At 65.2% G+C, this 229,673-nt stretch carries 124 protein-coding genes, 2 pseudogenes and 2 riboswitches (1 of these 128 cut by a window edge); of the genes and pseudogenes, 72 read left to right on the top strand and 54 right to left on the bottom strand.

The window, feature by feature from the left end; all coding sequences use genetic code 11:
• The 8 genes and pseudogenes from EV191_RS13545 to EV191_RS13510 all read right to left on the bottom strand — a co-directional run.
• A pseudogene (locus tag EV191_RS13545) lies at nucleotides 1-551 on the bottom strand (PPE domain-containing protein); the annotation flags it as partial.
• Entirely contained in the window at nucleotides 551-1,171 is a 621-nt protein-coding gene (locus tag EV191_RS13540) for a DUF3558 domain-containing protein (RefSeq protein ID WP_132877372.1), read from the bottom strand. The pseudogene EV191_RS13545 and the gene EV191_RS13540, both read right to left, overlap by 1 nt.
• Before the next feature lie 2 nt (nucleotides 1,172-1,173).
• The gene (locus EV191_RS13535) at nucleotides 1,174-1,650 is read right to left on the bottom strand and encodes a hypothetical protein (RefSeq protein ID WP_132877371.1); all 477 of its coding nucleotides are present in this window, start codon (nucleotides 1,648-1,650) and stop codon (nucleotides 1,174-1,176) included.
• A 177-nt stretch (nucleotides 1,651-1,827) separates the two neighbouring features.
• Nucleotides 1,828-3,534, bottom strand: a complete 1,707-nt coding sequence (locus EV191_RS13530) for an EAL domain-containing protein (protein WP_132877370.1) — start codon at nucleotides 3,532-3,534, stop codon at nucleotides 1,828-1,830.
• Nucleotides 3,535-3,670: 136 nt separating this feature from the next.
• Nucleotides 3,671-4,501, bottom strand: a complete 831-nt coding sequence (locus EV191_RS13525) for an enoyl-CoA hydratase/isomerase family protein (RefSeq protein ID WP_132877369.1) — start codon at nucleotides 4,499-4,501, stop codon at nucleotides 3,671-3,673.
• Between the two features lie 36 nt (nucleotides 4,502-4,537).
• Nucleotides 4,538-5,392 carry a prenyltransferase/squalene oxidase repeat-containing protein gene (locus EV191_RS13520; RefSeq protein ID WP_132877368.1) on the bottom strand — a complete coding sequence of 285 codons (855 nt, stop codon included), beginning with the start codon at nucleotides 5,390-5,392 and terminating at the stop codon, nucleotides 4,538-4,540.
• Between the two features lie 10 nt (nucleotides 5,393-5,402).
• Entirely contained in the window at nucleotides 5,403-6,014 is a 612-nt protein-coding gene (locus tag EV191_RS13515) for a DUF6597 domain-containing transcriptional factor (RefSeq protein ID WP_341539609.1), read from the bottom strand.
• Between the two features lie 3 nt (nucleotides 6,015-6,017).
• On the bottom strand, nucleotides 6,018-7,193 hold the full coding sequence (locus EV191_RS13510) for a lycopene cyclase family protein (RefSeq protein ID WP_132877367.1): 1,176 nt from the start codon (nucleotides 7,191-7,193) through the stop codon (nucleotides 6,018-6,020).
• Nucleotides 7,194-7,249: 56 nt separating this feature from the next.
• Here EV191_RS13510 and dgt point away from each other — a divergent pair, with 56 nt between their 5' ends.
• The 4 genes from dgt (at nucleotide 7,250) to EV191_RS13490 (ending at nucleotide 11,638) form a co-directional block, all read left to right on the top strand.
• On the top strand, nucleotides 7,250-8,815 hold the full coding sequence (gene dgt / locus EV191_RS13505) for a dGTP triphosphohydrolase (RefSeq protein WP_132877366.1): 1,566 nt from the start codon (nucleotides 7,250-7,252) through the stop codon (nucleotides 8,813-8,815).
• Nucleotides 8,812-9,504: an acVLRF1 family peptidyl-tRNA hydrolase gene (locus EV191_RS13500; protein WP_132877365.1), complete on the top strand. Its 693-nt coding sequence runs from the start codon at nucleotides 8,812-8,814 to the stop codon at nucleotides 9,502-9,504. Before dgt ends, EV191_RS13500 begins: the two co-directional genes overlap by 4 nt.
• Before the next feature lie 164 nt (nucleotides 9,505-9,668).
• Nucleotides 9,669-11,297 carry an ABC-F family ATP-binding cassette domain-containing protein gene (locus EV191_RS13495; RefSeq protein ID WP_132877364.1) on the top strand — a complete coding sequence of 543 codons (1,629 nt, stop codon included), beginning with the start codon at nucleotides 9,669-9,671 and terminating at the stop codon, nucleotides 11,295-11,297.
• Between the two features lie 131 nt (nucleotides 11,298-11,428).
• The gene (locus EV191_RS13490) at nucleotides 11,429-11,638 is read left to right on the top strand and encodes a helix-turn-helix domain-containing protein (RefSeq protein ID WP_132877363.1); all 210 of its coding nucleotides are present in this window, start codon (nucleotides 11,429-11,431) and stop codon (nucleotides 11,636-11,638) included.
• A gap of 1 nt (nucleotide 11,639) precedes the next feature.
• Here the strand turns inward: EV191_RS13490 and EV191_RS13485 are convergent, their stop codons facing one another.
• Nucleotides 11,640-13,010, bottom strand: coding sequence for a glycosyltransferase 87 family protein (locus EV191_RS13485; protein WP_132877362.1), 1,371 nt, complete (start codon nucleotides 13,008-13,010; stop codon nucleotides 11,640-11,642).
• A gap of 346 nt (nucleotides 13,011-13,356) precedes the next feature.
• Here EV191_RS13485 and EV191_RS13480 point away from each other — a divergent pair, with 346 nt between their 5' ends.
• A complete protein-coding gene (locus EV191_RS13480) occupies nucleotides 13,357-14,436 on the top strand; it encodes an LCP family protein (protein ID WP_132877361.1) in 1,080 nt (359 codons plus the stop codon).
• Nucleotides 14,437-14,460: 24 nt separating this feature from the next.
• Here the strand turns inward: EV191_RS13480 and EV191_RS13475 are convergent, their stop codons facing one another.
• The 3 genes from EV191_RS13475 to EV191_RS13465 all read right to left on the bottom strand — a co-directional run bounded on the left by EV191_RS13475 (nucleotide 14,461) and on the right by EV191_RS13465 (nucleotide 18,720).
• Complete coding sequence (locus EV191_RS13475) at nucleotides 14,461-14,913, bottom strand: peroxiredoxin (RefSeq protein ID WP_132877360.1); 453 nt, start codon at nucleotides 14,911-14,913, stop codon at nucleotides 14,461-14,463.
• A 41-nt stretch (nucleotides 14,914-14,954) separates the two neighbouring features.
• Nucleotides 14,955-17,093: a diguanylate cyclase domain-containing protein gene (locus EV191_RS13470; RefSeq protein WP_132877359.1), complete on the bottom strand. Its 2,139-nt coding sequence runs from the start codon at nucleotides 17,091-17,093 to the stop codon at nucleotides 14,955-14,957.
• Between the two features lie 175 nt (nucleotides 17,094-17,268).
• Entirely contained in the window at nucleotides 17,269-18,720 is a 1,452-nt protein-coding gene (locus tag EV191_RS13465) for a cytochrome P450 (RefSeq protein WP_132877358.1), read from the bottom strand.
• Between the two features lie 169 nt (nucleotides 18,721-18,889).
• Nucleotides 18,890-19,107: riboswitch (cobalamin riboswitch) on the top strand.
• A 138-nt stretch (nucleotides 19,108-19,245) separates the two neighbouring features.
• Here EV191_RS13465 and metE point away from each other — a divergent pair.
• Nucleotides 19,246-21,525 (top strand): 5-methyltetrahydropteroyltriglutamate--homocysteine S-methyltransferase, encoded by a 2,280-nt coding sequence (gene metE, locus EV191_RS13460; protein WP_132877357.1) that lies wholly within the window; start codon nucleotides 19,246-19,248, stop codon nucleotides 21,523-21,525.
• A gap of 315 nt (nucleotides 21,526-21,840) precedes the next feature.
• Here the strand turns inward: metE and EV191_RS13455 are convergent, their stop codons facing one another.
• The 5 genes from EV191_RS13455 to EV191_RS13435 form a co-directional block, all read right to left on the bottom strand.
• Nucleotides 21,841-22,926 carry a ribonucleotide-diphosphate reductase subunit beta gene (locus tag EV191_RS13455; protein WP_132877356.1) on the bottom strand — a complete coding sequence of 362 codons (1,086 nt, stop codon included), beginning with the start codon at nucleotides 22,924-22,926 and terminating at the stop codon, nucleotides 21,841-21,843.
• Nucleotides 22,917-25,349 carry a ribonucleoside-diphosphate reductase subunit alpha gene (locus EV191_RS13450; protein ID WP_132877355.1) on the bottom strand — a complete coding sequence of 811 codons (2,433 nt, stop codon included), beginning with the start codon at nucleotides 25,347-25,349 and terminating at the stop codon, nucleotides 22,917-22,919. Before EV191_RS13450 ends, EV191_RS13455 begins: the two co-directional genes overlap by 10 nt.
• 39 nt (nucleotides 25,350-25,388) lie before the next feature.
• Nucleotides 25,389-25,612, bottom strand: a riboswitch (cobalamin riboswitch).
• Nucleotides 25,613-25,708: 96 nt separating this feature from the next.
• A complete protein-coding gene (locus EV191_RS13445; protein ID WP_132877354.1) occupies nucleotides 25,709-26,719 on the bottom strand; it encodes an ABC transporter substrate-binding protein in 1,011 nt (336 codons plus the stop codon).
• A gap of 5 nt (nucleotides 26,720-26,724) precedes the next feature.
• Nucleotides 26,725-27,513, bottom strand: coding sequence for an ABC transporter ATP-binding protein (locus tag EV191_RS13440; protein WP_132877353.1), 789 nt, complete (start codon nucleotides 27,511-27,513; stop codon nucleotides 26,725-26,727).
• Entirely contained in the window at nucleotides 27,513-28,610 is a 1,098-nt protein-coding gene (locus EV191_RS13435) for a FecCD family ABC transporter permease (RefSeq protein WP_132877352.1), read from the bottom strand. Before EV191_RS13435 ends, EV191_RS13440 begins: the two co-directional genes overlap by 1 nt.
• A gap of 409 nt (nucleotides 28,611-29,019) precedes the next feature.
• Between EV191_RS13435 and EV191_RS13430 the strand changes: the two genes are divergently transcribed.
• Both EV191_RS13430 and EV191_RS13425 read left to right on the top strand, forming a co-directional pair.
• Nucleotides 29,020-29,901 (top strand): oxygenase MpaB family protein, encoded by an 882-nt coding sequence (locus tag EV191_RS13430; RefSeq protein ID WP_132877351.1) that lies wholly within the window; start codon nucleotides 29,020-29,022, stop codon nucleotides 29,899-29,901.
• A 10-nt stretch (nucleotides 29,902-29,911) separates the two neighbouring features.
• Nucleotides 29,912-30,541 carry a TetR/AcrR family transcriptional regulator gene (locus EV191_RS13425; protein ID WP_207894521.1) on the top strand — a complete coding sequence of 210 codons (630 nt, stop codon included), beginning with the start codon at nucleotides 29,912-29,914 and terminating at the stop codon, nucleotides 30,539-30,541.
• Here EV191_RS13425 and EV191_RS13420 read toward each other — a convergent pair.
• Entirely contained in the window at nucleotides 30,514-31,131 is a 618-nt protein-coding gene (locus EV191_RS13420) for a helix-turn-helix domain-containing protein (protein WP_132877350.1), read from the bottom strand. The two genes, EV191_RS13425 and EV191_RS13420, sit on opposite strands and share 28 nt — an antisense overlap.
• A 58-nt stretch (nucleotides 31,132-31,189) precedes the next feature.
• On the opposite strand from EV191_RS13420, the gene EV191_RS13415 reads away from it, so the two are divergent.
• Both EV191_RS13415 and EV191_RS13410 read left to right on the top strand, forming a co-directional pair.
• Nucleotides 31,190-31,702: a GNAT family N-acetyltransferase gene (locus EV191_RS13415; RefSeq protein WP_132877349.1), complete on the top strand. Its 513-nt coding sequence runs from the start codon at nucleotides 31,190-31,192 to the stop codon at nucleotides 31,700-31,702.
• Between the two features lie 4 nt (nucleotides 31,703-31,706).
• Nucleotides 31,707-32,963: an MFS transporter gene (locus EV191_RS13410; RefSeq protein WP_132877348.1), complete on the top strand. Its 1,257-nt coding sequence runs from the start codon at nucleotides 31,707-31,709 to the stop codon at nucleotides 32,961-32,963.
• Nucleotides 32,964-33,029: 66 nt separating this feature from the next.
• Here EV191_RS13410 and EV191_RS13405 read toward each other — a convergent pair whose 3' ends face one another.
• Nucleotides 33,030-34,502, bottom strand: coding sequence for an arylsulfotransferase family protein (locus EV191_RS13405; RefSeq protein ID WP_132877347.1), 1,473 nt, complete (start codon nucleotides 34,500-34,502; stop codon nucleotides 33,030-33,032).
• Between the two features lie 279 nt (nucleotides 34,503-34,781).
• On the opposite strand from EV191_RS13405, the gene EV191_RS13400 reads away from it, so the two are divergent.
• From EV191_RS13400 to EV191_RS13390, 3 genes are all read left to right on the top strand, one after another.
• Nucleotides 34,782-35,378 carry an Rv1733c family protein gene (locus EV191_RS13400; protein WP_132877346.1) on the top strand — a complete coding sequence of 199 codons (597 nt, stop codon included), beginning with the start codon at nucleotides 34,782-34,784 and terminating at the stop codon, nucleotides 35,376-35,378.
• Between the two features lie 152 nt (nucleotides 35,379-35,530).
• A complete protein-coding gene (locus tag EV191_RS13395) occupies nucleotides 35,531-35,728 on the top strand; it encodes a ferredoxin (protein WP_132877345.1) in 198 nt (65 codons plus the stop codon).
• A 235-nt stretch (nucleotides 35,729-35,963) separates the two neighbouring features.
• Nucleotides 35,964-37,178, top strand: a complete 1,215-nt coding sequence (locus EV191_RS13390; RefSeq protein ID WP_132877344.1) for a cytochrome P450 — start codon at nucleotides 35,964-35,966, stop codon at nucleotides 37,176-37,178.
• Between the two features lie 20 nt (nucleotides 37,179-37,198).
• On the opposite strand, the gene EV191_RS13385 is transcribed toward EV191_RS13390, so the two are convergent.
• Both EV191_RS13385 and EV191_RS13380 read right to left on the bottom strand, forming a co-directional pair.
• Nucleotides 37,199-38,263 carry a FecCD family ABC transporter permease gene (locus tag EV191_RS13385; protein ID WP_207894520.1) on the bottom strand — a complete coding sequence of 355 codons (1,065 nt, stop codon included), beginning with the start codon at nucleotides 38,261-38,263 and terminating at the stop codon, nucleotides 37,199-37,201.
• A 2-nt stretch (nucleotides 38,264-38,265) separates the two neighbouring features.
• Nucleotides 38,266-39,315, bottom strand: coding sequence for a FecCD family ABC transporter permease (locus EV191_RS13380; protein ID WP_132877342.1), 1,050 nt, complete (start codon nucleotides 39,313-39,315; stop codon nucleotides 38,266-38,268).
• Between the two features lie 326 nt (nucleotides 39,316-39,641).
• Between EV191_RS13380 and EV191_RS13375 the strand changes: the two genes are divergently transcribed.
• The 4 genes from EV191_RS13375 (at nucleotide 39,642) to EV191_RS13360 (ending at nucleotide 55,945) form a co-directional block, all read left to right on the top strand.
• A complete protein-coding gene (locus EV191_RS13375) occupies nucleotides 39,642-40,655 on the top strand; it encodes an iron-siderophore ABC transporter substrate-binding protein (protein ID WP_132877341.1) in 1,014 nt (337 codons plus the stop codon).
• A gap of 67 nt (nucleotides 40,656-40,722) precedes the next feature.
• Complete coding sequence (locus tag EV191_RS13370) at nucleotides 40,723-55,104, top strand: non-ribosomal peptide synthetase (RefSeq protein ID WP_132877340.1); 14,382 nt, start codon at nucleotides 40,723-40,725, stop codon at nucleotides 55,102-55,104.
• Nucleotides 55,101-55,310: an MbtH family protein gene (locus tag EV191_RS13365; RefSeq protein WP_132877339.1), complete on the top strand. Its 210-nt coding sequence runs from the start codon at nucleotides 55,101-55,103 to the stop codon at nucleotides 55,308-55,310. The genes EV191_RS13370 and EV191_RS13365 overlap by 4 nt, the downstream gene beginning before the upstream one ends.
• Before the next feature lie 29 nt (nucleotides 55,311-55,339).
• Nucleotides 55,340-55,945 (top strand): GNAT family N-acetyltransferase, encoded by a 606-nt coding sequence (locus EV191_RS13360; protein WP_132877338.1) that lies wholly within the window; start codon nucleotides 55,340-55,342, stop codon nucleotides 55,943-55,945.
• Between the two features lie 24 nt (nucleotides 55,946-55,969).
• Here the strand turns inward: EV191_RS13360 and EV191_RS13355 are convergent, their stop codons facing one another.
• Nucleotides 55,970-57,769 carry an ABC transporter ATP-binding protein gene (locus EV191_RS13355; protein WP_132877337.1) on the bottom strand — a complete coding sequence of 600 codons (1,800 nt, stop codon included), beginning with the start codon at nucleotides 57,767-57,769 and terminating at the stop codon, nucleotides 55,970-55,972.
• A gap of 13 nt (nucleotides 57,770-57,782) precedes the next feature.
• On the bottom strand, nucleotides 57,783-59,495 hold the full coding sequence (locus tag EV191_RS13350; protein WP_132877336.1) for an ABC transporter ATP-binding protein: 1,713 nt from the start codon (nucleotides 59,493-59,495) through the stop codon (nucleotides 57,783-57,785).
• Nucleotides 59,496-59,802: 307 nt separating this feature from the next.
• On the opposite strand from EV191_RS13350, the gene EV191_RS13345 reads away from it, so the two are divergent.
• The 4 genes from EV191_RS13345 to yidC all read left to right on the top strand — a co-directional run bounded on the left by EV191_RS13345 (nucleotide 59,803) and on the right by yidC (nucleotide 63,696).
• Nucleotides 59,803-61,191 carry a lysine N(6)-hydroxylase/L-ornithine N(5)-oxygenase family protein gene (locus EV191_RS13345; protein WP_132877335.1) on the top strand — a complete coding sequence of 463 codons (1,389 nt, stop codon included), beginning with the start codon at nucleotides 59,803-59,805 and terminating at the stop codon, nucleotides 61,189-61,191.
• A gap of 207 nt (nucleotides 61,192-61,398) precedes the next feature.
• Complete coding sequence (locus EV191_RS13340; protein ID WP_132877392.1) at nucleotides 61,399-62,313, top strand: M23 family metallopeptidase; 915 nt, start codon at nucleotides 61,399-61,401, stop codon at nucleotides 62,311-62,313.
• Between the two features lie 57 nt (nucleotides 62,314-62,370).
• On the top strand, nucleotides 62,371-62,724 hold the full coding sequence (locus EV191_RS13335; protein WP_243658940.1) for a DUF6412 domain-containing protein: 354 nt from the start codon (nucleotides 62,371-62,373) through the stop codon (nucleotides 62,722-62,724).
• Between the two features lie 117 nt (nucleotides 62,725-62,841).
• Nucleotides 62,842-63,696 (top strand): membrane protein insertase YidC, encoded by an 855-nt coding sequence (gene yidC / locus EV191_RS13330; protein WP_132877334.1) that lies wholly within the window; start codon nucleotides 62,842-62,844, stop codon nucleotides 63,694-63,696.
• A 9-nt stretch (nucleotides 63,697-63,705) separates the two neighbouring features.
• On the opposite strand, the gene mgtE is transcribed toward yidC, so the two are convergent.
• Nucleotides 63,706-65,058: a magnesium transporter gene (gene mgtE / locus EV191_RS13325; protein WP_243658938.1), complete on the bottom strand. Its 1,353-nt coding sequence runs from the start codon at nucleotides 65,056-65,058 to the stop codon at nucleotides 63,706-63,708.
• Between the two features lie 421 nt (nucleotides 65,059-65,479).
• Entirely contained in the window at nucleotides 65,480-65,962 is a 483-nt protein-coding gene (locus EV191_RS13320; RefSeq protein ID WP_243658937.1) for a MarR family winged helix-turn-helix transcriptional regulator, read from the bottom strand.
• A gap of 304 nt (nucleotides 65,963-66,266) precedes the next feature.
• Between EV191_RS13320 and EV191_RS13315 the strand changes: the two genes are divergently transcribed.
• Nucleotides 66,267-66,695, top strand: a complete 429-nt coding sequence (locus EV191_RS13315) for a helix-turn-helix domain-containing protein (protein WP_132877332.1) — start codon at nucleotides 66,267-66,269, stop codon at nucleotides 66,693-66,695.
• A 21-nt stretch (nucleotides 66,696-66,716) separates the two neighbouring features.
• Here EV191_RS13315 and EV191_RS13310 read toward each other — a convergent pair whose 3' ends face one another.
• The 3 genes from EV191_RS13310 to EV191_RS13300 form a co-directional block, all read right to left on the bottom strand.
• The gene (locus EV191_RS13310) at nucleotides 66,717-67,304 is read right to left on the bottom strand and encodes a ClpP family protease (RefSeq protein WP_132877331.1); all 588 of its coding nucleotides are present in this window, start codon (nucleotides 67,302-67,304) and stop codon (nucleotides 66,717-66,719) included.
• The gene (locus tag EV191_RS13305; RefSeq protein ID WP_132877330.1) at nucleotides 67,301-67,927 is read right to left on the bottom strand and encodes a ClpP family protease; all 627 of its coding nucleotides are present in this window, start codon (nucleotides 67,925-67,927) and stop codon (nucleotides 67,301-67,303) included. The genes EV191_RS13310 and EV191_RS13305 overlap by 4 nt, the downstream gene beginning before the upstream one ends.
• Nucleotides 67,928-68,058: 131 nt before the next feature.
• Nucleotides 68,059-68,943 carry a glycoside hydrolase family 18 protein gene (locus tag EV191_RS13300; protein WP_132877329.1) on the bottom strand — a complete coding sequence of 295 codons (885 nt, stop codon included), beginning with the start codon at nucleotides 68,941-68,943 and terminating at the stop codon, nucleotides 68,059-68,061.
• A gap of 316 nt (nucleotides 68,944-69,259) precedes the next feature.
• Here EV191_RS13300 and EV191_RS13295 point away from each other — a divergent pair, with 316 nt between their 5' ends.
• From EV191_RS13295 to EV191_RS13240, 12 genes are all read left to right on the top strand, one after another.
• Nucleotides 69,260-70,207, top strand: a complete 948-nt coding sequence (locus EV191_RS13295; RefSeq protein WP_132877328.1) for a phosphate/phosphite/phosphonate ABC transporter substrate-binding protein — start codon at nucleotides 69,260-69,262, stop codon at nucleotides 70,205-70,207.
• 32 nt (nucleotides 70,208-70,239) lie between these two features.
• Entirely contained in the window at nucleotides 70,240-71,049 is an 810-nt protein-coding gene (gene phnC, locus EV191_RS13290; protein ID WP_132877327.1) for a phosphonate ABC transporter ATP-binding protein, read from the top strand.
• On the top strand, nucleotides 71,046-72,719 hold the full coding sequence (gene phnE / locus EV191_RS13285; protein ID WP_243658936.1) for a phosphonate ABC transporter, permease protein PhnE: 1,674 nt from the start codon (nucleotides 71,046-71,048) through the stop codon (nucleotides 72,717-72,719). Before phnC ends, phnE begins: the two co-directional genes overlap by 4 nt.
• Nucleotides 72,720-72,849: 130 nt before the next feature.
• Nucleotides 72,850-73,647: a GntR family transcriptional regulator gene (locus EV191_RS13280; protein ID WP_132877326.1), complete on the top strand. Its 798-nt coding sequence runs from the start codon at nucleotides 72,850-72,852 to the stop codon at nucleotides 73,645-73,647.
• Complete coding sequence (locus tag EV191_RS13275; protein WP_132877325.1) at nucleotides 73,644-74,078, top strand: phosphonate C-P lyase system protein PhnG; 435 nt, start codon at nucleotides 73,644-73,646, stop codon at nucleotides 74,076-74,078. Before EV191_RS13280 ends, EV191_RS13275 begins: the two co-directional genes overlap by 4 nt.
• The gene (phnH, locus tag EV191_RS13270) at nucleotides 74,075-74,689 is read left to right on the top strand and encodes a phosphonate C-P lyase system protein PhnH (RefSeq protein ID WP_165912946.1); all 615 of its coding nucleotides are present in this window, start codon (nucleotides 74,075-74,077) and stop codon (nucleotides 74,687-74,689) included. The genes EV191_RS13275 and phnH overlap by 4 nt, the downstream gene beginning before the upstream one ends.
• Entirely contained in the window at nucleotides 74,689-75,804 is a 1,116-nt protein-coding gene (locus EV191_RS13265; RefSeq protein WP_132877323.1) for a carbon-phosphorus lyase complex subunit PhnI, read from the top strand. Before phnH ends, EV191_RS13265 begins: the two co-directional genes overlap by 1 nt.
• Nucleotides 75,801-77,639 carry an alpha-D-ribose 1-methylphosphonate 5-phosphate C-P-lyase PhnJ gene (locus EV191_RS13260; protein WP_132877322.1) on the top strand — a complete coding sequence of 613 codons (1,839 nt, stop codon included), beginning with the start codon at nucleotides 75,801-75,803 and terminating at the stop codon, nucleotides 77,637-77,639. The genes EV191_RS13265 and EV191_RS13260 overlap by 4 nt, the downstream gene beginning before the upstream one ends.
• Before the next feature lie 5 nt (nucleotides 77,640-77,644).
• Nucleotides 77,645-78,382 (top strand): ATP-binding cassette domain-containing protein, encoded by a 738-nt coding sequence (locus tag EV191_RS13255; RefSeq protein WP_132877321.1) that lies wholly within the window; start codon nucleotides 77,645-77,647, stop codon nucleotides 78,380-78,382.
• Nucleotides 78,379-79,596 carry an alpha-D-ribose 1-methylphosphonate 5-triphosphate diphosphatase gene (locus EV191_RS13250; protein WP_132877320.1) on the top strand — a complete coding sequence of 406 codons (1,218 nt, stop codon included), beginning with the start codon at nucleotides 78,379-78,381 and terminating at the stop codon, nucleotides 79,594-79,596. The genes EV191_RS13255 and EV191_RS13250 overlap by 4 nt, the downstream gene beginning before the upstream one ends.
• Nucleotides 79,593-80,417 (top strand): inositol monophosphatase family protein, encoded by an 825-nt coding sequence (locus EV191_RS13245; RefSeq protein WP_243658935.1) that lies wholly within the window; start codon nucleotides 79,593-79,595, stop codon nucleotides 80,415-80,417. The genes EV191_RS13250 and EV191_RS13245 overlap by 4 nt, the downstream gene beginning before the upstream one ends.
• Before the next feature lie 79 nt (nucleotides 80,418-80,496).
• On the top strand, nucleotides 80,497-81,681 hold the full coding sequence (locus EV191_RS13240) for an ROK family transcriptional regulator (RefSeq protein ID WP_132877319.1): 1,185 nt from the start codon (nucleotides 80,497-80,499) through the stop codon (nucleotides 81,679-81,681).
• A gap of 8 nt (nucleotides 81,682-81,689) precedes the next feature.
• Here the strand turns inward: EV191_RS13240 and EV191_RS13235 are convergent, their stop codons facing one another.
• The gene (locus EV191_RS13235) at nucleotides 81,690-82,283 is read right to left on the bottom strand and encodes a class I SAM-dependent methyltransferase (RefSeq protein ID WP_132877318.1); all 594 of its coding nucleotides are present in this window, start codon (nucleotides 82,281-82,283) and stop codon (nucleotides 81,690-81,692) included.
• 273 nt (nucleotides 82,284-82,556) lie between these two features.
• Here EV191_RS13235 and ilvD point away from each other — a divergent pair, with 273 nt between their 5' ends.
• On the top strand, nucleotides 82,557-84,260 hold the full coding sequence (ilvD, locus tag EV191_RS13230) for a dihydroxy-acid dehydratase (RefSeq protein ID WP_132877317.1): 1,704 nt from the start codon (nucleotides 82,557-82,559) through the stop codon (nucleotides 84,258-84,260).
• Nucleotides 84,261-84,278: 18 nt separating this feature from the next.
• A complete protein-coding gene (locus tag EV191_RS13225; protein WP_132877316.1) occupies nucleotides 84,279-85,361 on the top strand; it encodes a phosphotransferase family protein in 1,083 nt (360 codons plus the stop codon).
• Nucleotides 85,362-85,548: 187 nt separating this feature from the next.
• Here EV191_RS13225 and EV191_RS13220 read toward each other — a convergent pair whose 3' ends face one another.
• Nucleotides 85,549-85,767, bottom strand: a complete 219-nt coding sequence (locus EV191_RS13220; protein ID WP_132877315.1) for a hypothetical protein — start codon at nucleotides 85,765-85,767, stop codon at nucleotides 85,549-85,551.
• 312 nt (nucleotides 85,768-86,079) lie between these two features.
• Here EV191_RS13220 and EV191_RS13215 point away from each other — a divergent pair, with 312 nt between their 5' ends.
• Entirely contained in the window at nucleotides 86,080-86,934 is an 855-nt protein-coding gene (locus EV191_RS13215) for a helix-turn-helix domain-containing protein (RefSeq protein ID WP_165912945.1), read from the top strand.
• Nucleotides 86,935-87,114, top strand: a complete 180-nt coding sequence (locus EV191_RS13210; RefSeq protein WP_132877313.1) for a DUF397 domain-containing protein — start codon at nucleotides 86,935-86,937, stop codon at nucleotides 87,112-87,114.
• A gap of 19 nt (nucleotides 87,115-87,133) precedes the next feature.
• On the opposite strand, the gene EV191_RS13205 is transcribed toward EV191_RS13210, so the two are convergent.
• The 5 genes from EV191_RS13205 to eccCa form a co-directional block, all read right to left on the bottom strand.
• Nucleotides 87,134-88,618 carry a CoA transferase gene (locus EV191_RS13205; RefSeq protein WP_132877312.1) on the bottom strand — a complete coding sequence of 495 codons (1,485 nt, stop codon included), beginning with the start codon at nucleotides 88,616-88,618 and terminating at the stop codon, nucleotides 87,134-87,136.
• Entirely contained in the window at nucleotides 88,605-90,401 is a 1,797-nt protein-coding gene (locus EV191_RS13200; RefSeq protein WP_132877311.1) for an acyclic terpene utilization AtuA family protein, read from the bottom strand. Before EV191_RS13200 ends, EV191_RS13205 begins: the two co-directional genes overlap by 14 nt.
• 192 nt (nucleotides 90,402-90,593) lie before the next feature.
• Entirely contained in the window at nucleotides 90,594-90,764 is a 171-nt protein-coding gene (locus EV191_RS30080; RefSeq protein WP_165912944.1) for a hypothetical protein, read from the bottom strand.
• A 224-nt stretch (nucleotides 90,765-90,988) separates the two neighbouring features.
• A complete protein-coding gene (locus EV191_RS13195; protein ID WP_424565457.1) occupies nucleotides 90,989-91,504 on the bottom strand; it encodes a GNAT family N-acetyltransferase in 516 nt (171 codons plus the stop codon).
• 165 nt (nucleotides 91,505-91,669) lie between these two features.
• Nucleotides 91,670-95,650 carry a type VII secretion protein EccCa gene (gene eccCa, locus EV191_RS13190; RefSeq protein ID WP_132877310.1) on the bottom strand — a complete coding sequence of 1,327 codons (3,981 nt, stop codon included), beginning with the start codon at nucleotides 95,648-95,650 and terminating at the stop codon, nucleotides 91,670-91,672.
• A gap of 200 nt (nucleotides 95,651-95,850) precedes the next feature.
• On the opposite strand from eccCa, the gene eccD reads away from it, so the two are divergent.
• Together eccD and eccB are read left to right on the top strand one after the other, a co-directional pair.
• A complete protein-coding gene (eccD, locus tag EV191_RS13185) occupies nucleotides 95,851-97,260 on the top strand; it encodes a type VII secretion integral membrane protein EccD (RefSeq protein ID WP_132877309.1) in 1,410 nt (469 codons plus the stop codon).
• Nucleotides 97,261-97,270: 10 nt separating this feature from the next.
• Nucleotides 97,271-98,695 (top strand): type VII secretion protein EccB, encoded by a 1,425-nt coding sequence (eccB, locus tag EV191_RS13180; RefSeq protein WP_132877308.1) that lies wholly within the window; start codon nucleotides 97,271-97,273, stop codon nucleotides 98,693-98,695.
• Nucleotides 98,696-98,736: 41 nt separating this feature from the next.
• Here the strand turns inward: eccB and EV191_RS13175 are convergent, their stop codons facing one another.
• On the bottom strand, nucleotides 98,737-100,416 hold the full coding sequence (locus tag EV191_RS13175) for a right-handed parallel beta-helix repeat-containing protein (protein WP_132877307.1): 1,680 nt from the start codon (nucleotides 100,414-100,416) through the stop codon (nucleotides 98,737-98,739).
• 289 nt (nucleotides 100,417-100,705) lie between these two features.
• Between EV191_RS13175 and EV191_RS13170 the strand changes: the two genes are divergently transcribed.
• Both EV191_RS13170 and EV191_RS13165 read left to right on the top strand, forming a co-directional pair.
• Complete coding sequence (locus EV191_RS13170) at nucleotides 100,706-101,044, top strand: hypothetical protein (RefSeq protein ID WP_132877306.1); 339 nt, start codon at nucleotides 100,706-100,708, stop codon at nucleotides 101,042-101,044.
• A gap of 63 nt (nucleotides 101,045-101,107) precedes the next feature.
• On the top strand, nucleotides 101,108-101,401 hold the full coding sequence (locus EV191_RS13165) for a WXG100 family type VII secretion target (RefSeq protein ID WP_165912943.1): 294 nt from the start codon (nucleotides 101,108-101,110) through the stop codon (nucleotides 101,399-101,401).
• Between the two features lie 304 nt (nucleotides 101,402-101,705).
• Here the strand turns inward: EV191_RS13165 and EV191_RS30560 are convergent, their stop codons facing one another.
• From EV191_RS30560 to EV191_RS13145, 5 genes and pseudogenes are all read right to left on the bottom strand, one after another.
• Nucleotides 101,706-102,089: a transposase gene (locus EV191_RS30560; protein ID WP_243658942.1), complete on the bottom strand. Its 384-nt coding sequence runs from the start codon at nucleotides 102,087-102,089 to the stop codon at nucleotides 101,706-101,708.
• A 241-nt stretch (nucleotides 102,090-102,330) separates the two neighbouring features.
• Nucleotides 102,331-102,570 (bottom strand): annotated as a pseudogene (locus EV191_RS30555) (helix-turn-helix domain-containing protein); the annotation flags it as partial.
• 218 nt (nucleotides 102,571-102,788) lie between these two features.
• Complete coding sequence (locus tag EV191_RS13155; RefSeq protein ID WP_132877304.1) at nucleotides 102,789-104,069, bottom strand: S8 family serine peptidase; 1,281 nt, start codon at nucleotides 104,067-104,069, stop codon at nucleotides 102,789-102,791.
• A gap of 201 nt (nucleotides 104,070-104,270) precedes the next feature.
• Nucleotides 104,271-105,221 carry a S8 family serine peptidase gene (locus tag EV191_RS13150; RefSeq protein ID WP_132877303.1) on the bottom strand — a complete coding sequence of 317 codons (951 nt, stop codon included), beginning with the start codon at nucleotides 105,219-105,221 and terminating at the stop codon, nucleotides 104,271-104,273.
• Nucleotides 105,222-105,253: 32 nt separating this feature from the next.
• A complete protein-coding gene (locus tag EV191_RS13145; RefSeq protein ID WP_165912942.1) occupies nucleotides 105,254-106,216 on the bottom strand; it encodes an SseB family protein in 963 nt (320 codons plus the stop codon).
• 154 nt (nucleotides 106,217-106,370) lie between these two features.
• On the opposite strand from EV191_RS13145, the gene EV191_RS13140 reads away from it, so the two are divergent.
• The 8 genes from EV191_RS13140 (at nucleotide 106,371) to EV191_RS13105 (ending at nucleotide 190,723) form a co-directional block, all read left to right on the top strand.
• Nucleotides 106,371-107,201 (top strand): hypothetical protein, encoded by an 831-nt coding sequence (locus EV191_RS13140; protein WP_132877301.1) that lies wholly within the window; start codon nucleotides 106,371-106,373, stop codon nucleotides 107,199-107,201.
• 64 nt (nucleotides 107,202-107,265) lie between these two features.
• Entirely contained in the window at nucleotides 107,266-109,374 is a 2,109-nt protein-coding gene (locus EV191_RS13135) for a hypothetical protein (RefSeq protein WP_132877300.1), read from the top strand.
• A gap of 176 nt (nucleotides 109,375-109,550) precedes the next feature.
• Nucleotides 109,551-110,000, top strand: coding sequence for a YbaB/EbfC family nucleoid-associated protein (locus EV191_RS13130; protein ID WP_132877299.1), 450 nt, complete (start codon nucleotides 109,551-109,553; stop codon nucleotides 109,998-110,000).
• Entirely contained in the window at nucleotides 109,993-110,295 is a 303-nt protein-coding gene (locus EV191_RS13125; protein WP_132877298.1) for a hypothetical protein, read from the top strand. Before EV191_RS13130 ends, EV191_RS13125 begins: the two co-directional genes overlap by 8 nt.
• Before the next feature lie 97 nt (nucleotides 110,296-110,392).
• Nucleotides 110,393-181,855, top strand: coding sequence for a hypothetical protein (locus tag EV191_RS13120; RefSeq protein ID WP_132877297.1), 71,463 nt, complete (start codon nucleotides 110,393-110,395; stop codon nucleotides 181,853-181,855).
• A 260-nt stretch (nucleotides 181,856-182,115) separates the two neighbouring features.
• Nucleotides 182,116-184,125 carry a hypothetical protein gene (locus EV191_RS13115; protein WP_132877296.1) on the top strand — a complete coding sequence of 670 codons (2,010 nt, stop codon included), beginning with the start codon at nucleotides 182,116-182,118 and terminating at the stop codon, nucleotides 184,123-184,125.
• Nucleotides 184,126-184,330: 205 nt separating this feature from the next.
• On the top strand, nucleotides 184,331-187,612 hold the full coding sequence (locus tag EV191_RS13110; protein WP_132877295.1) for a tetratricopeptide repeat protein: 3,282 nt from the start codon (nucleotides 184,331-184,333) through the stop codon (nucleotides 187,610-187,612).
• Nucleotides 187,613-187,702: 90 nt separating this feature from the next.
• Nucleotides 187,703-190,723 (top strand): BTAD domain-containing putative transcriptional regulator, encoded by a 3,021-nt coding sequence (locus EV191_RS13105; protein ID WP_132877294.1) that lies wholly within the window; start codon nucleotides 187,703-187,705, stop codon nucleotides 190,721-190,723.
• A 114-nt stretch (nucleotides 190,724-190,837) separates the two neighbouring features.
• Here EV191_RS13105 and EV191_RS13100 read toward each other — a convergent pair whose 3' ends face one another.
• Complete coding sequence (locus tag EV191_RS13100; RefSeq protein ID WP_132877293.1) at nucleotides 190,838-191,830, bottom strand: sigma-70 family RNA polymerase sigma factor; 993 nt, start codon at nucleotides 191,828-191,830, stop codon at nucleotides 190,838-190,840.
• 257 nt (nucleotides 191,831-192,087) lie between these two features.
• Between EV191_RS13100 and EV191_RS13095 the strand changes: the two genes are divergently transcribed.
• From EV191_RS13095 to EV191_RS13085, 3 genes are all read left to right on the top strand, one after another.
• Nucleotides 192,088-193,293, top strand: coding sequence for a type VII secretion protein EccE (locus EV191_RS13095; protein ID WP_243658934.1), 1,206 nt, complete (start codon nucleotides 192,088-192,090; stop codon nucleotides 193,291-193,293).
• Nucleotides 193,290-194,330, top strand: coding sequence for a hypothetical protein (locus EV191_RS13090; protein ID WP_132877292.1), 1,041 nt, complete (start codon nucleotides 193,290-193,292; stop codon nucleotides 194,328-194,330). The genes EV191_RS13095 and EV191_RS13090 overlap by 4 nt, the downstream gene beginning before the upstream one ends.
• Nucleotides 194,331-195,194: 864 nt before the next feature.
• Nucleotides 195,195-196,352: an epoxyalkane--coenzyme M transferase gene (locus EV191_RS13085; protein ID WP_132877291.1), complete on the top strand. Its 1,158-nt coding sequence runs from the start codon at nucleotides 195,195-195,197 to the stop codon at nucleotides 196,350-196,352.
• A gap of 94 nt (nucleotides 196,353-196,446) precedes the next feature.
• Here the strand turns inward: EV191_RS13085 and betA are convergent, their stop codons facing one another.
• Together betA and EV191_RS13075 are read right to left on the bottom strand one after the other, a co-directional pair.
• Nucleotides 196,447-198,105: a choline dehydrogenase gene (betA, locus tag EV191_RS13080; RefSeq protein WP_132877290.1), complete on the bottom strand. Its 1,659-nt coding sequence runs from the start codon at nucleotides 198,103-198,105 to the stop codon at nucleotides 196,447-196,449.
• A gap of 40 nt (nucleotides 198,106-198,145) precedes the next feature.
• Nucleotides 198,146-199,633, bottom strand: coding sequence for an aldehyde dehydrogenase family protein (locus EV191_RS13075; RefSeq protein WP_132877289.1), 1,488 nt, complete (start codon nucleotides 199,631-199,633; stop codon nucleotides 198,146-198,148).
• A 120-nt stretch (nucleotides 199,634-199,753) separates the two neighbouring features.
• Between EV191_RS13075 and EV191_RS13070 the strand changes: the two genes are divergently transcribed.
• From EV191_RS13070 to EV191_RS13050, 5 genes are all read left to right on the top strand, one after another.
• Nucleotides 199,754-200,317 carry a TetR/AcrR family transcriptional regulator gene (locus tag EV191_RS13070; protein ID WP_132877288.1) on the top strand — a complete coding sequence of 188 codons (564 nt, stop codon included), beginning with the start codon at nucleotides 199,754-199,756 and terminating at the stop codon, nucleotides 200,315-200,317.
• Between the two features lie 138 nt (nucleotides 200,318-200,455).
• Nucleotides 200,456-201,451 (top strand): Acg family FMN-binding oxidoreductase, encoded by a 996-nt coding sequence (locus EV191_RS13065; protein ID WP_132877287.1) that lies wholly within the window; start codon nucleotides 200,456-200,458, stop codon nucleotides 201,449-201,451.
• Between the two features lie 76 nt (nucleotides 201,452-201,527).
• A complete protein-coding gene (locus tag EV191_RS13060; RefSeq protein WP_132877286.1) occupies nucleotides 201,528-202,121 on the top strand; it encodes a TetR/AcrR family transcriptional regulator in 594 nt (197 codons plus the stop codon).
• An 87-nt stretch (nucleotides 202,122-202,208) separates the two neighbouring features.
• On the top strand, nucleotides 202,209-203,291 hold the full coding sequence (locus EV191_RS13055; RefSeq protein WP_132877285.1) for an ATP-dependent DNA ligase: 1,083 nt from the start codon (nucleotides 202,209-202,211) through the stop codon (nucleotides 203,289-203,291).
• A gap of 151 nt (nucleotides 203,292-203,442) precedes the next feature.
• Nucleotides 203,443-204,258: a glycerophosphodiester phosphodiesterase gene (locus EV191_RS13050; RefSeq protein ID WP_132877385.1), complete on the top strand. Its 816-nt coding sequence runs from the start codon at nucleotides 203,443-203,445 to the stop codon at nucleotides 204,256-204,258.
• A gap of 38 nt (nucleotides 204,259-204,296) precedes the next feature.
• Here EV191_RS13050 and EV191_RS13045 read toward each other — a convergent pair whose 3' ends face one another.
• Nucleotides 204,297-205,067, bottom strand: a complete 771-nt coding sequence (locus EV191_RS13045; RefSeq protein WP_132877284.1) for an enoyl-CoA hydratase/isomerase family protein — start codon at nucleotides 205,065-205,067, stop codon at nucleotides 204,297-204,299.
• Between the two features lie 70 nt (nucleotides 205,068-205,137).
• Between EV191_RS13045 and EV191_RS13040 the strand changes: the two genes are divergently transcribed.
• The 5 genes from EV191_RS13040 to EV191_RS13020 are packed head-to-tail and all read left to right on the top strand — an operon-like array spanning nucleotide 205,138 to nucleotide 211,091.
• On the top strand, nucleotides 205,138-206,412 hold the full coding sequence (locus tag EV191_RS13040; protein WP_132877283.1) for an acyl-CoA dehydrogenase family protein: 1,275 nt from the start codon (nucleotides 205,138-205,140) through the stop codon (nucleotides 206,410-206,412).
• Nucleotides 206,413-206,461: 49 nt separating this feature from the next.
• On the top strand, nucleotides 206,462-207,355 hold the full coding sequence (locus EV191_RS13035) for a cyclase family protein (protein WP_243658933.1): 894 nt from the start codon (nucleotides 206,462-206,464) through the stop codon (nucleotides 207,353-207,355).
• Complete coding sequence (locus EV191_RS13030; RefSeq protein ID WP_132877281.1) at nucleotides 207,352-208,728, top strand: phosphotransferase family protein; 1,377 nt, start codon at nucleotides 207,352-207,354, stop codon at nucleotides 208,726-208,728. Before EV191_RS13035 ends, EV191_RS13030 begins: the two co-directional genes overlap by 4 nt.
• Nucleotides 208,729-208,785: 57 nt before the next feature.
• Nucleotides 208,786-210,318: a class I adenylate-forming enzyme family protein gene (locus EV191_RS13025; RefSeq protein ID WP_132877280.1), complete on the top strand. Its 1,533-nt coding sequence runs from the start codon at nucleotides 208,786-208,788 to the stop codon at nucleotides 210,316-210,318.
• An 8-nt stretch (nucleotides 210,319-210,326) separates the two neighbouring features.
• On the top strand, nucleotides 210,327-211,091 hold the full coding sequence (locus EV191_RS13020; protein ID WP_132877279.1) for an enoyl-CoA hydratase/isomerase family protein: 765 nt from the start codon (nucleotides 210,327-210,329) through the stop codon (nucleotides 211,089-211,091).
• A 6-nt stretch (nucleotides 211,092-211,097) separates the two neighbouring features.
• Here EV191_RS13020 and EV191_RS13015 read toward each other — a convergent pair whose 3' ends face one another.
• Both EV191_RS13015 and EV191_RS13010 read right to left on the bottom strand, forming a co-directional pair.
• On the bottom strand, nucleotides 211,098-212,729 hold the full coding sequence (locus EV191_RS13015) for an FAD-dependent monooxygenase (RefSeq protein WP_132877278.1): 1,632 nt from the start codon (nucleotides 212,727-212,729) through the stop codon (nucleotides 211,098-211,100).
• Between the two features lie 40 nt (nucleotides 212,730-212,769).
• Nucleotides 212,770-213,732 carry an MBL fold metallo-hydrolase gene (locus EV191_RS13010; protein WP_132877277.1) on the bottom strand — a complete coding sequence of 321 codons (963 nt, stop codon included), beginning with the start codon at nucleotides 213,730-213,732 and terminating at the stop codon, nucleotides 212,770-212,772.
• 146 nt (nucleotides 213,733-213,878) lie between these two features.
• Between EV191_RS13010 and EV191_RS13005 the strand changes: the two genes are divergently transcribed.
• The 4 genes from EV191_RS13005 (at nucleotide 213,879) to EV191_RS12990 (ending at nucleotide 217,905) form a co-directional block, all read left to right on the top strand.
• The gene (locus EV191_RS13005; RefSeq protein ID WP_132877276.1) at nucleotides 213,879-215,039 is read left to right on the top strand and encodes a hypothetical protein; all 1,161 of its coding nucleotides are present in this window, start codon (nucleotides 213,879-213,881) and stop codon (nucleotides 215,037-215,039) included.
• A 92-nt stretch (nucleotides 215,040-215,131) separates the two neighbouring features.
• Complete coding sequence (locus EV191_RS13000; RefSeq protein WP_132877275.1) at nucleotides 215,132-215,752, top strand: L-threonylcarbamoyladenylate synthase; 621 nt, start codon at nucleotides 215,132-215,134, stop codon at nucleotides 215,750-215,752.
• A 94-nt stretch (nucleotides 215,753-215,846) separates the two neighbouring features.
• Nucleotides 215,847-216,812: a non-homologous end-joining DNA ligase gene (gene ligD, locus EV191_RS12995; RefSeq protein ID WP_243658932.1), complete on the top strand. Its 966-nt coding sequence runs from the start codon at nucleotides 215,847-215,849 to the stop codon at nucleotides 216,810-216,812.
• A 67-nt stretch (nucleotides 216,813-216,879) separates the two neighbouring features.
• On the top strand, nucleotides 216,880-217,905 hold the full coding sequence (locus EV191_RS12990; protein ID WP_132877274.1) for an LLM class flavin-dependent oxidoreductase: 1,026 nt from the start codon (nucleotides 216,880-216,882) through the stop codon (nucleotides 217,903-217,905).
• Between the two features lie 12 nt (nucleotides 217,906-217,917).
• On the opposite strand, the gene EV191_RS12985 is transcribed toward EV191_RS12990, so the two are convergent.
• Genes EV191_RS12985 through EV191_RS12970 form a run of 4 tightly spaced genes read right to left on the bottom strand, consistent with a single transcriptional unit; the run spans nucleotide 217,918 to nucleotide 221,781 of the window.
• Nucleotides 217,918-218,685: an SDR family NAD(P)-dependent oxidoreductase gene (locus EV191_RS12985; protein ID WP_132877273.1), complete on the bottom strand. Its 768-nt coding sequence runs from the start codon at nucleotides 218,683-218,685 to the stop codon at nucleotides 217,918-217,920.
• 18 nt (nucleotides 218,686-218,703) lie between these two features.
• Nucleotides 218,704-220,065 (bottom strand): TRAP transporter large permease, encoded by a 1,362-nt coding sequence (locus tag EV191_RS12980; RefSeq protein ID WP_132877272.1) that lies wholly within the window; start codon nucleotides 220,063-220,065, stop codon nucleotides 218,704-218,706.
• Complete coding sequence (locus tag EV191_RS12975) at nucleotides 220,062-220,565, bottom strand: TRAP transporter small permease (RefSeq protein WP_132877271.1); 504 nt, start codon at nucleotides 220,563-220,565, stop codon at nucleotides 220,062-220,064. Before EV191_RS12975 ends, EV191_RS12980 begins: the two co-directional genes overlap by 4 nt.
• A 4-nt stretch (nucleotides 220,566-220,569) precedes the next feature.
• Nucleotides 220,570-221,781 (bottom strand): DctP family TRAP transporter solute-binding subunit, encoded by a 1,212-nt coding sequence (locus EV191_RS12970; protein WP_243658931.1) that lies wholly within the window; start codon nucleotides 221,779-221,781, stop codon nucleotides 220,570-220,572.
• Between EV191_RS12970 and EV191_RS12965 the strand changes: the two genes are divergently transcribed.
• From EV191_RS12965 to EV191_RS12945, 5 genes are read left to right on the top strand one after another with little or no spacing between them, the layout of a single operon-like run.
• On the top strand, nucleotides 221,780-222,691 hold the full coding sequence (locus EV191_RS12965) for an IclR family transcriptional regulator (protein WP_132877270.1): 912 nt from the start codon (nucleotides 221,780-221,782) through the stop codon (nucleotides 222,689-222,691). The genes EV191_RS12970 and EV191_RS12965 overlap by 2 nt on opposite strands.
• Nucleotides 222,684-223,856, top strand: coding sequence for a thiolase domain-containing protein (locus tag EV191_RS12960; protein WP_132877269.1), 1,173 nt, complete (start codon nucleotides 222,684-222,686; stop codon nucleotides 223,854-223,856). The genes EV191_RS12965 and EV191_RS12960 overlap by 8 nt, the downstream gene beginning before the upstream one ends.
• On the top strand, nucleotides 223,853-225,475 hold the full coding sequence (locus EV191_RS12955; RefSeq protein WP_243658930.1) for an AMP-binding protein: 1,623 nt from the start codon (nucleotides 223,853-223,855) through the stop codon (nucleotides 225,473-225,475). Before EV191_RS12960 ends, EV191_RS12955 begins: the two co-directional genes overlap by 4 nt.
• Nucleotides 225,453-226,352 carry a PCC domain-containing protein gene (locus tag EV191_RS12950; protein WP_132877268.1) on the top strand — a complete coding sequence of 300 codons (900 nt, stop codon included), beginning with the start codon at nucleotides 225,453-225,455 and terminating at the stop codon, nucleotides 226,350-226,352. Before EV191_RS12955 ends, EV191_RS12950 begins: the two co-directional genes overlap by 23 nt.
• Nucleotides 226,342-227,145 carry an SDR family NAD(P)-dependent oxidoreductase gene (locus tag EV191_RS12945; protein WP_132877267.1) on the top strand — a complete coding sequence of 268 codons (804 nt, stop codon included), beginning with the start codon at nucleotides 226,342-226,344 and terminating at the stop codon, nucleotides 227,143-227,145. Before EV191_RS12950 ends, EV191_RS12945 begins: the two co-directional genes overlap by 11 nt.
• A 12-nt stretch (nucleotides 227,146-227,157) precedes the next feature.
• On the opposite strand, the gene EV191_RS12940 is transcribed toward EV191_RS12945, so the two are convergent.
• The 3 genes from EV191_RS12940 to EV191_RS12930 form a co-directional block, all read right to left on the bottom strand.
• Nucleotides 227,158-227,541: a VOC family protein gene (locus tag EV191_RS12940; RefSeq protein WP_165912948.1), complete on the bottom strand. Its 384-nt coding sequence runs from the start codon at nucleotides 227,539-227,541 to the stop codon at nucleotides 227,158-227,160.
• Nucleotides 227,542-227,554: 13 nt separating this feature from the next.
• Nucleotides 227,555-229,345 carry a BCCT family transporter gene (locus EV191_RS12935; RefSeq protein ID WP_132877265.1) on the bottom strand — a complete coding sequence of 597 codons (1,791 nt, stop codon included), beginning with the start codon at nucleotides 229,343-229,345 and terminating at the stop codon, nucleotides 227,555-227,557.
• Between the two features lie 247 nt (nucleotides 229,346-229,592).
• Nucleotides 229,593-229,673: the 3' end of a TetR/AcrR family transcriptional regulator gene (locus EV191_RS12930; RefSeq protein ID WP_132877264.1), read on the bottom strand. The gene runs 495 nt beyond the window's last position; 81 of the gene's 576 nt are visible here — the last part of the coding sequence; its start codon lies off the right edge, out of view; it ends in the stop codon at nucleotides 229,593-229,595.

Here is a 229,673-nt window from a genome sequence, read left to right as displayed (position 1 = left end):
CGTAGCTGACCGTATTCCGTTGGCAGGGTGTCCTGGCTGGAACTGCTGGTGCCTTCGTATTTCTCGAAGACCTGCATATTGTATTCGGCCTTGGCCTGGTAATCCGCCGCCTTTTGTGCGTGGTCGGTGGCGAACGGGAATACCTGATCGATGAAATTCGGTTCCGGTGGGTTCTCCGGAATCTGAACCACCGAGTTCTTGGTGTTGTCGAATACATCCCGCTGCATCGTATGAATACTCTGCGCTTTGCCGAGCTGGTTGGCGCCTTGCTGTGCCGATTCCGCCAGCGGCGCCGCCGCGCCCGCCGCACCCGCGCCAGCGTTACCTTGCCAACCAGACTCGATTTCGGCCTTCAGCTGCTGAATCTCGCCAACCCGCTCGTTCTCACTGCTGGCGATCTCACTACCCATGCCTTCAGCCTCACCGAGTGAGCCGGCGCCTGGGCCGCCATGCACTACCTCGTAGATCTGGCTTGGTGAAAGACTGAATAGTCCACCGATAGCCGCGTTGAATACGTCCTGCGATGAATTCGAGTTTACTGGCGATGACATCAGGATCCCCCCTGCATCGTGTTAATCATCATTTCGGCGACCCCCTGGGCGGCGACGCAGGGATCGCGTTGGCCGACGTTGGCGCGGGACACTTTCACGCCGATGCTGAGGAAGAGTTGGTCGGTGGCGCCAACGGCGAGGGTGCAGTAGCCCTTTTCGTGTTCACCTGCGACTGAGCCGTAGGCAACTACGGGGTGGCCTTCGATGGCGGGGAGTTCTTCGAAGACGGCGTTGGTGTCCTGGTTGGCGTAGATGTCGCTGATCCCGTTATTGCCAGCTGTCACAAAGATGATCGATGCATTCGACACTGCCTCGTTGTTCCACCAGAAGCATGCCGGGCCGGCCTTTGCTGGGTCCTCTTCGCCGGGCTCATCGAGAGCGAGTTCTTGTAGTTGCGCGGAGGTGAGCGTGCTGCACGGGTCCTGCTGGTACTTGCTGGTGTCGAGCGGGTTTTCGACTTTGGGTGCGCCCTCGGGTGTTGTGTCGCCGCCGCTGGGTGAGCTGTTGGTTGGCGCGCTTCCGGTTGCGGCCGGGGTGGCTTCGCCGGTTTCGGTGTCGGCGCAGCCGGCGAGCAGCATGCCGGCGGCGAGAAGTGCGGGTAGCAGGGTCCAGGCGCGCATGGTTACAGTGGGCCGCCCTTATCGTCTTGGCGGCGCATTTCCCGGGCTGCCTGGTCCTCGGTCTCGGTGTATTCGCCGAGCGCCTTCGCGCATTTATCGGCCTGCGCCTGGCAGTACTCGCGGCGTTCGATCAGCGAGTCGATGACCTTTTGTCCGGCCGCATTGGCTGCCAATGCATAGCGGGCGCTCACATACTCGTTCCCGGGACCCTGAATCCGCCGTAGGGGCTCCGCCCTCTGGACGTCCGCATTGTAACTGTTGGCTAGGCCTTGCCAGCGTCGCATGATGGAGCGGAGTTGTTCTTCGGTGTATTCGAAGCGGCCGCCGCCTTCGCCGCCACCCTGGTTGGCGACCGCGCCGAGAGCGCTCATCGCCCCCGCGCCGATCGCGCCTGCGCCGACAGCGGCGCCTACCGTGGGTGCGGCGCCCGCTGCGGCGCCTAGCGCGGCAGTCTCCGGGTTCGGGCCTGGCTGGCTCATGTTCCCCTCCTCGCGGCATGAGTTGCACGTATCGGGCACGTGCGGTCACGACCGTAACACCGGGCGCGATCCGGTGTGCTCGGTTTCCGGGGGATTCCGCGGAAACCGCTACGGGTGAGTGACTCGTCCCTTTTCGTATATCGGACGGCCCGGGCGCCTGTCCAGGTTCCCTCGGTGTCAGGAGACGCGTTGGGCGGGCAGCCGATGCGGCCGGCCGCGCAGGACATCGACTCGGTCGCTGCCGGGTCGGCCAAGTACCCAGCTTGACCCGCGGACCGCTTTCGCGTGCGTCTTCAGCGGTGCGAGCAGTCTGGCGACCTCGCGGTAGGAGTTCACCGCGCCAACAGCGCACACCAGGGTGGCGAGCGAGACGGTGACCGGCAGCCGTTCCACCATCCATTGCCGGTCCAGCACCGCTGAGGCCACGATGGGCAGCTCTTCGAGGTCGCTGACCAGGAGGAAGTCATCGCCGCCGACGTGCCCAATGGTCACCGTACGCAGCCCGGTGGTCGCCGAACTCAACGTCCGCCCCAGATCCCTGAGCAGATCGTCGCCGGCCGCGAAACCAGCCGTATCGTTCACCGTCTTGAAGCCGTCCACGTCCAGCCAGGCCGTCGCGAACGCGCGGCGCGCGGCGATCCGGCCGTCGACGTCACGGGCGACCACATCGCTGCCGGGCAACCGGGTCAGCGGGTTGAGCGCGGCGGCATGCTCGATCTTCGTCTCGGCGACGCCGCGAACCACCTCGGTTACCCGCACCATGCCGACGCACCGGCCCCGCGCGTCGATCACGATCACGTTGTCACCGGTCCTGCTCCACGCCGCGTTGGTCACCAGGTCGAGTAGCTGCATCGCGGTTGCCTCGATCCCGATCACATGCGGGGGATCTGCCAACCTGGCCGCCTCCTTGCTCGCATGCAGCGCGTGCCCGTACGGCCCGGTGACCGCGAGCAGGAACCGGTTGCGGTCGATCGACCAGCGCGGGCGGTCGTGCTCGTCCACCAGCACCACGCCGGTTGGACCACCCTCGGCCACGAACACCTCGCGTACTTCATCCGCGGTGGCCTCCGCCGGCAGGGTGTGGGCCGGACGCAGGAAGTCCCGTACCCGCGGCGCCTGCGTGGGTCCGAAAGCGACCGGATGCTGCTTGCCACGCGCCGGTGTGACGGGGCTCATGGATGGCGCGGTGCTGAGCTCGAACCGCGCCTTGGCGAGCAGTTCGCCCTGGGCCAACCGGATACCAAGGCCGCGGGCGGCCTCGAGCTGCGCCTCGGTTTCCACGCCGACCGCAACGGGATGGGCGTCGTTGCGTTTCGCCAGATGCACCAACGATTCGGTGAGGGCCATGGCGCACGGATCATCCGGTAGCCCCGCGATGATCCTGCGGTCGATCTTGATGGTGTCCGCGGGGGCTTGTGCGAGTACCCGCATGGGCACGTCGCCCTCCCCAACGCCGTCCACGGCGATGCGGAAGCCCTGTTCGGCAAGTGCGTGCATACCGCGCAGCAGGGTGTCTGGCGGGATCCGGCCGAACGGCGGACAGATCTCGAGCACGACGTCCCTGGTGCGCCTGCCGGAGTCGCTGAGCGCCCGCAGCAGTGGTTGAAACTCCCGCACCGGCCGAACGGCGGTGGTGGCGAGCAGGTTGACGTGCAGTGGCAGGTTGGCGTCCTGCTCGGCCGCGGTGTGCACGGATTTGGTCGCCAGCGCGAGATCCAGCTCCGCCAACTGAACCTGCCCGCGCGCGCTGCGCAGCAGATCGGTAATGCTGCCGGCCCGCGGTCTCGCCAGGGTTTCCACCGCCACGACCTTGCCATCCCGCAGGCTGTACAGCGGTTGGAACGCGAAGCGCACGGTGCCGAGGTCCGCCTTCACAACCGCCATCCTCGGTCTTGCTGTAGGCCCATAGGGGACATGGTTATCAAAGGTTCATTCGTGTTTTGCCATTATCACCCGTTCGTACTACATCCGGAGTGGTCGGTCCGTGTTGGGGGCTAGGCACCCTGACGTAACCGATTCCTTAACCGCGATATCCCTGCGGATTGCCGTCGTCGCTGTCCTGGTGGAAGGTGGGTGCGCGTTTGTCGGTCAGTGCGGCGAGTCCTTCCTGCACTTCGGGTCCGGCGAAGCCGAGGAACTCGAGGGCGAGCGCGGCATCGAAGTGTGGCATGGCCGAGCGCAGCCAGGAGTTGAGGGCGTGTTTGGTCCACTGGACGGCGGTTGGCGCGCCGTTCGCGAGCCGGCCAGCGATCTCGGTCGCCCTGTCGGTGACCTCGTCGTCCGGTACGGCAAGGGATACCAGGCCGATTCGTTCGGCCTCGGCGCCGTCTAGCTGATCGCAGGTCAGCAGGTAGTACTTGGCCTTGGCCAGGCCACACAGCAGCGGCCAGATCAGGGCCGCGTGATCGCCCGCGGCCACCCCGAGTTTCGTGTGGCCGTCGATCAACCGCGCATCCTTCGCGACCACCGAGACATCGGCGAGCAGGGCGGCGGCCAGCCCGGCACCGACGGCGACACCCCGCACCGCGGACACCACGGGCTTGGTGAAGTTCACCAGGTTGGTGACCAGCTCCCGCGCTTCCCGCAACCCGGCAATGCGCGCCTGCGGATCGTCGGCGAGGTCGCGGACCCAGCCCAGATCACCGCCGGCGCTGAAGTTGTCACCGGCTCCGGTAATTAGCACGGCGCGTACCCGCTCATCCGCATCGGCCTCGCGCCAGATCCGGGTGATCTCGCCGTGGCCAGTCGCGTCCAACGCGTTGGCTCGACTGGGATTGTCGATGCTCACGCGCAACACGCCCGCCCCGGCCCAGTCGAGTTTCAACACTTCGTAGTTCCCGTAGCTGTCCATGTGACGCCTCCTCGGCCCTGATCTGAGCTGCGGAGATTAAACCCTGCCGTGTGTGCGCAGCGTCCGGATGGCAGCCAGGGTGACCAGGCCGCGCCATTCCACGGTCTGGCCGGGGGAGAAGTGCAGGAAGTGGAAGTCCCAGCCGCCGTCGCCCAACTGCTCGCCTTCCAGCCGCTCCAGATCAGCTTCGATCATCTTGTCGCCGAACAACTCCCTGCTCGGCGCCGCTGGCCGGGGCGAAAGATCGAGCGGCTTGATGTGCTCGTTCTCGATTCCACCCTCGACGGGGACCGTGCCGTCCGCGCGGATCGCTGGACGGAAGCGCTCGATGGCTGCCGCGGCGCGGACCGGATCGGGGACCGCGTCGAGGAATTCGAGTGCGCACTTCACCGTGTAGCCGGCCGGGTTCTCGATCGCGTCGATCTGGTTCCAGCACCATGCGGTTGCCTTGTCGAGCCACGGGTGCCGCACGCCGAGACGCCACAGCCTGGCCGCGAGCGCGTAGGTGAAAAACCCCGCCGCGGTATCGGGCGCCATCCATGGCGCGTGCGGGTGGGCGGCGGCCGATGGCAATACGGTCGGCAGACCACCGTCCGGGTGGGCGATGGTGGCGGTCCAGTCGGCCAGCTCGGTGATCATGGGGTCGTCCCCGGCGGCCACGTCGATGAGCACGTCGAGCGCCGACAGGGCCGCGGCCGGTTGGCTACCGGGACACCGTACGTCGGGTTCCAGCGCATGCCCGAACCCGCCATCGCTGTTCTGGTAAGCCTTGAGCGCGGTCAAAACCGGCTGAATCGGCGCGTCATCAAGAAGTACGGCCAGCTGGTGCCGCTCAAGGAGGCGGGCGGTGGATTCGGTGAACTTCCGGGCAGCTTTCAGGTCAATGCTCATGCGACGGAGGCTACGCAGCCGTTAACGCCGCGTCTTCCAGAAATCGGACAGCGGTCAGGCCGGTGAGACACCGCACTTCGTCGGCCATATGCGCCTGGCTGGCGTAGCCAGCCGCAAGCGCACGATCGGCCAGCACCGGCTCACCGGCCGCGATCAGGCCACGCAGCCGAGCCACCCGAGCCAGGAACTTGGGGCCGTAGCCCACCGCCGCGCTGACCAGCCGATTCAGATGACGCTCGCTGACCCCGAGATCAGCCGCGACGGCCGCGACGCGAGCCCCAGGAACACCCAACCGGCGAACCGCGGCGCCGATGAGCGGATCCGGTTCCGCCCTGCGGTGTAACACGGCCTCTGCCAACAGTCGAAGCCGCCCCGACGGCTCCACCGGGTCCGTACCGTCGGTCCACTCGGATGTCGAGGGCCACAGTTGGGCAAGCGGGATCTGTTGATCACGCACCTCGTACGCGGGAAGGCCCAGCACGGCGCCGGCCATTCCCGGCCGTAGTCGAATTCCACAGGCTGGCGCGCCGATCGCCGCCCAGACCAGCGGCTTGGTGTCGGCGCCCATGACGAAGGGTCGGCCGTCGAGCCACACCAGGTCCACGCACCCATCCGGGATCACCCGCTAACCGGCCGCGCGGCTGATCATCGGCAGCATCCCGCCAGATAGCCGGCGTCGTAGCGCCGAAGGGGAGTCCGCGTAGATCGCCCGCATCGCGGCCAGCGTGCCGAGGAGGTCGTCGCGCCCGGACAGGTAGGCGCGCTGCGTCGGTTGATCCATACCGAAGAACACCTCGAAGAACACGGCGAGTTCGGCGCCGGACATCCGGCGCAGCGCGCGCAACCCGTACCGGCGCAAGGCGTGCACGGAACGCGCGCGGTTCGGCCAGAGCACCGCGCCGGCCGCCGAATTCGCCGCCGCCGGGTTCGGCAGCCCGCCGGCGATCGCGGCCGCCACCGGTTCCGCCAATTGCAGCGCGCTAGCCAGGCCGTAGCCGGTGGCCGGATGGACCAGACCAGCGGCCACCCCGAAACCCAGCACCGGGCCGCGCGGTAAGGGCAGGTCGAGCGGGATACGCACCCGCTCCGTGCGTAGTGCCTGTGCCGTGCGGACCCCGGCCGTGGCGAGTCGGGCCGCCAGTCGCTCGCGCAACGGTTGGTACGGCAGCGCCGGGCGCTTGGCAAGCGAGGTCTCCTCGACGAGTACCTGGCCCGTACCAACCGGAACTCCGTAGCAGAAACTGGCGGTGCCGCCGGTCGCGTTGGGTGCCGGCCGCCAATCCATCAGCACCGCCGAGCCCGGCTCGACGAGCTCCGCAACCACGGCCTCGGGGAAAACCAGCCCGAAGGCGGTCTGCTCGGTGCGCGCGCCGCGTACCGGCCCACCGGACAGTGCCCGTGCGTACCCGGTGGCATCAACGGCGACCGCGCTGGCCAGCTGCCTGCCGCCAGCCAGCTCGATCGTCACGCCATGCGGTCCGGTGCGCACCCCACTGGCCGACGCGCTGATTCGCTCCACCGTGTCCTCGCGAAGCCAGCGAGCCAGCCCGGCGTTGCGGAGTATGAGGTAATCGCGGTCGACCCGTTGGTTAGCGCGCGTGATGACCCTGGTCTGGCTCGGTCGGGCGGCGATCGTCGAGCCGGGCAGGAACTCGAGTTCGTCCGCCCAACCGCCGTAGGTCGCCGGCCATCGCCGTTCCGGCGCCGGATCGAGCACCGCGACGCGCAGGCCGTACCGAGCACAGTGGCTCGCCAGCGCCCATCCGGTCGGGCCGGCCCCGGCCACCACTACGTCGAACACGCCTTGATTGTCCCAGTAGGTATTTGTCTCGGTAGGTACGGCGCTACGGTCTTGGCATGGTCAATGATCAGGACACGGGTCGGGCGCTGCGGCGGGGCGCGGTGTCCGGCGCGCGATACCGGGATCTGGCGGCGAGCCCATACCGGGCGGATCGCGACCGGATCGCCACCTCGCCCTATTTCGCCCGACTGGGCGGTGTCACCCAAGTGGTCAGCACATCCGGATCGGCGCTGCTACACAACCGCCTTACGCACAGCATCAAGGTCGCCCAGGTCGCCAGGGCGATCGCGGAGCGACTGACCACCGAGCCGACGCTGGCCAGCGCGGTGCGCGAACTCGGCGGCTGCGAACCGGACGTAGCGGAAGCCGCGGCGCTCGGGCACGACCTCGGGCACCCGCCGTTCGGGCATCTGGGGGAGCGGGTACTCGATCGGATCGCGCGAAACCGGTTCGCGCTCGCGGACGGGTTCGAGGGCAACGCCCAGTCGTTTCGGATTCTCACCACGATCGACACCAGAGGGCCAGGAGGCGCCGGGCTGGATCTGACCGCAGCTAGTAGGGCAGCGGTGCTAAAATATCCCTGGACGCGGCTGCACTACCCGCGGCCGCATCCCCGCGACTTCTCCCGACCGCCACGGGGCGCGTCCGAACTGGACGAAGCACCGGGCAGTGGTTCGGCGAAATTCTCCGCTTATGTCACGGAACTGGACGATGTGCGGGACTGCCGCGCACCCTTCGATGGCATCGTCGCCGACTGGCAGCAGACCGTCGAAGCCTCCGTGATGGACACCGCGGACGATATCGCCTACGCGATCCACGATCTGGAGGACTTTCACCGGATCGGTGTGTTGCAGCACGCGGCGGTGGCCGCGGAGTTGGGGCAATGGCAGCGCTCAGCCATGGAGCTGGCCGAGCTTGATTGGGCGACACTGGTGCAACGAGAGCGCCGGCCGGGGCACTCGCTGGAGATGTTGCGCCGGCGGCTGCACGCCAAGGACGGCTGGATCGTGCACGACGAAGCCTTCGCGATGGCGGTGGCCTCGGTGCGCGCCGACCTGGTTGACGGGCTGCTCGCGGTACCTTTCGACGGCTCAGCCGAAGCCGAACAGGCCGTCGCGGCGTTCTCCGGCCGCTGGACCGCGAGACTGGTGCACGGCGTGCTGGTCACCGAAGATCCGGACGTGCGCTCCGGTCATCTGGCGCTACACCAGCAGCCGTGGCACGAGGTGCAAGTCCTCAAGTTCGTGCACCGGCAGTTCGTCCTGCAACGCCCCAACCTCGCGCTACATCAGCGTGGCCAGGCGGAATTGCTCGGCACCCTGGTTGACGCTCTGGATTCGTGGGTGGCCGATCGCGAAGAAGCGCACCGCCTACCGCGCCGGCTCAACGATCTTGTCGAGGTGGCCCGCGCGGAATACGACTCGATCGCACGAACCGAGCCGGAGCTGCTTGCTGGTAGCAGCGGCGAGGCTCCGCACGGGACGGATGCGCTGCGGGCGCTGGCCAGGGGGCGCGCGGTGCTCGACTTCGTCGCCTCGATGACCGACGGGCAGGCGGTGACGCTGATGGACGCGCTTTCTGGTCGCGGCACGCAGCCCTGGTCGGACGCGTTCGTACTGTGAGCGCACGGGAGGTAGCCGGTGGCGGCCGCGCGATCGAAGTCAGCCAGGAACGGTTGCCCGGCTGGTTCGAACGGTTCGCGCGGCGGCATGGCGGGATCCGGCACACCGAGCTTGCCGTGGACACCGTGCGGGTCGTGGCGGAGGACGCGGCGTCCGCGAGTATCGCCGTACCGTTCGGGCCGCTCGCTGGTGAGCAGGTCGGTGCAGGGCCGGTGCCCGGTCTGCACATCGACGCACTGCTCGCGCATCTTGCCGAACCGAGACGGATCGGCCTGCTGCTGGTCCGGCTCGGCGGCCACAGCGTGGGGATCGCGACCGCAGGCGAGGTGCTTCGCTCGCGAACCGGGCGGCGCCAGGTACACGGGCGTAATTCCGCAGGCGGTTGGTCGCAGCAGCGGTTCGCGCGTCGCCGATCGGAACAGGCCACGAAGGCGTTGCGGGCCTGCGCGGACGATGTCGCCGAGGTGCTGATACCGGAATTGCCCGAGCTAGCAGGGGTGGTACTGGGCGGTGACCGGGCGGCACTGGATACGCTGCGCGAGGACAGCCGGCTGACCGGGGTGTTCGCCCTTGCCGCGCCGCGCGTGCTCGATGTGCCGGAACCCCGTAAACGAGTCCTGGACGAGGCGGCTCGGCGCGCCTGGTGCGTGGAGATCGTGATCGTGGACGGGCCCGCGACGGACGGATGAGGCCGCGGTGTGCGCAACGTCGCCGGACGGGGTGCGAAATCCAGTAGCGACGACCCGTACACTGGACGCGTGGTTAGTGCGGATTAGCTACGCGATAAGCCCGGCGGCTACGGCCGCTGGGCCGCTGACGGCTGCCCGAGACCACTTCACCCACGGAGTTTCCCTTGATCACCGCGAACGACCTGGAACTACGCGCTGGCGCGCGAGTGCTGCTCGCCGACGTCACCCTGCGCGTCCAACCCGGCGATCGAATCGGCCTCATCGGGCGCAATGGCGCGGGCAAGACGACGACGCTGCGCGTGCTCGCCGGCGAGGGCGACCCGCACGCGGGCGAGGTGCGCAGCAGCTCGGAGCTCGGCTATCTGCCACAGGACCCGCGCGAGGGCGATCTCTCTGTGCCAGCCAAGGATCGGGTGCTCTCCGCCCGCGGCCTTGATTCGCTGCTCAGGGATATGGAAAAGGCCCAGTCGGCGATGTCGGAGTTGGTCGACCCGGTCGCGCGGGATCGGGCGATCCGGCGGTACGGGAAACTGGAGGAGCGGTTTGCCGGGCTTGGCGGCTACGCCGCCGAGAGCGAGGCGGCGCGGATCTGCGCGAACCTTGGCCTCGAAGCCCGGTTGTTCGACCTACCCCTGCGCAACCTCTCCGGTGGGCAACGGCGCAGGGTGGAACTGGCGCGCATCCTGTTCGCGGCCTCCGATGTGGGCGCGAACGGCAAGTCGGACACCACGTTGCTGCTCGACGAGCCCACCAACCACCTCGACGCCGACTCGATCACCTGGCTACGCGGCTTTCTGCAAAATCATGACGGTGGTCTCGTGGTGATCAGCCACGACGTGGAGCTGCTCGAAGCCGTGGTGAACAAGGTGTGGTTCCTGGACGCCACCCGTGGCGAGCTGGACAGCTACAACATGGGCTGGCGGCGCTACGTGGACGCGCGGGCGACCGATGAGCAGCGCAGGCGCCGGGAACGGGCCAACGCGGAGAAGAAGGCCGCCGCGTTGATGGCGCAGGCGGACAAGATGCGCGCGAAGGCGACCAAGGCGGTCGCCGCACAGAACATGGCGCGCCGTGCGGAGAAACTCGTCGCCGATCTGGACGAGGTGCGTCAGGACGACAAGGTTGCGAAGATTCGCTTCCCGGCGCCGGCCACCTGCGGGAAGACTCCGCTGACCGCCGAAGGGCTGAGCAAGTCCTACGGTTCCCTCGAGGTGTTCTCCGGGGTCGACCTGGCCATCGACCGCGGTTCGCGGGTGGTCGTGCTCGGACTGAACGGTGCCGGTAAGACCACACTGCTGCGCCTGCTCGCCGGCCAGGAAACCGCGGATGCCGGCAAGGTGGTGCCGGGTTATGGCTTCCAACTCGGCTATTACGCGCAGGAACACGAAACGTTGGACCACGAGGCCAGCGTCTGGCACAACATCCGACACGCCGCGCCGGACACGCCGGAACAGCAGCTGCGTACGCTGCTCGGCAGCTTTCTGTTCAGCGGGGAGCAGCTGAATCAGCCAGCGGGCACGCTCTCGGGTGGGGAAAAGACGCGCCTCGCGCTCGCTGGACTCGTATCCAGCGCCGCGAACGTGTTGTTCCTGGATGAGCCCACGAACAACCTCGACCCGGCGAGTAGGGAACAGGTGCTCAGCGCCCTGCGCAGCTATACCGGCGCCGTCGTACTCGTGACCCACGACCCGGGTGCGGTCGAAGCGCTAGCGCCCGAACGGGTGATCTTGCTGCCGGATGGTACGGAAGATCACTGGTCGAAGGACTATTTGGAGCTCGTTCAGCTCGCCTGACCGGACCAGTCGACGCCGATTCGCATCGATTTTCCCAACTTGCCTGGCATTCCCGGCTACTCTGGTCGATCATTGCGACGGCAGGGGTCAAAATGTGGCCCTCGACACTCTCAGGTGGAAGGCGGGACGACGTGGCTGACCTGAAAAAGGGTGCGCGGATCACCGGTAGCACGAGAGACAGACTCGCCGCGGATCTGAAAAAGAAGTACGAAAAGGGGGCGAGCATCCGAACGCTGGCCGAGTCCACCGGGCGGTCCTACGGGTTCGTACACCGAGTGCTTTCCGAATCGGGCGTTCAACTGCGCGGTCGTGGCGGAGCTACTCGGACCAAGAAGAAGTAGCTCACGGCCGGTCGACCGGTACGGGGTGATCGTCCCCGGTGTGGTCTTCGGGGCGCGCCGTGCGTTCCGCGACGCTGAAGCACAGGGCGGCGCCAAGTAGCACGGTCGGATACACCAGGTAGCCGAACCTGGTGGCTGGTACCAGCAGCGTCGCGGTGGCGAGTGCTATCGCGCAGCGCAGCGCGGTATCCGCAGCGGTGCGTGGTGGCCTGCGCAGCAGCCATGCCGCGATCGCCAGCGCCGCGAGGGCGAGTACCACGTAGCCGAGCACGCGGCCGATGGAGCCAGCGCTGGCCAGCAGATGGCCCGGTAGCGGGCTGGCCGCGGGGGAGACGACCTCGGCGAGCCCCGCGGGAAAGAGGAATACGTGATCGAGGTACGCCCGTGGTGCGACGAGTAGCACGGGGATATTCAGCACCGCGCAGGCCAGCAGGTGGACCGCGCCGAACCTCCCCAGTCCACGCGCGCCGAGGCGGGCCGCGACCAGCACCGCGACCACCACGACCGCCGGGAGCGCGGTGAGTTTCGCGCTGAGCACGATCGCGAGCACCAGTGCCGCCCAGCCAGCGTGGTCCCGTGCGGCGAGCGCGATACCGAGCACGATCAAGCCCACGATCGCCAGATCGGGCCCCGCGACCGCCCAGGTGTACGCGGTGAGCGGGAAGATCACCGCGAGCTGTGCGGCGCGGACCGGAATCGCGAATGCTCGATGTGGCCAGCCGAGCAGCCGGAGCGCGCCAACCACGGTAAGGACGGCGGTGAGCGCGAAGACCAACCGGGCATCGGTGAGTGGGGAGTCACCGAACAGTGCCCTCGGCAGGCCGAACAGCGCCATCGCCGGACCGTACGGCGTGTAGTCGTTGACCACCGCGGCTCTCCCGAGCGCGGCGATATCGGTATACGGCGTACCGGTGGTGAACAGCAGCTTCGCCGCCCGTTCGATCACCCAGACTTCCGGCTGAGCGGACCAGGATCCCGGGGTGTTCAGCCAATCGCGGCCGGTGAGTCGGCGGACGACAAGTACCGCGAGCGGCGCAAGCATGCCAACGATGCCGATCACCGCGATCGGTGTCCAGCGCGAGCGAAGCCTGGCCAGCGGACCGCTGCCCCGGTTCGCGCGCGTACCGCTGAGCAGGAGCCAGGTGGCGTGCAGCAGGGCGAACCCGTACGCGGCGGTGGCGAACCACCCCCAGATCCGGAAGCCGTAGAACTCCGAGCCCACCGCGGTGAACGCGGCGAAGGCCGTGCAGCCCGCGTAGAGTCCGAGATCGACCGCGACGGCGCCTCTGGTGGCGGCGTTTCGCCGGTCGATCAGCGCGTGCACCTGAGTATTGTCCGTTGCCGCGCCAGGTGCCCGGTGGCCGGGTGGCATGCCTCGAGTACGAGCGAAGCCTTCGAAGCACGGCAAAGAACCCAAAAGTACGCATTCCCGGCTCGTGTCGGTTACTGGCGGTTCGTGGCGCCGCACCTTTGGGGCAAATCAGTTCGACACCTGCGGGGCAACCCCAACCGACGCGGCGCGTCCCTCTAACGTAGACGCAACCAGTGCTGCGAACGCGGAGGATGAGCTGGATGGCGACGTGCGGCGGTGAGCGAGGGTGAGCTACGGCGGCCAGTACGGCGGCGGCCAGCCGCCGAGGCGTCCACGACCTCCACAGGGAGGCGGGCGACCGGGCCAGGGGCAGCCGCCACGGCGGCGGCCACCGCAACAGGCGCAGATGATGCCGAAACCGGGTGCGCAGCAGCGCGCGCGGCCACCGCACCAGCCGCCGCCGCGATCGACCCGGATGCTTCCGCAGGATCAGCAGGAACCGCCAAGCCGACCGCCGCGTACCCAGAAGCGACGCAAGCGGCGCCGTCCCGGTCGGATCCTGCTCACGATTCTGCTGGTGTTCCTGCTCGGGATCGGTGCGATCTGGGCTTACCTGGACTTCTCGATCAACCGGGTCACCGCGATTACCGATTACGAGGGGCGGCCCGCGGCGGCTGAGGGTACGAACTGGCTGATCGTCGGTTCGGACAGCCGTGCCGGACTCGATCCGGAAGACGCCGAGCGTCTGGTAACCGGCGACGAGGCGGCTGCCGGCGGTCAACGCACGGACACGATGATGTTGTTGCATATTCCGGATAACGACACCAAGCCAACCTTGGTGAGCATGCTCCGAGATTCCAATGTGGACATTCCGGGGTATGGTGTGAACAAGATCAATGCGGCCTATTCGTTTGGTGGGGCGGAATTGCTCACCAAGACCGTCGAGCAGAACACCGGCCTGCGGGTGGACCACTACGCGGAGATCGGCTTCGGCGGGTTCGCGAACGTCGTCGACGCGGTGGGTGGCGTCGAGATGTGTCTCGACGAGGAGATGCGCGACACCAAAACCGGGATCACCATTCCAGCTGGTTGCCAGGACTTGGAAGGGCCGGAGGCGCTTGGTTTCGTGCGGATGCGCTACAGCTCCTCGACCCCGCGGTCGGACTTCGACCGGGTGGTCAACCAGCGCAAGTTCATTGGCGCGCTGGTGGGTGAGCTGGCCAGCCCCGCGACCTTCCTCAACCCGTTCCGGCTTTTCCCGCTGCTGTCCGCCGCGCCGGACGCGCTCACTATCGACGAGGGTGATCATCTGCACCACCTGGTTGGGATGGCGTGGGCGATGCGCGGGCTGTCCAGCGGTGGCGTGACGACCACAACCGTGCCAACGGACTCCAGTGGGCAGTACTGGGATGAGGGGCTGTCCACTCAGCTGTTCGACGCGTTGCGTACCGACCAGCCGGTGCCCGAGAGCGCGATCATGGAGTAACCGCGCTCGTTGAGGTCAGCGAGGTTATTGGGGGTTGCGGAGTGCGGCGAGCGCGCGGTTGGCGTGCACGCTCATCCGGAGTTCGCTCTTGATGACGTCCAGGACGCGCCGGTCGGTGCCGATCACGAACGTCTGCCTGCGGGTGAGCAGTGGCCCCAGCTTCCTGCGCACGCCGAAGGCCTCGGCCACCGTGCCATCCGTATCGGCGAGCAGTGGGAAATCGAACGAGTACTTACTCGCGAACTCGTGCTGTTTGGCGACCGGATCTGGACTTATCCCGACGCGCTGAGTGCCGACCGCGGCGAACTCCGCGCCGAGATCCCGGAAGTGGCAGCTTTCCGCCGTGCAACCGCGGGTCATCGCGGCCGGATAGAAGAACAACACGACTGGTCCGTTGGCGAGGAAACCGGTCAACTGGCGGCTGTTGCCCTGCTCGTCCGGCAGCGTGAAATCCTCGGCGATATCACCGATTCGCATTATTGATCCCTTTCCTTCGCGCCTGAACTCGCGCGCCGCGATCAAAGCGACTTTGCCGTCCCGCGCAGGAAGGACAGCACATCTCGCGCGGTACCGGGTGGTGCGGCGAACATACCGCTCGCCGCGAGCACGCCCAGTTTGCCCAGCCGCGCGGCACAATCCGCGTCGGGTACGGCTTCCGCGGTAACCACCAGGCCAAGCAGACTGGCCTGGCCAACCAGGTGGGTGAGCTCGCGCAGCGGAAAATCATCGTCGTCGGCTTCGCTGACCTCCTCGACGAGATCACCCGTCAGATGCACGCCACTGAGCGGCAGGCGATGCCGGCGCGCCATGCTCAGCTCCGCGGTCCCGGCGATCTCGAGCGTCAGCCCGAAGCCGCTTTCGTGCAGGATCTGTAGCGAGTCGTTCAGCTCGCCCCGCGGGGTCAGCACAGCCTCGGGCGCGAACTGGATCTGTACCGACTCCGGGTCCACGGCCAGGCGTTCGACGGTGCTGGTCACGTCGTTGACCAGATCCTCGTCAAGCATCATCCGGTCCGGCACGCGTAGCCGGACCGGCACGAGCATGTCGCCAGCCGCCCGCCACTCGGCTACCTGGGCACATCCGCGTTCCAGCAGCCAGTGGCCGATCGGCAGCATCAGGCCCGTCTCCACCGCAAGCGGGCTGAACTCGGCCTCCCGCAGCACGCCGAGTTCGGCGTGATCCCAGCGCGGTATGCCGGCGACCGCATACGGCACGGATGGCGTGTCCAGCCGCATCAACGGGGCGAAATCCAGCGTCAGCTCACCGTTTTCCAGCGCGCCGCCGATACCCGAGCCAATCCGGTACCTGGCCCGGTCGCCGGCGTCCAGCTCGGGATCGAAGAGCATCCACTGCGCCTTGCCGTTGAACTTCGCCCGATGCAGAGTGATCTCCGCGGCTCTGATCAGCTCGGTCGCGGTGTACTGGCTGGCCGGCTGTACGGCGATGGCCACGCTCGCCGAGATCGCGACTCCCTGGTCCTCGAAGTAGACGGGTTCGGCGAGTTCCCGCAATGCCTCGTTCACCAGTTGCGTCAGGATCGGCGCACTGACCTCTGGGCCGCTGAACACGACGGCGAAGCCATCCCCGGTCATTCGGGCGACGAGCGCGTCTCGGTTACTGAACACCCAGCTCAGCCGGTTGGCCACGGATTGCAGTACCTGATCACCGACCTGCGCGCCAAGGCCGTCCTGGATGACCTTGAAACCGTCGATGTCCAGGAAACACAGGCCGATCTGCCGACCGGTCTTGGTGGCCGCGTCCAGCGCGGTTTCCAGATGGCTGACGAAACGCGATTTGTTCGGCAGCCCGGTGAGCGCGTCATGTACCGACTGGTAACCGATTCGTTCCTGGAGCAGGTGTAGATCGGTGACATCGGAGATGACCAGCACCGGGTAGGACGGCCCGTATGTGCTGTCCGCGACCAGGGTGAGCGCGAATCGCGCGGAGACGGGCTCGTCCTCATCGGCGTTGCGAAGCTCGATCTGAGTGCGAAACCGCGGTAACTCGCCGCGTTTGAGCCTGGTGAAGCCGTCCTGCACGCGGTGGACATCGTGCTCGGCGGCGAGATCGTGGAACGGCACCCCGTCCAGTCCACCCCGGTCGCGGTGCACCAAGAGTTCCAGTGCGCGGTTGGCGTGCACGATGTTTCCGTCAATGTCCCCGACCGCGATACCCACGTCAGCCGTGGCGAATACGGCGGCGAACTGGGCCTGGCTTTGCGCTCGTTCCCGTTCGGCCTGTACTTGGGCGCGCAGCGCGGCTTTCTTGATCTGCTCCTGACTCTGCAGCAGATGGGTGCGCAGTGCATCGAGGTAGCCGTCGACGAGCGCCCCCTGGATCTCGGTGCTCCGGCGAGCTCGGTCAACTCGGCGGTTCTCCGGCAACAGGGCTGGCAGCTCGGCGCCGAGGTGGCGAACGGTACTGGACAAGGCGCCGGGCCCGTGGAAACTCTGGGTCACCAGCTGCTGCCCGATGGCCTGCACTTGTGCCGTGTCCAGGGTTTCCTCGGCGCCGAGGTCAATCAACTTGGTGCCGAGCGCGCGGAAGAGCTCGTGCGCTTCCGCGAGCGAGAGGGCGACCAGGCTGGTGTTGAACACCATGCTGGTCCATTGGCGGGCGAACTCCGCCAATCCTGGCCTGTCACCAGGTGTAGGCACTGCGCACCTCTTCGCAACGTAACTGGGCGTGCGGAGAGTCTAATGAGTTTGGCAGATGAGGCATACAGTAGGTGGAAAATTACACGATGTAGATCATCCCGGTTAACGCAGAGCCTAGAATACGATCACCGAACGGGTGGGTCCGGGGCACAAGCCTCACGGGGCGTGTTGTTGATCACCTTCGACTGAGCACAATCGGTAGTCCATCCACCGGAATCGGCAACGACGTGAAGTCCCAGCGCACCTCGTAGTCGGCGGGGACCGACCAGTCGTAGTTCCGCAGCATCTCGTGCAACAGGGTTTTCACCTCGAGCGTGCCGAAGTGCAGTCCGATGCACTTGTGCACGCCACCGCCGAACGGCAGCCAGGCGAACCGGTGGCCCTTGTCCTCCCTGCGTCCTTCGCTGAACCGATCGGGATCGAACTCGTCCGGGTTGGTCCAGTATTCCGGGTCGAAATGATTCACCGCGGGGGAGACGATGGTGATCATGCCCTTGGGGATGTAGTGCCCGGCGACCTCGGTATCGGTGACTGCCCGGCGCATATAGGTGGGCACCGGCGCGAGAAGCCGCAGGGATTCCTTGATGACCAGATCAAGCGTGTGCAGCTGATCCAGCGCGGCCATGTCCAGTGGTTCATCGCCAAGTGCGAGGCTCTCCTCGCGGGCCTTCTGCTGCCATTCCGGATGCTTGGCGAGGAAGTAGGTGGCGGCCGAGGTGGTAATGGTCGTGGTGTCGTGGGCGGCCATCATCAGGAAGATCATGTGATTGATGACGTCCTCGTCGCTGAACCGCTCGCCGTCCGGCGTGGTGGCGTGGCACAACGCGGAGAACAGATCACGCCCATTACTGCGCCGTTTCGCGGGCAGGTTATCGGCGAAGTAGCGCTCGAGTACCTGCCTGCCCTGGAGGCCGGCCCGCCACCGCCCACCGGGGATCGGCGCGCGCAGCAACGCCGTCGGCGCGCGCACCGCGTCGACAAAGGCCTTGTTCACCCGGTCTGCTTCCGCGCCGCTGCGTTCGTCCATGAACACCCGGGTCGCGATATCCAGGGTCAGCTGTTTGAGTTCCGGATAGATCTGGAACGGCTCGCCGGTCCGCCAGTGGGGTAGTGCCTCGCGGACACACGGCCCTACCTGCTCGGTGTAGCCGGCTAGCCGTTCGGAGGTGAACGCCTCCTGCATGATCCGCCGATGGGTCAGGTGCTCGTCGAAATCGAGCAGCATCAAGCCGCGGTGGAAGAACCGGTCGATCATGGTGACCCAACCGTCCTGCGAGAACGCCTTGTCCTTGTTGATCAGGACGGTCTGAGTGGCCTCCGGGCCGGCGACGCCGACCATGCGCATCCCGAGGAAACTCATCCAGGACACCGGTCCGTATTCGGCATACCGGCGGCGGGCCACCGCATAACCGTTGCGCATGACCTCGATGCTGTAGCCGAGCAAGGGCAGTCCACCGTCACCCATCACCGGGCGCAGGTCGCTCCCCGGCGGCGGCGTCGCCAATGGCCGCCGGGGCCCGCGCATATTCGCCATCGCTTCGTCCACCTTGCGCGGCAGTGGCGCGGCGACAAGCAGCGGTGTCGGTCCGCGAACCGCGTCGAGTGCCTTGCGGACGGTGGACGGCATAGTGATCAGCTCCCCGTTGAGAGAAACACGGCTGACATCTATCACTGTCGCGCGGATGGGCCTTATTGGCAAGTGGTCAATTTATCCTCGCCGGCTGGGCATTGTGTGTTCCGGAAGATCGAGTAAGGTCGATGACGCTGGTGGTTCGCCGGGTGGGTGCCTGGCGGGCGAGTATGACGCGCGATGAGGCGCGACATGCCGAAGAGGGAACCCGGTGCGATTCCGGGACTGCCCCGCAGCGGTGTGTGGGAACGAAAGCCGTATTTGGAGCACTGGGCGAATTTCGCGTCTGGGAAGCGGCGGCAAGTAGGTTCGTTGACCGGTTCTGTCGACTGGTGTGACGGGTGCTCACGAGTCCGAAGACCTGCCACCGGTACACGCATCAACCCGATGCGTGTCGGTCCGCGACCTCGAGGGAAGGTCCGACACCGCTCCGGTGGTCCATGGCGTTCGGGACGTCCGATGGTGTGTTCCACCTATCCGGTGCTCGCTTGTCTCGAGGTCAACGCTCACGAGGAGAGAGCAATGACCAACACCGAACCGGATACCGCTCGGATCGGCGCTACCGTGCTCGGCTACCCCCGCATTGGCCCACGTCGGGAACTCAAACGAGCACTGGAACGCTACTGGTCGGGACGAATCGACCTTGCGGAACTGCGCGAGGTAGCGACCGGGCTGCGCGCGGACTCCTGGCGGGAACTCGCCGCCGCCCGCCTTGACTCCGTACCGAGTAACACGTTTTCCTACTATGACCAGGTTCTGGACGCCGCGGTACTTTTCGATGCCATCCCTGATCGGTTCCGTGCACTTGGACTGTCTGATGTGGACACCTACTTCGCGATGGCGCGGGGCTCCGGCACGGCGCAACCGCTCGAGATGACCAAGTGGTTCGACACCAACTACCACTACCTGGTTCCGGAACTGGGGCCAGGCACCGAGTTCCGGCTGGTCGGGGACAAGCCGGTCGCCGAGTTCCGCGAAGCCGAAGCCCTTGGCGTGCGTACTCGGCCAGTGCTCGTCGGCCCGGTGTCGTTCCTATTGCTCGCTAAACCCGATGAGTTCGCGCCAGCGGATTTCCGCACGCTGGACCTGTTGGACGGCTTGGTAGAACGCTACGCGGAGCTACTCGCCCAGCTCGCCGAGGCCGGCGCGGAATGGGTACAGCTGGACGAACCGGCCTTCGTCGGTGACCGCACCGAGGCCGAACTCGGCGCGCTACGCAGGGCCTACGACCAGCTGGCCGAGCTGACGAACCGGCCGAAGCTGGTCGTGGCCAGCTACTTCGGCGACCTGGGTGCGGCGCTTCCGGTGCTGGCCGATACCGCGGTCGAGGCGATCGCGGTGGACCTGGTCTCCGCGCCGGATACCGCTGACCGGATCGCGAGTCTCGGCGGGATGCGTGCCAAGACCGTGCTCGCCGGAGTAGTGGACGGTCGTAACGTGTGGCGTACCGACCTGCGGGCGGCGCTGTCGAAGTGCGCCACGCTGCTCGGCTCGGTCGCCGAGGTGTCGGTATCCACATCGTGCTCCCTGCTGCATGTGCCCTACGACCTCGACGCGGAGACCGCGCTGGAACCGGCGGTGGCCAACCGGCTGGCGTTCGCCAAGCAGAAGGTGGCCGAAGTCGCGCTGCTCGCCGATGCGTTGGCAGGCGGACAGCGGGATGCGTTGTGGGCGGCGGATAACGCGATGGCCAGCACCGGGGGCGCGACCGATGAGCGGGTTCGCGCCAGGATCGCGGCCTTGCGCCCCGAGGACGCCAAGCGGGTCGACTACGAGGAGCGGGCTATCGCCCAGCGCGCCCAGCTCGGCCTGCCATCGTTCGCGACCACGACTATCGGTTCGTTCCCGCAGACCGCCGAGATTCGCCAGGCGCGAGCGGACCTCCGGGCGGACCGGATCGATGAGTCGGAGTACCGGGAGCGGATGCGTGCCGAGGTGGCACGGGTGATCCGGCTGCAGGAGGAGCTCGGGCTCGATGTGCTGGTGCACGGCGAACCCGAACGCAACGACATGGTGCAGTACTTCGCGGAACTGTTGGATGGCTTCGCGGCCACCGAGCACGGCTGGGTGCAGTCCTACGGATCGCGATGCGTACGCCCGCCGATCCTGCATGGTGACGTCTCCCGGCCGGCGGCGATGACGGTGGAGTGGAGCGGCTATGCGCAGTCGCTCACTACGAAACCCGTGAAAGGCATGCTCACCGGCCCGGTGACGATCCTCGCCTGGTCCTTCGTGCGCGACGACCAGCCACTCGCGGACACCGCGCGGCAGGTGGCGCTCGCGTTGCGGGATGAGGTATCCGATCTCGAGGCCGCGGGCATCGGGGTGATCCAAGTGGACGAACCGGCCCTGCGGGAGCTGCTGCCGTTGCGGGCACGTGACCGCGCCGAGTATCTCGAGTGGGCGGTCGAGTCGTTCCGGCTGGCGACCGCGGGTGCCGCCGAGGGGACGCAGATCCACACGCACCTGTGCTACTCGGAATTCGGCGACGTCATCGAGGCGATCGACGGGTTGGACGCCGATGTCACTACCATCGAGGCGGCACGGTCCAAAATGGAGGTACTGGAGGACCTGCGCGCGATCGGGTTCCGGCGCGGGGTTGGCCCCGGTGTCTATGACATTCACTCGCCGCTGGTGCCGGACGAGGCGTCGATGGCCGAGCTGCTGCGATTGGCGGCGGACGCGGTTCCGGCGGAACGGCTCTGGGCGAATCCGGACTGCGGGTTGAAGACCCGCGGTTACCCGGAGGTGGAACCCGCCCTCCGGCACATGGTCGGAGCAGCCAAGGCGGCACGGGCCTAACTCGACTAGCTCGCTCGGTGACCGCGCTCACCTTCGAAAACGCGGTCACCGAGCGTGCACCAACCGCAAGATCCCTAAAGATTGCGGTCAGGTGTAGCCCGGCGATCTCCTCGTTCACCCCGATAAGCACGCTAACCTGAAGAACGCGAACACGAAAAGTCACAGCAGCCACCGCACGGAGTAACAGCAAGATCCTGAAGAAATGTGGTTCAACGGACCCCGGCTGCCGCACCCCTCACCAACGGTTTCTCTTCAGATCGCGGACTCGGTGACCGCGCCGACTTTGACGAGCGCGGTCACCGAGCGTGCGCGGAGCTAGTTCCAGTCGAGCGTGCCGCCGGTCTGGTATTCCACGACCCTGGTCTCGAAGAAGTTCTTCTCCTTGCGCAGGTCCATCGTTTCGGACATCCAGCCGAACGGATTGTCCGCGGGTGGGAACACCGGTTCCAGACCGAGCTGGGCGCAGCGTCGATTGGCGATGAACCGCATGTACTGCGTGCACGAGTCCGCGGTCATCCCCAGCATGCCGTCCGGCATGGTGTCCTGGCTGTAGGCGATCTCCAGCTCGCAGCCCTCCGCCAGCATGGTACGGACCTCGCGCTGGAACTCGGAACTCCACAGTTGTGGGTTCTCCAGCTTGATCTGGTTGATCGCGTCGATACCGAAGTTCAGGTGGATCGACTCGTCCCGCAGGATGTACTGGTACTGCTCGGCGATGCCGACCATCTTGTTCCGTCGACCCAGCGAGAGCACCTGGGCGAACCCGGTGTAGAACCACATGCCCTCGAAGACCACGTAGAACGCGATCAGATCGCGAAGGAAGGCCTGGTTCGCCGCCGGGGTACCGGTACGGAACTCGGGATCCTCCAAACTGCGGGTGTACTCCAGCGCCCACGCGGCCTTGTCGGTAATGGACGGTACCTCGCGGTACATATTGAACAGTTCGCCCTCGTCGAGGCCGAGGCTTTCGCAGATGTACTCGAAGGCATGGGTGTGCACCGCTTCCTCGAAGGCCTGGCGCAGCAGATACTGCCGGCACTCCGGGTTGCTCAGCTGGCGGTACACGGCGAGCACGATGTTGTTCGCTACCAGCGATTCGGAGGTGGCGAAGAAGCCGAGGTTGCGCTTGAGCATTCGTCGCTCGGCCGGAGTGAGACCGTCCGCCGACTTCCACAGCGCGACGTCCTGCTGCATCCCGATCTCGGTGGGCATCCAGTGATTCGCGCAGCCAGCGAGGTACTTCTCCCACGCCCAGTGGTACTTGAGCGGCAGTAGCTGGTTCACGTCCGCTCGGGCGTTGATCATGGATTTGTCCTCGACCGTGACCCGCACACCGGTTCGGTCGATGTCACCAAGTCCGCTCGCGTTCACGGCTGAAACGTCCGATGTGGTCACTGGCATGCCTCGCAGTCCTGGTCGTCGATGGCGCACGCCTGGGCAACCGGCGAGACCGCGTTGAGCCTGCCGTCGGTGCCGGCAAGGGTGCTCTTCTCGACCTGGGTAGCGCTCTGCGTGCGGAGGTAGTACGTGGTTTTCAGGCCCTTGCACCAGGCAAGCTGATACAACTCGTCGAGCTTGCGGCCGCTGGGTTCGGCAAGGTAGAGATTCAGCGACTGGGCCTGATCGAGCCATTTCTGCCGCCGGGACGCGGCTTCGATCAACCAGCGGCTGTCGATCTCGAATGCGGTCGCGAACAGCCGTTTGAGTTCTTCGGGTATCCGCTCGATGTTGGCGATCGCCCCGTCGTGAAACTTCAGCTCCGCGACGAGCTGATCGTCCCAGAGCCCGCGGTCCTTGAGCTCCCGAACCAGCACCGGGTTCACCACGGTGAAGTCGCCAGACATATTGGCTTTGACATAGAGGTTACGGAAGATCGGCTCGATCGACTGGCTGACCCCGCAGATGTTCGAGATCGTGGCGGTTGGCGCGATCGCCAGGACGTTCGAGTTGCGCATGCCGCTGCTACGCACGCGATCGCGCAGGCCCGCCCAGTCCAATGTGCTCGACGTATCCACGGCGAGCTCGGAATCCGCTCGCGCGGCGCGCAACAAGTCCACCGAATCGATCGGCAGAATGCCCTGGCTCCACAGTGATCCGTCGAACGAGGGATAAACGCCACGTTCGGCGGCGAGATCCGCGGAGGCGACGATCGCATGGTAGCTGAGCGCTTCGGTGCTCCGGTCGGCGAACTCGACGGCCATGGGCGATTCGATCGGCAGGCCAAGCTCGCTGAGCGCGTCGGCGAAGCCCATCACGCCGAGCCCGACCGGGCGGTGCCGCAGGTTCGAAGCCCGCGCCTCGGGGATGGTGTAGAAGTTGATGTCGATGACGTTGTCGAGCATGCGCACGGCGGTCCGCACGGTGTCGCCGAGCGACTCGTGGTTGAGTTCACCGTTGACGATATGCGCCGGCAGGTTCACCGAACCGAGATTGCATACCGCCACCTCGTCAGCGGAGGTGTTCAGGGTGATTTCGGTACACAGGTTCGACGAGTGCACCCTGCCGGCATGTTGCTGCGGGGACCGCAGATTACAGGCGTCCTTGAAGGTGATCCACGGGTGTCCGGTTTCGAACAGCATGGTGAGCATCCGCCGCCAGAGGTCCACGGCGCGGACCTTGCGGTGCACACTGAGCTCGCCGGCTTCGGCTGCGCGCTCGTAGTGCCGGTAGCGTTCGGCGAATTCGAGCCCGTACAGCTCATGCAGATCGGGAGCCTCGTCCGGCGAGAGCAGCGTCCACTGCTCATCGGCGCGCACCCGGCGCAGGAACTCGTCCGGCACCCAGTTCGCGGTGTTCATATCGTGTGTTCGGCGCCGGTCGTCGCCGGTGTTCTTGCGCAGTTCGAGGAAGTCCTCGATATCGATATGCCAGCTTTCCAGGTACGCGCAGGCCGCGCCCTTGCGTTTACCGCCCTGGTTCACCGCGACGGCCGTGTCGTTCGCGATCTTGAGGAACGGCACCACGCCCTGCGATGTGCCGTTGGTGCCTCGAATATGGGCGCCGAGTCCGCGCACCGGGGTCCAGTCGTTGCCCAACCCACCGGAGTACTTCGCGAGCAAGGCGTTGTTCTTCACGCCCTGAAAGATCGCATCCAGGTCGTCGTCCACCGTGGTCAAGAAACACGATGAGAGCTGCGGCCGGGTCGTTCCCGCGTTGAACAGGGTAGGCGTCGAGCACATGAACGCGAACCGGGAGAGTAGTTCGTAGAACTCGATCGCCCGATCCTCTGGTGCTTCCTCGTGGATCGCCAGGCCCATGGCCACCCGCATGAAGAACGCCTGGGGCAGCTCGTACCGGACACCACCGTGGTGCAGGAAATAGCGGTCATACAGGGTCTGCATGCCGAGCAGCCCGAAGGACCGGTCCCGTTCGGGGCGCAACGCCGCGATGATCCGTTCGAGGTTGAACTCGGCCAGCCGGGGATCCAGCGCGCCGAGCTCGATCGCGCGGTTCAGATACGCGGTGAAATACTCGGCATACCGCTCGGTCATTGTCAGCTGGCTGGCGTGAACTTCCTGCCCGGCAAGGAAACTCAACGCCTCGGTGCGCAGCTTGTCCAGCAGCAGGCGGGCGGCCACTACGGAGTAGTTGGGCTCCTGCTCGACCAGGCCCCGGGCGGTCATGATCGGCGCGAGCGCGAGTTCTTCCTTGCTGATACCGGTATAGCGCATCCGTTGCGTCTCGGCGATCACCCGCCGCGGGTCGACATCGGCGAGCCCGGAACAGGCTTCGGTGACGATCTCGACAAGGCGGTCCGCCGTGGGGGCCGGTTCGTGATCGGCCACCTGTTCGCCGGTAGCGGGTGGCGCGACAAGCTGATTCATTGCTCTCTCCTCGCGAGCCTTTGATCGACACGTATCGGGTTGATACGCGCGCCGGTGGCAGGTCTTCGGACTTGTGGGCAGCCGTCAACCAGTCAGCAGAACAGGCCAACGGACCTACTAGCCGTCGCTTCCCAGGCGGGAATCCGCCCAGTGCGTCAGTACGGCACTCGTTCCCACACACCGCTGCGGGGCAGTCCCGGCATCCCACCGGGTTCCCTCTTCGGCACACCTACGCGTGCCGTGACACGGGCACGGCGTGCCTGCCCGCCAGGCACTCGACCCGGCGAACCACCAGTGCAACGAATGCTACATGTTGTATTGGTTGATCATTGGGCACCCCATATATGCCGGCGTGTCGCTCAGTGGATGGTGCTCAGGTACTCGGCGAAGTCGGCGATCGCCCGCGGGTTGCGCGGACCTTCGACCAGCGCGGCGTACGGCAATGCGAAGAACCGGTCCTGCTCGACGGCGGTGACGCTGCTCAGCGCCGGATTGCTGCGCAGGAACTCCTTCTTCTCCGTCAAGGTGATCGGCGTGCCGCCGGCATAATCGTTGATCAGGATGACGTCCGGATCCCGCGCGACGACCGTTTCCCAGCTCACCGTGGTCCAGCTGTCATCCAGATCGGCGAAGATGTTCTCCCCGCCGGCTTTGCTGATGATCTCATGTGGACCGGCGTTGCGGCCCGAGGTAAGCGGCTGGTCGGTGCCCGCGTCGTACAGGAACACGGACGGGCGTTCCTTGTCGTCCGGTACCGTCGCGCTGGCCTTCGCCACGGTTTGCTTGTACTCGGCGATCAACCGTTCGGCGCGTTCGGATACGCCGAAGATCTTGCCCAGGTTGCGCAGGTCGGTGTAAAGCGCTTCGAGCGGCGGCATGATCCCGCGCGCGGACTCGTTGCCGTTTCGGCAGGACTCGGTGAGCACGTAGCTGTCGATACCCTGGCGCCGTAGCGACTCCGGGGTGATCCCGCGTTCGTCGCCGAATCCATAGCTCCAGCCGGCGAACACCAGGTCCGCGCCAGCCGCCTGGACCACTTCGGTGCTGATCTTCTCGGCGAGCCGTGGCACCTTCTCGAAACTCGACCGCCACGGCGAGCTGTCCACTCCGGAATCCTGTCCCTCGGACAGTGTGTAGCCGGCGAGATGGTCCTCGAGACCAAGCGCGAACAACAGTTCGGTGATGCCGATATCGTTGCTCACCACCGAGGTGGGCTTGGCGTCGTAGGTTACCTCCGAGCCGCAGTTGGTGACCGTGACCGGATAGCCGGGCGCGGTTGTGTCCGGCTCGGTGGCCACCGTGGCGCCACATCCGCTGGCGAGCAATACGGTGACTGCGACAGCACTGAGCAGGCGTGGTGTCGACGGCATTCGGTTCACTCCTGATCCTGGTCGAATGGTGGTTGCGCGTGGTAGAGCAACTGCACGGCGCCGGTAGTCGGGTGGTCGACGACATCGGCGTGTACGTCGAACACCTGGTGCACCAGCTCGGCGGTGAGGACCTCCCGTGGCGGTCCGTCCGCGACGATCCGGCCGTCCGCGAGCACGCAGAGCCGATCGCAGAACGTAGCGGCCAGGTTCAGGTCGTGTAGGGCGGCGAGCACGGTCAGGTCCAACTCGCGCACCAGCCGAAGCACTTCCAGTTGATGGCGGATATCCAGGTGATTGGTTGGTTCATCCATCACCAGCACGCTCGGCTGCTGAGCAAGTGCCCTGGCGATGAGCACCCGCTGGCGTTCCCCGCCGGACAGGGTCAGAAAGCCCCGATGCGCCAGCCCGACCGCGCCCACCCTGCGCAAGGCGTCCTCGCAGACCTGCTGGTCCATAGTGGACATAGCACGTAGCGAACCCTGATGTGGGGTCCGGCCCATCGAGACGACCTCGGCGACGGTGAAGTCGAACTCGCTGTGGTTGTCCTGGGTGAGCGCGGCCAGGTGTCGCGCGCTCTCCTTGAGGCGAATGCCGGATAGTTCCCTGCCATCCAGCTCGATCCGGCCAGCGGTTGGCCGTAGTGCACGGAACACGCAGCGAAGCGTGGTGGATTTGCCGCTGCCATTCGGCCCGACCAGACCGACCACGGTTCCGGACGGCACGCCGAGGCTCACCTCGTCGATCAGTTGCTTGCCGGCCGCGGTCACCGACACGCCGTTGAGTTCCACGCGCATCAGCGGCCGCCGAACACATAGCCGCGCCTGCGCATGAGCAGGACAAAGAAAGGAACTCCGAGTACCGCGGTGAGCACCCCGATCGGCAGTTCCTCAGGTGCGGCCAGGGTACGCGCGGCAAGATCGACCCACACCAGAAAGCAAGCACCGGCAAGCGGTGCGATCGCCAGTACGCGGCGGTGGTCAGCGCCAACGAGCATCCGGACCACATGCGGCAGGAGGAGGCCTACGAAGCCGATCGCGCCACTCACGGCGACCAGTACCCCGGTGAGCGCGGCACTGACGGCGAAGAGTTCGCGGCGAAACCGGGTGGCGTGCACCCCCAGCGTGATCGCGGCCTCGTCACCCATCGACAGCGCGTTGAGTCGTCGGGCGCGAACCGCGAAGTACCCGATGCCGAGCAGTACGACGATCCCGGCGATCGGTACCGAGGCCCAGTTCGCCCCGGCGAGGCTGCCGAGTAGCCAGAACAGTGCCGAGCGAGCCGCCTCGCCGTGTGGGGCGCGGAACACCAGCAGCGTGGTGATCGCCGAGAAGCCGTACGCCATTGCCGTTCCGGTGAGCACCAGGCGCAACGGTGTCAGTCCCGACCGGCCGTTGGCGGCGAGATAGACCAGCGCCGTCGCGACGAGCGCGCTGAGAAAGGCCGCGACCGACAGGGCGTAGAGCCCGAGCCCGGCGAAGATCCCGAGCGTGGTCACCGCGGTCGCGCCTACCGAGGCCCCAGACGAGATACCGAGGATGTATGGGTCGGCAAGCGCGTTGCGCACACATGCCTGCACGGCCACACCGACCGTGGCCAAGCCGGCGCCGACGATCGCGCCCAGCAGCACTCTGGGCAGCCGTAGTTGGGTGATGATGCGGTAGGGGCCCTCCTCGCTGGCGGGGATCACCCCGCCGCGGATCTCCGCGTCGAGTATCCGTAACACCTGGCTCAGTGGCAGGTTTACTGGGCCGAGTGCGATTCCGGCGAGCACCGAGCAGGCCAGCAGTACCACCAGTCCGATGACGAGCGGGAGGAGCCGGCCGCCTGATCGTGGCGGATCAGCGGCGCGTCGCAGCCCGGCCGTCGTGCGGTCCAGTGCGTTCGCGGTCATCTCGGGTGCCTTTCGCGTGGGTCGCGATCAGGCACCCAGCGGGATGAGCGGTATCGCCACGGCGGCGCGGTAACTCGTCCCGGTGGGCTCCGTCCCGCAGACCACGACGGGTAGTGGAGCGCTACCGCGCCAGCGGGTATTCGGGCTTGCGGCCGCACGTGGCTGGCCGCCTACCGTTGCGGGTCAGCGCCGGACTGGGTACGCACCGAAGGGTGTCGCACGAACCGGACTTCCCCCGCGTGGCGCGGGTTGTCTAACGGCTTGATGTTTGACGGCCCGCCCCTGGCCTGTCAACGGTCGGCGGGATAGATCACCTTGGTCGCGGGTATCGAGGGGCCAATGACTGTGATACAAAGAATCAGAACTGTCTCAATGTATCGGGCTGCGTTCGACGGAGATCGGGGCGGGTATGACGACAAGCGAGCATGCGGTGGGGTCCGGGATCGAGCCGGCCGCCGCCGAGGTGACCGTGCCTGGACCGGGATCGTTGCACTGGCGCTACGCCGGTGATCACGGCATCTATGTCATGTTGGTCCGGGCTGGCCTGTTGCAGCTGATGCTGCCGGATCTCGGTCGCGGCGTGCAGGATCATTCAGACTTCTTCAGCGAGCCGTGGGAGCGGGTATTGCGCTCGGTTCCGCAGATCCAGGGCGTCACCTTCGATTGGCCGAACGGGACACGCACGGCGCGGATGATTCGTGAGTACCACACCGGCATCAAGGGAGCCCAGCCGGACGGCCGGCGCTACCACGCCTTGGCTCCGGAGACGTACTACTGGGCGCATGCCACCATCTTCGACGCGGCCCTCCAGTTCACCGACACCTTCCTCGGCGCCTTGTCCGAAAAGGACAAAGAGACGTTCTATGCCGAGTCGTGTCAGGTCTTCCGCGGTTACGGCGTGAGCGATCGGATCATGCCGCCCGACTATCGGAGTTTCCGGGAGTACTTCGACCAGGTCTGCGCCGAGCAGCTGGAGCTCACGCCCACCGCGAAGGCTCTCGTGCAGATGGGCGAGGAGCCACCGGAACGATTCCCACTGTTGCCCCAGCCGCTGTACCGGCTGCTCCGCAAGCCAAGCGGAAAGGTGCTCTGGTGGGTGGCCGTTGGCACCCTTCCGCCGGTGATTCGGGACAGGATCGGCGCCAGCTGGTCGCCCCGGGACGAGCGTCGCTACCAGCGGATGTGCCGGAGTATCGGGCGGGTCTGGCCGCTGCTGCCCTCCGCGGTGCGGTACACGCCGAGGGCTCGGGCTGGGTTCCGCCGTGCCGGGGTCGGTCCCGCCGGTTGCTAGTGTCGCCGATGTGACCACGCCGGAATCCAGCGAGCTGCTCGGTTTGGTGCTCGCCAGCGCACGCGATACCGATCGGGTAGGCGCGGGCGTGCTGGACGCCGCGTTCGAGGAGATCCTCACCTACGGTCTTCGTCGGACCAGCGTGGATATGGTCGCGCGGCGTGCGGGCGTGTCCAGGGCGACGCTCTACCGGCGTTTCGACGGCAAAGACACACTGGTGCAGGCCGTGCTGGTGCGGGAGTGCCAGCGGTTCTTCGACAGCATCGTGACGGCGATCGGGCCGCTGCCGACGGTCGAGGAACGCCTGGTCGAGGGTTTCGTGGTCGGCGTGCGGTATGCCCGTACCGACCCGCTGTTGAGTCGGCTGCTTGCCAGCGATCCGGAAGCGCTGTTGCCGTACCTCACGGTGAACGGTGAGCTCGTTGTCGCCGTCGCGCGCGATTTTCTGGTCTGGCAGGGTGATCAGGTGCCCGGTGGGGTGGAGCCGGTGGACGGGCGCACACCAGAGGGTGTCGCGGAACTGTTCGTCCGGTTGGCCATCTCGTTCACGTTGACCCCACAGAGCAGCATTCCGCTTGGGGACGACGAGGAAGTGCGCCGGTTTGCCCGCGATTACCTCGCGCCATTGTTGCGTGCCTGAATCGTCGCCGCTCCGGGTATCGCGCGCCGGTCGCGCGAACGCATGATGAGCGCGGCGACGTAGTAGACGCACGGTTGTTCCCCCGGATTGGCATAGCTGTGCGTCACATCGGCCGCGAAGTAGAGCGAGTCGCCGGCATCGAGGACGACTTCCTGGGTTCCGGCGGTGACCCGCAGCGTGCCACTGTGCACGACAAGGTACTCGTGTGATCCAGGCGCGTAGGCATCGAACGGATGTGGCGCACAGCCGGCTGGCAGGGTGCTGCGGATCCACTCGAAGTTCACTCCCGGCACCACCGGGCTGAGGATCGCGCGAGACCAGCCCTCCGCCTCGTGCACGACGTCCTGTTCGGCGGCACGGCGTATCACCATCCGAGGCGGTTCCTGCTCGGCGAGCAGCTCGGTGAGCGGCAGGTCCAGTCCAACCGCGACACGAGCGAGCACGACGATCGTTGGCGCCTTGGCGCCGCGCTCCATAGCGGAAAGCATGCTGACGCTCACCGCCGAGCGGTCGGCGAGCTGCTGCAGCGTGAGGCCGAAGTCGGTACGGGCGGCCTGGATGCGTGCACCGAGTTGCTCAAGATCGACCATTTCTCTATAATAACGAAAGATTTTACTATAGAAGAATACTTCGAGATTGTGTGCCGAGATGGATATTCGCGCCGCTCGTGCTGATGATCTCGGCGATATCAGCCGGATCTACCGGCGTTACGTGCTGGACAGCGTGGTGACCTTCGCGGAGATCCCGCCGGATGCGGCATCGTGGCGAGCTCGGCTGGACGACGCGGCGAGTAGCGGGTTGCCGTTTCTTGTTGCGCACAACGATGCGGCACTCGCTGGCTATGCCTATGCGAAACCCTGGCGGGCGCAGCAGGCGTATCGCTATACCGTCGAGGAGTCGATTTACCTCGCGCCGTGGGCGGTCGGCAGGGGAGTCGGTCGACTGCTGCTCGACGGGCTGCTTGCGCGGTGCCGGGAGGTTGGAGTGCGCGAGGTAATAGCGGTCATCGTGGACGGCGATGACCCTGCCTCGTTCGCGTTGCATCATCGCTGCGGTTTCACCGAAGCAGGTCGACTGCGTGGCGTCGGGCGCAAGCACGGTAGGGACCTGGACACGGTGCTGTTGCAGTGCCGGCTGGCCGATTCCACGGTGTTGGGGTGAGTGGATGAGGCGGTCCGGTCTGTTCTACGGCTGGTACATGGTGGCCGGACTGAGCGTGACCGAACTGGTGTCCTGGGGTGTGCTCATCTACGCCTTCTCGGTGTTCGTCGTGCCCATGCACATCGAACTCGGCTGGTCGCTCGGCACCTTGAACGCCGCTTACGCGGTCGGCATCGCGGTTTCCGGCGTGGTCGCCATGCCCGTCGGTCGGCTGCTCCAGGCACGGGGAGCGCGCACCCTGATGACGGTTGGCAGCGTACTGACCGTACTCGTACTGCTCGGTTGGTCGCATGTGGACTCGATCGCGGTGTTCTTCGGCATCTTCGCCGTTGCCGGGCTCGCGATGGCGATAACGTTGTACGAGCCCGCCTTCGCGGTCACCACGGCCTGGTTCTCCGCGTACCGCGCGCGAGCGGTACTGGTGCTGACCGTGTTCGGGGGGCTGGCCAGCGTCGTGTTCGTGCCGTTGACCGGCTGGTTGATTGACATATTGGGCTGGCGGGACAGCTTGCTCGTGCTCGCGGCCACCGTCGCGGTCTGCTGTGTACCGATTCATGGCCTGGTGCTCCGCCGTCGGCCCGCTGACCTGGGCCTGTTGCCGGACGGTCGGCGGCGGGAACGGGTCGATCCGGTTACCGCGCGGGGAGATGGTTCAGTGGCTCGTGCCACCGCCGTGCGCAGCGCGTCGTTTCGCTGGTTCGTGCTGTGCATGGTGGCCGCGACGGCGTCGAGAGTTGCCATCTCGGTGATTCTCGTCGCGTACCTGGTGGATCGTGGTTATCCGCTCGGTCAAGCCAGTCTGCTTTCCGGTGCGGTTGGGCTGTTCCAGGTATGCGGGCGGCTGCTGATCAGCTGGCTACGCCGGTACTTGCCGGAACATCTGGCGAGCGCGATCCTGCTGTGCGCGCAGGCGCTCGCGCTGGTGGTGCCAATGCTTACTACTGGACACGGTTCCGGCGCCACGGTGTCCATCGTGGTCTGCGTGGTCCTGTTCGGACTCGGTTTCGGGTTGCCAGAGCTGCTGCGTGGCACCTTGCTCGCCGAGTACTACGGGCCACGGCACTTCGCGAGTATCAACGGCACGCTGGCGATGTTCGTGATCGGTGCCCGCGCCGGCGGGCCGTTCCTGGCTGGCTGGGTGGTCACCTTGGTGGACAGTTACCTGCCGGTGTTTCTTGGCGCCGCGTTCCTCGCGTTTGTCAGCGCCGGTGCCTTGCTCGCGTCCCGGCGGGCGGTACGCACCGAACTGGGTGCGCCGTGACCACCGAACCTCGCTAACCTGAAAGAACGCGATCACGGAGCGCGTCCGGTTGCCGAGTTCGTTCCCTCACTGGGAGTTGGCGGCGATAACTCGTACCGGCTTGGCGGTACCCAGCGTTTGGCCGTTTCCGTCCAGTGCTTCCGTGGCGACGTAGGAGTACTCGCCGTCGATCGGCGCCATGGTTTCGAAGCCGTCCCGGTCCGTTTCGGCTACGGGTTGGAGATCGTCCGGAGTGGCGCCGGCCAGGATCCGCCAGGAACGGGTCTCCGTCGAACCGTTCCAGCTGGTGTACACCTGGATCGTGCCGTCGGTTGCCCGCTTGCCCACGACATCCGGTGGTTGTTGCGGGAAACCTTGCCACGGCAGCCGGAATGCCCGGTATGACTGCATCTCGGCGCCGAAGTCCGCGTGCAACAGGACCTCGCCGTTCGCGTCGAACTCGGTGTAACTGGGTTGGGATCCCCAGCCAACGAAGCTGTGTCCATTCGGAAGTACCTGATTGTTCGACTGCGAGACACTGGTGGTGCCGTCGGGATGGGGGAAGGAGCGTGCCACGTCGGCGGTTCGTTTCTCGGTGTCCACATCGAGCACGAGTGCCCGCGATGGCGGGCCCGGCTTCTTCGACACGTTGTCCAGCAAGCTGAGCCGCCCGTCGGGAAGCCAGCGCGCATCGTGCTGCCAACCGAACTCGGCGTCCTCGGCAACGGCGAAATCGCTGTTCTTGCCGCCCAGCCGCCAGGACACCTTCCGGGTTTCCCGGTCAATCTGATAGATCGTGCTGGTGTGCCGGGCCGAGATGAGCAGGTTTCCCTCCGCGTCTTCGTAGACCGAGTTGATGTGGAAGTAGTCGTGTGCGGCGCCGGGATCCTCGGGCGGCGGTTCCACGGACTCGGACACCGGAACGTCGTCGAGACTGTGCCATTCGAACAACACGTCGCCGGTTTCCGGATCGACTTCCTGTACGACTCCTTCGATCACGGGTCGATCGTTTTCCTGCTGGCCGTGGTATATGACGAGTAGCGCGGTATCCCGCGACGTGATGATCATTTCGTGTTGATCTGCGTTGAGCCCGTTACCGGCTTCCACCGTGGCGATCTGCTCATACCGCTGGTTCATGATCACGTATTGCCCCTGGCCGCCCTCGGGGTCGGTCTGCCACCAGGTGAGTACCGGCTCTCCCTGGTACCGCTGGGCTTTGAAGTCCATCGCGCGGGTTTGCTCGCCATCGCCAACCCGCTTGGACCAGACTGGTTGGCCACTGTCGTCGACGATCAACGGGCCGGTTTGCGCGTCGGTGCCACGCGGGCTGAGAAAGATGTGGCCCGGCGCGGTACCTTCCTCGGCCGTGTGCACGTTGATCACCGGCGGTGTGAGATCTGGCCTGGTGACGAAGTCATGCGGCACGGCAGTCGAAGGGTTCGCCGCCGCGGGCGCGGAGGCGACCGCCCAGACAAGCGCGAGGAGCAGCGCGGTGCCGAGTGGTAGCCATAGCAAGCCACGCTGGCGGTGAGGCAATTCGTCCCCGCGTGTTCCACGCATCGTTTCTCCGTTCGCCGGAAAATGAACGCGGCCATCATCCATCAGCGCGATGCCGCGCGCATGGCGAAACGGTGATTCCGGTTGAGCTGACCAGGACCGTCGGCTCCGTTGGTGGCGCCTGTGGCTTGGCCGTCCGGGGGACGGTGTGCAGATCGGTGACTTTCTGTCCATGAACGTGAGCGGGATGACAATGCTTTCCCCCCGCGAGGTAGTTACGTCCCTCGGTTAGCGGGGAATACTGGACGTGAGACGGATGGTTGACCTGGGGAAGGCGAGGAGATGGGCCTGGAGCGGGTGCGGCGGCGGTCGCGCCTACTGGAGTGGGTGTTTCGGTACCCGGCTGGTTCCACGCGGCGCGCGGTCGACCGGCTGGAGTCCAGTCTGGTCGTGAGCGCCCTGCTGATCATGATCATCGCCATCCCGATCGCCGTTGCCGCGGGGAGCGCTACCCGCGACGCGGTGGCGCATCGGGCGGAAACGTCGTATCAGACGCAGGCGGTGTTGCTGGACGACGCGCCCCGTCGAACACTCACCGAACCTGGCGACCTGACCACGCCGGATACCCGCGTGCGGGCTCGGTGGCAGACCGAGTCGGGCGGTACGGATACCGGAAAGATCACCAGCCAGCCGGGGATGCGGGCTGGTGAGCGGGTGGATATCTGGGTCGACGACAGTGGCAGACCGAACCGGCAACCCACCACCCAGAGCATGGCGGTGCCCACCGGTGTGTTGACCGGTCTGGTCAGCTACTTCGCCATCGGAATGGTCGTCGGCCTGTGCGTCACCGCGCTTCGCTGGCGGCTGGATCGGGTTCGCGCGGCGCAGTGGGCGCACGAATGGGTGCTCGTCGCGCCGATCTGGTCGCGCCAGTACTGAACTGGCGAGGGCATGGTCCTGCCGAGCAGTTATCCGGGTCTCGGTTGATTCGTTGACGGTGGATCCATCATCGGCATCCCGTTCATGGTGGACAGTGCGAACTACGCTACCGGCACCGAACACAGCCAGGCTCTCACCAAATTGGAGTATGAATGAAGGTCTTCGTGGACAGCGGTCGTTGCCAAGGGCACGGGCTGTGCAACATGTCGGCTCCGGAAACGTTCGATCTCGATGACGACGGCTATGCACGCGTGCCTGCCTCTGAGGTCCCAGACGACGGAGGGCTTCGCACCCGGGTGCGTGCCGCCGTCGACGGTTGCCCTGAGAGAGCACTTTCGATCGAGGGCTGACAGTCGTCAAGCGTTACCTCGATCAAAACAGCCCCGGGAGAAGAGGAGAATGGCCCAGCGTTCGACGACGCCGATGGACGACCCGCGGTTGCGTCCGTTGGGTGAACGCTCGCGTGCGTGATGGACCTTGACAGGCGTGGATTTACTTAGCCGAAATAGGTGACTTACTGCACATCGTCACTTTGATTTCGTGTTGTCCGTATTTCATGGCCGTCGTGGTTTGAGAGGAACACCTATGACCGAGTCCATCGAACGCACTGCGGAATGCCCTGTCACGGGCAAGCCTAACCAGGACTGGGATCCGCTGTCGGCGGAGAGTCTGTTCAATACGGCCGAGCATGACAACGAGATGCGTCGGACGTGTCCGGTGGCTTATACAGAGCAGTTCGGTGGATTCTGGTCGGTTTTTGATCATGAGACTATCACCAAGGTCGTCCGTGACACGGAGACGTTCATTTCCGCTCCCAGCCCGACTGTTCCCCCCGTCAGTTCCCCTGATCGCCCGTTTCCGCCGCTCCAGTCGGATCCGCCGATGCACCGCAAGTATCGGTCGCCGTTGATTCCGTTTTTCCGAGGCGATCGCATCGCGAGCTTCGAGCCCCGGCTGGTTGAGCTCACCAACGAACTTATCGATGAGTTTATTGATAAGGGCGAGGTTGACTTCGCTAAGCAGCTTGCGACTCCGTTGCCGGCGAAGGGGATCTGCCTGCTACTTGGTTTGCCGGAGGACGATTGGCGGTACTTCCACGACTGGGCGAACCGGCTCATTGCCTGCGCGTTTGCTCAGGATATGGCGGGTGTCGAGGCGATATTCGACGATATTACGGCGTTTGCGACCTCGTGGATCGCCGAGCGTCGCAAGGAGCGCAAGGACGACGTTATCGATGCGTTGTTGCATACCGAGATCGACGGGCGTCCGATGACCGATACCGAGATTATCGGCACCTTCACCCTGCTGTTCTCCGCTGGTCATGAGACGATTGCTTCGGCGATCTCCTGGTCGCTCAAATATCTTGCGGACAATCCTGATATCCGTGCTCAGCTAGCGGCGGACCCAACGTCATTGCCTGCGGCGACGATCGAACTGATTCGGCTTGCCAGTCCTGCGCGGGCCCTTGCGCGGACCACCACCAAGCCCGTCGAGCTCGGCGGGCGACAGATCGGCGCCGGCGAGCGAATAGCGGTTGTTTTCGGTGCGGGCAGCCGGGACGAGCGGGTTTTCGACAACCCTGACGACTTCGACGTCAGCAGGGACAACCGCAAGCACCTCGCCTTTGGTAACGGGATCCACCGGTGTATCGGGGAAGAACTCGCCAAGCTCGAGGTACGGATCTGCTTGCAGGAAGTGCTTCGCCGGATCCCCGACTTCGAGCTCGCGGGTGAGGTTCAGCAGACACTGTGGCCAACTAACGGGTTTGCCACGCTTCCGATGGCGTTCCCCGCGAACTGAGGTGCCCGAACCAGATGTCCTCAGCCGAACCGTTGCCGGTTGATCCGGGCCAGCAGCCACATCAGGAACGCCGCGCCGAACGCGCCGGTCACGATGCCCACGGGCAGTTCCGCGTCGGCGAGTAGCTGGCGCGCGACGAGATCGCTCGCGAGGACCAGAAGCGCCCCGGTCAGTGCTGCGGCGACCGGGGGTGGCGCCGACGTCCGGCAGAGCAACCGGGCGATCTGCGGCGCGGCGAGGGCGACGAACAGCACCGGACCGGCCGCGGCTGTGGCGAAAGCGGCCAGCCCGACGGCGGTGAGCAGTAGCGCGAATCGGGTCAGCTGCACTGGGGTGCCGAGACCGCTGGCTGTCTCGTCCCCGAGCTGCAGTACTCGCATCCAGCGAGTGAGCAGCAGGGTGGCGGGGACTAGCACGAGCAGTGCGATGAGCAGCGGAAGCGCCTGGTCGTAATCGCGCCCGTTGAGGTTGCCAACCAACCAGCCCATCGCCTGCTGGGCCTCGTACTCGTAGGCCCTGGTCATCAGGTAGTCGATAGCCGCGATGCAGGTCCAGGAGACACCGATGCCGATCAGCACGATCCGGTAGCCGGTAGTGCCACGGCGCCAAGCCAGCAGGTAGACGAGCAGCGCGGCGGCGAACCCGCCGGCCAGCCCGAGGACCTGGGTACCCAAGCCGGAACCGAACCCGAGCACGATTCCGGATACCACTGCGAAGCCGGCGCCGTGGGTAATGCCGATCATGTCCGGGCTGGCCAGCGGGTTGCGCGTGATGGTCTGCAGGATCGCGCCGGACATGCCCAGCGCGACGCCGACGAGCAGGGCAACCACCGAGCGGGGGACCCGCAGTTCCTGTACGACGAACAGCGCGTAGCTATCGCCACCGCCGGCGAGCGCGCGCACTACGTCGACGAAGCCGAGTGGATAGTCGCCGATCGCGATACCGGCACTGAACACCAGGAAGCTCGCAACGGCAAGGACGAGGCAGACCAGCCAGGTTCGTGGGTGCAGCTGGCCGGACACCGAGTGCCTGCCCAGCCGGAACGCGGTGCGTCCCGCGACTCGCCGGACTTCGACAACGGGCATGGTCATAGCTCCGTGAGCCGGTGGCGGCGGACGAGGTAGATGAAGAACGGCACACCGAGAAAGACCACGATGATGCCGATCTGGATCTCGGCTGGCCGGGCTACGACGCGCCCTAGGACGTCCGCGGCAAGCAGCAGGATCGGCGCGATCAGCATCGCGGTTGGCAACAGCCAACGCTGATCGGGACCGACCAGGATACGCGCGATATGCGGTACGACCAGTCCGACGAACACGATCGGACCGGCGAGCGCTACGGCAGCGCCGGTCAGCAGCGTGATCGCGAGCATCCCCCTGAGACGCACCAGCCGTGGTCTATGGCCAAGCGAGACGGCGACATCCTCGCCAAGCGCGAGGCTGTTCAGCGCGGGCCCGCTGGCGAGCGCCAGTAGCGTTCCGGCAACCAGGAAGGGGAGCAGCTGTGTGATGATCTCCAGCGGCTGTCCGGCCAACGATCCGGCTGACCAGAAGCGATAGCGGTTCAGTGTCTGCGCGTCGGAGAGCACCATCGCACTGGTGAACGAGCCGAGTAGAAAGGTCATCGCGATCCCCGCGATAGCCAGTTTGACCGGGGTCGCACCGGCGTTGCCCAGCCCACCGAGCAGCGAGACGACCGTGCTGGCCAGTAGCGCACCGGCGAAGGCGAACCAGATGTAGCCGTGTACGGCGGTAACACCCGCGACGGCGATGGCGAAGACGATCCCGAACGAGGCGCCGCTGGTGATGCCGAGCAACCCCGGATCGGCGAGTGGGTTGCGGGTGAGTGCCTGCATCAATGCCCCGGCGAGGCCGAGGCCGACCCCGACGAGCAGTCCGAGCAGCGTGCGGGGAATCCGGTAATCGCGAATGATCGCGTCGATCTCGGAACCACCTGGCTGGACGATTCCCTGCCATATCTCGCCGAGCCCGATCGGTCGTGCGCCCACGGCGATCGAGATCAGGCACAGCGATACCAGCGCGACAACGCACACCACGAGTAGTGGTACCCGCCAGGAGGATCGTGCCGATTGTCTGGGTACGGCTGGCGGGGGCCGTGTGGTCGATACGCGTGTCATGGGCGTTCGTTGCCAAGCAAACTGGATGCCGCTGGTCGCGGCGGGCTTGATGTGGTCAACCTCGATCTGGTCAACACCGGCGGCTCCGGATGGTTCGACACGTCCACTGACACCTTGCACCGTGGGGCTAAGGCTAGCTTTACCTCAGTTGGTTGTCCCGGGGTTACCCGGGGTGCTCGGCAACGTGGAGTGGCGTAGCGAACGTCGTGCTTGAGGTTAGGTGATGCTTACCTTAGGGTCGTCAGTGTGTTTAGGCTTTCCTAACTAGCGTCCGCTGGAGTTTTCCGCCGGCCTTGGCCACATCCCACGACCCGTAAGAGGTGCCGATGTCCACGTTCCGCGCCCGCCGCTTCGTGCGCCGACTGTCGACTCTGGTTGTCGTGTCCGTACTGGCGGTCGTGGTTGCCGCCTGCGGTACCGCCTCGGACGGCGCCGAGGGCAACTCCGGCGTCCGGATGGAGCATAAGTACGGAACTACCGAATTGCCGGAGAATCCGCGGAAAGTGGTGGCGCTGGGGCTCAACGATCAGGAGGCCCTGCTGGCCCTCGGCATCAAACCGGTGGGCGTGGTGGACTGGTTCGGGGAGCGGCCGTACGGGAACTGGCCGTGGACCAAGCCGAAGTGGGGCGAGACAAAACCGGAGATCGTGGGGGAGCGGGACGACTATCAGCTGGAGAAGATCGCCAAGCTCCAGCCGGACCTGATCATCGCGCAGTACAGCGGGATGACCAAGGAACAGTACGAGAAGTTGGCGAAGATCGCGCCGACCGTGGCGCAGCCCCCCGGTCAGCAGGACTACGCGGCGCCATGGCGACTGATGACCGAACGGATCGGCAAGGCGGTCGGCAAGCAGCAACAGGCCACCAAGCTGATCGATGGAGTGGACGCCAAGTTCGCCGCCGTGCGCCAAGAGCATCCGGAGTTCGCCGAACAGTCCATTGTAGTCGCGGATAGTTTTCAGCCAGGGGAGTACGCACTGTTCGCGGACCACGACGCGAAGGCGGAGTTCGCCCTCGAGCTCGGTTTTCAAGGATCATCGGAAATCACCGAACTGGCCGGGGACAACAATGCGGCTGAGGTGAGCTCCGAACGGCTGGACCTCGTCGCCGACGTGGATCGGATGTTGTGGACCGTCGCGGACGACTCGGTACGCAAGCGGGTGCAAAACGACGAGGTGTACCAGCGATCGAAGGTTGCCCGCGAGGACGCCTCGGTGTTTGTCACGTACTACGACCCGCCCGTCGGCGCCGCCGTCTCATTCAACACCGTGCTGAGCATCCCGTACGCGATTGATCGTGTGGTGCCACTGCTGGAGCAAACGGGGCCGAACGCGCGGTAGTGGCTGTACACGGCCATCGACAACCACGACCAACGGACCAGTTCGCCGAACGCGGGGAGTCGAAACGATGATGCCGGAAGGCCGGGAGATCGCGGATATCGGTGGGGTGGCGGCCACGCGGCTGCTCGATGGTCACGCCGCGCACGGCGAATCCGAGCCAGTCCGGCTGCATGCCGAACTCCCGTTGCCCGATGTCGAACCAGCTACCACGGCGATTGCCGCGCTGGCCGGCTATGCGCATCGCGTTACCGGCGCCCGCGAGATCGGCCTCGAGGTGGCATGCGTCGACCTGGGCGAGACACCGCTACGGCCACTGCGGCTGCGCATCCGTCCAGAGCAGACTGGTCAGGAGTTGCGCGACACGGTGTCCGCGGCACTGGCCGAACTGATCGAGCAGCCAGGGGCCGACGCATCCGCGTTCAGTGCGCGTACCGCGGACCTCACGATGACCGTTCGCCCAGCCGGCGCGCTGGTCGATGTGGAGTTCGCCGCCGCGTGCCCAGCCGCGTTACTCGCCGCGCAGCTGGGTCGCTTTACCGCCTTGTGGCAGGAATTGTGCGCCGACCCGACACGGCCGATCGGCCGTGTCGCGCTGACGACCGCCGAGGAGCGCGCCCGGTTGGTCGGTTCCTGGGGCGTCAATGACGGTCCGGTCGTCGAGCTGTCCTGGCCGGACACCGTACGTCGGCAAGCCGCCCGCGCACCCGACGCGATAGCCGTCCATGATGGACAGAACACGGTGACCTATCGCGAACTGCTCGCGGAGGCGGACCAGATTGCCAGCTTGCTGGTCGCGCGTGGCGTCGGCGCCGAGGACGTCGTCGCGGTAGCCCTTCCGCGTTCCGCCCGGCTGGTGGCGAGTTTGCTCGGTGTACTCGAAGCGGGTGCGGCCTATCTGCCACTGGAACTGGCCAGTCCGGCGGAGCGGCTCGGCTACGTGCTTCGTGATTCCGGTGCGCGCACCGTGCTGACGGTCGGCGCGCTGCTTACCGAGCTACCGGCGAGCGAAGCCACCCCGATCGTGCTGGATGATCCAGCCGAGCTGGCCGGCGTTAGCGGAGAACTCGCGGCTCGGGAACCCCTGCCGCTGGCGCGCGCCGCCTACCTGATTTACACCTCCGGTTCCACCGGAACCCCAAAAGGCGTGCACCTGACCCACGACGGGATCGGCAGTCTGGTCGCTACCGCGATCGAGCGGTTCGGGGTCGATGAGCACAGCAGAGTCGCCCAGTTCGCGTCGATCGGATTCGACGTCGCGGTATGGGAACTGGGTATGGCGCTCTGCGTCGGCGCCAGCGTGGTGATCGTGCCGGACGAGTACCGGATCGCTGGCCGGCAGCTCACTGATTTCCTGATCGAGCAGGAGCTGACGCACGTTTTCCTGCCGCCATCGTTGGTCAGCGCGTTGCCAGCGGACTGCCTGTTACCGGCGAACGCGGTGCTTGGCGTTGGCACCGAGTCGGTTCCCGCTGGCTTGGTGAACCGGTTCGCCAAGCGCCAGCAGCTGTTCGTCTGTTATGGGGTCACCGAAGCCAGTGTCAACTCGACACTCTGGGCGGCCGAACCGGACTGGCAGGGACCGGTGCCGATCGGCGTACCGGATCGAAACACCCGTTGCTATGTGCTCGATTCGGCTCTGCAGCCGGTGCCAGCCGGTTTCCCTGGTGAGCTGTACCTCGGGGGGAGGGGCCTGGCCAGGGGCTACCTCGGCATGCCGGGCCGTACCGCCGAACGGTTTCTGCCCGACCCGTATGCCGAGCTCGCGGGTGCCCGGATGTATCGCACCGGAGACCGGGTTCGCTGGCGCGCCGATGGCGTGCTGGAATTTCTCGGGCGGGCCGATGATCAGCTGAAGGTGCGCGGCTACCGGATTGAACCCGGCGAGGTCAGTGCCACGCTGACCGCACACGACGCGGTGGCGGACGCGGTGGTCCTCCCGTACGAGGTTGGTACCGGAGATCGTCGACTCGTCGCCTACGTGGTGCCCGAGCTGGCACGTGATACCCGGGATCAGCGGGCCGAAGCGGATACGGTCGCGCAGTGGAGGCAGCTCCACGAAGTGCTCTACGCCGCCACGGCCGGTGATCCCTTCGAGGACGGTTTCGCCGGTTGGCACAGTAGTTATGACGGGGCACCGATCCCGCTGCCGCAGCTGCGGCGCTGGCGCGCGGCGACGGTGCGGCGGATCAGCGAGCTGCGCCCGCGTCGAGTGCTGGAAATCGGTGTGGGTAGCGGACTCCTCCTGTCCCAGTTGGCCGCGGACAGCGTCGAATACTGGGGTACCGACCTTTCCGCCGAAGCGATCGAGGCACTGCGGCGCAAAATAGCGGAGCGCCCCGAACTCGCCGGACGGGTGGAGCTGCGCACCCTGCAGGCCAGTGATTTCACTGGTCTGCCCGACGACCGGTTCGATACCGTCGTCCTCAACTCGGTGGCACAGTACTTTCCCAGCGTCGAGTACCTCGTCGAGGTACTCCGGGGCGCGCTGCGGCTACTCGTCGATGGCGGCGCCGTGTTCCTTGGCGATATCCGGAACCTGCGCCTGCTGCGTTGCCTGCGGGCAGGTATCGCCGAAGCAACCAACGACCTTGGCCGCGCGACGATCGATTCCGCGCTTGCCAGCGAAGGCGAGTTGCTGCTCGACCCGGATTTCTTCCCCGCGCTTGCCCGCGAGATCGACGGGATCGGCGGGCTGGACATCCGGATCAAACAGTCCGATGACCCGAACGAGCTCAGCCGGTACCGCTACGACGTGGTATTGCGTAAGGGCAGGGCGCCCGACGTGGCGAGTTCGGCCACCGAACTTCGGTGGGACACCGAGGTGCGCACGCTTGCCGAGCTCGGGGACCGGCTGGAACAGGAACGACCGGACACGCTCAGGCTGTGCGGGATTGCCAATGCCCGCATCGTCGACGACCTCCGCGCACTGGCCGAAGTAGACGGTCACCCGGTGCCCAGTCGCACAACCGCCGTCGACCCACAGGAGCTGTCCGAACTCGGCGCGCGGTATGGCTATCAGACCAGCTGCACGTGGACCGGAAGCGCCGCGGACGGCAGGGTGGACGCGGTCTTCACGCTCGGTCATTCGCCACGGGCGGACTACCGCCCTGGCGTCACCTCCGGCAGCGCGGCCGATTTCGCGAACGTGCCAGCTCGTTACCGTGACCGGACGGCGTTGGGTAAGGCACTACGGGAACACCTACGCACTCGGTTGCCGGACTACCTGGTGCCAGCCGCGATCGTCGCGCTGGATCGTTTTCCGCTACTGCCCAACGGAAAACTCGATCGTGCCGCGCTACCAGCGCCGACGTTCGGCAGCGCGGGCGACCAGCGGCCGAGGGGGCCACGCGAGGCGCTGCTCAGCCGGCTGTGCGCCGAGGTACTGGGCGTCCCCGACATCGGCATCACCGACGATTTCTTCGAGTGCGGTGGCGACAGTATCCTCGCGCTCCGGCTGATGTCGCTTGCCGGTGAACAGGGGATCGGCTTCACCGTACGGCAGGTGTTCGAGCATCGCACGGTCGCCGGCATCATCGAGAACGCGGCGGCGCGCGCGGCCAAGGACCTGGATGCCACCATGACCGCGCCAACCGAGGTCTCGCTCGCGGTGGACGATGGTGAGCTGGTCGACTGCGGCGACTATGCCGACGTGCTTCCGGTTACCCCGCTACAGGAAGGGTTCTACTTCCACGCGCACGCGCGCCATGGTGCCGCCGATGTCTACATCGTGCAGGAGGCCCTCGAGCTCGCGGGACAGGTCGACGCGGCGGCGCTCCGGCAGGCGACGCAGGAGTTGCTCGACCGGCATGAATCCCTGCGTTCCGGATTCCGGCAACTGAACGACGGGCGAATCGTGCAGGTCGTGGCCGCCGAAGCACGATTGCCCTGGCGCGAAGTGGCAGAGGCGGACTACTCGGGTTTCGCCGAGATCGCCAACCGGGACCGATCAGCCGGCTTCGAACTGACTCGCCCGCCGTTGCTACGGGCCACCTTCGTCCGGTCCGCGACCGGTGGCAGGTTGTTGCTCACCTTCCACCACCTTGTCGCGGACGGCTGGTCAGTGCCGATCATGGTGCGCGAGATTCTCGCGCGCTACGCCCCGCACGGCCAGCCGAAGCAGCTCGCCGAACCAACACCCCGGCGGCACTACCTCGCCTGGCTTGCGGCACGCGACGACGACGCGGCCCGCAGCGCCTGGCAACAGGCGCTCGACGGGATCGACGAGCCAACCACCCTGGTCTCGCCGTCCAGGGCCGAGCCTCGGCGGGCGAAGCTGGCCACCCGGTTGTCCGGGGCGCTGGCCAGCGGGCTCACCGAGTTCGCACGGACCCACGGGGTGACCATTGGCACTGTGCTGCATGGCGCATGGGGCCTGCTGCTACGCGCGCACACCGGACGCACTGACGTGTGCTTCGGTAGCACCGTATCCGGCCGGGAAGCGACGGTCAGCGGGATCGAGTCCGCGGTGGGGTTGTTCATCAACACCGTGCCAGTGCGGCAACGGCCGCGACCTGACGAGTCCGTTGTGGACTTTCTGCGGCGTAGCCAGCGCGAACAGTCCGCCCTGCTGGACAGCCAGCACCTCGGGCTGCGCGAGCTGCGGCGGATAACCGGGGTGGATGCCGAACTGTTCGACACGCTCGTGGTCTTCGAGAACTACCCACGGGATCCAGCACCCACCGACCCCGCCGGCGAGCTGCGGGTCACCGGAGTCGAGGTGATCGACGCGGTGCACTACCCGGTCGCGTTGATCATCACTCCCGTCGATGGCTTCGAATTCACCATGAAGTACGACCAGGCACGGCTGTCGCAAGCATCGGCGCAGGAGCTGCTTGATCAGCTGGTCCGGCTCGTCGAGCTGATCTGCGCCGGACCGGAGCGGTCGGTGCGCGATCTCGATCCGCGACTGGCTACCGAACGCGCCACAGTCGAAGCCGCCAACGCGACCGAGCGACCGATCGGCGCGGACACCCTGTTGACCGCGATCCACCATCAGGTGCGGCGTAGTCCGGACGCGATCGCGGTGATCGCCCCGGAGACGAGGCTGACCTATCGGGAACTTGACCGGGCGGCGGTGCTCCTTGCCCACCGTTTGCGGGAAGCCGCGGTTGGTCCGGAAAGCATCGTCGCCGTCGCCGTGCCGCGCTCGGCGGAGTTGATGATCGCGCTGCTCGCGGTCGGCAAGGCTGGCGCCGCGTACCTACCACTGGACCTGGATTATCCGGCCGAACGATTGGCCTTCATGCTCGCCGACTCCGGCGCCAAGGTCGTGCTGACCAGATCCGGCACCATGCTGCCCGCGGTGTCCGGAGTCCACCCGATACTCGTCGACGAACCAACCGGCCACGAGCCGGCGATGCCGGTGCCGGAAGACCAGCCGAAACCGGAACATCCCGCCTATCTGATCTACACTTCGGGATCCACCGGCCAGCCAAAGGGAGTGCTGGTAAGCCACCGGGCAATCGTGAACCGGCTCAACTGGATGCAGGCCAGCTTCGGCCTCGCACCCGAGGATCGGGTGCTACAGAAAACCCCGGCCAGCTTCGACGTATCCGTCTGGGAGTTCTTCTGGGCGCTGCGCGAGGGCGCCACCGTGGTACTCGCGGATCCCGCGGGGCACCGGGATCCGCGCTATCTCGCCGAACTCATCCGCGCCGAGCGGATCACCACCATGCACTTCGTGCCGACGATGCTCGACGCTTTCGTCGGCGTACCCGAACTGGCCACCGAACGAGACTGGGCCAGCAGTCTGCGGCGCGTCTTCACCAGCGGGGAAGCACTGTCCACTGCACTGGCGGCGCGATGGACCGAACTGACCGGGGTGGCCATGCACAATCTGTACGGTCCGACCGAGGCGGCTGTGGACGTCAGCTGGTGGCCTTACGGGCAGAGCGAACAGACCGAGCAACACGCCTCGGATGGCGTGCCGATCGGCACGCCAGTATGGAATACCACCCTGCATGTACTGGACAGCTGGCTGCGCCCGGTGCCCATCGGCGCGCCCGGCGAGCTGTACCTCGGAGGTATCCAGCTGGCCAGGGGTTATCACCGGCGCGCCGGTATGACCGCCGAGCGATTCGTGGCCAACCCCTTCGAACCGGGCACCCGGCTGTACCGCACCGGTGATCTCGTCCGCCGCCGTGGCGATGGCGCGCTGGAATACCTTGGCCGAACCGATCACCAGGTGAAGATTCGGGGAAACCGGATCGAGCTGGGCGAGGTCGAGGCCCAGCTGCGGTCGATTCCTGGTGTGGTCGCGGCGGCGGCGATCGTCCGGCACGGCTCCTTGCTCGGCTACGCGGTGCCGCACCAGCAGGCCCGGCTGGACGCCGCCGAGCTGAGGCGATCCCTTGCCGAGCGGCTGCCCAACCACGCGATACCCCATCGGATACAGCTACTCGCCGAGCTACCGCATACCCCGAACGGCAAGCTGGACCGGGCCGCGTTGCCGGACGGGCAGCCAGCCGGCCAGCCCGGTGTTGAGACGGAATCCGGTTCTGCGGAAGAACACGCCCGCGACACGCCCGCGATGCGCATCCTCCGGGATGCCTACGCCACCGTGCTCGGTCTGGCCACGGTTGCCGAGCACGATGATTTCTTCGCGCTCGGCGGGGACAGCATCAGTGCGATCAGCCTGGCCACCAGGGCAAGATCCAACGGGCTGGAAATCGACCCGCAGGACGTGTTCACCGCCCGCACCCCGGCCGCGCTTGCCGAACTCGGCACGATCGCGGACACGCCGTCGACACAGACGAGCGTCGCGGACGTCCAGTTGCGGCTGACCGAAGAGCAGACCCACCAGGTACATGCCCGCAGCGCCTTCCCGGTCGCCGAAGTCTGGCCACTGTCGCCGCTACAGGAGGGGCTTTACTTCCACGCCAGTTACGACGCCGACGAGCTGGATGTCTACACAGCACAGTCCACATTCGACTTCAACCGAACGCTCGATGTCGACCGGCTGACGCTTGCGGTGACCACCTTGCTCAACCGGAACGCCAGCCTGCGCGCGGGATTCACCAGCGATGGCCTACCCGAGCCGGTACAGTTCGTCACGGTCGATCCGCGCCCACGGATCACCGAGCATGATCTGCGCGAGCTGCCTCCCGGCGACCGGGACGAGCGCGTTCGCCAGCTGCTCGCCACGGACCGTACTCTGCGATTCCGGCTCGACGAACCACCGCTCTTCCGGTTCATGCTGCTCCGGCTCGCGCCGGGCAGGGACCGCCTGGTGCTCACCTATCACCTCATCGCCTGGGATGGCTGGTCGGCCGAACTGCTCCTCGAGCAGCTCTTCGCACTGTACGAACTGGCCGGCAGCGACCGGCTCTTCGCGCCACCCGGAACATATCGCGATTACCTGTCCTGGCTGGCCGAGCAGGACTTCAGCAGGGCAAAACTGGCGTGGCGGAAGGCCCTTGGTGGGCTGACCGAGCCGAGCCTGCTCACCGAAAGCGAGCCAGGTGACCGGCCGGTGATGCCGACCAATCTGGGCGTTGAGCTGTCCGCCGAACTCAGCGATCGGCTCAGGGAATTCGCCCGTGGCGACGGGCTCACCCTGCACACCCTGCTCGGTGCCGGCTGGGCACTGACCATGGCCGCCGCACTCGGACGAGGCGATATCGTATTCGGCACCGCCGTGGCCGGTCGGCCCGCCGCGGTCGCCGACGTGACGAGCATTATCGGCATGTTCCTCAACACCGTGCCGGTCCGGGTGACCTGCCGGTCGGCGGAGACGCTACGGCAGCTGCTCCGTCGCATGCAGGACGAGCGAGCCGAGCTGCTGCCCTTCGATTATCTCGGCCTCGGCGAGGTGCAGCGGGAATCCGGCCATCGGCAGCTGTTTGACACACTGTTTGTACTGCGACCGGCGGACGGCGTGCAATGGCTGGCGAACCTGCGCAGCCGGCACGGGATCAGCCAGGCGACGCATGTAGACGCCACGCACTACCCACTGACCCTGATCGCGACACCGCAACGACGGATCAGTATCGAACTCGCCTACCGCGCGGACCGCATCGACGGCGACGTCGCACAGTCCACTCTCGAGCGTTTCGTGACTATTCTGGAACGCATGGTCCGTCGGCCGGATGACCGCGTTGGCCAGCTTGATCTGCTGCTCACGGCCGAACATGAATCGCTCGCGCGTGACTGGGCGGCCAGCACGCACGAGATGGACCACCGCACGGTCGCCGAACTGCTCGCCGAGCGCGCGGCACGGGACCCCGACCAGCTCGCCGTGGTCTGCGGTACCGAGCACCTGAGCTACGCGGAGTTGGATACCAGGATCAACCAGCTGGCCCGGTTACTGCTGCGGCACGGCGCTGGGCCGGAACAGGTGATAGCGCTCGCCATACCTCGTTCCGTCGAGATGGTCGTGGCACTGTTCGCCGTGCTGCGCACGGGTGCCGCCTACCTGCCCGTCGATCTCGAACATCCTCCGGAGCGGTTGGCGCATATGCTGGTCGACACAGCCCCGCTGCGGGTAGTGACCACGAAGTCCGCGGTCGATGCGCTACCCGATACGCCGGCGCCGGTACTGGAGCTGGACGAACCCGCCATCCACGCGCAACTCGAGACGTTCGCCACCGCGCCACTGTCCGATGTAGAACTTGGTGCGTTCGCCGAGGATCGGCCGGAACGGCTCGAACACCCCGCCTACTTGATCTACACTTCCGGATCGACCGGCCGACCGAAGGGAGTCGTCACACCGTATCGCGGGCTGACGAACATGCAGCTCAATCACCGGGCGGAGATCTTCGATCCGACCGTCCGGCTGGCTGGGCGCCGGCTGCGGATCGCGCATACCGTCTCGTTCGCCTTCGACATGTCCTGGGAGGAGCTGCTCTGGCTGATCGAAGGACACGAGGTGCATATCTGCGATGAGCGGCTGCGCAGGGACGCGCCCGAGTTGGTCCGTTACTGTAACCGGCACGCCGTCGACGTGGTGAACGTGACGCCCACCTACGCGCAGCAGCTGATCGACGAAGGATTGCTCGAAGGCCATATCCCGCCACTGGTGTTGCTTGGTGGGGAAGCGGTTCCGGAGACCGTATGGCGGCGGCTGTGCGATACGGAGGGGACTTTCGGCTACAACCTGTATGGGCCGACGGAGTACACGATCAACACCCTTGGTGGGGGCACCCTCGACTCGGCGACGTCGACGGTTGGCCGTCCGATCTGGAACACCCGGGCGTACGTGCTCGATCCGCGGCTGCGGCCGGTGCCGCCGGGGACTCCGGGTGAGCTCTACATCTCCGGTATCGGGCTGGCCAGGGGATACCACAACCGGCCGGGGCTGACCGCGGAACGGTTCGTGGCCAATCCATTCGAGCCTGGCGCCCGGATGTACCGGACTGGTGATCTGGTGCGGACGCGCATCGACGGGAACCTCGACTTCCTGGGCCGCACCGACGACCAGGTGAAGATCCGCGGTTACCGGGTGGAACTCGGTGAGATCAGTGCCGCGCTTGCCGAACATCCGGATGTCGCGCATGCCACGGTACTGATGTCCTCGGCCAACGGATTTCCTCGGCTGGTCGGGTATGTCGTGGGTTCGGCCCGCCCCGAAGAGCTCAAACGGTTCGTCAAACGGCTGCTACCGGACTATATGGTGCCCGCAACGATTATCGGCGTCGACGCGTTGCCGTTGACCGTCAACGGCAAGCTCGATGTCGCTGCGCTGCCCGCCCCGGTGATCGAAGCCGGCGCGGACAGCAGGCAGCCAAGAGATGCTGCCGAGCGGGTGCTGTGCGCGTTGTTCGCGGAGCTGCTTGGCGCCGCCTCGGTCGGTATCGACGACAGCTTCTTCGAGATGGGTGGCCACTCGCTGCTGGCGACCAGACTGATCAGCAGGGCTCGCACGGAACTTGGCGCGGAACTGTCGATCCGCGATCTGTTCGACGCACCCACGGTCGCCGAACTCGCGCCCCGTGCCGGTGGCACGCGGGGGCCGCGACCAGTGCTCGTGCCGCAGGATCGGCCCGTCGCGATCCCGCTTTCCTTCGCCCAGCAGCGATTGTGGCTGATCGACCAGTCCACCACCGGCTCGGCGGCATACAATTTCCCGTTGGCGCTGCGTTTGTCCGGCCAGCTGGACGGCACCGCGCTGCGATCGGCGCTTGCCGACGTGGTGGGGCGGCACGAGGCATTGCGGACCGTGTTCCCGGTCAGCGGCGGCGTACCCGAGCAGCGGGTGCTTCCCGCGGACACGGTCGACGTACCGGTAGACGAGGTCCAGGTCACCGCGGCCGAACTGCCAGAGCTGCTGCGCGCCGGTCTCGATCGCCCGTTCGACCTGTCCATCGAGATCCCGCTGCGGGCAACCGTGTTCCGACTGTCCGATACGGAACACGTGCTGTTGCTGTTGCTGCACCATATCGCTACCGACGAGTGGTCCGACGCCCCGTTCCTGCGTGATCTGTCCGCGGCATACCGAGCGCGCCTGGTCGCAGCGGCCCCGGACTGGTCGCCGCTACCCGTTCAGTACGCGGACTACACCCTCTGGCAGCGTCAGCTGCTCGGTGATCGGTCCGATCCGGACAGTGTGCTGGCCAGCCAGCTGGCCTACTGGAAAGATTCCTTGGCCGGCATCGTCGAGGAGATACAGCTGCCGGGAGCGCGCCCTCGGCCGGCACGGCCAAGCGGCTCCGGTGGGGTACTCGAGTTCCCGCTTGACGAGTACGCGAGCGGACAGCTCAGGGAACTCAGTGGAGAAACCGGTGCGAGCATGTTCATGGTCGTGCAGGCCGCCGTTGCCGCATTCCTGTACCGGATGGGCGCGGGCACGGATATCCCGCTCGGCACACCGATTGCTGGCCGTTCGGACGAAGCGCTGGACGAGCTGGTCGGATTCTTCGTGAACACCGTGGTGCTTCGGGCTGACCTGTCCGGTGCACCGAGTTTTCGCCAGCTCGTCCGGCAACTGCGGGAAACCGATCTGGCGGCCTTCTCGAATGCCGATGTGCCGTTCGAGGCTGTCGTCGAGGAATGCAATCCGGCACGTTCGGCCGCGCGGAACCCACTCTTCCAGGTGCTGGTGAGCTACCGTGATCCGCAGGAAGCCGCGCTCGATTTCGGGGAGCTGCGGCTGGACTGGGAACCAGTCGAACACCGGGCGGCCAAGTTCGACCTGGTGTTCAGCTTCCGCGAGGACCCGGCCACCGGGGGACCGCTGCACTGCTCAATCGAGTACGCGACCGAACTGTTCACGGAGGACATCGTCGCGGACCTTGCGCACCGGCTGAACAGCGTCGTCAACGCCGTCGCCGCTGAGCCTGAGCTGTCGGTAGCGGAGATCGAGCTGCTCAGTTCGGCCGAACTGGACCGCGCGCGTGCCGGTGGCCACGCCGAATCCCGGGCCGTACCGGAGTCTTCGCTGCCGGATCTGATCGCCTCGATCGCGCGGGACCACGCCGAGACGGTCGCGGTGTGTGATGGGTGCCGCGAGGTCAGCTATGCCGAGCTGCACGCCGATATCCAACGGATCGCCGCCGTGCTGGCCAACCGAGGAATCCGGCCCGGCGATGTGGTGGCGGTTGCCTTGCCGCGCGGTGCCGAACAGATCGGCGTGCTGCTCGCGATCACCACACTGGGCGCCGTGTACCTGCCGTTGGATATCGCGCATCCCGCCGACCGGCTCGCCTACCAACTGAGCGATTCGGACGCGCGGCTGCTGATCGCCACGCAAACCCATGCGGAGAAGATCGCAGGAGAGCCTGGCGTATCGCGGCTGGTTCTGGATTCGGCTGAGGTACTGGGTGAGCTCGCCGCGACTGAGCCGGTGTTCTCGCCGACAGTGGTGCCGCTCGACCAAGCCGCCTATGTCATTTACACCTCCGGCTCCACCGGTCGGCCAAAGGGTGTCGTGGTACCGCATCGCGGCCTGGCGAGCCTGGTGGCCACCGCGGTTGACCGGTTCGGGGTGCGGCCTGGGTCGCGGGTGTTGCAGTTCGCCTCGATCGGGTTTGACGTCGCGATCTTCGAGCTGTGCATGGCCTTGTGTACCGGTGCAACCCTGGTACTCGCGCCCGATGAGATCCGGGTTCCTGGCCGGCCGCTGACCGAGTTCCTGCGCACCCAGCGGGTGAGCCATGCCGCGTTGCCACCTTCGCTGGTTTCCGCGTTGCCGAGCCAGGAGCGGCTACCTGCCGGCACGACGTTGCTTGTTGGCACCGAAACCGTATCCGCGGACCTCATCGAGCGCTGGGTTGATGAGCTGACCGTGTTCGTCTGTTATGGCGTGACCGAGGCGACGGTGAACTCCACGCTGTGGCGCGCTGAGCCAGGGCTACGCGGCCCCGCGCCGATCGGTAGGCCGGACCCGAACACGGCGGTGTATGTGCTGGACGCCAGGTTGCGACCGGTACCTCCCGGGGTCGCCGGCGAGCTCTACCTCGCGGGGCCGGGGTTGGCACGCGGCTATCTTGGCCGGCAAGCGCTGACCTCGGCGCGGTTCATAGCGAGCCCGTTTGGCCCGGAAGGTTCCCGGTTGTACCGGACCGGCGATCTTGTTCGGTCGCGATTGGACGGAACACTGGAGTTCCTCGGTCGATCCGACGCCCAGGTGAAGATCCGTGGCTTCCGGATCGAACTCGACGAGATCGTCGCCGTACTCACCGAATGTGCCGGCGTGGGCCAAGCCACGGTTGTCGTGGACCGGAGTACCGGGGAGCCCAGGTTGGTCGGATACCTGGTACCGGATCCGGACTCGGCTGGGCTGGACGAACCCACTATTCGCGGGCAGCTTGCCACGTTGCTACCGGACTACTTCATGCCGCATGTTCTGGTGGAACTGGCCGGGCCGCTCCCGCTGACGCCGAACGGCAAGATCGACGCGGCGGCGCTGCCCGCACCAGACTGGGCCGCGCTGACCGGAACGGACTCGGTAGCTGAGACACCGCGCCAGCACAAGCTTGCCGGGTTGTTCGCCGAAGTGCTCGGGCTACACGGGGTTGGTGTCGCCCAGGTCGCCGTGGCGGACAGTTTCTTCGCGCTCGGTGGCCACTCGATGTCCGCGATGCGGCTACTCGGGCGGATTCGCACCGAGTTCGGTGCCGATCTGTCCATTCGCGACGTGTTCGACGCCCCAACGGTCGCGGCGCTTGCGGAGCGAATCGACTCGGCGTGGACCGCGCGACCGGACCTGCGGTCCCAGGAGCGGCCGGAAGCGTTGCCGCTAGCGCCGAATCAGGTCGAACATTGGGCGCGCTACCGTGTCGGCGGCGGCGATGATCAGGTGCTCGCGTTGACCACCAGCACGTCGTTCGATCTACCCACGCTCCGCCAGGCGCTCACCGATCTCGTCGACCGCCATGTGCCGTTGCGTACCTCCTACGCGGAGCAGGACGGTGTGGCGAGACAGCGGTTGGTCGACCCACCGGAACTCGTGCTGCTCGCCGAATCCGCCGAACCGCTTACCGCGGCGCTAGGTGAACAGGCTGGATACCGACCGGCACTGGTTGAGCAGCCGGCGCTGCGGGTCGAGTTGCTCAGCGCGCGGGACGGAACCGCCCTGCTGTTCGGGATGCACTATCTTGCCGTTGACGAGTGGTCGGTTGTCCCACTGCTACGGGACTTCGTGACGGCTTACCGCGCCCGCCGTGCCGGGCTGGCTCCGGAATGGACCGCGTTGCCGTTCGACTACGCCGACTACACGCTGTGGGCGCATCAGCTACTCGGTGACCCTGATGACGCTGGCAGCCTCGCTGCGACCCAGATCGAGTACTGGCGCGGCCAGCTGGCTGGCCTTGCCGGGCGAGTTCGGCTGCCGGGCGCGAAGGCGGTGGAGGCCACCTCGACCGCCGGTGGTCGATACGAGTTCACTCTGGACAGCGCACTGCACGCCGCGATCGATGGGCTAGCTCAGCGCACCGGAACAAGCATGTTCATGATCCTGCACGCCGCGCTGGGTACGGTACTGGGCGCCGAGGGGCACACCGAGCTTCCGATCGGCACTCAGGTCGCCGGTCGCACCGAGGACGAACTCGGCGGGCTGGTCGGCTGCCTGGCGAACACGGTGCTGCTGCGTACCGATACGACTGGCGATCCGCGCTTTCTCCAGCTGCTGAGCAGGGTCCGGGAGACGACGTTGGGTGCTCTTGACCACCAGGATGTTCCCTATGCCTGGCTGGTCGCGGAGCTGGAACTGCCGCCAGTGCCGCAGGTATTACTCGTCCACCACGAGCAGGCGGTACTGACCGAGGTCGAAGAGCTCGGTGCCGAACTCGTCGCAGTGCCGACTGGGACCGCGCGCACCGAGCTGACCGTGAGCTTCTATGAGCCGGCCGATGATGGGCCGGTGCCCTGCGAGCTCGAGTACGCCACTGAGCTCTTCGACCACAATGCCGTCGCGCTGCTGGCCGACCGGTGGGTATCGGTACTGCGTGGCGCCGTGGCGACACCGGAGGCTCGACTATCTACATTGACCGAACAAAAAGGAGGAAAGGTATGAGTAACCCGTTCGACGACCCAGAGGGTCAGTTCGTGGTGCTGGTGAACGCGGAGAACCAGCACAGTCTGTGGCCATCGTTTGCCGAGGTGCCGGCTGGCTGGTCCCAGGTGTTCGGTGTCGAGTCACGGGAGGCGTGTCTGAACTATGTGGAGCGGAACTGGACCGATATGCGCCCACGTAGCCTGGTAGAGGCGATGGGGGAGTAACCGAACCGGCGCTCGAATCGAGGAACGACATGACTGCGGCACGGAGTCGACTCGTGCACCTTCCCGTATCGGAGGTTCCAGCTGGGATGGCGGTACGCCCAGCCTCGGCGCAGGAGGATGCGCCGCTGGTGCGGGACTGGCTGAACGCCGAGCATGCCAAGAACTTCTGGCGATTGCATACCGATAGGGACGGTGAAGGAGCGTACTCGGTAGCGGTCGTGCGGGAGTACCTGCGCGCGTTTGCCGAAAATCGGGGGGAGTCGGCGTGGATCGGGGAACTGGACGGTGCTCCGGCGAGTTATTGGGAGACCTACGAGGTGGCCAGTTCGCCGCTTGCTGGTGAGCCGGAACTGTCCGACCGGGATCGCGGTATTCACGTACTGATCGGTTCGACGCGCTATGTCGGCAGAGGTTTGGGCCCTCGGCTGCTGGCCGCGATGGCTGCTTGGCAGTTTGCCGAGTACCCGGTAGCCGCCCGGGTTGTCGCCGAACCGGATGTCCGCAACGAACGTGCCGTCCGGGCCTTCCAACGAGCTGGTTTTCGGCAGGCACGTACCGTGGACCTGGAACGAAAGCGGGCCGCGCTGATGATCCACGACCGCCGCCCACCTACCCAAGAACCGCAAGATCCCTAAAGAACGCGAACACGGGGCGCCGCGTCAGGTCGGGCGTGGGGCGGACCAGGCGCGCCACAGCCGGGCGTAGCGTCCGTCGGCGGCAACCAGCTCGTCGTGGGTACCGGTTTCCACGATGGCGCCCGCATCCAGTACCACGATGCGGTCGCAGGCAGCCGCCTGCGTGAGCCGATGCGCCACCACCAGCGCCGTGCGCCCGGCGAGTGCGTTGGCGGCAGCGGATTCCAGCACGCGGGCGCCCGCGCTGCCCGCGTCCGCGGTGGCCTCGTCCAGGATCGCGATCCGCGGATCCGCCAGTATCAGGCGTGCGAGCGCGAGTTGTTGGGCTTGGGTGACGGTCAGCCGGTGGCCACCCTCGCCCACCACGGTGGCCAGACCATCGGGCAGCGCCTGGACCCAATCCCGCGCGCCCACTTGGTCAACAGCCGCGAGCAGTTCCTCGTCGGCAGCCTTGGGTTTGGCAAGGCGCAGGTCGTCGGCGAGCGGGCCGGCGAATACATGCACCTCCTGGCTAATCAGACCGACCAAATCACTGATCGCGTGTGGTCCGCGCTCGGTAAGGTCGACCTCGCCCAGGGTGATCGAGCCCCTGCTCGGTGCGTGTATCCCGGCGATCAACTTGGCGAGCGTGGTCTTGCCCGCACCGCTCGCGCCAACCAGAGCGACGCGCTGACCAGCCGCCACCTCGAGGTCGATATCCCGAAGTACGGGCTGGCCCGGCACGTACTCATGTCGAACGTTGGCGACCTTGATCGTCGGGTCGAGCTGCTGACCGGTGCGGGTGTTCTCCGGTTGTGGGGGTAGTTCAGTCACGCCGACGAGCCTGGCCAGGCTGGCGAGCGCGACCTGCGCGTCGTCCACCAACCGCAGCGCGGCGTTGATCGGATTGAACAGGTTGTGGAAGTACAACGCCGCGGCCGTGGCGGTGCCGATGGTCGCCGAGCCATTTTGGACAAGCACGAAGCCGGTGATCAGCACGGTGCTCAAGCCGAGGAGTTCGGCAAAGTTCAGTCGATTGTAGAAACCGGTAACCAGCCGCACGCCCCGCAGCATCAGCTCCATCGCACGCGTGGAGCGGGTCCGGACTTTGTCGACATGTGCCGTGCCGAGCCGAAAGGTGCGCACCGTATGGGCTCCACCGACGGTATCCAGCAACTGGTGTTGTTGTGCACCCGTCGCTACCCGTTGCGCGGCATACAGCGGTACGGCGTGGCGCTGGTACCAGCGCACCGTCAGTACGTGGATCGGCGCGACGACAAGGGCGACGGCCGCGAATCGCCAGTCAAGGACGATCATGCCAATCAGGGTGAGCACGATGGTCAGCCCGGAGCGCGCCAGCTCCGGCAGCGCGTTGCGCACCGCGTCCGCGATCATCGATACGTCGTTGGTTACCCGTGCGGTCAGATCACCGGACCCGGCCTGCTCCACGCGTTCCAGTGGCAGGTGCAACGCCCGCCGGACGAAGCGCTCACGCAGTTCGGCCAGCATTCCTTCGCCGAGCCTGGCCAGCCTGGTCAAACCGACCGCGGTGGTAATGCCCTGCCCGATAGCGATACCCAGAATCAGCAGCACTGGTAGGACGATCGTATCGGCCGCGCGTTGTTCGGCGACGAGATCGACGAGATAGCCAAGCAGCGGCGGGATAAGCAAGCCGAGCCCGGTGGCGACGAGCATGAGCAGAAACGCGCCGGCGGCGAGCCAACGTGCACTACGCAGCAGCGCGCCGAGCGCACCGCGAATGGCCGGCCCGTCCGCCGTTGGCAGCAAGCCGGCCTGCCCGGTCGGTTGTTGCCTGGCCGCGGCGTCTCCGTGTGGCTCGGTCATCCCATCGCCCCCGTCATCCCAATACCGCCGAGCGATACTGGTCGTCCGCGCGCAACAACCGGGAGTGCGTGTCCTCGGCCTGGACCGCTGCCCCGGCAACGAAAACCACCGTGTCGGTGATCTTCAGCAGTGTTGGGCTGGTAGTGACCAGCACGGTGGTGCGTCCAGTACGCAGCTCGCGAATACCCTCGGCGATCCGCGCTTCGGTCACGGCGTCCACGGCGGTGGTGGGCTCATGCAGCACCAGCACCGGTGGATCGCCGGCGAGCGCGCGGGCAAGGGCAACCCGCTGTCGTTGCCCACCGGACAGTGAGCGGCCCCGTTCGGCGAGTACGGTGTGCGCGCCAGCGGGGAGGGTTTCCGCGACCTCGTCCCCGCCGGAGGCGCGCAGGGCCGCGGCCACCGCGTCCTCGGACAGTTCCGGTGTCGCGGCCGTGACGTTGTCCAGCAGGCTCTCCTCGAACAGATCCGCGTCATGCGCCGCGACCACGAGCGCCTCGCGAAGCCGGCTCGGCGCGACAGTGGACACGTCGATCCCGTCCAGCGAAACCGATCCCGCCGTGGGTTCCGCGGCCCGGCCAAGGCAGTCCAGTAAGGCCGTCGCCGCGCGCGCATCAGTGGCGACGATCCCGAGCGTGTGCCCAGCCGGTACGGACAGGTCAACATCGTGCAGTGGATCGAGTCGCAATCCGCGCAGTCGGAGTTCACCGCGGATGGTGCTGGGCAGCGGCTCCTCGCCGGCATGCACCGCCGGTGTGGCGGCAAGTACCTCGCCGATCCGCTTCGCGGAAGCCCTGCCCTGCGCGAGCTGCCCGTTCACCACGGCGAAGATCTGCAGTGGTCCCAGCAGGAACTGAGCCAAGCCGACCGCGGTGACCAGGTTGCCGATGGTGATCTCGGCGTTGATCGCGAGCTGCCCGCCGACGAGCGCGATCAGCGCGATCAGCACCCCGGTGAGTATCAGGATCGCCCCGTCGTGCCAGGCTTCGGCGCGGGCGGCGCGGACCGTAGCCGCCAGCGAGTTCCTGCTGGTGGCGCGATACCTGGCCACGGCGGTGGAAACGGCGCCGATGCCCTTGAGTACGCGTAGTCCGGAGACCAGGTCCGCGGCCACACCCGAGGCGTGCGCGGCTCGTTCCTGCTCCGCGCCACTGCGCCGCTCGAGCGGTTTGCCGAGCAGGTGGGCCAGGACGAGTAGTAACGGGGTGCCGAGCAGGACCAGCAGGCCGAGCGGTGTGGAGATGCGGAGCAATACCGTGCCCGCGACCAGAATGCCGGCGAGGCCGGCGACACCAAGGGGCAGCGCGAGATTGACCGCGCCCACCCGCTTGGCGTCATTCGTCGCGATGTTCACCAAAGCCCCCGACAGCCGGCCGGCTTCGGCTCCACCGTGCTGATCGACGACCCTGCTGGTGAGTCGCATCCGCAACCGGTGCGCCGCCTGATACGAGGCGCGTTCGCCAGCACGGGCGCCGTACCGGAAGCTCAGCGCGAGGCCGAGAAACACCGCCGCGAGGATGAGCAGCCAGCGGGCCAGTGCACTCACCGAGCCGGTGGTGACCGCCTCGTCGATGATCACGCCGATCAGCAGCGGCACCGAGGCCTCAGCGCCCTGGTGCAAGATATAGAACACCGTACTGGTCGTCACCAGTGCGGACTGGCCCCGAATCGAGCTGGCCAGGACGCCACGCGCGGGCCGGCTGCCTGGCTTCGGCTGCTGCGGCATCGCATCGTTCCTTACTTTCGTGGTCAGCACTTTCGTGGTCAGCGGTCACTGTGCCTGGTTGGCCGTTCGGCCGAACGGGCGCCCCGCCGTGGCAACGCGTGACACGATAAGCGAAGCAAGCCTATCCTTAGTAGTGCGCATCGATACGTGAGCGGCCGCACACGCACAGTTCCCAGTGGGCCGTCTATGATCATGATCATTAGGTTAGGCTCACCTACATTAATCTAGGCTAAGGTGTGCGGCCGGTGCACCAGTTGTCTTCTAGTCGTCAGCCGTTGCCAGTTGGCGCGAGCGTGAGAGGACGGGAATGTCGCAGCAATCGCCAGATGAGCAGGTACCGACATACGACGTGGTAGGAGTTGGGTTCGGCCCGTCAAACCTTGCGCTGGCGATTGCCGTCCGGGAGCACAATCAGCAGGCTGGGCGGCAGGATCTGACCGCGGCGTTCGTGGAACGGCAGGCTGCCTTTGGCTGGCATCGCGGGATGCTGATCGACGATGCGACGATGCAGGTGTCCTTTATGAAAGATCTGGTCACCTTGCGCAATCCGACCAGCGAGTTCAGCTTTCTTGCCTACCTGCACAACAAGGGACGGCTGGTCGATTTCATCAACCAGAAATCCCTTTTCCCGCTTCGTGTCGAGTTTCACGACTACCTGGAGTGGGCCGCGGCGAGGTTCGCGGATCAGGTCGCTTACGGCACGGTGGTGACCGAGATTCGCCCGGTTACCACCGGTTCGACGGTTGAGTTGTTCGATGTGGTCACTCGGCCTACCGGTGGCGGTGCGCCGACCGTGCTGTACCGGGCGCGTAATCTGGTGCTCGGGATCGGCATGGAACCGAATCTGCCGGACGGTGTGTCCCTTGGCGAGCGCGTCTGGCACAACCGCGATCTCTTGTCCAGAGTAGATACGATCGCCGAGTCGGATCCAGCGAGGTTCGCCGTGGTCGGTGCTGGGCAGAGCGCCGCGGAAGTGGCCAAGTACCTGCATGATCGGTTCCCGCGCGCGGAGATCTGCGCGGTGTTCTCCCGGTACGGTTACAGCCCTTCCGATGACAGCCCGTTCGCCAACCGGGTGTTCGACCCAGATGCGGTTGACAAGTACTTCACCGCGCCGGGTGAGGTAAAACGGATGATCCTGGATTATCACGGCAACACGAACTACTCCGTGGTTGATCCTGAGTTGATCGAGGAGTTGTACGCGCGGCTCTACCGGGAAAAGGTGCTGGGCGCCGAACGGTTGCGGATCTACAACGTGGCTAGGTTGGTCGAGGTGGCCGAAGCCGATGGCGGGGTACGTGCCACGGTGGAATCGTTGGCATCACTGGAAAAGACCGTACTCGACTGTGATGTGCTCGTCTGTGCCACCGGATATCGTCCAGTTGATCCGGCGCGGCTGCTCGGCGCGGTGGGCGAGTGGTGTCGAACGGACGCCGAAGGAAACATCCGCGTAGCGCGCGATTATCGGGTGATCACTGATCCGGCGCTGCGCGCGGGCCTGTATTTGCAGGGGGGCACCGAGCACACGCACGGTATTTCCTCATCCTTGTTGTCCAATACCGTGGCACGTACCAGCGATATCGTGCGCTCCGTACTGCATCGGCTTGGTCACGGAGCGGCAACGGTCGATGTGCCAGCGCAGGCGCTTGGCGCGATGCGCGGGTTACCCGAGACGCGCGCCACAGAATCTCGTTAATGCGGCCCTGAACTGGGAATTCGTTCAGTATCGTGGCAGTGTTGTCGTGCGGCGGGTTGCCAACCCTGGAATCTCGTGGTTACGGTTCGATAAACCCTATAACGGTCCGGCCACGATGGAGTCGTTCGAGTGGCGCCCCCGAGCCGCTCGCCAGGATCCCCCGCCTGGAGCCTCCGGTCGGACTTCCCCGACGAGAAGGGTCAGGCATTGGCACGACACCGCTCCCCCGGCGGTCGCGGCTGCTCTCCTGCGCTTGATGAGGCACATGCTGTCGCGATCAAGCGCGCCCCTGGCGCGCATCGCATCCCCACGCCAAGTTCCGCGCTACGCGGCAAAGTAGTGGTTGCCGCGGTAGCGGCTGGCGCGTTCGCCGCCGCTGCCGCAGGACAATCACTGGCCGCGACGGCCGATTCGGACTCAGATCACACGGTTACCCCGCTAGCCGATGGCAACATCGCGAACGCCGCGCTTGGCACCGGTGGCGGCTCCGGCCTCACCGCCCGTCCCGTCGTACTCGGCGCGGACGGTGATGGCACGGCCGAGGCGCGCAAGCTCGCCGAGACCACCCAGGTCACCGCCGAGCGGCAGGCCCGCGAAGCCGAGGCCGCGCGAGCGGCGGCGGCCGAGGCGGCAAGGAAAGCGCGGGAAGCACGCGAGGCCCGCGAAGCGGCGGCCCGCGAGGCCGAACGGGCCGAGCAGGCGGCCGAGCAACCGCAGCAACCGCAAGTCGCCGCGGGCGGCACCGTCGCTCCCGCCCAGGGCACGTTCACCTCGGGCTTCGGTGCCCGGTGGGGCGCCAGCCATATGGGCATCGACATCGCCAACTCCCTCGGCACGCCGATCGTCGCCGCCTCCGGTGGCACGGTGATCGAAGCCGGCCCGGCGAGCGGTTTCGGGAACTGGGTACGGATTCAGCTGGACGACGGCACGGTGCACGTCTACGGGCATATGGCGGTCTACGACGTCAGCGCAGGACAGCGCGTCGAGGCGGGCGAGAAGATCGCCGAGATCGGCAACGAGGGCCAGTCGACCGGGCCGCATGTGCACTTCGAGGTCTGGCAGAACGGTGGCGAGAAGGTCGACCCGCAGGCCTGGCTGGCCGAACGCGGCGTGCAACTCTAGCTAGCCAGGGTGCTTGCCCTGTCGGGCTAGCCTTGGCAACTCGTACGAACCTCGCGTATGGGGCAGCGGCCGGCTGCCGGTACAGTGAAGCCGGAATCCAAGGAAGGTGGCTTCGTGTTCCGGCTGCGCTTCGTGCTCGCGGTGCTTTTCCCGGCCGTGTTCGTCATGTTGCCGGGTGGCTGGCTGTCCAGCACCGTGGCGCTGGCTACGGCGGTCACCGCGACGATCGCCGTCACCTTGCTGATCGGGGTGACCAGGGATCCGGTAGGGCCCGCGACTGGTCCAATCCGGACGCTGGAAATCTCCCTGCGGGAACGCGCCAAACGCGCCGCCTTCATCCGACTACGCGATCCGAATGCTCCTGGTCGAGCGCGCCCACGGGCGCCGTCTGCGGGCTTCGCCGTCACGTGACCGTGCTGGCGCACGCATGAATGCCGTGCGCTGGCCGCCCGCGAAAGCGGGTACGTGGTCGGCCAACCGGGCCAACTGGCCAGTCCGCTTTCGGCTATCAGACGGAGTCAACTCATCGTGTTCGATTTCATTCTCTATCCCGTGTCAGCGATCCTGTGGGTCTGGCACGCGGTATTCGGCGCACTGTTGGAACCCGACAGTGGGTTCGCCTGGTCTCTTTCCGTGTTCTTCCTGGTTTTCACCCTGCGGGTGCTGCTGATCAAGCCGGCGATCAGCCAGTTGCGCGCCGGCAGGAAGATGCAGAAGTTCGCTCCAAAGATCAAAGAGCTGCAGGAGAAGTACGGGAACGATCGCCAGCGACTGATGCTGGAAATGCAGAAGTTGCAGAGCGAGGGCGGCTTCAACCCGCTCGGCGGCTGTCTACCCGCACTGCTGCAGATCCCGGTCTTCTTGAGCTTGTTCTATGTGCTGCGCAGTTTCACCCCTGGCGCGGAGAGCAACTACGTGTTCGACCGCGAAGGGGTTGCCTCCTTCATCAATGCGGACCTCTTCGGCGCGAAGCTCGGTAGCTGGATCAGCCAGTCCGAGGCCGAGCTGGTTCAGTTCGGCACCGACCGGGCGGAGATGCTGACCGTCGGCCTGCCGCTGATGGTTCTCGCCGCAGCGGCGACGTACTTCACCATGAAGATGTCCATGCGCCGGCAGACCGAATCGGCGATGGCGAACCCACAGACCGCGATGATCAGCAAGTTCCTGCTCTATATCGCCCCGGCGGGGGTGCTGTTCTCCGGTTTGTTCCTGCCCATGCCGATCGCGGTGCTGCTGTACTTCCTGGCGAACAACGTGTGGACCTTCGGCCAGCAGCATCTGCTGACGAACATGATCGACAGGGAAGAGGCGCGCGCCGCCGAGGCCGCTGAGCGACCGGATCCGAAGAAGCGGGATACCAAGGACGGCGAGGACGGGTCCTAGCCGCGCCGGTCAGAACTGCAGGACGGCCTGCGCGACCAGGAAGTAGATGATCAGTCCGGTCGCGTCGACCAAGGTGGTGACCAGCGGCGCGGAGATGACCGCGGGGTCGATCCGAAGACGTTTGGCGACCAGCGGCATCACCGCGCCGACCACCGCGGCCCATGCGCAGATCGCGACCAGGGATATCCCGAGCACCGCCGCGATTGACCAGCCGACCAGGATCGCGCCGATCGAGAACGCTACGACGGAAAGCATCAGACCGAGGTTGAGGCCGACCCGCAGTTCCCGCCAGGCGACCCGTAGCACGTCCCGTGCGCGTACCTCGCCGACCGCGATCGCGCGTACGGCCGAGGTCGCCGCCTGCGCGCCCGCGTTCCCACCCGCGCCGACCAGCAGCGGGATGAACAGTGCCAGTGCGGTCACCTTCGCCAGCGTGTCCTCGAACAGTTGCATCACGTTCACCGACAGCGTCGCGGCAACGAGAAGGAGCAGCAGCCACACCGCCCGAGACCGGGCGACCTGGAATACGCTCGCGGTCAGATAGTGCCCGGTCAGCGGGGACGCGCCGGCCAGCCTGGCGACGTCCTCGGTGTCCGCGGTCTCGATCAGTTCGATCGCGTCGTCGATCGTGAGGATCCCGACCAGGCGATCTTCACTGTCCACCACCGGCAGGCCGAGCAGGTTCGCCTCCTGCATCAGGCGGGCGGCTTCCTCGGCGTCGGCCGTGGCTGGCACGCTCAGCGCTTGCCGGTCGACCAGATCAGCCACCGGTTGATCCGGGTCGGCGAGGACCAGCGAACGCAGCGTCGCGGTACCGATCAGCCGGCGCTCCTCGTCGACGACCGGCAGCGTGTAGACGGTTTCGGCATCCGAACCTTTCAGCCGGATCCTGCGCAACGCCTGGGTCACCGTGCCGGTGGCGCGCACCGGTACGGCTTTCGGGGACATATGCCTGCCGACCGAGCCTTGTGGGTAGCCGAGCAGCGCGGCGGTCATCTCTCGTTCCTGCTGGCTGAGTCCGGCGAGTACCCGCCGCGCGAATTTCGCGGGAGCCTCGCCGAGCAGGCGCGCCCGGTCATCCGGGTCCATCGCCTCGACCAGCTCATGGAAGGCGTGATCGCGTTGTCCACTGAGGATCTTCTGCTGTTCGGTCGGGTCCAGCTCTTCGAAAACCTCGAGCGCACGGTCCTTGTCCAGCAGGCGGAACAGCATGATGGCCGCTACCTGTTCCGCACGGGTGATCTCGTCAGCGATCACATGCGGCGGGTAGTCCGCGATCCACCGCTGGATACCAGCTAGGTCGTTGCGTTCCAGCAGCTCGGTGAGTTCTTCGTGGTCGGTGTCGTATCCTCCGGTCGTCAACGGTCGACTCCTAACCGCGGTTATGTCCGTTGTGGACGAGTGCAGGTGGCAGGGGAGCGCGCCAGCGCTAGGGATCGCCACCTGGATGAGTCGGCCGCGCGCGACAGCCAGTGCCATGCGCATAGTGGACGGACGAGACGAGCTGACCCGGTATCTGGTTCATGCGGTGAGATCCTGAGGTTTGGGCGGTGGTCGAACCAGCGTCTGGACGATGACATCGGTAAACCACGCGGACCTTGCGCACCCAGCAGTCGTCTGTGCGAGCGTCAGGCGGCCGTGTCCGCGTGGCAACTACTACTTCCGTCTTCGGACACGGTCTCACCTCCAGAATACGTTCGCCGATAGCGCAATCAGGTCGACTGGTGCGCCGTTCGCACGGTACACAGTACCCATGCGTACTTCGCGGCTGCCCCGCCGTGCGTTACTCGGTGGGTCCGCCATTCACCGCGCGGAGAGTGCGCATCGTGCTGGCTAACGCCGCGGTTGCTGGCGCTCCGAGCGGAGCGATCACCCGGTTGCGCAGGATCTCGGCACAGGCTGTCCTGGAACGTTCCGCGATATCCCGGCCATGTTCGGTGAGCACCGCGTAGGTGACTCGCCGATCCGTTTCGCACGGTTCCCGTCGGATCAGCCCTGCCGTGGTCAGCCGGTCGGCCACCTTGGTGAATCCGCCACTGCTCAGTGCGGCCTCGCCAGCAAGTTTGGTCATGGTCATGCGGTGATCGGGGGAGCGGATCAGTCGGATCAGGATGTCAAACGAGGAGGGGGCGAGATCGAAACGCTCCGCGATCTCGGCCATCATTCGATCGTTCGTCACGTGGTATCCCTCGATCACCAGTCCCCACCAGGTGATGATCTCGTCATCGTCGTGATCGGACTCGCCGATACCGTGCTCCGCGTGCACGCTCCATCACCCCCATTCGGGTATCTCGGGTATCCCTGGACGAGGACCATGATACGCCATTATCTCGCTAGGAAGAGTCTTCCTTGCAAGGAATATCGCCAGATTGGTGTATAACAACCTATACGCTGCGGCTATTGTGCCGGCTGGCTGACCGGCGGCCGGTAAGACTGTCGATGACCATCTTCAACGAAGCCAAGGACAGCAGAGCTGTTCAGCCGGTGGCGAAACGAGTCCAGTCCGGCCGCCGCGGCTGGGTACGTTGAACGCGGTTAGGTCAGTGGCGCGCGCCTGGGAGGTCTTGCAGATGTCGGATCGGGTGGTCCCCGGACCATGGGAGAAGGAACGGCCATGGGAGAAGGAACGGCCATGGGAGAAGGAACGGCCGCTGTTGCGGTCGATCCTCGGCGAGGCATTGCGGCGTAGGCGGCGCGCGCAAGACCGAACCCTGGCCGAGGTCGCGCGCGAGGCCCGGATCTCGATGCCCTATCTGTCTGAATTGGAGCGAGGTCGTAAGGAAGCGTCCTCGGAGGTGCTCGCCGCTATCTGTGACGCGCTTGGGGTGGAGCTCGCCGAGCTACTGACCGAACTGGGACAGGAACTGCTCGGTGTCCGGTACCGGCCAGCCTCGGTGTTGGAGTTGGCCGCGGTTCAGTGGCCGACGTCCGTGCCAGATTCGGCCGTGACGCGGCCAGGCGGCAGCCAGTCGGGCAGTATTCACTGCCTTGCCGCCTGACCGGCGTTCCGGCCGGGTTGATTACCGGGTGGTGATCACTTGGTCGGCGAGGCCGTACTCGACGGCCTCTGTCGCGGAGAACGTGATGTTGCGATCCGTGTCGCTCTTGATCTTGCTTTCCGGGTGGCCAGTGTGCCGGCTGAGGATCTCGTCCATTTCGGCGCGGACTCTGGTTACTTCCTTTGCCTGGATGGCCAGATCGGGCAGTGTGCCACGGGCCTGGCTGGACGGTTGATGAAGCAGTACCTTCGCATGCCGCAATACCGACCGTTTGCCTTCCGTGCCAGCGGCGAGAAGTACCGCGGCAGCGGAGGACGCCTGTCCCATGCAGAACGTGGCCACATCGGGCTTGATGAATTGCATGGTGTCGTAGATCGCCGTCAGCGCGCTGAATGATCCACCAGGTGAGTTGATGTACAGCCCGATATCCAGCTCCGAGCTCACTGATTCGAGATGCAGTAGCTGGGCCATGACGACATTCGCTACGCCATCGTCGATTTCGGTGCCAAGAAAGATGATCCGCTCGGCGAGCAGATGTGAGTAGATGTCGAAGGCTCGCTCACCGGTAGCGGTCTTTTCCACGACGGTGGGAATCGTGTACTGGCTCATGATCGCAACCCCGCCGTCTGCTTGTTGGTCGACGGACGTACGTCGTCCAGCTGTTCGACGATGTGATCGATGAACCCGTATTCCAGGGCTTCCTTGGCGTTGAACCACCGATCCCGCAGGCTGTCCCTCTCGATCGTGTCCACCGACTGGCCGGTGTGCTCGGCGGTCAACTGGTTCATCGTGGTACCGGTGCGTTCCAGTTGTTCGGCGTAGATCTCCACATCCGCCGCGGTGCCGGCGAAACCGGCCGATCCCTGATGCATCAGCACTTGGGAGTGTGGCAGGGCGAACCGTTTGCCAGGGGTACCGGCGCAAAGCAGGAACTGGCCCATGCTGGCGGCTAGTCCCATGGCTAGGGTGCCGACGTCGTTGGGAATGAGCCGCATGGTGTCGTAGATCGCCAGTCCTGCACTCACCGAACCGCCCGGCGAATTGATGTAGAGGCTGATATCGCTGCGTGGATCCTCGGCGGAGAGCAGCAACAGCTGCGTGCACAACCGGTTCGCCACTTGATCGTCCACTTCGGTGCCGAGGACGACGATGCGCTGGCTCAGCAACCGAGTAGCCAGCTGGTCGTCGAGCGTTCCTCCGGCCGCACCGGATTCGGCCACGGCTGTCCGCATAGTCGCTCCCTGTGTTGGTCGTCGCGCCGATGATTCGACGCCGTACGACCGATACTGGCTTCGGCAGTGACGGTGCGCCAAGCCAATCTGCTGATGGCAGAGCGACATCAGCGGCCGTGCCGGTACGCGAGCTACTCGTTGGCGACGAACTCGCGGAGCGGCTGCAGCCGTGGATCGGAGTGGCCGTCGTCGAGATGCCCGAACGACCAGGCGCCGAGCCCCGCGAGCTGTTCCGTCCGGGCCAGCTCGGCTTTCGCGCGAACCTTCTGCCGCGTGTCGTCGTGGTAGCCGTCCTGCGCGTCAACGTAGAGCCCAACGCCGAGCGCGAGCTTGTGCGGCGGGATGCCGGCCGATCGGTAGGCGGCGAGCTCATCCCTGCCGTCGCTCCAGTACGCCATCAGGTGGATCACCTCGACGTACTCGGTCAGCTCGGCCGCGAGTTCCGGTTCGAGTAGCCCGGAGACCGCGTCGAACGAGAGCCATGGGCGGGGCTGAACCTCATCGAGTGCCGTGCGTAGTTCGGTGATCAGGCTCCTGAACTGGTCGGCCGCAACGTGTTCCTCCCAGTCGATATCGATGCCGTCGTAGCCGTGCTGGCGCATCGCGTTGACGATCTCGGCGACGAATCCCGCGCGGTTCGCCGGTTTCGTGGCTTCGACGAACTGCTCGCCGTACCCTTCGCTGCCGATCACCAGGATCGCCTTCTTGTCCTGTTCGTGCGCGGCGTTGACCAGCTCGTTCGCCTGCCCGCCGGTGAGATTGGCCCATTCCAGTCCGCCGGCCGCGGTCGGATAGACGCCGAAATGCATGATGTGCGTCCAGGCGCCGAGGTCGAACGCGGACGGTGGCCGTTCCTGCTGGATCCAGCCCTCGTAGTAGCCGAGTGTCACGGGTGCGGACGGAGATGCCTGGGTCCCATTTCGGGTGGCTTGCGCGCCGCCTACCGCAAGCACAGTGCAGGTGAGCAAGGCCGCCACCGTGCCGGCTACCAGCCGGCGGCCCAGTCGCGCGCGCATTCGAGCCTCCCTCGAACCCGCCGGCCGTCCACCACGCCCGGCGTGCCGAAACGGTATCTCGCGCGCACAACTGTCTTTCCCGCTCCGGCTCACCCACAGTCGCACTACGCGTTGTGCTGGTGACGTCGGGTTGTTGATCGGCCCGATTGCCGTTGTCGTTCGATCGGGTGAAGACAAGTGACTCGGTGAGTTTGGTTGTCGGTAACCGGATGGTCGCCACGGCGGTACCGGCGGCACCCAGTGTTGGCCCCATCGGCCGGCGCGTACCTCCGGCCGGAGCGGACCGCCATCCCGGGCGGAGGAGGAGAACTCGACGATGACGCGTAGCACACGGCAGGTGCTCGGCCCCGTTGCGGTGACCGCGACGGCCGCACTGATGCTGGCCGGTTGCGGACAGAGCGCCGCCAACGATTCCGCCGACCAGGAGTCACGAAATCCGGATCAGCTCGTCTTCGCCGCGGTTCCGAGCGAGGAGTCGACCAGTCTGCAGCAGAGTTATCAGTCGGTGATCGACATGCTCGAGGAGGAGACCGGCAAGAAGATCACTTTCCAGCACGCGACCGATTACGCGGCGATCATCGAGGGCCAGCGGACCGGCAAGGTGGACATCGCGCAGTACGGCCCGTTCTCCTACGTGCTTGCCCGCAGTAGCGGGGTGGGCACCACCCCGGTGGGGGCGCAAGTGGAGGAACAGGGTGCCGAACCCGGTTACCAGTCCTATGCGATCACCAAACCCGGCTCGGGAATCACCAAGCTTGCTGATATGCGGGGCAAGAAGGTGTGCTTCGTGGATCCGAACTCGACTTCTGGATATCTCTATCCGTCCGCTGGGTTGATCGAAGCGGGGTTGAATCCGGAACAGGACATCGAAGAGGTCATGACCGGTGGACACGACGCCTCCGCTTTGGCGGTGGCCAGCGGTCAGTGCGAAGCGGGGTTCGCCTTCGACGACATGGTGGACGTCACGCTGCCCGGCAAGGGTCAGTTGAAGAAGGGAGACCTGGAGGTCATCTGGAAGTCCGAGACCATCGCCGGGTCGCCAGCCGCGATCGCCGATGATCTGGACCCTGCGTTGCGTAAGACGATCACCGATGCCTTCCAAGAGAAGGCCAATGTGGACTACCTGCGGGAGAACGGCTTCTGCGACAAGGATTGCTCGGTCGGCGAGGAAGGTAGCTGGGGATACACCGACGTGGATGATGCCTTCTACGACGGTGTCCGGGAGGTATGTGAGATCACCGACGACGAGCAGTGCCAGGCGTGAACCTGACAAGTCCATAGTGGATAGGAGAGAGCATGACGGTGAGTCAGTTTCCTGACCCGAAGAGCGGCGCGGTAACGATCCGGTTCTCCGATGTGTCCAAGCACTTCCCGCCCGATGTGGTCGCACTGAACGACGTTTCCTTCGATGTCCGGGCCGGCGAAGTGGTCGTACTGCTCGGGCATTCCGGCTCCGGAAAGTCCACATTGCTCCGTCAGGTGGACGGGCTGCAGCGGGCGAGCTCCGGAACCGTATCGGTGCTCGGTGCGGATGTCGGGAGCATGCGAGGTGCGCGAGCGCGGGCTCTGCGGCGACGTGTCGGGTTCGTGTTCCAGCAGTTCGAGCTGGTCGGCGGGCTGACCGTGCTGGAGAACGTCTGCACGGGGGCGCTTGGCCGGCTGCGCGGCCCCCGGCTCGGTCTGTTGAGTTATCCGCGATCGGTTCGACGCGAGGCGTTGGGCCAGCTCGAGCGAGTCGGATTGGCGGCACAGGCGTTCCAGCGCGCTGACACGCTTTCCGGTGGCCAGCAACAGCGTGCCGCGGTAGCGCGGGCCCTGGTACAGCGCCCGGAGATCCTGCTGGCCGATGAGCCGGTCGCCTCGCTCGATCCGGAGTCCGCCGCGCAGGTGATGCGGTTGATCAGGGAGATCAGCGTGGAGCAGGGCCTCACGGTGCTGTGCAGCCTGCATCAACTCGACCTCGCGCTGTCCTGGGGCGACCGGATTATCGGACTGCGTTCCGGCGAGGTTGTTCTCGATGCGCCGAGCGTTGGTCTGTCGCGCGAATCCGCGATGGAGGTGTACACCCAGCCAGCCATGCGCTCCGTACTCACCGCGGCCGGATGATGCCGATTACTCGAGCGCCAGCGGGCGAAGGGGCTCCGGCGCAGCCGCGCACGCTGGCGGCACCGCGCCCGACGAGCGCGCTGGCGTTTCTGGCGATCGCGGCTCTGTTGGGCCTCGGTTGCTGGGCGGTGCTGGATCTGCGGATCAACATCGCCACGCTGATCGACAGCGGGCGTAACGCCGCCGAGTTCGCCGGGCGGATGTTTCCACTTGATTTCCCTGGAACTGGCGAGCTGCTGCGGCTGACCGGTCAGACGTTGGCGATTGTTGTCTGTGCGACGTTGCTTTCCGTGCTGCTGAGTGTGCCGATCGCGGTGCTGGCCGCCAGCAACACGACTCCGAACCGGACGTCGCGCTATACCTCGCGCGGGCTGATCGTCGTGGCCCGTGCCGTCCCGGACGTGGTGCTCGCGATCATCTTCTTCAGGGTGTTCGGGCTTGGTGCACTCACCGGTGTGCTTGCGATGGGTCTGCACTCGGTCGGCATGGTCGGCAAGTTGTATGCCGACGCGATCGAGCAGATCGACGAAGGGCCGAGGCAGGCGGTCCGTGCGGGCGGAGCCTCGCGGTTGCAGGAGTTGACCTCGGGAGTACTTCCCCAAGTGCTGCCCGCCTTCGTGGCGCACGCGCTGCATCGCTTCGATATCAACCTGCGCATCTCGGTGGTGCTCGGCTTCGTTGGAGTAAACGGCCTCGGACATGAGATCGCGACGGCGTTCCGGCAACTGGACTACCAGCGCGGTATGGCCCTGGCGCTGGTCGTGCTGGTGCTGTGCATCGTGATCGAGCTGCTCTCCGGGGCGATCCGGCGCGCACTGCTGCGTTCCACCGATCGTGGTCGTCGATCGGTGTCCAGTGTACCCAGCCAGCGCGGCGCGCGAAGCGAACAGCGTTTGAGTCCACGGTGGACATTCCAGCGGATTCGCCGGGCGGGCTATCTGGTGTTGACCGGTCTCGTCGTACTCGCGTCGATCTGGGGTGCTGAGCTGTCGGTCGGCCAGTTCTTCGGCGCGCTTGGTGATCTTGGCAGCACCCTTGGCTTGTTCTGGCCGCCGGAAACCGGCGGTATGTTGCCAACCCTGTTGGCCGATCTGTGGGTTACCGTGAAGATCGCGCTGGCGGGAACCCTGATCGGGGCCGTGCTCGCCTTGCCCATCGGCGCGCTCGCCGCCCGCAACGTCGCGCCACGTGCTTCGGTTGCCAAGGTATTCCGGACCATCGTGGTGACCGTACGTGGGTTGCCGGAGTTGGTGCTGGCGATCGTGTTCGTGGTAATCACCGGATTGGGGCCGGTTGCCGGTGCCTGTGCGCTCGGCGTGGGAGCCATTGGGCTACTGGGTAAACTCGTTGCGGATTCGCTCGAGGAAGTGGATCCCGGCAAGGAACAAGCGGTTCGGGCGACCGGCGCGAGCGCATGGCAGGTGTTCTGCTCGGCAACGGTGCCACAGGCCGCGCCGGCGTTCGTTGGTCATCTGCTTTATCAGCTTGATGTGAACATCCGGTCCGCGACGTTGCTCGGTATCGTCGGCGCCGGTGGGATCGGTTTCCAACTGCTCAACGCATCCAGGGTGTTGGAGTTCGGTGTCGTGACTACCGTGATGCTCCTGGTTTTCGGCACCGTGCTTGTTGTCGAACTACTGGCGCTGTGGCTACGAAGCGTCCTTCGCTGAGCCAGTTGTCGATAACGATCCGGTTCTCCGCGGTTGGTGGGCAACAAGCTATCCGGATGTTCACTTTCTCGGATTCGTGTGTTACCTGTGGCGCAGTTGTTCGGACGAGTTGGCCGCACATCGTGGTGTTGTGAGTTCGACCAGATACCTGGAAATCGCCGAGGAACTCGGCAGGGAACTCGACGGATGCACGCCGGGTACCCGGGTAGCCAGCGAGCACGAGATCACCACCAGGTTCGGGGTGGGCAGGGCCACGGCGCGCGCGGCGGTTCAGGAACTGGAACGCCGGCTGGTTGTCCGCAGGGTGCAGGGTTCGGGCACGTACGTGAATCGCCGGATTGACTACGTGATCTCGCATCGGAGGCCGCCGTCCTGGACGGCTACGGTCACTGCCGCGGGGGCCAAACCTCGGGCGTTGGTCAAGGACGTTGACCAGATCCCGCTTCCGGACGATCGGGCAGCCAGGTTGGCTAGGCCGGCCGGTTCGCTCGCGCATCGGGTGATCCGCGAGTTCTATATCGATGATCTGCTGGCGTCTTGGGTGCATGAATGGATTCCGGTCGACTTGGTGCCGGATCTCGATCTGGCTCTGCACGCGGTGGATTCGATCGATCTGGTGCTGCGCCAGATGGGTCGGGTATCGCCGGTTCGCGCGTGGTGTCGGGTCAGCCTGGATGTGCCACCAAGTGAAGTGTTGCGCGGGTTGCGCATGGAGGCCAGCCAACCGGCGTGGCTGGTGGAAAGCGCAAGCAGGGACGCGTCTTCCGGCCAGCTGCTGATGTGCAGCGACTCATGGACCCGGGCGGATGCCGTGCGCGTGGTGGTGGAACTGCAAGACGACCCAGGACTAGACGACCCAGGACTAGACGACCCAGAACTACGAGATGACACGGCGCCGCGGGCGCCAGTTGTCGAGGAGGAGCGGTGAGCGAAGGAATGGGCCGGGAGCAACGCTGCGCGCTGCTCGCTGAGGCCGAACCGGATGAGTTGATCCAACTGGCGGACGCCTGTCTTGGCGATGGCGCGCGACTTCGGGTGCTGGTTTCTCCCGAGGTCGGCTGTATCACCGCGCAGGTACGCGAACCGGTCGCGGCCGAGCGGTTCTTGCTCGGGGATGTGCTTGCCTGTCGTGCCGAGGTAGAGCTGGCCGAGCAACGTGGCTGGGCGGTCCGGTTGGGCGACGATCGTGCCGCGGTACTCGCCGCGGCGGTACTCGATGCGGAAGCGCAGGCAGGGCGGGATCGCGCGGCCGATGTGGACGATCTCTGTCGCGCGGTGGCTGAACGCGGTCACCGGCAGGCGGAGCGGGAATGGGCAGAGCTGGCACCCACCATCGTCGAGTTCGAGGAGTTGACATGACGGGAGTGCTCGACGTGGACCGCACGGTCGCGGAGCGAGTGGCCAGGGCGAATCTGCTGCCGGATGACGCGCAGCGGGTTTTTCGCGCGGTACTCGACGCACTGTCCAGGCCCGGTCAGGTGCAGCGGCTGGCAACCGATCCGGCCAGCGAGCTGCCGCCGGTACTACTGCCAGTGCTGGCGCTCGCCGATCTCGGTACTGGGGTGTACGTACGACACGAGGACCCGCACTGGGTCGATGTGGTGCGAGTGGTGACCAATGCGCCAATCGCCGACCTGGGCTCGGCGCGGCTTGTTGCCGCCGAGGGGACGCTGTCCGCCACTGAACTGGCCGCGCTGCCGCGTGGCAGCGCCAGCGCTCCGGAGCACGGCGCGCTCGTCGCGCTCGCGGTATCTGATGTGGACGGTGGGGCGACCCGCTGGCAACTGTCCGGTCCCGGCGTGCCAGGTGAGCTGCGGGTGTCCCTGGCTGGGGTGGGCTCGGATCTCCTTGCCGCGCGCGATGTCGCGGTGGCGGGTTATCCGGCTGGAATCGACCTGCTGCTGGTGGCCCCGGACGGACGGATGGTTGGCCTGCCGCGGACAACCGCGGTGACGGAACTGGAGGACTGATGGGGTATTCAGGCGCACGCGGCGGGCTTGCGGCGATTCTGGCCGCCGAGGATCTGGTTCGCCGCAAACGTGATCACGCTCCGGCACCGTGGGCATCGACCGAGCAGATCACGGAACGGTTCCGGCTTGCCGTTGATCGCGTGATGGGCGAAGCAGGGCTCTATCACGAACCGACCGCGGCCGCGGCACTGCGGCAGGCCGAAGGTGATCCGCTGGAGGCGGCGCATCTGGTGCGCGCTCAGCGTTCGACGCTTCCCCGGTTGGCGAACAGCGAACCTGTCGATCCCGATGAGCTGATCGTACTGCGCCGGATCGTGCCGGCTTTCCGGGAACCGGACGGACCGCAGCTGCTTGGGCGTACCACCGACTACACGGGACGGATGCTCGAGCGGCCGGATGGCCAGCCGGCTCCACCCGATGCCTCGCCGGAGCCGGAACCTGTGGAACGTACCGATGAGCAGCGGCAGCCGCGCCGCTTCCTTGATCTACTACGCAAACTTGATCTGGTGGTTGATCACCGTGGCGAGAACGGGGACGCCGAACCGCATGACATCACCCGAGTACCCGCCCGGCCGCCGGCGGCGCGATCGGCGGTGTTGGCGACCATGGCTCGCGCGGAGACGGGTGCGCTGGTCGGGCTCTGGTACCGGTCGATTCTCGGTCCGGATGGTGATGTGCACGAGGTGACGCTCGGCGAGGTGCGGCATGGCCGGTTGCCGCTGCGAATCCGGCATCCACACACCGGGAACCCGGTGACCGTAGGCGAGTTCCGGGTGACGGAGGCGGAGGCGATCGAGGATCTGGACGGTGCCGAGGAGGATCGGACGAAGTTCGATGTCGGCTACGGGCTCTGTCTAGGGCACAACGAGCGCAAGGTAATCGCTATGGCCAATTTGGACATAGCGAATAGGCGATTCGGTCGGCAGGGGCCCCTGGAGCAGCTGCTGTTGCTGACCACGGATGGCCTCGATTCCGGTGGATTCTTGGAACACCTGAAGCTGCCGCACTATGTGACATTTCGTTCGATGGTCGAACGCAAGCAGGCGATGCGGGCCGCAGCGGACGCCGGAATGGGGCCGAGGGTCGCTGACCCGGCTGGAAGGGATTGTCGATGACCGTAACAACGACCGATGCGTCCGCGATCCGTGCGCTACTGGCCGATGTGGACGAAGCAAGGGGAGTCCGCCAGGAGATTCTGGACGAGGGAGCCAAACGCGAGGTGCGCCGTGCGGTCCTGAGTGCGGTCTGTGTGCCCGGCTACCAGGTACCGTTCGGGTCTCGGGAGATGCCGGTTGCCCGCGGCTGGGGTTCCGGTGGTCTGCAGGTCACCCTCGGCGTGATCGGGCCTGCCGACACCGTCAAGGTCATCGATCAGGGTGATGACGCGGGGGTTAACGCGACGAACCTGCGTCGGATGATCGGTGGTACGACAGACTGTGCGGAAACCACGGACACCAGGGACGCAACGGTGATCCAGAGTCGACACCGCATTCCGGAAGAGGCACTTGGCGAGCGGCATATCATGGTGTACCAGGTTCCGGTTCCGGAGCCGTTGCGTGGCGTGGAGAAGTCCGTCGTCGAATGCGGCCGGATGCATGCCGAGGCGGATTACTCGAAGATGTGGGTGAGCCTCTACGAGGATATCGTGCGCAACGGGTTGATCACCGCGTCAAGCGGCTACCCAGTGGAAGTCGATGGCCGCTACGTGATGGCTACCAGCCCGGTACCGCGCTGGGACGTGCCCCGGCTGCATCAGGCCGAGCACCTGAATCTCTACGGTGCCGGTCGAGAAAAGCGGATCTATGCGATCCCGCCGCATACCGACGTGCACCCGTTGACGTTCGCGGATGTTCCGTTCGAAGTGGAGTACGCACCGGACTCGTACTGCAAGCTGTGTGGCAGCGACGACGTCTTCCTTGTCGAGGGCGGCCCGAACGGCGGCTACGTGTGCAGTGACACCGAATGGTGCACCCGGGTACGCGAAGGCGATGCCGATATCGTGGCGCACCGGAAGCGAGCACCGCTGGGACAACTGCCTGACCCGCGCCGCAGGCTGGTCGGAACTGAGGTCGAGGAGGAGGTTCACGGCACTGTCGAGCGCACCGCGGACACGCCGGAATGGGCCTTGCGGGTGTCCGAGGTAGGGAAGGTGCACGGTTCGGGCGGGGCGGCCGCGGTGCCCGGAACGGGACCGGAAAGCGGTAGCGCGGTGAGCCCGTCGACGGGGGCGATCGTGGCCGCCTGGGATGTTGATTTCGATGTCGCACCAGGCGAGGCACTGGGGTTGATCGGCGAGTCGGGGTCGGGTAAATCGACCGTGCTCAGCTGCGTGGTCGGTGACGTGCCGGCAACCAGCGGTACCGTCCGGCTCGGCGCGGTCGACGCGGGACGCACCGATGTGCTTGCCCTGCCGGACGAGCAACGCAGGAAACTGCGCATCGATTCGATGGCCGTGGTGTACCAGGATCCTGCCGCGGGCTTGAACCTGGATATCACCGCGGGCGGCAATATCGCCGAACGGCTGACCGCGGCCGGTTGGCGTGGGTATCACCGCATCCGGCGCAGGGCGGCCGAACTGCTCGATCGAGTCGAGGTGCCGCTCTCCCGGATGGATGATCCGGTGCGGACCTTTTCTGGTGGCATGCGACAGCGCGTGCAGATCGCCAAGGCACTCGCTACCGAACCCGCGGTGCTGCTGCTGGATGAGCCCACCACTGGGCTGGACGCTTCGGTTGCCGCAGGGGTCATCGATCTACTGCGCGGTTTGCTGGCCGAGCGGGACATCGCGGCCGTCGTGGTCAGCCATGATTTCGCGGTGATCGAAGCGCTCACCGATCGCACGTTGGTGATGCAACTCGGTCGGGTGGTCGAGCGCGGCCTCACCGACCAGCTTTTCCACGATCCACACCACCCGTACACCCAGCGGCTGGTCGCCGCGGCAAGGAGGTGAGTGCCATGGCTAGTCCGGTGCTCGCGGTACGCGAGCTACGCAAAACCTTCACTCTGCACACGATCGACGGCCGACGAGTGTCCTCCCTGCACGGCGTGGACCTGGACGTGCACGCGGGGGAGCACGTCGCCTTGGCCGGTGCCAGCGGTGCGGGCAAATCCTCGCTGCTGCGTTGTGTGTACCGAACCTATCTCGCCGACTCGGGGTCGGTTCGAATGACAACGAGCGGCGAACCGATCGAGCTCACCGGACTGCCGGATCGCGCGATGGCGCGACTGCGCGGCAGGGAAATCGGCTACGTTTCGCAGTTTCTGGCCGCGCCACCACGCACCGGACCGCTCGAAACGGTCGCCGCGACCGCACGCCGGCGTGGGTTGGATCGGGAACAGGCGCGCGATGCGGCGGCCGCGGCGCTACATCGGTTGAATGTGGACGAAAGCCTGTGGGACGTCGATTGTGGCGTACTTTCCGGTGGCGAGCGGCAGCGGGTGAATCTCGCGGCGGGTACCGTGCGGCCACCTCGGTTGCTGTTGCTCGACGAGCCAGTGTCCGCATTGGACCCAGAGAACCGTGAGGCCGCGCTGAGCTTGGTGGATTCCCTTGTCGAGCAGAACGTCGCCGTACTTGCTGTTTTCCACGACGCCGAAGTGATGCGACGGTTGGCCACCAGGGTGGTGCTGCTCGCGGATGGGACGGTCAGCCGGGACGGCGCGCCGGCCGATGTGCTAGGGGAGGCGGCATGACCGCGGGGATACTGGAACGGGTTGGTGAGGGCGGTTGGACGCTGGCCGGCGCGCCGCGAAACTTTGTGCTTGGCCATGTTCGCGCGGTGCTGCCGGACCGGGTGCTCGATGATGCGCGGATCGTGGTGCGCGATGGGCTGATCGCCGCGGTCGAACCGCATACGCCAGGTACCTTGTCTGATGTAGATGGTCAGGGCATGTTGTGCCTGCCCGGACTGGTGGATGTACACAGCGACGGCTTGGAGAAGGAACGGCTGCCACGGCCCGGCGCCGAACTGCCAATCGAGTTCGCGTTGGTGTCCTTTGAGGGCAAACTCCGCGCCGCCGGGGTAACGACGGTGTTTCACGGTGCTGGCTTCGAGGACGGTATGGCCGGTGGGTTGCGCCGGTCGGTGCGGGCGGCAGAGGAGACGTGTGCGGCGATCGATAACCATACGCACGCTCTGGTCGCGCACCATATCCTGTACCGGTTGGACGTGCGGTGCCCAACGGGTCTCGCGGCGTTACGCCGCAGGCTGGACACGGTGTCCGGAGTGCCGCTGGTTTCGCATGAGGACCACACTCCCGGGCAGGGCCAGTACGCGGACCGCCGGTACTTCGAGCGCTATCTGATGGGTACCCGCGGCTACGCGGAGGAGGAGGCGAAACAGCAGGTCGATGCGATGATCGAGAAACGCAACGAGCGGCTGTCGGTGCGTACTGAGGCCTTGGACTGGGTGGGCGAGCTTGCACAGGCCGGCCAGATCCGGCTCCTTGGGCACGATCCGGACAGCGCGGCGGAGATCTCCGCGCTGTGCACCCGGGGTGGCGCGGTGGCTGAGTTCCCGACCACTCGCGAGGCGGCCATCGCGGCCCGCGAGCATGGCTTGCCCGTGGTGATGGGCGCGCCGAACGTGCTGCGTGGCGGTTCGCATAACGGCAACGCCTCTGGCCAGGAGCTCATCGCGGAGAACCTGGTGACCGCGCTTGCCTCGGACTATCTGCCGTCCGGCCTGCTTGCCGCCGCGTTCGATCTGGTGCGGTTCGGGGAACTCGACGTGCCGTCGGCGATTCGGTTGGTGACCGAAGGTGCCGCCGAGGTAGCTGGGTTGACCGACCGGGGTGCGCTGGCCGAGGGCCTGCGTGCGGATCTGGTGTTGGTGTCGCTCAGCGGTCAGTGGCCGGCCGTACGATCAGTGCTGCCAGCGGCCGTGCCGGAGAGGAGTACGCGGTGACCGACCCGGGCCTGATCGGCTGGCCGATCCCAGATCCGGAGATTCCTGCGGCTACCGACCCGGCGCTGGCGGCGCTCGCGAACGTGGCCGCCGCCGCCTTCCGGTCGGCACGCGGCACGCTCACCCGCACGGAGCTGGCCGAGAAGGTCGGTATGGGGGCGGACGGAACGCCGACGATGCGACTCGATGAGCTGGTGGATGGCGCCATCGCGGAGCAGGTGAACCGGCTAGGGGTGAACCTGCTCAGCGAGGAGGTCGGCGTCGTCGACAACGGATCGGCGAGCACGATCGTGGTTGATCCGGTGGACGGAACGGCGAACGCGGTGGCGGGTGTTCCGCTGTCGGCCTTCGCCGCGACCCTGGTGCGCGATGGGGTTCCGGTGGAGTCGCTGACCTGCTGGCTGGACACCGGGCGGTGCTGGCGTGCGGTGGCTGGCGAGCCGACGCCGTATCGCACGACCGGCCGGACGAGCCTCGCTGGCGCGGCGGTGAGCCTGCTGCGCCCGCAGCGGCACACCGTGGACGCGTGGTGGCGGGTAGCGGATCAGGCCAGCAGGGTTCGGGTGCTGTCCACCAGCTGCCTGGAAGCCGCGCTTGTTGCCGAGGGCGCGACGGATGGTTTCGTGGATGCCGGCTCGGACACCCATCGCATCGTTGACCTGGCCGCCGCGCTGGTGCTGGTGCCGGCGGCCGGTGGTTGTGTACTGGATGCGTTCGGACGGCCAGTCGAGATCGACAACGATCTGAGCAAACGGTGGTCCGGGGTGGTCGCCGCGACCCCACTGCTCGCGGAGGAGCTGGCTGGCGCGATTCGAGGCTGACCGATGTATGGCGGTGGCGGGGCGCACAGCGTGGGTGTCGGTTGCGTGCCGGCAAGGGCAGGTCAGGGATGATGGGGAGATGCCTCCGGAGTACCCACCTGTCGCGAGTCGGCCGAATCCGACGTCCCCGGGGCATATCCTGGCCGTGCTACGCGCTGATGGCCCGCTGACCAGACAGGAACTCCAGGCTCGCGTAGGGCTGTCCAGAGCGACCATGGTCGATCGACTAGACACCTTGGACAGATTGGGCTGGCTGCGCCGGACTGGGCATCAGGAGTCCAGCGGTGGCCGGCGGGCGGAACTACTCGGCGTGGATGACACGGGACGTACCGCGTTGGTGATCGACCTGGGCCAGAGCCACGCCACGCTCGCCGTGGTCGACCTGTGCGGCACGGTCTTCCTGCGCAGCGAGCAACCCGTCGCCGCGCGCAGCGGTCCACACCGGACACTTCCGGAACTGGTCGAGCAAGGGCAGGAGCTGCTCGAGCGTGCCGGCAGGGCGAACAGCCTGTGTGCCGTCGGTCTTGGCGTGCCTGGTCAGGTTGATGGCAGCCGCGGCTGTACCGTGGCGCCGCCGACGATGCCGGAGTGGACGGGCGTACCGCTGCGCGCACCCTTCGAAGAGGCTTTCGGGGTTCCGGTGGTGCTGGAGAATGACGCGAACGCGCTGGCGTTCGGCGACTATTTCGCGCTCGGCCGGCCGGCTGCCGCGCTGGTCGGCGTCAAGATCGGTACCGGGATTGGCGCCGGCGTGGTCACCTATGGTCGTACGCACCGGGGCGAAAGCGGTGGCGCGGGCGAGATCGGCCATATGCGGATCGAAGGCAACGAGCAGCCGTGCACCTGTGGTCGGCGGGGTTGTGTGTTCGCGGTAGCCAGTGGCTATGCACTGGCGCGGCGATTGCGTTCGACGGGCGCGCGCTCGGTGGGGGATGTGGCGCGCCTGGTGCGGGCGGGCCAGCGGGACGCGGTACGGGCAACCGCCGATGCCGGCAAACTCGTCGGCACTGTGCTGGCCACCGTGGTCACCATCGTGAACCCACGTTATCTACGGGTCGGCGGCGCTATCGGGGTGCTACCGCCGTTTCTGGACCGGCTTACCGAGACGGTGACGGCGAACGCGCATGCCAGCGCGTTGAAGAAGCTGAGGATTGAACCGTCCGCGCTCGGCGAGAACGCGACGCTGACCGGGCTGGCCGGGTTGGTCGCCGACGAGATGCTGGCTCCGGCCACGATCGATGCGATGGCCCAGCGCCTGGCGTAACGTGCTGGTCAGTTGCGCGGCGGGTCCCCATAGGGGGAGCAGTGGTATGGCCGCAGCGGCGGCAGGTTCGGCCAGAACACACGTCCCGGCCGTACCTCGTCGAACTGTTCGCGAAGCAGCCGCCCGAACAGCCTGCCGGACTTGCTGTCGAAGCGGTGCGCGGCGAGCAGGGTGCTGAACGTGCCGGTCGGGTCGAGGACATCGCGGATCGTCCCCAGCAGGTCCCGCTGCTGCTGCGCGGACAGCATCGTCCACGGCAGCGTGGAGACCACATGGTCCACGTTGTCCATGCCACGTTCGGCAAGCAGTTCGGGCAGCTGAAAGGCCGATCCGTGGATGACGTCCACGCCAAGGCCCGCGCAGCGCCGCCGCAGTTGCTTGGCCAGGATCGGGCTGACCTCGACGGCGAGTAGTTCGGCTTCGGTAGGTAGTTGTCGCCGCAGCACGCTGGTGACCGAACCGCTGCCGGCGCCGAGCTCGACGACCCGTTTGGCACTGCTCAGCCCGATGTCGCCGACGAACTGTTCGGCGCAGGCGGTAGTCGTCGAAGCGAGCGTCGCGGTACGCACGGGATTGCGGAGGGACGCCAGCAGGTAGGACATTCGGATGCTCCGTAGCGGGTTGGCCGAGGCGGTCAGTCGGGTGCGCTGCTAAAAAGTGGTGCGGCCAAAATCCTGACACTTGTTCGGCTCGCCGGTCAGCCAGACGGCGCACAAAGTATGCGCTCCGTTAGGTAGCCGCAGGTCAGGATGGTATGCCCGAAATCACATTTGAATAATCCTCGTCGGATGCGTGGGAAGTCCACACGTTGTCGCCGGTGGTGGAATGTGATCTCGTGAGCACGGGGCATCCGCACGAAGCAAGGGAGCCGTCCGATGGATACCGGACCAACTGATCAGACGCTTGGTGACGGGCCAGATCCGAAGCCACGTAGCCGGGATGTCACGGACGGTATGGAGCGTGCGGCGGCTCGCGGGATGTTGCGCGCCGTTGGCCTCGGCGATGACGACTTCGCCAAACCGCAGGTCGGGATCGCCTCGTCGTGGAACGAGATCACGCCGTGCAACCTTTCGCTACAGCGGCTGGCCGAGGCGAGCAAGCAGGGCGTACACGCCGCCGGTGGATACCCGCTCGAGTTCGGGACCATCTCCGTCTCGGACGGGATCTCGATGGGCCATGCGGGTATGCACTACTCCCTGGTCTCCAGGGAAATCATCGCCGACTCGGTGGAGACGGTGGTGCAGGCCGAGCGGTTCGACGGAACCGTCCTGCTCGCCGGTTGCGACAAGAGCCTGCCTGGCATGCTGATGGCCGCCGCGCGACTGGACCTGGCCTCGGTGTTCGTCTATGCGGGTTCCATCCTGCCGGGCAGCGTGGATGGTAGGGAAGTCACCATTATCGACGCCTTCGAAGCGGTCGGGGCGTGCTCGCGGGGGCTGATCTCGCGGGCCGAGGTGGACCGCATCGAACGGGCGATCTGCCCTGGTGAGGGCGCCTGCGGCGGGATGTACACCGCGAACACCATGGCGTGCGTGGCCGAAGCGCTCGGCATGGCGTTGCCCGGTTCGGCCAGCCCGCCCTCGGTGGATCGCCGGCGGGACGTGCTGGCCAGGGAGAGTGGCGAAGCGGTGCTTGGCATGTTGCGAGGCGGGCGCACCGCACGGGACATCCTCACTCGCGAGGCGTTCGAGAACGCGATCGCCGTGGTGATGGCACTGGGTGGGTCGACGAACGCGGTACTGCACCTGCTGGCGATTGCCCACGAGGCCGAGGTCCGGCTGACCTTGGCGGATTTCGCGCGGATCGGTGAGCGGGTGCCACATCTCGCGGACGTCAAGCCGTTCGGCAAGTACGTGATGACCGCGGTCGACCGGGTTGGCGGCGTACCCGTGGTGCTGCGGGCGCTGCTCGAGGCGGGTCTGGTGCACGGCGATTGCCAAACGGTCACCGGTAAGACCGTGGCGGAGAATCTGGCCGAGCTGGATCCACCTCGACTGGACGGTTCGGTGCTGCGCGCGATGTCGGATCCGGTCCACCCGACTGGTGGGCTCACGATCCTGCACGGCAGCCTGGCGCCGGACGGCGCCGTGGTGAAAAGCGCCGGCTTCGATTCGACCCGCTTCGAGGGCACCGCCAGGGTGTTCGACGGCGAGCTGGCCGCGATGGACGCGCTTGGCGAGTTGCGCTCCGGCGATGTGGTGGTGATCCGCAACGAAGGGCCGATGGGTGGTCCGGGGATGCGCGAGATGCTCGCGGTGACCGGTGCGATCAAGGGGGCCGGGCTCGGCAAGGATGTGCTGCTGCTGACCGATGGGCGGTTCTCGGGTGGTACGACGGGTTTGTGCGTTGGCCATATCGCGCCGGAGGCGGCACATGGCGGGCCGATCGCGTTGGTTGCCGACGGCGATCCGATCGTGCTCGATATGCCGAGCCGCAGCCTCGAGCTCCTGGTGGACGAGGCAGAGCTGGCGCGGCGCGCGGCGAACTGGCAACCACCCGCGGAGCGTCGTGGAACCGGTGTGCTGCGCAAGTACGCGCGGTTGGTCGGTTCCGCCGCACAGGGCGCGGTCTGTTCCTGAGTGACGAGGCGGGCAACCATGGGCAAGAACGCGGAACGTGCCGCGGAGACCGCGGAAGTCGTCGACCAGTCGGTTGTGGACGTAGCCAGCCTCGCCAGCTGGATGGATGCGCGCGAGCTCGTGACCGGTTCGGATATCCGGGACTTGCGCCCGCTCAGCGGCGGCACGCAGAACATCATGCTGCGCTTCGAGCGAGGCGACCGCTCGTTCGTGCTGCGCAGGGGGCCGCGGCACCTGCGGGAGCGCAGTAACCGGGTCATTCGCAGGGAGATGCGGCTACTCGCGGCGATCGCGGACACCGACGTGCCACATCCGAAACTGATCGCGCCCTGCCCGGAGGAGTCCGTGCTGGGTGCGGCCTTCTACCTGATGGAACCGGTAACCGGGATCAACGTGGCGGTCGAGCTACCCGAGCCACAGGCGAGTGATCCCGCGATGCGGCACGGGATGGGGCTGTCCGTCGTGGACGCGATCGCCAAGCTCGGCGCGGTGGATCATCTCGCGGTCGGCCTGGCGGATTTTGGCCGAGTGGAGGGATTTCTGGACCGTCAGGTAGATCGTTGGCTTGGCGAGCTGGCGAGTTATCAGCAGTACCCGGGTTATCCCGGCGCGAGCATCGGTGATGTGTCCACTGTGGCGGAATGGCTACGGCGAAACCAGCCGGCGCGCTGGACACCAGGCATCCTGCACGGCGATTACCACTTCGCGAACGTGCTGTTCGAACCAGCGGGTACCGCGGTCGCGGCCATTGTGGACTGGGAGATGTGCACGGTGGGCGATCCGCTGCTTGACCTTGGCTGGTTGCTGGCGACCTGGCCACATGCCGAGGGTGGGGTAGCCGGGATGAACAGCGCGCTCGGCGGCCATTCGGGGTTTCCGACCGAGGCGGAGGTGATCGCGCGATACGCCCAGCACAGTACGCGCGACCTCAGCGGGATCCAGTGGTACGCGGTGCTCGCCTGTTTCAAACTGGGCATCGTGCTTGAAGGCACCTACGCGCGGGCCTGCGCGGGCCAGGCACCGGAGCGGGTGGGCCAACGACTGCACGCGGCGACGCTATCGCTGTTCGAGCAGGCGAGCCGACGGATCAACGCGGCCTAGCGGGCGCGACTCTGGGTGAAACATCGCGCGCAGTACCGCGACGGTCTGTTCGGTGTGACGATCGGTGGGAGGCACACCGCGCCGCAGTCGGCAAGGCCGAAGCTGCGGCCGCGGTGCCGGACGCGTTGCTCATTACCGGGGGAGACGTGATGCAGCTGTTGGCTGCTGAACAGCCCCGGCCAGCCGTTCATGTCTCGATATCGCGTACGGGCTGGGTGGCGGCGAGTTCGTCCGCGCGGTGCAGCATCGCGTCGGCCAGATCACGCAGCTGTTCACCGACCAGCCGTAGTGGTTTGGCGGTGAGTTCGCCGCCATTCTGCGTGGCGAACAGCGCTACGGTCACTCGCCCGAGCTCCTGGTTGACTCGCATGGCCCTGGCCAGCAGGATCCGATCGCATTCGATCACCGTGGCCTCCTGGGAATCTCGAGCGGGTGCGGTTCCATCGGCAACTGCACCCGAGTCACCCGTGGCCACCCATGGGCTTCGTCCATCACGACCTTGACCCGCGCGGGGCGGCCGTGCCGCCCGCGGGTACGCCTGCGCCAAGCCATATGTCCTCCCAGAATTTCGGCGACGATCCGAGGTCGGATCACCGCGAGGCGTGACCGGTTCTGTCGTCCGCCCTCGCTATAGTGACCACCACTATGACGCGCATCTCCACGATGTGCAACCTTCTTGAGAATGAGAAATTCTCAACCACTGGATTGGGGGACCTCAATGACACAGTCGAGGCCACCGCTGCGGCGGATCATTCTGGTCAAAACGTTGTGCAGGATGCGCGAAGCGGCTGGGCTGAGCCTTGAGGAGGTCGCGGACCGGCTTGAGTCGTTCTCGCGGGCGAAACTGTCCCGGATCGAGCAGGCCAGGTCCGCGGTATCCGGGGACGATACGTATGCGCTGTGTCAGGTGTATGGAGCGGACGAGGCGACGACCGGAACGCTGGTTCAACTCGCGAGGAAAGCCAAGCAGCGTGGTTGGTGGCATCTCTATAAAGAGGTCCTTGGCCGGGCGGTCGATGCATTCGAGTTGGAAGAGGATGCGGTCGAGATCCATGAGTTCGGCGTCGATGTGCTGCCAGGCCTGTTGCAGACCGAGGACTATGCCCGCGCGGTGATCCGGCATGCCGATCCGACAGCCGCCGACGAGATCATCGATCAGCGGGTGGCGGCGCGGATACAGCGGCAGAAGCGGTTCATCGAACGCCAGATCAGGCTCTGGGCCATCGTGGATCAGGCGGCCCTGGCCCGCCCGATCGGCGGGCGTTCGGCGATGATCACGCAGCTGGAGTATCTGTCCGAGGTGGCGCAGGACGTTCCGCATGCCTCGATCCAGATCCTGCCGACGAATATCAGTGGGCATGCCGCGTTGGGTGCGCCGTACTTCCTGCTCACGCTTGCCGATGGCAGTAAGTACCCGTACCTCGACACGCTGACCGGCGGCGCCTATCTGGACGATCCCGATGAGGTCGCTGTCTACGAGACGGCGTGGAGTCGGCTTGCCGCCATGGCGGTAGACTTCGAGAAGTCAGCCATGATGGTGCGGGATGCGATACAGGAGCACAGGAGTCAGTAGATGGGCGCCCTGGACAAGGCCACATGGTTCAAGAGCAGCCATAGTGGCGTTTCCAATGGGTGCGTCGAGGTCGCGTACACGACTCGCGTGGTCGGGGTGCGGGACACCAAGAACCGCGTTGCCGGCCGCCTCGAACTGGATCGCGCGGCGTTCGCGAACTTCCTGTCCGCGTTGAAGTAGCAGTGTCACTGGTTTCCCCTCAGCTGAGCCATTGCGGCCGGCAGGAACCGCGCGGAACGAGTACGTGCCGGTATTCACCCGGCGTTTCGGACATCCGGACCTGATCGGTGACGCCCTGGTAATGGCCGAGCGGGGTTTGCGCGGTGAACACCTCGGGATCCAGATAGGCGTGCTCCACCCCGGTCCCCGCGACCGAGGTCGCGTAGTCCTTGTCGAAGATCCCCATGGCGAGAATCCACAACGCCGCCCGGGTCAGCGATACGTGCACCCGATAGCTGCCGCCTTCGACGGCCCTGCGCAGCAGCGCCCGCACGATGCCGGCGGTCATCAGCCAGGACACGATGTAGTCGTTCACCACCATGATCGGCGGCAGCGCCGGACCGTCCGCGTCCCCGTCCAGCAGCATCATGCCCGCCACGCTGCCGGCGGTCTGATCGAAGCCAACCCGCTGTGCCCACGGACCATGTTCGCCATGCAGCGATGCCGTCGCATGCACGATGCCCGGCCGGGTCTCCGCGGCCTGCGCCGCCGAAACGCCGATCTTCTCCAGATAACCCGGCCGCCGATTCGCGTAGAACACGTCCGCGCCGGCGAGCAGTTCGCGTAGCCGCGCGGCCCCCGGCTCGCGGTACGGATCGAGCGTGGCTGATCGGGTGCCGACGTTCGCGGTGATGTAGGTGACCTCGTGCTCCAGTTCGAACGGCCGCCACAGGTTCAGCACATCCGCGCCATGCAGCGCCAATGCCCGCCCCACCCCGGCGCCGGCGATCACGTGTCCCATACCGAGCGCCCGGACACCCGCCAGCGGCGACAACGCGTTGCGGGCGAACGGTTCCGGCGCGCTTTCGGCGATCTTGGTGACCTCGATCAGCGGCATCTCCGCCAGCACGTCCCGGTACTGCGGCTCGGCCATCAGTTCGGCGGTGCTACGCAGCATCGGTACGACGACACCGGCCCGCTCCGCGGTGTGCTCCAGATCGGCGGCACGCCAGGTGGATATCGCCCGCGCCACCGACTCGCCGTCGTCCGGTACGCCGAGCAACCGCTGCGCGGTCATCTTGATCTTCGGATACGGGTTGAGCGGCATCACCCACCGGTCATCGGCGGTGCGGTAGAACCGGAAACCCAGGGCCTGACTGGGATTCGACGGTGCCGCGCCCGGGTAACCGTTGAGAAGTTCCCATTTGCGGTCATAGAACGGGCAGAGCCGATGCGGCGCGACCCGCAGATCCATCTCGATGTTCTGCCCGTTACCGCCACGTTCTCGCCAGAGTCGCGCGATCGCCGCGGATTTGGCGACCATCGCGATGCCCGCGGCGGCACCCAGCCGCAGGGTGGACGGCACGATCGGATCGGCACCGCGAAACGTGATCGAGCCACCCGTATCGCTGCCGGAAAGGCCGATCCCGGCAAGGACCTCCTCGAGCTCGGCCCGGGGGTCGAATCCGCCATCGTCGGTGGCGGGCGCGTCGATGGCTTTCTGGAGCCGGTCAGTCAGTCCCATGGTCGCGCTCCCGTCCGCTGAGCAGTTCCTCGGGAATCAGCACGTGTTTGGCGCGCAGGTACTCGCCGATCGCCTTACCGATCTGGTCGACCCGGTTGTTCGACGAGCCGCCCTGGCCGAGCAGGCCGCGCAGGACGAAATGCACGGCGCGCAGCCGAGGGAACTCGTGCCGCTCGATGGTCAAGTCCTTGCATTCGGGCAGCAGCCGGCGCAGTTCGGCGGTGGACAGTAACTCGCGTAGCCATGGCCAGGCTTGCGGATCGCTGACCCACACGCCCACGTTGCTGTTGCCGCCCTTGTCGCCGCTGCGCGCATGCGCCAGGGTGCCGAGCGGTAGCCGGTGTACCGGACCGGTTGAGCGTGGCTCCTCGGTCGGCTCCGGATGATGTGGTTGGGACAGGACCTCGGCCGTGGGTGGCGCGGCGATGTCGACGGTATCGCCGTCCGGTAGGCCAACCCGGTGTGGTACCTCGGTGAGCGGCAGCAGCGCGGGCCAGTACTCGATCCGCGGCCGTGGCTGCGTCGAAGCACTGGTCGCGACATCGGTGTAGAACCCGGGAATACTGCTCAGATACAGACTGCCCGCCTTGCTGGCGAGATGTAGGCGCGCCAGCGGCTCGCGTTCCCGGGCGACCGCCATGATCCGGACGGGAACGGTGGCTTCCCACTGTGCTGCTGGATCGGCTGCCGCGGTACCGAGCCCGGTCACCGAGAGTTCGTCGACACCGTCGGGCAGCATGCTGGTCAGTTGGGTGCGGAGCAGCTCGATCTTCTCCGGCACGTTTGGCGCGGTCACGTAGACGGTGTGCACGACGTGATATCCAATCGGCGCGAACAGAGCGACCTTGGTGGTCTCCGGTGGCGCGGTACCGGTCGTACCGGTCAGTTGCACACGATCGGGCGCCAGCTGGGTCAGTTCGAGCGAATCCAGTCGCACGGTGACATCGGGATTGCGGTAGTACGGTCCTTGGATCTCGTAGACCAGCTGCGCGGTGACGGTGTCCACGGTGACCGCGCCGTCGTCGCGGGCGTGTTTGGTGATCACACTGCTGCCGTCCGCGGCGATCTCGGCGATCGGGAAGCCCGGTGTGGTCATCGCGGGAATCTCGGTGAACCCGGAGAAGTTTCCGCCGGTGGCGTGCGCTCCGCATTCGATGATGTGTCCAGCGGCGACCGCGCCGGCAAGGGCATCCCAGTCGGTTCGTTGCCAGCCGTGCCACCACGCGGCGGGCCCGACGGTCAGCGAGGCGTCGGTGACTCGGCCGCAGACCACGATGTCCGCGCCGGCCTCGAGTGCGGCGGCGATGCCCCAACCGCCGAGGTAGGCGTTCGCCGCGATCGGCTTGGCGTCCCAGCTGGCCAGTGGGGCACCGGTGTCCAGGTTCGGCAGTTCGTGGCCGGCGGCGGCCAGCGCGGGAAGCTGGTCGAGCAGGTTGTCCCCAGCGACGTAGGCGACGCGAAGTGGGGCGGATGCCTCGTCGGCGAGTGTGCGCACGGCCTCGGCCAGCGCTTCGGGGTGGAATCCGCCGGCGTTGGTGACCAGTTTGATCCCGCGCTCGGCGATGCTGGCGAGATGAGGTTTCAGCTGGTCGAGAAAGTACTCGACGTACCCGGTACTGGGGTCGCGGAGGTATCGGGCGGACAGCGCGGCCAGGGTGATTTCGGCGAGATAGTCACCGACGAGCACATCGACCGGGTCACCGGCCAGTACCTCGTCAATGGCGGTGAATCGGTCGCCGAAGTACCCGGAGAAGTTGGCGATCCGGATCGGTCGGTGGCGCATCGGACACCTCGTCGTGTCGTCGGCTACTGGGCGCGTTGTTCTTGACGTTATGCCCCAGCACGCCCGGTGACCACGACCGTTTCGCGCACGTCGGCGTGATCGTAGCGATCACATCCGGCGGCGCGACGTGCGCACGGAAGATGGCGCGAACGGTCCGTTCGCGCCATCTGCCTACGTTTGGTGAACCGGGGGTTATGCCTCCTGGTCCGCGTCGGCGGCCGAGTCGCTTGCTGCGTGGTCCTCGGCCGGCAGCTCCTTGGACGGAGCGATGTCCGAAGGCGAGATACCAAGCTCCTCGTGCAACTGGGCGAAGATCGGTGTGTCTTCGGTGTGCTCGCTGGCCTGGTCTTGGATGGTGGTCATGGACTCCCCTTGCGCCGCCGTGGTGTTTCCGCCGAGGCAGCCCTGACTGGCGCCACCTTCGGCGCGTGCACCTGCGTTCCCCTGCAACCGGGCGTGGTCTACACGCTCCGCTACGCATTACCGCAAGTAATCGCGCTGACCCACCGTAAACGACGTTTGCGCGATACGCCAGTTTTTCCTAGTTGATCTAGTGTGACACTGCTGACCTGAAATGTCGTGGCAGGTCAGGAACGCGCGACGGGGCGAAGCTCGGTGGCGAGCAGGTCGAGCAGCAGGCCGTCCCGCCAGTGGCCTTCGGGCGCTCGTTCGTACTGGCGCAGCAGGCCAACCGGACGAAAACCGAGCCGCTTATACACCCGAATGGCGGAGGCGTTGTCCGCGGCCGGATCGATGGTCAGCCGGTGATGGCCGCGCACGTCGAGCAAATATCGCGCGAGCGTGTGAATCGCATCCGTGCCCACGCCGCGGCCGTGCCAATCGGAATGCACCGCGATATCGATCCCTGCGTGCCGGTACCCCGGAGTCGGCTCCTCGCTGTACTGAATCAGGCCGACGACGTTGTCCGCGTACTCGATAACGAAACTAGCGGTGTCCTCATCCGGTTCGAGGACACCAGCCAACTCCTCGTCCGGATCACCCCACCAGCGGGCAACCGTCGGATCGGCAAGCACTTCGCGCAGGCGCGTGGCATCCCGCGCGGCCACCGGCCGCAACCGCACATACGAACCATGGAGTTCCACCACATCAGCCACCCTCCAAGTCTACGGAGCAGCCACAGCGGTCAACCGCAATAACCTTAAGGAACGCGGTTCAGGAGGCGCTTGCGACCACGGTAACCCCGATAAACTCGCCAACCTTAAAGAACGCGGTCACAACGGGTGTGCGGGTACACCGCAACCAGCGACTTAGTCAGCGGGGGGCGTATGCGCTAACTGCACGAGCTGGTGCCCGCCCGCCCGTGTGATTAGCCAACCCCGACCGGGCGGCAGTGGCTCCGCCTTGCGGTTACCTAGCAACGGCCCCTCTTCCTTGTTTCCAGACATCAGGATGCCGGGGGAGGCCAAGTCGCGAATGCGGGAGAGCACCGGATCGAACATCGCCCGGCTTGCGCCGCCGGAACGCCGGGTCACGACGAGGTGCAAGCCGATGTCCCTGCCCTGGGTCATGAATTCGAGCAGTGATTTCATCGGGTTGTCGTGCGGATTCGTCGCCACAAGGTCGTAGTCGTCGACCAGGACAAAGAGTTCGGGGCCGCTCCACCAATCACGCTTCTTCAACTGTTCCGGGGTGATGTCGTCACCCGGTAGGCGCTTGGTCATCGCGCCCACCGTCTCGTTCACCATCGCGGTTACCGAGCCGGAGTTGGTGGCGTACCCAATCAGGTACTCATCGGGTACCAGGCCAAGCAGGCTCCGGCGGTAATCGATAACCGCGATCTGCGCCTGTGCCGGGCTGTAGCGCTGCATGATCGCGGCGGCCAAGCTCCGCAGGAACGAACTCTTACCGCATTCCACATCGCCGAAGACGAGCGCGTGTGGTTCGGCTTCGAAGTTCAGGTAAACCGGGCCGAGGTCGCGTTCGGAGATCCCGATGGGCAGACCGCGTTTCGGATCGGCATCCGCCGGTGGCAACTTGTCGAACGGCAGTTCGGCTGGCAACAGCCGTACCCGGGGTGCGGGGCTGCCTTGCCAAGCTTCGTTGACCGCGGCGACCATGTGCTTCACGCCTTCGGCGAGCTGTTCGTCGGTCGACAGCTGATCGATCCTGGGGACCGCCGAGAGGAAGTGGTACCCGTCTGGAGTCAGGCCGCGCCCCGGTGTCTGCTCCGGCACGGTCATGGCCTGCCGGCGGCCGAACATCGAGTCGGTTGGATCGCCGAGACGTAGCTCGACGCGGGTGCCGAAGATGTCCCGCATGTTCATCTTCAGGTCCATCCAGCGGTTAGACGCGGCGACCACGTGAATGCCAAATCCGAGTCCGCGGTTAACGATGCTCGTGACAACGGGTTCGAGATCCTCGAATTCTGTGCGCAACGTCATCCAGCCATCGACTACCAGGAACAGATCACCGAAGCGGTCCTCCGGAAACTTGCCCTCGCGCAACATTCGACGGTAGGTGTACATACTGTCGATGCCGTGCTGGCTGAAGCGTTCCTCGCGCTCGGCGAGCAGGCTCGCTGCTTCGGCGATGCTGCGCCGTACCCGGTCGGTTTCCCGACGCGTGGCGGTGCCGCCGACATGCGCGAGATCACGCATCGCGGTCAGACCGCCGCCGCCGAAGTCAAGGCAGAAGAACTGGGCTTCCTGCGGCGTGTGTAGCAGCGCAAGACTTGCTACGATACTGCGCAGGATCGTGCTCTTACCGCTCTGTGGGCCGCCGATCACGATCACGTTGCCGCCAGCCCCGGAGAGGTCAAGCCAATGGGGCTCGCGCAGCTGGTCGTACGGTTTGTCGATGATTCCGGCAACTGCCCGCAGCGTACCGGCGACGCCTTCCTGGTTTGTGGTCAAGCCGCGGTCCGGAGTGGACACCAGGGGGTCGAGAAGTTGGTCCAATGTGGGCGGTTCAGCCAGCGGCGGCAGCCACACCTGGTGCGCGGGCCGGCCCTGGCCGATCATCCTGCCAACCATCACGTCAAGCAGCGTTTCACCGAGCTCGTCGGTATCGCCCGTCGCGGCTGGTTTCTCGGGCAGGTCTTCGGCCAGTTTCGGCGCCAGGTACTTGGTCGAGTAGTCCTGCACAGGGTCGATTTGCCGACCCTCGCTGTCCGTTTGGGTAGTGACACCACGATGGTGCACGCCGGAGACATACGCGGATTTGAACCGGGTCAGTTCTTCGGTGCCGGTCTTCAGGAACCCGTTACCGGGGGAGCGGGGGAGCTGGTGCGCATCGGGCGAACCGAGCACGGTACGGCTTTCCATCGCGGAAAAGGTACGAAGTGCGATGCGGTAAGAAAGATGTGATTCCAGACCACGTAGCTTGCCCTCATCGAGACGCTGCGACGCTAGCAAGAGATGTACGCCGAGCGACCGGCCAACCCGTCCGATCTGGACAAACATATCGATGAAATCGGGCCGGGCGGTCAGCAACTCGGAGAACTCGTCCACGATCACCAGCAGCGCGGGCAGGGGGTCGAGCGGTGCCCCCGCTGTACGGGCCTTCTCGTAGTCGCGCTGCGAAGCGTAGTTTCCCGCCTTGCGGAGTAGTTCCTGGCGACGCTGCAGCTCACCCTGGATGGCGTCCAACATGCGGTCCACGAGATGTAGCTCATCGGCGAGGTTGGTGATCACCGCACTGGTATGCGGCAGCTGGTCCAGTTTGGTGAAGGTAGCACCACCCTTGAAGTCAGTGAGGACGAAGTTGAGGATCTCCGGGTCGTGCGTGACGGCCAGCGAGAGCACCAGTGTCCGGAGCAACTCCGACTTACCCGAACCGGTGGCGCCAACGAGTAGTCCGTGCGGTCCCATCCCGTCCTGGGCGGACTCCTTCAGATCGATCTCCATCGGCCGCCCATCGGAATGGATACCGATCGGGACCCGCAGTCTGTCCCGGTTGGACCGGGTAGACCAGGTTGTACTGAGCGAGAACTCGTACGGATCGCCGAGCCCGAGCAGGTCCGCTAGTTCCAGTGTCCCGGAAAGTGGCTGATCGCTAACCGACAACGCGGACAGTCGCAACGGGCCGAGACCACGGGCAATGCCGAGCAGATCGGTGACATCCAGCGAGTCGGCTCGCCCCACCGAGCTCTCGCCATCCATGGTGCGACTGCTCAGCGCGCCGTCCTCGGCGATGTTCAACACCAGCGTCGTCGGGTCGAGCAACCGGGGAGGCTGATCCACCAGGTTGAGCACCGTGACGCCTTCCAAGCCGCCTTCGACGTTCAGATGCTCGGAGCTGTCCGTCTTACCGCCGTCGAGGAAGACCACGAGGTGCGCGGCTCCCTCAACCGGCGCACTGTGTGGATCAAACCGCGGCCGGTTGGCGATGATGTCCTCCAACATCGCTTCCAGCGCGCTGACACTCGGTGCCACCATGCGCAGTTGTCCCACCGCATCGTGCTTGGTCGGATGCAAAGCGTGCGGAATCCACTTTGCCCATTCCCAGTGAGACCGGTCCTCGGGGTGTACGCAGTAGGCGGTGAGCACGTCGCCCGGCGCGTGGAACACCGCGAGCTGGGCGACCATGGCGCGGGCGAAGGCTCGTTTCCCTTCGGTGTCGCCAGTGACGTAGATCCGCGCGAACCCGCGCAGCGCGACCGCTACCGGCAGATCCGGCACGGTCGAGTAGGTGGTAACAAACCGGCGTAGCGCCATCGCACAGAGCGGTTCCAGTTCGTCCACCGGTTTGGTGTTCGGCGGAGTGAGCGGTGTGGCGAGCTCCTGCGGGCCGAGACCGATCCGGACCACCGTATGATCCCAATCGCCCGGCCGTCGCTCCCACAGACGGGCGCTCTGCACCGTGGACCACAGCCGGTCCGGATCCGGATGCCGGTAGAACATCGCCGCGCGCTGCTTGTTGATCGTCTCCCTGACCTGGGTACGCAGCTGACTGAGGGTGCGCATATAGCGCCGCCGGTTCGCCATCGTTTCCTGCTTGCTCGGCCCCTGGCTGGCCTGGTTCAGGATGATGAACGCGATCATACCGAGCATACCGAGGGCGAGCAGTCCGCCGGCGATGTACATGATCGGTCCGCGCACCCCGCGCCCGGCCCCGATCATCAGGATCATCCCGCCCATCATGCAAAGCATGGGCAGCACCATCATCACGCGCGTCCAGTTCTTCCCCTTGTTGTCGGGGTTCTCCGGTGGCGAGTCGAGGATGACGTTTCCGGAAGGCAGATCGGGCGCTGGGCGACGCACCGGTCGTTTGACGATTACCGTGGCCAAAACCAAAACCTCCAGGCGGACCACGCGCAGGGTAACCAGATGGGCTCAGGTATTACCCCGCGCGAGGCCGGTATGTAAATCCAGCGCTCGGGTGTTGCCTTCCGGCCCTATTATGAGGCCGCGTTGCCACCCCCTCGTCGGTTGGCGGCGTGAACGGTGATCTCGCGGCCGGTGGCCGGCTGTGTCTCGGAGGTGTGTGCATGACGTCGCCGACGTCCACCGTGGGCACGTCACTTGCCAGGGTGACGATCGGTACCCCCAAGCGCTGGATGGACGTCGCGCTGCCCGAACACGTGCCGGTCGCCGAGCTGCTGCCGTACATCCTGCGGCACGCCGGCGAGGACGCCGCCGATACCGGCGAAGCACACGGCGGTTGGCTGCTGCGACGGCCGACCGGTGAGGCGCTCAGCAGTAACCAGACGCTGGGCGGGCAGAAGATTCTGGACGGCGAGATCCTCCAACTGGTGCCTGGCCGATTGGAATGGCCGGAGCTGGAGTACGACGACGTCGTCGAATCGATCGCCAGCGGCGCGCGGCGCTACGGGCGCAGCTGGGGGCGAACCGCCACTCGCCGGTGCGGGCTCGCTGCCTGTGGCGTACTGCTGCTGGTCGGCACGCTGGTGACACTGTCGTTCGAACCGCCGTGGTTGGTGCCCGGCTTGGTGCTGCTCGGTGCCGCCGTGGTGCTGATGGCGCTCGGTGTGGTGATCTCCCGCGCGGTCCCCGACGCCAGGGCTGGTGCGGTATTTGGCGGTGCGGCACTGCCGTATGCGTTTCTTGGTGGTTACCTCATAGCTGGGCCCAGTTATGCCGATGTGTTGAATTTCGGCGCGCCCCAACTACTTCTTGCCGCGGTATCGGCGCTTGTGTTCGGGATCGTCGGATACGTGGGTATCGCGGCGTTGTCCCGCCTGTTCGCGGCGGCGATCGCCGTTGGCCTGCTTGGCATGATCGGTGCGGCTTTCGGTACCTTCCTGGAGGCCGATGCTGCGGCCGCGGTGACGCTGACCTTCGGGATCGGTTTGCTACCCGGCTACCCCCTGCTGGCGATTCGCCTTGGGCGCATTCCGCTTCCCGCGTTGCCACAACGCTCTTCTGAACTGCTCGAGGATCACACGCCGCCGAAACCGGCCACCGTGTACGCGGCTGCAGCACGCACCGACGAACTCCTTTCCGGACTGCTCACCGGTTTGGCGATCGTCAGCGTGGTCGCCGCATGGCCGCTGGCCATGCACGGCGGCGCGACCAGACTATTCCTGCTGCTCGCGGCCGCGGTCGCGCTGTTGCTGCGAGCCCGGCTGTTCGCGGTACTGCGCCAACGACTCCCGCTACTCATCTCGGGTACCTTGGTCGCGATCTTTCTCATCCTGGTGCTCATCACCGGCGCGGACAACAACGCGATCCGCGCGCTGTTCCTGCTCGGCGTCGGCGGAATCGCCACACTGATCAGCTTCGCCGGGCTGACCTACAGCAAAAAGAACCCCTCGCCGTATCTCGGTAGGTTCGCGGACGTCTTTGACGTGCTAGCCATCGTCGCGCTGGTGCCGTTGGCCTGTTACATGGCCGGTTTCTACACCTACGTCCAGGGCCTGCTGGCCGGTATCGGTTAGTTGGTTCGCGATGCCTTCACGTAAAGACCAGCTGCACTCCTACCAGTTCATGATGCAGCGAGTGACGTCCTCGGTGATGGTGCACGAGACCGATCCCGAGCAAACACCGCTACGGCGCGGGGTTGGCGCGGTTGTCGGCGGCGTGATGATCGCAGCGCTGGTTGCGGTGATCTTCGGGATCGTAGGGGTACTCACCAACGTGGGCGGCACCAGCTGGAAAGCCGACGGCGCGGTGATCATCGAACGGGAGACCGGAGCCACCTACGTCTACCAGGACGAGATGCTGCAGCCGACGCTGAACTACGCCTCGGCGCGGCTGATCAGCGGTAACCAGGACGCGGAGACACACCGGGTCGCGGGCAGCAGCCTGCAGGAAGTACCGAGGCGGCCCACCGTCGGCATTCCTGGCGCGCCGACCTCCTTGCCGGAAAGCGAGTACGCGACAACCGGGCCGTGGACGATGTGCTCCGTGCCGGGCGAGGATGTCGCGGGCGCGCCCACGACGAACACCACCCTGCTGATCGGGGAGAACCCCACCGGCGGAACCCGCCTCGGCGAGCGGGCCGTGCTGGTTCGCGATTCGGAAACGGGGGATCCGTACCTGATCTGGCGCAGCCACCGGTACCCGATAGGAGGCGAGCCGGCGAGCACGATTCGGTCGCTCTACGGCGCGAACCGCACTCCAGTTGAGGTGGGGACCGCATGGTTGAACGGGTTGCCCACCGGGCAGGAGATCGGGCCGATCGCGGTGGAGAACCTTGGGCAGCCTTCGTCGGCTGTGCCGGAACACCGGATCGGTGACGTGGTGTTCCACCCGGTCAGTGGCGGGGAACAGCACTACCTGGTCCGCGATGATGGGCTCGCACCGGCGACCGAGCTCCAGGTGCGGATCCTCGAGGGACAGTATTCCGTGACGCCACAGCGGATCGCGCCACTGCTGGCGAACGAGGCGCCCACCAAGGATGTGCTCGCGCCACCGCCAGGGCAGGCGGCACCGCCGCAGCAAACACCGCCACTTGCCGCGCAGTCCGCGGACGGGCCACCGCCACTGTGTTCGGTCGCCGCCGATGCGGCTACCGCACCGTCGATCCTGATCGACAGCGATGTGTCCACTTTGGAGGATGGCATCGAGACGACCCAGGAGTCCGGTTCAGGAACACGGCTCGCCGATCGGGTGTTGGTACCGGCTGGCCGGGTCGCGGTCGTACAAGCCATGCCGTCCAGCTCGGCTGAGACCGGCGCATACAACATCGTCACCGATCTGGGGCTGCGCTTCCCGGTGCCTAACGAGGAGCTGCTCGCCAGCCTTGGCTACGAGCCGAACTCCGCGGTGCAGCTTCCGGCGAGTCTGGTACAACGCATCCCGGCTGGCCCTACGCTCGATCCGGCCGCTGCGCGGCAGCCAGCGCCCATCTCTGGCCCAGACGGTCGATAGAGCACCAGCCCACCAGCCGTGCGCCGGACTTCCGGAGCGACTTAGTCAGCGTCGGACTTGATGGCGTCAAGCAAATCGTCGAGGGTCAGGGTCCGCAATTCGTCTCTTGTCGGACGCTGCCCGAGCGCGCGCAGGCGAGTGGACTGCGATTTCCGCATCCGCTCAAGCAATTTGCGTGCCTCACGGGCGTTACCGAAGCTCTCGTCCCTGTCGATCTGGTAGAACCACTCCAGCAGGGCGGTGTCCAGATCAGTGCCAAGTAGATAGTCGTCGCCTTTGGCGAGATGTGAACTGATCTCCACGAGCTGTTCAGCGGTGTAGTTCTCGAACTCGAGTGTCTTGGCGAACCTGGATGCTAGACCAGGGTTGGCGTCAAGAAATTCCCGCATCTCACCGGTATAGCCGGCGACGATTACCGCGACCTCATCTCGGTGGTCCTCCATCAGTTTGACCAGTGTGTCGATAGCCTCCTGGCCGAAGTCGGCTCCCGAGCCACTGGACCGGGACAGCGTGTATGCCTCATCCAGGAACAACACGCCACCACGGGCTTCGTCGAAGGCCGAAGCGGTCTTTTCTGCGGTATGACCGATGTACTGGCCTACCAGATCTCGCCGCGCGACCTCACGGAACTGCCCGTTCGGCAGGATGCCCAGCGCCTTGAGGAGACTACCGTAGACTCGGGCGACCGTTGTCTTACCGGTTCCCGGGGCGCCGGTGAACACCAGATGGTGGCTCACCGCGCCGACCGAAAGTCCTTCGCTGCGGCGCCATTCGTTCACCTGGATCTCGTCGATCAGCGCGCGCACTTCGCCCTTGACGCTGGCCAACCCGATCATATTGTCCAGTTCGCCAAGTAGTTTCTCGACCTGTTCGAGGTCTTGCTGGTTACTCTTGCCGGAGGCCGCGCCGGCATTCGGCAAACGGCGGCCGTCGCCCTCGCGGATCTCGGTGCGCGCACCATCGGCTAGTTCGATGGCCGGCTGGGCGGTGTTCTCCACCTTGCAATCCTCGATGACGCCGCCACAACCCTTGCCGACGGTGATCCCGACGCCCTGGGTGTCATGTATCCAGGACTCGCTGATCACAGGGGAGGTCTGGTCGGCGACCGCGATACCGACGTCACTGGTCTGCGAGATCTGACAGCGTTCGATCGCGGAGTCGCCTGCCTGGTACATGTAGATGCCGCGGAAGCCGCATTTACTGATCGTGGTGTTCCGGATCGTAGCCTTGGCGCCAAGCCGGACGATGATCGCGTCATCGTCGATCTCGTCGATTTCGCAGCCATCGACCACACTGTCGGAGTCTTCGACCACGATGCCGCACTGGGCTCCGGTGACCCTCGTCCCGATGATCTCGGTGGCCGAGCCGTCCGACACGGAGATACCGGCGCCGAACTTGGTGCTCGCGGTGCAGTCGGTCACCCGGATGGTTCCGCCGCGCAGCTGTACCGCGGGCGCCTCCGTGGCCCTGAAGGTGATCCCACTGACCGTGACGCGGCAGCCAGCACATGTCAGGGCCGGATGCACGGTGGGCGATTCAATCGTGACCGTGCCAGGTTCTTTGGCGCTGAGCGTCACGTTCAGCTGGGCAAGTGCGAGTGTTTCCGTGTACTCACCTGGTGCGATCGCGATGATCGCGCCGTCCTCGGCCGATTCCAGCGCGTCGCGGATCGTTGGAAGAGCGCCCCGTTGGTCCGGCGCGACAAGAAGGGTGCGTGCCATAGCTCCGCAGCTTTTCAGATGGGCGGTGTGTCAGACATGCCGGATCGGCCGAGCGCGATGTCTCCGCCAGGATACTGCCGGCTGTCCAGCCAGCGTGCGGCCGTTGCGGGCCGGAGTAGGTCCCGTACCGAACCCGTACCTCGGTGTCGTTGGCGGTGCGAACACCTTACTGGCCTGGGGTTATGCGTTTTGCGTCGCGCGTTCCGCGAGCTGGGAACCTGTCGGCGATGCGCACGAAGATTGAAGTTGGAAACCAAGGGGACTTGGTGAGCTGAATGGGGTGACAGCAGTGGCGATTGAACTTACGTCCGCGCAGACCAAAGAGCTGCGGGACCTGCTTAAGGAAACCGCGGCGGAAGGTCGTGGGCTGGTGCGCAGCGCGAATGACGGCTACGCCGGAGTTGTCGGCGCGTCGTGGATAGGTCCGGCCGCGCTTGCCGGCTTGGGCAAGAATGACGAGTTGATGGAGCACTGGAACAACAGTCTCCAGCCTATTCTTGACGAACTCGAGGTGGCGATTCTCGGCACCGAGGGCAACATGGAAGCCATGGAAGACGAAGGTGTCAACCTACACAACACTGTTTCGCCCGACGGTGGCGGTTTCGGCAATTTCGCGCGCCTGGCATAAAGCTGACCTATTGAACGTGATGGCCATGTGGACGCCGACCGAACCAGGATAAGGAGTGGAGACGTGTTCGACCGGATCAAGTATCTACCAGGTGCTGTCTCGGAGACTGGCAGCAATACGACGCAACTGTCACAGCAGATGACCGCGTTGTACGAGACCTTGCAGGGTAAGGCGAAGTCCATCTGCGGCGACGCCTGGCAAGGTAGTGCTTCAGAAGCGTTCCAAGACCGAGAGGGTAAATGGCAGGCGGCAGCGGCCGAGTTCGCCTCGGCCGAGGCACGGTGTGGTCGGGCGACTGAGGAGTCGGCGCAGAACGCGCACGCGACCGATATCCAGTGTGCCGGCCTGTTCGGCTGATTGCCAGGTGTCTGCTCGAGTCATAGATTGCCGGCCGGCTTCCCATGCGTTCGCGTTCGGGAAGCCGGTCTCCTGCTGCGGCAATGTAGAAATAGCCGTGAATTGGGCGGTGATGGTGGCCTGATCCGACCCAGCCGTCGTGGTCGGGCTCGTCGTATTGGCGCAGAAACCACCATAACTACGCGCGTTCGTGGAATTAGTGCCTCGTCAAGCGATGTTGGGTAGGTAATCCTGTCTGCGGGTCTTGGAGTGGACGGCGAAGTGGCGTTTGGGCATGGCTTTCTGGTTGCGCCAGCGGACGTAGTCACCGAGGGCGCGGTTTTGCTCGGTGTGGCTGCGGTGGTCGGTGCCGTCGAGGGCGAAGTAGCGCAGCGCAGTGAATTCGCACTCGATCCAGTTCAGCCAGGATGCGTTCGTGGGGGGTGTACACCAGTTCGACGTCGTGGGTGGCGCACCAGGCGCGGACCTCGGCCTTCTTGTGCGGGCCGAAGTTGTCGCAGATGACGTAGAGCCGGCCGTGGGGGAATCGTCTGCGCAGCTGCCGCAGGAAGTCCAAAAACTCCTGCCAGCGCTTGTGATCGCGGATGCGGTAAAACACCTGTCCGCTGGCCAGGTCCAGCCCGCCGAACAGGTGCCGCACCCCGCCGTGACGGTTGTAGGTGGCTCGCTGCCGGGCCGGGTGGCCGATACCGAACCAGCTGCGGCCGGGGTTGCAGGTTCAGCGGGCCGAACTCATCGACGCAGATCACCCGCCCGTCGCCAGGCGGATGATCATACAGCGTTAGGATGCGGTGCATCTTGGTCGTGAAGTCCGGATCGGTACTGGGCTTCCGCGTTTTCGTGGCCTGCCACGACACGTCACCGGCGCGCAGAATCTTGCGCAGTGTCTCCACGCTGAGTTCGGTGATCACGCCGGTGTCGGCGAGGTAGTCGCGCAGTTTGGGCAGGCTCCACACCGAAAACGGCTGTCCCAGCGAGCGGGGGCCACAGCGAGTGATCCGACAGATCCGCTCACGCGTGGCCCGGTCCGTCTTCGCCTGCCTGGCCCCTTTCCGTTTTGGGTCCAGCGCGGCAAACCCCCGCTCGTTGAACGTATGGATCACTTCCCGCACGCGACCCTCCGACGCGGCGAACAGCTCGACGATCTCGCCCACCGTGCGACCCTGCATCGAGGCCAGCACGATCCCAGCACGGCGCATCCGCACCCGATTCTTGGACTTCCGCGCCGTGTTCACCAGCCGCTGCGCCTCCTCCGGCAACAACTCCCGCACAAACACCTCAGGCTGACGCGCCATCAACTCACCTCCGATGGCCAGCCTGAACCATCCCGCGACACCACGATCACACGGGAGCCGAAATTACCGCCCCAACCCTCATTGCCGAGGCACTAGCGCCGGTCACCAAACAGATCCACGGGTGATTCTGGCCCCTCATCCTCTGCCCGATCCAACCGTCGCGTGCTGATCCCGCTGCGCCACTTGCGGCGGCTGCCCTTGGGGCCGAAAACTACTACAGCCGTCACCACACCAACCACGCCAAGGCCAGCGGCGGTGAGGCCGTATGCCAGGGAATTGCTGCGGTCGTGCTCGCGTTCCCGCGCCAGCTCCTCGGCGGTGACCTCCTGGGGCTGCAGCTCGGGGAGTGTGCCTGGATCACCGGCGACCGTACGGTCCAGCGTCGCGGCGTACGGATTGACTAGGCCATAGCCATAGCTGGCGCTGCCGACTCCTTCCGGGGCCGGCGCCGCGGTAGCGAACAGTCGATGCGCGAGATCGCTGGGCGATAGCCCGGAGATCCGGGCTTTCACCAGTGCGGCCGTTCCGGCGACGTACGCGGTGGCATAGCCGGTGCCGGTTGCCGGGCCGAGACCTCTACCGGGGTAGCTGGTGACCACGTTTTCGCCGGGCGCCACCAGATCAACTCGGCTGCTCCGCGAAGCGCCAGACCGCACGCCCTGCTCGGTAATCGAGCCGACTCCGAGCACGCCATCGAGTGCGGCGGGGAAGGGGATAAGGCCGGGCGGTTCGTCCTGGCTTGGTTCACCTACGGCGGCAATGACGGGTATGTCAGCACCTAGCGCGCGACCAACCGCCGCACGTAGTGCGCCACCGTCTTGATAGGTCACTTCGGTAACCGCGATCACCGTGGCGTTCTGGTCAATTGCCCAGTTGATGCCGTTGGCGAGTACTTCAGGTGACACCGAACCACGCGGTTCCCGGTTGTTCGGATGCTGGTCGCGAACGACCTTCGCGGACAGAATGCGTGCGCCCGGTGCCATGCCGTGGAAACCCAGCCCGCCGGTCTTCTTGCCCGCGATGATCCCGGCCGCGCCGGTTCCGGTGCCTAGGCAGTCCTCACGCCCACTGTCGTTGGTGTTTTCCGTCGGCGGCGCGACGTTCGTGCGCGCGTTGATCTGGCCGGCCAGGAACGGGTTATCGGCAACCCCGGTGCCTACCACGGCCACACGCTGACCAGCGCCATTGCTCAGCGGCCACACTTGCTCAGGGCCCATCGCCTTCTGCGACCACGGAATCGGCGCATGGTTGGTTCCTGGCGGCAAGCAGCGATCCTGCTGCGCACTCGCGATGGGCGCGCCCATCGCCGCGATCAGCAGCCCGCTCGCGGTCGCCGCGAGCAGTAACCGCAGCCATGGACGCTCACATCGCATGGCCGCGATGCTAGCTCGCCGATGCAACCGACTCAGCCACGCTCATCCACTTCGGACTCGCACCTGGAGTGACGCCCAACTCGACTACATCGCCACCGAACTCAACAACCGGCCCCGCTGGTGCCTCGACGACCAAACCCCACAACAGAAGATGCAACAATGGGAACGACGACTAATCACCAAGATCGTTCGCAACGATCACTAGAAACCGCCCTCAGGCGCGGGTGCTGCCGTGGCGAACAGACGATGCGCCAGATCCGTGGGGGACAAACCGGGAGGTCGGGACTGCACCAGGGCGACTGCGCCGGCCACATAGCCAGTGGCGTAACCGGTACCGGTGGCTGGGCCGAGACCATGGCCGGGATAGCTGACCACCACGTTCTCGCCAGGTGCGACAAGATCAACCTGGGTACCGCGCGAAGCGTCGGACTGCACACCCAGCTCGTTGATCGAACCAACGCCGACGACGCCGTCGAGCGCTGCCGGAAACGGCGTGACGCCGGGTGGTTCGTCCTGGCTCGGTTCGCCAACCGCGGCAATGACCGGGATTCCGCTGCCGAGCGCGCGGGTGACGGCTGCGCGCAGTGCTCCACCGTCCTGATAGGTCACTTCGGTGACGGCGATGACGGTGGAGTTGTGGTTTATCGCCCAGTTGATGCCGTTGGCCAGTACGTCGGGGCCGACGGAGCCACGTGGCAGCCGGTCGTTCGGATGCTGGTCGCGGACCACTTTGGCGGAGAGAATGTCCGCGCCTGGGGCCATCCCGTGGAAGCCGACACCTTCGGTCTTATTGCCGGCGATGATGCCGGCCACGCCGGTGCCCGTGCCGAGACAGTCCTCTCTGCCGCTCTGGTTGGTACCCGCCGGTGGCGGTGCCACGTCCGTGCGACCGATGACCTGACCACGGAGGGAGGGAGTGTCGGCGACTCCGCTACCGATCACGGCGACTCGCTGGCCGCGTCCGTTGCTCAGGGGCCACACGCGTTCCGGGCCCATGGACTTCTGGGACCAGGGGATCGGCGCGTAGTCGCCACCTGGTGGCAGGCAATGATCCTGCTGCGCACTGGCAACCGGTGCGCCAATGGCCGTGCTCAACAGGCCACTCGCGGTCACCGCGAGCAGTAGCCGCAGCCACCGGCGCTTACCTTGCATAGCGTGATATTAGCTCGGCAGAGCAACTCCGCTCAGGACTTGGAGTCTACTTCGGACTTCTCGGGCTCGTGGTTAATGACGTAGTCGAGGCTGAGCACGACGTTGCCCGGCAGGATCAGCTCGGTGTGGAATCCGGGATTCACGCACAGTATGTGTTCATCGCTCGGCCACTGCGCGATGAGTCGCGCGAAGGGTGTCTGAATCCAGTCGATCGTCTCGTCGGCAGCGGAGCGCAGCAGATCGACGGAGGTAAAGACCGGTACAGCTGCGAAATCGTTATCCTGCCCAACCAGCAGGTCCAGGCTGCTGTCGGCGTCGGCGGGCCGCTGCTGGCCCTGCGACTCCGTGGGGACAAGGATGTCCGCGCTGGCGAGAGCGGCCAGGTAGCCGTCGCTGTCTTGTTGCTCGGTGGCCGCGCTGAGCTCGGTCTCCAGTTCATTGGTAGGGGAATGGTCTTTCAGGTCGGCCGCCTCCCGCTCGGCGTCGTGTCGCAGCACCCGCAAGCAACTGTGCCGGACTCGGCCGGCGGTATCCGACACCTCGGTCGCGCGTGCGTCCTGGGCTGGTACCAGCGTTTCCTGACCGGCCGCGAGCTGCGCGAGCGCGCCGATCGGCAGGAATATTCCGATCGGTGTCCGGGCATTCAGCGCCAACCGGTGTTCAGGGCCTGGCCAGTGAGCTCGGATGGTGTGGAGGTCGGTTTCCCAGTACTCCTTGGCAAGGTCTCCAAGCGCCCATTGCAGGGATTCCGCTGAGGTATAGAGCAGGACGTACCCGGCTGGATCGGGTAGTTCGTCGTTGAACGCGAGCATCGCGCCGAGGTTGTCGTCATCTAGCCCGGGTAGGTATAGCGGAATGTTCTCCAACAGCTGCCCGAGCCGTTGGCCATCGCCGTCCGCTAAAGCCGCGACGATGGCACGCTCCGCGTCGTTCGCCGCCTGCCACTCCTGCTCTGCCCGCTCCTGCTCCACGCTGCCCTCCCTCGTGCCGGCCATGGGGCTCAAGACTCTAGTCAACATCTGGCGCGCAAGGTTGTCCTGGCAACATTCGAGGACGGGCTTGACCGGTGATGGTTCCGTATGTCACGGACCGAGTACTGGGCGCTCGGCCGACGGGATCTGACGCGATGGAACTGTCGGAGGGATCACTGTGGGGACGATTGACGTTAGTCCGGATAGCCTGCGTACCAGCGGCGAGCAGGTCGCGGCGACCGCGGATGGTTTTCAAGGGGCAGCCGGTAGCGCGATGCTGATGGGCGCGGGCGAACACACCACCATCAGTGAAGGATTGTTCGAGCCAGGAGCCGAGGCATCTCAGCAGGCCAGTAACAACGCCTTTCTGCAGACTCAGGTCAACGCGGCCATCGAAACCTCGATGCGGTCGATCTCTTCGGCGCTGTACGGCATGGCGGATCTGTTCTCCAACACCGATCTTGAGAACGGCATGAAGTTCATGTTCGGGGTTGATGGTGCAAGCCGGCCCGGTGGTCTCCCGCCGCACATCGACCCGGACGTGATGATGGTGGGTGGCGCCGACGACGCGTACGACTTCGACGCGAGCGAAAACTACACCCTTGACGATCTCGAAGGGCACGAGTCGAACGAGACCACGAACACCGAGCACTTCCGTGATGGTGACGGCAATGTAGTACACACCCGTACGAGCACCACGAATGAGGATACGGGCACAACCAGCCACGTGGTGGAGAACGGCGCGACGGGCGAGGTACGCTACTACACCACGGACGCTGATGGCAACACGCTCAGTAGCTTCACCGTCGAAAAGCAGGAACACGCGCACGGTTTAGATGAGTTCGTCGAGACCCAACAAGAGTACGCGGCTGCCGAACAGGAACGCATCGAAGAAAAGAGTGAGCAGAACCTGCACGGCGTGCAGGAATCGCCCCCGACTGGCGAAGATGGTGAACCAACTACTCCTCCGGACCCGTATGAGTACGAAGAAGGGGACTACGTCTACTGAGTGAGCCGTCGAACCGCGTGATCGAGGCGAACGCGGTATCGCATGACGAAGAAGGTGAGCGCTGTTGAGTACGGCAGGCGAGGGCAGCGGTACCGGTGGTGACTCGATCGAGATTATCCGAGGCAAGATCAAGGGCGAGCAGCCTGAGGTCATGGCTTCGATCGGGCAGCAATGGCGTGGACTCGCCGAGGCAATCGGTATGACAAGGACATTCGTCGACCACTCGATTCAATCACTGCATTTCGAATCCCCCGAGGCAAGGATGGTGCTCCTGGGTCAAGTTGGTCGCCTTATCGGGGGGATGGATGACGCGGTATGGGCGGCGAATGACAATGCGACGGCGCTCACCGGGCTGTCGACCGTCGCGGCGCAGGGACAAGAGGATATGGAAGAACTCTATTCGGACTACTTGGCTGCGGTCGAAGAGGCTGAAGCCAAGGAAGCCGAGCGCGACATTATGAATTATCGGCTGCCGATGGCCATTCTCATTAAGATGTTCTCGAACACGATTCTCCCGTATTACGAGACTGTCGACGGCGTTAAAGATATGTACGACAACAAGGCGCGCGAGCTGGCGGATGGCCTCGCGACCGAGTACGAGCCGTACCTGTCGCTGTTGCGCTCAGGGCAACCTCGCGTGTTCGAGGCGGTCAACGCGATCGCTCATCCGGGGGCGTTTGGCATGCCGTTGCCGCCCGGGTTCGGTGCCGGCGGTGCGCCACCGGCACCGCCGCCGCCTGCCTTCGGTGGCGCACCACCGCCGGCGCCTGCCTTCGGTGGTGCGCCGAGGATGGCCGGCGCGCCACCCGCGTTTGGCGGAGCAGGAGCCGCGCCTGCCGCACCGCGACTCGGATCGGCCATGCGTAGTGGCGCCGGTCTCCCGCCCGGGTTCGACGGCGGTGGGGCAAATGCGCCAGGAGGACCGCCAGGGCTGGACGCGGCTGGCGCACCGGCAGGCGGTATGCCGGGTGGCGCTCCGTTGGGTCCTGGAATGATTCTCGGCGGCAGCCAAGCCGGCAGCGGCGATGCGGCACGGCATGGCCAGGCTGGGTATCCCGCGTTCGCGGGGGGTTCACCTTCGGCAGGGGGTGCACCGGCCTTCGGTGGTGACATGGGGAGCTGGGTGCCGGACGGCGGTGCCACCTCGGCGGCGGGACCGCCCGCTGGCTTGTTGCCAGGGACTTTTCAGCCAGCACCAGGAATGGCGCCGCCTGGACCACCCAGTACCTCGTCGTTGCCGCCGTCGATGCCCTCGGTGCCACCGCCGTCAGGGCGCGTGGCGGATCCGCCACCTGGCGGCGCGGCACCGCCAACTCCGCCGAATTCGGTGACTGCACCACCACCTCCGACCGTTCCAGCGGATCCGCCCCAACCGAGTGTCCCGGCGAGCCCTGAGCTGACAAATACACCCAATTCCTTGCCGTTGTCCGAAATGGAGATGCCTCCGGGTACGATGATGCCGCCGGGAATGGGTATGCCCCCGCCCCCGTCGGGGCAACCGGGGCAGCAGGGTAACGGTTCCGGCGAGCAGAAGGGCAGGCACGAGTACACCTCCGCGCCCAGCGTGCAGGCTCACTTCGGTTCAACGTCCGCCAACCTTGCCCCATCGGTATTTGGCAAGGGGAGTGGTTCAGTACGAGGCGGAAGTAACCGGGAAGCACCGCGATCCGTCAAGCCGGACGCCGACAATGCCACGAGCGCGGTACTGGCCAACGCCCGTGCTACCAAACGCGCGATGACCGCGTCGGAACGGCGGCGAGCGACAAAACAGGAGCGGCAACGACGTCAACAGCGAGTCGAGGAGCTGCGCAAATCCGACTTCGAGGCCGATACCGCGCCCTCCACCGCGCCAGTTATGGAGGGCCGCGTCGCCGCCGGAGCAGGTCCGGCAGCTGAGCGAACCGCCAACGTTGTTCCTGCTGCCCTGCGAACTCCAGACGTTCGCGCGGGCGCGCCGGTACGAAAGCGCGGTAGCGCGGACCGTTCGGCCGATCGAGCTACCCGGCGAGGTTCGACCATTCCGGCGAGTACGGACGAGTCGATGCCATTGCCTGCCGATCCGGCGGCGACGTGGGAAGTGGAAAACCCTGGCGGCCCGGTAGTCGCGACCGAACCCGCCCGACAGGCAAAGCACGCGAAGGAGCCGCCTCCGTCGCTCGGTGCCCCTGGGTGAGCGCCACGACCAACACTGACCCGTAGGCCATCCGTACCGCGTGTTTGTTGCCGCCCGTAATTTTCGGCGTGAAGTGGGGTTTCGTGTCTGGAACCAGCGCGCGAGGACGTTGGTCAGCTGTCAGGAGCTTTCGAGACACTGGCTGCAGCACGGCTCGCTCTTGATGGGAGAAGACCATGGCATCGCCGCACCACGATCCACTCGCGGAGCTGAATAATCTGCCCAGCACCGCCACTTTCATGGAGATCATGGACGGCCTGCGGCAAAGTTTGCAGAACATTCCAGATGCCCAGCAGGAGCTGCTGGAGTTGACGGGCGAGGCGACATCGGACGATGGGTTACTCACGGTAGTGGTAGGGCCGCGCGGGCAGCTCGTCGATGTGCAGATCGATCCACGGTTGTTTCGTACGCCAGATGCGGTCAGCCTGCGCTCGCTGCTGCTTGAGGTCAATGCGGCCGCGATCGCTTCATTGACGGATCAGGTGAATAATGCGATGGCGGATCAGATCCCACCCGAGATCGATGAGCTTCGTGCGCAGTATCAGATTCCCACGAGCAGTTCGTACGAAAGTATGTTCAAGTCGGATGCTGAGATCGTCGCTGAACGCGGGAAGATCGATGAGTAGTCCAATCGAGATCAGTGACGCCGGTGAAGCAATTTCCGCCGCGCGCGCACTATCCAGTGGAAAGTCAGCTTTGGAAAACGTGGACGACGTGACGGAACCAACGTTTTCATCGCATACCAATGTCGATCAGGCGGCTGCGGAAACGTACGACCAGCTGTCGACGGAAGTAATTGAGAAAGTCAGAGCAGCGCGCGCGGATATGGCGACTGGACTGGAGTCGCTTGGCGACACGGTGGTGACCGCGATCGGAATGTTTATCAACATGGAAGAAGCTAACGTCGAGAGTCATCGTTGATAGCATTCTGAACTGAAGGGCGAATTAGTGTTCAAGTGAACATAATTCACGGGTTATTGAGGTTTCTCGATCGTTTTTACTCGGGGGTGTCTGGCGCATGACTGGATCCTCCAATTTTGCCATCGAGATAGAAGAGGCTATTCGTAGCTTTGGTGAAACGCTGGACTCCTACATTGAGCAGGCGAACCAGTGGCTCGGCCTGCAGGGGCGCGCGCCAATCCCCGCTGGAGTGGCCGATGCGCTGGCGTGGGTAACCGGTAAAGTACCCCGAACGGAGCTCCAACCGATCAGTGACGCGGCAATCGCGCACAGCGATCGGGCCATGGAGATGTTCGAGGTGCTGCAGGCGGTCACCAACGATGCCAGCCGGGTACAGATGACCTGGACCGGCCCGGCCGGTCCGGTGTCCTTTTCCTCGAAGATTACCGAGTTCGTACTTGCCGGAACGTCCGTCGCGCAGGCTGATCTTGAGGCCTCGCGGGTTCTCGTGGAAATGGCGCTCCAGATCGGAACGGCGATCGGTCAAGTATCCGCATTGCTGTTAAGCCTGCTGGCCGAGCTGACTGCCGCGATCATCTTCGCCGTCGTCTCGTTGGGTGGCTCGGTAGTATCCTGGGCGGCAAAGATCTGGCCAACCAGGGCGGCCGTGGCTGCCGCGCTTCGCAGCGCCGCAGCCCGGATCGCGGCACTGCAGGCGCGCCAGAGCATTCGGGCGTTCTCTTTCAATCCAGGTGTCCTGGGAAGTGCGATCCGCGCCGGAGGCACTCGCGGGTCCGTGGCGCGATCGATGGCCCTCGCTGGTGATCTAGCGGGAATCGGGCTTCGTGTCGGCGGTCGGGTAGCCCTCAGCGGAGCCCGAGGCGCTGGACGTTTCGTCCTACACACGGCGGACCCGCGCAACATGCTGCCGCAAGCGCTGGCGAGACATCATTGGGCTGGTCGCGCGCGGTGGTCGCTGATGGCTCAGGGCAGAAGGGCAGGTCACCACCCAGCTACTCTCGTGCAGTTCATGCACCCGGCGGTGCGGCAAGCCTTGGCGAAGCCGACAGTCGCGAACCTCGCTCGTGTTCCGGCTGGGGTGCGGCCCTACGTCGCTTCGGCGGCGACCCAGAGCATTCCGGTGTGGTCGACCCTGGGTAGGCAGGTATCCGGGTACGTCCTGGGTGGTGGCGCCCTCGGCCTTGGCGTGCATCAGTTTGGTGTGGTTCTTGGCGGCGTTGAGACGAGCTCGGTCGGGTTGTCCGGAACGACCGCGACGGGAACTGACGCGCTCAAGTCCTTTGTCGGAGCCGGCGCAGGCGGCTCGATGTTGGCGTTTGCCCGAGGACCGCTGGGGTGGCCATTCATGGGTGCCGGCGGAGGTGTCGCCGCGTACAGCGCGACGACCGGTATCGACTACGCCCAGTTCCAGGCAACCGGTCAGGAAGCCCAGCTGGGCGGTACCGCTCCCCGACCAGGTGCCGGTGGCGAAGCCGGCCACGAGTGGAGCACCAGGAAGGCAGTCGAAGAAGCCATCAAGGGCGCATTCAGCGGTGTAACCGAAGGAACCTACGGACGGCTGGCAACCGGTGCCTGGGGCCAGACCTTCAAGAACCTGAGCTACACGGTCAAGAATTTCGACAACACGATCATGGCGCCGGTCCATAGCGTTCCGGTTGCTGGCGGAGACGGCCTCGCCGCGCTGGGCGCGGCTCCGATTGGCAGCCCGTCGGCTGGGTTCGCAGGCGGAACAGCGGGAACCCCAGCGCCCGCCACCGTTGGTGCCACGGCCTCCGCTGGCGGCGCATCCGGTCCCGGTGCCTCGGCCAGCTCCGGCGGCAGCGGCAGCGGTGGCGGTTCCGCCGGCGGAAGCAAACCAGGCAGCGGAACCGGTGATCGTCCAAGTCAAGCGGGTAAATCCGATTCCAGTCGCGACAACCAGGTGCAACCGAAGCCGGCTGCTACGGCCTCCGACAGTGCTGGCAGTGGCAGTGGGCAAGGCTCGGCCAGCGCAACGGCGGGTACCGAATCAAGCAACCCCGCTAGCGCGGAATCCGACACCGGGCTGAACAACGGGCAAGGAGCCCCGGCTACCGGGGAATCAGCTGCCGGCACAACGGGTGTGACGCAGCCGGCTGGAGCGGTGGTGGAGAACTCCGCCGCGAACGCTGCCGCACACCAAACCGCCGACGGTAGTTCAACCCAGCACACCGCGGAAACCGGCACGAGTCAACCGGCAGCAGAGAGCAGCACAAGCCAACGGGAATCCGAAAGTACGGAACCTCAGCGCCCAGTGAAAGGTGCGGGCAAGGTCTCCGATGCGGCGGAAACGCCGAGTTCCACCTCGGGGGAGCACGGCAATGTGCAACGGGAGTCATCGGAAGACACGACTGGCTCGCCAAGCGAGCAAGCCGCCAACCGCGAAAAAGAAGCGGTAGACTCGGCCTCGACAGAGAGCACCGTCAGCTGGGACCGGGACACCTGGGGGCCGCAGCCGCCGACCCGCTACGACGGCACGACCATCACCGGCGACAAAATCGGCGACGCCGTCACCCCATTGGGCGAGGCGGGGCGTCCCAATGATGGCACGGCGACTGATAACGGCGCGACTAGTAGCGCGCCTGATTCAGGCGAGCATGCGCGGCACCAGCCCGAGGACTCGGCACCGGAGCAGGCTCCTCCGGCGGAAGTGCTGGCGCAGGAGGGAACTAAGAGTGCGATCTTCGGTTACCTGAATGGTCTGGCCGGCCAGGCGAACACACCGATTCAAGTCTTGTTGGGTGACAATCCCACGGCATCGGTCGCGGTCGAGACGACAACCAAACCAGCCGGCGCCGGTGGTCAGCAGACCTACCTCCGAGTGACGTACGCGGACGGTTCGCGGCATTTCGGTGACATAGTCGTCAATCCCAATCGTGCCGCCGGCGAAGTACTGGTTACTCCCGGCACCTATACGATGTCCGCTGCCGGTCCAATGCAGACCGCACCGTTTCGCGTTGAGATCTCGGCTATGCGGCCACCAACGCTGGACGGCACGGCGCTGACGGTAGCGCGGGATCTCGGCCTTGGCTTTGGCAAGGTCCGTGCGAGCGCCCCCGCCTTTGCCGACCAGCACGTCGTTTCCGACGTCGGCCGCACGGCCGGATCCAGCGAAACCACGCCAGGGACCCGCTCGGTATCACCAGCCAGGTTAATCAGCATCGATGAGCCTACTGGTATCGCCGCGGCGATACCCGATCCGATAAGCCACGTCGTTGATGTCCTCACCGCGATCAGCCATGGCGAGTACAGTGCGCTGGCTCCCTCAACGGATGGGCCGAACCGTCCGGCCTGGATACTGGGTGAAGATCAGACGGCGCTGGTGGTAGACCCGGACGGCTCCGCAACCGCGATCAAGGTATCGACCAGTATTGATGTGCCGCCGGGCAGGGTTTTGGTAGAACCCGCGGCGCGGTATGTGGACGACGCTGGGGTCACCCGGCAGGATGGTTTTGACCGGATCTCGCTTCCCGCCGAGTACACCGGCGACGCGCCGAGCACGGCGACTTCGGCCGAATTGTTGGCAGCGGGATTGCGTGGGTTGCGGGAGAGCTCGCCGGGACACGGCGGCGTGTTTGGCGAAGCCCTGCGCGGTACCGGCAACCTCGCCGAACTGAGTGGGTGGACATCAGCAGCATCGACGACTGAAGTTATTGCGCTTGTGAACGCGACGGCTTCTCGGCCGGCCGAGATGGCGGAGCGGTTCAGCGACTGGTTACACAACGACGCGCCCCGCCAGGAAAGTGGCGCTAGCTATGCGGCCGAGAACGTGACGGTCACGCCAGGTGGCGGCGAAGTGTTCACCGTGCACGCGCAAGACGCGACCATCGACGTCCGTGTCGTCTTCGAAGCAACCGGTACTACTGGCCAACTGCGGATCGATCGCCCAACCGTCGGTCTACAGCATGGTCAACCGCGTCAGCTTGAGGTCATGACGGTCACCATGGATTCGCGAGCGCCGGTCAGCGACGGCGCCACCCGGCTGTGGACGGGCGTGGTCGGCCGCAAGGTCCTAGAGGCTGTAGCAGAAGAAGTCGCGGGGATGGGATCGTTGTCCCACGGCGCTTTCCGGGTCGCCGCTGATCCAGGCACCGCCGGTATTCGTGATGCCGTGATCCAGATCGATGGCGCGGTGTTCACCCCTGACGTTCTCGCGCCGGCCGTCGACGTGGATGCATCGGGCCAGCCAAGCCGATACTCCGCGCGGTTACCCTCTGCCGAGACGTTCAGTCGTGACGCCGAGCAGGTGCTTGCTGGGCTGCGCGAGCGTGGCTACCGCATCGACTCCGTAGTGGACGGATGGACGGCACTTGGCGATCCGGGCATCGTCGCACGGATTTCCGACACCGACGGCAATACGACCCTCGTACGTTTCGAAAGTCCGTCCACATCAGCGGCGCGGGACACGGTTGGTGCACTCTACGACGCCACGCGCGGTGTCGAACTGTCCCCACTGCAGCAACGCGCCATGGACCGGCTCGAGAACGAGCTACTGGAAGCGGTAGGACAACCCGCCGACGTCAACCGGCTCACGGATCTTGACGGGCTGCACGCGCGAACTTCGCCAGCCGATGGTCACCCGCGGGCCACCCAGACCAAGGCGAGCACAGCAGAAGCCGGTTCCTCGTGGTACGACGGGATGCGCGACCGATCGCCCGTCGATTTGACCGATCTGGCGTCCATCCGCGACAGCCCGCATGCCGACGTGAATCTGCCGTCGCGTGCTGATTCTGTTGGTGCGGGTGGGGTGTCGGCTGATCCGGCGGCGCGTTTGGAGTGGGTGCAGAGTTCGGTTTCTGGTCGGTGGGATCTGGTTGAGGTGGTGGTTGGCCGGGATGGTGGGGAGTCTCGGTTCGTGTTGTTGTCTGAGGTGTCGTCGTCGGGGCGGGTTCCGGTGCGGTTTGGTCCGCGTTCGGATGGTGGTTGGGATATCTATGAGGCGCGTCCGGGCGAGCGCGGCCAGCCCATCGAATGGGTTCGAACAACAGCCGTCGCCGGCACCATGCGGCAGTACATCGAGGACAACCCGGTATCTCGCGCCCAGCAGATGGAGATGCCCACCAGGGACGGCGAGATCGTTACCACGCGTGGAATCTGGACGGATACGACGCGAACCGGGGAACGCACCTTCGTTCCGTTGCCGGGTGAGAACCCGAATGTCCTCGGTGCGCCTCGGACCGTCGGCACGGAGCAGGTAGCCGCCGCCGACCGAAGCGCCGAGGACACCGAGCGACCCGCGCGGCGGTCTGGTGTGGCGCAACGCGAGGTCGGTGATGTTGAACCCCGCCGGCCCGCGCCGGAGGATGTCGCGCTGACCCGGAAGCTGCGGAAGAGCATTCATCAGGGTGTCGTTGAGGTGCCGGAGGGTATGTCGCGCGCGGCCTTCGCGGACCAGGTGCGGAACCTCGTTCGGGAGGTCTTTACGGATCCGGATTCGCGGGATGTGACGCGTTATCTGGACCGGTTCCTCGTGCGGGGTGCGGTCGAGGGTGTTTCGGTCGTTGTTGATGTTTGGTCGAGTGGCAAGGCTCGGCAGGTTTGGGTCGGCGCGGACAACGGCCCAACGTGGTCAGCCGGAATAACCGACACCGCGACAGCCACGGACTCCACGCGTGCTGATTCTGTTGGTGCGGGTGGGGTGTCGGCTGATCCGGCGGCGCGTTTGGAGTGGGTGCAGAGTTCGGTTTCTGGTCGGTGGGATCTGGTTGAGGTGGTGGTTGGCCGGGATGGTGGGGAGTCTCGGTTCGTGTTGTTGTCTGAGGTGTCGTCGTCGGGGCGGGTTCCGGTGCGGTTTGGTCCGCGTTCGGATGGTGGTTGGGATATCTATGAGGCGCGTCCGGGCGAGCGCGGCCAGCCCATCGAATGGGTTCGGGTGATCGATGTCGCTGGAGAAATGCGTCAGGCCCTGGCGAGCAATCCACCGTCGGGGGCCGTCAGATACTTCTTCGAGACTACTGACGGCACTGGGGTCAGGGAGACGAGCTCAATCTATGTGGACACTACTCGAACCGGGGAAAGGGTTCCCGTCCCGCTCCCTGGCGATGCGCCATTCGTAAAAGGCGCGCCGCGAGTGGTACGTGCCGAGCATGTGCCGCCCGCGCGTGATGGCGAATCGAGTGGCAGGGTGGTGCGGATTCGGCTTGGTGGGAACACCGGCTCAACCCGGCCGGGCGCCGCGACCGGGACGGTCGCGCAGCAAGACGGTGCGACGACGACCCACGAGAAGGTCGGCGACGGCGAAACGCAACGTCGCCCACTCGACGAGTGGGTCGGCAAGCATCAGGCCGGTGAACGTCCGGATGCACCGCTGCCCATTACCGAAGTCCGGCCGAGGGAATCTGCTCCCACTGCCCACGCTGATCCAGGTGCCCGCACCGCGACGCGCGAGGAGCCGCCGGCTACGGCCGAAAAGGTCCTCGCCGGGCTGATGCCTGACACGGCGTCACTTCCCGAGCTGTTCCAGCGAGACAGCGCGGCATCGGCGGAGACGTACGGCACATCCGCGGATCACGCCGCCGCGCGGCGCGAAGAGCTGGGTGACGCCGAAGTCAGGGCCAGAGCAGACACCGTGACGGCCTCGGAACGAACGGCTGTGTCCGAAACGCACACCCAGCCGGCACGCGAAGCACATCCGGTCCGTGCCGCGACGCCGTACGCCGAGGACGGCGACGAAGCTGATCGGTTGGTAGAGGCCTCGCTCGACCTGGACGATCTGCTTACTGGGCGGCCAGGCATGTTCGCCGCGCAGGAACTCGCCAGGCAGCTAGGCGAACTGAGCGGAAAACCAGCGACGGTAACCCTGACCGCCGATGCACAGGCAGCGGTGGTCGCGGACAACTCTCGAACCCCGCTGATCACGATGGCGCACGCGCTGGCGGACGATCTTGGCGCGACGGTGGTGGTCGACATCGCGGAAGTCGATGGCAGCTCCACCCGTTATCAGGTGCACCCCGAAGTCGCGATCCACGTCGTGGAACGGGATTTCCCGAGCGGCGATGGCTCACCCGATTCCGCCGGCCAGGTTTCGGTGGATCCAGTGCAACACACCCCACCGGCCAGTGGCACGGCCTGGGTCTGGAATATCCAAACCCGACTGTGGGACCTCTACCACGATGCCAAGCTCATGGCGACTGGTGTTTCTGCCGAAGGCAAGGGGTTTCCCGTCGTGCGGTCCAGTATGTCGACGCCGGGTGGCGAGGTGACGCGTGTCCGGGGCATCATGGTTCGCCTTGCGCGTGGACGTGACGACGAGTTCGTACCGATTGTCCACGAAGCATTGGTAATTTCGGGCGCGCCGGCAGTGCTGGGGTATACGGATTCCGTTCTTGCGCCCTCTCGGGACGCCCACCGTCAGCAATCGCAACGTCGCGACCTGAACGCTCGGCAGCGAAGTCGCCTCGCTGCTCACCGAACCTCTTCGCGGGGCGCGGAGTCCGTTCCTGGCTTGTTTGGCACACAGACGACACGAACGCCGGCGCGTGAGGTCCACCAGCCGGAAGTGCTTCGGCATCGGATTTCCGAGCCGCCACAGCCGGATGACGTGACCGTACCCTCCCACACCGCCGAGGCTGTCGCGCAGCAGTGGGCGGTTGCTACGGGCCTTCCGGTTGATGACGCCACAGCGGACGCGAGCCTGGCACGTGCGGAAGACTTTGTTCGAGACGTAATTCGGGATCGTCGCGATATGGCGATCGCCACGGTCGACCGATGGGTGTACGACGGGACCTTCGCGGCGCCCGACGGCTCCCGTGCGGTCATGGTCGAGGTGCTCGGCGATGGAAGCATCGTTGGTTTCCGCTCGGGCAGTCTCGCGTCGGTGCGGAGCGCGCCGGACGCGGTGCGGCTCGCGATCGCCTACGACCTGCACATGTTGCAGGATCCCGACGACAACGAGATGGATGCAACAGGTGACGGGGTCGTTGGCGTCGAGCTGACTGATCGACTCAAGCCCGTGCGTGTGACCTATTCGGACGGCACTGTGCTTGAGGAGACCTATCAGATCGATGCGACCAGGGGCGTCGGAGATGTGGACATCATACCAGGTTCCTTCGAGCTCACGGCGAACGGTTGGGTGCAGCGAAGTCCGAACGTCTACGTTCTCGGCGGGATGGTTGCCGACGATGTGGAGCAGGCTGTCGGCTCGGTTGTCACGTCACTGGAGTTCGCCCGTGGGCACGCGAAGTCAGTAGCGCCCGCTCTCGTTGGCGCGGCGACGGCAGGGGCGACAAGTGGTCAGGCGCCTGGCGAGGAAGGTTCGACGCGCGGCGACAGCTGGACCGCGCTGCCTACCTCGATCACGGTGCACGCCGATGCGGTTCCCACTGACCAACCACCTATCACGGGCTGGCGCACGACAGACAAGGAGATCTTGTCGCTCACCCTGTCGGGTCTCGCCGACGGCGCGGACATCATCGCCGTGACGGGCAGTGGCGCCGGGCCCGTCTTGGTGCATCACGCCGACGGTGCTACCGAGGCCGTTGACGTGAACTTCGATGCCCCATCGGGGACGGTCGTGGTTGAGCCAGCCAGCTGGCTGTTCGACGGGAATCGCTGGACGCAAACGGCGATGAGTCAGATCAGGTTGGGCACGCCCAGCGGGGTGACGAGCCACGGCACCCGCTGGGAGCAGATTGGTGCGCTGGTGCGCGCGGGCGTCCGGGAACTCGGTCGAAGCCGGCCGGGTGGCACGGCCGTGCATCGCGGATACAACCTCTTCGACTACTACGGCCTCATTCAACAGCAGCCAACCACGATCACCATGACCGAGGCGGCCGAGCAGAACGACACGACTGACGAGGTCGAGTTCCCCGAGATCGACAAGCGCCCGCACGGCGCTTCGCTTCGGTTCGGACACGCCGACGTGGCAACGGTGTTCGACTACCGGGAATCGCCGGACGGCGATGAGGCTTCGGTGACCGTCACTCCGCCCGTGATCCACGAGGTCGACGGCGATATGTGGGTTCTGCGCCCGGCCGAGCTCCGGTTTGCCGGGTTGGCCCAGAACGAGCGCAACCTCGACCACCCACTGGTGATCGCGGCCATGCGAAGCCTGGGCGGTCTGGTCGCCCCATTGGGGCCGGTGCATAGTGAGGCGATCTGGCTGGCCGTGGACCAGCAAGCACAGGCGCTGTATCGGGCCACTTCCGAGAGCGGAGCATATCTACTGCCCGATCGGGACGTCGTATCCGCCAGTGCGGACGATGCCGAAGCGGCGCACCGGTACTTGGTGCGGCTGCCTGGTCACCAGAGTTTCGCTGAGGAAGCTACGAGCCTGTGGCTCCGGCTGCGCGAAGACGGTTACGACCCCGTGCGTACCGGCGAGGAGATGCGTTGGCGTGCGGGGGTCTCGACCCGTTGGCTGGAACGCGGCACGGGTCGGGAGATCACTGTGGTGCTTGGTGATTCGGCAGCCGTGATAGCCAGGCAGGAAGCGGCGGAGCTGCTCGTACGGCAGCGGGACACGAGTGATGACGCGCTGGCCGCCCGACTCGCCCAGGAGCGGCGGGCGATCCTGGGCGCGGTGCTGCCGCCAGAAGGCGCAATGGACCTGGAGATCTCGGAACGATCAGAGTCGCCGGGTGTGCCCACGTTCGGCTTGGATGCCTTGCACGACAGTGCCGTCGGTGTCGCCAGCTCGGCCGATGCACGCGAGGCGATGGTCGAAACGGCCTGGCATGCGCTGAACGGAAAGGTCCAGGAAGGCGGATTCGTCGAACTGCAGGCGGAAGGCGACGCACTGCTTTTCGGCGATATCCCCCAGGTTGCGCGCCGCGTGCTGAGCGTCCTTACCCAGGCGTGGGAGGGATTGGCGACCGCAACCACCGAGGTGACTGACGCACGGCAATATGACGCGCTCGACGCCGCCTACACCGCGGCTGGTCAGGCGTGGTCCGCCGCGGAGGCGATCACTCGTGCGCACACCGAGCTTGGTGACGCGCGCCGCGAGCTGCGTCGAATCCGCGCCGCCGAACCCCGTGGTGGCAATGCCGCGATCGCGGCGGCCACGGAACGCGCCGATACGGCATTGGCCGAGTGGGACCAGGCGAGCGCGCAAGTGGCGGACATGCTCGCTCGAACAAGTGAGGTCGAGCGTACCGTCACTGAATTCGGCGGCAGACTGAACACAACGGTAGCTGGGCTGGCGGAGGACGCCCAGCACGGCGCGGCGCCGGAACGTATCGCCAGCGATATAGCGCGCCAGCTCGGCATTCGCGTCGAACTGTCCATAGTCGACGGCGAACGATCGGACATCCACTGGTTCAACACCTTCGGCGGGCACTCCGAGCCGGTTAGGCCGTCGGGGCGGTCGCGTGGGGACGACGCTACGGTTCGGCCGGCCGCACAAAACCGTCCCCGCGCGAATCCGGCGGTCAAGCTGCCGAACCTGACGAACATCGAGTACGCGGACGGGGGCGATCCGCGCGCGCGCCGCGCGAATATGGGCGCTGCGGAACCGAAGCGGCCGGTCGAGGAGTCACCAGCGGCCCCGCTGTCGGCTACCGAGTTGCGTGAAGCCGCCCGCGACCTGGACGTCGACAGCATTTCCGGACCCGACCTCGTGGACATCGTTGAGCAGGGCGGGCTGATTCGCATTCGCGCGATGTCCGGTCCGGTGCAGCACGTGCAGCCACTTGTAGGTCAGCAGGCGCTGCCAACGATGTTCTCACTGCGTGCCGGGACGGTCGATGAGCCACACCTAATGTGGTTCGCCGAGTCAAACCCGGCTGAACTCGCTGAACAATGGCGCGATGAGATTCCCCGACTACTCGACGAAGTCGCCCGCTACGACGATCAAGGGCACAGCTCAATCCCAGCGTTCGACGAGATCATTGTTGATTCAGGAACCGTCTCGGCCGAAAGAATCGACGCGATCGCCCGCGCGCTGCGCACCCACCTTGACGGCCGGGAGTTTGCTGGGCGAACCGTCGAAGTCGGTGACGTCCGCAACACATCGGACGGTCTGGTGGTCGAAATGGCCACGGCGGGCGAGACCAGCGCGGCAATCCAGCTCACTGTGCGTCGCGACGATGATGGCGGGCTACTGGCCAACGTTGACTTGATACCCGGCGAATCGGCGCATCCAGATACGCACGGATTCCAGCAAAGCGTCCTTCGGCACCTGGCTGAATGGCTCCATGCGGCGGGTATTGACGTACTATGGTCCACGCAACTATCCACGCCGCTGTTGTTTCGGGTGGCACGGCCGGCGGTTCGCGAGGAAGAACGCGAGCTGTTCGGGAAGATCAAGACCGAGCTACGCACACTACTCGGCGATAACCAAGCCGTGATCGATGTGCACCCGCATCCGGACGGTATAGCCGAAATCGACTTCACCCACGACGAGTATCGGTACCTGATACTTGTCCAGCGCCACGATACGGCCTACGGCAGGTACCGGTATGACCAGCTGATTTCCGAGCAGGGGCTCGGCATGGGCTTCCGCGACTACCGTTATGGCCGGAGCACCCAGGACGGTAAGTACCTCGCGCCGGTACTGGGCGAGATGTCGACGACTGAAGTCGCTGGCACCGTGCGCAGCCACGTCGCGGACTTCCTGCGTAACTCGGAGCCGTCCGCCGACCCGGATGTTCAGCGCGGTGGTGATTACGGCGGCAGCACCTTTTCCGACTACCAGGCGATGACGCCCGATAGTCCCCCGCGAGCAGTGACTGTCACTCCGATTGGCGTCGCTACCGCTAGCCCAGCGAACGTCGATCTGCCAATGATGAGCCGGTTCGCGCAAACTCTGCGCGCCGAGCTGATCGCCGCGCTGGGAGCCGAGCAAGGTGGACGCGTGGCGCCGAGTCCCGAAGAAATCTCGGACTTGATGGTCGGCGCGCTGCGGTGGGTCCGGCACTCGGATGGCTTCACCGTGGATTTCGGCGCAGCCGAGGTGAACCTGCGGATCCGCCTTACCGGCACGAACGCTGATGGCGACTACAGCGGCATGGAGATGACGAGCGATCTTCAGACCGCGATGATCGCGGAGTCATCCGCGTGGCTCGGCGGCATTGGGACGACCGGGAACCATGGGACCTCGACATCGGTGAGTTCTGGGTTTCCGGTTGCCAAAGCCATTGGTGGGTCGGTCGGTTCGTGGGAACGCGCTCGAGGCCAAGAGAGCGCGGTTGGCGACATGATCGGCGAGTCAGTTGTTCTGACTCCGCAAGCGACACATAGCACCGCGAAGACCTGGACCGCGGGAGGATCCGACACCACGCGAACCGGCGTAACCGATCAGTACTGGTCACCGACGAGCACGATCGGCTTCGGAGTCCAGTTGGAACTGCGTGTGCACGCCAAAAACTACGACGGCGACGTGCGGATCATTGAATCAGCCGATGCTGGTGATGGAGCGCGGGCACGGTACGGTGGGATACGTGATCTGCTGTATCTGCGCGTGCCACAGATTCACGTCTCGACCGCGGAAACAAGCGATGCAGAGGCCGCGCTAGCCGCGGATTCAACGGGTGCGCCATCTCGTTCAGGACAGCACAACGTCGACAGTGCTGATGCGAAGGCCGGCAAGTCGGACGAACTGGTGAACTATCAGGGCCTCCCCAACTCGCCGGAATTGCGTACGCTCATCGAGCATAAAGCTAGCGAACTCAACGAATCGACAAGGGTTTTTGATCTCGCGGCCGCACCAGTTTTCGAAGCCCTAGTGGCGCAGCTGCCACCTGGCGTTCGGGACGATGTGGGTGGACCCGTCCGTCGTGAGCTTTGGCGGCAACTGCAAGGTCGCGACAACTTCAGTAAGCGGGAGATCGACCCGGATCGAGGCTACTCGTTCTCAGTCAATGACTACACCAACGGGCAGGTTTACAGTTTTCGCCTGACGACCAAACTCGATTGGGCTGCCGCGAAACCTACCCATCCGGCTGCCAGCCGGATTTGGACCGGAGTCGGTAGTAGCAACTTCGGCTCCGCTTCAGTTGGGATGACCGACGCCAAGACCAACGAAGCTAGTTTCGCCGCCGGCGCCGCGAATATCGCGACTTATCAGCCAGCCAGGTCGGCCGGTGCCGATGCGAGCGCGAGTGTCTCGGTGGGCAAGTTCGCCACGGGTGACGCCCTGGACACCCGTAACAAGATCACGTACGAAGTCGACACGATCACCACCGTTGAGGCAGATTTTCGGCCGATGGAGGCGGCTTTGCCTTCGGACGTGCTATGGAATAAGCCAGCTGCACGTACGCCGGAGATTCCGCCAGTGTACGGCCGGGCATACGCCCGGGTGCCAGTCGGCGCGGCGGCGCAATGGTTGTGGATGTTTCCCGACGAGTTCCTACGGGAGGAAACGACCGACGGCAGTCGGGGTGCGATCAAGTCCAAGAACGTGGCGGTACCGGTCCGCGACGAGCATGGCAATGCCGTACCGAGAGAAGCCGGTCATAAATCCGACGATGCCCCTCCATGGGCGACGGTTATCGAGCGTAAACCGCTAGTCGCTGATGGCTGGTGGGAGACCGTCGCTGAAGCCCCGACGATCCCGGGGCCAGCCTCGATCTGGCACGCCGGTCCCGGCGCGGTCGATCGGATCGTCCGGCTCACCGGCGTACAGGAGGTGCGGGAGCGGGCACTGACCATGCTCGCCGAGGCGGGATTCATCCCACCAGTCGATCCGGTCACTGGCAGGTTGCTGCCCCCCGAGAGCGTTGACGACGCCGTACACCGTACTCAGCTCAACAATTTGAATGCGGTCATCAAGTTGCTCGACGAGGAGGCGTTCCAGAACCCCTTCAAGCTAAGTGATGCCGCTCAGGAAGGTATCCGGCTACCTGTCGAGATGCCGCATCCGGGCGGCACGTCGGTACGACGTGCCGAGCTGGTTGTTCGGATCAGTTTCGACCCGGCCAAGGCCGAGACGGTGGCGACCACCGAGTCAAGTAACCACGTCGGTACGGTGCTCGGCACGACAACCCTGCAAACCTCCCGGGGGCGTGCGCGCGGCCGCACCAGGGATCTCGACATCGGTGGTGGTCTACTCGGGCTCGGTGGATCACATGCAACCACGCAAAAGGTAAGCCAAGGCTCCGGTCGTGGGGTATTCGCCGGCACACGGAGTGCCTATCAGGGCATGGCCGAACAGGTCCGGGTGCCGGTGACTTGGGAGGTAGCGCTCAACCTGACCAACGCCGAGTCACCCAAACCGGCCACGGTCGCCGCCCAGTACGTCGAACTCCTTGTGCCATGGGATGGCGATCTTGGCCGCTCCTTCCCTGGCAAGAATGAGCAGGACAAGGAACCGGACCTAGGTACCGACTTCATTCCGGTCGGCGATGTCTCGATTCCGGTTAGCCTCTTTGCTCAGGACGCAGGCTATGTCCGGCTCGAGGCACCCAAAGCGACAAACGGTGCTACGGATCTTGTCGAGCTGCTTCGTTCGGTCCTACCCAACTCGGCCGGCTTGGGATCGACCGGTCGGGGTGCGGTGGGTCCAGCCGTGTCGACCACGACGCTGCTGGGTCATATGGGTGAGCTACTCGGCAAGGACGGCTATTCGATCCGGACCGAATCAGCCAGACACCACGGCGCCGCGCAAATCAACCTGAAGATTACGGGCGCACGATTCGATGGAACGCGCGCCAAGAACGGCATCGGGCCGGCGAGCAATCAGGTCGGCGCGGTCGCGTTTGGACTTCCGGACAACACGGTCACGACTTCGGTGACGAAAGGCGGTGGGGCTTCCGCGACCAGCGCCGCGAGCGCGGAGCTACCCGAGGGCGGAGAGTCCGCAGGGCTAGACGGGGATGACGCGATGCCCTCGCAGTCAGCTGGTGGCACCGGAGGTACCGGGGTCGACTGGGATGAGACGACTACCGAAGCGGTCACCACAAGCTACGGCGATGGCGAGTTCCAGCTCTATTTCGGTGAGGTCATCTTGATCACCTTCGAACTGGCCGGCGCGGTATACGCGCTGGAACAAGCACACGGTTCGATGGAGGTCAGCACCGCAGAGCCGGTCGAGCTGCGGGACGGCCAGTTCCAAGTCGCGATCCCGATGCCGAAAGCAATGCGACTGTACTGGCAGGGTCTACTTCCGGAAGGTGCGATACCGCCGCAGGTCATCGATCGATGGCTGGAGAACTGGTTGGGAGACCAGCAGTACGAGTTTGAGCATGGGACGTCGAAGTTCACCTCAGCGGATTCGCGTCGGGATATCGACCGCCGTGATGTCGCGGAAGCGGCCTACCGCCGAATACTGGAACGGCTCCGCGCCGGCGAGTTGGCTGATCTGGATCGCGAACAGCAGAATGATGTCTATTCGTTTCTCGATATGGTGATCAGCAAGTACTCCACTGAGCTGCCACCGTCGGCGGGTGAAGTGGATGGAAGCACCCGCCGCGTGCTCGATAAGGAGCTGGCTGAACTGGGCGGGCTGCGCGAGCTGAGTACACCGGGGTTGTTCAGGCGACTTGAGCGGCTCGCCACCGACCGTGCATACCATCCAGGAGCGCCTGCTCCGCTGCGCGATTACCAGCTTCCAGACTATGCCGCGGAACACCGCACCTTGGGACACGGCCAGGTTGTGGATTGGCGGCCGGAAACCGATTCGACGGTATACCAGCTAGTCGCGAACGCCGTTGAGCAGGTGGCACCCGATGTACTCGACGTGGCACCCGGGCCGGGCGCCCTCGGTTCGTTCGGGACGAACCCCGCGCTGACGCGGCAGTTGCGCGGAGAGCTAGCCGAGGGCGCGCCATTGAACTGGGTGATGCGGCAGGCGATCCAGCCGGGCGGCTACGATCTCTACCGCGGTGAAGTGGAAACCGCCACGGGGGAACGCGGCGAGCTATGGCTGGACATCGAGCTAGTGCCGGTCAGCGCCCCGACCATCGTCGGCCATGGGCGTTACCAGGAGAATTATCACCGGCAATCGAAAACCACGAGCACCAGCACAACTCGGCGAAGCGCTGTTTCCGGAACCGGCGGCGGTAGTGGGGAGTCGGAAAGCTCGGTTGCGGCCGACGGTGAGTCGGCTACGGAGAGCGGCGGATACGATCGAAACATCGGCGCAAGCCGATCAAGCCAGCGGTCCAGCAGCACTTCCGTGCTCAACGATGTCGGCGGCGTCGGCTGGGATGGTGGTGTCGCGGCTGAACAGCGGTACGAACTGCGGATCATCGCCGAATTCCGCCCGGTGCCTTCGCCGTTGAAGGGCCGACTCGGTGGAGCGGGTGACGTGCTTCGTGCCCTCGCCCGCGGTACTGGCGGAGCGGTTGGCGTATCGACCAAACCACGGAAGGTCGACGCGTCGATCGCCGGCACGCTCGAAGTCCACTATGCCTTCCCCGCTGTGACAATCGACGAAGTGTTCTCGCAGCCGGACTTCCGTGGCCGCGCCGTGGCAGACCAGAACCTGAAGCGGTACTTCCACCACATCGATGCGCAGCCGATTAGAAATGAACTTCATTCCCTCATCGATAAAATGGCGCAAACTGGCGAGTTGGCGGATCACGAAGCGCGCGACGCCAAGTCCTACGTGACTACCGAAGTCACCCCGAGCCGGTTGATGACGGAGTATCCGCGCTCGGATATATTGATTCTGCTCGCCAATGGGCGCCGACTTGAGATCGATGTGCGCGCTGTCTGGGAGTCCGCTGAGCAGCGAATGGACGCCAAGGCACAGGTACGTGGAGTGGCGACACTGCATCGAGTCGACCATGCCGAAAGCTATACCGAGTCCGCCACGCGCGACTGGGGTAACACGACATCCGGCGAGGTATCCGGAGAGAGTGGTCTCCCGGGTGTGCAGCCGGGTATATCGACAACGACGCAGGGCGGCAGTGCCTCGGCAGCACACAGCGGTTCACGTAAACAGCAGAACGTCTACGTAATCCCGGAAAAGCCAGATTCCGGAACAGACCGCGTCAAGCGGCGGCTACATTACCTTCCTCGATTGCGGGTTGTCGATGAACGGAATCGCACGAGGCGCGAGTTCGACGCACGGGTCACGACGACCAGCGACTCCGAGATGTGGGCCATTGATCTCGATGAATTAGAACGCCAGATCGCCGGGCAGGTTCCGGCTGCTCTGCCCTACGGCGCTGAAACGGAGGAGCTGCCATGGCGGGTGTATCGGGCCGTTCAACGGCGCAAGCTTGGCGCGCAACGCGACCCGGTCAACCTCGATGCGCTGTTGCAGGATACGAGTGATTCTCCGTCGCGGTACCTGGAGGTGGTTGAGCAGCTTCGGCGGCGCCACCCAGGGCGCACCGAGCCGGGTGCGCTGCTGATCGCGCACACCGACCCGACCAAGGCGGCCGTCCAACACCGGCGGCATACCGTCGGTAGGGCGCTGAGCTTGCTCGGCTGGCTCGAGGCCACCCTGCCGGAATCCGTGCTTGCCGACCCGGCGGTGCGTGAATCGATCGACTCCGCACGTGCCGGTCTTGACCCGACATCGTTCGACGCGGCGTTGAACCTGCTCGGGCGCATCCGCATGCGCTCCCGTACGCATACGGAGACTGAACAGGCCGCACTGGGCCAGCTGATCGACGCGTACGCCACCGTTGACCAGTTGACCGATTCCGCTGCGGATCTCGATCAGGAACGGAACGTCGAGATCGAGCGGGCGAGGGAAATCGCCGCTGAAGCGGGCCGTCGCGTCCGGCACGCCGAGGATGCCCGCAATGAGATCAACTGGGAGATCGCGGGTGTGGAGTCGAAGCTGAATGAGCTCCACGCCGCAGCCAGCTCCGCGTTGGAAAGTCTCGGTAATGCGGCCTGGCTGGTGGATCGACTCGTTGGTGCTACCAACGTGCCTACTGCGGACGAAACCAGTGGCACATGGACCGCCGTTGTCGCCAAGGAGTTCCAGCTAGATCCGGTATGGCTAACCGAAGATCGGGAGAGGCTGGTCGCCGGAATATCCGCGGAACTTAAGCCTCCCGAGCGGGCTGGCGTGGAGATTGAACTCCGGACTACGCAACTAGACGGAAGCATCAAACTGGTCCGCACCGTCGGCGACGGCTACCTACGCGACGAGGATGGCACCGCGCAGAGCGCCCACGTTGCGGAGGTAGCACCACGGGAGACGGCGACCGAAGAGCTGACCGCGGGCCGCAAACGCATTCACGGTCTCATTGACGAAAACCTGGCCAACGCGTCTGGAGTGGACTCGTGGCGCGGCAACACCGACGTGAACCGCCCCTGGGCGGCATGGGTGGTCAGCACGCCGGAAGCGCCGCACGGAGCGGCGATTCGGGTCCAGGTCGACTCCAGCTTTACCGCCCCACGGCTGGTGGAGCCGGTACGTCAACCGCACAGGGTAGGCAATGCGGTGCATCTCCTCCTGCCACCGGGAGCGAGCTCCCTGCAGGTAGAGATACTCATCCGGGAGGCACTGGCGCGCATCGGCGATCGCGCTGCTGCCCTCACACCACCGGTAGCGGTCGGTCGCGAGCTGTTGGACGGACTGGTGGACGCGCTGGACGCGCTGCCCCACGACGCCCTCGCCGTGGCGGCGGAGCGGCGGATCGACCTTCCTGCGCTGTACGCGAGCCTTGCCGAAGGGGAAAGCTTCGCCGAGGCGATTCTGGCTGCGCGTAATGATTCCGCTGCCCGTGCATCTTGGGTTGGGGTGGACATCGATCAGGCGTACCTGGATGCATGGCGAGATAATCGGGCCGCCGCTGACGTTCTTGCCGAGCGGACGCACGCCGCATCCGAAGATCTCGCGGCCGATGCTGCTGGCTATCAGGAAGCGCTACGCGCCGCGTTGCCGGGTATCGATGTATACCGGCTACTGCCGTACGGCACCAATGTGGACGTTCGGCAGCTGTACCGCTGGTTCGGCCACGACTACTTTGCCGATGCGTTTCGGGTTGCCTCCGCATGGGGGATGCATCGTGCGCATGAGCTGCATGAGCGCTTCGGTGGCGGTCCCGATTTGCGCGCGGCCCTCGACATCGCGCTGACGGGTGTGGATGACGGTCACCCCGGTTCTCAGGTGCCGGCCAACCTTGCCGAAACAGCCGCGCTGTTCGGATTCGACCCAGCGCATGCCGGTCAGGTGCGGCAGTTCGGGGCTGTGTTGCGTAGGGCCGGCTGGCCGGCCGAGCTCGACTTCACGGATCGGTCCCTGCTGCGCGAGTTCGCCGCGGAGCTGGGGCTCCGGCACGACCTGTGGTTGGACCACGCCAGACGAGAGTTCGTACTGAACAACGCGGAACGGCTGCGTGATCTTCGGTCCGCCAGGCCCGCGCACCTAGCCCCGCTTTTCCTCGTTCCCGGGTCCGTTGTGGATATGACGGAGTCGACGCTGGTGGAGATCGCCAAACTGGATCGTGCCAGCTGGGAGCGGCTGCATGCGGTCACCGACACGGTGCTCCGGATTCACTATCTGGGTAGCCGAAACGAATCGAGTAGTACGGACCCCGCGGTTCCGCCAGGCGTGCGCGACGAGGTGCTAGCCGCGATCTTCGACGGCGGAATCCAGTACGGTGGCTGGGTTGCTAGTCAGCTGCCAGGGGCGCGGCCAGTTGGTGGGTTGGACGCCGAGTCCGTTACGGAGAACACCGGAGACCTGAACGGCGGCATCACCGTCGCACAGCGCGCGGCCATGAATCGCGTCGGGCGCCACGCAGGCTGGGTGGACCATACGCAACCTGACAACTTGTTTTTCGCCCATGCCATGCGGATAGCTGCCGGACCACAGGCGGGATTGCCGCCGGCGACCGATATCGCTCGGGAACTAGTGGACGTGCCGGTCGCGGCACTGCCGGATACGGCCGCGCGCCGCTTCGGTGTGCCGCTCACCGTGATCGACGAAGCTGGACAGGCACTGGGCGCGGCGGTTACCCGCGAGGCGGCGATACTGCTGCGCATCGGTGACACGTACGTGCCGGTCCGTCCGGCGCGGGATGTGGTCGGCTCGATTCCGGCACCTCGCCAGAAGTTACCGCCGCCGGACCTTGGACCACCGGTACCTGACCAGGTATCGGTCACCTTTGATGCCGACCGCGATCAAGTTCCCGCGCCGAACCCGGATGCCCTTTCGGTCGCCTCGGCCTGGTCCGGTTTGCCGCTGGATGTCAGTGACGATGTGCGAACGGCGGTGAACGATCGTTGGGACGCTGACCGTGAGGGCTATTTCGAGGCGCTACGGCAGGTACTGCCGGGACGAAACGGCTATCGGACGCTCGCATATGGACACAGTCCCGACTTGCTCGCCATCTACCGGGAGCGCGGTGTAGAAGCGCTGCGCAGCACGCTCGACGGACTTGTCAACGTCGGGCACGGGCCAGCCACTTTCGCCGAGACCGCTGGGTTGTTCGGGTTCAACCCAGCGGTGCCGACGGAAGTGGAGGCGTTCCGCGCTGCGCTGGAAAACGCAGGCGTACCGACCGAACTTAGCGCCGCCGATCGATTCGCGCTGTTGGGAATCGCGCAGGAGCTCGCGGTCAGCCACGGCCTATGGTCGGGTGCTCTCCGTGGCAACCTGATCCGGCACGATCCCGCTTGGTTTGGTACCGCGTTCCACCACCGTCCAGCGCGCAGCACGATGCTCGCCTCGGTACCGAGTTCGGTCGCCGACCCGGCCGAGCCCGCGCATGATGAGCTCGCCGCGGCTTCCGAGGCCGACCGGGCACGGCTGCGGTACACGACGGAGTTGGTGCTACAGCGGCACTACTACGGCGTGCCAGGGTCGTTGGTTGAGCTCAACGTCGGGTCCTTCGATCCCGCGTTGGTTTCGGCCGTCGAGGCCGCGATCTATTGGGATGGGGTGGCCGAGGGCGCTCGATTGGCCAGCAGGGCTGCCGGTGCCAGCTACCGGTCGGACTTCCAGTTCGATGAGCTGATCGCGGGCCTCGGCGATCACAATGTACTGAGCCCGGCGCAACGCAGATACCTGGACGATGCCAATGCGCGCGCCCAATGGATACGCCAGGGTGACGGCGCATTCGCCAAGGCGGTCCACCGAGCCTTGGTGGATGCGGCCGCCGAATGGCCCGATATTGCCGGGTTGACCGAGCTGCTCGCGGATCTGTCGCCGGAAACGGCGCCTGCACGGGTGGCCGATGAACTGGGCATCCGTGTCACCGTGATCGACGGCGCCGGGCGCGCGCACACCATGGGCACAGCGGGCGCGGAGATCGTGTTGTTGCGGACCGGTCCCGACGGCGCGCATTTCATGCCCGCCGTAGCGCGCGATCCGGCAATTTCTGAACCATGGCGACCAGCCGAACTGGACACTCCACCAACCGTGCCTGCGCAACCTCACACTGACGAACCGGCGTCGGTCCCGGGCGTCGAACCGGCGGACCTACGGGGGAGTCGCCGGCCCCGCACGATCCCACGCCCACCACTCGACGTCCGGCACGGCGAGAGTGGACCACGGATCGACTATGCGGCGCAACGGCATGGTGCTCGCCTCGTGGAATTCCAGCAGACCATGGCCGCTCGGCTAACGGGCCGTCTTCCTGGTGATTTGACTGCCGAGGCGATAAGTAAGACTCCGGCTGGTGTATCGGCGAGGGTGAGCTGGCCTGATGGCGTGAGCGCGCCGATGCTGTTCATCCCTGGCGGCGACGGTCAGCCGAGCTGGCAGGACGGCCAACTGGTTGTGCCGCTTGGCGAGCTGCCCACATCGGACAGTCAGCGTGGTTTGATCATAGGCGTTCGGCTGCGCGAGTACGTGTCCGACGAAGGACCGGCGGGCCTACGCGCGCTGGCACAGCAGCCTCCGGCGGCCGATGTACGCGACACGCCGAGCGACGAGGATCGACACTCCGTTGATCCGATGGTGTTGTCGTCTGAGTCCGACAGCGCGAGCCGATTGATTATTCGTCGTGGTTACGACGAGGACGAGTTGGACGCGTACCGACACACTGCGGTTGAGATACGTGAACCAGTCCGGGATCCACGTACCGGAACCTATTCGGATATTATTGGAAGTGCACGGCGAGCCCTGAGATATGACGGCCGGTTGTTCATCGGGTCGACCAGCCGGGATCTCGACACGATTGCGGCCGACATGGCGTCGGATATCCAGCGGTGGTTCGAGATTGGACCGTATCCTGCGGTGGACGCGGCGGGCAACCGCGTGCTTGTCGCGGAAGGACCCCGTCAATCGGTGCTCTATGACACCGAAGACGATCCTCGTTTGATCGTTGGAGGCGGTCGGGCCAGTCATTATCCGAAAGCCCGGCCGAGCGACGTGACCCTGAACGTGGATCCGGCCGCGCGGCCGGATCTACGCGCCGACATCGCGATCCTCCCCGACAACGTTGGGACATTTCGACAGATTCACTTCGAAGACGTCCCGAGTGATGTTTTCGGAGGCCCAAGGATCAATTCTGTGGTCAATGCATGGGACGCGCTTGACGAGGGCGGTCTATTGACGATTGTTGGGGGTGAAAACGTCCTTGCGAATCTTCCGCAGTTGATTCAGGTCCTGTCGATACTTCGGGCTAAAGTGCGTATCGAAATAGTCGAGTCGTACAGAGAAGGAAAGCTTGTTTTATCGGCTAGGAAACACGACTCCGATTATCCTGCGTTGGCCGAAGCATACGAGCTTGCCGCCCAGTGGGCGGAACAGGCAACGGAGCGATTGGGCTCGCAGTACGCAGACTGGCAGGCCGATCTTTCGGCCGTAGCCGCTCATGCTGGCGCCGGAGCGTCCCGCGCAAGCCGACAGTCGAGCTCAGCCGGGGGCGGTGACGCGGCGACGATTCACTTGAAGGGCTGGTCCTACGAGCGAATCTCGAGCGCCAATATCGACGTGCTTGGTGGAATCGCGGATGCGTTGCAAGCCGGTACGATGTTGCGTCTCGACACCGGCAATGGTGCTCCGCTGGGACAGATTACGAGTGAACTACGTCGGCGTGGTATCGGGGTCACGCGCGCAGAAGCGACCGATTACATAACCGTAGCGGGGACCAAGCAAGGGCCGTCGCGCGGCGTGAACCCGGCATGGTCGGCATCGGGACCAGCCCCTGGCTCGGATAGTTCGCCAAGCCATGCTGCTGTTCCTGATCATGATGATGACGTGTCGCAGCCGTCACAGATGATTGAGATCGCCAGGCCCTCAACCGAAGACGCTCCCCCCGCCGAGCTCGCCGATCGCGAGACTCCTCTCGAGGAAGGTACGGACGTCCGCTTCGAGCAGGCTCTTCGCTTGGAGCTTCCCGGAATCAATGTCGCTCGCGCGTTGGAAGCGGAGGTCGATCTACGGAAACTCAACGACCGTTTCGGACCGGATTTCCGTGCCGCCGTCGAGCTGGCCATCGCGCGCGGTATGGACTATGTGTTGGGTCTACCTGACGGCGCGGCGGCAGGACGGTTGCGAGCCGAGCTGGAGGCCGTGACGACCGTACGACGCGCGATCGCGCCCGTCGATATCGCGGCGGTTTCGGTCGCCTTCGGCTACGATCGCGGGGATCCCGCCGACGTCGAGGCATTCACCCAGGTACTTGACCAGGCGGGTATCTCGCGCGAGCTCTCCGCTGACGAGCTTCGTCGGCTACATGCCGTCGCCGGCGACCTGTACGTGCACGGTCGTTACACGGGTGCCCAGCGCAGGGAATTGATCGTGTCCGATCCGGCGTGGTTCGGCATGGCCTTCGAGCAGCGCACCGATGGCCTCGATCCGATTGCCGGGCTGCCACCGTTGCCTGGCGAACCCCTGCCAGCTCGCCAAAGTGTCGAGCAAGACGTGGACTTCACGGCCAAGTTGCCGGCCGTCGAGCGGGCTATGCTGAACGACGGAACCCCAGTGACCCCGGTGCCCTTTGCCGCTTCGCTGGCGCACTACCTCGGTCGGCAGCTGGAGCTGAGCGACGTCACGGAATCCGCGATACGTGCCCGTCTTGATGGTCGCTTCGCGCAGTTGACCTCGCGTGATGGCGATGTGTGGTGGTTCGGTTCCCGCGAGCTACGGGTTCGACTAATTCTCGAAGATCCGACACCGGTAGCTGAGCCCGGGGCAGCGAACGCGCAATCGTTGCGTAAGCAGCTCAGCGAGATCACCACCAGTGGTGTTGTCGCGGCACGCGCGGCAGCGGAAGCCAAGGTCGAGGTTGGTGTGGTCTTTGAGCTCGCTGAACGCGACCCGAAGACCGGCTCGTTCGGTGAGCCGACCCGCTTCACCGGCCTAGGGGCCGACGGCCCGCGCACCATGCGGCTCGAACTCGGCAACGACTATCGGGAAATCGCGACAGAGCAAGCGCGGACCGAACCTACCGACCACCATTCGGGACCCTTGTCAGAACTGCGATTGCTCGAGTTGGGCGGGCGGGACACTATCGCGCAGCGCATGATCGACCTGGCCGCGGACGCGGGGCTAGAACGCACCGACGGTGTTCGGGAACAGATTTACCACTATCTCGACAACCTCCAGGAACATCTGGCAACGGCAACCACGGCCGGCGAGGGCCAGATACTCACGGTGCACGGCTCAGCCAAGACCGTCGTTCTCCGCCATCGAATCACGCCGCGCCCAGACAACGCGGCGATGGTGGGTTCACCGTGGCGGGGGAGCTCCCTTGACCGGGTTAGCGTGACCGAAGGCGGTACGCGATTTGGTATTCACCGCAATCCGGTACCGGTGCAATCCCATGTGTGGGGCGATCCCGACGATCCACTTGGGACACCCGGGGTGCTGCATGAGTTCACCGTGTACAGCTCGGGTGGTGTCGAACTCGGTGACAAGGTCGTTCCGGGCTGGATGCGTACCGAAATGTCCGAGACGAGCGCATATCGGCATGGCCTGCCGGTCTCCGCCGATGCGGTCTCCGGGGACTATGTACGTGGTGAACCATCGCTGAGCGATGTCGATCCGCAAGCTGCCACCGCGGAGTTGTTGCGCGCCACCAACAATGGGGAATCGGCGGCGGACGGTGCCTGGTTGGCCGGCATCGCTATGCGGCGCAACGGTGTGCTCGTCCCCGGGCTGGGTCTGCTTCGCGAAGCGATTATGGGTGTGGCCGTCAACGAAGGTCTCGTGCCGGATGCGGCCTATGTGCCCGACGGTAACACCGAAGTTGTCGACAGGGCTCGCCTGCCACGACGGCGGCAAACGAGGGCGGCGCAGCTGCGGAATCTGACCGCACTTGACGCTTCGCTCAGCGAGTCGGCGCTGATCGGGCGCTACCGAGAACTGGTGACCACCGGTGTTACGTTCGAGATCCCGGATCCAAAGCGAGCCAGTCGCGCGCGGCATACCGTGGAATTGAGACTGCGCCAAGACGCGCACCACGCCGAGCCGCTTGGGCAGACGGATCATCATCGAGCCGAGTTCCAGGTCGATGAGAACGGTGCGCATCTCGTGGGTGCCACGGCCGGCGCCACCGCGTATCGGCTGCCTTATGTGTTCGAGGTACGGGTGAAAGGCCCGGACGAGCAGGTCGTGCAGGGCGGTATGCGCGACTATCGCGGGTCTGCCATCCTATATCTTCCGGCTGCCTCCGATGGGCCGGCCACATCCGTATCCCCTGTCATCGACTACGGCGCCGCACTTGATCCGGCCAACCAGCTGGGCGATGCGGCAACCGCAGCGACGACGGTCGAATCGCCCGCGTTGCCGGTCCATTCGGACTGGATAACTGAGCTCGATCTCGCGGAGCTACAGGCACTTCCGGCCAGCTTTTCGCTTAGTGAACGCATCCGTGCCGAAGGAGCCGAACCTGGTTCGCGAGTGCGACTGACGCACGATGAGATCGCCACCGTGGTGGCCGCACAGGAAAGTGTCATCCGGTGGGCGACGCAGGCCGTGGCAAGCATTCGAGAACGCATTGCGGATGCGGCCGGCGATCAGGCAGCTGTCTTGGCCGTTCCGCTGCTCCGTAGGGCCGAAGCCAGGCTAGCTGAGCTCGACCGAGCCAGCGTCGGGATCCTTACGGCGAGGGCCGTTGTCGAGGATATGCCCTCGACAGACGAGGCGGAGCTCGGATCAGCGATTCGTCAGCGAACGGCGGACATCGCCGAGTCCATTGGCGAGTTGCTGGACGATATCCATGGTGCGCACCGATTTGTGGATGAGGCGATCGGCGCCCCCGCATTGCCTGGCGGACAACCGCCCACGCAGCCGGGCACACTGGACGATCCCATTGACACGAGCCGCGAGCTGGCGCGACAACTCGGTATACACATCGAACTCGACGTCACCAGTGCCGCGGGTGGCTTCACGCGTTACGCAATCGATCCAACTGGCGGCGTTGCCGAGTTGCCCGCGACCTCGGTCGCTGGCAACTCGCCGGAGGGTGCTCGACGTGCCGAGCAGGGTTCGAGGACCGAGAAAACGCAAGCGCCATCGCCGGATTCTATGCCTGGTAAGGAGTTCCCACTAAGTACCGCACAGCTCAGGTATCTTGATGAACATGGCCTGGCCACCGCATGGGTGTCGGACGGTGTCGCTGGGTTGGCTCCCGCGGTGTACCGCGCGCTGTCGCATTCGGCTAGGCAAGCGTTGACCGATGCCCACGGCATTTCGTCACCATCGGAGCTACACGACGATTTGCTTTCCCGGCACACCGGGTCCCCGCATATCGACGACCTGCTGACCGTCCTGACCGACAACTACGGTATCGCCGTTCGAGAAGTGCGTACCGACGGCGCCGTAGTAACCCATACCCCGCTTGGTTATACGGCCACGGCGACCATCCTGCGTGTCGGCGAGCAGTTGCTGCCCGCCTACGTGCCCGGCGCCGACGTAGCGGTTCCCGCGGAAGCCCCTTCGGTGCCGGCAAGTCCCGAGTTCGTCCTACCTGGACAGGAGGTAGCGCTGCCGACCCTGCCCGCGCAGGCGGCGGTCACCGTGCCGGAGAACCTAACCTCACTCGCGGAAACGTTCCTCGCCCGCTACTTCGACTCGATAGAGCCAACCGCGTACCAAGACACCTGGTCGGTCCAGATCGACGGGCGAGCGGTGGATATCTCCGTACGCGGTGAGCCGACCGCCGCCGCGGCCGTACTCCGGCTGCCGGAGATCCACGTACGCGACGATGGCACGGAATTGGCTGGACCAGTGACCGTCGTGCTGCCGCCATTCCCGGACGTCCAAATGGGGCTGATCCCGCTCATCGGAGTGCCATTGCGCGAGGCGATGGACCAGCTGCCCGGACTGCTGGCAACTGCCACCGCGAACGCCGAGCAACTGGCCGCGCGGCAAAACCAGCCTGGCATAACGGTCGAAGAGCCGCGCCCAGCGTTCGAAGAGGCGGCGCGGACACGAGAGCTCACGGTGCGCGCGACCGAGGACCTTGGCGAGCTATTGCGGATGATCCGCCTCGGCAGCGATGACGGCTACGCCGCGGCCGAGCTTGCCGAGCAGGCCGAGCGAGTGGCCGTGGTGATGAACCAGCTCGCGGTAGGTTACGACGAACATGCCACCGAGGGCGCGGCCGGTGCACTGGAGCGGCAGTTGTTTGTCCGCTACGAGGCGTACGCCGGCATGCTTGGCGAGCTCACGACCGTGCTGACCTACCAGCAGTCGCTGCTCGACCATCGGGGCGCGAAACCAGACACCAAGATCGTTGAACAGATAGGTTTGCTGGACAGCGAGATCGACCGACTCGCGGACCGCGCCGAGGCTGGTTTTGCTGCCTTGCGTGACCTCGGCGAGCGCTATCTCGACCTCGTCGATCCGGGCCGTGTGCTCGACGTTGGTGCGGAGGCGACGCCGGAAATATTCCACGGCGCATCGTCCCGGAAACTGTTCACCAAACCTTCCGAAGGCGATGTAGCGCTTCTGGACCGGTTGCTTACCGGCCTGGCCGAGCTTGAAGCGATGTTGAGTCGGGAACAACTCGACACACTACGCAGCGGCAGAGACTTTCGCGCTGTCGTCGGCGACAACGAGAGTCTGCGATACGCCGCCGACAAACTCAACGCATTGGTCAATGGGGATGCCGCGGGTACAAACCGCGGTATGGGGCTGAATGAATCCGCACACGGCAGCGAGTGGCGGATGAGTTCGCTCAACAAGATGCTCAGACACCCGCAACTTGCGGGCCGGCTTTCCGCGGACGGCCGAATGGTGCTGGACGTGTTGACCGATGTGGACAACCACCTGTCGCCAGGACTCGCCAGGACGCAGTACGCGTTGAAGCACGATACGTTCGGCAGTCCCATCGATATCGGCTTCTCCGGCCGTGACTTGCACCGACTGCGGATCACGCATTCGAGCGAGCTCCGTGTCGACGCGCTCGATATGGATATGGAGAGTATGAACCCGCCGGAAAATCCCGTCGGGGACAACGTTTATGTGCTACAAAGTCTGGAAGGCGAGGACTGGTGGACCCTGTCCAGGCCGGGATTTAGCTTCCAACTCGAGGTCGGTGATCTGCCCAGGGGGCAGGTGATCGCGCGGTCCGGTGGTTATGGCGGCTGGACCGAACCAAGCCGGTTGCGTCTGGTGGTGGACAGGAACGCCACCGAATCCGATATCGACGCCGCCCTCCGGGATATTCTTCGCGCCGAGATAGCCGACTACGTCATCGCGATGAACGAGGAGAGCGCGTACGTACGGGTGGCGATGCTAGAAGCCATCGGTCAGATCGGTGGCAACACGGTCGGCTTCGCGACCGCGGGGGCGCTGGGTCTGGGTGGCGAGTGGAGCGCTTTCCTGGGTGCTCTGGTCGGGTTCAGCTACGCCGCCGCCACCCGGGTGCCGCTGACGGTCTACGAATACATCCGGAACCTGATGGCTGGCGACAGCGCCAGGCGATTCAGCGCGACATTACGTGGTGGCTTGCAGGGTCCGGGGCTCAGCCGCCTGTACCGCGACTTCAATGGTGTGCGCGATGTGGCACAGGGCATCGCCGAACGACATGGCTTGCAGCTGCCTGACGCTCGACCGGAAAGTGGCGCGGCACTCTCGCCCACCCACGCGGCCGAACTAGGGGAACGGGCCGACAATATGGCGCGGGACATCGCCGTCGCGTTGGGCGCGGAAGGAAAGCCCGGACGAGCGCTCCCCGCTGATCTGGTCAATGTGGGCACTAACCGTGCGCTTATCGAGGGCTTGCGCGACGTTACCTGGGACGCGCAGGAGCGGCGGATAGCCGCCACGCTCCCCAACGGTGATCGGATCGGCGTCACGCTGACTGGGCGCGTGGCGCAGAACTCCAATCAGCGCTTGGTGGACACCGACTGGCGAGCCAGAACCATGGAACTCGAGGTGTTCTACGCCACCACGGAGCGAACGGCGGCGATGGATGACGAAGCGCTGTGGCGAGATCTGTCGTTGCAGTTCGTATCTGCGCTCTACAAGGCGTCGATCGTCTGGAAGATAGCAGGGCTCAGGCCAGCCCTACGTAAGGAATCCATCGGACTCCTGTGGGAAGCGGCGACCCTTGTTGGGGTTGCTGTTTTGACACTGGGTCTACCAGTCGGCACTGTGCTGCAAGCTTTGATTGGTAGCGGCTCGGCGCGCATGCTCGGCGCTTACGGTCGGTGGCTTGGTCGGCGAGCCAATAACTCGGTCGGCTTCCGGTGGGACGACGAACGGCGTGCACGGCTGGGCTATGAGCGGCCGGACAGTGTTCTCGTGCGCAATGAGTTGGGTCGCGATGGTTTGGCCTTGCTGGATGGCGCGCTGGAGATCGTCACTCGGCAGCGGACCGAGATTGAACGGCTGCTCGGCGATCCCGAACCCGCCACCGGCAAGCCGATTGATGGCGGCGAGGCGGCGATCACCGCCGCTACGGCGATGGCGGAGCACGCCCGCACCCGCGCTGATGTCGTCTCCGCCGAGACCGAGTCGCCCACGAGGGGCGAAGCCATACTCGTAGTGAAACTGCTGCCCAAGGGTCGGCGGTTCCCGATAACCGTCCGGATCAACATGGAGCACGAGCGGGGCCTTCGCCAGGACTTTTCGCCCGCCACCGTGCACGAGTCCTGGGCTAGCGTTGACCGGGCGCTGCGGACCGCGGTGCCCGAGTACACGAGCTTCGAGGTCATGCGGGAAGAGACCGCACGGGAGCTGGACGAGATCCTTGACCGCGAGCCGTGGCTCGTCCCACGGTCGATTGCCCAGCTCGTCGTGAACGCGTTGCTGAAGAGCGGTTCCGAAGGTGTGCCGAACGCGCTCTACGGGATACTCGGTGACGGTAGTCAGCGGGCGATGGAAAACGCCGTCCGCGACCTGATGGGATCCGTGCAGTCCGGTGTGGACGCGGGATTGAACCTCATCAACATTAGCGCCCAGACCGCCAAAGGCGCCGAGGTTCGACTCGGCGCGATCGGACCACGCACGGCCACGGCGCGTAATATGGATGATTACCTCAGGGCGCTACACCGGGAAACCCGGCGTGCCGATGCGGCTATGCGGAGTCTGGTGGAGCAGCACACGGATGTGCTGTCTCCGGCGGAACAGCGCGAATTCCAGCACCACGCGACGACTTCCGATGTTACCCCAGAGGACGCCGTCGCTGCATTTCAAGCTCTTGTCGATGACGGGACACTGGTTCGGGAAACCCGCTATCTTGCCGGCATCGAGACACGCAGCCCCGGTGAGTACCGACTGTTGCTCGACAAGGTGGACCGGCCAGGGCCGTACGAGCTCGGCGCGAAGGTTCAAGCGCGGCACCGGCAGGAGTTCGTCGTGCGCGTGGTTCCCTGGGTCGGCTCTGGCGCGTCCTGGGTGAAGCCCAATGTGGATGATTCGCACGTGCTGATTCTGGTCGGTATGGACGACGTACGTAACGGCTTCGCCGAGGTGAAGGAGAACCTGGCGAAGCTCGCCGAGATGGCTCGGTATGGGCCGACCGGTGTGCCTGGCCGTAGTGATCTCGTCCGTTGGCATGCCGGCCCCGGCGCGGCTTCCGGTGAGGTCAGGAGAGTTTCGGGGCAGGCGTTCAGTGGGACGATGGACCCACAACGTCTTGCCGTATCGGCGGTTATCGCTTCTGTCTCATCCGCCGTAGGCGTTACGTCAAACGCGTGGCACCGTCGAGGCGAGTTCCTTACCGGCGAGATTCTCCGGTACATGATGAGCTGGGACGGTGCTCCACTGTCGCTGCTCCGAATCCAGTTGCTGTTCACGCTCCTGGAAGCTGAGTACGCACGCACCGCGCAGCGGGACCAGGTTCTGGACCAGATCTCGAGGCTGGCTGGTTTTGAACGGCAGATTGACGACACGCCGCACGGGAACCACGAGCCCGTGGCCGAGCAGCCGCAGCAGCCACTGATTCCGCCGCCCTTGCGCGGTAGGAAGGCGCCGTCGTCGGACGTCGCGTACACGCTGCCCACCAGGTCCAGGCGTGACGCGAACGGTATGCGGTTTGCCCCGGGGACCGAATTCGTTGACGGTGCCGGACACACTCAACCAAGGGGATTCAGCCAGCGAGAAGGCTCCAGGACGAAGCAGCCGAAGAATCCACCAGTAACACCACCGCCCCTTGGGGGAGTGGAGTACGCGGACGGAGGCGGTGCCACTGACCCCAGGGCGAGCATGGGGGGCCAGGGGCTACGACCACAACCTTCGGAATGGCAGAAGCGCATCGCGCGAGTGCGCGCTCCTGAGCGTCGCGATGGAGCCTTCGAACAACAACTGGCGAATCTCGGTGCCGCGCAGGGCACCGACAGGGTCGCTGGTTACGAGCTCACGCCGGATCAGGTCGCCGATGGACCGTTTACCGCGCTAGCGCCCGGCATCGCGGAGCGTCTCGTCGCCGAGGCGCTCGGCGACGAGAGCATCGGCATTGAGCGTGCACCCGACACGACGAACCCCACCTGGTTGGTTCGCAATCAGGCAAACGACATCATCGCGATGTTGTCAATCACGTCGAGACTCGACGACGTACTTGCCGGCCATGCCGTGCTAGGCGGATCGAACTATCCGACGATGTTAGCGGCGACCGTCCTGGGTGCGTGGCGGATGGGCGGCGACGCGGGGGCTGTCCTGATCAGTGCTGTGCCAGGTACCACGCTGAGCGGTCTGGTGCACCAGGCCGCCGTGCTCGCTGCGCGGCAGCCGGAGCATGGCGGCGGTGATGAGCTGGCGAATTCCTTGTCGGAACTTGGCGACGCGGTCGAGCTGACGGCGCGTGCCTTCGGTGAGCTGCACACCACTCCATCAGGCTCTGGAACACCAGTAACGGGATCGGGCCACGACGCGTTTCCGCTGGCAGGTGCCGCATCGGTTGTGCGGCAAATAGTCGCCGAATACAAATTGTCCACTCCGATATGGCGAATGCTGACGAAGATCCAACCCGCGTTGGATACGGCGGCTAAGCAGGACGGCGAGGTTGTTTTTGCCGGTCATTCCTACACCGAAGACAACCCGGACCCGGACAACACGCTGGTGGATCTGGGGTCCCAACGGGTCGGTCTGACCAGTGTGGATAGCATCGCGCAGTCCATTTCGCCGGACAGTGGTCTGCCTACCGGACGCGGGGGCAACCATGTGGCGCGGTTCCTGATCGAGCTCGGTGGCCTACTCAACCGGGTTGGACTGGGTGAGGAACTACCCAGACTGCGCGATCGGTTCACGGCTGGCTACCGCTCTGCGATCGGCCAGACCGCTGTCGACGACGCTGGCCGTGCCGAGATCGCCTCAGCCGTGGAAAAGCTCTGGATCGCCTACCGTTCGAATGCGGACGACAGCGCGCTGATCGACCTCGTCGGTTCCGTTGCCGACCGCCTTGGCGTTTCCGACGACAGCCTGTATGCGGCGAGACGCGATATCAGTACCGAGTCGTTGGGACCGGGACTGGACTACACGGCGCTACCCGAGGTTTTCGAAGCGGATCTCGAGTCGGCCAGGCAGCGCGTAGCCAATGGCGAACCGGCTATCCCCTACCTAATCGACAATGTGACTGGCGGGCTCGGTGCACCAGAAAGTGGTAGGCCCTTCGGACTAGAGCTCGAGTTCAGTCTGCGAACCAGCAAGGCCACCTTTACAGCGAGGATCCTGAACGATATCGCCCGCGAGCTCCACGAAGCCGGTCTGAGTGAATCCGCCCAGATGTACGAGGCACACCACGGACGTGCGGCCGGGTACAAGGACGCGCGGAATTCCTGGCGAGTGGAGACTGACGGGTCGGTTTCCGGTGAGATCGTTTCGCCGATCTTGTCTGATACACCGCAGACGTGGCGAGATCTGGTCACTGTGTTGGCCGTCATCCGCCAGCACGGAGGCCGAGCTTCATTCCGGGTTGGTGGGCATATCCACATCGGAACCCGTGACTTCGGTGGCGATATTGGCAAGTACAACACCCTGTTTGCACTCGGCGATACTTTCCAGGATGTGTTGTATCGACTGGGCGCTGACCCCGGATCAGGTCAACACCGTGGCCGCCGGTACGCGGCACCCGTAAATTTTCCATCAGAGGGTTTCGTCTCACTTGCCGATGCAAAGGCCTTCCGCGACACCTCGATCAACGTTCAATCGGTTGCCGGCAAACCTGGCGATCACGTCGAGATCCGGATCTTTGACGGTTCGCTTGACGAAGCGGTGATCCAGACCCAAGTCAAACTCGCATTGGGGATGGTGAACGCGGCAGCGCGCGAACCAGGGAACAGCCTGCTTGGGCGACAAGGCGCCAAGATAGGCGAGCACTACCGCAAGTTCGGCCGGGCCGACGGCAAGGCGAAGACAACCGAAAGCCGCCGTGCCGCATCCCGCGATTTCCGCGAGCTGATGGACATGCTCTTCACTCGCAGGATTGACAAGGCGCAGGCGACCGCCCTGTACGCACTGACGCAGTGGCCAAAGGCCAGCTGGGGCGAGATCGGTCGTGGCGTGAGCCGACGCCAGGCACTCGTCGGTGGTGTCGCCGCTGGGCTCGTCGCATCGGTCTCGGGCGGCTACGTCGCTGGGAACCAGGTCACTGATTCAATTGAGGGGCGGCAACGGCAGGCCTGGGACTTGGCTCCGGAGGACGAGGTCGATGGAGCCGTGGCTGATGACCTACGTGTCGTAGTCGACCAGGCCGGGGCGAGTGTCTGGTTGGCGGGCGAGGTCTACGACGAATCAGGCCAGCCGCACGAGTTGATGGTTCTCCTTGAAGCCGACGATGAACCTGGCACCTTCAGCGGCCGACTCGACTCGACGCGTACGCAGATGCCCTATCAGGAGTTCCGCCTGCTCTTCGTCGCTGGAGATCGACCGGCGGCCATCGAAGCGAGCGAGCAACCAGACTCCGTCGTGCTCACCTTGATCGGCGAGGCTGGCGAAGATTCTCGCGTATTCCGAGTCGTCGCGACGGAATCGCATCGCAGCGATAGTGAATCGAATGTCGGCGAGGTGGCCGCCGCAGTCGCCGGCACGGCAGGACTTGTGGTGGCAAACACGATACCTGGTGACGCGGTCTGGCGCATGGGTGACGACGGCGTCGAGCTCGCCGATCGGGTAACGGGCGCCCGGCATACGCAGCTGGATGACTCCGGCGGCGACACCGCATACGCCGCCGATGGACGGTTGCTGCGGGTGCAGCGGCTGAGTGACGGTACGGTCGCATTCCTGCCAGGGCAGGGAGTGTGGCCGGACGGCAGGACACACCATAGTGCCGATACCGTGCTGATAGCCGAAGCGCGCCACGTCGGCTTGGGCAGCGACGACCTCGACGCTGCCGCACGGGAGCTCGACCGCCGGACCGAACAGGACCAGGTCGACGGAGTCAGCTCCGCCGCTCGTTGGGATGCCGACGCGCTCGCCGCCTACCGCGCGGAGCTGCGGTCCCGTGAACTTCTGCGGAGCTGGGCGGCCGTACAGCTGTCATCCAGCGATGGTGCCTCGCCGCCTGTCGGTCTTGGCGATGGCCAAGCCCGCTGGACCGAAACCACATCGGGCCGCGAACTCCGTTGGTATCCGGACTCGAGTTCGGCCGAGGGTGGCATCCTGCTGTGGCGGGAGGGCGATGGCGGCATGCTGGCCTCGTTCGAACAACGAGGCCAGACTCGGCACCTGATCCGGCTGCCACTGGCGCACCTGTTGCGTGCGGAGCTTGAACATCAGTGGATCGAGCTGTCCTCGACCGAAGCCACGCTGTTCCGCGACAGCGAGCTGCCGTCGAATGCCCGCCTGCGGTATGTCGAACCCGAATACGAGCATGCTCCGTTCTCGGAAGAAATCGATGACGAACGGGCCGCCGAGTTGCTGTCCGGGCAGCGCGCCGACATCGCGCATGGCAGTGCGGTAGGCACCGAACGGTCCGCATCGGATCAGGATGCGACCGGGTTCTGGGGCTCGCTTGTTAGTCCAGTGCGCCGGTCGGCTGCCCTGCTGCGGAACCTGCGCGTAACCAGGGATCCACTCGAGGGGGTTGATCTCGGTTCCGAGTGGAGCCGGACCCGCGCAAGCGGAGGCGACCTGCACGGCCTGACGCTTTCCGGTGAAGATGGTGAGCCCGTGCGGCTCCCCTGGTCGCAGGTTGCGCGCGTGGATTCGGCCCTGCGTGCGGCCGGAGTACCGGCGCTGCGTAGCGACCAGCCAAGTTCGCGATGGCTTGTGGACGGTGTTCCCGGAGGTGTCGGTCACGACCCGAACCTGGTCCGGCAACTGTTCGACCGCCATCCCGATCTACGAGTGCTGGTGCTGGCCAGCGACAAACTCGTGTCCGGCGCCAGGCCTGGCAGCAGAGCGGCGCGGGCCGGCTTGGATACGAACGTTCATGTCGGAACCGCGGATGCGCCCGGGTATTGGCGCGCTTTCGTGCGGGTCGGGGACAACAACGAGATTGTGGCCGTATCGCTTCGCCCCGAAGGACCTGTTGGTCAACCTGCTGGGTGGGACGCCCTGGACCGACTCGCCGACCTGGCGGGGCGGCAGCCGGTACGTGACGCGCGCGCTCCGATCATGGATCGCCTGTTGGAACTGTCGCGGGCAACTCGCACTGACCATCTCGATACCGACACCCCCGATACCAACACCAGAGGAGTCGACCCGGACGGCTTGGCCAGCCTGCTTGCCGAAACACCGGAAATCGGGTTTCCCCACCCATGGTCGGGGTGGGCGAACCCGCTGCGCGCGTTCGCGGCCGAACAGCTCGGGCTTCCGACTGCCGAGCTATCCGTCGAACGGTTCGTGCACCATGGATCCCGTAGTACCACGATGTTCCTGATCACGCACGCGAGCGGCGTTCGCTGGCTAGCACGTATATACGAGTCGCCTGCGGGTTTCGCTCGGCATCTGTCCGGAACTGACTTCCTGCGGAGCGTTCCTTTCGAACAGGTCCGAATCCCCGCCGTCGTTGCGGCGGGACAGGTCGCCGTGGAAGGCGACCCGACGGGTGTCATTCTCATGGAATTCGGTGTTGGACGCTCCCTTGACGAGATTGTGACCTCAGGTGGTCGTCAGCATGAGCAGCGCCGAGCGGTCCAGCTGCATGCGCGTGCCCTTGCCGAGCTTCACCTACGCACACTGCACCCTGCAACACCACTCGGGCCAGGCAAGCGAGTCCTCGACACCAAGCGCGATCAGATTCCACCCCAGGGCCCTGCCGGATCCCAATGGCTCGAACGCGCTTTGGAGCGCTCGAAAGAACTCGTTGAACTGTCGCGGAACATAGGCCGGCTCGACCTTATCGATGGACGGGTATCCACAGAGCTGGCAGAACTGCTCGATGTGGCACGAGAAGCGAGCATGCGCTGGGTTGCTGTTCGCCACGGCGACCCGCATGCGGGCAATCTCCTTACACACCAGCATACCGAGCTGGTGACGCTGGTCGACCCGGAGAGTTTGCACTACTACATCGACAAACGAGGCCGGCCACTGCGACCGGGTACCAGCTACGGCAATGTCACCGCCTACCAGAAGTCCTTGCCGTTGTCGCAAGCTGGTCACCTGCGCGACTACTTTGTCGCGGAGTACGAAAAGGCGGTACGAACCTTCCCGTACACAGGTATTCTCAAGGTTCGGGCTATCCACGACGCGCTTGACAAACTCGGTGAGGCAATCGACGGGGTGGTCGCGGGCGGTGACCGAGTCGCGCAGTGGGAAGAGCTGGCGGCAGCGCGGGCACACACCTTGCGCGTCCTGCTCGGCCTTGAACGACCCGTCCTGCCGGACGCCACGCCTCCTGCCAGTGGCCAAGAGACCTTGCGCAGCCAGTCGTACGGCCATATCGATGGTGGCGCGGGAGACGGCGAATCCCGGCCGCCTCGGCGTCGGCGAAAAGGGACCGCGCCGAAGCCCGCACGGACCGGGCAGCGGGACCCCATCCTTCAACCGGTAGTGCTATCTGAATCTGAGCAAGCATCGGGCCGTGACTCGTATCCACGAGAAGACCTACCAGTCTTGGGCGAAGACACGGTGAGCCTCGAGGACGCCGACTGGCTCGCCGGTAGCCTTCCCGCCGCCGTGGCCGCTAATATCGAGGCCTTCGGCGAAGATTCTTCACCGTCGGCGAAACCAGATCGGCGTCAACGCCCATTTGGGACAGATCCCGACGACACAGACAGCCTGTTGTCACCGAAGTTCGACCGTCCCGGTTTCACTCACCTACGGTCGACTCTTGCTGAGAAGCTGGGCGAGATCGCCGTTCAGCATGCCGCTGTCGTCTACTCCGGACGGGCTCGGGCTCTGCCAGATGGCCAACGGCTTGAACCGGTCGAGCTGCCAGAAGGTGGCAATGGACGGTTCGATCTCATCCGCCGCAGGGTCGACGCCTCGGGAACCGTTGTCGGCTACCTGGTGGGAGAGGCCAAAGGACCAAAGCTGGCGACTCATACGCACGATGACAAACCGAGCCTCAACCAGAGAAAGGGTGTTCGGGAGAAGCGTAGTTACAAACAGGGAACGCCTATCTATACCGAATCCGTCTTGGAAGAGATGGAGGCCCGTGGCGGACCTGAGGCGGAACTCGCGCGTGAGCTGCGGCGAGCGTGGCTTCGCGGTGAGCTCATCTATCTGCTCGTGGAGGCGCAAGTCACCCCGCGTGACAAGGCGGTCGGCTACGAGCGGGACAGCGCCAGCGTGCACTACCAGCGGCGCGCGGATGGCCCGGACAGCGAGGTGGCCGAGGACCGGCAGTGGACCGATCCGGTAAACCCGCAATTTCGAACGACTGCTCCGCGCTACGAAGGATTCCGCGCCTGGGCATTCGGTATTGACGCGATTCCGGCACACACGATGGCCGTGGCCGGCATTGACGTCCTGATGGACACTTTGGGGCTGCCGGAATCCACTCGGGAACATGTTCGAGAGACAGTGGTAAGTCTGGTGCACAGCCGGGTTGAGCTGACGGTGGCCGGGTTGACTGAACTGTACGGTGGCACAGACAAGATCCCGGAGCATGTGAGGGCCGTGGTGGGTGACGGCACAACCACCGCGCTTCTGGAACCGGTATCGGGCCGCATGGCGGTCAAGCCAGGCGCGAAGCGGATTGAGATCGCGATGGCTGCGCTGCACGAGGCGGTTCACGTGCTACAGCGTGATCTGCTGGGAGAGGTTCCGGAACGTCAGGCCAGCGCCCGCGATATAGCCCTGCTTGAGGCTCAGGCGAAGGATGTTGAGCGGCGGTTCGTGCAGGAGGTATTGAGCGAACTACCGGCCGAGTCATTGCCTTCGGCGGTGCGTTCCATCCGGGACGACCGCAATCCCGACGGTAGTCGTGTGTGGACCAAAGAAATGGTCCAAGCTGACGCGGCGATCAACGTACACCCGCCCGGTTCGCCGTTCGTGGAAGCCGCGTTGTCCGCCGACCAACCGCAAGCACAACCGTCCAGCACCGCCGTCGAACAGGCGTATGTGCGCGGAAACTTTGACGTGTTACTTCGCGGCAGCGAGCTGTTCCCAACACCCTATGGCCTCGACCCACTGTCGAATGCCTATCGGAAGTGGCAAGCCGCGCGAACCCAGACGCTGGTGGATCTCGCTGAGATCATTGGCTATACGCCTGAGCTAAACGAACTTGGCCAGCAGTATCTGCTGGTCGCCGCCGAGCCCGCTGCGGCCCGTCGGCTGGATCTCGAAGGGAACCTCGGCTGGCTCGGATCGCAGGGCAACTCGATATGGCTCGGCCCTGGGGCGTTCACCTCAGCTGAGGTGCTTGCCGGGGAACTCGGGCATTGGTTGGCACTGTCGCAGGCGGTCCGAACCGGAGCTGCCGAACCCGAACAGGTCGCGGCGGCCGCTAGGCAAGAGGCCGTTGCACGGTTCCGGCAGTGGGAACAGCGCAACCCCGGGAGTGCCAGTGTGCCGGCCGCGCACCGATTTGGTGATCCGACGAGAGCGCTGCCGGATTCGGGCGGCGTTGCATGGAAGGCGAATACGGACCTACGACGCTTCTTGATGTCGCTACCGAGCGATGCTGACTTCATCGATTTCAGGGGTCAAGCAGATAACACCACGATTCCCGCGTCATCGCGTCTCGTGATCGTTGATGATGGTCGGCTTATCAATGGTGGCGCTGTAAGCGCACGACAGTTCGCCGACGAATTGGGCGGTGCCGCTCCGGAATTGTCCAGGCGGCGTATCTTCTGGTCCCTGCCCAACGGAATTAGCGAGAGTTCGGCACGGTTCCTGCAGACGGTCGCCGACACGCTTGGCCAGAGCGTGGCCACCGAGGGATTGCTGTTCCTGCCTGGCACGTCAGTTCCGGTGGACTTCAACCACAAGACGGAGTATGACGCCACCAAACTGCTCCACGAGCAAAGCACACAGCCGAATGTCACGACCGGCTATCCGCTTGAGGTCTCCGATCTCGAGTCGATCGCGGAAGATATCGGAACCTGGCCGAAAGTTGAGCAACCTGACGGCGACGACCCGGACTTCACGCGTCGCCAGGTCATCACGGCGTTGGCAGGAGTTGGCCTCGCGGTCGGCGGTGTGGCGGCCGGAGGGACGGCACTGGAACATGCGCAGGAGCGGCCAAGCGAACCGAAGGATTGGCAGTTCGAGTCGGCGGACAGCAACGACCGGGCCTGGTTCCTGACACACCGCGATGGCGGTGCGGCCGCAGGTGGCACGTTGTACAGCGCCGATGGCGGCCAGCTTGAGTGGCGGGCCGATGAGTTGACCCTCACGGACGGGAACTACCACGGCGTGCTGACCTGGACCGAACCGAGCGGGCCACTCGGCGGTGACCCGGCGTTGCAAGCAGCGAACACCGTGACCGTCGAGTTGTACGCCGGACAGGAGCGCGTTGACGGGCGAAGTGCCGAACCAACCACCATGGTCGTCACGGTGCGCGGTGACGACACACTGCACAGCAGCGGCATGGAACTCAGCCAAGATCCGCAGCACGCCAGTGCTGACCCCGAGAAAGCCCCGGTGTCCGTGGCCGCCGCGGCCGCAGGCGGGGCCTTCGCGGCAGGACAGTTCGGGTCCAGCCGGGCCGACAATGTCCCGACGACGCCCAACGCCGCCGTCAGTGCGGTCATCGAGCATGCGAACACGTTCTTCGCCACCGAAGCCGCTAGGGCCGGGTCGACGATCCGGGACGCGAATGTCACCGCTGACGTAGAGCTGTCCGACCGTCTCAATGCGACGGTCACGTTCGCCGACGGGGCCACCGGGCGGATCCAGCTCGTCGTACTTGACGATACCCACCCTGAGGTTCTGCACTGGCAGGTAACCACCGAAACAGGCACTCCACCCACCAGTAGTGTGCTATTGCGCCGTACCGAATCGCTGCTGGTGTCGGCCGCATTGCGCACAGCCGTTCGCGAACTTGGCGAACAATTGAGCACCAGCTCACCAGAATCTGGCGAACCAGACGCCGCGGTTACTCCGGAGCAGCAGGTTGTAGCCGACGACGCGGTATTGCGATGGGAGCCAGCAAAGGAAGACGTGGCCGGTTCCGGGCCTGCACATCACCTGGGGCCGAATGTCCAATCGGCTGACCTGCCGAGGCACCTTGCGGAACAACTTGTCCATCTAAGACACGCTGTCGATTCCGCGCGGCAGCCTGCTTTCTCCCGATATGACGAGGTAATTCGGATCCTGGATAAAGCCAATGAGCTAGTTCAGGAACTGGTGCAGTATGGCGGGGCCGAGTCGAGTGGACTGAAGGCGCGGCGGTCAGTTGCGCGTGCGAGCAGTTTGCTGGTCGAGCTTAGCGATCATGTGAACGCAGTCTATGGGATCGTGCGTGAGCAAAACGTGGAGCTGTCGTCGGTAAGTGTTGATCCGCTTGGTCCGGAAGTATTGCGGCGGATCGTCGTTGATCAAGTCGATGTGTTGGCGCTTGGCCTTTTCCGGCATTTTCAACCGGATGTAGGTTCTCGCGAGCTTCAAGTCGCCGCTGATGCGCAAGACACGGGAAGTTCGTTGTGGGATCTGGTCGGTGATCGCCGATACCTGGAGACGAGCGTCCACGGCATATACGCGCGGCTGCAGGCAATCCATTCGATCATGGGAGAAGGCGACAGCGCGAGCGCCAGCCTGCTCGATGAGGAGGCTCGTCTTGACCCGATCCCGGAGATGGAACTACCGGAGTTCGGCGGTCCACTACTGGCGACACTGAGTACGGTCAAGGGCGCCGCGAGCCACTGGTGGTCGCGGCTCGCGCAGCGGGATCAAGAGACGATCCAATCGTTCTTGGCCCAAGGAGCGTCCGCTACTGACTTTGCCAGCTACTGGTACAACAACTATGCTGCATATCGCTCGCTATGGGCAGGGAATCCGCCGGTGGTTGATCCGGACGCGGAAAGAATGCTGCGCGAGGCAGGACGGATCATTGATGATGCGGATCCGCTACCGGAGCAGGTAACGGTTTATCGGGGGATGACCGTGCGCAGCGAGCAGTTTGTGCGGTCATATCTGCATCCCGGTACGGTCGTTTCGTCGGATAGTGTGGTCGAATTCGGTTCGCGTGCGACCGGAATGATTGATTTCGCGTCCTACGACTTGCGTACGGCCAAGGTGTTCGCGGCCGGAAAGACAAGAGGGGCAACCCACGCGGACATCCCGGTTCTATGGCGAATCGACACTCGCCGAGGTGCGCCGATCAGCGTAATGCGTAACACGTCGGCCGAGCTGGCCGAGCATCTGCTGGCGCCGGGCGAGTCGATGGTAATCCGGTCGGTCCGGTCGACCATCATTAATGGACAGAACGGATTCGTCGTACATGCGGTCGGGTCGAGTGTGTGGGATGAGAAACCTGGGTCGCCGGAGCCGCCTGTTTCTGCGCCGTCTGCCGACGATAGCGGTGAGCAGCATCCGGAGAATCCGCAGACAGTGGAAGCGGAAACCGATCACGTCGAGCGCAGAACAGACGTCGCTGAAGTAGCCCCTGAACCACAACTGCCGCGGATCGTTTACGGCGAGGGCCTGGATGACACGCCTGCCGGGATCCCATTGCGGGAAGGCTTCATTCTTGGTGGGCCGATGGGCGAGATTCCATACGCGGCTGAGATTGCCGAGAAGTTCGGTCTGTCGGCGCAAGACGTCAATCGTCAGCTGCATGCACAGTGGCGCGAAGTGCTCAGCGCCGATGGTGGTTGGTTGCGGTTTGGCGAGCCGAACGGGCCCAAGAAGTGGTACTGGGTTCGGTTGGATCTGCGCGAACCGGTCAAGGGTTGGTCTCGGGTAAACCCGCATGAGCAGATGCATGGTCATATGCCGCAACGTGGCCATGCGGATTTCGCTGGTAGGCAGGATGAGTCGAAGTTGGCGGGCAGCAGCCAGGTCGAGGAACTGCTGCCCGTCCCCTTTGGTGCGGAGCGTGGCATCCGGCGCTGGATGGCGCAGCAACAGCATGGCCAGGGCTATGCCGAGGTGGATACCGCGGTGGTGGACAACCGAGGTAAGGCTGTTCCGTTCGACGCGCTGGTGTCGTTGTCGGTCGCGGAGTTCGATCCGATGGCACTCGCCCAGGCGACGGTGAACGGCGAAGTCAGTGGACTTGGCGAGGTTCACGAGTTTTCCTCGCGTACGCAGGATGGTGATCAACGACTGGTCGTTGCCGTACCCCAGACATATCTGGACCGGGTCACCGAATCCGCCCGGCAAGAGGTGCCGGAAGCGCAACGACATTTGCATCACGTGCATGTCGTGGATCTGGCTGGCCAGGACGAGCTTTTCCGTGCGGTGATGGCGGGGCTGCCGGCACGGCTGGACAAGTCGGTACCTGACCTGCGGGAACAAGTATGGACGCACATCCTGACGTTGCGCGGTAACCTGCGAGCCGCGGTCAACACGCCGTACGGCCATCGGTTCCCGATCGTGCAAAGTGGGAAAACCGTCGCGACGGCACATATCGATACGAAGCTCCTGTCGGAGGCGGCTACCTTCGTCGGATCCACCAAACTCGATGATCATCTGGAGCAGGTCGGCGTTGCGTTCAACAACAGTGCCGCGAACACGACCTTCGGGCAGGAAGCCACTAGCGGTTTCAATGCCGACATTCCATTCCGGGCGCTCGCCGCCCAACTCGGCATCGAGCTCGGCGCGAACGTCACCAGGGCTTCGGCGGCCACCAGCGGGATCGCGGTGGAGACTCGCGGTATCCACGTCAAGGTGGACAGGGGATACGGCCCCGTGCATCAGATGCCTGCTGAACACCGGGTGCGGGTATTCGACGCGGACGGCACGATCGTTTCCGACGAGCCGGACCCGATCGTCGGGGACGTGACGCTGAAATCCCGTGAGGCGGACGCATGGGAATACGGCCTGCCGGTGGACAGTGCCGCGGTGGGCCCGGATGGTCAGCTGGTCCGTGGCGTGCCACGTAAGGATCCGGACGCCGAGGACAAACCGTTTCCTGAGTACCTGGAAGGCCATGGTTCCGGCGTCTCCACGGTTCGGAAGTTCACCGTGGAGCCGAACGCGAGGCAACCGGTAAGGTTGAACAGCGGCGACCGCGCCGCCGCGATTCAGGAGGCACTGCTCGATCTTCTCGGGCCTGGCCATGGGTTCGTGCCTACCGCAGGGTTCGAAATAGACGGTGATCCCGCTCGGGCGATCGTGGATGATCCGGAGTTCTGGTCGAACGTCACGGACTGGCAGCTGATGAACGCCATGATCATCATGCGGCATATCAACGCCACCGCGTTCGAAGGTCGCTATGATCAGTTGATCCAGGACGGTATCCGCTTCGAGCTGGTCCGCCCCAATCCGCTGAATCCGAAGGACCTCGAAATCGTCGAAGTGGTCCTGACCGGTGAGCAACTGACCGGCGAGGCCGAATACCTGGGCGAGATGGATGGTCGGGCCGTTGTAGAACTGGATATCGACAGCAGCGGGGTTACGTCCACCCGGTCGGGCAGTCGGACCCTGAGCTGGACCGCGAAAGCGAAGCGTAGCGATGCGGAGGAGCTCGCTCAGGGCTACGAACGAGGTGGCAGCAGGGGAACGTCCGCCTCGCTGGACACGGCGGGTCGCGGCAATGAGGTGCACCTGTTCGAGCAGCCAGCCGGCCCCGTGTGGCGGGTTCCGTTGGTGCTGCGGCTCGAGGTGCGTGACAGCTCCGGCGACACTGTCGACAAGAAGAAGTTCGACGGATCCACGGAGGTGTACCTACCCAGGGACTTCGCGCATTCCGGGCAACCGGTCACGCTGCACGACAAGGAAACCCCGTTCGAGCCGTTCGCCGGTAATGACGCGGTCGCCACCTCGCTGGACGTGCGCGGCATGTGGGCCGCGTTGAACCGCCTGGTGCCGGAGTTCACGAAACCAGGAGCGTCCAGCCGGTCGCCGCTGGCGGCGATGGCGAGCACGCCCTACCTGCGTGCAAAACTGAAAGAGGTATTGGACGGCGGCATTCGCAACGACCAGCTGTTCGAAGCGGGCTTCGGGTTATCGAAACGACGAGAAGTCACGATCAACGCCACCCAGGGGGAGACCCAACTGCTCGGCGCGGTAGACGATAGCGTCACCGGCCACTTCATGTTCCGGATGGCCTCGGTATTTTCCGGGCTGACCAAAAACGCGTCCAAGACGCACACGATTCCCGGTGATCTGACCGGAACTCGCAGTATCGGACGGACGCTGAACTCGGTGTTCGGGCAGATCTTCGGGCTGGAGCAATTGCCCCTCAGCTTCGAGCGGCGATTCCACTTCCGCACCAAGTTGCACTTCACACTGGAAGCGACCAATACTCGAACCAACAAAGCGATCGAGCCAGAAAAGCTGGATGGCTGGGTAACCCGAGTGCTGTCCGAATCGGCGGTGCTGGAGCACTACGGTCAGGGGACGTTGAACTTCCCGGCGAACGAGGTCACCAACTCGCTGCGGCGGTGGCTGAACGGCGAGTTCGAACTGAACCGGATCGTGGTGTCGCGGGCCGTGGCTCGGCTCGCTCACGAAGACGAGACGGGCCAAGCCGTATCGCGAGAGCTCTTGGTCGCCGCGCATGCGCAGTACGAGGCGGAGGCCGTGCCGCTCGCGAGCGACACCACTGACGCGGGGATCCTTGCTGAATTGTCGCGTCTGGTCGTCGAGTACCCGGAGGCACCGGCCGAGCAGCGTAACCGGTTCCTGCCGGAGTACCTCGGCAGATCGTGGTCGCTGGGCGGCAGCCGCGCCGTGCGGTTCCTGAACCTGGTCCGCCCGGAAGGACATGAGCGGGTACGCGCCAACGAGGTTCTGCGTGACCTGGCTGAGCAGGCCATGCCCGGCCTGTTGCGGCGGATCCCCGGACTACGCCGGGGGCTGGATACCTTGAGCGCGGCTACTCGCCTCTGGGGTCCACTGACCAGCATGGTCGCCGGGGAGCACTTGCTGTGGCGTGGTGAGGCTCCGATCGGTCCACGCTGGTTCGCGTTGACCGAGCAGGTCGAGATCGTCGCCAAGGTACGCACACTTGGCTCGACCACGATCACCGGACACCAGACCAAACGGGGGACCGAGGATCAGAACTACGCCTACCGGGAAACCACGGATTCCGTGGGCCACAACCGGAGCGTGGGTGCATCGACAGGTGCCGAGCCAGCGGTCGCCGGGACCAGCCTCGGCGAAGGAACGGTCTCCACCGGTCGAGGGCATGACACGACAGTTATGCGCAATGAGCAGACCACGACGATCGTCACGCAGGTGAACTGGAGCGGTGCCTACGATACGGAAACTCCGGTGGAAATCACCTTCGAGATCCGGCGCGGCCCCGTACCCGGACGGTCCTTGCGGCGACTGTCGGTGAACAACACCCTGGTCGGTCTCGCGCGAGCAGTCCAGTTGCGCGGCCGGTACCAGTCGGAAGTGGAGCTGCTCAGTGGGGTACTCGGTCTGCAGGTCCCGGATGCGCTGGTCACCGAGGAACCACTCGACAAGCCAGAATGGCTGAACTACCGGCGTATCGGCGGGATTCCCTACCGGATCGGCCCGGATGCGCTGGATGTCGCCGAGCTGGAAGAGGCCGCGAAGCGAGAACTGGCCGCGCTCCTGCCCGAGGCGCAAGCCCATGAACTCGGCGGTGCGGTGAACGTGTCCTACTCGGCCGACGCCTTGCCCACCAAGCTCTACCAACTGTCCCGCCCGGACGGTCACCCGGTGTTGTCGGTCAACCTGCCATCGCGACCTGGTAAGTCTGTCGAGCAGACCGTCCGCTTCGAGTTCTCCGGTGTGAGCGTGCTCGCCGAACGGGCCGAAGGCCACGGGATCGGCGGCATCAACCGGCAGATGAGCATCGCCAAGAACAAGCACGGTCGGGTGCGGCAGCTCCCGCTCTCCGGTGAGCACGGCCTACCGCTGGAGCACATACCCGCGGATACCGAGGGGTACGGCGCGAAGGTCGGCATGGGAGCGCAGGCCAACCGAGCGGCCGAGTCCTGGGGCGGCGCGCGACGGGAACACACCGCCAAGGAGACCGGCCCCGTCGTCGATGTCTACGCCACCTATCACGCCAGCATCAACACCGAGATCTACCTGCGGAGTCTGGATCGGCATGCGGCCAGCACCGAGCCACGGCTAATCCAGCAACGGTTCACCAATAACGCGGCCAAGGGACGCGCACATTTCCGGGTATACGAACGGGATCTGCCGGAGTTCCTAGACCTTCTCGAACAGGTGCCGCCCTGGGACCGCGACAGCGTCCTTGGCCTAGCCGAGCTTGACGCCGGCCAGATCGCCAGCATGCTGCGGCGTCGCGAACAGGCTGCCCCGAGCTTCGACCTCGAACAGCTGGTCGACGGGGCTGTCGCGGACGGGACGTTCGACGCGGACTGGCCACAGCGCGGCCTCGCGTTCACGGCACGCGAGCAGCTATCGGAAGAAACGAAAACGGCCCTGGCGAACCAGCGCGAAGCCGGCGCGCAGCTGCTGACACTGCACAGCGACCCACTGCCCGCGCGTATTCGGGAACAGGCTGCCCTCGCCGAACGTATCGACCAAGCACTAGCACCATTGGCGACCCGGGCTGCGGCGCTAGCACGCGAGGGCGCCAGCGACGAGCAAGACCGGCGTAAGCTCGCAGACGCTGCGGACACCGTGGTGCAAGCCATGACGGTGACTGACCAGATCCGGCGTAGCGGCCGACCGGTACTCGCCGCCCGTGAGCGACTGCGGGAAGCCGAACAGCAATGGCGTACCTCCATCGACGCGGCCCATGCCGACGCCCGCGATGGCCACGGCACGCTAGATGAACTGCTTGACGCAGTGCGCCGCATACACGGCCAGGAGCTATCCGAAGCGCGCGAACGATTCGACCGGGACTACGGCGACTGGCAACACGCAACCGCGCGCATCGGCGAGATACTCGCCGATGCGGTGCACGGTTACCAGCTGCTTACCGAGGTCGCCGGCGCCCAGGAGCGTGCACTGGCCGAACCATTGCAAGAACTGATCACGTATCGACCGGCACACGATCTGGACGTGCTACAAACCGCGCGTGGCATGGCGAGTTGGCTGGACGCGGAAATCGCCCTGCGCATCACCGATGTGGACGGTGCCGAACTCGCATACCGCATCGCACCAGACGGCGGCGTCTACCTAGACAACACCGACCGCGGTCTCGCGGACAACCTCGGCTCCCTAGTCCGGCCAGCAACCGAAGGCGCCGCGGACGCAGCGCGATCGGATCTGCTTGCCATCGCGGCCGACCGCCGGCTGGACCTGACCGAACTGCACGAGCGCGCCGTCTCTTTCGGCAAGCCCATGGAGCTGGTGATCGCCGATGTACGCAACGATGCGGTCGCCCGGGCCGCCCTGCACGGCGTCGATGTAGACGCGGTCATCAACGATGTCGAACGCGGACACCGGTCAGCCGAGACCCGGCACACCGCACTGACGGAGGAGGCGGACGCGCGAGCAAGGGAGGCCCGCACCTGGCTACCGCAGTGGCACGCCGCACTCGCCGAAACCCAACCAACCGAGCAACAACTCACCCAAGCGATGCTCGCCGGGCTCGACCTGCCCGCGCTGTTCCGGGACGCGAACGCGGCCGGAAGCTCGCCCGAGGGACTGAACACCGCGTTCCGAACACTGCTCAGCAGCGCCGAGCTTTCGGCCCCGAGGGACGAGATCGCCGAAGCCGCCGCGTTGTACGACTTCGCCAGCTCCGAACGTGACCTCGCCAAGTTCCGTCGGTTGCTGGGCGACGCCGGAGTGTTCGTGCACCTGTCCAAAACGGACGCTGCGGCACTGCTGCGCAATCTCGCACTTGACCTCCTAATCTGGCGCGGTCTCGGTTCCCCCGACCAGCGACGACTGGTATTGGAGGCGGTGCCAGAGGTGCTCACTGCGGCCGTGCTCGCCCGCGCACCGCGGGAGAGCACCCTGCCGCTGATCACCGAACCACCAAGGTTGTCCGAACTATCGGACGGCGAGCGGCGTGCGGTCGAGGAGGGTACGGAATACCTCACGCGGGTGCACTATCACGGCATGCCGATGGAGCACGCCTATCGAGGCCCGCAACCAATCACGCCGGACGATCGTGGGCGGCTACGGATGGCGCTACTGCGCGGTGGGATGTCCCACGGCGCGTGGGTCGCCGCGTTGTTGCCCGACTCGGAGGTCGCCCCAGGTTCAGTGTCCCAGCGCGATATCGACAACTTTGCCGTCGCCGATCTGGTTGAACTACCGCTTCAGCCGAGCCCGACCGCGCAGGACACGGCGGGTAGCACTGAACTCGAGTCGCTCCCGGCCATCAAGGCGATTCGAGACGCCGCCCGTGCCGGCTCGGATCTGAGTGCAGTCCTTGGCAAAACCCCTGCGGACAAACCGGAAACTCGGGCACGGCTCAGCCAAACCGCCGTTGACCACACCGTCGAGGAGCTGCGAACCAGGCAGGTCGAGGCAGCGGAATTCAGTCGCGCGCTGGCCGATGTCCTGCGACCGGGTGATATCGACCGGATCGTACAGAACCTTGGTCAGCTGGATGTGCGCCAACTATGGCGAACCGCCACGGCCGAGGGGCAGGACTTCGGCTTGTTGCTTCGTACCCAATTGGATCGGGCCGACCAATCCGAGCCTCCTTCGTTGGAGGCCGCGGCGAACGCGTTCGGATTCGCAACCACTGAGATCACCCGCTTCCGCGAACTGCTGCGCGAAGGCGGTCTGGATCGCGAGCTGAATTCCGCCGATCTGACTGGTCTGCGGCAAGTCGCGGCGCTGCTTGCCGCGCGGCAAGGGCTGTGGACCGCGCGGCAACGACGCCAGTTGCTCCTCGCCGATTCGCGCGGAGTAGTGGACACAGTTCGGTACGCCCCCTTGGGTACCGATCCGCTCGCCTGGATACCCGGGTCCGTCCTCGATTGGCGCCCCGCCGCCGATGCGCGGGTGGCTGGACTCGCATCAGCCGAGCAGCAACGGCTCAAGCATATCGCCGAAGCGATCGTCACCGAGGGCTTTTACGGCGCGGCACCAGAACGGGTGCGCTTGGAGCCAGGCCTGCTCGCCGAGACCCGCAGAATCCTGTACTGGTGGGGCCCGCGGCCCGCGGTCGAGTACGCCCAAGCGCTGCCTGGCGCCGCACCGCGTACCGACCTGGCGGACCGCGACCTGGTCGCCGAGTTCACCGCGAACACGCCGAGCGCGGCGCAGCATGCCTGGCTCAATGAGTTCGGCGGCCGGCCCGGTTGGATTCCGGAGCGCCTTGCTGGTGGCACCGAAACATTCGCGCGCGCGGTATGGGAAGCGGCGCGGGCCAGGAACGTCGAGTTCACCATCGACGGGCCGACCTTGGTGGCGCAACTGGTCAACACCACCGCATCCAATGTGGTCGACCAAGTTGCCCAGCTGCTTGACCTGCGGATCACGGTGCTCGATGAACAGGGTGCTGCCACCATCCACGGGCCAGAGAAAGCAGACGGTAGGGAGTTGGCCGTCCTGCGGATCGGTGAGCACTACCATTACCAACCGGTACTCTCGGCCGATGACCTCGGCACTGTCGAATCTGACGGGTCCGAGCTCGGTCCGGCTGACTCAGCGGGACAGCCAAGCGGTCCGACTGGGACTTCCAGCAGTGACGCCGCAACGAGTGGCACCAATGCGATCGCGTCCCCCGATACGGAGCCACCGGGGATCGACAGGCAACTTGTCGAGGAGGCAGCACGAACGGGTGTACTGATCACCGGTGATCGGCGATCGGAAGCATCGTTGCGGCAGACGATCGCCGAAGCGGCGGCAGAGTGGAGCAGGGAACGCGCGCCCTTCCACGCGGCATTGAACATGGCTCGGCTGCGCCCCGGCGATTTGGCCTGGTTGACCAGAAACATTGACCTGCGGCAGGTATGGCGCGCGTCCGTATCGTCCGGCACCGACTTCCGCGCCGCGCTGGAGGAGGCAATTGCTGACCTTCCCGCACGTGACCCCGCGCCACCACGTACGGTCCGGGACGTTGCCGGTGACTTCGGCTACCCGGTGCACGAAGCGGGATCGTTCGTGGCCGCGCTGCGTCGTGGTGGAATGGGTCGTGGCGGCATAGGTGACGGAATCAATCCGGCAGGATTGCGGCACCTCGCCAGCGTGCTGGCCGTCGAGTTGGGACTGACCGTGCCGGGGCAGCTCAGACAGTTTGTCGAGACGCTACCCGAGCTGGTCGTCGAAGGCGCGACCGTGCAGCCCACCGGGGTCGACCCGGCTGCCTGGGTACGCGGGTCCATTTCGGACTGGCAAGCCCAGGCGAGCGAGGAAATCGCGTCGCTCGACATGGCGGGACGGGAACACCTGCACCGCTGGGTCGACGACTTGAGTGCGCGGCAGGACGGTGCTGGCCAGCTGTTTGCACATCCACCGGGTACTGGTGCCCGGCTGCGGGCCTCGGCTTACTGGTGGGGTCAGCGCTACACCCGCTGGTTGGCCAATATCCTTCCCGGACAGCACCGCGCGGCACCCTCGGTAGCAGGCTCTGCCCGTGCCGAAGACCCGACAGCCACGAAACGAGCGGTCCGACCGCGCATTGCCCGCCGCGAGGTGCTCAGCCCAGCTGATGCAGCGAAACGCCACGAGCTACAGGCGACCCGGGCGCACCTCAGGTCCATCACCGCGTCGATCAATGACCTCGATATCCGTCAGTTCAACGACCTCGAACTGACGATTGGCGACCGCCCGGGCGATGACCGCCTCCGGCTGCATACCTGGCTGGATCAACACCGGCGCGATCCAGTTGAGCTGCGGCTCGCGTACCAGCGTGACGCGGTCACCAAACTAGTGCGGATCGATCTGGTGACCACCGCCGGTCAGCGATACCGGGTTGGCGAGTTCGACATGGTTGCGCAGGAGGCTGCGCGTACCCGCCGCCAGCTGGGGGCCGACCTGGTGGCCGCGATCGCGACCGCTACCGAGGAACTGACCGAGTCGGTGGCCACACCCCCGGTGTTCGACGTGTTCGGCACCGCCAAACCACGCCACTACCTGAGCCCGTTCACCGACAAGATCACCCCCGAGCACGCGGCACACCTTGCCCGGATCCAGTGGGAGCTCACCGAACACCAGGCACTGCCAGAATCGGACAGTTCGGTGGACTCCCAGTGGAGCTGGTCACGAGTACACTCGACGCTGGATGACGCCGGTGCACTGCGCTCGCGCCGGCGGATGGAGATGCTGCGGAGCGTGCTTGGCGATCGCTCGCTGTATCGGCTGGCGCTCCGAGTGCGCGATGAGTCCACCGAGGACGCTCGATTCCGCGGCCGACGACCACTCGCAGGCGAACACACGGCGAGTACCGATCCACCTGCCCATCCATTCGCCTCGGACGACCAGCAGCGTGATGCCATGAGCGTCGCCGAGGTCGCGGCCCCGCCGGAGCCAGCCGAACCCTGGTCGGTGCTCGCGACACTCATCGGCCCGGCATTGCGCGGTGCGGAACTCGCCGACACCGTGCAGGCGCTCGACGATCCGAACGACGGACTTCGAATCGTGGCGTTCAGCGGCACGGAAACCCACCGGATCGACCAGGCGCAGGGCGATGTGGAGCTGGCGTCGTGGCTTGGTGCTGACCCGATCCACGTGCTCGCCGATATCGCGGAAGCGATAGCACCACTGACCGGATTTGACGTACCGACCGCGCGGTTCCGGTTGCTGGCCGCCGCGCATGAAATCAGCGGCCCGGACCTGCGGGCACGACTGACCAACGCACTGGATGATCTCGCCGACGGTCAACCAATCCGGCGGCACCGACTGACTGGCTATGCCAGCGGGCTGTACGGGCGACTGACCGGCGATACGCCCGCGTTGTCGCCACGGGAACTCGCCGCGTTCCAGCGAGCCATGGACTACCTCAAGAACGATCGGGACGGACTTGGGTCGGGCGTTTCCCTGCGCTACGACGGCGCATTGCGACTGGCCAACGGGGAAACGGTCGCCGTGCCGAGGCTCGTCCTCGCCACGACGCCGGACAGGCCGACCGAGTGGCGGCTCGCGCGGGATGTCACCGCCGCGATCGATGCGCTGACCCCGCTATTGGCTCGCCAGCTCGCCGACACCTGGCAGACGACCACCGAGCGCGAAGCGGGTGTCGGGCTGACCGCGCTGGCGCCACTACATCGACACCTTGCCGATGAGCTCGCCCGGGCCAGGCGCCGCCAGGACCTGCCTGGAGTGCGCACGCTCCGCCAGCAGCTCGACGAAGTTCAGCAACGGATAGTCGAGACGGCACGGGACTCGGGCCTTCTGGACAACCGCGGTGTCACCGCGCGGCCCACCTGGTCCAGGCAGCTGGCCGCTGGCGTGCTGGACTTGGTCACCACGCTGGCCAGCCACGCCGACACATCGCTTACGGCACGTCAGCCGGAACCAACCGCGTTGCCGCCGGGCAAAGCCCGGCCGATGGCCCGTCCCGACGCTGAGCTGGCCAGCGTGGCCAGCGTCGTGCAGAAAGCATCCGGGAAGCCGCTCAGCACCGATGAACGGTGGATACTTGCGGCGATTACCCAGTTGACAACCCTGCTGCGGGATACCGCGGACGATCCGGCGACCGACCGGGGCGGCCGGATTGGGCCGGCACACGTGCGGGTGGCCGAGAATGGGATGCTCGAGGTCCGCTTTCCAGACGGGCATGGTCGGCCCCGCCGGATCGATCTGCTTGCGATCACCCACAAACTGCGTGCGGGGCTCGGTGCCCGTTTCGGTCGCCCGCTTGACGCGGAATCGATGGCACGACTGGCCGAACTCGTCGCCCAACGCATCGGTTATGCCGTCGCCGGGGCGCGCGGACGTCTGCCGCTACGCGGGCAACTGGATCCAACGGTGCGGACCGTCGGCGGCGCGCGGGCGCGGGTGCCCATGCTCGCCGCCCGCGACTTCGCCGAGATCGCCAGGGTCGAGTACCTGGCCTCGCTGCGGGCCCACGCCAGCCGACAGGCGGCTGAACTGGCTGATGACGGATACGCGCAGCTAGCGGAAGCACTTGGGCAGCGCCTGATGGACCCGACGCTGTCCGCCGAGCAACTGTCTCGTCGGGACCATCGAGCGTTCGTGAAGCGGCTGTCGCCAACGGCGCAGACAATGCTCGAAGAACTGGCCCAGCCAGCCGATCTGCTCGACCCGTGGCTCCGCAGCGTAGAAGGAGCGGTTGCGGACAGTTCGGTGGACAACCTGCTTGTCCAGCAGGAGTCCATGCCGAGTGCGCCGAGCCGTCCACAAGAGATCGCTGAGATAAAGCGCCCCAGCGATGCGACGTTGTCCCGGTCGATGCGCCCGTTGTATCGACTGCGCCCGCCACTTCGGCTCGCGGAACAGGTTTGGGAAGGTTTCTCGGTTGAGCTCGGCTCGCCGGAGCCGCACCGCCGGTCGGAGCTATTCCCGAACGGTGAACCCCTGGCAGCAGAGTGGTTGGCCAAGGGGCACTACGTACTGTGGGTCAACCGCGAAGCGCTGACCGAACTACCCGAATCGCGCGTTCGCGAACTGGTGGATGCCGAGCTGCACGCGCTGCATGAGCGGGCGCTGCGGGAAAACCCGGCACAGACCGTGCGACTGATCGAACTGTACATACGTGCCGCGATACCGCCGGCAACCGCGACACTGGCCGCGGTATTGGGCATCCAGCTGCTGCCGGACACCGAACTTGCCAACCTGCTTACCGAATGGACGAAGATCGAGACGGTGTCCTCAGCGGCATTCGTCGCGGCCGCGCTGACTTCGTTCATCCAGGTGTTCACCAATCCGGTACTCGCCGGTCGAGCCGTGCTGAGTTCGGGTATCAACCGACATGCCCAGGCGCGGGAGATCGGGGCGCTCCGTCCGCACGGGTCGTACGCATGGCTGTCCGAACAAGACATGGAAGCCAGCGTGCAGGCGGTAACGGACCGGGCAGATGCCCTCCGGCAGCTGCTACCGGAAACCGGAGCGGTGAGCAGGGAAACACTCGATATGCCGCGTCCGGCGACCGATGCCCCGCCGGCGGTTCCTGAGGATGCCGCGCCGAGCGATCCGCACCGGCGGGATCGAGCGTGGGCGGCGCTACGAGATTGGACGCGCGCTCTAGGCGCTGGATCCGTGCGCGGCGGCGTCCGAGCAACAGCACTTCGAACGGCCGATCAGCCCGGTCCGGACGGCGAGCCGAGCGAGATCGTGACCGTGGCGCATTGGCGCGAGAAGCCGCCCGCTGGTGACGCGCGAGCAGTAAAGGCACCGTACAGTCGGCGCCGCCGTGGTGCCGCGCAGCTCGACGTTGAGTTCGTCGTGGTGCCACCCGGCCGGCACGGTGTCGACCCATCGGTATCGGTGTCCGATGTAGTCGGTCAGACAAAAGTTGCGCACACCGGCATCCGGACCGTTACGGTCCAGGTTCCGGAGGATATCGCCGATCATCCACAACGCACCGAGATTCTCGATCGGCTGCTTGGCAAGGCCGTCGCCGTGCGGCAGAGCTATTTCAAGGGTGTGCACAAGACTGGCCTGCAGGCCGCGCACGCGGCGGTGCACCTGCTGAGCGGGTTGGCCGCGTCCGCCGCGCAGACCGTGACCACTGGGTCCCCTATGGCGATTGGTGGCGCGGCTAATGCGATCGGCCGTGCGGTTGGTGAGTTCGCCACCAATATGGGCTTCGACCCACGGATCGAAGCCGCGAAAAAGGCGCACGAGGAAAGTCGGTCGGTACCCGCTCCCGACGCGCGGCTAGCCAGCGAGGCCGCCGAGTACGTCCGGTCCCTGCAGGCTAGGCACTTCGAACTTCTGGCCGCGATGGAAAGCCACCTCGCCGAGAACACAACATCGAACGTCGATACCTTCGCGAGCACAACCGCCGATGTGGTTAAGGAGATCTGGCACGGTATCCGCCGGCAGCGCAACATTCCATCCCAGGTACGGCACAATCTGCGGATCGACATCCGGCCGATCGATGCCACTGATGAGCTACTGAATCAGCCGCACAGCGCGGTTTTCGGCGAATCGCATCGTGCGGACGGCAGCCAGGTCAAGGATGATGACGGCTTAGCGCGAATCGAACAGACTATCCACGATCGGTTTGGTCGGCCGGGCGATGGACCTCGCACCGTCATGGTGACCGTCCGATTTGGCAGCGCCCGTGACGGGCTGGCGTCCGGTACGGCCCGGTTGGTCCTGATCGAGGACACCACGGCAGCCGTCGGCAGGCGCGGCGCCACCGAACTGGCCGGTCAGAATCCCCACGCGATCACGCTGCTTGTCGATCCACGGGCCGGCGAGTCACCAAGCGGGCACGGTAGGGGCGTATTCGAGGACCTGCTGAACACCTTGCCGGTACAGGCATCCCGCCCGGATAAGGCCGTATGGCACGCGTACCTCCAGATGCCAAGTGGTCTCATCGGCGGTGCCGTGCGACTGGTTGTGGGAACACTGATGTTGGCCTTTACCAACGGGATCTCCGCCGCGGCTGGATCGTCCAACTCACTCGCTCGTGCGGTGACGAACGCGCACGCCGGAGATGTCAAACGGGATCGCAAGTACGGGCCGCCACAGTTGAGCCCGAAGGACCTAGACCCGGAACACATGCGATCCGCGCTGACCAAGGATCGGCTCGTCACCATGCAGGACTGGGGGATCCGCCGTCTGGAGGAAACCCGGCATCGGCTGCGTGACGGACTCGATGCCGTCGCTGGCGATATCGACGATCTGCCGGACGGGCAACGCAAGGATGCGATGCGCCTGCGCGCCAACGAGATCCACGAGCGGCTGCGCGGCCTCGACTTCGGTGCCGTAATGGCGGATATCGCAGGGCTGTTGCGTAATCCGAGGATCGCGGCGGTGGACGGCGAGCTGAGCGACCTGTGGAATCGGCTCGGTATCCGTCGATCCAGCGCGATGAAGAACAATGGTTTCCGGCTCGAACTGGGCGACGGGAAGGCCGCGCACGTCGAGTTCGAACCGGTGCACAGCCCACCGCCAGGAAAGCCGGCTGCCGAACTGGCCATTGTGGAGGGTAAGGAGTACGCCAACCACACCTACAAGATTCTGCTGAACATGACGGCAGAACCGCGTGAACGCAAGACCGCGGCCGCCGGCCTGCTTGCCGATATGATCGCTCGGGAAGCGAGCATGCCGCCGTCGTCTGCGGACACCAGCGAACACCTGCGCGCTGGCGGTATCGCGACCGTGGCGGGAGCAACTGCGTTTGGCGCCGGCGCTGCGGCCGAAGGGGCTCACCAGATCGATCTTGGCGATCAACATTCCGACGCCGATCGTAAGACTCCCGGAGAGATCTGGGATGAGCAACGCAAGCGTTTCGTGATGTGGACAGCCGGTGCGGCCGCGCAGTCCGCGGTAGCGGTAAACCGAGATCCAGTCGCTGACCACCGGCAAGACGAGCTCACCGAAGACGGTCGTAAGACCGGCAAGGAGATGTTCGGAGAGCTCAAGCCCGAGGCGGTCAAGGAGTACGTCGACCAGGTGGCCGACCAGATTGGAATGCTTACCGCAATCGTCGAGGCGTACCAGCAGCTGGACGAACTGCGCGCGGCGGTACGGGAAGAGCAAACGCTGCGAAGCACGATGGCGGAAGCCGCGCGGATCGCCCACGGTGGAGCTGCGAGGGTGGCGGCGCAACTTGGCGTTTCGCCGGAGGTCGTACACGCCCGAATCGCCGAGCTGCGGGATACGGCTACCCCACTTGACTCTTTCGCGTCGGACCGTCTTCGCCCGCAACTAGGCGCTGCCGCTGCTTACGACTGGCACAGCGGTCAGGTCGGGATCAAAATGGACGAACCCCCGGAGCTGATGGCTACGGCTTTGATGAAGGAAGTCATCACATCACTGCGGGAAGACCCGCTAACGGCGGCGCGTCGCACGCTTGGTGAGGACTTCCACAGTAACCCCGACGGGCTTCGGAAACTCCTACTCGAGCGCGAGTTGGCCGATCACGCCGTGCTCCACCAGTTCATCAAGGAACTCGTGGCACAGCCAGATCAATGGAGTGCCTCGCCGGACCGTGAGCTACGCACTGTCGCGGACTGGGACGCCAACCTTTTGCGTGCGATAGTTGAGTTGCGGTACCCGACCACTGGGCCGGAAGCGATCGCCGCGGCGGCCTTCGCCGACGACCTGATGCGCGATCGCCAGCCGGTTGAGTTCGGCCGTGGCGGTGACCGATCGGATCAGCGCAGGATAACCGGTTGGGTACATAGGGATTTCGCCTCGCTCGTCGCAAGTAGACCGTCCTATAGTGGCGATCTATCGACATACACGAGTGCCGTCGACCATTGGGCGCAGACGTTACCTGTGGTCGGCTTCGGCTGGAGTATTACCGGACCTCAGCTGGCTCACGCGATGGGCTGGCGCGAGGCGTACAGCATCGATGATCGCCTCGTTGCCGCCTCGCTGGATGCGAGTGGTGCGCTGTGGCGAGACGGTCGGCAGATAGCGAGAGTCCATGTGTTGGATTCAACAGAGGAGCTACTGGCCGAACTTGACGTACGTGAGCGATTGTCCGGCAGAACACAACGAGTTTACGTCCCTCAAGTGTACGGCATCGCGAGAACAGGTGTGCAGCAGTACCTGCTCGTCACGGCCCCTGGGCTGGAAACCACCCTCGCAGCCGACGACACCAGCGCGGCGCGCCAGCAGGCGAGTGCGGCTCTGGCCGAACTGCACCGACTACTGGATCCGCCGGCCGAGAGTCCGGGGGACTCGAGTGGCCCGACGCCGATCGGCGCCGAAGTGTGGCGTTTCGATGGGCCAGCCGCGGCTATCGCTGACCTGTCCACCAGATCTGCCGAACGGCAAGTCTTCCGAGCTGCCGGTATCGAACCGGACTGGGTGTACCAAGCCACGCAGCGCCTACTCGATCTGTTGACCAGGAGCTCGTCGCACCCATGGGTCCACCTCGACAACGGCACTCTCGACCTGGACCGAATTTCCTACAATTCAGGCGATGAGCTAGTGGAGTTCGAGAGGTTCTCCATGCGGCGCGGCCAGGAGCAAGCGCCCGCCGATGAGCTGCGGCTACTGGCGGCGGATCCCGGCCAACCGATCGATATCGAAGTCGTGCGCGCTTTCGGGCGGGACACCGGTGACCGTCTTCCCGTACCGCTGCTGGCGGAACTACTCCATCGTGCGCGTGTTGACATGGCGCAGGCCGTGGACGCCGAAAACGAGCCAGCCGCCGTCCAGCATGCGAAGTCGATCGAACGAATCTTGCGGCTGGCCAAGGACCAAGACACCCCGGTGCGGCTCCCGTCTATCGCCGACCCCGGCCGGGCCAAGGACCCGGGCGAACCGAGCGGGGACACGCGCTGGGGCGCGCCAGCGTGGGAAGCGGAGCAGCGCGTGCCAACCTTTGATGAGCTGGTCCCGGTGGACAGGCACGAGCGGGAAAAGCGGCGGTTGCCGTCCTGGCGGGCGCTATCGGCAATGTGGCGCGGCGTTGACCTGCCAGATGGGCTCCGTATCGGGGTCGATATGACCGAGAGGGAGGTAGTTGGCCACGTTGCTATGGATGTCGGCGGTAAACTGGAAGTGGTAACAACCGAGAATTCTGATCCGGTAGCCGGGTTGACCTGGTCGGCAGGGCGCCTGCCGGGCAATGGCATCCATGCCGTAGTTGGCGAGGTGTACGAGTACTCGAAGCTGCCTGTAGCGCAGCGTGGGATCACCTCCATCCTGCTGGCGAACCTCATCCAATGGTTCGGAGAATCCAACGTGGACACTGTTGAGTTGAACCTGTTCGGCCCAAATCTTGAACCGACGGTTCTGGCGGGTGCCGAGTGGAGCAGGGTTGACGTTTCCCGCATCGCGCAGGGGCAGTTGTTCGAGTATCTGCGGCGGCGGCTGGACGAGGCGCGGGGTCACCTTCGCAAACTGAACCAGTGGGGCAGACCTGATCAGCACCGGATTCCGGACGAGGAGATCGTCAGGCTACTTACCCGTTACCGTATGCCCACCGACGTCGTGGACTTGACCGAACCGGTTGAGCGGCTACGCGAGGATCTGGAGGATGACCTCGGTAAGTTGGCCGAGGTGCTGGAACAGCAGGACTCCCCACCTGTGATGCGGTTGTTGCTAGCCGGCGTACGCCTCGGCCTGGTACGAATGTGGCTGCTCGAGAACGAGACTCGTTCCGACGGTGTCTCGCTTACCCCCATCGCAGTGACAATACGACCGAAATCCGAGCAACGAGCCAACGACCTGTTGTGGCTGGAAGCATGGAGTCGGGTAGCCGATGACGATGGCCTCAATGCGCAACCGGAAATCGATCGAAGCGCAGCGGAACCCCCTGCGCTGGAGAACGGGTCGAAGCCCGGCAAGCGTCCCGTAGACACCGCACCGGGCGGTACTGTTCGCGAGTCGCGTGGACAGCTCCGGGTTTCCCATCGTGGGCGCGTAATGCTTTATGAGCGGCCCGAGCCGTCGCAGCCCGAGCAGTCGATGGCAGGGCAGCCGCTGTCCGGGGAGTGGATGTTCGGCCTGGACGCGAACGGATCCTGGTGGATAGGACACGGTGATGCCGCCGAAGCGTCCGCGATAGTTGGCGAGCTGAGCGTCCGCGATGGCGTGTTGCGTCGCGCCGCCATGCGGAGTGCGGAAGAGGCGCAACTGTTCGCCAACTATCTGGTGCGTGCGCGGGTGTTCTTGCCGGGGGGCTTCGTCATCGAGTATCCGAACAGCGCGGGTGATCTGGAAACTAGCCCTGTCCAACGGTGGCACAACTTTGCCGCTCGACCGCTACACGCGACGCGGATCGTGGTGGACGAGCGCACGCATTGGCAGATGAGCGCGGATGGGCCGCGGCTGGTGATCGGCGACACCAAACCGCTCAAACCCAAGGTGATGACCGAACATGAGCGGATTGCGCAGGACGGACGTGCCCTGCGGGCAATTCAGGTCGGTGACGCCTGGGTCTTCCTGCCGGGACAGGGTGTATGGCCGGACGGTCGGCCACACCAGTCCACAGACCCGGTACTGGCCGCCGAAGCCGAGTTCGGAAATCTCGACGAGGAGACCCGGGAGAGTCGTCGTCGGGAACTAGTGGCCCGGGCGAGCAAGGACGACACGGCAGCGGCATTGCGCGAACGCGGCCGAATCCTTGCCGCCCGTTGGTGGCTGAATGCCATAGACCAGTACATTGCCGATCGGGCTGCCCGAACCGAACTGTACGAACGGATCGATGCTCGGCTGTCGGATCGTGAACGCGAAGCACTAGGACTCAAGCCAGGAACTCTGAAATGGGTTACCAAGGAAGGGCAACGCGAACTGCGTTTGATCGGTCCAAAGTGGTCGGAAACGGTGCTGTGGCGAGCCTCGCGCGGCGGCATGTTCGCCCGGATAGTCCACAACGGGAAAGAGCAGCTAGCCATGCGCCTACCGGTCGAACTCGGCCTTGGTCGGTGGGCGTTGTTGGGTCCGCGGCGGCCGAAGCCGATCGATGAAGCCGAGGTCAAAGTCCTGGATATCTGGTACCAGGAACCTCCGGTCGAGGCGGAAACGCATCCAACGGTTCCCGACCTGGACATGCCACGCCTAGGCTTCATACGTCGTCACGCTCCGCTTGGACTGCTGGCTTTGCAGGATGTCCGCGAGAGACCAGACGAGTCGACGCTGCATATCGCCGTGACCCGTCAGGAACGGCTCACCGAATCCGGGTGGTACCACATCAACGCGCAAACGGACACGGACGCGGACCATGGCGTGTTGGTGGGCGATCCCGCGATAGGTGCCGCACGGATGATCAACTGGGCCGCATTCGCCGCGTGGCTGGCCGACCGTGAGCCAAGGCTGGGTGATGGCGAGATGCCACGCGGTTACGTGCTCACCAATGTCGCCGTCGATGGTCGGCGATTGCCAGCCGTAGTCGAGCACCTGGTTGAGCAGCTACCGCCGGGAGCGGTTGTTGTGATGCCAAGCGATTTCACGACGTTCATCGAGCGGGCCGGCCGGGTCGATACAGTTGTCGGCGCACACCGAGGGACCAACAGGGGTTTCTGGTGGGGTTTCCTGCCGATGTCGAACGGCAGGCTGGTGCCTTTGGTGTTCCCGGCGACCGGGCGGCTCGGTGAGCGGGCTGGCTGGGGCGCTCTGTTCACCCTCGCTAAGCCGGACGAGCCACCCGCGATCGGCGAATCCGATGGTGATCCGGCACCCGTTAGCGGACCAGACGGACGAGGGGGCGTACCCGAGACCGAACGTACGACGCACAGTGAACTAGCCGAGGGGCGGGACGGCACCGATGAGGGAGCCGCAAGACCTATCGGGGAAATCGGCGGTCACGCCAGGGAGGACATCGCCGACATCGTCCAAGCTCACGCGGCCATCATCGCTGAAGCACTTGGAATAGACGAAGAGACGGTACTCGAGCAGATTAGGCGGTTGTCCGCGGATGCGTTCGAGTTGAGTGAAGCGGGGTTGACGGAGCTGGCGCCGGAGATGCGAGATCGGCTGCAGCCGTATGTGGGTGCGGCTGCGGTGTATGACTGGGGGTCTCGTCGGGTGGGGCTTCGGCCGGATTCGCTGGAGTTGATGGCGGTGGCGTTGGCGAAGGAGGTTGTTACGTCGTTGCGGCCGCCGCCGGATGTGCATGCTGAGCGTGAGCTGGGTGCGGATTTCCGGAGTGACTTGGGCGGGTTGCGTCAGCTGCTGGTTAATCGCGAGGTGGCTGATCATGAGGTGTTGCGGGAGTTTGTGCGGGATCGGGTGCGGCGGATTCGGGAGAGTGGGGGAGTTCCTGACGGGACCCTTGCCACGATCGCTGATAATTGGTCGCTGGAGGTGTTGCGGGAGGTTGCGCAGTGGCGCTATCCCGTTACGGGGCCGGATGAGATGTTCGCGGCGTTGTTCGCGGAGGCGCTGCAGCGTGGTGAACTCCCCGTAGAAGCAAGCCGCGGCCCGGACCGACCGAGCTTTCCGGCAATAGCCGACCTCGTAGCGGCGATGGGCTCGGAGGCGCCAACCATCCCGAGAGAAAGTGCGGACGGCCGCCTGCTCGACACGGTCTTGCTGAACAACCGCTCGCGTTTCCTGCCGGGCCAAGGCGTGCACGTGGACGGAACGCCGCACCGCGCGGCCGACCCCCTGCTCTCGGCCGAAGGGCGGTACGGCACGCTTGACCACGGTGAACTCGCTGGCGAGCTGGCAAGACTACGCCAGATCAGCGAGGAAGGTGCCGGCTCGGCGGCCGAACGGAGCTCGGCGGAGTGGTGGCTCGAGGCCCTGGAACAGTACGTGGCAGTACGCGAGAGCCGTGAACTCTTGCGGGCCAGGCTGGCGGACCTGCCTCCCGCGCAGCGCGCCGAAATCGGACTTGGTGAAGGTACCCCGCGCTGGGTAGTTCGGGGTGGCGAACGCTCGCTGTGGTGGATTCCCGCTGATCGGCGAGCCGAGGCCACCGTGCTATGGCACGAGTCCACCGGCGGAGTCTTCGCCATGGTTCGGCGTGGGGGTGCGGACGTACTCGCATTGAAGCTACCCGACGAGTACCTGATGGATGCCTGGGTCACGGTCAGCCAGCGCGGTCCAGCGGAACTGATTCCGGCCGCGGAGCTCAACCGCGAGGCCATCGTGTGGTCACGCTATGTGGAAGGCGCCGAACCCCAGGCAAGTCACGTTCATCCGCCGCCCGACATAGAAGCGCAGCCGCTGCTGGAAACACACTGGCGGCAGGTTGTCGGTGGCGCCTTCCTGGACAGTCGCGAGTCTGATGTGGACGATTCAGCGGGCTATGCTGGCGCGCTGGCTCCCGCTGCACTCACTGATCCGGTCAGGCAGGCCCGGCTTGTCAACAAAGGTTTGCAGCTGGTGAGCTTCGCCCCGAACGCTGACGGGCTGGTCAGCGTGAAGGCACTGGCACGCTGGCTTAAAAAGCATGGGGACGGCCTTGGCCGCGCCCCCCATGGCTACATCCTGCACAACGTGGCCAGCACCGCGGGCACACCCGCCGTGGTCACAGCGATTATGGATGAGAACCCAGACGTGAAGATGGTCGCGGTTGGCTCGGATCCAGTTCACGAGGCATCGGCGCTCGATCCCACACTCCAGCAACCCAATCGCACGGTGATTGCCTGGCGACCCGACGCGCCACCCGGCACCTGGCGCGCCTTCGTTCGCGTGGGCGACGACAAGGCCAAGCCACCCGTACCCATTGCCATGCCAGCAGGGCGGAAGCCGGCTGATCTCGCCGGGCTGTTCGCGCTCACCACGGACGCACGCACGCAATCAGGGGTGTCAGCGGCCCAGGCTGCCGCGCAATTGCCTGATCTGCTCGCCGGGACAACTGCTGAGCCGCCGCGCGCCGCCGCGAACTGGGTGGACGACCTGCGAGCATGGGCGAAGGAGGAGTTCCCAAACGCCGAGATTCGCACCTACCCCGACCTCGATTCGCTGACGAACGCCTTGGCAGGTTACCGGCGGATGGCCGAGTTGGCCGAGCAAGGCGAGTCCGAGTCTGGGGGATCTGAATCTGGGCAGCCCAATTCGCGGCCCAAGCCGCCCACCGTGCCCGACGTACGCGCGGTGGCCACCTCCGCCGACGGGAAAGTCGGCGTCCTCGTGTTCACCCCACCCGAGGGAGAGCCGCTACGGCGAGTGCTAGCCAACGCGGCGACGGAGCCGGCCGAGGCCCTGCGGGCGGTTAAAGCCGTGGCTGAGGCATTGGCCGTGCTGCACCAGGCAGGCCCGAATTCGACCTTCCGGCAACTGCCCGCGCAGCTGCTGAGCGCGGAGTCACCGCGGGATGTGCTCGCGCTACTCGGCACGGCGGGGCGGATCGCCAGCCTGGATACCAGCGAGGCCGGCGGATATCACGCCGATTCAGCGGGAATCGAGGAAGTACGCGCGGCACTGCGGGCCGTGGGCGACTACTCGACCGGCACGAACCTTCGACTCGGGCAAGCCTATGGCGCCGGGCTCGACGGGATGGTGTTCACCGGGGCCGGGGTGGTATTCACCAAACCAGAGGCGCTTGGCGAACCTGGGCGGCCAGCCGCGCCGGACGTTCCGGTTGCGGTAGACACCGAAACCTTCCTGCGGCAGCTGCGCGACGCGCTGCCCGAAGCTACCTCGGCCGCCCAGTTCGGTGAGCTCCGAGCGGCTTTCCTGAACACCTACGAGGCGGCCGGCGGATCGCTGCCAGACGTGCTGCCTGGTGGCCTTGGCGATGCTCTGGCAGCCACACATCCCCAGCTCACCAACGACGTCGAGCTAGCAGCCAAACGGGCCGAGTATCGCGACGACCTTGCCGATCCACTGGACTGGACACTGGCGGTCGATCGGCTGGCCAGTGCCATCGCCGCGCTGCCGGACCGGGTTCGGGCTGCCGCGAACGGCCCGAACGACGGACAGGACACCCAGCCGCCGATCCGGACTGGGGATGTGCGAGACAGTGGCCCCGAGCGGACGTCAACGACCACCATGGACCCGAGCGCCGCCAGTTCCCAGGCGAGTTCGGCACCGTGGCCGAGAGCCGCCAGCGGACCGGCGGGAACGGCGGCTCCGCGCCGGCTCGCAGCTCACCACGTCGATCCCGCGCAGGGTATGACCGATGAGCTACGTGCCTCGGTCAGCCTCGTTACGCTGGTTGGCACGGCGGGCCTGCCGGCGGCGCTGGCCGCGAGCGGCCACCCCGTCCACGCCAATGCGGACAGGGACCTTGTCTCGCTACTGGACGCCATGCGTGCCGCTGATCAGGGCTCGCCGACGGCGATGGTCGGCACGGACAGCGTGGAAACCACCAAGTGGCTCGAACTCAACCTCGCGGCCGTCCGCGACGCGGTCTCTGGCGTATCCCGGCAAGCCACCATCGCCGATCTGGCCGTGGCCATCGTGCACGCCTGGGTATGGGATGTCACCGGCGGCGACCGACCAGCTACCAGCAAAGTCGTCCTATACTATTTGCGGACGCTGCGCGATGTTCTCGGCCCGGGTGTCCTGCCGGCAGACCTCGACGTCCTCGGCCATCCGGACAGTTCTACCGGCTTCGACGATCCAGCCGCGACGCTCACCGCACGGCTCACCGGCGACACACCAGCAGCCGCCGAGCCAGTCGCGGCGACACCTCCCGACGCGCGCGTTGAACTACCAGCGCACGGGCAAACGGCGCACGTCAACGCGTTCATTCGGCTTGCCGATACCCTCCACGACCTTGGTGAGCTGCTAGGCGACGAACGCAAAGGCTGGCAGCACCTCCGCAGGACGGAAAAGGGACTGGCGCAACTCAGCCGCGATGTCGACCGGCTACACCGACGCGTCGAGGCAGGCGATGAGACCGCGCGCGAGAAGTTGGAGACCGCGCAACAGCAAGCGGTGGAGTTGACAACCGATCTGTATCTCTCTGGCCAGATGGTGGCTCAGCTCGACCACCCCATCGACGAGATCTTCGCGGTACTCGACGACATCTGGACTCGGACGCTTGTCGAGGAACTGGCGCCCGGCCGCCCCCGGTCACCGATGCTCGACAAAAGGGAACTGCGGCGCCGGCTCGACGACCTGCAGGACACGCTGACTGACCTCCGCACACGCAGGGGCACCTGGCACGCGCAGCAAGCCGCGGCCGGGCGAGCACAACTGGCCCTGGTGCAACTATTGGGGGCCATCGAGAACGCCACCGAGCAGAACACCCAATACGTGCCGCACGAAGGGGACCGGCTCAGTATCGAGGAGGCGCGCGCACTACTCGCGGAGTACCAGCGAGCCGCGCAACGCGCCGAAGCCAAGGCAGTCGCGTTGCGTAAACGTCTCGACCGGGCAACGCGTGCGGCCGCGGCGATGACCCGGGGCGTAGCCGCTGACCTCGGTCGTGCGATCGACGAACAACGCCCGCCGCGGGATGTGTTGCGCGCCGACCCTCATCCAGCGAGATTTGGTAACCAACGGTTGACCGCGTCAGATATGGACACGCTCAACCGGCTCAGGCAGAACCTCGACCGGCATAACGAGCTCACCGCCCGGCTCGCTGAGTCCGGTGCACGAGCCAGGGACGCCAGCGCGGCGGCGAATGATGGTGACGCCGCCGCTACGGAGCTTGCCGAGACACAACGCCAGCTGCTGGAGGACATTCACGGCAGGGAACTCCGGTACGGCATCTGGGACCACGGTGCTGGCCTTGGTGCGGAAGTCCCCGGCACCAAAGCACGACGTCGGGTGCTCGCCAAGCACCTGACCCCGGAGCAACTGCGGCTGCTCGATGCCCTGCGGGAGACTCACCCGGAGTCGGTGATCGTGCACATCCTGCGCGCCATGACCGAGGTGACGGATGCCGTGAACGGTAAGCCAGGTACGTACGGCGACATAATCCGCCGACTCGTCGTGTCGCCCACCGATGAGCAGCCGGTGCCAGGTCATGGCATGGAGATCGCTGACCAGGAGTTGCGCTTGCGGTCCGGTTTCCTGGGCGTGTACACGTTGCGCTGGAAATCGGGCTTGCTGCCCTCTCTGTGGCGGGCGGGTTCGACCGCACAGATCCGAATCGGTGATCTTCCCGATGGACAGACGGTTCGGGTGGACTTGGCGCATTACAGTCAAGTCATCGTGACCGTGGACCGTCGCGCGAACGACGAGCAGGTGCGGGAAGCCATCCATGCGGAAATCAGCAAGGAGGTCCAGCAGTTTCGGTCGCAGCAGCCACGAGTAGCGGAGAAAATCCGGTACAACGTCTGGATGTCCGGCAGTTACCTGCTCGGGTACGGGGCAGGCCTGCCATTGCTTTGGCTACTCGGCAGCCCGTGGCCACTAGCAGCGATCGCGGGCACCTTGGCGTTGAATCTCTGGGGAGCGCTCACCGCACCTCGAGTTTACTATCAAGCGATCGCCCGAATATTTGACAAGACAAACGAGCTTTCCCGGCAAGAATCCGCCTTTGGCGGCGGAGTCGGCGCCAGCCGGCGAGTCTTGGCGGATGCTCGGCATCGCGCGAGCACCGTGCTGCAGGCATTCGCCGTGTTTGGCCAGTCTTCGGCTCCGGTCCCTGCTTCGGCGCAGTTACGAACCCTGGATGGGTCAGAGCAGGGCGAGTTCAACGGACACCTCGCGGAGCATATGGCGGCTTTGGTCGAAAAGTTCGCCGCTCGAGAAGTGCCCCCGGGGTTCGCGGAGCAAGATGACAATGTCGCTGAGGCGATTCGAGGGCTCGACGGTGCTCGCTGGGACGCGAAGAACTACGTCCTCACGGTGACGTTGCCCAGCGGTGAGACGGTGCATACCAAACTTTCCCAGAGCGAGTACCCGTACTCCTACCACGTGTTTACCGACGGCAACGCCGATACCCGCGAGTTGTGGGCCACGATCGCCATCACCCCAAACCTGCACCGTGACAGCAAAGCGGTGTCCGCCGCGATCGATCAGTACTTGCACAACGTGCTCTACGATGCGGCCAAACTGTGGGCCGACCTGCCGACCACGGGCCAACTGACCATGAAGTACGGCACGACCGTATTCACGGAATGGGTCACAGCCTTCGGCATCAGCCTGCTGTTGAACACACTGGAGATCGCACTTCTCCGAATTCTTGGCGGTCTCAGCGAACTCTGGGGAAGCGTCCAAGCTTCCAGAACCGCCGCGCCGTGGGAAGCGCTGTATCGCTTCCTGTTCGACGAAACGCGGCGCGCTCGCAACGCGTTTCAGGAGCTACCCGCGCCGAGTGGCGAGCTGGCCGACCTCGCGGCCGAAACGGAGCACCAGCTGCGGGCCGCCTACACCGGCTATCGGAGCTTGGCGGACCGGATAACCGACAGTCACACCGATGAGGCATCGGATCCGGTCGTCCCAACGCCCTCGAAGGTGGCTGCCGAACGGGTGCCACAGTTGCTCGCCGCAGTAGCCGACGAGCTGGTAACCGTGCTAACCGAGCTGTCGATCGTAGCCGATGTTGAAGTGCAGTGGCGAACCCTGGATGACGAACTCGGCCGGCAAGGTGACAACCGAACCGGTGACGAGCGACGTTATCCGGTGGTCGTGCTGACCACCACCTCGGGCACGCGCCCGGACGCGATTCGGCTGCTGCTCACTGACGCGGGCGAATCCTCCTCGGATGCGTCACGGCAAGCCGTGCCGCCCGCCGACATGCCACCACGAATCGTTCGCTATCGACTGAAGCACCAGGTCGTCACCCGCGAAGGTCGTGCCGCGCCAGGGCCCAGGGACGAACGCGGAGTGCGGTTCATGCTGCCGTTGGCAGCGCTGGACATCGATACGCCGCAGCGCACCCACCTGTCATCGACGGCCAATGAACTGGCGAAGTTCGTGGATGCGGAACAGTTTGTGCACCCGATGAAGGTGCCGACATGGCTGGCGGTCGCGGCCGGGCGCGCCTTGGCCGGAAACGGTCCGCAGGCGGCTTTCATGCTGCCCGTTGGCAATATCGAGGGCGCGGTCAACGCCTTCACCGCCGCGGCCAGCGCGCAAGTCAAGCAGCTCGGCCAACTGTTCGCCTACTGGCCCGTGTCCGACCGTGCCGGACACAAGATGATCGACAAGACCACCGTGCGGGAATTCACCCCGCACATGATGGACGAATGGATAACTCGGCTCAATGTCATCACGCGTGAGCTGAGTGGGGCATTGGCCGACCGACTGGCCGAGGTAGCCGACAGCGATCCCCTGGCGGAGGAACGAGATTACTGGACATCCATCGCGGACGCCGGTACGGGCCCACATGCGACGATTCGGGAGTTTCAGCAACGAGTTGACGAGGGGAGGCTCGCGGCGCGAATTCCGTATCTCCAAGCGATCGCTAATCACGGAGACGGACTCATCCAGATCAAGGTCTCTCGCGGGCGCTACTCCACAGCAAAAGGTTCTGTGCCCACCACAAGGCTCATCCGGCTGGTCCCGGGGCCGCCCGGGGAATCGACGCGGCTGGTCTTTAATGACGGGCCGCTAAGCGACAGTTCCGCCATCGCGCTGGTCAGCTCCGCGGATCAGCTCGAGGCGGTCGTCGCCGAGTTCGTCACCGCAATTCGCACTGGCACGCTCGGTGTGCCCGGACACGGCGTCATCGCCTACGAGAATCTCAGCTGGGGAGCCGGTGCTAACTGGGCGAGCGCGCAGGGTTCGCTTCTGGGACAACGGCTCGCGGATCCATCGATGCCGATGGCGGAGAGCGTGGGGAACGCCGCAGGCAGCACCGTGATAGCCATTCTGGCAACCGTGCTGAACTTGCCGACCGAACGCAACAATGAGCGCCTCCGGAACGACGCTGACCGGGAATGGCTGCAAAAACTCGCGTATGACGGTGCGACCGTCGGCGTCCGTCGCCTGTTGCTCGCGCAATACCTCATCGAGAGATACGCGGCGAAGGTCGAACGGCTAGTCGTCACGTTGCGGCACGCCGGAATCGACGATGAGCATCCAGCCGCGACGCAGCTGGGCGAGCTCTACGAGAAACTGGACAACCGACCGATCTTCCACATCGATGGGGACCTACGGGCGGTCATCCGACTTTCGGCGGCCAAGCACATACCCGAGCTCGCCGAGCGCCATGGCGTCAGCGAAGAACACCTGACGGACCTGATGAAGCGACTCGTGGACGGGATGTTCGCGCTTGGCTACGCGGACATCGATCGCGAGTTCGGCGCCGAGGCCCCCAAGGTGCGCCGGAAGCTACGACGACTGATCGACGACGAGTTCGTTACGCACCGCGTGAACGCGTATGCCGGTCGGCTTGGCGTGCGGATCGCCTGGCCAGACAGGGACGGCAACGTTGCGCCGGATAAACGTGCCACGGTTACTGAACTCGTCAGCCGCGTGCGGGACGCCGCCGCCGTGCTACTCCAATCCGAGCAAGCCCCCGCCCATCAGCCAGCAGGCGACCCGATGTCCAGCCACGGACAAGGTAAGGCAGCCGCGCTGCGCGTGCTTATCGAGCAGTTTGGCATCCGTGCGAATAATGTCCTCAGCGGACGGATGAGTGATGTCGCGGAGGATTCGCCGCCCTGGGTAGTTGGTTTCGACCCAAGCTCCGAACAGCTCGTCATCCTCGATTACGGCACGGATGTGAACCCGCTGGAACCCGGTGCCGCGGCGTACCTGCAACAGCGGCTACTCACCGATCGTGCGCTACGGACCCGTCTGGGCAACCAGCCTGCCCTGCGGGAAGCGTTAGCTGGTGGATTGGCCAGCGATGAGTTCGCGATACATTACGTTGCTATCGATGGTTACACCCGGGAGCGCAAGGATTACGCTGTGACAGCGGCCGATGTGGATCTTTCCCAGCTTCGTGCTGTGCTGTTTCCCAGCGAGGACGACGAGCGGGACGTGATACCCGGGCTACTGCCGGAGAGTGTGCGTGACTGGCTGGCCCCCCACGCTGAACTTGGTGTATACGCGATCCAACAAGTGCTGCACGAGCAAGGCATATCGGTGACGGAGGAACAGGTACGTGCGGCGATCGCCCACGCGGCCGGCCGAGTCTTCGAGCTGAGCTCGAAAGGTGTGTCGCGGGCGTATCCCGATAACGAGGCGGCGCGGAACCGTATCGGCGCCGAAGTTGGTGCGGTCGTTGGCGTGTACGACCGGCAAAGCGACCGAATCGGTCTGGAAAACGCCGAGGATTCCGTGCGTGCGGCGGCATTCGTCCACCAGGTAGTCGAATCGCTGCGGCCGGAACCAGCTCGCGAAGCGGCCAGTATCACCGCGCCATCTGACAGCGCGGAGTGGCGGGCAGCAGCCGAAGAACTGGTCTACTCGAGGCAACTGAACAATCACCGCGTCGTGCTCGCCTGGATGGACGCGGTGAGCGAGGCCATCGACGGTCGTAGCGCGACCTTCGACGATGCTCGACAGTGGGACCGCGAAACGCTGGACGGCGTTGTGGTGCACCGGCTGGGGAACGAGCTCACCGAACATATGCGGCGTTATCTTGCGGAACTGGCCGACAATGGCAACCCTGTCGAGTTCCATCCTGGCCCGGCGCGTGGGGATCACGACGGGCCGGCGTGATCCGGGAAACCTTCGCCAACTCGCTAACCTTGCAGAACGCGGTCACAGGGTGTCACCAACCCCGCCGCAGCAAGCGACCGCAAGGTCCCAACGAATGCGGTTCGGCACAGGGCCTGGCCACGTCCTCCACCGCAACGGTCCGGAAGACTGCGGTGATCGCGACTACTTGGCCGGGTCCGAATCGGCAGGACGGGGTTGACCGGCGGATCTACACTCCGCGAGGCCGGTGACTTTTTCTGATCGAACTGCGGAAGGTGCCCATGTCGGCCTCCATGGCGCCCATGCGTTTAGCGCAGGGCAACTTCTGGACCAGTGCTCCGGGAGTCGCGCTGTGGATTCTGCTCGGTGCGGTGTTACTCGGCGCGGTGGCGGCGCTGGCCGAAACCACGCGGCATCGGCTACGACGCAGGCGCGCCGGTAGTGCGCTCGCGCCGGGCAGGTGGGTGTTTCGGGACGCGAAGCTAGCCGCGCTGCTATCCACGGCGCTGGCCGAACTGCACCGGGGCCTGCGGGCCAAATCGCGGCAGGCACCGGGTATTCAGGTCGTGCTCGCCGCAAGCGACCGGATCGTGGTACATCTCGCGCGGCCGGCAAACCAGCCACCCGAACCGCCGTGGTATGTGGAAAGCGGTGGCCCGCCCGGTCAGTCCTGGGCGGTCAACAGCGCCGATCTGCGCGCGGGTAAACCGGGCCCGATCCCATACCGGTTGCTCGTCACGGTCGGCACCTCCAACGGGTGGCGAGTACTCGTCAATCTGGCGGTATCACCCGGCTTGGTGGCTATCGATGGTGAACCCGCCGCCGCTCGCCGAGTTCTCGAGGACATGGTTTTCGAGTTGAGCAGCAATCCGTGGTCGACCGGGGTGTCCATGCTGCTCGGGGGATTTCCTGACGAACTCGTCGTGCCGGAGCCCGCCCGCGTGCGGCAGTTCGCGAGCGCGGTTGAGGCGATCGGCGCGGCGGAACGGCGAGCCTGGCGCGGCGGCGCGACCTTTGCCACGGCGGACGGCGACCCTGCTGGATCCGACACTACGGTGCTGTTGCTCGCCCAACCTCCGGAAGAACAGTACGCCGCGCGGATAACCAGAATCGCCGAAGACGTGCACAGCTCGATCGTCGTACTGTGCCTTGGCGGTTCCCACTACGCGCGATGGGTCTTCTTGGCAGGCCAGGAAGACCAGCTACAGATCAACCCGCTGGGACTGCGGCTAGACGCGACATCCGGCGGTATCGCCGAATTGCGGCGGCAGTTGAAAGTCACCCACGGTGTCGGTTCGGTCGCGCCCCCACCAGCCGAGCCGGCCAGGGTGGCGACTTCGCCCACCGCGCCACCGCAAGGACAACCGCTGGCGCAAGAGCAGCCGACCGTGCGGATACCGGCGCCGGAGAATCGACCGGCTGGCGCCAGCGGGTGGCAACCGGCGATCCGTGCCCTGAGCGCGCCCGTGTTCAGCACGGAGACCAGGGACAAGCTGTGGCCCGCACCGGTCAGGGTCAACGTGCTCGGCCCGCTCGAGGTACATGCGCCTGGCCGGCTTAGCGCCCCCAGGCGCGCATTGCTGAGCGAGCTGGCCGCGGCAGCCGCACTGCAGCCGGAAGGATTGTCCCGACATGCGCTGAGCGCGGCCGTCGGTGGCCCCGAGGCGATGGCCACCGCCATGCGCGAGTTGCACGAATGGCTTGGGCTCGGGACTAACGGCCAGCCTCGGTTGCGCGAGCTCGGTGGCGGCTGGGTAGTGCAGGCGGACGTTCGGGTGGACTGGCACCTTTTCCAGGAGCTGGCCAGTGTCACCGAGGCGGACAACGAGCGGGCCCGGTTGGTGAGCGCGCTTGCCATGATTCGTGGGGAACTCGCCGCCTTCGGCTTGGTAGCCATGCCATTGCGGAGCGCCGAGGTGCACGCGCTCGTGGTGCGCAGTGTGCGGCGGGCCGCTGATCTGGCGTCGGCGAACCGGGACTTCGAGGTCGTTGAGTGGGCACTACGGAAAGGAATTGACCTGCTACCTCGCGCCGAAGGGCTGTGGCGAGCGCTGTTGCTCTTCTACTACGAGCACGACCGAACTCGACTCGGCGCGGCAACCGCGGAAATGTTGGCCAAGCTCGGTGGGAGCGAAGGCCACGCCCGCCTGCAGCCAGAGACGAGCCGGCTGCTCTCTCAACTTCGCCGCGAGCCGGACAGTTGGTTGACCTATCCAGGTGCCGGCAGGGGAGTCGCCAACGAATCGGTCAGGGCTGACCCGCCTACTGAGTCCATACCGACGAAGCGGTAGTCCTGCCGTGCCGCACCCGCCGCCGTCCGCCCTCCTTGGCTGATCAGCTACGCTTACCGAATCCGATTTGCTTTCAGTCGGTAATCGGCACGGGACGTAGTTCGAGCGGACAGGTGCGGCGGTGTGCGTGTGTGTACTTCGTCCGCGCGATGGTCTTACGTCACTTGCGGGTGTATGGAGTATCGCGGTGGTGACGAGGTGAGCGTTGGTTCGTGGTCCCGGTCGTCTCGGTGAACGTATCCGGGAATTCCGGAGTCGAGCCGAGCTGACCCAACAGAAGACCGCGGATCTCGCCGGTATGAGTGTGGCAAGTCTGCGGGATTTGGAACAGGGGCGAGTGGTGCGCCCCCGAGCGAGCACGATTCGTCGCCTCGCCGATACGTTGGCGCTGTCTCGTACCGAGACCGATGAACTACTGCGGATCGGCCTCGGCGACACCCAACTGAGTACTGGTCCAACCATTGACGTGCTGGGTCCACTACGGGTGATCGTGGATGGACAGGTTGTCGACCCCGGCTCGGAGACGCAACGGGCGCTGCTGTGCCTGCTCGCGCTGTCGCCGAATGTGTCGGTCAGCAAGGAAACCCTGGTTGAAGTGCTATGGGGGGAGTACCCGCCGGCCACCGCGGCCGATCTGTTGCAAACCAGAATGTCCCGGCTCCGACGTCGGCTACAACCGGCAAGATCATCAGATGAAGCTCCGATGATCACCGCTACTCGTGGTGGTTATCAGCTCACCGCCATCGACGAGCAGGTCGATCTGCTGCAGTTCCGCCGATCGGTGTCCCGCGCTCGGCAGTCTCGACAGAACGGTGATCTCGTCGCGGCTTGTGAGCAGTTCCAGGACGCCGTTCGGCACTGGCGTGGTGAGCCGTTGACCGAGGTGCCCGTGATACGTGGGCTGCCGGCAGCCACGGCGCTCGTGCAGGACTATCGCGCCGTGGCTGTGGAGTATGCCACCGTCGCCGCCGAACTGGGCAGGCATGAGGACGTGCTCCCGCTGCTGCAGGACGCGGCGCGCGCCGAGCCGTTACATGAGGCCGTACACGCCGCGCTGATGATCGCCTTGGCCGGATGCGGCCAACAGGCGAGCGCGATGAGTACCTATGCGCGGATCCGCGAGCGACTGGTTGATGAGTTGGGCGCTGATCCGGGACCAGTGCTCGTTGAGGCAAACCAGCGGATCATGCGGCATGAAGTACTCAAAGCCGAGTTGGCGCCGGTCACCGCGCATCGGCAGATTCCAGCGGACACGGAGGAGTTCAGCGGCAGGGAACCTGAACTGCGCGCCTTGCAGGAGCAGCTGATCGAACGAGGCGAGCAACACCGCACGGGCCGTATCGCGGTCATCGAAGGCAGCGGCGGCGTTGGCAAAACCAAACTCGCCGTGCGATTCGCGCACCAGCAGCTTGCCGCCGGTCGCTTCGCGGACATTCAGCTCTACGTCGACCTGCACGGCCATTCCGATCAGCCGCCGGCCGAACCGGCCGCGGTACTCGCCGCGTTCCTCCAACTGCTCGACGTCACCGGCGGCCAGATACCCGCCGATATCGCCGGCCGAGCCGCGCTCTACCGCGATCGACTTTACGCCAAGAACGCGCTGATCATCATGGACAACGCGGCCAATGAAGAGCAGGTGCAGCCCTTGCTGCCGGCGGGCCCGGCGAATCTGGTGTTGGTAACCAGCCGCCGCACGCTCGCCGTTGATGGCGCCTACACCATGCCGATTCCGGTGTTCAGTGGCGAGGAGGCGGAACGGTTACTGCGCCGGATCGTTGGCGACCGGCGCGTCTCGGCCGAACCCACCGCGGCCCAGCGAGTCGTGACGCTATGCGGTCACCTGCCGCTCGCGATCGCACTCGCCGTCCGCCGGTTGCAGGCGCGGTCATCCTGGACGTTCGCGGACCTTGCGGATCGCCTCGCCGAATCCAGCGATCGACTCACCGAGCTGGCTGCTGGCAGCCGCCAGCTTCGCTCCGTTTTCGACCTGTCCTATCAGGCGTTGTCCTCGGATGAGCAACGCGTCTTCCGGTTGCTCGCACTGTGCCCAGGAGACGACCTCGACGCCACGGCTATGGCGGTGCTCGCGGATATCCGGCCGAACCGAGCGCAGCGGCTACTCGACCGACTCGTTGACGAGTATCTACTGGACACCAGCTCCGGCGATCGGTACCACCCGCACGATCTTGTTCGCGAATACGCGAGCCAGCTGGTGGCCGCCTTCGAATCGGCGCCGGAGCGGACCGCCGCGACCACCCGACTGGTCGAGTACTACCTGCATGCCACTGATCGGGCCGTGCAGTTGTTGAAGCAGACCCGCTGGCGGGCGCAACTCGTGGGCCACGCGTCACCGAGTGTGCCGGCGTTCAGCACGCCACAAGCCGCCACGAGCTGGCTGGAGGCCAACCGCGCCGCGGTGACGACGTCGGTGGGACTTGCCGTCGAACACGGTTTGCCAACTCATGCCTGGCAACTGGCCCAGACGATCCGGGTCTACCTGCAGTTACACGGTCAGACCCAGGACTGGGTGCAAACCCACCAGGTGGCGCTGAACGCGAGCATCGAAGCGGGAGATCTGGTCGGTGAGGCCGTAACGCGGACCTTCCTGGGCGCGGCCATGATCTATCAGAGCCAACCGCATCTTGCCGTGGAACATCTGGATCGTGCCCTGGAGCTGCACAAGTCGAATGGCGAGCGCCATCTCGAAATGTCCACATTGGGCTGGCTAGCCAACGTCTATTACCGGCTAGGTAAGTTCGAGAAGGCGCTCGATTACAACATGCGCGCCGCGCCACTTGTCGGCTCGAATGAGCCCGATATGCACCGAGAAGTCCGAATACGCAACAATGCCGGACTGCTCCTTGCCACCCTCGGACGGTTTCCCGAAGCGCTGGACAACTATCAGCGTGCGCTGGACGTCGCCAGGCAGTCTGACCTCACGGACAGTGAAGGGGAGAGTGTCGCGCTGGCGAATATGGGAGATAGCTATCGGCAGCTCGGCCGGCACGACGAAGCGCTGGAAATTCTCCGGCGGGCGCTGCGGATCGCCATGGAACGGGGTCAGCTGCCGCAACAAGCCTACGTGCGACACCGGCTCGGGCTGGCTTACCGGGACCATGGACTCGTCGAGCAAGCCTTGCCGCAGTTGGCCGAGGCTCGTGAGGTCATCGGCCGCGTCCACGCCCCGGTTACTGAGTGTGAAATCCTTACGGAGCTCGGTGATACCTACCGGGTGGGCGGGGAACTTGATCAGGCGCGGGAATACCTCCGTGGCGCGCTGGCGATGGCCGTCGAAACCCGCGAGCGGCGGCTGGAGGCCCGCGCGCTCGAGGCAGTTGGCGAGTTACATTACGTGCGTGGCGACACCGCGTTTGCGCAAGATCATTGGCAACAGGCATACGCCCTCTACGTCGAGTTGGGCGTGGCTGGGGCGGACCGAGTGCGTCGAAGACTCGTCGGCCAGGCTGATACTGGTGCGAGCGGGTAACCGCCAGGTCCGTGCACGCGGAACCGGGGTCGGGAATCCGCCGTCTGAACAAGCGATTTCCGTTCACAAACGGGACGAGGACGGTACAGGATGAGTGTGACCGCCGCGGGATCTCGTCGTTCCCTTGAAGACGTAGTACGCGGCTACCGGCGGCGCGCCGGTCTGACGCAGCGCCAGGTGGCCGAGCGAGCTGGGATGAGTGTCGCCAGCCTGCGGGACCTCGAGCAGGGCAGGGTCGCCACTCCGCGCGTCGGGACCCTGCGTAAGCTCGCGGACGCGCTCGAGCTGACGGCGGCCGAGACCGAGGAGCTGGTCCAGCTCAGCCAGAGCGGCAAAACCGAGACAGCTGACCTGTGGGTGCGGATTCTGGGGCCGCTTGCGGTGCGTGCGGGTGGAGTCGATGTGGATCCGGGTCCGGTCCGGCAGCGAGTGCTACTCGGTTTGCTCGCGCTCACTCCGAACAAGACCGTTGGTCGCGAGGGCCTGATCGAAGCTGGCTGGGGCGAGCAGCCGCCCGCGAATGTCGTCGACTTACTGCAGACCAGTATGTCCCGGCTGCGGCGTAGGTTGCAGGCACCGCAAGGGGAAGCCGAACCCGCTCGGATCATCACCGCAACCAGGGGCGGCTATCAGCTGACGGTGGCCGACGACCAGTTGGACTTGCTTGCCTTCCGGGCGCGGTTGGAACTGGCCAGGAAATGCCGCGATGCCGGCGATATTCCCGGCGCGTGTGCTGCCTACCGGGACGCGGTGGAGCTATGGCGCGGTGATGCGCTCGCTGACCTGCCCAGTCTGTACGTGCATCCCTCGGTTGTCGCGTTGACCGGCGAGTGGCAAACGATGGTCGTCGAGTACGCCGAGACCGCGGCGCGGCTCGACCGGCATGAGCAGGTGGTGCCGTTGCTCCGGCGGCTAACCGAAGCCGATCCGTTGCATGAATCGGCGCACGCTCGGCTGATGGTCGCCCTTGCCGGCAGCGGTCAACAGGCGGCGGCGTTGACGGTGTACGGGGAGCTGCGGCGCCGAATCGCGGATGAGCTCGGCGCGGAGCCTGGGCGCGAGGTCGCCGAAGCACACCAGCGAGTGCTGCGCCAGGAGGTTCATCACCCGGAGATCGCCGAGCCAGTTACCGTGCGCGCGCATCGGCAACTGCCAAGGGATATCGCCGACTTCACCGGTCGGGATATCGAACTGACGGCGCTGCGGAACAAACTGACACAGTCCGAAAGCGACCATGCCGCGGCGATGATCATTGCCATCGAGGGCATGGCTGGCGTCGGTAAGACCCGGCTCGCCGTGCGGCTGGCTTATCAGCTCTTCGGCGAGGGTCGGTTCACCGATGAGCATCTGTACGTCGATCTTCGAGGGCATGCCGACCAGCCTCCGGCGGAACCGGCCACCGTACTTGCCTCGTTCCTGCATTTGCTTGGCGTACCAGGTGACCAGATCCCTCGTGGGTTGGATGAGCGAGCCGCGTTGTATCGGGCACGGCTTCGGGAACAGGGCGTGCTTGTCTTGTTGGATAACGCGGCGAGCGCGGAGCAGGTGCTACCGTTGTTGCCGGACAGTCCGCGCAACGCGGTGCTGGTGACCAGTCGTCGATCCCTGGCGCTGGATGGCGCGCACAGTTTGCCGCTCGATGTGTTCAGCCCGGTGGACGCGCGACTGCTGCTCACTCAGATCGTGGGGGAGGAACGCGTTGCCGCCGACGCGGAGGCCGCGCAGCGGGTCGTTGAGCTCTGTGGCCGATTGCCGCTCGCCGTCGCGCTGATCGCCCGCCGGATTCAGGGGCGTCCAGCATGGAGTTTCGCGGACATGACGCGCAGATTGTTGGACGCAAGCGATCGCATCGACGAGTTGACGGCAGGTAGCCGGCATGTTCGTGCTGCGTTCGACCTTTCCTACCAAGCGTTGGGTCTGTCCGCTCGCCAGATGTTCCGGCTGCTTGGCCTGCATCCTGGTGACGACTTCACCTCCGCGTCGGCGGCGGCGATGGTGGGTTGTCCCGAAGAAGCGGCTCGCCGACTGCTCGACTGCCTTGTTGACGAGCATCTGGCCATTGTGGTCACAGGCGAGCGATATCAGCTGCATGATCTGGTGCGCGCGTACGCGCGGGATGTGGCGGAACGCGATGAGGAAGACGGTGGGCAGGCGGCGGTCGATCGAGTACTAAACTGGCATCTGCACGCCGCCTATCGCGCGAAGAGCGTCCTTTCGCCGGCGGTCGGCACGACCTTCAGCGTCTCGGACGAATCGCCGCTCGACCTTCCGGAGTTCGATGACGAGGACGCGGCCTTCAGCTGGTTCGACGCCGAACATGCCTCGGTGACCGGGGCGGTCGCGCTTGGTGTCGAGTATGGACTCGAATCGATCAGCTGGCAGCTCACCGCGCTGCTGCGGACATACTTCGAGCGAACAAGCGAATGGGATCGGTGGGTATCGGTCGCGCAACTCGGTCTGGCCGCGGCCAGACGAGTAGGCGATCGAGCTGGCGAAGCCCTGTTGCTGAGCGACCTTGGGCTCGCCTACGGCCAGCTCGACGAACTCGAGCAATCCGCGCGCTCCGCCAAGGAATCCCTGGAAATCCGACAGGCCATCGGTGACCGCGCGGGCGAGGGATGGAGTCAAAACAACCTCGGCATCGCCATCGCGCGTTGTGGTGACGTAGCCGCAGCTCGCGGTCATTTCCAGGCCGCTATTGAGTTGGCCAGAAAGCTTACGGATACTCGTTTCGAGGCCGCGGTTCTCAGCAATCTCGGGCAGTGCCATGTAGGGCTTGGAGAGTTTAACGAGGCAGTCACGTGCTTACGCGGCGCGGTCGAGTTACGCCGAAATGTCAACGATATCGTCGGGATCGCAATCAGTTTGCACTGTCTTGGTGCGGCATTGCTGGGACTTGACCGATATGAGGAAGCGATCCCATTGCTTCAAGAGTCCTGCGAGTTGTGTCGTCAGCAGCGCTACCGGGCTTATGAGGCCGAAGCGCTAGAGACGCTCGGTAAGGCACTGCGCGAGGTGAATCGAGAGGCCGAAGCCCAGGAATGCTGGGAACGTGGCCTGAAGATTCTTGCCGAGATTCGTCAAGAGCGAGCCGCGGGCACCGTCAGTTGATTAGCCCAGCGCCTTGATTAGTCAAGCGCGCCGAAATCACTCAAATGTCTAATTTGGACGCCCCAATGCGATGGCTTGCGCGCATTGGGGCACGGACGATGCGTGGATGTCCAGTCAGGATGCCCGGGCGTTTGCCGGGCTAGTCTCGCACGGCTCCCTGAGCTTGAGCAGCGTCCGCTTCTCGATCTGCCGAATCCGCTCCCTGGTCAATCCGCACTCGCGTCCCACTTCTTCCAGAGTGCGTTGCCGGTCATCGTCCAATCCGAACCGGAGCCGGAGCACCTCTTGTTCCCGCGGGTTCAATCTGGCGAGTAAGTCCTGAACTTGCCGGAGTACGAGGGACGACACGTTACCGGCGTGGCCGCCGGTGGGATCGACATATCGAACGAAGTCGGAAAGCGGGCTGTCGCCGTGCTCGCCCGCGGCCTGATCGAGGCTGATTGGCTCCTGCTCGTAAGAAAGCAGCTCGATGACCTGCTCGGTGGTGATCCCGGCCTGCTCAGCGATTTCGTTGACATCCGGCTCGCGGCCAAGCTGCGCCGCGAGGTCCTTGCGGGCCCTGGTTACTCGGTTGACCTGCTCCACCACGCGAACCGGTATCCGAATGGTCCTGGCCTGATCGGCGAGCGCTCTGCTGATCGCCTGGCGGATCCACCATGTCGCATAGGTGGAGAACTTGAATCCCGGCGTGTAGTCGAACTTCTCCACCGCGCGAATCAGCCCGATATTGCCTTCCTGGATCAGATCCAGCAGTGGCATGCCCCGACCGACGTATCGTTTCGCGATGCTCACCACGAGCCGGAGGTTCGCCTCGAGCAAGTGGTTCTTGGCTGCCTTGCCCTCTGCGGCGATCAGCCGCAGATCGGCTCGTATGTCCGCCGACAGATACTGTGCCGACTCACCGCTGGCCGCATCCAGCAGCCGTGCGGCATACACGCCGGCCTCGACTCGTTTGGCGAGGATGACTTCCTGCGCGGCCGTCAGCAACTCGGTCTTGCCGATACCCCATAGGTACGACCGCACCAGGTCGGCGGAGGCGCCTCGCTCGTAGTTCTCGTCGGCGCCGCCGATAGCGCCCGGTTCCGCGTCGATCAGCGAACTGGTCACCTGTCCGTAACCGCCCTATCTGGTCCTCGGAGCTTACTCGGTACCGGTACAGAATGGGCGGTTGCGCTGGCATGGTACGGGCATCCAAGCGCGGCTCCTGGTATGACGAACTCGCAGGTCGCGGCGGTGTTGCGGGGGCGATGTACGGTCATGTGCGGATGGACTACGGGCAAGCTGTCAGCCGCTCGTTTGTTTTGCTGAAGGGCTCGATTGCGTGGCGGAGCTATTGTTTGCCGCGTGGAAAGGGCTGCGCTGTGGTGACCGACGAGAACCTGCCGAATAGCGGCGTGTGGTTCCGGCGCAAGCGCGAGCCCGGCCGGCTCGGCCTGGTAAGCGTGGCGCGACTGCTGGTGTTCGAGCTTATTCAGCTGACCGTGTTCTTTCTTGTCGTGCAGCAGCTCTGGGCGATGATCGTGGGCATCGTGCTCGGCGTACTCGGCATTGTGCTCACCTTCGGGCGCTGGCGCGGCCGGTGGTGGACGGACAGCTTCTTGCTCTGGTGGCGATTCCGCCGCCGGAAGGGCTCCTCCGGCGAGCGGGATGCCGATCCCCGGCTCACAGCGGTGCGGGAGCTCGCACCAGATCTCGTGATCGAAGACGTCTCCGGCGCCGGCGACACCCCGCTCGGCATGGGCAGTGATGGCGCGGGCTGGTTCGCCGTTCTCGAACTGACGGCGCTCGGCGAGGATGGCATCAAACCGCCGGTTCCTTTCGCTTCGCTGGCGCGAGTAGCCGCTGAAGCCGAGCAACCCGGTGTCGTGATGCAGGTTGTCTGCCATGTGGTAGCCACTGATCCCGCTCGACCGGCGGCTGAGCAGCGGGCACCGGACCCGTTGGGTAGCACGATGCCCTTCCGCGCGCCAGCGGCCACACCCAGCAGGGAACAGACTTTGTGGGTGGCGGTACGGCTGGATGCCAACGCGGTCGCCGAGTCGGTGATCGACGATCCGGACGCCAACGTGGACATTCCGTCGATGCTCGCGGAGTTCACCCGTAGGGTCGGCAAGGTCCTCAAGCGGCGCGGAATCGAGGCCAGGACGCTCGACTCCGACGAGTTGCTCGATGCGCTCACCATGTCCTGCGACCTGGTGCCAACGGATCGGCCGGTGCAGCCGACCGAGCAATGGGACAGTTGGCGGTCTGGCGAGCTGACCCACGGTTGCTTCTGGTTGCGAACGTGGCCGAGCGCGGAGAACGGCAACACGCTACTGGCCGCGGTAACTGAGCTACCGAGTGCGGGTGGTCCTAGCAGGACGAGCTTGGCCTTCGCGCTCGAGCCTGGCCATTCGGGTACCGACCTGCAATGCCTGATCAGGCTGGCCGCGCCGGCAGACGGCTACTCGAATGCCTGCGCGCGCCTCGTATCGATCGCCGAACGGTACGGCGGTGAAGTGTTCCGGTTGGACGGTGAACACGCGGCTGGCGTCTACGCCTCAGCACCAAGCGGTGGGGGTGGCCGATGAACGGACAACCCGGTTGGCAGCCGCATCAGGGACAGCTGAGTGCCGGCACACCACAGCAGACACCGCCATCAGCCCGAAGCGCCGGCAGCGGGCCCACGGCAGCCATGGTGGCCGCACCGTCAGCGCAGTCCGTGCCCGAGACCGGCCGGCCCGTGGCCGATCCACAGCCAGCCGAGCAGGAAGCCACCGAAACCTCTACGGACGCGAGCCAGGCAGCGGCTACCGCGCAACCGGTGGCCATTGGGCAGGCAGCGGCCGCCGCGCCGACGGTGCCGCCCGCGCCCGGCGGCCCGCCGCGCGGCCCGGCGCCGGCCAGTGACTGGTCGTCGACCGAGTCCGCCTGGCATGTCCGTAAACACCGCGCGCTGCCTCGGTTGCGAACCGGTCGGCACGTAGCGGGATACGAGTCCTTGGAGCTGATTCAGTTAACCGGATCCACGGTGGGTCTGTCGATCGGAAAGGATCAGAGCGGCGCCCCGGTCACCGTGGCGTTATTCCGGCCGACACCGATGCGGTGCGCGCTGATCGGCGGGGTATGGGCGGCGCGGCTGGTTGCGTACCGGGCCTTGCGCTTCGGTGCGCGGCTGGTGATCGTGACGGACCGCCCAGGGGACTGGCAAGATCTCGGACGGCTCGCGACCGGGCGTATCGACCGCGTAGCGTTGCTACCACCAGGAATCGCACTCGACACCTCGGCATCCGGCGATGCCCCAGTGCTTCGGGTCATCGACGTGGAATCCGCCGTTGAACCAACGACAGAGGTCGACGCTTGGTTGACCGAACTCACGGTGCTTCGCCAATTCCGGCCAGATAGGACTGATCAGGTACGTCGGGCCGATCTGGTACTGACGCAGCGGCTGACGCCGGACGAGTCGGCGGGCATGATGTCCGTCTACGGAACGCCAGAACGCACCGCGTATACACTGCAGGTGCTGCACGACGATATGGTCGCCGTGCTCGCCGACGACACCGAACAGTACGCGTGGCTGGCGCTTGCCGAGTACGAACTGGATGCGTTGGGACAGGCGCGACGCTAGACGTATCTACGTGCTGTGCGGGCGCACGGGAAATTTCCGCAAACAGTCGAGCGAACGACGTATAGCAGTACGAGGCACATGGCTGTCAGAGACTTAGACACGCTGCTGGATCGGGCATGTTAAGGACACTTGCTGGGGCGGGGAGCGCGGATCTACCGGCTGGTCCGGTATACGGTTCGACGGGGTGGGCGAGGAGACCGAGAATCGCCTCGAAACGATGAAATTTGTTTCATGTCGTGCCCGGGTACGACAGACCACAGGTCGGGGGATACGTGATCGGTACGCCGGGGCCTACATGCGGGCTATGCAGCGTGCGGCATGCGGTCGTGCGGCTTGCTGACACAGGCTTCGCACAATTCTTCGCGCGAGTCAATGCATCCACTGTCATGGTTCAGAACCGCGTGCATGAGCCAGCCCGAACCCCCACAGTCGCGGCACGGCTTAGTTGAATCGTCCATCTCAACCTCCGACGTCAATGCTGCTGGCACTTGATCTATCTGTCGTACTTAGCAAGCATCTCGCGAAAGGCTGGCAACTAGACAACAGTGCCGACCATTCGTCGATGAGGACGAAACAGCTGAACAGCAGGCATTTCTTGGGCGGATGTACGGGCGGCTACGGCCCAAGTACGGGCTACGTAACACCCAACCGGACTTCAGAAACGTGGCCGCGGGCGCGAGCGTTGTGGCCGCGTGCCGCCTCGCCTGCCTGGAGAGAACCGGTCGGTTGACTACCGCGACCTCGCTGACCGCATAAGCAGTGCAGGACCATTGACAGGCAACCCTAGGGTATCTGTCATTCCTGCCCGAATTTGCACGCGTCTGAGCTACGACGTTGCCGGACGCTATGACCTTGGGAGTACGGATGCGACGAAGCATCGACCGAATGTTGACAACTCATGCTGGTGCGCTGCAGCGTCCAGCAGACCTTGCCAAGACGATGGCGAGCGAAGGCAACGAGGCCGATGCGGTCCAGCAGCGGTTGCGGACCGCCGTCGCGGACGTAGTCGCAAAGCAAACAAGCTATGGGATCGACATCGTCAACGACGGTGAATACGGAAAGTCGATCTGGCAATGGTACATAACAGAGCGAGTTGATGGTATCGAGCGTCGTCCCTGGACCGACGATGTGTACTTCAAAGGCCGGGATCGGGAACAGTTTCCCGATTTTTACGCCTGGGCCGATGAGTCGGGGAACCTTTTCGGTTTTCCAGAGGACCAGTACTTCTTTGGCGCGATGACTACGCAACCGGTGTGCACCGGTCCGCTCAGTTACCGACCTGGAGCGCTTAACAGAGACATCGCGAACCTGGCCAACGCTTTGCGGAGTGCGGATGCGACCGAAGGATTTATGCCGGTCGTCGCTCCGGCGAGCGTGGAAGTTGGTATCGCGAACCAGCACTATCGCACTGAAGACGATTTTCTGAAAGCACTCACCGACGTCTTGCGTCAAGAGTATCGGCAGATCGCTGAGGCAGGCTTTATTTTGCAAGTTGATGACGCCTGGCTGACCGCCGTATGGGACCGTACGCCAGAGTTTGACCTTGCCAGCTACCGCGAGTTCATCGGAAAACGCATCGACGCACTGAACGAGGCGCTGACCGACGTTCCGGAAGAACGAGTGCGCTATCATATGTGTTGGGGCAGTTGGCATGGACCGCATGCCAACGATATTCCGCTCGCCGACGTCGTGGACATGATGCTCACGGTCAAAGCCGGGGGCTATCTCGTTGAGGCGGCCAATGTCCGACATGAGCACGAGTATCGCATCTGGGAAGAAACGCCGTTGCCGGCTGGGAAGGTGCTCATTCCGGGTGTGGTCTCGCACTCCTGCAATCTCATCGAACACCCCGAGTTGGTGGCTGAGCGAATCGAGAGGTTTGCTCAGCGGGTAGGTAAAGAGAACGTGATCGCGGGAGCCGACTGTGGGATGGGTGGACGAATCCATCCGGAGCTCGGTTGGGCCAAGTTCGATTCCCTCGTTCGCGGTGCCGAACTAGCGACTAAGCGATTGGGCTACTGAGGACGAGACAGGCGGAGGCCTCATCGGGCGGTCATCCCGCGCGAGATGGGGCCTCCGATCGTCGGCATGCGTACAGTCGATCTTGGATCGCCGGTCAGGCCGTACTCGAGCGGTGTCGGTAGAACTCGGTGGCCTCTGGCGGCAGCGGGGTGTTTCCGAGAATCAGGTCGGCGGCCTTTTCGGCCAGCATCATTACCGGCGCGTAGATATTGCCGTTGGTGAGGTAGGGCATCGCGGACGCGTCAACGACCCGGAGGCCTTCCAAACCGTGCACCTTCATCGACTCCGGGTCGACGACGGACATCTCGTCGACCCCCATCCGTGCGGTGCACGATGGGTGATATGCCGTCTCCGCATCCCTTGCCACCCAGGAAAGGATCGCTTCGTCGCTGTCGATGTCCGGCCCAGGTGAGAGTTCGCCACCATCGAACTCGGCGAACGCGGGTTGCCGAAGAATATCCCGGCCAACTCGAATCGCCTCGACCCATTCCTTGCGGTCGTTCGATGTGGACAGATAGTTGAACCTGAGCGCGGGGTGCTGCTTGGGATTCGTTGACTTGATCTTGACGCTACCCCGCACATCCGAGTACATGGGTCCAATATGTACCTGGTAGCCGTGTTCGGCGTTGACCGGGGTGCCGTCGTAGCGAACCGCGATCGGCAGGAAGTGGAACATCAGATTGGGGTAGTCCACCTGATCGTTGCCGCGCACGAAGCCGCCAGCCTCGAAGTGGTTCGTCGCAGCCGGCCCCGTGTGCCCCAGCATCCATTGCAGACCAACCTTCGGTCGGTTGTGAAGCTTCAGGGAAGGGTTGAACGAGATCGGCTGCGTGCAGGCATGCTGGATATAGGCTTCCAGATGATCCTGCAGGTTCTCCCCAACACCGGGGAGCTCGTGCACCATCCGCACGCCGAGTGGGCGCAGTTCATCGGGATTACCCACTCCGGACAGCTGCAGGAGCTGGGGTGTGTTGATGGCGCCACCAGACAGGATCACCTCGCCGCCGAAGGCGCGCTTGCGGCCGCTGCCAAACTGGCGGTATTCGACGCCGACGGCGCGCTTCCCCTGGAAGAGCACCTGATCAACCTGGGCGAGGCACCGCACGGTCAGGTTCGGCCTGCTCTTGACCGGGTGGAGGTACGCCCGCGCCGCGGACCATCGTCGACCGTCGCGGATCAGCCGATCGAACCGGGCGAACCCCTCCTGCCGATAGCCGTTCACATCGTCGGTGAGCGGATAACCCGCTTGCTGCGCGGCTTCCAGGAACGCGCCAAACAGCGGATTCTTCGCCGGGCCGCGCTCAAGAACCAGCGGGCCGTCCGCGCCGCGCCAGTCGTCGCCACCGGCGACGCAGGTTTCCATCCGTTTGAAGTACGGCAGACAATGGGCATAGTCCCAGCTGTCCATCCCAGGGTCGGCTGCCCAGCGTTGTAGGTCCAGCGGGTTACCGCGCTGGAAGATCATGCCGTTGATCGAACTGGATCCGCCGAGGACCTTGCCCCGGCCATGCGTCACACGCCGACCTCCCATATACGGCTCGGGCTCGGACACGTACTTCCAGTCATAGAACCGGTTGCCGATCACCATCGTCAGCGCGGCCGGCATATGGATGAAGATATCCCAGATCCAGTCTGGCCGACCGGCTTCAAGTACCAGTACCTTGTTCGCTGGATCCGCGCTCAGTCGATTGGCCAGCGAGCATCCGGCGGAGCCGCCGCCGACGATGATGTAGTCATACTGAGCCGTGTTCATCGGGCAACTCCTCAGATCCTCGTGCCATGGTCATCCGTGATCAAGCTGGCGCGCCGCGAAACCAGCGCATCGGCTCCGGCCTGATGTTGTGATAGATGTGCTTCGCCTCGCGGTACTCGTCCAGCCCGGCCTTGCCGAGCTCGCGTCCGATGCCAGATTTGCCGAAGCCACCCCATTCAGCCTGGGGCAGGTACGGATGGAAATCGTTGATCCACACCGTGCCGTGTCGCAACGCGCCGGCCACTCGCTGGGCGACTGACGCGTCACTGGTCCATACCGCGCCGGCGAGGCCGTAATCGGTGTCATTCGCCAGCTCGATGGCCTCGGCCTCGGTATGGAACCGTTCCACCGTGACCACCGGTCCGAACACCTCGTCCTGGACGATGGGCATGTCCCGGCGACAGTCGGCGAAGATGGTCGGGCGCAGGAAGTAGCCGTTCTGAAGTTCTGGGTCGGTGGGGCGCTCGCCCCCGGTCACCAGCCGTGCGCCGGACTCGATCGCCGCGGCGATATGCCGTTCGACCTTGGCGCGGTGCTCGGCGGAGACCAGCGGTCCGCATTCCGTCTCGGGGTCAAGCCCGTTGCCGAGGCGGATCGCCTCGGCCCTGGCGGCCAGCTCAGTGACGAAGCGATCGTGCAGTTCATCGGCGACGATCAGCCGGGATCCGGCAGAGCAGACCTGTCCAGAGTGGAAGAACGCGGCGGCGAGCGCGTAGTCGATCGCGGTGTCGAAATCGGCGTCAGCGAAGACGACGTTCGGGTTCTTCCCGCCTAGCTCAAGGGCAACCCGTTTCACATCCTTCGCCGCAGTGGCCATGATCGAGCGGCCGGTCTGCAGGCCACCGGTGAACGATACGAGGTCCACGGCGGCATGCTCCACCATCGCGGCACCGACTACGGAGCCAGCGCCGAGTACGAGGTTGACTACGCCCGAGGGGACGCCGGCCTCCTCGATGAGTCGTACCAGATGCAATGTGGACAGCGGGGTGAGCTCACTTGGTTTGATCACCATCGTGTTCCCCGCGGCCAGTGCCGGCGCGATCTTCCAGCACATCTGAAGTAGCGGGTAGTTCCACGGTGCGATCAGCGCGCAGACGCCAACGGGTTCGTACACGATCCTGCTGACCACGTCCGGATTGCCGGCATCCACCAGTCGGCCGGCGTCCGCGTCGGCGATGCCGGCGTAGTACTGGAACACGGCCGTGACATCGTCCACGTCGATGCCGCCCTCGACCAAGGTTTTGCCGGTGTCCAGTGACTCGGTCTTGGCGATCTCGGCGCGGTCCCTGGTCAGCAGGTCCGCAATGGTGCGCAGGAACTCGGCGCGCTCGCGTGCGGGCGTTCGCGGCCAGGTGCCTTTGTCAAAGGTGCGCCGGGCGGCGTGAACCGCCGAGTCGACATCGTTGCTGTTGGCCTCGGAGACCGTCGTCAACTCGCTACCGTCGAAGGGATTGCGCACCGTCCGCTCGGCAGCCGCGCCGGTGGCCGTCGTTTCGACCCACGCTCCGTCGATGTGCAGATCCCGCATGGTGGCTGGCTCCTCCGTTAGTCCCGCCCGCCGGCCCGGGCGTCGATGGGTACAAACGTACACATTATGTGTACTATTGTCCATAAGTGGTGCTGGATCGGCGGCTGGCGGGAGAAGGCGATGGCGAAGAACGGGGCACCGGCGCGCCGAGGGCCCAACGATCCGGATCGGCCCGGCCGCATCGCGCGAGCCGCGATCACGGTGATCGCCGAGCAGGGGATCGAGGCGCTGACCCACCGCAAGGTGGCAGCTACCGCTGGCGTCCCACTCGGTTCCACCACGTATCACTTCGCTAGCTTGGACGACCTCCTCGCCGCTGCTTTGGATCAAGCCGCCGCGCGGAGCGTTGCGCAGCTGCGCGCCTGGGATCGCGAACTGGCGCGCGATGTCGACCTGGCACCGGAGCTCGCCGATTTCGTGCTGGCTTCGATTACCGAGCAGCGCGCGGACACGGTCGCCGAGTACAACCTGTACGCCGTCGCGCTGCACCGCCCGAACCTGCGGGGCGCGGCTGCCGCGTGGGACGAGGCGCTGGCGGAGGTGTTCATCGCGCGGACCGACCGGGTGACCGGGAAGATGATCGCCACATTGACCTGTGGACTGCTGATGCAGGCGGTACTCGACGACGCGGTGCCGAGCCGTGCCGAGCTCGAGCGACTCTTCGCCAGGGCACTCGCTTGCTGAGGGTGGTGGTTCTGCCACGACGACGGGACCACTCGGAAAGATGGGTCGAATGGCCCGGCAGGCCAGGGTCCGGTGACTCTTCGCGGCATCGGGCATACCGGTGGAAGGTAGAGCCGGAAACTGACCGCGGGAGCGCCGATGTCGACACATCTCAGCAGAGAACTCAGTAAACCGATCCGGTTCGTGATCGATGCCGCCGTGCGTGCCCCTTCGCCGCACAACACACAGCCGTGGCGGTTTGTCTTCGGCACCACGTGGATCGATGTGCTCCTCGATCGCGAGCGAGTGCTGGCTGTCGCGGATCCCACGGGCAGGGAAGCGCGATTGTCGTGTGGTGCGGCGATTCTCAATATGCGGATGGCGCTGCGCGCGGCCGGCCGGCTGCCCGTGGTCAGCCTACTGCCGGAATCCAGTAGGCCGGACCTGTTGGCGAGGGTATGGGTTCGCGGACGAAACCAGGCAACGCCCGATGACGTCGCGATGTATCGGGCCGCGCTCAACCGGCGGAGCAATCGCAAGCCCTTCACCGACCAGGTGGTACCGGCCAGAGTGCGCCGGTTACTGGTCGCCGCCGCGGCGGTGGAGGGTGCCGAGCTACGGTTGCTCGAGCAACCCGCCGAGCTCACCGCGCTCGCTCGGTTACTGCGCGAGGCCGAGCGACTGCAGGCGGATGATCCGGCGTTCCGCGCTGAACTCGAGCGATGGACAGCCGGAGACGCTGGCCGGATGGACGGGGTGCCCGAGACGGTCGACAGCTATTCCGCGCGATCCAGCACACTGCTCTCACTTCGCCATTTCGGCGGGCAGGCCGAATCGGTTCGATCCTATGAACAGGACCCGCTCGTCGCCGTGCTCGGCTCGCATACCGACGCGCCGCTCGCGCAACTGCGTGCCGGTCAGGCAATGCAACGAGTCTTACTCACCGCGACGATCGTTGGCGTGAGTGCCTCGTTCCTCTCGCAGCCGGTGGAGCTGCCCGCGAGTCGGGCCGCATTGCGCGCGCAACTTGGTGGACGACTGCAGCCGCAGGTGGTACTGCGACTCGGCTATGGCTACCCGGCGGCAAGTACGCCGCGGCGGGCGGTAGAAGCGGTCAGTTCGCGGGAACCGGGCCTGCTCGGATCCGAGGGATAGCCGGAGTAGGCGCACCCATGGATGGCTCCTAGATCGACTAGTCTATAGTCCACGCAGAGGATAGACTGCCTGGTCTATGGGGAAGGTACAGACGACTGGTCCCCGAGAGCGCCTGATCGACAGCGCGATAACCCTGATGCGGCAACGAGGGGTGGCCGCAACGGGGCTCGCGGATCTGCTCGAGCACAGTTCGACGGCGCGCCAGTCGATCTATCAGCATTTTCCCGGCGGCAAGGGGCAACTCCTCACCGAAGCGACGCGCGTCGCCGGGCAGCGCACGGAATCTCTTATCGAGGCCTGCACGGCGACGTTGTCGCCCGCCGAGTGGGTGCACGCGCTGGTCGATATGTGGCAGGAAGCGCTCGAAAGCACCGATTACCGGGACTGCTGCCCGATGCTCGCCGCGGCGCTCGCCGATCCGGATATCCCAGATCTGCAGGCGATCGTGCGCGCGGTGTTCGGGAACGTGCGGGACCGTATTGGACAGGCACTCGTCCGGCACGGGGTACCGGCCGAGCAGGTGGACTCGCTGAGCAGTTTCCTGCTGAGCTGCCTGGAAGGCGCGATCATCCAAGATCGGGTAGGGCGTACGACCGAGGCGCTCGAACATGCCCGAACGCACCTGACCGAGCTGCTGGCGCGCCACGTGCCGAACGTCGCGGCCGGATAGCCCGCGTCCGGATATCGTGAAGTCGCCGGTAGCGCGGCTACGGCCGAGAGGTGCCCGGCGACGAGCGGGAGAAGGGCGATCGAAGCGATGGACTTACCCTTACAGCCACCGGTGAAGCCGATGCTCGCCAAGGCCGTGCATACGGTGCCTCGCGCGCCGGGCATGTGTTATGAGCCGAAGTGGGATGGTTTTCGCTGCATCGTCTTCCGGGATGGTGCTGAAGTCGAACTCGGTTCCCGTAATGATCGCCCGTTGACCAGGTACTTTCCTGAGCTGGTCGAATTGTTGCGCGACGCGTTACCAGAGCGCTGTGTCCTTGACGGCGAGATCGTCGTGGTGACCGGCGGCGGGCTCGACTTCGACACCCTGCAGAACCGGCTGCATCCGGCGGCCTCCAGGGTGCGTCTGCTCGCCGAGCAGACGCCGGCCAGCTTCGTGGGTTTCGACCTGCTCGCTATCGGCGACGAGGACCTGACCGGTAAACCGTTCACCGAGCGCAGGGCGCGGCTGGCCAGCATCCTCGGGCAGTCACTTGACCGAGTGCATTTGACCCCATTGACCGACGACCCGGATATCGCCGAGGACTGGTTCACCCGGTTCGAAGGCGCCGGTTTCGACGGCGTGATCGCCAAACCTGGCGAGCTGCCCTACGAGCAGGACAAGCGAACCATGTGGAAGGTGAAACACGAGCGCTCGGCCGATTGCGTCGTGGCCGGGTTTCGCTGGCACAAGGACGGCAACGGGGTGGGTTCGCTGCTGCTCGGGCTCTTCGATGACCGTGGGGTACTGAACCATGTCGGGGTGGCGAGCAGCTTTACCGCGAAACGCCGTGCTGAGTTGGTCACTGAGCTCGAACCACTGCGTCAGGACGCGCTGGACGGCCATCCATGGCGGGATTGGGCGGATGCGCAGGCGCACGCCGGCGGCCGGATGCCTGGTGGGGTGAGTAGGTGGACCGGCCAGAAGGACATGTCCTGGGAGCCGTTACGCCCCGAGCTTGTCGCCGAGGTGCGGTATGAGCATGTGTTGGCCGGACGGTTCCGGCATGGCGGTCGACTCACCCGGTTCCGTCCCGATCGCACCCCGGAGTCGTGCACCTACGCTCAGCTCGAGCAGGTGGCGCCGGCCGAGCTGACCGCGCTGTTCGGGGTAGCCGGACCAACACGGTGACCAACGACCGCGGGTTGGCACTCGGGTGGTCACCCGCAGGACGCTCGCCGTTGGCTTTGCCGCCATGCTGATCGGTGAGGCTGTTCGCGACCCGCGGTCGAACGGAAGGAAATCAATGCGGTCTGCTCGGTTAGCTCGCCTGCTCGCGCCCATGGCTATGGTCCTGCCGCTGTTCGCGGGGTCGCCTACGGCGGTCGCCGATGAGAAAGCGGCCGAGCACGCCGTCATCGCACATCGCGGATCCTCTGGCGTGGCACCGGAGAACACCGCGGCCGCGGTGCGCACCGCGATCGCGCAGCGCGCCGATTTCGTGGAGATCGACGTCCAGCGCACCAAGGACGGCAAGCTGGTGAACTTCCACGACTGCACGATGGAACGAACCACCGACGTGGAGGAGAAGTTTCCCGGCCGACCTTCGTACCGCATTTCGGATTTCACCTGGCAGGAACTGCGTACCCTGGACGCGGGTAGCTGGTTTCACCCCGATTACGCTGGTGAGCCGATCATGTCCGTGCGTGAGGTGATCAAGCTGGTTGACCGGCGCGCCGGGCTGCTCGCCGAGATCAGTCCCTGTGATCATTACCGTGGCTTGCCGGCGGACCTGGCTGCCGAGTTCACGTCGGTGCCCGGATATCTCGACCGAGCGCTCGCATCCGAGGAACTGGCTGTGCAGTCGTTCGAGGTGGACGATGCGCGGGCATTCAACGAGCGGCTATCCGAGGTGCCGATCGGCGTTCTCGACGCGGAGCGGCCGAGCGATGCCGAACTGGTCGAGTTGAGCTCCTGGGCCGATCAGGTTAATCCACAGTGGACTGTTACGGATCAGGGGCTCGTCGACCGGATTCAGGAGCTCGGTATGACGGCGAACGTGTGGACGGTGAACGAGCCGGGCAGTATGCGAGAGCTACTTGAACTGGGCGTAGACGGGATCATCACCGACTTCCCGCAGTCCCTTACCCAGCGCTAGCCACCCGCGCGGTGTGTTTATGAACGCTTGTTAAGGCGCTAGCCACCTGTGAACTGTGGTTCGCGCCGCTCGAGGAACGCGGCTACCCCTTCGGCGTGATCTGCCGATGCGAAACACTCGGCCATCGACGCTTGGGTGGCGCGTAAGTGCGACGGTAGATCCGTGCCGGCCCCGTCATAGACCAGGCGCTTGATCCGGGTGGCAGCGAAGGGGGAGACGGCCGCGATGCGGTTAGCGAGTTCCATCGTGGTGGGCCACAACCGCTCCGGGGTGACGACTTCGAGTACATAGCCGAGTTCGCTCGCCTGCGCCGCGTCCAGATAGTCACCGGTGTATAGCAGGCGAAGCGCGGCGGCCATGCCGATCTGCCTTGGCAGCAACCAAGACCCGGCGCCGGTGTCTGGTACGAGGCCGCGATGCGCGAAGTTCCAGGAGAACCGCGCGTTGCTGGACGCGAGTCGCAGATCGGCCTGGCAGGTGAACTCGGCTCCCATGCCGACAGCCGGTCCGTCCACCGCGGCGATCACCGGTTTGGCGCAACGCAGTACCGCCATCTCCGGATCCTCGCGCCGGGTCCGCCCGCGCTCAGCGGCTGGCCGGGTGGCCAGCTCGGCAAGGTCGGTGCCCGCGCAGAATGAGCCTGCCGTACCGGTGATGATCAGGACGCGGACCGCGGAATCGGTACTCGCGGCATCGATCGCATCGTGCAGCGCGGCGAGCATCGCGTAGGTCATCGCGCCACGCTTGGCTGGACGATCGATGACGAGCGTGGCGACTCCGTCGGACACTGCATAGCGAACTTCTCGCATGCGTTCCTCCGCTTGTGCTCGGGATTGAAGCGTGTTTTCATCGTATCTGAACGATCGTTTAGGAGCGACTATGGATTTCGACTTGCCCGCGCCGTTGCGGGATCGTCTGCGGGAGCTCGACGAGTTCATCGACACGGAAATCCGGCCACTGCAAGAGCAGGACGACAACGAGCGTTTCTTCGACCACCGGCGCGAGTACGCGCGCACCGACTTCGAAGCGGGCGGTACGCCACGGCCCGAATGGGAAGCACTGCTTGGCGAGATGTTCGATCGGGCCGACCGGGCCGGATGGTTGCGCTACGGGCTACCGAAGGAAGTCGGCGGCGGTGGTGGTTCCAATCTCGATATGGCGGTAATCAGGGAACACCTGGCACAGAAGGGACTTGGACTACACAACGACCTACAGAACGAAGCTTCTGTGGTCGGCAACTTTCCCTTCGTGCACATGTTTCTCGAGTTCGGTACTCCGGAACAGCGCACGGAGTTCATCGAAGGCATGCTGACCAGGAAGCGGCGAGTCGCCTTCGGGCTCACTGAGCCGGATCACGGTAGTGATGCGACGTGGTTGGAGACGACGGCAAAGCCAGCTGGTGACGACTGGATCATCAATGGCGGCAAGAGATTCAACTCTGGCCTGCACTCCGCGACACACGACGTGATCTTCGCGCGGACGTCTGGCGAGGCTGGCGACGCGCGCGGAATCACCGCATTCATCGTGCCTACCGACGCGCCGGGATTCTCCGTCGACTTCCACTGGTGGACCTTCAATATGCCTACGGATCACGCCGAGGTGAGCCTTCGTGATGTCCGGGTGCCCCGCACCGCGATCTTTGGCTCTCTTGGCGAGGGACTTGCCGTGGCACAACACTTCGTGCACGAGAACCGCATTCGGCAAGCGGCATCCGGAGTTGGCGCGGCACAGTTCTGTATCGACCGCAGCGTGCGCTATGCCAGGGACCGGACAACCTTCGGGCAGCCGCTCGCGACGAAGCAAGCGGTGCAGTGGCCGCTGGTCGAGTTGCAGACCGAGGCCGAACTAGTCCGGAATCTGGTTCGCAAGACCGCTTGGGAGCTGGACCGGACACCGCATCTGGAGATCAGCGACAAGGTGTCGATGTGCAATTACCGGGCCAATCGGTTGGTGTGCGAGGCGGCCGATCGGGCGATCCAGGTGCATGGCGGAATCGGCTACACCCGGCACACCCCGTTCGAGCACATCTACCGGCATCACCGGCGGTACCGCATCACCGAAGGTGCTGAGGAAATCCAGATCCGGAAGGTAGCTGGTTACCTGTTCGGCTTCGCCGGACCGCGAAAGGGTTTACTGAACGATCCGCCGACGTAGTCCTACCGAGGTCAGGTGTGCGATGGACTTTCGCGCTATCGGTCGACAGGTGAGTAACTGGGGCCGCTGGGACGATGGCGACGCTCGAGATGAACGTGGCACGACTAACCTGTTAACCCCAGAACGGATCGCGCGGGGCGCCACGTATATCCGTACCGGGAGAGTGTTCGATCTTGGGATCCCATTCGGGCCGGACGGGCCACAACCCGGCGGTGGCCGGATCAATCCGGTGCTGCTGTTCTCTGAAACCGGTGCCGGACAACGATTTCCCGGCGCCTTTCACTACGCCGACGATTACGTGTTCATGCCGTTGCAGAGCGCTTCGCAGTGGGACGGGCTTGCCCATGTGTACTACGACGAGCAGCTCTACAATGGATTCCCGTCCTCGTCGGTTGGCCCCAGGGGCGCGTCGCATTGTGGCATCGACAAACAGGCCAAGGGAGTCGCTGGTCGCGGTGTGCTGCTGGACGTAGCGAGCTACCGTGGGGTGGACTGGCTGGATATGGGCGAGGTCATCACGCCGGATGAGCTGGACGCGGTCGCCGCCGAGCAAGGTTGCGCGATCCTTCCCGGCGACGTCCTCGCGATACGCACCGGGTGGCGAAAGAAGTTCCTCGCCGAAGGTGATCCGAACGCCTTTATGGCCGGCGAGCCCGGGCTGGGGCTGGCTTGTTGCCCGTGGCTCGCCGAGCGTGAGGTGGCCGCGGTATGCGCGGACAACTGGGCGATCGAGGTGCTCCCCGGTGAACTCGACGACGAGATGCTTCCGGTCCACATGGTGCTGATCAGGGACATGGGTATGACGCTCGGCGAGATCCTGGATTTCGAGGAACTCGCCACGGACTGCGCCGCCGACGACCGCTACGAGTTCTTCTTCTGCGCACCACCGATCAAGTTCCGCGGCGCGGTTGGCTCGCCGATCAACCCGTTGGCCATCAAATGAGCGAACGGGAGCGCACCGAGAAGCTGCGGGCAGGACTCGCGGGCAGGTTGGGCGAGATCTGGAGTCGCACCGTCGAGATCCGCGAGTTACATCAGCTCAGCGGCGGAGCAAGCCGGGAGACCTGGGATTTCCTCGCCGAGACCGATGGGGGCGGGCTACGCCGGCTGGTCCTGCGGCGAGACCCACCTGGCCCCGGCCGCCCCTCGGCAATGGGACTGGAAGCACTGGTCCTGCGCGCGGCCGCGGACGCGGCTGTACCGGTGCCGGGTCTGGTCGACAAGGACGCGAGCGGTGCCATACTCGGCACGCCCTACGTCCTGACCGAGTTCGTGGCGGGCGAAACGATTCCCCGCAAGTTGTTACGGGAGCCGGACTACACGCGAGCTCGTGCCGGCCTGGCGCGAGAACTTGGCAGAACGCTGGCCAGAATCCATCAGATTCCCATGGCGAGCGTGCCTGGACTCTCCGATGCGGATCCGCTGGAGACACTCCGCGCCGAGTACGATGCGTTGGGCGAGCCGTTGCCCTCGGTCGAGATCGGGCTGCACTGGTTGCGTGCCAATCGGCCAAGCACCCGTGAACCAGTTCCGGAAACGGTTGTGCATGGCGATTTCCGCAATGGCAATCTGATTGTGGGCCCAGATGGCCTGCGCGCCGTGCTGGACTGGGAACTCGTCCACCGTGGCGACCCGATGCAGGACCTCGGCTGGCTTTGCGTCAAGGCATGGCGGTTCGCGAGCGCTCAGCCTGTCGGCGGATTCGGTACCCGCGAACAGCTGTTCGACGGATACGCCGAAGTGGCAGGGTATCGGCCAGATCCGGCAGCGGTGCACTGGTGGGAAGTGTTCGGCACCACCAAATGGGCGGTCGGCTGCCGTGGTCAGGCCGAACGGCACCTGAGTGGCCAAACCCGATCGGTCGAGCTCGCCGCGATCGGTCGTCGAGTCTGCGAGCAAGAGCACGACCTGTTACTCGCCCTCGGGGTGCCGGTCGCCGATCGCCCAACTCCGGAGGAATCGATCGCCGCGGACCTACATGGCAGACCAACGGTTGGCGAGCTGGTCGCGGCGGTGCGGGATTTCCTGCGTACCGACGTGCAGCAGGGCACCGAAGGGCGATTGAGTTTTCACGCTCGTGTCGCGGCGAATGTGTTGGACACGGTATGTCGGGAACTGGCCTACGGAGCCGACCAAGAGCGTCGGCACCGTGGCCGATTGGACACGCTCGGCGTCGGCACGCATGCCGAACTCGCCGCTGGGCTACGTAGCCAACTACTCGATCCAACAGACCCAGCCGTTGTCGCCGCCGTTCGTGCCGCGGTGACCGACCGGCTGCTCGTGGCGAACCCGCGTTATCTGGACCACCCGACCTGACCGAACCGAAGCCGTTCCGGTGTGACAGTTTCCGGACGAGTATGAGGACGGTGATCAATGCGGATCAGCGACCTACTGCGGTACTCCGCGCATCGCGCGCCCGATGCCGAAGCGCTGTGGTTCAACGAACGGACGTACACCTACCGCCAGCTCTACGACCAGGTCTGCCGACTCGCGAACGGCCTACGCGAGCGGGCGAGCCCCGGAGACCGGGTAGCGATTCTCGCGGAGAACTCCCCGGAATACGTACTGAGCTACTACGGCGTGCCGCTCGCGGGTATGGGCCTGGTTTTCCTCAACTACCGGCTGAGTGAACGGGAGATCAATGATGTCCTCACCGACGCCGAACCAACCATACTGATCACCGAGTCCGCCTATCTGGACACCGCGCGCGCCGCGCTGGTCGGCGTCGAATCAGTACACACCCTGGTGACCATCGACGCTGCGGCAGCGGGAACGACGCATTTCGCCGAGCTGTTGCGGGAACCGCCGATGAAGGAACCAGACACTGGGGACGACGAGCTTGCCTGGTTGATCTACACGTCCGGCACGACCGGCCGTCCGAAAGGTGCGGTGCTCACGCATCGCAACGTCACCGCAGCCGCCTGCAATTCGGCAATGAGTTGGGAAGCCGACCCCGGCGGATCGCCTGCCACGTTGTTTCCCTGGCCGCTGTGCCATATCGCTGGCTACGGGGTACTGGTCGCACATCTTCGGCTGCATCGCATCGTGCTGCTGCGCCGCTATGATCCAGCCACGTTCCTGGCCGAAGTACCGCACCACCGGATTACCCACACCACGGTCGCCCCGACCATGCTTGCCTTGTTGCTGCGCCATCCGGATATCGACAAGCACGACCTGTCCAGCGTCGTCCGCATTGGCTACGGGTCGGCTCCCATGCCGGCACAGACCTTGCGGGACGCGATGCGGCGGTTTCCCACGGCCGGCTTCCAGACGGGCTTCGGGATGACCGAGCTCGGCGGCAACGTGCTCTACCACACGATGGCCGATCACGTGTCCGCGATCGAGGGCCGAACCGAACTGTTGACCTCGGTGGGTAAGCCGATGGCGCTTGCCGCGGTGAAGGTCGTCGATGAGCAGGGTAACGAGGTACCCCGCGGCGTGGTCGGCGAACTGGTGATCAGCGGAGAGCAGGTAGCGGTGCGCTACTGGCGGCGTCCGGACGCGTCCGCCGAGACCTTCCGGGACGGCTGGCTGCACACCGGCGATCTGGCTACGCAGGACGAGAACGGGTACTTCTACATCGTCGACCGCAAAAAGGACATGGTGCTGACCGGCGGCGAGAATGTTTACTCGCGCGAAGTCGAGGAGATACTTCACCAGCATCCATCGGTGGCGGCCGCGGCGATCGTGGGACAGCCGGACGAGGTGTGGGGCGAGCGGGTCGTCGCGGTCGTGGAAGGAAACCCGGCTGGCGCGGTCTCCGAAACGGAGATCATCGAGTACTGCAAACAACACCTTGCCGGATACAAGTGTCCTCGAACCGTCATCGAGGTAGCCGAGTTGCCGCGCAACACCGTCGGCAAGATCCTCAAACGGCAGGTTCGGGAACAGCTGACCGCGGAGTAGGAGAAGCCATGTACCAGGATCTGCGCTACGAGGTTCACGGGCACGTCGGTGTGCTGACCCTGGACCGGCCGGAGGTACACAATGCACTGCGCCGGCAGACCTACACGGAGCTGACCGACGCGGTACAGCGATGCGCGCAGCGAGTACTGGTCATCACCGGAGCCGGGCCGTCCTTCTGCTCGGGTGATGACGTACGCGAAGTGATGGCTGGGGGAGACGGCGCGGTAACACGCCCCGCTCCGCGGTTGACCCCAGCCGCGGAGGCCCTGCTGCATACCAAGGTTCCGGTGCTCGCCGCGGTGAACGGCCCAGCCGTCGGCTGGGGTATGGAGCTCGCCCTGCTCGCCGATATTCGCATCGCAAGCGAACGGGCCAGGTTTGCCGAGTTGTTCGTCAAACGTGGATTGTGCAGTGACGTCGGCGGGATCGGTAGGCTGGCGCAGCTGGTTGGTCGAGAGCACGCCGCCGAGCTGCTGTTCACCGGCGACCCGATCGACTCGGCGCGCGCGGCCGAGATCGGTCTGGTCAGCAGGGTCGTGCCGAAGGACAGCCTGCTGGACCGCGCACTCGAGGTCGCCGAGCGGATCGCGGCGAACCCACCACTGGCCGTCGCCGAACTCAAGGATGGCCTGCGGCGGGCACTCGATCCCGATTGGACGAAACTCGGTGAATGGGTCAGTACGACCCTCGGCACGCTGTTCACCACCGACGACCACCGGGAAGGCGTGCGAGCATTCCTGGACAAGCGGGAGCCGCGCTACAGCGGAACCTGACCGAACTCAGTTCGGAAGCCCGGCAACCACGCGATCATGCATGCCGGTGAGCCGGTAGAGCGCCGCGTGTAACTCGGGCAGCTCGGGTTGCCGCAGTACCGCCGCGATATAGCCGTCCGGTCGGATGATCCAGAGTTCGCCGGGTTCCGCGGTAAGGCAGTCGGCCAGTGAGCCGTCCGGAGTCAGCTCCGTCATCCCGAGCACTCGGATCGGCGCAGGCGTCAGGCTGGACAGTGTAGCCGGCGGCAGCGGCAGTGCCACGCCGTCGGCCGCGAGCAGCAGTATGCCGTTCCGCGCCAGTTCCCGCAGTCTGCTCGCCGGTAGGCCGGAGGTGGCGTGTAGCGGCATATCCGGAACCAGTACGCCAGGACCTGGCGCGCAGGCGCGGCCACGCGGCGGCCGGTCCGGACGCGGCCGCCGCGGATTCGGCGTGTTGAGCGGCGAATCCGCGTACCAGAAGGGCTCGCTGAGCCGGCCCGAGTCGACCTTCTCGTGTACCGATGCGTCGGTGCGGGCTTGATCGAGGATCGATCGGCGGTATTCCCGCTGTGTTTCGTTGTGCGGCACCAAGAAGTCCATTGTGGCCGTGGTGATGGCCAGGTTCTCCCTGGCGGCTGCATGGCGTTCGAGATGGTAGCTGTCCAGTAGCTCCGGTGCGCCCCAGCCTTGTAGTACGAATGCCAGTTTCCACGCGGCGTTCTCCGCGTCGGCTACCCCGGAGTTCAGGCCGCGAGCGCCGAATGGCGCGTACAGATGCGCGCAGTCACCGGCGAGTAACACCCGGCCCGCCCGAAGCTGGCTCGCCAGCCGAGAATGAAACCGGTACACAGTGGACCAGACAATCTCGTAAGGCAGGTCGCCGATGATCGCGCGAATGCGTCGATCAAGGCCACCGTCCCGCCGCTCGCTGGCCAGATCGTAGTCGGCCGGGACCTGCCAATCGATCCGGAAGGTCGAATCGGGGCAGGGATGCACCAACACCTGCCTGCCGGGGTTCCACGAAGGATCGAAGTAGAACCGTCGTTCGGCGCGCCAACCTGTCAGCTCGGCCCGGATATCGCAGATGAGGAAGCGGTCGTCGAATGACTTCCCGTCAAAGGTGATGCCCAGAGCCGCGTGCAGCCACCCGGTGCGGGCACCGGTACAGGCGAGTGCGTAGGGCACCCGAACATCGAACTGCCCTTCGGCGGTCACGCAACGGATCCGCACCCCATTCGCGTCCGGTACCAGTTCGGTAACCTCGTGATTCCAGCGCACATCGATAGGCGCCGTCTGATCGATCAGCTCATCGAGGATCTGTTCGGTCCGGCACTGCGAGATGTTCACGAATGGCGGGAAGAGTGATTCGCCTGGATCATGGATCGGGTAGCTGAACAGCTCCTGGTCGCGATAGAAGGTGCGTGCCGTCGACCAGGTGACTCCCTCGGCCGCGATGCGTTGACCTGCGCCGATCTGCGCCCAGATATCCAGCACATCGCGCTGCTGGCAGATCGCCTTTGACCCGATCTCGTCCCGCGCCGGACGTTGGTCGAGCAGCAGGACCGACATTCCCCACCTGGCGAGCAGCAGCGCCGCGGTTTGCCCCACCGGGCCGTTGCCGAGCACCGCGACATCGGCGGTGTGTTCCGGTCCGTGCATGGCGCCCTCCACGAGTCAGTCGATTACTCGCCGGGAAGGGTCACGACTGCAGTTGATCCCACACTTCCCGATCTCGTTCGGCTGTCCAGATGACCGGTCGGGTCACGCCGGACATCTCGTCCCAGAGCCGAGCGACATCGAACGGTAGGCAGTGTTCGAATATCGGCCAGTCGCCGTAACGTCCGACCAGCGCGGCATGGGCGCGATCGAATGCCGTACGCAGCGTGCCGCCGGAGCGATGCGTCGCGCCGACTTCCTTGATCATCACCCGCAGGAAGTGTCTGGTTTGTTCGATCGCCGCGGCGACGGCTTCCTTACCCTGACTGACCGCGCCTCGCCCACCGATCAGGGTGCTCGCCCCGAACGCCGCGACCTGATCCAGCGTGCCGTCCGCCCAGTCGTAGTGGAACGCGTCGCCAGTGTACAGCGCGGCCTCCGCCTCGACGAGGTCGCCCGCATACAGGATGCCCTGTTCGGGCAGCCAGGCGACGATATCGCCTTCGGTATGCCCGCGTCCGCAGTACCGCAACACGAGATCGCCGCGATCGCCGCCGAGGTCGATGGTGAGCTGGTCGGCGAAGGTCAGACTGGGCCAGGTGAGACCCGGTACCGAGTCCGGCTCCTTGGCCAGCCTCGGCATCCTGGCGAACTCACTTGCCCAGTCTTGCTTGCCGCGCTCGGCGATCAGTTCCTTGGTGTTCTGATGGGCCACGATCACATCGGCGTCGAATGCCGAGGCGCCGAGCACACGGACGGCGTGATAGTGCGAGAGCACCAGATATCGAACCGGCTTATCGGTGTGTTCGCGCAGGAGGGCCAGCCATTCGCGGGCGGCCACCGGGGTGGCCATCGCCTCGAAACAGACCAGAAAATCCTCGCCTTCGATGGCTCCCACGTTGGGATCACCCTCGGCGGTGAGCGCGTAAACGCCGTCGGCAAGGATCTCCAGTGTCTGTTCCTTCGCACTGAGGTCCGCGGACGACGCGAAAGCCCTTGGAGCCACCGGCACCACCCTGTGCTTTACGGCATCTGTTACCCGTACGGCCACTGTAACCCGGGAAACCGGTGCTTGACACCGTTCGTCCGGTTGGCGGAACTGGCATGCCGCCTCGCGGTGACCCACCTGGGGTGTACTACCCTCCGTGGCCCATGGCTCCTCCCCAACGCGTGTACCTGCATATCGGACTGCCCAAGACGGGCACCACGTCCTTGCAGGGGGTGTTGTGGCACCACCGCGCGGCGACCGTGGCGGCGGGAACGCTGTATCCGGGCGCCGACGAAGCGGCGCAGCATCGCGCGGCGATGGACGTGCATGGCGGGCGCTACGGTGGTTGGCGCGAGCCGGGTGTCACCGGTTCGTGGGAGTGGCTCGTCGAACAGGTACGGGCGCATCCGGGTGCGTCGGTGATCTCCTCGGAGCTGCTCGCGCCGGCGAGTCCGGACGAGGCTCGTGCGGTCCTGTCCGCACTGGACTTCGCCGAGGTCCACATCGTGTGCACCGCGCGTGATCTCGCCAGGCAGATTCCTTCGGTATGGCAAGAGAACGTGAAGACTCGGCATACCACGAGTTATGCTGACTTTCTTGCTGCGTTGCGCAGCGGGGAGCTCAACCCGACGAGCCAGTTGTTCTGGGATTACCAAGATCTGCCCAGAGTGCTGCGCACGTGGGCCGCCGCGCTGCCAGCCGAACGCGTGCACGTGGTCACCGTGCCGCCGCGTGGTACGCCGAACGAAGTGTTGTGGCAGCGCTTCGCGCCGGTGATTGAGCTGTGTCCGGGGGAGTTCACCACCGATGTGCCGCAACACAACTACTCGCTCGGTGTGGCCGAAACGGAGCTGCTGCGCAGGGTCAACAACCGACTCGGCGATGACTACGAGTGGCCGGCTTACACACTGGTGGTCAAAGAGATCCTCGCGGAGCAGATCTTGTCCAGGCGGCCGGGGACGACGTCCATCGCCCTACCGGCCGATGACCAGGACTGGGTGCGCGAGACCGCCCGGCGGCATGTGGCTGAGTTGCGTGAGGCGGGGTATCACGTCATCGGCGACCTCGACGAGCTGATTCCGCCCGAGGCGACGACCGCGACTGGCGATCCCGGTCTAGATGCAGAAGAGGCGCGGTTGCTCGAGGTCGCGGTGGACGCGTTGGCCACTCTGGTACAGCGGATGCCGACGCCGAAGTCGCCGGAATCCCGTGCCGAGCAACTCGCCAGAACGTTGCGGGAGCTGTCCGAACGGTATCCCCCGGCACTGGCCGCGAGGCGTTGGTACTGGCGTGCACGGTCGCGAGTTCGGGTTACCCGGCGCTGATTTACCTGGACCGCAAGATCCCTAAAGACTGCGGTCTCCCGGTGCTCGCGCGCCTGAACGACTGAGCGCGGGTGCTCATCTACCCTGTGGGCATGGCGAGGTATTACGACGTTCACCCACGGAACCCGCAGCGCCGATCCATCGGCCAGGTGGTTGAGCTGGTGCGAAACGGTGGCTTGATCGCGTATCCGACGGACTCCTGCTTCGCGTTGGGCTGCCAGCTGGGCGACAAGGCGGGAATCGACCGGATCCGCGCTATCCGCAAACTCGACGACCGGCATCATTTCACCCTGGTCTGCGAGGATTTCGCTCAGTTGGGGCAGTTCGTCGTGGTGAACAACGCGGTATTCCGCGCGATCAAGGCGGCGACCCCCGGTAAGTACACCTTCATCCTGCCGGCGACCAAAGAGGTGCCGCGCAGACTACTGCACCCAAAGAAGAAGACGGTGGGTGTACGGATTCCGGAACACACGGTCGCCCAGGCGCTGGTCGCCGAGCTGGGGGAACCGCTGCTGTCGAGCACGTTGCTGCTGCCCGATGAACAGGAGCCGTTGACCAACGGGTGGGAGATCAAGGAGCAGCTCGATCACGTCATTGACGCTGTCGTCGACTCGGGGGAGTGCGGCGTGGAACCGACGACAGTGGTGGATTTCTCCGTGGATGAACCGGAAATCGTCCGGTATGGCGCGGGTGACCCAAGCCGATTCGAGTAGGTGGCGCGTTGGTCCAGTCTACAATGGAGCGTAAGCGGTAGGCGAGGAGCTGGGCTAGCGCACGAACACTGGCCTGGTGGATGAGGATGTCCACATGACACTGCCAACCCCGGTCAGCCCGATGCTGGCGACCCTCGGCCCGGTACCTACCGGGCCGGGTTGGGCCTTCGAGTGGAAATGGGACGGGGTTCGCGCGATCACGACCGTCGCCGACGGGCAGGTCCGCGCGTTCTCCCGGACGGGGCGAGAGATCACCTCGACGTATCCGGAGCTCGGCGTCCTCGCCGAGCTGGTCCATGCGCCGGCCGTGTTCGACGGCGAGCTGGTGACCCTGGACAACGCGGGCCGCCCCGATTTCGGCCGGCTACAGGAGCGGATGCACCAGTCGGCACCCAGTTCGGCGCAGCTCGCGGCGATTCCGGTGGCCTACTACGTGTTCGACCTGCTGCACTGGGATAACCACGAGTTGACCGAGCAGACCTACGAGCGGCGGCGCAAACTGTTGGCGCTCTGCGAGTTGGACGCGCCGCCCGAGGTGCGGGTGTCCTCCTACTACGTCGACGTTGCCGGTGATGACCTGATGGCGGTGGCCGCGCAACACGGTATCGAAGGCGTGGTGGCCAAACGCCTGGACAGCACCTACCTGGCTGGGCGGCGCAGCAAGGACTGGATCAAGGTGCCGATTCGGCACACCCAGGAGGTCGTCGTCTGTGGGTGGACGCAAGGTCAGGGGCGCAGGGCACGGACGCTCGGTGCACTCCTGCTCGGTGCCTATACGTCGGACGGGTTGACCTTTCTTGGACATGTCGGCACCGGGTTCACCGACCGCGCGCTGACCGACCTGGGTGCCCTGCTCGCGCCGCTCGAGCAACCGGACAGTCCGTTCGCAGGCGAGGTTCCGAGCGAGTACGCGCGGAACGCGCGCTGGGTGCGGCCGGAACTCGTCGGTGAGGTGGAGTACCGGCAGGTCACCTCGGACGGGCGGCTCCGGCAACCATCCTGGCGCGGTTTGCGGCCGGACCGCAGGCCAGCCGAGGTAACACTGCCCACTGACTGGTAGCGCTGAGACGACGGTCACGCACGCCCGTCCGTGGGAATGGCGGGACGCCAGGCTGGTTGCACCCGATATGGAGTCAGTGCGGTGGTCGGTGCTCGATCGTTCGCTGGTGCGTCAGGGTGAGCATCCCTCGGCGGCGCTGCCAAGCACGATCGAGTTCGCGCGTGCCGTGGAGCGGCTGGGTTATCACCGCTTCTGGGTGTCCGAACACCACGGTGTGCCTGGTGTCGCGGGATCCGCCCCGACCGTGCTCGCCGCCGCCATCGCCGCATCGACCAGCCGTGTTCGGATTGGTACTGGTGGGGTGATGTTGCCGAACCATCGCCCGCTTGTCGTGGCGGAGCAATTCGGCGTGCTGGAGTCGTTGTATCCCGGCCGGATTGATATGGGTCTCGGGCGCTCGCTGGGTTTCACCGGCGGAATCCGCACCGCGCTCGGCGCCCATCGCGAGGATGCCGAGGCATTTGACGGACAGCTGGAGGAGTTGCTTGGCTACTTCTCCGGCGACCGCGCCACGGTATCCGGAGTGCACGCCGTGCCGGCCGAAGGCCGGCAGCCACCGACCTTTCTCCTGGCTACTGGGGCAGCCGGTGCACAGCGGGCCGCCGTGTTCGGACTCCCGCTGGTCATCGCCGCGGTGCGCGGTGAGCGGGAGATGCGCGCCGCGGTCGAGCGGTATCGCGCGGAATTTCGTCCAGGATCCGAAAGGGGAGCTAGTCCTTATGTCATGGTTTCGGTACCAGTAGCGGTCGCGGAGACCACTGATCGGGCACGGGACCGCGCGGTCTCCGAGGCGTGGTCGATGGCTTACTCGCGGGTGCACGGCGAATTTCCCGGGCTGGCACCTGCTCAGGAGATCCTGAGCAGGTCGCTGTCCACGCGGGAGCAGGACCTGCTCGCCGAATCGATGGAGGGCCGGATCTACGGCACCGTGGACGACGTTGGCCCGCGGTTGACCCAACTCGTTGCCGAGATGGGCGCCGACGAGGTGCTGGTCACCGCTAGTACGTTCGCGGCAGCGGATCAGCTCGATTCGATCAGCAGACTGGCGGGATGGGCGGGTTTGCCTGCCCAACCCGGTACCGCGGTGAGCTGAGCGCATCGTAGGTCAGCCGATGGCCGCACCGCCGCAGACGGACAGCACTTGCCCGGTGACGTAGGCGGCGCCCGGCGAGGCGAGATAGCCCACCGCGGCGGCGATCTCCTCTGGTTTACCCATTCGTTTGATGACCTGGTGGTCGAGCGCGTAGTTCGCGGATCTGGTCATCTCGGTGGCTACCGGTCCTGGCGCCACGGAATTACAGGTGATACCCAGTTCGCCAACCTCCTTGGCCACCCACTTGGTGAGCGCGATGATGCCGCCTTTCGACGCCGCGTAAGACGGGCCGGAGCGGCCAATCCCGCTACCTCCGGACAGAGGTCCGCCCATAAAGCCGGATATCGAACTGACATTGATGATCCGGCCCGTGCCCTGGTCCCGCATATAGGGGTAAACGGCTGCCTGGATGTAGCGGAAGGCACCCCGAGTGTTGGTATCGATATCCCGGTCCCACTCGTCCTCGGTGATGGAGTCCAAACTGGACCGGCTTGCGGTACCCGCATTGTTCACCAGGATAGTAAGTTGGCCAAAGGAATCGACCACGTCCCGGACTGACCGCCGAACCTGCTCCGGATCGCGGACATCGACGTATTGGCAGGCGAACGTCCCGCCGGGCACCTCGTGCTCGAGCTGGGCCACGGTTTCGCGGGCATCGGCGTAGTCGACGATGACGACATTGGCGCCCTGAGTGGCGAGTAACGTGGCGATGGCGCGACCGATCCCGCGTGCTCCGCCGGTAACCAGCGCGACTTGTCCAGTGAGACTGAATACGTCCATGCGTGCTCCTCCATGCGTCTAGAAGCCGAACAGATCCGGTAGCCAGTTGGAGATTCCCGGCACGTAGGTGACGAGCAGTAACACCACCAGTCCCGCGGTGAAGAACGGCGCGATTCCCTTGACGGCGTCGGTGAGCGATGTTTTCGCGATGCCCGCGGCGACAAACAGGTTCACGCCGACCGGTGGCGTGATCAGCCCAAGTGCTAGACCGACCGTCATCATCACGCCGATCGTGGTGACATCTACGCCGACTTCGAGCAGCACCGGTGCCACAATGGGAACGAACAGATACAACGCGGAAACCGCGTCGATAAACGCTCCGATGATCAACAGTAGCACCACGGCCAGCAGCAGGATCAACAATCGGTTCGTGGTGATACCGAGCAGCCAGTCGGCGAGCTTGTCCGCGATTCGATTCGCCGTGACAACGTATGCGAACACCGAAGCGGCACCGACGATGAGCATGATCACCGCGGATTGGCCCGCCGCGGTCACGAAGACCCGGAACAGCGAACTGGGCCGCAGCTCCCGATACACGAACAAGCCGACAAGCAACGCATAGCCAGCCGCGACCACCGCCGACTCGGTAGGGGTGACGATCCCTCCGTAGATACCGCCGAGGATCAGTACCGGAACCAACAGGCCCGGCAGCGCCTTCGTGAAAGCGGTACCGACCGCACCCCACGAAGCACGGGTGCCGAGCTGCTCGGCACCGTCCTCGGCGGACTCCTGCCCGCCCCCGCCACCGACCAGCGCGCCCACGCGTTGTCGAACGGGAGCCGCCCGAGGAAGGAAGAAACAGGCGATCAGCAGCGCGATCGCGAGCAGAATGCCAGGCACCACCCCAGCGACGAACAGCCGGGCGATGGACACGCCAGCGAAATCACTCACCACGACCGCGAAAACAATGAAAGCGATACTCGGCGGGATGATAATGCCCATCGAGCCCGCGCTGGCCACCATCGACGCGGAATGTCGTTTGGTGTAGCCCTGGCGAATCAGCGCGGGAATCAGGATCGTGCCGATCGCGGCGACCGTGGCTGGACCAGATCCCGAGATCGCCGAGAAGAAGAACGCCGCGACGATCACCACTATCGCCAGGCCATGTTTGCGGTGTCCGACACAGGCGTTCGCGAAGTCAACCAGACGTCGGGAGATCCCCGCGTACTCCATGATGACGCCAGCCAGGATGAAAAACGGGATCGCCAGTAGCGTCTCGGAGGCGATGGAGGCGGTGAACACGCTCGGCACGACGGACAGGTCGGCGAAGCCGCCGGTGCTCAACAACGCGAACACCGCGGCCAAACCCAGAGCAAAGGCAACCGGCACGCCGAGCAGCAGCAACACGAAGAACGTGCCAAAGAGGATCAACTCGATCATGAGCCGGCACCTTCCTGAGCCGCCGGCCCCGCGCCCCGTAGACCGCGGAGCTGGGCGTGGCAGGCCTGGATCGCCCGGTGGGCGCCGAGTAGCGCGCCTACCGGCAGCGCGATCGTGAACAACCACTGTGGAACGTCGATGGCGGGCGTGCCACGCCCGCGCTGTGCCTGTTCGGCTGCCAGCTCGATCCCGAAGACCAGCAATACGGCGAGGAACGCGAGGACTGCCGCCGTGCTGAGCACGGTCATGACCAGCCTGGTGGTTCCCCGCATGCGGTCATAAAGGGCGCTGAAGCCCAGATGCGCGCCCTCCCTGATGCCGATGACAGCGCCCATCATCACCGTCCAGGCAACAAGGTTGACGGTGATCTCGGTGGTGAAGGCAAGAGAGGCGTTGAAGAAGTACCGGCTGATCACGTTTACGAAGGCGACCGCGGCCACGACCGCGAACGGCAGCGCTGCCAGCGTGTTCTCGATGCCGGAAAGTATTCGGTTGGCCATTGGTTCAGTCCTTGGGATCCACGGCGGCGGTGAGCTCAGAGCCCCAGACGGATTCGTAGTCGCGATATACCGGCCGCATCGCCCGTTGGAACTCCGCGAGTTGATCGCGGTCGAGCACTGTGACATTCATGAGCTTCGACTGTTCCTTGATCTGGCTGTCTTCGAGGGAGCGATTCTCACGGATCTGCTTCCGGTTCGCTTCCGCAGCCGCATCGCGCACGATCTGCTGATCAGCTGGATCGAGCGAATCGAACAGTTCCTTGTTCATGCCGAGGATCAGCGGGTCGTAGACGAAGTTCCAGACCGTCATGTATTCCTGGACCTCGGCGAGCCCCGCCGAGGAGATCACGTCCATCGGGTTCTCCTGGCCTTCGATCGTGCCCTGCTGCAGGGACGTGAAGACCTCAGCGAAGTTCATCGTGGTGGGGTTCGCGTCCATGCCGCGGAACACGTCGGTGAACAGCCCGATACCGGGAATCCTGATCTTGATGCCGGCCAGATCCTCCGGGCTCTGGATCGGCCGAACGTTATTGGTGATCTGGCGGAAGCCGCTTTCGCCGAAGCCAAGGAGCTCAACACCAAACTCGGCGGAAAGCTGGCGGTAGGCGTCCAGGGCGCCGCCCTCGATGGCCGCTTCGGCCTCGGCGTAGTCCGTATAGCGGAACGGCGCGTTGATCGCACCAAATCGAGGATCGATGCCCGCGTAGATGATCGTCGAGTTGTACGATAGATCCTTGGTTCCGCTCATCAGCTGTTCGACGCCGGCAGCCGGATCGCCGGCGGAGAGCTGCTCATTGGGGAACAACCGAACCTGAATCCGGCCGTTTGAGTCCTCCGCGAGCTTGTCCGCGAACTGCTCTGCGGCGTGATACCAGGTTGAGGCATTGCTGACGGTAACCGTCATGTCCCAGGTGTAGGTTCGCTGGCCGCCGTCGGCCTCGCTGGTGCCACAGGCGGCTAGGGCGAGGCACGCCAGCAGGGCTATGCCCGGAGCAACGCGTTTTGACCTCATTGTCGGCTCCTTGGTGCCGTCCAGGGTGGACGGCGGACGTTCTCGGTAGGGCCCTCGGCGCGTGATCGCGAGACGGCGGGCACCGTCGAATACTCGGAGAGGCAGCTGAACGTTGTCAATTCTTTCGAGTGATCGTTTTCGAAAAGCGTTCCATAATATGGACCATTGCGCTGGGTGGTGAAGTCGCGTATCCATAACGTTCATGGGCGTAGATGCCGATCGGTACCAGGTTGACGAGCGAGGGCAGCTGGCCCGGCGGTCCGCGTCATGGAACATTGTCCACGCGGTGGAATCGGGTAGTGATCCGCAGGGCGCGCAGAGTATCCAGCGAGCGTTCACGTTGCTGAATCTCGTCGCGGTGATGGCACGCGACCGGCCGGGCGGGGTTTCACTCGCGGAGCTGGCTCGGACCAGTGGGAGGCCGAAGGCGAGCGTGCATCGCATGCTGATGGCGTTGAGTCAGGCGGGGTACGTGGCGCAGGATGCGGATACGAGCTGCTACCGGCTCGGTTTCCAGGCCACGGTGCTTGGCGAACTGGCCGGACAGAGCGCCGATCGGTTCGGTACGGCGGCGACGGACAGTCTGATCCGGCTGTCCGATCTGTCGGCCGACACGACCTTTCTCACCGTTCGCCACGGCAGTTACGCGGTGTGTACCCGTCGACAGGAAGGCCCGGGGCCAATCCGGAACAACGCGCTCGCCGTGGGCGATCGGCATCCACTTGGCGTTGGCGCCGGCAGTCTCGCGATCCTGAGTGCCTTACCGGATCAGGAGATCGCGGATGTCCTTGCCGCGCATGCCGGAATCCGGCAACGCTATCCACGATACGACGATGACACCTTGTGGCGGCTGGTTCGACGCACCCGGGCGGATGGCTATGCGCTCAATGACGGTCTCTTCGTACCTGGCTCATGGGCGATGGGGGTCGTCGTGCGAGATACGGCTGACCAGCCGGTAGCCGCACTCAGCATCGCGAGTATCGAGCAACGGCTGGGCGAGCAGCGCAGGGCTGAACTTGCCCTGGATCTCCAACGTGAGGCCGCGTTCACCGAGTCCAATGTGGCCAAAGTTGGAATGGCGCGAGTCCCAGCGGAGAGGAGCAAAGATGACTGAGTCGCCCTGCATGATCGGCTGGGCACACTCGAACTTCGGGAAGGCGACCGAACCGGACGTGGAGTCGCTGCTTGCCACCATAACCGAAGCCGCGTTACAAGACGCCGACGTCACCGCGGCTCAGGTGGACGGCCTGTTTGTCGGGGTGTTCAACGGCGGACTGTCCAGCCAGGGTTTCGCCGGGGCGCTTGCCGGCGTGGCGCAGCCGGAGCTGGCGGCGGTGCCCGCCGTGCAGGTACAGAACGCCTGTGCGACTGGTTCGGCCGCGCTGTACGCGGCACTGGATTTCCTAGCCTCGGGCCGCGGCGGAATTGCGCTCGTGGTCGGCGCCGAGAAGATGACGCATGCCGAACCCGCCGTGCTCAACGACGCGCTGCTGACCGCTGCCTACCGCAAGGAAGAGGAGCAGGCAGGCAGTTTCGCCGGGGTGTTCGCGGATATCGCCGGTAGCTACTTCGACCGTTACGGGGACCATGGCGACACGCTGGCGCGGATTGCGGCGAAGAACCACTTCAACGGTGTGGCCAACCCGTACGCTCATCTCCGTAAGGACGTCGGCTTCGAATTCTGCAGGACTCCGTCGGAGCGCAACCCGCTGGTGGCCGAGCCGTTGCGGCGCACCGACTGCTCACTGGTCTCCGACGGCGCCGCGGCGATCGTGCTGGCACGTCGCGATATCGCGATGCGGGCATCCCGTGCGATTGGCTGGCGCGGTCGAGCCCAGCGGAATGACCATCTGCCGCTGAGCCGGCGGTCCGATGTGCTCGAATTCGCCGGACCACGGGCAGCACAGCGGGCAGCGCTCGCCGAAGCCGGCGTTGACATGGCCGATCTCGACCTGCTCGAGACCCACGACTGTTTCACCATCGCCGAACTGCTCCAGTACGAGGCCTTTGGGCTGGCGGAACCGGGCAAGGCGGCGACCATCGTGGACGACGGCACCACGACGCGGGAGGGTCGGTTCCCGGTCAACCCTTCGGGTGGGTTGAAGGCGAAAGGTCACCCGATCGGCGCGACCGGGGTATCCCAGCACATCATGGCCGCGCTACAGCTCACCGAGTCCGCGGGTGGTATGCAGGTCCCGGGCGCGGAGTTGGCTGGGGTCTTCAACATGGGTGGAGTGGCCGTGGCGAACTACTTCTCCGTGCTGGAGCGCGTGAAATGAGCCCGATGCCAGCTACCCCGACGGCCACGCTTCGCCCCGAGCTCCGGGCGGTGAACCTCGCGGAGCTGTTGTCGCAGACGGCGCGCCGCCTGCCCGATGCCGAAGCGATCGTTTCCGGCAGGGTACGGATCACCTGGCGGGAACTGGACGAACGCGTCGACGCGGCGGCAGGTGCCCTGCGCGCGCAGGGCATAGGTCACGGCGATCCCGTGCTGGTGCACTCGCCGAACCAGATCGAGCTGATCCAGGCGATGTTCGCGATCTGGCGGGTTGGTGCGGTGTTCGCGCCGACCAACTACCGGTTGGCGCCACCGGAAACCGCCGAGCTCGCCGAGTTGATCCGACCAGCTGCCGTTATCTGTCATGTGGACTATCCCGCGCATGCCGATGCGGCTGGCACGGCCGGGCAACCCAGAGCTGGTATCTGGTGGACCGGAGCTGGGTCCGATGCGCGGAGCGGACTCTGGACTCTGCCACCGGCCGAAGCGCAGCCGAACGAACCGGTGCGAACCGGCGACCACGCATGGTACTTCTTTACTTCGGGCACAAGCGGCCGTTCCAAGGCGGCGGTGTTGACCCATGACCAGATGGGCTTCGTCGTCACCAACCATCTTTGCGATCTGCTACCCGCCCTGTCCGAACTGGACGCGCAAGTTGTGGTGGCGCCCCTGTCCCACGGTGCCGGCATACATCTGCTGCCACAGGTGGCCCGTGGTGCCAAAACCGTGCTGCCCGAAGCGGCGAGCCTCGATCCCGCCGAGATCTGGCGGCTCGTCCAGACGGAACGTGTGACGAACATGTTCACCGTGCCGACGATCTTGAAGAGGCTCGCTGAGGCACCGGAAACGACCGAGTACGACCTCAGCTCGCTGCGGTACGTGATCTACGCGGGAGCCCCGATGTACCGTGCGGATCAGGAGCGCGCCCGTGCGGCGCTGGGCGATGTGCTGGTGCAGTACTACGGGCTTGGCGAGGTGACCGGCAATATCACTGTGCTGCCGCCCAGCGAGCACGGTCGCCACGTTCCCGCCGGCATCGAGTTCGGTACCTGCGGCCGGCCGCGAACGGGTATCCAGATCAGCGTCCAGCAGGAGGACGGCGTCGAATGCGGCCCAGGCGTGCAAGGTGAGATCTGCGTAGCCGGTCCAGCCGTGTTCGCCGGCTACCTGAACAACCAGGCGGCGAACGAGGGTGCCTTCCGGGATGGATGGTTCCGAACCGGTGATCTTGGTCTGGTGGACGACGGTGGCTACCTGTATGTGACCGGACGTGCCTCGGATATGTTCATTTCCGGCGGCAGCAACATCTATCCGAGGGAAATCGAGGAGAAGCTGCTGCGTCACCCGGCCATCTCCGAAGTCGCGGTGGTGGGCATGCCGGACGCGCGGTGGGGTGAAGTCGGCGTCGCGGTGCTCGTCACCGACTCCGGCCAGGAGCTGGACGAAGCGGAGCTGCGGGCCTGGTTGCACGAACGGGTAGCCAGATACAAGGTGCCGAAACGATTCGTTCGGTGGGAGTCGATTCCGAAGTCGGGCTACGGGAAGATCGTCAAGCGGACGATCCGCGACGCCCTGCTGCGCGAGAACGGAGCGGGAGATGCCCGGTCAGCGAGCGGGTGAGCCGCTGGTACATGCCGGGCCACGACAGGCGGAGCGTGTGGTGGCGGTGCCGACGACGATCAGCGTGCGCCATGCCGAACTTTCTCCTGGCTCGGTGCTCACCGACGAACTGTGGTCGGTTGTTGCCGACGCCGGCTGCGCCGCGGCGAGTATCCAGCTCTGCGCGGGGACTCTTGGTGCCCTGTCGTATGTGCATCCGGCGATTGACCACAGTGGACAACGGCAGGCGACCTTCAGCGATACCATCGCGGTCACCGAGCCCGCCTTCCTCTCGAGCGGGTCGGCGACGTTGGGACTACGCGATGGCGACCGGTTCGCACATCTGCACGCCAGCTGGCGGGGTAGTGATGGTCAGCTTCGGGGTGGGCACCTGTTGCCAGGTGCCACCGTAGGCGCGGTACCTGTCCATGCGGTCGTGCGCGCCTTACACGAGGTAAACCAGTACAGCGAAACCGACCTGGAGACCGGGCTGCCGGCCTTCACGCCGGCGAGGCGACCGGCCGATGCGTTGGGCCAGCGGCGAGGAGTCATTTCGCGGGTGCGCCCTGGGGTCGATCTGCATGAAGCCGTGCTGTTCGCCTGCCGGAAAGGCGAGTTCGCATCCGCGACAATCTGCGCTAGCTTGGGAAGCGTTGTTGGGGCCAGGTTGCGTACTGGCGCTGGCAGGGTGGTCGAGGCCGATTGGCCGGCGACCGAGTTCACCGAACTCACTGGAACGGTGCGCTATGCGGAAACCGGCTCGCCGGAGGTCATACTCGCCGGAACCGCGGTGGACCGGAATGGCGATGTCCACTCGGGATTGTTGATTCCCGGGCAGAACCCGGTCGCGGTGACATTCGAACTCTACCTGGAGGAGGCTGCCGCGGATGGTGGATGACCGGATGCGGGATACGGTGGCGATCGTCTTCGGCGGCGGTACGGGTGCCACGGAGTACGGCATCAGCAACGGTCACGCCGCCGCTGTCAGCTACGCGCGCGAGGGCGCGCGAGTGGCGGTGGTTGATGTGGACTCGGCGGCGGCGACACGTACCGTGGAGCGGATCACCGACACCGGCGGGGCGGCCATCGGAGTTACCGCGGACGTGACCGATGAACAGAACGTCGCGGCGGCGGTCGAGCGAACACTGGCCGAGTTCGGCCAGATTGACGTGCTCCACAACAACGTTGGCGTGACGGCACTCGGTGGCCCCGTGGAGCTTTCCTACGAGCAGTGGCAACGCACTTTTGCCGTCAACGTGGACAGTGTATTCCTGACCTGTAAGTACGTACTGCCTGGCATGCTCGGTCGCGGTCGTGGCGCGATCGTGAACGTATCCTCCATCGCGGGTCTCCGGCACGTCGGATACGAGTACCCCGCATACATGGCGAGCAAGGCAGCCGTGAATCAGGTGACGGTATCGCTCGCCGTATCCCATGCCGCCCAGGGAATTCGGGCCAACGCGGTCGCGCCTGGTTTCATCGACACTCCGCTGGTCCGCCAGCAGTTGTCCAGCCAGGCGGATACGGTCGAGGATCTGCTTGCCGCGCGGCACGCGTTGAGCCCAACGGGTCGAATGGGTTCGCCGTGGGACGTAGCCAACGCCTGCCTGTTCCTGGCCTCCAATGAAGCGGCCTATGTCAATGGCGTGTGCCTACCGGTTGACGGCGGTCTGACCATGCGCTGCGGCTAGCTGGCTCGCTCATCACGAAGCCGGCAACTCGGCAAGGCTGCGAAGCACGCAGAACTCGTTGCCTTCCGGGTCGCCAAGCACGGCCCAACCGCTGCCGTCTTCATTCCGTTGATCGTCAAGCAGGGTAGCGCCCAGCTCGATAATGCGGGCGACTTCAGCGTCGCGGCGCTGTTGCTCGGGCCGGAGACAGATGTGTACCCGGTTCTTGACGATCTTCGGCTCCGGAACGCGCAGGAACATGAGATCGACACCGTTTGGCAGTGACACCACGGCCTCGGGGTCTCCTGGACCGTCCTCATCCGACACCGGCTGGCCGGCCACAGCGCTCCAGAAGGTCGCAAGCGCATACGGGTCGGCGCAGTCGATCGCGATGTTCTGTACGAACGAGCTGCCTATGGCGTTCTGTTCGTCAGGTCAGGGTTTCGGGTGTGCCTACCTTGCCGTCGGTAGATCCGCTGGTCGTGCCCGAGGCGTGTCGCCCCGCCGAGCTTTCGTCCTCCGACGAATCGGGTTCGGTGGGCTTGATCTCCAGCTGGAAGTCGCCGTGGTGTTGGTTCACTCCTTGCAGCACGGCGGTTTCCAGCACCTCGGCGCCCTTGATGTCGCGTTGCATCATCGGATCGGCGCGCAAGTCCTTGGTGAGCGAGAAACACAGCAGGACAAGGACGATGGTGAACGGCAGCGCACCGATGAAGGTCAGATTCTGGATACCGGTCAAGGCTTTGTCGCCGCCGATGACGAGCATGATCGCGGCGACCGCGCCGGTCGCGGCACCCCAGAATATGACGATCCAGCGTTTTGGCTCGATCGAACCTCGTTGGGACAGCGTGCCCATCACGATCGATGCCGCATCCGCGCCGGATACGAAGAAGATCGCCACCAGGACCATCACGATGACCGAGGTGATCCCGGTCCACGGCAATTCCTGGAGCACATTGAAGGTGATCTCTTCTTCGGCGCCAGTGCCGAATGGATTGCCGCCATTGCGTTGCTCGGTGATCGCGGTACCACCGAAGATGGCAAACCATACGAGGCTGACCAAACTTGGTACCAGGATCACGCCTGCGACGAACTGGCGGATGGTGCGCCCCCTGCTGATCCTGGCGAGGAACATGCCGACGAACGGGGTCCAGGAGATCCACCACGCCCAGTAGAAGATCGTCCAGCCGGAGAGGAACTCGTTCATCGCGGCACCGCCGGTCGCGCCGGACCAGGACGCCATCTCGCCAAAGTCCCTGATGTAGGAACCGATCGAGGTGGGCAGCAACTTCAGCACGAAAACCGTGGGGCCGACGATGAACAGGAAGAACGCCAGCAACGCGGCCAGCACCATGTTGATGTTCGAGAGCCACTGGATCCCTCGGGCCACACCCGAGACCGCTGAGACGATGAAGCAGATCGTCAGCACGACGATGATCAGCACGAGCACGGTGGTGCCAAGGCTGCTGATCCACCCCGCTTCTTTCATACCGGTCTGAATCTGGAGTGCACCGATACCCAGTGAGGCCGCGGAGCCAAACAGCGTGGCGAACAGCGCGAGAATATCGATGAACTTGCCGATCGGTCCTTCGGAACGACGTTTTCCGATCAGTGGCGCGAACGCGGAGCTGATCAGCTGCTTACGGCCGCGGCGGAAACAGCCGTAGGCGATCGCAAGGCCGAGCACCGCGTAGATCGCCCACGGGTGCAGGGTCCAGTGGAAAAGCGAGGTCGCCATCGCACTCTCGATGGCGTCCTCGGTTTGTGCCTGGGTGACCCCAGGCGGCGGATCCATGAAGTGCGTGAGCGGTTCGGCCATGCCGAAGAACATCAGGCCGATCCCCATGCCCGCGCTGAACATCATCGCGATCCAGGAAACCGTGCGGAACTCTGGTTTCTCGTCGTCCTTGCCGAGCGGGATCTTCCCGAAACGGCTGAACGCCAGCCATAGTGAGAACACCACGAACCCGGTCGAGGCAAGGACAAACGTCCAGCCAAGGTTCGCCATCAACCAGTCAAGGGCGCCTTGCGCAGCCGTGCTGAGCGTGTCGGTGGACACGAAACCCCAGGTGACGAATGCGAGGGCGACGGCGGCGGTGACGCCATACACGATCCAGTCGGTACGTGCCTTGCTCTCGGCTTCGCCGGCATGTCCAGTACCGGTTAAGGCGTGATTGTCGGAATCCGCCCCATCCTCATCAATTTGATTCTGTGTCGACATCTGCTCTCGTGATCCGATCCATTCCGTAAAAGGCGAAATGTCCGTTCCTTGGTGTGGTGAACGGCATCCCAGCCACAAGAGACTGCACGTCACGCCGAGTTTCGGCAACGATCTACCGAACCGCGGCGAACATTCTTAACCTGCCCGTGATCAAAAATCGGATGAAAGGACAGTCGTGCGGCCATTTGGAACGATAATTCGCACATGACAACGATTAGTAGCGAGTGTCGTGTTTGTGTTGTTCTGTCTACCGTGGCGCGCTGGCCTGCTGAGCCGGCAGCATCGCGTGTACCAGCGAGTGGATCGCCTCAGTCGTGTTGTCGGGTTG

The organism is Tamaricihabitans halophyticus, from assembly GCF_004340875.1.
GTDB classification, from domain to species: domain Bacteria; phylum Actinomycetota; class Actinomycetes; order Mycobacteriales; family Pseudonocardiaceae; genus Tamaricihabitans; species Tamaricihabitans halophyticus.
This window is presented reverse-complemented; position numbering and strand designations above follow the sequence as displayed.

Excerpts from the sequence above, each read along its gene's own strand:
- EV191_RS13540 (WP_132877372.1), bottom strand. The coding sequence starts at position 1,171 with ATGCGCGCCTGGACCCTGCTACCCGCACTTCTCGCCGCCGGCATGCTG.
- EV191_RS13535 (WP_132877371.1), bottom strand. The coding sequence starts at position 1,650 with ATGAGCCAGCCAGGCCCGAACCCGGAGACTGCCGCGCTAGGCGCCGCA.
- EV191_RS13530 (WP_132877370.1), bottom strand. The coding sequence starts at position 3,534 with ATGGCGGTTGTGAAGGCGGACCTCGGCACCGTGCGCTTCGCGTTCCAA.
- EV191_RS13525 (WP_132877369.1), bottom strand. The coding sequence starts at position 4,501 with ATGGACAGCTACGGGAACTACGAAGTGTTGAAACTCGACTGGGCCGGG.
- EV191_RS13520 (WP_132877368.1), bottom strand. The coding sequence starts at position 5,392 with ATGAGCATTGACCTGAAAGCTGCCCGGAAGTTCACCGAATCCACCGCC.
- dgt (WP_132877366.1), top strand. The coding sequence starts at position 7,250 with ATGGTCAATGATCAGGACACGGGTCGGGCGCTGCGGCGGGGCGCGGTG.
- EV191_RS13485 (WP_132877362.1), bottom strand. The coding sequence starts at position 13,010 with ATGCCACCCGGCCACCGGGCACCTGGCGCGGCAACGGACAATACTCAG.
- EV191_RS13480 (WP_132877361.1), top strand. The coding sequence starts at position 13,357 with ATGATGCCGAAACCGGGTGCGCAGCAGCGCGCGCGGCCACCGCACCAG.
- EV191_RS13475 (WP_132877360.1), bottom strand. The coding sequence starts at position 14,913 with ATGCGAATCGGTGATATCGCCGAGGATTTCACGCTGCCGGACGAGCAG.
- EV191_RS13465 (WP_132877358.1), bottom strand. The coding sequence starts at position 18,720 with ATGCCGTCCACCGTCCGCAAGGCACTCGACGCGGTTCGCGGACCGACA.
- metE (WP_132877357.1), top strand. The coding sequence starts at position 19,246 with ATGACCAACACCGAACCGGATACCGCTCGGATCGGCGCTACCGTGCTC.
- EV191_RS13455 (WP_132877356.1), bottom strand. The coding sequence starts at position 22,926 with ATGCCAGTGACCACATCGGACGTTTCAGCCGTGAACGCGAGCGGACTT.
- EV191_RS13450 (WP_132877355.1), bottom strand. The coding sequence starts at position 25,349 with ATGAATCAGCTTGTCGCGCCACCCGCTACCGGCGAACAGGTGGCCGAT.
- EV191_RS13445 (WP_132877354.1), bottom strand. The coding sequence starts at position 26,719 with ATGCCGTCGACACCACGCCTGCTCAGTGCTGTCGCAGTCACCGTATTG.
- EV191_RS13440 (WP_132877353.1), bottom strand. The coding sequence starts at position 27,513 with ATGCGCGTGGAACTCAACGGCGTGTCGGTGACCGCGGCCGGCAAGCAA.
- EV191_RS13435 (WP_132877352.1), bottom strand. The coding sequence starts at position 28,610 with ATGACCGCGAACGCACTGGACCGCACGACGGCCGGGCTGCGACGCGCC.
- EV191_RS13430 (WP_132877351.1), top strand. The coding sequence starts at position 29,020 with ATGACGACAAGCGAGCATGCGGTGGGGTCCGGGATCGAGCCGGCCGCC.
- EV191_RS13420 (WP_132877350.1), bottom strand. The coding sequence starts at position 31,131 with ATGGTCGATCTTGAGCAACTCGGTGCACGCATCCAGGCCGCCCGTACC.
- EV191_RS13415 (WP_132877349.1), top strand. The coding sequence starts at position 31,190 with ATGGATATTCGCGCCGCTCGTGCTGATGATCTCGGCGATATCAGCCGG.
- EV191_RS13410 (WP_132877348.1), top strand. The coding sequence starts at position 31,707 with ATGAGGCGGTCCGGTCTGTTCTACGGCTGGTACATGGTGGCCGGACTG.
- EV191_RS13405 (WP_132877347.1), bottom strand. The coding sequence starts at position 34,502 with ATGCGTGGAACACGCGGGGACGAATTGCCTCACCGCCAGCGTGGCTTG.
- EV191_RS13400 (WP_132877346.1), top strand. The coding sequence starts at position 34,782 with ATGGGCCTGGAGCGGGTGCGGCGGCGGTCGCGCCTACTGGAGTGGGTG.
- EV191_RS13395 (WP_132877345.1), top strand. The coding sequence starts at position 35,531 with ATGAAGGTCTTCGTGGACAGCGGTCGTTGCCAAGGGCACGGGCTGTGC.
- EV191_RS13390 (WP_132877344.1), top strand. The coding sequence starts at position 35,964 with ATGACCGAGTCCATCGAACGCACTGCGGAATGCCCTGTCACGGGCAAG.
- EV191_RS13385 (WP_207894520.1), bottom strand. The coding sequence starts at position 38,263 with ATGCCCGTTGTCGAAGTCCGGCGAGTCGCGGGACGCACCGCGTTCCGG.
- EV191_RS13380 (WP_132877342.1), bottom strand. The coding sequence starts at position 39,315 with ATGACACGCGTATCGACCACACGGCCCCCGCCAGCCGTACCCAGACAA.
- EV191_RS13375 (WP_132877341.1), top strand. The coding sequence starts at position 39,642 with ATGTCCACGTTCCGCGCCCGCCGCTTCGTGCGCCGACTGTCGACTCTG.
- EV191_RS13370 (WP_132877340.1), top strand. The coding sequence starts at position 40,723 with ATGATGCCGGAAGGCCGGGAGATCGCGGATATCGGTGGGGTGGCGGCC.
- EV191_RS13365 (WP_132877339.1), top strand. The coding sequence starts at position 55,101 with ATGAGTAACCCGTTCGACGACCCAGAGGGTCAGTTCGTGGTGCTGGTG.
- EV191_RS13360 (WP_132877338.1), top strand. The coding sequence starts at position 55,340 with ATGACTGCGGCACGGAGTCGACTCGTGCACCTTCCCGTATCGGAGGTT.
- EV191_RS13355 (WP_132877337.1), bottom strand. The coding sequence starts at position 57,769 with ATGACCGAGCCACACGGAGACGCCGCGGCCAGGCAACAACCGACCGGG.
- EV191_RS13350 (WP_132877336.1), bottom strand. The coding sequence starts at position 59,495 with ATGCCGCAGCAGCCGAAGCCAGGCAGCCGGCCCGCGCGTGGCGTCCTG.
- EV191_RS13345 (WP_132877335.1), top strand. The coding sequence starts at position 59,803 with ATGTCGCAGCAATCGCCAGATGAGCAGGTACCGACATACGACGTGGTA.
- EV191_RS13335 (WP_243658940.1), top strand. The coding sequence starts at position 62,371 with ATGGGGCAGCGGCCGGCTGCCGGTACAGTGAAGCCGGAATCCAAGGAA.
- EV191_RS13315 (WP_132877332.1), top strand. The coding sequence starts at position 66,267 with ATGTCGGATCGGGTGGTCCCCGGACCATGGGAGAAGGAACGGCCATGG.
- EV191_RS13310 (WP_132877331.1), bottom strand. The coding sequence starts at position 67,304 with ATGAGCCAGTACACGATTCCCACCGTCGTGGAAAAGACCGCTACCGGT.
- EV191_RS13305 (WP_132877330.1), bottom strand. The coding sequence starts at position 67,927 with ATGCGGACAGCCGTGGCCGAATCCGGTGCGGCCGGAGGAACGCTCGAC.
- EV191_RS13300 (WP_132877329.1), bottom strand. The coding sequence starts at position 68,943 with ATGCGCGCGCGACTGGGCCGCCGGCTGGTAGCCGGCACGGTGGCGGCC.
- EV191_RS13295 (WP_132877328.1), top strand. The coding sequence starts at position 69,260 with ATGACGCGTAGCACACGGCAGGTGCTCGGCCCCGTTGCGGTGACCGCG.
- phnC (WP_132877327.1), top strand. The coding sequence starts at position 70,240 with ATGACGGTGAGTCAGTTTCCTGACCCGAAGAGCGGCGCGGTAACGATC.
- phnE (WP_243658936.1), top strand. The coding sequence starts at position 71,046 with ATGATGCCGATTACTCGAGCGCCAGCGGGCGAAGGGGCTCCGGCGCAG.
- phnH (WP_165912946.1), top strand. The coding sequence starts at position 74,075 with ATGACGGGAGTGCTCGACGTGGACCGCACGGTCGCGGAGCGAGTGGCC.
- EV191_RS13265 (WP_132877323.1), top strand. The coding sequence starts at position 74,689 with ATGGGGTATTCAGGCGCACGCGGCGGGCTTGCGGCGATTCTGGCCGCC.
- EV191_RS13260 (WP_132877322.1), top strand. The coding sequence starts at position 75,801 with ATGACCGTAACAACGACCGATGCGTCCGCGATCCGTGCGCTACTGGCC.
- EV191_RS13255 (WP_132877321.1), top strand. The coding sequence starts at position 77,645 with ATGGCTAGTCCGGTGCTCGCGGTACGCGAGCTACGCAAAACCTTCACT.
- EV191_RS13250 (WP_132877320.1), top strand. The coding sequence starts at position 78,379 with ATGACCGCGGGGATACTGGAACGGGTTGGTGAGGGCGGTTGGACGCTG.
- EV191_RS13240 (WP_132877319.1), top strand. The coding sequence starts at position 80,497 with ATGCCTCCGGAGTACCCACCTGTCGCGAGTCGGCCGAATCCGACGTCC.
- EV191_RS13235 (WP_132877318.1), bottom strand. The coding sequence starts at position 82,283 with ATGTCCTACCTGCTGGCGTCCCTCCGCAATCCCGTGCGTACCGCGACG.
- ilvD (WP_132877317.1), top strand. The coding sequence starts at position 82,557 with ATGGATACCGGACCAACTGATCAGACGCTTGGTGACGGGCCAGATCCG.
- EV191_RS13225 (WP_132877316.1), top strand. The coding sequence starts at position 84,279 with ATGGGCAAGAACGCGGAACGTGCCGCGGAGACCGCGGAAGTCGTCGAC.
- EV191_RS13215 (WP_165912945.1), top strand. The coding sequence starts at position 86,080 with ATGACACAGTCGAGGCCACCGCTGCGGCGGATCATTCTGGTCAAAACG.
- EV191_RS13210 (WP_132877313.1), top strand. The coding sequence starts at position 86,935 with ATGGGCGCCCTGGACAAGGCCACATGGTTCAAGAGCAGCCATAGTGGC.
- EV191_RS13205 (WP_132877312.1), bottom strand. The coding sequence starts at position 88,618 with ATGGGACTGACTGACCGGCTCCAGAAAGCCATCGACGCGCCCGCCACC.
- EV191_RS13200 (WP_132877311.1), bottom strand. The coding sequence starts at position 90,401 with ATGCGCCACCGACCGATCCGGATCGCCAACTTCTCCGGGTACTTCGGC.
- EV191_RS30080 (WP_165912944.1), bottom strand. The coding sequence starts at position 90,764 with ATGACCACCATCCAAGACCAGGCCAGCGAGCACACCGAAGACACACCG.
- eccD (WP_132877309.1), top strand. The coding sequence starts at position 95,851 with ATGACGTCGCCGACGTCCACCGTGGGCACGTCACTTGCCAGGGTGACG.
- eccB (WP_132877308.1), top strand. The coding sequence starts at position 97,271 with ATGCCTTCACGTAAAGACCAGCTGCACTCCTACCAGTTCATGATGCAG.
- EV191_RS13175 (WP_132877307.1), bottom strand. The coding sequence starts at position 100,416 with ATGGCACGCACCCTTCTTGTCGCGCCGGACCAACGGGGCGCTCTTCCA.
- EV191_RS13155 (WP_132877304.1), bottom strand. The coding sequence starts at position 104,069 with ATGCGATGTGAGCGTCCATGGCTGCGGTTACTGCTCGCGGCGACCGCG.
- EV191_RS13150 (WP_132877303.1), bottom strand. The coding sequence starts at position 105,221 with ATGCAAGGTAAGCGCCGGTGGCTGCGGCTACTGCTCGCGGTGACCGCG.
- EV191_RS13145 (WP_165912942.1), bottom strand. The coding sequence starts at position 106,216 with ATGGCCGGCACGAGGGAGGGCAGCGTGGAGCAGGAGCGGGCAGAGCAG.
- EV191_RS13130 (WP_132877299.1), top strand. The coding sequence starts at position 109,551 with ATGGCATCGCCGCACCACGATCCACTCGCGGAGCTGAATAATCTGCCC.
- EV191_RS13125 (WP_132877298.1), top strand. The coding sequence starts at position 109,993 with ATGAGTAGTCCAATCGAGATCAGTGACGCCGGTGAAGCAATTTCCGCC.
- EV191_RS13120 (WP_132877297.1), top strand. The coding sequence starts at position 110,393 with ATGACTGGATCCTCCAATTTTGCCATCGAGATAGAAGAGGCTATTCGT.
- EV191_RS13115 (WP_132877296.1), top strand. The coding sequence starts at position 182,116 with ATGTCGGCCTCCATGGCGCCCATGCGTTTAGCGCAGGGCAACTTCTGG.
- EV191_RS13105 (WP_132877294.1), top strand. The coding sequence starts at position 187,703 with ATGAGTGTGACCGCCGCGGGATCTCGTCGTTCCCTTGAAGACGTAGTA.
- EV191_RS13090 (WP_132877292.1), top strand. The coding sequence starts at position 193,290 with ATGAACGGACAACCCGGTTGGCAGCCGCATCAGGGACAGCTGAGTGCC.
- EV191_RS13085 (WP_132877291.1), top strand. The coding sequence starts at position 195,195 with ATGCGACGAAGCATCGACCGAATGTTGACAACTCATGCTGGTGCGCTG.
- betA (WP_132877290.1), bottom strand. The coding sequence starts at position 198,105 with ATGAACACGGCTCAGTATGACTACATCATCGTCGGCGGCGGCTCCGCC.
- EV191_RS13075 (WP_132877289.1), bottom strand. The coding sequence starts at position 199,633 with ATGCGGGATCTGCACATCGACGGAGCGTGGGTCGAAACGACGGCCACC.
- EV191_RS13070 (WP_132877288.1), top strand. The coding sequence starts at position 199,754 with ATGGCGAAGAACGGGGCACCGGCGCGCCGAGGGCCCAACGATCCGGAT.
- EV191_RS13065 (WP_132877287.1), top strand. The coding sequence starts at position 200,456 with ATGTCGACACATCTCAGCAGAGAACTCAGTAAACCGATCCGGTTCGTG.
- EV191_RS13060 (WP_132877286.1), top strand. The coding sequence starts at position 201,528 with ATGGGGAAGGTACAGACGACTGGTCCCCGAGAGCGCCTGATCGACAGC.
- EV191_RS13055 (WP_132877285.1), top strand. The coding sequence starts at position 202,209 with ATGGACTTACCCTTACAGCCACCGGTGAAGCCGATGCTCGCCAAGGCC.
- EV191_RS13050 (WP_132877385.1), top strand. The coding sequence starts at position 203,443 with ATGGCTATGGTCCTGCCGCTGTTCGCGGGGTCGCCTACGGCGGTCGCC.
- EV191_RS13045 (WP_132877284.1), bottom strand. The coding sequence starts at position 205,067 with ATGCGAGAAGTTCGCTATGCAGTGTCCGACGGAGTCGCCACGCTCGTC.
- EV191_RS13040 (WP_132877283.1), top strand. The coding sequence starts at position 205,138 with ATGGATTTCGACTTGCCCGCGCCGTTGCGGGATCGTCTGCGGGAGCTC.
- EV191_RS13030 (WP_132877281.1), top strand. The coding sequence starts at position 207,352 with ATGAGCGAACGGGAGCGCACCGAGAAGCTGCGGGCAGGACTCGCGGGC.
- EV191_RS13025 (WP_132877280.1), top strand. The coding sequence starts at position 208,786 with ATGCGGATCAGCGACCTACTGCGGTACTCCGCGCATCGCGCGCCCGAT.
- EV191_RS13020 (WP_132877279.1), top strand. The coding sequence starts at position 210,327 with ATGTACCAGGATCTGCGCTACGAGGTTCACGGGCACGTCGGTGTGCTG.
- EV191_RS13015 (WP_132877278.1), bottom strand. The coding sequence starts at position 212,729 with ATGCACGGACCGGAACACACCGCCGATGTCGCGGTGCTCGGCAACGGC.
- EV191_RS13005 (WP_132877276.1), top strand. The coding sequence starts at position 213,879 with ATGGCTCCTCCCCAACGCGTGTACCTGCATATCGGACTGCCCAAGACG.
- EV191_RS13000 (WP_132877275.1), top strand. The coding sequence starts at position 215,132 with ATGGCGAGGTATTACGACGTTCACCCACGGAACCCGCAGCGCCGATCC.
- ligD (WP_243658932.1), top strand. The coding sequence starts at position 215,847 with ATGACACTGCCAACCCCGGTCAGCCCGATGCTGGCGACCCTCGGCCCG.
- EV191_RS12990 (WP_132877274.1), top strand. The coding sequence starts at position 216,880 with ATGGAGTCAGTGCGGTGGTCGGTGCTCGATCGTTCGCTGGTGCGTCAG.
- EV191_RS12985 (WP_132877273.1), bottom strand. The coding sequence starts at position 218,685 with ATGGACGTATTCAGTCTCACTGGACAAGTCGCGCTGGTTACCGGCGGA.
- EV191_RS12980 (WP_132877272.1), bottom strand. The coding sequence starts at position 220,065 with ATGATCGAGTTGATCCTCTTTGGCACGTTCTTCGTGTTGCTGCTGCTC.
- EV191_RS12975 (WP_132877271.1), bottom strand. The coding sequence starts at position 220,565 with ATGGCCAACCGAATACTTTCCGGCATCGAGAACACGCTGGCAGCGCTG.
- EV191_RS12965 (WP_132877270.1), top strand. The coding sequence starts at position 221,780 with ATGGGCGTAGATGCCGATCGGTACCAGGTTGACGAGCGAGGGCAGCTG.
- EV191_RS12970 (WP_243658931.1), bottom strand. The coding sequence starts at position 221,781 with ATGAACGTTATGGATACGCGACTTCACCACCCAGCGCAATGGTCCATA.
- EV191_RS12960 (WP_132877269.1), top strand. The coding sequence starts at position 222,684 with ATGACTGAGTCGCCCTGCATGATCGGCTGGGCACACTCGAACTTCGGG.
- EV191_RS12955 (WP_243658930.1), top strand. The coding sequence starts at position 223,853 with ATGAGCCCGATGCCAGCTACCCCGACGGCCACGCTTCGCCCCGAGCTC.
- EV191_RS12950 (WP_132877268.1), top strand. The coding sequence starts at position 225,453 with ATGCCCGGTCAGCGAGCGGGTGAGCCGCTGGTACATGCCGGGCCACGA.
- EV191_RS12945 (WP_132877267.1), top strand. The coding sequence starts at position 226,342 with ATGGTGGATGACCGGATGCGGGATACGGTGGCGATCGTCTTCGGCGGC.
- EV191_RS12935 (WP_132877265.1), bottom strand. The coding sequence starts at position 229,345 with ATGTCGACACAGAATCAAATTGATGAGGATGGGGCGGATTCCGACAAT.